Source organism: Flavobacterium ammonificans (assembly GCF_020885975.1).
Classification (GTDB): domain Bacteria; phylum Bacteroidota; class Bacteroidia; order Flavobacteriales; family Flavobacteriaceae; genus Flavobacterium; species Flavobacterium ammonificans.
This window is the reverse complement of sequence record NZ_AP025183.1, coordinates 1,095,757-1,326,442: the sequence shown is the minus strand read 5'-3', so window position 1 is coordinate 1,326,442 and position 230,686 is coordinate 1,095,757. Positions and strand designations below refer to the sequence as shown.

General features: G+C 34.2%; 239 protein-coding genes and 3 tRNA genes (2 of these 242 running past the window's edge). 96 read left to right on the top strand and 146 right to left on the bottom strand.

What is annotated here, in order from left to right:
* On the top strand, window positions 1-396 hold the 3' end of the coding sequence (locus LPC23_RS05985; protein ID WP_229328847.1) for a DNA recombination protein RmuC. It extends 942 nt beyond the left edge of the window; 396 of the gene's 1,338 nt are visible here — the last part of the coding sequence; its start codon lies beyond the left edge, outside the window; it ends in the stop codon at window positions 394-396.
* 111 nt (window positions 397-507) lie between these two features.
* Window positions 508-1,047, top strand: coding sequence for a YceI family protein (locus LPC23_RS05980; RefSeq protein WP_229328845.1), 540 nt, complete (start codon window positions 508-510; stop codon window positions 1,045-1,047).
* A 1-nt stretch (window position 1,048) separates the two neighbouring features.
* On the opposite strand, the gene LPC23_RS05975 is transcribed toward LPC23_RS05980, so the two are convergent.
* Complete coding sequence (locus LPC23_RS05975; RefSeq protein WP_229328843.1) at window positions 1,049-1,972, bottom strand: TIGR01777 family oxidoreductase; 924 nt, start codon at window positions 1,970-1,972, stop codon at window positions 1,049-1,051.
* A gap of 112 nt (window positions 1,973-2,084) precedes the next feature.
* Here LPC23_RS05975 and LPC23_RS05970 point away from each other — a divergent pair, with 112 nt between their 5' ends.
* The 5 genes from LPC23_RS05970 to folE are packed head-to-tail and all read left to right on the top strand — an operon-like array spanning window position 2,085 to window position 5,649.
* Entirely contained in the window at window positions 2,085-2,744 is a 660-nt protein-coding gene (locus LPC23_RS05970) for a TetR family transcriptional regulator C-terminal domain-containing protein (protein WP_229323572.1), read from the top strand.
* Window positions 2,745-4,052, top strand: coding sequence for an ABC1 kinase family protein (locus LPC23_RS05965; protein ID WP_229328841.1), 1,308 nt, complete (start codon window positions 2,745-2,747; stop codon window positions 4,050-4,052). It begins immediately after the preceding gene.
* Window positions 4,052-4,330, top strand: a complete 279-nt coding sequence (locus tag LPC23_RS05960; protein WP_229328839.1) for a TIGR03643 family protein — start codon at window positions 4,052-4,054, stop codon at window positions 4,328-4,330. The genes LPC23_RS05965 and LPC23_RS05960 overlap by 1 nt, the downstream gene beginning before the upstream one ends.
* An 11-nt stretch (window positions 4,331-4,341) precedes the next feature.
* Window positions 4,342-5,025: an SDR family NAD(P)-dependent oxidoreductase gene (locus tag LPC23_RS05955; RefSeq protein ID WP_229328838.1), complete on the top strand. Its 684-nt coding sequence runs from the start codon at window positions 4,342-4,344 to the stop codon at window positions 5,023-5,025.
* Between the two features lie 24 nt (window positions 5,026-5,049).
* Window positions 5,050-5,649, top strand: coding sequence for a GTP cyclohydrolase I FolE (folE, locus tag LPC23_RS05950; RefSeq protein WP_229323563.1), 600 nt, complete (start codon window positions 5,050-5,052; stop codon window positions 5,647-5,649).
* A gap of 82 nt (window positions 5,650-5,731) precedes the next feature.
* Here the strand turns inward: folE and LPC23_RS05945 are convergent, their stop codons facing one another.
* From LPC23_RS05945 to rpmH, 8 genes are all read right to left on the bottom strand, one after another.
* Window positions 5,732-7,027 (bottom strand): cryptochrome/photolyase family protein, encoded by a 1,296-nt coding sequence (locus LPC23_RS05945; RefSeq protein WP_229328837.1) that lies wholly within the window; start codon window positions 7,025-7,027, stop codon window positions 5,732-5,734.
* Window positions 7,027-7,488, bottom strand: a complete 462-nt coding sequence (locus tag LPC23_RS05940; protein ID WP_229328836.1) for an SRPBCC family protein — start codon at window positions 7,486-7,488, stop codon at window positions 7,027-7,029. Before LPC23_RS05940 ends, LPC23_RS05945 begins: the two co-directional genes overlap by 1 nt.
* Window positions 7,489-7,492: 4 nt before the next feature.
* Window positions 7,493-7,942: a sterol desaturase family protein gene (locus LPC23_RS05935; protein WP_229328835.1), complete on the bottom strand. Its 450-nt coding sequence runs from the start codon at window positions 7,940-7,942 to the stop codon at window positions 7,493-7,495.
* Between the two features lie 18 nt (window positions 7,943-7,960).
* Entirely contained in the window at window positions 7,961-8,800 is an 840-nt protein-coding gene (locus tag LPC23_RS05930) for a phytoene/squalene synthase family protein (protein ID WP_229323555.1), read from the bottom strand.
* Window position 8,801: 1 nt separating this feature from the next.
* Window positions 8,802-10,277, bottom strand: a complete 1,476-nt coding sequence (locus LPC23_RS05925; protein WP_229328834.1) for a phytoene desaturase family protein — start codon at window positions 10,275-10,277, stop codon at window positions 8,802-8,804.
* 22 nt (window positions 10,278-10,299) lie between these two features.
* Entirely contained in the window at window positions 10,300-11,196 is an 897-nt protein-coding gene (locus tag LPC23_RS05920; RefSeq protein WP_229328833.1) for a MerR family transcriptional regulator, read from the bottom strand.
* 146 nt (window positions 11,197-11,342) lie between these two features.
* Window positions 11,343-14,198, bottom strand: coding sequence for a carbamoyl-phosphate synthase large subunit (carB, locus tag LPC23_RS05915; protein ID WP_229328832.1), 2,856 nt, complete (start codon window positions 14,196-14,198; stop codon window positions 11,343-11,345).
* Window positions 14,199-14,358: 160 nt separating this feature from the next.
* A complete protein-coding gene (gene rpmH / locus LPC23_RS05910; RefSeq protein ID WP_008464848.1) occupies window positions 14,359-14,520 on the bottom strand; it encodes a 50S ribosomal protein L34 in 162 nt (53 codons plus the stop codon).
* Window positions 14,521-14,686: 166 nt separating this feature from the next.
* Here rpmH and LPC23_RS05905 point away from each other — a divergent pair, with 166 nt between their 5' ends.
* Complete coding sequence (locus LPC23_RS05905; protein ID WP_229323547.1) at window positions 14,687-15,202, top strand: DUF2892 domain-containing protein; 516 nt, start codon at window positions 14,687-14,689, stop codon at window positions 15,200-15,202.
* Window positions 15,203-15,263: 61 nt separating this feature from the next.
* Here LPC23_RS05905 and LPC23_RS05900 read toward each other — a convergent pair whose 3' ends face one another.
* From LPC23_RS05900 to LPC23_RS05885, 4 genes are all read right to left on the bottom strand, one after another.
* A complete protein-coding gene (locus LPC23_RS05900; RefSeq protein ID WP_229328831.1) occupies window positions 15,264-15,584 on the bottom strand; it encodes a GIY-YIG nuclease family protein in 321 nt (106 codons plus the stop codon).
* A gap of 129 nt (window positions 15,585-15,713) precedes the next feature.
* Window positions 15,714-16,619: a lytic transglycosylase domain-containing protein gene (locus LPC23_RS05895; RefSeq protein WP_229328829.1), complete on the bottom strand. Its 906-nt coding sequence runs from the start codon at window positions 16,617-16,619 to the stop codon at window positions 15,714-15,716.
* A 31-nt stretch (window positions 16,620-16,650) separates the two neighbouring features.
* Window positions 16,651-17,316 carry an alpha/beta hydrolase family protein gene (locus tag LPC23_RS05890; RefSeq protein ID WP_229328827.1) on the bottom strand — a complete coding sequence of 222 codons (666 nt, stop codon included), beginning with the start codon at window positions 17,314-17,316 and terminating at the stop codon, window positions 16,651-16,653.
* Window positions 17,317-17,406: 90 nt separating this feature from the next.
* The gene (locus LPC23_RS05885; protein WP_229328824.1) at window positions 17,407-19,041 is read right to left on the bottom strand and encodes an ABC-F family ATP-binding cassette domain-containing protein; all 1,635 of its coding nucleotides are present in this window, start codon (window positions 19,039-19,041) and stop codon (window positions 17,407-17,409) included.
* A 423-nt stretch (window positions 19,042-19,464) separates the two neighbouring features.
* Here LPC23_RS05885 and LPC23_RS05880 point away from each other — a divergent pair, with 423 nt between their 5' ends.
* Together LPC23_RS05880 and LPC23_RS05875 are read left to right on the top strand one after the other, a co-directional pair.
* Entirely contained in the window at window positions 19,465-19,875 is a 411-nt protein-coding gene (locus LPC23_RS05880) for a hypothetical protein (RefSeq protein ID WP_229328821.1), read from the top strand.
* Between the two features lie 48 nt (window positions 19,876-19,923).
* Window positions 19,924-21,306 (top strand): Kelch repeat-containing protein, encoded by a 1,383-nt coding sequence (locus LPC23_RS05875; protein ID WP_229328819.1) that lies wholly within the window; start codon window positions 19,924-19,926, stop codon window positions 21,304-21,306.
* Window positions 21,307-21,365: 59 nt separating this feature from the next.
* Here LPC23_RS05875 and LPC23_RS05870 read toward each other — a convergent pair whose 3' ends face one another.
* Both LPC23_RS05870 and LPC23_RS05865 read right to left on the bottom strand, forming a co-directional pair.
* On the bottom strand, window positions 21,366-22,541 hold the full coding sequence (locus LPC23_RS05870; RefSeq protein WP_229328817.1) for a GlmU family protein: 1,176 nt from the start codon (window positions 22,539-22,541) through the stop codon (window positions 21,366-21,368).
* A gap of 102 nt (window positions 22,542-22,643) precedes the next feature.
* Window positions 22,644-22,895: a type B 50S ribosomal protein L31 gene (locus LPC23_RS05865; RefSeq protein ID WP_229323531.1), complete on the bottom strand. Its 252-nt coding sequence runs from the start codon at window positions 22,893-22,895 to the stop codon at window positions 22,644-22,646.
* A 242-nt stretch (window positions 22,896-23,137) separates the two neighbouring features.
* Here LPC23_RS05865 and LPC23_RS05860 point away from each other — a divergent pair, with 242 nt between their 5' ends.
* The 6 genes from LPC23_RS05860 (at window position 23,138) to LPC23_RS05835 (ending at window position 29,444) form a co-directional block, all read left to right on the top strand.
* Entirely contained in the window at window positions 23,138-23,665 is a 528-nt protein-coding gene (locus LPC23_RS05860) for a DUF4199 domain-containing protein (RefSeq protein WP_229328815.1), read from the top strand.
* A gap of 6 nt (window positions 23,666-23,671) precedes the next feature.
* Window positions 23,672-24,625, top strand: a complete 954-nt coding sequence (locus LPC23_RS05855; protein WP_229328813.1) for a glycosyltransferase family 2 protein — start codon at window positions 23,672-23,674, stop codon at window positions 24,623-24,625.
* Between the two features lie 17 nt (window positions 24,626-24,642).
* On the top strand, window positions 24,643-25,104 hold the full coding sequence (locus LPC23_RS05850) for an ORF6N domain-containing protein (protein ID WP_229328811.1): 462 nt from the start codon (window positions 24,643-24,645) through the stop codon (window positions 25,102-25,104).
* A gap of 71 nt (window positions 25,105-25,175) precedes the next feature.
* Window positions 25,176-26,906 (top strand): phospho-sugar mutase, encoded by a 1,731-nt coding sequence (locus LPC23_RS05845; protein ID WP_229328809.1) that lies wholly within the window; start codon window positions 25,176-25,178, stop codon window positions 26,904-26,906.
* A gap of 4 nt (window positions 26,907-26,910) precedes the next feature.
* Window positions 26,911-28,740, top strand: a complete 1,830-nt coding sequence (locus LPC23_RS05840) for an ABC transporter ATP-binding protein (protein ID WP_229328807.1) — start codon at window positions 26,911-26,913, stop codon at window positions 28,738-28,740.
* Window positions 28,741-28,742: 2 nt separating this feature from the next.
* On the top strand, window positions 28,743-29,444 hold the full coding sequence (locus LPC23_RS05835) for a hypothetical protein (RefSeq protein ID WP_229328805.1): 702 nt from the start codon (window positions 28,743-28,745) through the stop codon (window positions 29,442-29,444).
* 1 nt (window position 29,445) lies between these two features.
* On the opposite strand, the gene LPC23_RS05830 is transcribed toward LPC23_RS05835, so the two are convergent.
* Both LPC23_RS05830 and LPC23_RS05825 read right to left on the bottom strand, forming a co-directional pair.
* Complete coding sequence (locus tag LPC23_RS05830; RefSeq protein WP_229328803.1) at window positions 29,446-31,914, bottom strand: TonB-dependent receptor; 2,469 nt, start codon at window positions 31,912-31,914, stop codon at window positions 29,446-29,448.
* A 4-nt stretch (window positions 31,915-31,918) separates the two neighbouring features.
* The gene (locus LPC23_RS05825; RefSeq protein WP_229328801.1) at window positions 31,919-33,613 is read right to left on the bottom strand and encodes a M23 family metallopeptidase; all 1,695 of its coding nucleotides are present in this window, start codon (window positions 33,611-33,613) and stop codon (window positions 31,919-31,921) included.
* A 180-nt stretch (window positions 33,614-33,793) separates the two neighbouring features.
* On the opposite strand from LPC23_RS05825, the gene LPC23_RS05820 reads away from it, so the two are divergent.
* From LPC23_RS05820 to rny, 3 genes are all read left to right on the top strand, one after another.
* Window positions 33,794-34,084 carry a hypothetical protein gene (locus LPC23_RS05820; RefSeq protein WP_229323513.1) on the top strand — a complete coding sequence of 97 codons (291 nt, stop codon included), beginning with the start codon at window positions 33,794-33,796 and terminating at the stop codon, window positions 34,082-34,084.
* Between the two features lie 4 nt (window positions 34,085-34,088).
* Window positions 34,089-34,382 carry a cell division protein ZapA gene (locus tag LPC23_RS05815; protein ID WP_229323511.1) on the top strand — a complete coding sequence of 98 codons (294 nt, stop codon included), beginning with the start codon at window positions 34,089-34,091 and terminating at the stop codon, window positions 34,380-34,382.
* A 208-nt stretch (window positions 34,383-34,590) separates the two neighbouring features.
* On the top strand, window positions 34,591-36,156 hold the full coding sequence (gene rny / locus LPC23_RS05810) for a ribonuclease Y (RefSeq protein ID WP_229328798.1): 1,566 nt from the start codon (window positions 34,591-34,593) through the stop codon (window positions 36,154-36,156).
* 61 nt (window positions 36,157-36,217) lie between these two features.
* On the opposite strand, the gene xerD is transcribed toward rny, so the two are convergent.
* The 3 genes from xerD to LPC23_RS05795 form a co-directional block, all read right to left on the bottom strand.
* Window positions 36,218-37,117: a site-specific tyrosine recombinase XerD gene (xerD, locus tag LPC23_RS05805; RefSeq protein WP_229328796.1), complete on the bottom strand. Its 900-nt coding sequence runs from the start codon at window positions 37,115-37,117 to the stop codon at window positions 36,218-36,220.
* A gap of 71 nt (window positions 37,118-37,188) precedes the next feature.
* Entirely contained in the window at window positions 37,189-37,602 is a 414-nt protein-coding gene (locus LPC23_RS05800) for a hypothetical protein (protein ID WP_229328795.1), read from the bottom strand.
* Window positions 37,603-37,618: 16 nt separating this feature from the next.
* On the bottom strand, window positions 37,619-38,143 hold the full coding sequence (locus LPC23_RS05795; protein ID WP_229328793.1) for a DUF3575 domain-containing protein: 525 nt from the start codon (window positions 38,141-38,143) through the stop codon (window positions 37,619-37,621).
* 391 nt (window positions 38,144-38,534) lie between these two features.
* On the opposite strand from LPC23_RS05795, the gene LPC23_RS05790 reads away from it, so the two are divergent.
* The 3 genes from LPC23_RS05790 to LPC23_RS05780 all read left to right on the top strand — a co-directional run bounded on the left by LPC23_RS05790 (window position 38,535) and on the right by LPC23_RS05780 (window position 42,139).
* Complete coding sequence (locus tag LPC23_RS05790) at window positions 38,535-39,104, top strand: porin family protein (protein ID WP_229328791.1); 570 nt, start codon at window positions 38,535-38,537, stop codon at window positions 39,102-39,104.
* A 75-nt stretch (window positions 39,105-39,179) separates the two neighbouring features.
* Window positions 39,180-39,593, top strand: a complete 414-nt coding sequence (gene aroQ / locus LPC23_RS05785; protein WP_229328789.1) for a type II 3-dehydroquinate dehydratase — start codon at window positions 39,180-39,182, stop codon at window positions 39,591-39,593.
* Between the two features lie 71 nt (window positions 39,594-39,664).
* On the top strand, window positions 39,665-42,139 hold the full coding sequence (locus tag LPC23_RS05780) for a DUF5686 and carboxypeptidase regulatory-like domain-containing protein (protein ID WP_229328787.1): 2,475 nt from the start codon (window positions 39,665-39,667) through the stop codon (window positions 42,137-42,139).
* A 32-nt stretch (window positions 42,140-42,171) separates the two neighbouring features.
* Here the strand turns inward: LPC23_RS05780 and LPC23_RS05775 are convergent, their stop codons facing one another.
* From LPC23_RS05775 to LPC23_RS05760, 4 genes are all read right to left on the bottom strand, one after another.
* The gene (locus LPC23_RS05775; protein ID WP_229328785.1) at window positions 42,172-43,047 is read right to left on the bottom strand and encodes a cation diffusion facilitator family transporter; all 876 of its coding nucleotides are present in this window, start codon (window positions 43,045-43,047) and stop codon (window positions 42,172-42,174) included.
* 85 nt (window positions 43,048-43,132) lie between these two features.
* Window positions 43,133-44,446: a UDP-N-acetylglucosamine 1-carboxyvinyltransferase gene (gene murA, locus LPC23_RS05770; RefSeq protein WP_229323497.1), complete on the bottom strand. Its 1,314-nt coding sequence runs from the start codon at window positions 44,444-44,446 to the stop codon at window positions 43,133-43,135.
* Window positions 44,447-45,163, bottom strand: coding sequence for a DUF4290 domain-containing protein (locus tag LPC23_RS05765; protein ID WP_229323495.1), 717 nt, complete (start codon window positions 45,161-45,163; stop codon window positions 44,447-44,449).
* 3 nt (window positions 45,164-45,166) lie between these two features.
* Window positions 45,167-45,463, bottom strand: coding sequence for a DUF493 family protein (locus LPC23_RS05760; RefSeq protein ID WP_229323493.1), 297 nt, complete (start codon window positions 45,461-45,463; stop codon window positions 45,167-45,169).
* A 149-nt stretch (window positions 45,464-45,612) separates the two neighbouring features.
* Here LPC23_RS05760 and LPC23_RS05755 point away from each other — a divergent pair, with 149 nt between their 5' ends.
* From LPC23_RS05755 to LPC23_RS05735, 5 genes are all read left to right on the top strand, one after another.
* Window positions 45,613-46,152 carry an AAA family ATPase gene (locus LPC23_RS05755; RefSeq protein ID WP_229323491.1) on the top strand — a complete coding sequence of 180 codons (540 nt, stop codon included), beginning with the start codon at window positions 45,613-45,615 and terminating at the stop codon, window positions 46,150-46,152.
* A 62-nt stretch (window positions 46,153-46,214) separates the two neighbouring features.
* Window positions 46,215-48,110, top strand: coding sequence for a RecQ family ATP-dependent DNA helicase (locus LPC23_RS05750; protein ID WP_229328783.1), 1,896 nt, complete (start codon window positions 46,215-46,217; stop codon window positions 48,108-48,110).
* A complete protein-coding gene (fmt, locus tag LPC23_RS05745) occupies window positions 48,110-49,057 on the top strand; it encodes a methionyl-tRNA formyltransferase (RefSeq protein ID WP_229328781.1) in 948 nt (315 codons plus the stop codon). The genes LPC23_RS05750 and fmt overlap by 1 nt, the downstream gene beginning before the upstream one ends.
* A gap of 178 nt (window positions 49,058-49,235) precedes the next feature.
* Window positions 49,236-49,508, top strand: a complete 273-nt coding sequence (locus LPC23_RS05740) for an HU family DNA-binding protein (protein ID WP_229323484.1) — start codon at window positions 49,236-49,238, stop codon at window positions 49,506-49,508.
* Between the two features lie 118 nt (window positions 49,509-49,626).
* Window positions 49,627-50,187 carry a YqgE/AlgH family protein gene (locus LPC23_RS05735; RefSeq protein WP_229323482.1) on the top strand — a complete coding sequence of 187 codons (561 nt, stop codon included), beginning with the start codon at window positions 49,627-49,629 and terminating at the stop codon, window positions 50,185-50,187.
* Here the strand turns inward: LPC23_RS05735 and LPC23_RS05730 are convergent.
* A complete protein-coding gene (locus LPC23_RS05730; protein ID WP_229328779.1) occupies window positions 50,184-51,017 on the bottom strand; it encodes an aminotransferase class IV in 834 nt (277 codons plus the stop codon). The genes LPC23_RS05735 and LPC23_RS05730 overlap by 4 nt on opposite strands.
* A gap of 51 nt (window positions 51,018-51,068) precedes the next feature.
* The gene (locus LPC23_RS05725; RefSeq protein ID WP_229323478.1) at window positions 51,069-51,461 is read right to left on the bottom strand and encodes an START-like domain-containing protein; all 393 of its coding nucleotides are present in this window, start codon (window positions 51,459-51,461) and stop codon (window positions 51,069-51,071) included.
* 148 nt (window positions 51,462-51,609) lie between these two features.
* On the opposite strand from LPC23_RS05725, the gene LPC23_RS05720 reads away from it, so the two are divergent.
* Window positions 51,610-51,683: transfer RNA gene (locus LPC23_RS05720), tRNA-Met, on the top strand.
* A 57-nt stretch (window positions 51,684-51,740) separates the two neighbouring features.
* On the opposite strand, the gene LPC23_RS05715 is transcribed toward LPC23_RS05720, so the two are convergent.
* Window positions 51,741-52,184, bottom strand: a complete 444-nt coding sequence (locus LPC23_RS05715) for a hypothetical protein (RefSeq protein WP_229328777.1) — start codon at window positions 52,182-52,184, stop codon at window positions 51,741-51,743.
* Between the two features lie 88 nt (window positions 52,185-52,272).
* Window positions 52,273-53,271, bottom strand: coding sequence for a class 1 fructose-bisphosphatase (fbp, locus tag LPC23_RS05710; RefSeq protein WP_229323474.1), 999 nt, complete (start codon window positions 53,269-53,271; stop codon window positions 52,273-52,275).
* Window positions 53,272-53,506: 235 nt separating this feature from the next.
* On the opposite strand from fbp, the gene LPC23_RS05705 reads away from it, so the two are divergent.
* The 5 genes from LPC23_RS05705 (at window position 53,507) to LPC23_RS05685 (ending at window position 56,356) form a co-directional block, all read left to right on the top strand.
* On the top strand, window positions 53,507-53,833 hold the full coding sequence (locus LPC23_RS05705; protein ID WP_229328775.1) for an ArsR/SmtB family transcription factor: 327 nt from the start codon (window positions 53,507-53,509) through the stop codon (window positions 53,831-53,833).
* A gap of 15 nt (window positions 53,834-53,848) precedes the next feature.
* Window positions 53,849-54,322, top strand: coding sequence for a DUF6428 family protein (locus tag LPC23_RS05700; protein WP_229328774.1), 474 nt, complete (start codon window positions 53,849-53,851; stop codon window positions 54,320-54,322).
* Window positions 54,323-54,338: 16 nt separating this feature from the next.
* A complete protein-coding gene (locus LPC23_RS05695) occupies window positions 54,339-54,962 on the top strand; it encodes an arsenate-mycothiol transferase ArsC (protein ID WP_229328773.1) in 624 nt (207 codons plus the stop codon).
* Between the two features lie 29 nt (window positions 54,963-54,991).
* Window positions 54,992-56,032 carry an ACR3 family arsenite efflux transporter gene (gene arsB / locus LPC23_RS05690; protein ID WP_229328772.1) on the top strand — a complete coding sequence of 347 codons (1,041 nt, stop codon included), beginning with the start codon at window positions 54,992-54,994 and terminating at the stop codon, window positions 56,030-56,032.
* A gap of 105 nt (window positions 56,033-56,137) precedes the next feature.
* Window positions 56,138-56,356: a hypothetical protein gene (locus LPC23_RS05685; protein ID WP_229328771.1), complete on the top strand. Its 219-nt coding sequence runs from the start codon at window positions 56,138-56,140 to the stop codon at window positions 56,354-56,356.
* A gap of 59 nt (window positions 56,357-56,415) precedes the next feature.
* On the opposite strand, the gene LPC23_RS05680 is transcribed toward LPC23_RS05685, so the two are convergent.
* Window positions 56,416-56,868: a DUF4442 domain-containing protein gene (locus LPC23_RS05680; protein ID WP_229328770.1), complete on the bottom strand. Its 453-nt coding sequence runs from the start codon at window positions 56,866-56,868 to the stop codon at window positions 56,416-56,418.
* Between the two features lie 201 nt (window positions 56,869-57,069).
* Here LPC23_RS05680 and LPC23_RS05675 point away from each other — a divergent pair, with 201 nt between their 5' ends.
* The 5 genes from LPC23_RS05675 to LPC23_RS05655 all read left to right on the top strand — a co-directional run bounded on the left by LPC23_RS05675 (window position 57,070) and on the right by LPC23_RS05655 (window position 61,363).
* A complete protein-coding gene (locus LPC23_RS05675; RefSeq protein ID WP_229323458.1) occupies window positions 57,070-57,528 on the top strand; it encodes a DUF4870 domain-containing protein in 459 nt (152 codons plus the stop codon).
* Between the two features lie 109 nt (window positions 57,529-57,637).
* Window positions 57,638-57,970: a PadR family transcriptional regulator gene (locus LPC23_RS05670; protein WP_229323456.1), complete on the top strand. Its 333-nt coding sequence runs from the start codon at window positions 57,638-57,640 to the stop codon at window positions 57,968-57,970.
* Between the two features lie 2 nt (window positions 57,971-57,972).
* Window positions 57,973-59,694 carry a PspC domain-containing protein gene (locus LPC23_RS05665; RefSeq protein WP_229328769.1) on the top strand — a complete coding sequence of 574 codons (1,722 nt, stop codon included), beginning with the start codon at window positions 57,973-57,975 and terminating at the stop codon, window positions 59,692-59,694.
* A gap of 4 nt (window positions 59,695-59,698) precedes the next feature.
* Window positions 59,699-60,433, top strand: coding sequence for a head GIN domain-containing protein (locus LPC23_RS05660; RefSeq protein WP_229328768.1), 735 nt, complete (start codon window positions 59,699-59,701; stop codon window positions 60,431-60,433).
* An 81-nt stretch (window positions 60,434-60,514) separates the two neighbouring features.
* The gene (locus LPC23_RS05655) at window positions 60,515-61,363 is read left to right on the top strand and encodes a GIN domain-containing protein (RefSeq protein WP_229328767.1); all 849 of its coding nucleotides are present in this window, start codon (window positions 60,515-60,517) and stop codon (window positions 61,361-61,363) included.
* A 59-nt stretch (window positions 61,364-61,422) separates the two neighbouring features.
* Here LPC23_RS05655 and trxB read toward each other — a convergent pair whose 3' ends face one another.
* Entirely contained in the window at window positions 61,423-62,373 is a 951-nt protein-coding gene (trxB, locus tag LPC23_RS05650; RefSeq protein WP_229328764.1) for a thioredoxin-disulfide reductase, read from the bottom strand.
* 162 nt (window positions 62,374-62,535) lie between these two features.
* Between trxB and LPC23_RS05645 the strand changes: the two genes are divergently transcribed.
* The 7 genes from LPC23_RS05645 to LPC23_RS05615 all read left to right on the top strand — a co-directional run bounded on the left by LPC23_RS05645 (window position 62,536) and on the right by LPC23_RS05615 (window position 68,189).
* Window positions 62,536-62,610 (top strand) — tRNA-Pro (locus LPC23_RS05645).
* A 217-nt stretch (window positions 62,611-62,827) separates the two neighbouring features.
* Window positions 62,828-63,595 (top strand): ParA family protein, encoded by a 768-nt coding sequence (locus LPC23_RS05640; protein WP_229323446.1) that lies wholly within the window; start codon window positions 62,828-62,830, stop codon window positions 63,593-63,595.
* Between the two features lie 4 nt (window positions 63,596-63,599).
* On the top strand, window positions 63,600-64,499 hold the full coding sequence (locus LPC23_RS05635) for a ParB/RepB/Spo0J family partition protein (protein WP_229328763.1): 900 nt from the start codon (window positions 63,600-63,602) through the stop codon (window positions 64,497-64,499).
* A gap of 38 nt (window positions 64,500-64,537) precedes the next feature.
* The gene (locus LPC23_RS05630; protein WP_420842289.1) at window positions 64,538-65,059 is read left to right on the top strand and encodes a DUF5683 domain-containing protein; all 522 of its coding nucleotides are present in this window, start codon (window positions 64,538-64,540) and stop codon (window positions 65,057-65,059) included.
* 38 nt (window positions 65,060-65,097) lie between these two features.
* Entirely contained in the window at window positions 65,098-65,802 is a 705-nt protein-coding gene (dapB, locus tag LPC23_RS05625; protein ID WP_229328758.1) for a 4-hydroxy-tetrahydrodipicolinate reductase, read from the top strand.
* Between the two features lie 130 nt (window positions 65,803-65,932).
* Window positions 65,933-67,480, top strand: coding sequence for a signal peptidase I (gene lepB, locus LPC23_RS05620; RefSeq protein ID WP_229328756.1), 1,548 nt, complete (start codon window positions 65,933-65,935; stop codon window positions 67,478-67,480).
* A gap of 82 nt (window positions 67,481-67,562) precedes the next feature.
* Window positions 67,563-68,189, top strand: a complete 627-nt coding sequence (locus LPC23_RS05615) for a WbqC family protein (protein WP_229328753.1) — start codon at window positions 67,563-67,565, stop codon at window positions 68,187-68,189.
* On the opposite strand, the gene LPC23_RS05610 is transcribed toward LPC23_RS05615, so the two are convergent.
* The 6 genes from LPC23_RS05610 to LPC23_RS05585 form a co-directional block, all read right to left on the bottom strand.
* The gene (locus LPC23_RS05610; protein ID WP_229328751.1) at window positions 68,190-69,236 is read right to left on the bottom strand and encodes an endonuclease/exonuclease/phosphatase family protein; all 1,047 of its coding nucleotides are present in this window, start codon (window positions 69,234-69,236) and stop codon (window positions 68,190-68,192) included. It abuts the gene before it with no gap.
* A 16-nt stretch (window positions 69,237-69,252) separates the two neighbouring features.
* Window positions 69,253-70,095, bottom strand: a complete 843-nt coding sequence (locus tag LPC23_RS05605; RefSeq protein WP_229328748.1) for a rhomboid family intramembrane serine protease — start codon at window positions 70,093-70,095, stop codon at window positions 69,253-69,255.
* A 51-nt stretch (window positions 70,096-70,146) separates the two neighbouring features.
* On the bottom strand, window positions 70,147-70,893 hold the full coding sequence (locus LPC23_RS05600; RefSeq protein ID WP_229323430.1) for a rhomboid family intramembrane serine protease: 747 nt from the start codon (window positions 70,891-70,893) through the stop codon (window positions 70,147-70,149).
* Complete coding sequence (mutL, locus tag LPC23_RS05595; RefSeq protein WP_229328746.1) at window positions 70,890-72,752, bottom strand: DNA mismatch repair endonuclease MutL; 1,863 nt, start codon at window positions 72,750-72,752, stop codon at window positions 70,890-70,892. The genes LPC23_RS05600 and mutL overlap by 4 nt, the downstream gene beginning before the upstream one ends.
* 158 nt (window positions 72,753-72,910) lie before the next feature.
* Window positions 72,911-73,483: a 6,7-dimethyl-8-ribityllumazine synthase gene (ribH, locus tag LPC23_RS05590; RefSeq protein ID WP_229328744.1), complete on the bottom strand. Its 573-nt coding sequence runs from the start codon at window positions 73,481-73,483 to the stop codon at window positions 72,911-72,913.
* A 117-nt stretch (window positions 73,484-73,600) separates the two neighbouring features.
* Window positions 73,601-74,374: a tetratricopeptide repeat protein gene (locus LPC23_RS05585; RefSeq protein WP_229328742.1), complete on the bottom strand. Its 774-nt coding sequence runs from the start codon at window positions 74,372-74,374 to the stop codon at window positions 73,601-73,603.
* Window positions 74,375-74,513: 139 nt separating this feature from the next.
* Here LPC23_RS05585 and recF point away from each other — a divergent pair, with 139 nt between their 5' ends.
* The 8 genes from recF to gap all read left to right on the top strand — a co-directional run bounded on the left by recF (window position 74,514) and on the right by gap (window position 81,846).
* Window positions 74,514-75,593, top strand: coding sequence for a DNA replication/repair protein RecF (gene recF / locus LPC23_RS05580; RefSeq protein ID WP_229328741.1), 1,080 nt, complete (start codon window positions 74,514-74,516; stop codon window positions 75,591-75,593).
* A 70-nt stretch (window positions 75,594-75,663) separates the two neighbouring features.
* A complete protein-coding gene (locus LPC23_RS05575; protein WP_229328740.1) occupies window positions 75,664-76,362 on the top strand; it encodes a thioredoxin domain-containing protein in 699 nt (232 codons plus the stop codon).
* An 8-nt stretch (window positions 76,363-76,370) separates the two neighbouring features.
* Window positions 76,371-77,048, top strand: a complete 678-nt coding sequence (locus tag LPC23_RS05570; protein ID WP_229323418.1) for a DUF2461 domain-containing protein — start codon at window positions 76,371-76,373, stop codon at window positions 77,046-77,048.
* A 35-nt stretch (window positions 77,049-77,083) separates the two neighbouring features.
* Window positions 77,084-78,097, top strand: a complete 1,014-nt coding sequence (murB, locus tag LPC23_RS05565) for a UDP-N-acetylmuramate dehydrogenase (RefSeq protein ID WP_229328739.1) — start codon at window positions 77,084-77,086, stop codon at window positions 78,095-78,097.
* A gap of 125 nt (window positions 78,098-78,222) precedes the next feature.
* A complete protein-coding gene (locus LPC23_RS05560) occupies window positions 78,223-79,326 on the top strand; it encodes a glycosyltransferase (protein ID WP_229328738.1) in 1,104 nt (367 codons plus the stop codon).
* Window positions 79,317-79,874 (top strand): RNA polymerase sigma factor, encoded by a 558-nt coding sequence (locus LPC23_RS05555; RefSeq protein WP_229328736.1) that lies wholly within the window; start codon window positions 79,317-79,319, stop codon window positions 79,872-79,874. Before LPC23_RS05560 ends, LPC23_RS05555 begins: the two co-directional genes overlap by 10 nt.
* Before the next feature lie 87 nt (window positions 79,875-79,961).
* Window positions 79,962-80,831 (top strand): lipoyl synthase, encoded by an 870-nt coding sequence (gene lipA / locus LPC23_RS05550; RefSeq protein WP_229327134.1) that lies wholly within the window; start codon window positions 79,962-79,964, stop codon window positions 80,829-80,831.
* A 10-nt stretch (window positions 80,832-80,841) separates the two neighbouring features.
* On the top strand, window positions 80,842-81,846 hold the full coding sequence (gene gap, locus LPC23_RS05545; protein WP_229328733.1) for a type I glyceraldehyde-3-phosphate dehydrogenase: 1,005 nt from the start codon (window positions 80,842-80,844) through the stop codon (window positions 81,844-81,846).
* A 1-nt stretch (window position 81,847) separates the two neighbouring features.
* Here the strand turns inward: gap and lpxK are convergent, their stop codons facing one another.
* The 4 genes from lpxK to LPC23_RS05525 form a co-directional block, all read right to left on the bottom strand.
* The gene (gene lpxK, locus LPC23_RS05540) at window positions 81,848-82,858 is read right to left on the bottom strand and encodes a tetraacyldisaccharide 4'-kinase (RefSeq protein WP_229328730.1); all 1,011 of its coding nucleotides are present in this window, start codon (window positions 82,856-82,858) and stop codon (window positions 81,848-81,850) included.
* Window positions 82,859-82,863: 5 nt separating this feature from the next.
* Complete coding sequence (locus tag LPC23_RS05535; RefSeq protein WP_229323406.1) at window positions 82,864-83,145, bottom strand: Txe/YoeB family addiction module toxin; 282 nt, start codon at window positions 83,143-83,145, stop codon at window positions 82,864-82,866.
* Window positions 83,121-83,360 carry a DUF2683 family protein gene (locus tag LPC23_RS05530; protein WP_229323404.1) on the bottom strand — a complete coding sequence of 80 codons (240 nt, stop codon included), beginning with the start codon at window positions 83,358-83,360 and terminating at the stop codon, window positions 83,121-83,123. The genes LPC23_RS05535 and LPC23_RS05530 overlap by 25 nt, the downstream gene beginning before the upstream one ends.
* Window positions 83,361-83,450: 90 nt before the next feature.
* Window positions 83,451-84,179, bottom strand: coding sequence for a peptidase associated/transthyretin-like domain-containing protein (locus LPC23_RS05525; protein WP_229328728.1), 729 nt, complete (start codon window positions 84,177-84,179; stop codon window positions 83,451-83,453).
* 96 nt (window positions 84,180-84,275) lie between these two features.
* On the opposite strand from LPC23_RS05525, the gene LPC23_RS05520 reads away from it, so the two are divergent.
* The 7 genes from LPC23_RS05520 (at window position 84,276) to rluF (ending at window position 90,523) form a co-directional block, all read left to right on the top strand.
* Window positions 84,276-85,370 carry a Nif3-like dinuclear metal center hexameric protein gene (locus tag LPC23_RS05520; RefSeq protein WP_229328726.1) on the top strand — a complete coding sequence of 365 codons (1,095 nt, stop codon included), beginning with the start codon at window positions 84,276-84,278 and terminating at the stop codon, window positions 85,368-85,370.
* Window positions 85,371-85,373: 3 nt separating this feature from the next.
* Window positions 85,374-86,153, top strand: a complete 780-nt coding sequence (locus LPC23_RS05515; RefSeq protein ID WP_229323398.1) for a zinc ribbon domain-containing protein — start codon at window positions 85,374-85,376, stop codon at window positions 86,151-86,153.
* A gap of 38 nt (window positions 86,154-86,191) precedes the next feature.
* On the top strand, window positions 86,192-87,034 hold the full coding sequence (locus tag LPC23_RS05510; RefSeq protein ID WP_229328724.1) for an alpha/beta hydrolase: 843 nt from the start codon (window positions 86,192-86,194) through the stop codon (window positions 87,032-87,034).
* 133 nt (window positions 87,035-87,167) lie between these two features.
* Window positions 87,168-87,737 (top strand): RNA polymerase sigma factor, encoded by a 570-nt coding sequence (locus LPC23_RS05505; protein WP_229323394.1) that lies wholly within the window; start codon window positions 87,168-87,170, stop codon window positions 87,735-87,737.
* Window positions 87,724-88,413 carry a hypothetical protein gene (locus LPC23_RS05500; protein ID WP_229328722.1) on the top strand — a complete coding sequence of 230 codons (690 nt, stop codon included), beginning with the start codon at window positions 87,724-87,726 and terminating at the stop codon, window positions 88,411-88,413. The genes LPC23_RS05505 and LPC23_RS05500 overlap by 14 nt, the downstream gene beginning before the upstream one ends.
* 35 nt (window positions 88,414-88,448) lie before the next feature.
* The gene (locus LPC23_RS05495; RefSeq protein ID WP_229328720.1) at window positions 88,449-89,576 is read left to right on the top strand and encodes a hypothetical protein; all 1,128 of its coding nucleotides are present in this window, start codon (window positions 88,449-88,451) and stop codon (window positions 89,574-89,576) included.
* Window positions 89,577-89,710: 134 nt separating this feature from the next.
* Window positions 89,711-90,523, top strand: coding sequence for a 23S rRNA pseudouridine(2604) synthase RluF (rluF, locus tag LPC23_RS05490; protein ID WP_229328718.1), 813 nt, complete (start codon window positions 89,711-89,713; stop codon window positions 90,521-90,523).
* 160 nt (window positions 90,524-90,683) lie between these two features.
* Here rluF and LPC23_RS05485 read toward each other — a convergent pair whose 3' ends face one another.
* Both LPC23_RS05485 and ffh read right to left on the bottom strand, forming a co-directional pair.
* Window positions 90,684-91,565 (bottom strand): bifunctional 5,10-methylenetetrahydrofolate dehydrogenase/5,10-methenyltetrahydrofolate cyclohydrolase, encoded by an 882-nt coding sequence (locus LPC23_RS05485; RefSeq protein ID WP_229328717.1) that lies wholly within the window; start codon window positions 91,563-91,565, stop codon window positions 90,684-90,686.
* 150 nt (window positions 91,566-91,715) lie between these two features.
* A complete protein-coding gene (gene ffh / locus LPC23_RS05480; RefSeq protein WP_229323383.1) occupies window positions 91,716-93,074 on the bottom strand; it encodes a signal recognition particle protein in 1,359 nt (452 codons plus the stop codon).
* 252 nt (window positions 93,075-93,326) lie between these two features.
* On the opposite strand from ffh, the gene LPC23_RS05475 reads away from it, so the two are divergent.
* The 4 genes from LPC23_RS05475 to LPC23_RS05460 all read left to right on the top strand — a co-directional run bounded on the left by LPC23_RS05475 (window position 93,327) and on the right by LPC23_RS05460 (window position 99,480).
* Complete coding sequence (locus tag LPC23_RS05475; protein WP_229328714.1) at window positions 93,327-93,677, top strand: hypothetical protein; 351 nt, start codon at window positions 93,327-93,329, stop codon at window positions 93,675-93,677.
* Between the two features lie 92 nt (window positions 93,678-93,769).
* Window positions 93,770-94,885, top strand: a complete 1,116-nt coding sequence (locus tag LPC23_RS05470) for an efflux RND transporter periplasmic adaptor subunit (RefSeq protein WP_229328710.1) — start codon at window positions 93,770-93,772, stop codon at window positions 94,883-94,885.
* A gap of 20 nt (window positions 94,886-94,905) precedes the next feature.
* The gene (locus tag LPC23_RS05465; RefSeq protein ID WP_229328709.1) at window positions 94,906-98,034 is read left to right on the top strand and encodes an efflux RND transporter permease subunit; all 3,129 of its coding nucleotides are present in this window, start codon (window positions 94,906-94,908) and stop codon (window positions 98,032-98,034) included.
* 21 nt (window positions 98,035-98,055) lie between these two features.
* On the top strand, window positions 98,056-99,480 hold the full coding sequence (locus tag LPC23_RS05460) for an efflux transporter outer membrane subunit (protein ID WP_229328706.1): 1,425 nt from the start codon (window positions 98,056-98,058) through the stop codon (window positions 99,478-99,480).
* Between the two features lie 166 nt (window positions 99,481-99,646).
* Here the strand turns inward: LPC23_RS05460 and argS are convergent, their stop codons facing one another.
* From argS to LPC23_RS05445, 3 genes are all read right to left on the bottom strand, one after another.
* On the bottom strand, window positions 99,647-101,425 hold the full coding sequence (gene argS / locus LPC23_RS05455; RefSeq protein WP_229328704.1) for an arginine--tRNA ligase: 1,779 nt from the start codon (window positions 101,423-101,425) through the stop codon (window positions 99,647-99,649).
* A gap of 1,253 nt (window positions 101,426-102,678) precedes the next feature.
* Window positions 102,679-103,686, bottom strand: coding sequence for a 3-oxoacyl-ACP synthase III family protein (locus tag LPC23_RS05450; RefSeq protein WP_229328702.1), 1,008 nt, complete (start codon window positions 103,684-103,686; stop codon window positions 102,679-102,681).
* 87 nt (window positions 103,687-103,773) lie between these two features.
* Window positions 103,774-104,700: an ABC transporter ATP-binding protein gene (locus tag LPC23_RS05445; RefSeq protein WP_229328700.1), complete on the bottom strand. Its 927-nt coding sequence runs from the start codon at window positions 104,698-104,700 to the stop codon at window positions 103,774-103,776.
* Window positions 104,701-104,838: 138 nt separating this feature from the next.
* Here LPC23_RS05445 and htpG point away from each other — a divergent pair, with 138 nt between their 5' ends.
* The 3 genes from htpG (at window position 104,839) to LPC23_RS05430 (ending at window position 107,583) form a co-directional block, all read left to right on the top strand.
* On the top strand, window positions 104,839-106,722 hold the full coding sequence (gene htpG, locus LPC23_RS05440; RefSeq protein ID WP_229328699.1) for a molecular chaperone HtpG: 1,884 nt from the start codon (window positions 104,839-104,841) through the stop codon (window positions 106,720-106,722).
* A 267-nt stretch (window positions 106,723-106,989) separates the two neighbouring features.
* Window positions 106,990-107,271, top strand: a complete 282-nt coding sequence (locus LPC23_RS05435; protein ID WP_229328697.1) for a type II toxin-antitoxin system RelE/ParE family toxin — start codon at window positions 106,990-106,992, stop codon at window positions 107,269-107,271.
* 12 nt (window positions 107,272-107,283) lie between these two features.
* Window positions 107,284-107,583: a HigA family addiction module antitoxin gene (locus LPC23_RS05430; protein WP_229328694.1), complete on the top strand. Its 300-nt coding sequence runs from the start codon at window positions 107,284-107,286 to the stop codon at window positions 107,581-107,583.
* 235 nt (window positions 107,584-107,818) lie between these two features.
* On the opposite strand, the gene LPC23_RS05425 is transcribed toward LPC23_RS05430, so the two are convergent.
* Both LPC23_RS05425 and LPC23_RS05420 read right to left on the bottom strand, forming a co-directional pair.
* Window positions 107,819-109,930: an outer membrane beta-barrel protein gene (locus LPC23_RS05425; RefSeq protein WP_229328692.1), complete on the bottom strand. Its 2,112-nt coding sequence runs from the start codon at window positions 109,928-109,930 to the stop codon at window positions 107,819-107,821.
* 213 nt (window positions 109,931-110,143) lie between these two features.
* The gene (locus LPC23_RS05420; protein WP_229323358.1) at window positions 110,144-110,908 is read right to left on the bottom strand and encodes a prohibitin family protein; all 765 of its coding nucleotides are present in this window, start codon (window positions 110,906-110,908) and stop codon (window positions 110,144-110,146) included.
* A 166-nt stretch (window positions 110,909-111,074) separates the two neighbouring features.
* Between LPC23_RS05420 and LPC23_RS05415 the strand changes: the two genes are divergently transcribed.
* The 8 genes from LPC23_RS05415 to LPC23_RS05380 all read left to right on the top strand — a co-directional run bounded on the left by LPC23_RS05415 (window position 111,075) and on the right by LPC23_RS05380 (window position 117,950).
* Window positions 111,075-111,485, top strand: a complete 411-nt coding sequence (locus LPC23_RS05415; RefSeq protein WP_229323355.1) for a DUF2721 domain-containing protein — start codon at window positions 111,075-111,077, stop codon at window positions 111,483-111,485.
* 1 nt (window position 111,486) lies between these two features.
* Window positions 111,487-112,380 (top strand): EamA family transporter, encoded by an 894-nt coding sequence (locus LPC23_RS05410; protein WP_229328690.1) that lies wholly within the window; start codon window positions 111,487-111,489, stop codon window positions 112,378-112,380.
* Complete coding sequence (locus tag LPC23_RS05405; RefSeq protein ID WP_229328688.1) at window positions 112,358-112,993, top strand: alpha-ketoglutarate-dependent dioxygenase AlkB family protein; 636 nt, start codon at window positions 112,358-112,360, stop codon at window positions 112,991-112,993. Before LPC23_RS05410 ends, LPC23_RS05405 begins: the two co-directional genes overlap by 23 nt.
* A 31-nt stretch (window positions 112,994-113,024) precedes the next feature.
* Window positions 113,025-113,837 carry a sterol desaturase family protein gene (locus LPC23_RS05400; RefSeq protein WP_229328685.1) on the top strand — a complete coding sequence of 271 codons (813 nt, stop codon included), beginning with the start codon at window positions 113,025-113,027 and terminating at the stop codon, window positions 113,835-113,837.
* Window positions 113,838-113,943: 106 nt separating this feature from the next.
* Window positions 113,944-114,222: a DUF2805 domain-containing protein gene (locus tag LPC23_RS05395; protein ID WP_229323347.1), complete on the top strand. Its 279-nt coding sequence runs from the start codon at window positions 113,944-113,946 to the stop codon at window positions 114,220-114,222.
* A 51-nt stretch (window positions 114,223-114,273) separates the two neighbouring features.
* Window positions 114,274-115,212, top strand: coding sequence for an alpha/beta hydrolase (locus LPC23_RS05390; RefSeq protein ID WP_229328683.1), 939 nt, complete (start codon window positions 114,274-114,276; stop codon window positions 115,210-115,212).
* Window positions 115,213-115,266: 54 nt separating this feature from the next.
* On the top strand, window positions 115,267-117,126 hold the full coding sequence (locus LPC23_RS05385; RefSeq protein WP_229328680.1) for a M61 family metallopeptidase: 1,860 nt from the start codon (window positions 115,267-115,269) through the stop codon (window positions 117,124-117,126).
* Window positions 117,127-117,239: 113 nt separating this feature from the next.
* Window positions 117,240-117,950 (top strand): DUF4369 domain-containing protein, encoded by a 711-nt coding sequence (locus LPC23_RS05380; protein ID WP_229328678.1) that lies wholly within the window; start codon window positions 117,240-117,242, stop codon window positions 117,948-117,950.
* Window positions 117,951-118,047: 97 nt separating this feature from the next.
* Here LPC23_RS05380 and LPC23_RS05375 read toward each other — a convergent pair.
* From LPC23_RS05375 to idi, 5 genes are all read right to left on the bottom strand, one after another.
* A tRNA-Thr gene (locus LPC23_RS05375) sits at window positions 118,048-118,124 on the bottom strand.
* Window positions 118,125-118,202: 78 nt separating this feature from the next.
* Window positions 118,203-118,469: a hypothetical protein gene (locus LPC23_RS05370; protein ID WP_229323339.1), complete on the bottom strand. Its 267-nt coding sequence runs from the start codon at window positions 118,467-118,469 to the stop codon at window positions 118,203-118,205.
* Window positions 118,470-118,620: 151 nt separating this feature from the next.
* Complete coding sequence (locus LPC23_RS05365) at window positions 118,621-119,082, bottom strand: peroxiredoxin (RefSeq protein WP_229323337.1); 462 nt, start codon at window positions 119,080-119,082, stop codon at window positions 118,621-118,623.
* A gap of 2 nt (window positions 119,083-119,084) precedes the next feature.
* Window positions 119,085-119,492, bottom strand: a complete 408-nt coding sequence (locus LPC23_RS05360) for a 6-pyruvoyl trahydropterin synthase family protein (RefSeq protein ID WP_229323335.1) — start codon at window positions 119,490-119,492, stop codon at window positions 119,085-119,087.
* Window positions 119,493-119,503: 11 nt separating this feature from the next.
* Window positions 119,504-120,031, bottom strand: a complete 528-nt coding sequence (gene idi, locus LPC23_RS05355) for an isopentenyl-diphosphate Delta-isomerase (protein WP_229328676.1) — start codon at window positions 120,029-120,031, stop codon at window positions 119,504-119,506.
* 153 nt (window positions 120,032-120,184) lie between these two features.
* Between idi and LPC23_RS05350 the strand changes: the two genes are divergently transcribed.
* Together LPC23_RS05350 and LPC23_RS05345 are read left to right on the top strand one after the other, a co-directional pair.
* The gene (locus LPC23_RS05350) at window positions 120,185-121,276 is read left to right on the top strand and encodes a bifunctional methionine sulfoxide reductase B/A protein (protein ID WP_229328674.1); all 1,092 of its coding nucleotides are present in this window, start codon (window positions 120,185-120,187) and stop codon (window positions 121,274-121,276) included.
* 86 nt (window positions 121,277-121,362) lie between these two features.
* On the top strand, window positions 121,363-122,664 hold the full coding sequence (locus tag LPC23_RS05345) for an amidohydrolase (RefSeq protein ID WP_229328672.1): 1,302 nt from the start codon (window positions 121,363-121,365) through the stop codon (window positions 122,662-122,664).
* Between the two features lie 6 nt (window positions 122,665-122,670).
* Here LPC23_RS05345 and LPC23_RS05340 read toward each other — a convergent pair whose 3' ends face one another.
* Entirely contained in the window at window positions 122,671-124,233 is a 1,563-nt protein-coding gene (locus LPC23_RS05340; protein ID WP_229328670.1) for an NAD(P)/FAD-dependent oxidoreductase, read from the bottom strand.
* A gap of 135 nt (window positions 124,234-124,368) precedes the next feature.
* On the opposite strand from LPC23_RS05340, the gene LPC23_RS05335 reads away from it, so the two are divergent.
* Complete coding sequence (locus tag LPC23_RS05335) at window positions 124,369-124,611, top strand: hypothetical protein (RefSeq protein ID WP_229328668.1); 243 nt, start codon at window positions 124,369-124,371, stop codon at window positions 124,609-124,611.
* Between the two features lies 1 nt (window position 124,612).
* Here LPC23_RS05335 and LPC23_RS05330 read toward each other — a convergent pair whose 3' ends face one another.
* Window positions 124,613-126,808, bottom strand: coding sequence for a RecQ family ATP-dependent DNA helicase (locus tag LPC23_RS05330; RefSeq protein WP_229328667.1), 2,196 nt, complete (start codon window positions 126,806-126,808; stop codon window positions 124,613-124,615).
* 84 nt (window positions 126,809-126,892) lie between these two features.
* On the opposite strand from LPC23_RS05330, the gene LPC23_RS05325 reads away from it, so the two are divergent.
* From LPC23_RS05325 to LPC23_RS05305, 5 genes are all read left to right on the top strand, one after another.
* On the top strand, window positions 126,893-127,858 hold the full coding sequence (locus tag LPC23_RS05325) for a KpsF/GutQ family sugar-phosphate isomerase (protein WP_229328665.1): 966 nt from the start codon (window positions 126,893-126,895) through the stop codon (window positions 127,856-127,858).
* Window positions 127,858-128,673: a twin-arginine translocase subunit TatC gene (tatC, locus tag LPC23_RS05320; protein WP_229328663.1), complete on the top strand. Its 816-nt coding sequence runs from the start codon at window positions 127,858-127,860 to the stop codon at window positions 128,671-128,673. Before LPC23_RS05325 ends, tatC begins: the two co-directional genes overlap by 1 nt.
* Window positions 128,666-129,013 carry a carboxymuconolactone decarboxylase family protein gene (locus tag LPC23_RS05315; RefSeq protein WP_229328661.1) on the top strand — a complete coding sequence of 116 codons (348 nt, stop codon included), beginning with the start codon at window positions 128,666-128,668 and terminating at the stop codon, window positions 129,011-129,013. Before tatC ends, LPC23_RS05315 begins: the two co-directional genes overlap by 8 nt.
* A gap of 70 nt (window positions 129,014-129,083) precedes the next feature.
* Window positions 129,084-129,824, top strand: a complete 741-nt coding sequence (gene lptB / locus LPC23_RS05310) for an LPS export ABC transporter ATP-binding protein (protein WP_229328659.1) — start codon at window positions 129,084-129,086, stop codon at window positions 129,822-129,824.
* Window positions 129,825-129,841: 17 nt separating this feature from the next.
* Complete coding sequence (locus LPC23_RS05305; protein WP_229328657.1) at window positions 129,842-130,078, top strand: DUF5808 domain-containing protein; 237 nt, start codon at window positions 129,842-129,844, stop codon at window positions 130,076-130,078.
* An 8-nt stretch (window positions 130,079-130,086) separates the two neighbouring features.
* Here LPC23_RS05305 and LPC23_RS05300 read toward each other — a convergent pair whose 3' ends face one another.
* Complete coding sequence (locus LPC23_RS05300; protein ID WP_229331578.1) at window positions 130,087-130,806, bottom strand: CDP-alcohol phosphatidyltransferase family protein; 720 nt, start codon at window positions 130,804-130,806, stop codon at window positions 130,087-130,089.
* A gap of 173 nt (window positions 130,807-130,979) precedes the next feature.
* Here LPC23_RS05300 and LPC23_RS05295 point away from each other — a divergent pair, with 173 nt between their 5' ends.
* Window positions 130,980-132,101 (top strand): lipoprotein N-acyltransferase Lnb domain-containing protein, encoded by a 1,122-nt coding sequence (locus LPC23_RS05295; RefSeq protein ID WP_229328655.1) that lies wholly within the window; start codon window positions 130,980-130,982, stop codon window positions 132,099-132,101.
* Window positions 132,102-132,773: 672 nt separating this feature from the next.
* Here LPC23_RS05295 and LPC23_RS05290 read toward each other — a convergent pair.
* The 37 genes from LPC23_RS05290 to LPC23_RS05110 form a co-directional block, all read right to left on the bottom strand.
* Entirely contained in the window at window positions 132,774-133,652 is an 879-nt protein-coding gene (locus LPC23_RS05290; RefSeq protein WP_229328653.1) for a hypothetical protein, read from the bottom strand.
* On the bottom strand, window positions 133,652-135,085 hold the full coding sequence (locus LPC23_RS05285; RefSeq protein ID WP_229328650.1) for an MBOAT family O-acyltransferase: 1,434 nt from the start codon (window positions 135,083-135,085) through the stop codon (window positions 133,652-133,654). Before LPC23_RS05285 ends, LPC23_RS05290 begins: the two co-directional genes overlap by 1 nt.
* Before the next feature lie 953 nt (window positions 135,086-136,038).
* Complete coding sequence (locus tag LPC23_RS05280) at window positions 136,039-137,991, bottom strand: polysaccharide biosynthesis protein (RefSeq protein WP_229328648.1); 1,953 nt, start codon at window positions 137,989-137,991, stop codon at window positions 136,039-136,041.
* Between the two features lie 126 nt (window positions 137,992-138,117).
* On the bottom strand, window positions 138,118-138,987 hold the full coding sequence (rfbA, locus tag LPC23_RS05275; protein ID WP_229328645.1) for a glucose-1-phosphate thymidylyltransferase RfbA: 870 nt from the start codon (window positions 138,985-138,987) through the stop codon (window positions 138,118-138,120).
* 60 nt (window positions 138,988-139,047) lie between these two features.
* Complete coding sequence (locus LPC23_RS05270; protein WP_229328643.1) at window positions 139,048-139,440, bottom strand: GxxExxY protein; 393 nt, start codon at window positions 139,438-139,440, stop codon at window positions 139,048-139,050.
* A gap of 61 nt (window positions 139,441-139,501) precedes the next feature.
* Complete coding sequence (gene rfbB / locus LPC23_RS05265) at window positions 139,502-140,551, bottom strand: dTDP-glucose 4,6-dehydratase (protein ID WP_229328641.1); 1,050 nt, start codon at window positions 140,549-140,551, stop codon at window positions 139,502-139,504.
* Window positions 140,552-140,681: 130 nt separating this feature from the next.
* Window positions 140,682-141,548, bottom strand: coding sequence for a dTDP-4-dehydrorhamnose reductase (gene rfbD / locus LPC23_RS05260; protein WP_229328639.1), 867 nt, complete (start codon window positions 141,546-141,548; stop codon window positions 140,682-140,684).
* Between the two features lie 200 nt (window positions 141,549-141,748).
* Complete coding sequence (locus tag LPC23_RS05255; RefSeq protein WP_229328637.1) at window positions 141,749-142,918, bottom strand: ATP-binding protein; 1,170 nt, start codon at window positions 142,916-142,918, stop codon at window positions 141,749-141,751.
* Window positions 142,919-143,663: 745 nt separating this feature from the next.
* Window positions 143,664-144,212, bottom strand: a complete 549-nt coding sequence (gene rfbC / locus LPC23_RS05250) for a dTDP-4-dehydrorhamnose 3,5-epimerase (RefSeq protein ID WP_229328635.1) — start codon at window positions 144,210-144,212, stop codon at window positions 143,664-143,666.
* Between the two features lie 544 nt (window positions 144,213-144,756).
* Window positions 144,757-145,311 carry a sugar transferase gene (locus tag LPC23_RS05245; protein ID WP_229328633.1) on the bottom strand — a complete coding sequence of 185 codons (555 nt, stop codon included), beginning with the start codon at window positions 145,309-145,311 and terminating at the stop codon, window positions 144,757-144,759.
* A gap of 961 nt (window positions 145,312-146,272) precedes the next feature.
* On the bottom strand, window positions 146,273-146,749 hold the full coding sequence (locus LPC23_RS05240; RefSeq protein ID WP_229328631.1) for a cupin domain-containing protein: 477 nt from the start codon (window positions 146,747-146,749) through the stop codon (window positions 146,273-146,275).
* Complete coding sequence (locus tag LPC23_RS05235) at window positions 146,749-147,660, bottom strand: NAD-dependent epimerase/dehydratase family protein (RefSeq protein WP_229328629.1); 912 nt, start codon at window positions 147,658-147,660, stop codon at window positions 146,749-146,751. Before LPC23_RS05235 ends, LPC23_RS05240 begins: the two co-directional genes overlap by 1 nt.
* Complete coding sequence (locus LPC23_RS05230) at window positions 147,660-148,895, bottom strand: glycosyltransferase family 4 protein (protein ID WP_229331576.1); 1,236 nt, start codon at window positions 148,893-148,895, stop codon at window positions 147,660-147,662. The genes LPC23_RS05235 and LPC23_RS05230 overlap by 1 nt, the downstream gene beginning before the upstream one ends.
* On the bottom strand, window positions 148,892-150,028 hold the full coding sequence (wecB, locus tag LPC23_RS05225; RefSeq protein ID WP_229328627.1) for a non-hydrolyzing UDP-N-acetylglucosamine 2-epimerase: 1,137 nt from the start codon (window positions 150,026-150,028) through the stop codon (window positions 148,892-148,894). The genes LPC23_RS05230 and wecB overlap by 4 nt, the downstream gene beginning before the upstream one ends.
* Before the next feature lie 54 nt (window positions 150,029-150,082).
* On the bottom strand, window positions 150,083-150,427 hold the full coding sequence (locus LPC23_RS05220) for a four helix bundle protein (protein WP_229328625.1): 345 nt from the start codon (window positions 150,425-150,427) through the stop codon (window positions 150,083-150,085).
* 61 nt (window positions 150,428-150,488) lie between these two features.
* Window positions 150,489-151,607: a polysaccharide biosynthesis C-terminal domain-containing protein gene (locus LPC23_RS05215; RefSeq protein WP_229328623.1), complete on the bottom strand. Its 1,119-nt coding sequence runs from the start codon at window positions 151,605-151,607 to the stop codon at window positions 150,489-150,491.
* Window positions 151,608-152,027, bottom strand: coding sequence for a WxcM-like domain-containing protein (locus LPC23_RS05210; protein ID WP_229328620.1), 420 nt, complete (start codon window positions 152,025-152,027; stop codon window positions 151,608-151,610).
* 6 nt (window positions 152,028-152,033) lie between these two features.
* Window positions 152,034-153,068, bottom strand: a complete 1,035-nt coding sequence (locus tag LPC23_RS05205) for a polysaccharide biosynthesis protein (RefSeq protein WP_229328607.1) — start codon at window positions 153,066-153,068, stop codon at window positions 152,034-152,036.
* On the bottom strand, window positions 153,065-153,838 hold the full coding sequence (locus LPC23_RS05200) for an AglZ/HisF2 family acetamidino modification protein (protein WP_229328605.1): 774 nt from the start codon (window positions 153,836-153,838) through the stop codon (window positions 153,065-153,067). Before LPC23_RS05200 ends, LPC23_RS05205 begins: the two co-directional genes overlap by 4 nt.
* A 2-nt stretch (window positions 153,839-153,840) precedes the next feature.
* Window positions 153,841-154,455, bottom strand: a complete 615-nt coding sequence (gene hisH / locus LPC23_RS05195) for an imidazole glycerol phosphate synthase subunit HisH (RefSeq protein WP_229328603.1) — start codon at window positions 154,453-154,455, stop codon at window positions 153,841-153,843.
* A complete protein-coding gene (locus tag LPC23_RS05190; protein ID WP_229328601.1) occupies window positions 154,452-155,597 on the bottom strand; it encodes an N-acetyl sugar amidotransferase in 1,146 nt (381 codons plus the stop codon). The genes hisH and LPC23_RS05190 overlap by 4 nt, the downstream gene beginning before the upstream one ends.
* Window positions 155,598-155,605: 8 nt before the next feature.
* A complete protein-coding gene (locus tag LPC23_RS05185) occupies window positions 155,606-156,826 on the bottom strand; it encodes a glycosyltransferase (RefSeq protein ID WP_229328600.1) in 1,221 nt (406 codons plus the stop codon).
* A gap of 1 nt (window position 156,827) precedes the next feature.
* Window positions 156,828-157,955: a glycosyltransferase gene (locus LPC23_RS05180; protein WP_229328599.1), complete on the bottom strand. Its 1,128-nt coding sequence runs from the start codon at window positions 157,953-157,955 to the stop codon at window positions 156,828-156,830.
* A 79-nt stretch (window positions 157,956-158,034) separates the two neighbouring features.
* Window positions 158,035-159,018, bottom strand: a complete 984-nt coding sequence (locus tag LPC23_RS05175) for a glycosyltransferase (protein ID WP_229328598.1) — start codon at window positions 159,016-159,018, stop codon at window positions 158,035-158,037.
* Window positions 159,015-159,803: a hypothetical protein gene (locus LPC23_RS05170; RefSeq protein WP_229328597.1), complete on the bottom strand. Its 789-nt coding sequence runs from the start codon at window positions 159,801-159,803 to the stop codon at window positions 159,015-159,017. Before LPC23_RS05170 ends, LPC23_RS05175 begins: the two co-directional genes overlap by 4 nt.
* A gap of 7 nt (window positions 159,804-159,810) precedes the next feature.
* Window positions 159,811-160,938 (bottom strand): EpsG family protein, encoded by a 1,128-nt coding sequence (locus LPC23_RS05165; RefSeq protein ID WP_255645270.1) that lies wholly within the window; start codon window positions 160,936-160,938, stop codon window positions 159,811-159,813.
* Window positions 160,939-160,940: 2 nt separating this feature from the next.
* The gene (locus LPC23_RS05160) at window positions 160,941-161,579 is read right to left on the bottom strand and encodes a CatB-related O-acetyltransferase (RefSeq protein ID WP_229328595.1); all 639 of its coding nucleotides are present in this window, start codon (window positions 161,577-161,579) and stop codon (window positions 160,941-160,943) included.
* Window positions 161,572-162,834 carry an oligosaccharide flippase family protein gene (locus LPC23_RS05155; protein WP_229328593.1) on the bottom strand — a complete coding sequence of 421 codons (1,263 nt, stop codon included), beginning with the start codon at window positions 162,832-162,834 and terminating at the stop codon, window positions 161,572-161,574. The genes LPC23_RS05160 and LPC23_RS05155 overlap by 8 nt, the downstream gene beginning before the upstream one ends.
* Before the next feature lie 17 nt (window positions 162,835-162,851).
* Window positions 162,852-164,147 (bottom strand): nucleotide sugar dehydrogenase, encoded by a 1,296-nt coding sequence (locus LPC23_RS05150; RefSeq protein ID WP_229328590.1) that lies wholly within the window; start codon window positions 164,145-164,147, stop codon window positions 162,852-162,854.
* 16 nt (window positions 164,148-164,163) lie between these two features.
* Window positions 164,164-165,228 (bottom strand): GumC domain-containing protein, encoded by a 1,065-nt coding sequence (locus tag LPC23_RS05145; RefSeq protein ID WP_229328588.1) that lies wholly within the window; start codon window positions 165,226-165,228, stop codon window positions 164,164-164,166.
* 814 nt (window positions 165,229-166,042) lie between these two features.
* Window positions 166,043-166,354: a helix-turn-helix domain-containing protein gene (locus LPC23_RS05140; RefSeq protein ID WP_229328586.1), complete on the bottom strand. Its 312-nt coding sequence runs from the start codon at window positions 166,352-166,354 to the stop codon at window positions 166,043-166,045.
* Complete coding sequence (locus LPC23_RS05135) at window positions 166,351-166,659, bottom strand: type II toxin-antitoxin system RelE/ParE family toxin (RefSeq protein WP_229328584.1); 309 nt, start codon at window positions 166,657-166,659, stop codon at window positions 166,351-166,353. The genes LPC23_RS05140 and LPC23_RS05135 overlap by 4 nt, the downstream gene beginning before the upstream one ends.
* 386 nt (window positions 166,660-167,045) lie before the next feature.
* A complete protein-coding gene (locus LPC23_RS05130) occupies window positions 167,046-167,900 on the bottom strand; it encodes a RhuM family protein (protein ID WP_229328582.1) in 855 nt (284 codons plus the stop codon).
* 472 nt (window positions 167,901-168,372) lie between these two features.
* On the bottom strand, window positions 168,373-169,668 hold the full coding sequence (locus tag LPC23_RS05125) for a nucleotide sugar dehydrogenase (RefSeq protein ID WP_229328580.1): 1,296 nt from the start codon (window positions 169,666-169,668) through the stop codon (window positions 168,373-168,375).
* A gap of 187 nt (window positions 169,669-169,855) precedes the next feature.
* Window positions 169,856-172,294 carry an SLBB domain-containing protein gene (locus LPC23_RS05120; protein WP_229328578.1) on the bottom strand — a complete coding sequence of 813 codons (2,439 nt, stop codon included), beginning with the start codon at window positions 172,292-172,294 and terminating at the stop codon, window positions 169,856-169,858.
* 52 nt (window positions 172,295-172,346) lie between these two features.
* The gene (locus tag LPC23_RS05115) at window positions 172,347-173,348 is read right to left on the bottom strand and encodes a mannose-1-phosphate guanylyltransferase (RefSeq protein ID WP_229328576.1); all 1,002 of its coding nucleotides are present in this window, start codon (window positions 173,346-173,348) and stop codon (window positions 172,347-172,349) included.
* A 92-nt stretch (window positions 173,349-173,440) separates the two neighbouring features.
* The gene (locus LPC23_RS05110; protein ID WP_229328574.1) at window positions 173,441-173,872 is read right to left on the bottom strand and encodes an adenylyltransferase/cytidyltransferase family protein; all 432 of its coding nucleotides are present in this window, start codon (window positions 173,870-173,872) and stop codon (window positions 173,441-173,443) included.
* Window positions 173,873-174,706: 834 nt separating this feature from the next.
* Here LPC23_RS05110 and LPC23_RS05105 point away from each other — a divergent pair.
* Entirely contained in the window at window positions 174,707-175,105 is a 399-nt protein-coding gene (locus tag LPC23_RS05105) for an endonuclease domain-containing protein (RefSeq protein WP_229328572.1), read from the top strand.
* A 548-nt stretch (window positions 175,106-175,653) separates the two neighbouring features.
* Here LPC23_RS05105 and LPC23_RS05100 read toward each other — a convergent pair.
* The 41 genes from LPC23_RS05100 to rpsL all read right to left on the bottom strand — a co-directional run bounded on the left by LPC23_RS05100 (window position 175,654) and on the right by rpsL (window position 202,095).
* Window positions 175,654-176,118, bottom strand: coding sequence for a UpxY family transcription antiterminator (locus tag LPC23_RS05100; RefSeq protein WP_229328569.1), 465 nt, complete (start codon window positions 176,116-176,118; stop codon window positions 175,654-175,656).
* Between the two features lie 61 nt (window positions 176,119-176,179).
* Window positions 176,180-177,571 (bottom strand): UDP-glucose 6-dehydrogenase, encoded by a 1,392-nt coding sequence (locus LPC23_RS05095; RefSeq protein WP_229328567.1) that lies wholly within the window; start codon window positions 177,569-177,571, stop codon window positions 176,180-176,182.
* Window positions 177,572-177,601: 30 nt separating this feature from the next.
* Window positions 177,602-178,222, bottom strand: a complete 621-nt coding sequence (gene recR / locus LPC23_RS05090) for a recombination mediator RecR (protein ID WP_229328565.1) — start codon at window positions 178,220-178,222, stop codon at window positions 177,602-177,604.
* Window positions 178,223-178,258: 36 nt separating this feature from the next.
* Window positions 178,259-178,624 carry a CoA-binding protein gene (locus tag LPC23_RS05085; protein ID WP_229328563.1) on the bottom strand — a complete coding sequence of 122 codons (366 nt, stop codon included), beginning with the start codon at window positions 178,622-178,624 and terminating at the stop codon, window positions 178,259-178,261.
* A 62-nt stretch (window positions 178,625-178,686) separates the two neighbouring features.
* Window positions 178,687-179,628 carry a citrulline utilization hydrolase CtlX gene (ctlX, locus tag LPC23_RS05080; RefSeq protein WP_229328554.1) on the bottom strand — a complete coding sequence of 314 codons (942 nt, stop codon included), beginning with the start codon at window positions 179,626-179,628 and terminating at the stop codon, window positions 178,687-178,689.
* A 75-nt stretch (window positions 179,629-179,703) separates the two neighbouring features.
* Window positions 179,704-180,618, bottom strand: a complete 915-nt coding sequence (locus tag LPC23_RS05075) for a dimethylarginine dimethylaminohydrolase family protein (RefSeq protein ID WP_229328553.1) — start codon at window positions 180,616-180,618, stop codon at window positions 179,704-179,706.
* 79 nt (window positions 180,619-180,697) lie between these two features.
* Complete coding sequence (locus tag LPC23_RS05070; protein ID WP_229323210.1) at window positions 180,698-181,969, bottom strand: citrate synthase; 1,272 nt, start codon at window positions 181,967-181,969, stop codon at window positions 180,698-180,700.
* Window positions 181,970-182,125: 156 nt separating this feature from the next.
* Window positions 182,126-183,418, bottom strand: coding sequence for a phosphopyruvate hydratase (eno, locus tag LPC23_RS05065; protein ID WP_229328552.1), 1,293 nt, complete (start codon window positions 183,416-183,418; stop codon window positions 182,126-182,128).
* Between the two features lie 201 nt (window positions 183,419-183,619).
* Complete coding sequence (carA, locus tag LPC23_RS05060; protein ID WP_229328550.1) at window positions 183,620-184,720, bottom strand: glutamine-hydrolyzing carbamoyl-phosphate synthase small subunit; 1,101 nt, start codon at window positions 184,718-184,720, stop codon at window positions 183,620-183,622.
* Window positions 184,721-184,877: 157 nt separating this feature from the next.
* Window positions 184,878-185,381 carry a 50S ribosomal protein L17 gene (gene rplQ / locus LPC23_RS05055; RefSeq protein WP_229328548.1) on the bottom strand — a complete coding sequence of 168 codons (504 nt, stop codon included), beginning with the start codon at window positions 185,379-185,381 and terminating at the stop codon, window positions 184,878-184,880.
* Window positions 185,382-185,421: 40 nt separating this feature from the next.
* Entirely contained in the window at window positions 185,422-186,414 is a 993-nt protein-coding gene (locus tag LPC23_RS05050) for a DNA-directed RNA polymerase subunit alpha (protein WP_229323202.1), read from the bottom strand.
* 21 nt (window positions 186,415-186,435) lie between these two features.
* Window positions 186,436-187,041 carry a 30S ribosomal protein S4 gene (gene rpsD, locus LPC23_RS05045; protein ID WP_229323200.1) on the bottom strand — a complete coding sequence of 202 codons (606 nt, stop codon included), beginning with the start codon at window positions 187,039-187,041 and terminating at the stop codon, window positions 186,436-186,438.
* 92 nt (window positions 187,042-187,133) lie between these two features.
* A complete protein-coding gene (gene rpsK / locus LPC23_RS05040; RefSeq protein ID WP_229316093.1) occupies window positions 187,134-187,517 on the bottom strand; it encodes a 30S ribosomal protein S11 in 384 nt (127 codons plus the stop codon).
* Between the two features lie 8 nt (window positions 187,518-187,525).
* Window positions 187,526-187,900 carry a 30S ribosomal protein S13 gene (gene rpsM / locus LPC23_RS05035; protein ID WP_064716171.1) on the bottom strand — a complete coding sequence of 125 codons (375 nt, stop codon included), beginning with the start codon at window positions 187,898-187,900 and terminating at the stop codon, window positions 187,526-187,528.
* Between the two features lie 2 nt (window positions 187,901-187,902).
* Window positions 187,903-188,019, bottom strand: a complete 117-nt coding sequence (gene ykgO, locus LPC23_RS05030; protein WP_002987490.1) for a type B 50S ribosomal protein L36 — start codon at window positions 188,017-188,019, stop codon at window positions 187,903-187,905.
* 14 nt (window positions 188,020-188,033) lie between these two features.
* Complete coding sequence (gene infA / locus LPC23_RS05025) at window positions 188,034-188,249, bottom strand: translation initiation factor IF-1 (protein WP_011963449.1); 216 nt, start codon at window positions 188,247-188,249, stop codon at window positions 188,034-188,036.
* Between the two features lie 3 nt (window positions 188,250-188,252).
* On the bottom strand, window positions 188,253-189,599 hold the full coding sequence (gene secY / locus LPC23_RS05020) for a preprotein translocase subunit SecY (RefSeq protein WP_229323198.1): 1,347 nt from the start codon (window positions 189,597-189,599) through the stop codon (window positions 188,253-188,255).
* Window positions 189,600-189,611: 12 nt separating this feature from the next.
* Window positions 189,612-190,064: a 50S ribosomal protein L15 gene (gene rplO, locus LPC23_RS05015; protein WP_229318514.1), complete on the bottom strand. Its 453-nt coding sequence runs from the start codon at window positions 190,062-190,064 to the stop codon at window positions 189,612-189,614.
* Between the two features lie 11 nt (window positions 190,065-190,075).
* Window positions 190,076-190,258: a 50S ribosomal protein L30 gene (rpmD, locus tag LPC23_RS05010; protein WP_229323194.1), complete on the bottom strand. Its 183-nt coding sequence runs from the start codon at window positions 190,256-190,258 to the stop codon at window positions 190,076-190,078.
* Between the two features lie 14 nt (window positions 190,259-190,272).
* Window positions 190,273-190,797 (bottom strand): 30S ribosomal protein S5, encoded by a 525-nt coding sequence (rpsE, locus tag LPC23_RS05005; protein ID WP_229318511.1) that lies wholly within the window; start codon window positions 190,795-190,797, stop codon window positions 190,273-190,275.
* A gap of 6 nt (window positions 190,798-190,803) precedes the next feature.
* On the bottom strand, window positions 190,804-191,154 hold the full coding sequence (rplR, locus tag LPC23_RS05000; RefSeq protein WP_229323192.1) for a 50S ribosomal protein L18: 351 nt from the start codon (window positions 191,152-191,154) through the stop codon (window positions 190,804-190,806).
* Window positions 191,155-191,165: 11 nt separating this feature from the next.
* Window positions 191,166-191,708, bottom strand: coding sequence for a 50S ribosomal protein L6 (gene rplF / locus LPC23_RS04995; protein ID WP_229323190.1), 543 nt, complete (start codon window positions 191,706-191,708; stop codon window positions 191,166-191,168).
* A gap of 18 nt (window positions 191,709-191,726) precedes the next feature.
* Window positions 191,727-192,125, bottom strand: a complete 399-nt coding sequence (rpsH, locus tag LPC23_RS04990) for a 30S ribosomal protein S8 (RefSeq protein WP_229318508.1) — start codon at window positions 192,123-192,125, stop codon at window positions 191,727-191,729.
* A gap of 75 nt (window positions 192,126-192,200) precedes the next feature.
* Window positions 192,201-192,470, bottom strand: coding sequence for a 30S ribosomal protein S14 (gene rpsN / locus LPC23_RS04985; RefSeq protein WP_121337687.1), 270 nt, complete (start codon window positions 192,468-192,470; stop codon window positions 192,201-192,203).
* A 3-nt stretch (window positions 192,471-192,473) separates the two neighbouring features.
* Window positions 192,474-193,025 (bottom strand): 50S ribosomal protein L5, encoded by a 552-nt coding sequence (rplE, locus tag LPC23_RS04980; RefSeq protein WP_047774308.1) that lies wholly within the window; start codon window positions 193,023-193,025, stop codon window positions 192,474-192,476.
* Between the two features lie 2 nt (window positions 193,026-193,027).
* The gene (gene rplX / locus LPC23_RS04975) at window positions 193,028-193,342 is read right to left on the bottom strand and encodes a 50S ribosomal protein L24 (RefSeq protein WP_229318507.1); all 315 of its coding nucleotides are present in this window, start codon (window positions 193,340-193,342) and stop codon (window positions 193,028-193,030) included.
* An 11-nt stretch (window positions 193,343-193,353) separates the two neighbouring features.
* Entirely contained in the window at window positions 193,354-193,722 is a 369-nt protein-coding gene (gene rplN / locus LPC23_RS04970; protein ID WP_007803649.1) for a 50S ribosomal protein L14, read from the bottom strand.
* Window positions 193,723-193,724: 2 nt separating this feature from the next.
* Window positions 193,725-193,982, bottom strand: a complete 258-nt coding sequence (gene rpsQ / locus LPC23_RS04965; RefSeq protein ID WP_229318505.1) for a 30S ribosomal protein S17 — start codon at window positions 193,980-193,982, stop codon at window positions 193,725-193,727.
* 17 nt (window positions 193,983-193,999) lie between these two features.
* Window positions 194,000-194,191, bottom strand: coding sequence for a 50S ribosomal protein L29 (rpmC, locus tag LPC23_RS04960; protein ID WP_229318503.1), 192 nt, complete (start codon window positions 194,189-194,191; stop codon window positions 194,000-194,002).
* A gap of 12 nt (window positions 194,192-194,203) precedes the next feature.
* Entirely contained in the window at window positions 194,204-194,629 is a 426-nt protein-coding gene (rplP, locus tag LPC23_RS04955) for a 50S ribosomal protein L16 (protein ID WP_229331554.1), read from the bottom strand.
* Between the two features lie 19 nt (window positions 194,630-194,648).
* Entirely contained in the window at window positions 194,649-195,404 is a 756-nt protein-coding gene (rpsC, locus tag LPC23_RS04950) for a 30S ribosomal protein S3 (protein WP_229318501.1), read from the bottom strand.
* Between the two features lie 5 nt (window positions 195,405-195,409).
* Window positions 195,410-195,820, bottom strand: a complete 411-nt coding sequence (gene rplV / locus LPC23_RS04945; RefSeq protein ID WP_229323186.1) for a 50S ribosomal protein L22 — start codon at window positions 195,818-195,820, stop codon at window positions 195,410-195,412.
* A 6-nt stretch (window positions 195,821-195,826) separates the two neighbouring features.
* Window positions 195,827-196,105: a 30S ribosomal protein S19 gene (gene rpsS / locus LPC23_RS04940; protein WP_229318495.1), complete on the bottom strand. Its 279-nt coding sequence runs from the start codon at window positions 196,103-196,105 to the stop codon at window positions 195,827-195,829.
* Window positions 196,106-196,111: 6 nt separating this feature from the next.
* Window positions 196,112-196,936, bottom strand: coding sequence for a 50S ribosomal protein L2 (gene rplB, locus LPC23_RS04935; RefSeq protein WP_059114053.1), 825 nt, complete (start codon window positions 196,934-196,936; stop codon window positions 196,112-196,114).
* Between the two features lie 9 nt (window positions 196,937-196,945).
* The gene (rplW, locus tag LPC23_RS04930) at window positions 196,946-197,236 is read right to left on the bottom strand and encodes a 50S ribosomal protein L23 (RefSeq protein WP_229331552.1); all 291 of its coding nucleotides are present in this window, start codon (window positions 197,234-197,236) and stop codon (window positions 196,946-196,948) included.
* A gap of 8 nt (window positions 197,237-197,244) precedes the next feature.
* Window positions 197,245-197,874: a 50S ribosomal protein L4 gene (gene rplD / locus LPC23_RS04925; protein WP_229318484.1), complete on the bottom strand. Its 630-nt coding sequence runs from the start codon at window positions 197,872-197,874 to the stop codon at window positions 197,245-197,247.
* Window positions 197,874-198,491: a 50S ribosomal protein L3 gene (rplC, locus tag LPC23_RS04920; protein ID WP_229323185.1), complete on the bottom strand. Its 618-nt coding sequence runs from the start codon at window positions 198,489-198,491 to the stop codon at window positions 197,874-197,876. Before rplC ends, rplD begins: the two co-directional genes overlap by 1 nt.
* A gap of 159 nt (window positions 198,492-198,650) precedes the next feature.
* Window positions 198,651-198,956 (bottom strand): 30S ribosomal protein S10, encoded by a 306-nt coding sequence (rpsJ, locus tag LPC23_RS04915; RefSeq protein WP_007803605.1) that lies wholly within the window; start codon window positions 198,954-198,956, stop codon window positions 198,651-198,653.
* A gap of 11 nt (window positions 198,957-198,967) precedes the next feature.
* Window positions 198,968-201,124 (bottom strand): elongation factor G, encoded by a 2,157-nt coding sequence (gene fusA / locus LPC23_RS04910; RefSeq protein ID WP_229323183.1) that lies wholly within the window; start codon window positions 201,122-201,124, stop codon window positions 198,968-198,970.
* A gap of 10 nt (window positions 201,125-201,134) precedes the next feature.
* On the bottom strand, window positions 201,135-201,611 hold the full coding sequence (gene rpsG / locus LPC23_RS04905; RefSeq protein ID WP_121337677.1) for a 30S ribosomal protein S7: 477 nt from the start codon (window positions 201,609-201,611) through the stop codon (window positions 201,135-201,137).
* Window positions 201,612-201,711: 100 nt separating this feature from the next.
* A complete protein-coding gene (gene rpsL / locus LPC23_RS04900) occupies window positions 201,712-202,095 on the bottom strand; it encodes a 30S ribosomal protein S12 (protein ID WP_007136570.1) in 384 nt (127 codons plus the stop codon).
* A 402-nt stretch (window positions 202,096-202,497) separates the two neighbouring features.
* Between rpsL and LPC23_RS04895 the strand changes: the two genes are divergently transcribed.
* From LPC23_RS04895 to LPC23_RS04880, 4 genes are all read left to right on the top strand, one after another.
* Window positions 202,498-205,707 carry a SusC/RagA family TonB-linked outer membrane protein gene (locus LPC23_RS04895; protein WP_229331550.1) on the top strand — a complete coding sequence of 1,070 codons (3,210 nt, stop codon included), beginning with the start codon at window positions 202,498-202,500 and terminating at the stop codon, window positions 205,705-205,707.
* Between the two features lie 3 nt (window positions 205,708-205,710).
* Window positions 205,711-207,174: a SusD/RagB family nutrient-binding outer membrane lipoprotein gene (locus LPC23_RS04890; protein WP_229331548.1), complete on the top strand. Its 1,464-nt coding sequence runs from the start codon at window positions 205,711-205,713 to the stop codon at window positions 207,172-207,174.
* A gap of 69 nt (window positions 207,175-207,243) precedes the next feature.
* Window positions 207,244-207,978: a 23S rRNA (guanosine(2251)-2'-O)-methyltransferase RlmB gene (gene rlmB / locus LPC23_RS04885; protein WP_229331546.1), complete on the top strand. Its 735-nt coding sequence runs from the start codon at window positions 207,244-207,246 to the stop codon at window positions 207,976-207,978.
* 107 nt (window positions 207,979-208,085) lie between these two features.
* Window positions 208,086-209,363 carry a replication-associated recombination protein A gene (locus LPC23_RS04880; protein ID WP_229331544.1) on the top strand — a complete coding sequence of 426 codons (1,278 nt, stop codon included), beginning with the start codon at window positions 208,086-208,088 and terminating at the stop codon, window positions 209,361-209,363.
* On the opposite strand, the gene LPC23_RS04875 is transcribed toward LPC23_RS04880, so the two are convergent.
* The 9 genes from LPC23_RS04875 to hpt all read right to left on the bottom strand — a co-directional run bounded on the left by LPC23_RS04875 (window position 209,360) and on the right by hpt (window position 217,296).
* On the bottom strand, window positions 209,360-210,103 hold the full coding sequence (locus tag LPC23_RS04875) for a hypothetical protein (protein WP_229331542.1): 744 nt from the start codon (window positions 210,101-210,103) through the stop codon (window positions 209,360-209,362). The two genes, LPC23_RS04880 and LPC23_RS04875, sit on opposite strands and share 4 nt — an antisense overlap.
* Before the next feature lie 2 nt (window positions 210,104-210,105).
* Complete coding sequence (locus tag LPC23_RS04870) at window positions 210,106-210,795, bottom strand: YjjG family noncanonical pyrimidine nucleotidase (protein WP_229331540.1); 690 nt, start codon at window positions 210,793-210,795, stop codon at window positions 210,106-210,108.
* 8 nt (window positions 210,796-210,803) lie between these two features.
* Window positions 210,804-211,496, bottom strand: a complete 693-nt coding sequence (radC, locus tag LPC23_RS04865) for a RadC family protein (protein WP_229331538.1) — start codon at window positions 211,494-211,496, stop codon at window positions 210,804-210,806.
* Between the two features lie 21 nt (window positions 211,497-211,517).
* Entirely contained in the window at window positions 211,518-212,873 is a 1,356-nt protein-coding gene (locus tag LPC23_RS04860; RefSeq protein WP_229331535.1) for a UDP-N-acetylmuramate--L-alanine ligase, read from the bottom strand.
* Window positions 212,874-212,950: 77 nt separating this feature from the next.
* Window positions 212,951-213,598 carry a tetratricopeptide repeat protein gene (locus LPC23_RS04855; protein WP_229331533.1) on the bottom strand — a complete coding sequence of 216 codons (648 nt, stop codon included), beginning with the start codon at window positions 213,596-213,598 and terminating at the stop codon, window positions 212,951-212,953.
* 147 nt (window positions 213,599-213,745) lie between these two features.
* Entirely contained in the window at window positions 213,746-214,747 is a 1,002-nt protein-coding gene (gene obgE / locus LPC23_RS04850; RefSeq protein ID WP_229331531.1) for a GTPase ObgE, read from the bottom strand.
* 59 nt (window positions 214,748-214,806) lie between these two features.
* Window positions 214,807-216,030, bottom strand: a complete 1,224-nt coding sequence (locus LPC23_RS04845) for a hemolysin family protein (protein ID WP_229327128.1) — start codon at window positions 216,028-216,030, stop codon at window positions 214,807-214,809.
* A 121-nt stretch (window positions 216,031-216,151) separates the two neighbouring features.
* Window positions 216,152-216,724, bottom strand: coding sequence for an adenylate kinase (locus LPC23_RS04840; RefSeq protein ID WP_229331529.1), 573 nt, complete (start codon window positions 216,722-216,724; stop codon window positions 216,152-216,154).
* 41 nt (window positions 216,725-216,765) lie between these two features.
* Window positions 216,766-217,296: a hypoxanthine phosphoribosyltransferase gene (gene hpt / locus LPC23_RS04835; protein WP_229331527.1), complete on the bottom strand. Its 531-nt coding sequence runs from the start codon at window positions 217,294-217,296 to the stop codon at window positions 216,766-216,768.
* Between the two features lie 184 nt (window positions 217,297-217,480).
* Between hpt and LPC23_RS04830 the strand changes: the two genes are divergently transcribed.
* From LPC23_RS04830 to LPC23_RS04820, 3 genes are all read left to right on the top strand, one after another.
* The gene (locus tag LPC23_RS04830; RefSeq protein ID WP_229331525.1) at window positions 217,481-218,638 is read left to right on the top strand and encodes a 5-(carboxyamino)imidazole ribonucleotide synthase; all 1,158 of its coding nucleotides are present in this window, start codon (window positions 217,481-217,483) and stop codon (window positions 218,636-218,638) included.
* Window positions 218,639-218,709: 71 nt separating this feature from the next.
* Window positions 218,710-219,195 carry a 5-(carboxyamino)imidazole ribonucleotide mutase gene (purE, locus tag LPC23_RS04825; protein ID WP_229331523.1) on the top strand — a complete coding sequence of 162 codons (486 nt, stop codon included), beginning with the start codon at window positions 218,710-218,712 and terminating at the stop codon, window positions 219,193-219,195.
* A gap of 92 nt (window positions 219,196-219,287) precedes the next feature.
* Complete coding sequence (locus tag LPC23_RS04820; RefSeq protein ID WP_229331520.1) at window positions 219,288-221,315, top strand: M3 family metallopeptidase; 2,028 nt, start codon at window positions 219,288-219,290, stop codon at window positions 221,313-221,315.
* Window positions 221,316-221,455: 140 nt separating this feature from the next.
* Here the strand turns inward: LPC23_RS04820 and LPC23_RS04815 are convergent, their stop codons facing one another.
* From LPC23_RS04815 to LPC23_RS04800, 4 genes are read right to left on the bottom strand one after another with little or no spacing between them, the layout of a single operon-like run.
* Entirely contained in the window at window positions 221,456-222,499 is a 1,044-nt protein-coding gene (locus LPC23_RS04815) for a phosphotransferase enzyme family protein (protein ID WP_229331518.1), read from the bottom strand.
* Window positions 222,490-223,413 (bottom strand): nucleotidyltransferase family protein, encoded by a 924-nt coding sequence (locus LPC23_RS04810; RefSeq protein WP_229331515.1) that lies wholly within the window; start codon window positions 223,411-223,413, stop codon window positions 222,490-222,492. Before LPC23_RS04810 ends, LPC23_RS04815 begins: the two co-directional genes overlap by 10 nt.
* Entirely contained in the window at window positions 223,400-224,797 is a 1,398-nt protein-coding gene (locus LPC23_RS04805; protein WP_229331513.1) for a Gfo/Idh/MocA family protein, read from the bottom strand. Before LPC23_RS04805 ends, LPC23_RS04810 begins: the two co-directional genes overlap by 14 nt.
* A gap of 52 nt (window positions 224,798-224,849) precedes the next feature.
* Entirely contained in the window at window positions 224,850-225,593 is a 744-nt protein-coding gene (locus LPC23_RS04800; protein WP_229331511.1) for a hypothetical protein, read from the bottom strand.
* A 166-nt stretch (window positions 225,594-225,759) separates the two neighbouring features.
* On the opposite strand from LPC23_RS04800, the gene gcvP reads away from it, so the two are divergent.
* The 4 genes from gcvP to LPC23_RS04780 form a co-directional block, all read left to right on the top strand.
* Window positions 225,760-228,603 (top strand): aminomethyl-transferring glycine dehydrogenase, encoded by a 2,844-nt coding sequence (gcvP, locus tag LPC23_RS04795; RefSeq protein ID WP_229331509.1) that lies wholly within the window; start codon window positions 225,760-225,762, stop codon window positions 228,601-228,603.
* 165 nt (window positions 228,604-228,768) lie between these two features.
* Window positions 228,769-229,146, top strand: coding sequence for a group III truncated hemoglobin (locus LPC23_RS04790; RefSeq protein ID WP_229331507.1), 378 nt, complete (start codon window positions 228,769-228,771; stop codon window positions 229,144-229,146).
* Between the two features lie 122 nt (window positions 229,147-229,268).
* Window positions 229,269-230,327 (top strand): 3-oxoacyl-ACP synthase III family protein, encoded by a 1,059-nt coding sequence (locus tag LPC23_RS04785; RefSeq protein WP_229331505.1) that lies wholly within the window; start codon window positions 229,269-229,271, stop codon window positions 230,325-230,327.
* Between the two features lie 158 nt (window positions 230,328-230,485).
* Window positions 230,486-230,686 carry the 5' portion of a methyltransferase gene (locus LPC23_RS04780; protein WP_229331503.1) on the top strand. Its footprint extends 324 nt past the window's final position, so 201 of the gene's 525 nt are visible here — the first part of the coding sequence; it begins with the start codon at window positions 230,486-230,488; its stop codon lies beyond the right edge, outside the window.

The following is a 230,686-nucleotide window of genomic DNA, read 5'->3' as shown; positions in this document are numbered from 1 at the left end:
GCTATGGCATTAAACGAAGACACTTCATTGTACAACAAGGCTTTTGAAAAAAATATTGTCATCGTAACTCCAGCTACTTTATTAGCTACCTTACGAACTATTGATAGTATGTGGACCAATCAAAAACAACAAGAAAATGCGTTAGAAATTGCGCGCCAAGCAGGAGCTTTGTATGATAAATTTGAAGGTTTCGTAGCCGATTTAATTAAAATTGGAAAGAAAATTGACGAAAGTAAAGTCGAATATGCTGGCGCAATGAATAAACTAGTAGAAGGTAAAGGAAACTTAATAAGCAGTGTGGAACGTTTGAAAAAAATGGGAGCCAAAGCTAAAAAAGCATTACCAGACAATATCATCAATCGTGCTGAGACAGATGAAAATCAATTGGAATCGTAAAAAAATAGTTGTATAATTCTGAAAGAGTAACTACCATGCTTTAATACAAACCAAAACCCTACTTTTTTTATTCAACTATTTATTGTAAATTGTATTTTAAATTTTTGAATTATGAGAAAAATAATTCTAATAGTAATACTATTCAATTGCATCTATGTATTGGCACAAAAGAAGTTAGAAACAACTTCAGGAAAAGTATTTTTTGAAGCTTCAGTGCCTTTATTTGAGGAAATCAGTGCTGTAAACAATGCTGTAAACTGTACACTGAATCTAAAAGATAACTCTATTGTATTTTTCTTAAAAATAAAAGATTTTAAATTCAAAAGAGATTTGATGCATACTCACTTCAATGAAATTTATTTGGAAAGTGATAAATATCCTAGGGCTAGTTTTAAAGGGGTAGTACCCAATTTTGATCTCGACAAAATTTCGCCGGAGGGGACTTTTTTAAAGATAAATGGCACCATTAAAATTCACGGAGTTTCAAAACCAATCACTGTTTCTGGAATCTTCAAAAAAACAAAAAATCAACTACAGGTTACAGCTGATTTTATACTTAATACTGATGATTTTGAAATCAAAATTCCTAGTATGATTTTACCTAAAATATCCAAAAAAGTCCAAACACATCTTGAATGTTCCTTGCAATAAATTATTTATCCAAACAATTTTTTAAAGCGAGATTCAATTGTGTAAATTCAAACTTAAAACCAATAGCCTCAATTTTGTTTGATGTTACTCTACGTCCTGTAAGCACTAATTGTGCCATTTCTCCTAAAACAATTTGCAGTAAAAATGCAGGAACATTTGGCAACCAAATACTATAACCCAAAATTGAAGCTAAAGTCTTTGAGAAAATCGAATTCGTAGTACTATCATTAATGGCTGCATTGTAGGGTCCTTGAACTTCAGGATTGATTACAGCCTCCAAATAAATTCGGCATAAATCATCAATATGTATCCATGGCATAAATTGTTTTCCTGAACCAATAGCACTACCCAATCTCAATTTGAAAAGTGGAACTAATTGCTGTAAAACACCATCGCCTTTTCCTAAAACCAAACCCGTACGAATGTATACTGTACGAATACCTAAATCACGTATAGGTTGAGCAGCCGATTCCCATTTCTGGCATACCGTTCCCAAAAAGTCATTGGCAGCAGGAGTAGTTTCTGAACACAAAACATCATCAGTAATAGCTCCATAAATTCCAACACCCGAAGCTGAAATAAAAGCATCCAGTTGTTTGTTGTATTTTTGTAAAGTAGCCAACAGTAATTGAGTAGATTGTTCTCTACTGTCTAGAATTGCTTTCTTCCGATTCCTTGTCCAACGTTTAGCGCCTATATTTTCTCCAGCTAAGTGTATAATATAATTGGCGCCTAAAATAGCTTGTTCGTCAATTGTTCCATCTTCAACATTCCATTGAGCATAGGAAACTCCAGCTGAATATTCTTTAGCAGTACGACTTAGAATCGTTACTGAATATCCGTTATCTAACAGTAATTGGGTTAATTTTTTACCAACAAAACCTGTACCACCCGTAACTACAACATTTTTTCTCTCTTCTAACATAATGTGGTTTGAATTATTTTAACACAAATATATGAAAATATTTTTGTTTAACTTTATTACAATATTGTTAAACATTTTGTATCTTTATGCTCTAATTTGAAAAGCAATCAAAATGGCTACTAAAAAATCTACTCTAACTAAAGAAAAAGTAATTTCATTCTATATGCAAAGTACTTTAGAGCACAATTCAAAACCTAAATCAGTATTTCATTTTGCAAAAGAAAATGGATTTACAGAAGCTGAATTTTATACATTCTTTGGCGGTATGGAAGGAATTGAGAAGGAAGTGTTCAATCAATTTCTATCTAAGACAATTGAATTATTAGAAAAAGATAAAGATTACGAATACTACGATATGAAAAGTAAAATGCTTAGTTTTTACTTCACCTTCTTTGAATTACTGACGGCAAACAGAAGTTATGTAGTCCTTAGCTTAAAAGAAAATAGCACTATGCTAAAAGGATTAATGCAACTAAGCGGTTTGAGAAATGGTTTCAAAGACTTTGTTAGTTCTATTATTTCGGATGAATACCGATTGAAACAAGAACGTTTTCAAGACATCCAGGAAAAGGCGTTGCAAGAATCAGCTTGGATTCAGTTGTTAATGACATTAAAGTTTTGGCTGGACGACACTTCAGCTGCATTTGAAAAAACAGACATCTATATTGAAAAATCCGTGAAGGCGTCGTTTGAATTAATGAATACTGCTCCGTTAGAAAGTCTAATTGATTTCGGGAAATTTCTTTTTAAAGAAAAAATACAACACAACTAAATGAAAACTATTGATTATATTCCTACTTCTAAAATCCAACGTGCTAGTAAATTAGTACAAACAGGTGCCAAAGTAGGTGTTAATTATTTAAAATATTATGGCGAAAAAGTAGTGAATCCTTCACTCAATCGTGATAAATTAAATGAAGATAACGCTGAGGATATTTATGATGGACTGAAAAGTTTGAAAGGAAGCGCCTTGAAAGTAGCACAGATGTTGAGTATGGATAAAAGTTTCCTTCCTCAAGCCTATGTGGAAAAATTTTCATTGTCTCAATTTTCAGTTCCGCCACTTTCAGCACCTTTAGTGTTAAAAACATTCAAATCGAATTTAGGCAAAACACCTTATGAAATCTTTGACGAGTTCAATCCAAACTCAGTCAATGCAGCGAGTATTGGTCAAGTCCATTTGGCAATTAAAGATGGTAAAAAATTGGCCGTGAAAATTCAATATCCAGGAGTGGCAAATAGTATTTCTTCTGATTTGGCTTTGGTGAAACCAATTGCTATTCGAATGTTTAATTTACAAGGCAAAGATTCAGATAAATATTTCAAAGAAGTTGAAGACAAGTTAATTGAAGAAACCAACTATTTATTAGAACTAAAACAAAGTCAAGAAGTCGTAGCGGCTTGTTCTAAAATAAATCACTTGGTTTTTCCAAACTATTACAGTGACTATTCTTCTGAGAAAATAATTACTATGGATTGGATGACAGGATCACACTTGTCTGAGTTTACGAAGGAAAATACCAATGGTGAAATTGGAAATCAGTTAGGACAAGCATTATGGGATTTTTATATGTATCAAATACATGTCTTGCGCAAAGTGCATGCCGACCCTCATCCAGGAAATTTCTTAGTTAACGAAAATAATGAGCTAGTTGCTCTAGATTTTGGATGTATGAAAGCAATTCCAAAAGAGTTTTACACGCCTTATTTTGAGTTAATTAAAAAAGAGGTCATTGATAATCAAGTACTTTTTAACGAAAAATTATTCGAATTAGAAATTTTACGTATTGATGATACTCCTGAAGAAGTAGCTTATTTTACTTCCATGTTCTATGACTTGCTAACATTATTTACTCAGCCTTTTCAATCAGAAACTTTTGATTTTTCAGACGAAATGTTTTTTGAAAAAATAGCACAATTAGGAGAGCGTTTTGCCAATGATACCAATCTAAGAAAAATGAATGGAAATCGTGGTTCCAAACATTTTATCTACATGAACAGAACCTTCTTTGGTTTGTACAACTTACTATTTGATTTAAAAGCTGAGATTGTAGTACATAACTATCAGAAATATAGCTAATGAAAAGAGAATTAACTGATATCGATAAAGACCGCATCATTGAAATGGCTTGGGAAGACAGAACCACTTTTGATGCCATTTTACTGCAGTTTGGTTTAAAAGAACAAGATGTTATTGACTTGATGCGTGCCGAGATGAAACCTTCAAGTTTTAGAATGTGGCGAGCAAGAGTTCAGGGTAGAAAAACCAAACATGAAAAATTACGCGATTTTAGAGAAGGCCGTTTTAAATGTTCGCGCCAAAGACAAATAAACAACAACAAAATAGCAAAACGATAAATAATTAATTAATGAAAAATATACTCATAGTTGGAGGAAGTAAAGGAATTGGTAATGCCATTTTGTTACAACAATTGGAAAAAAATAAGGTGTATACAATCAGTCGTACTGCTCCTGAAATGAGCCATCCAAATCTAGAACATTACAGTTTAGATGTATTGCAAGATGCATTACCAGAAATCGAAAGTTTGGACACTTTAATTTACTGTCCAGGATCAATTACTTTAAAACCAATTGGTAGCTTAAGTATTGATGATTTTAGAAATGACTTTGAAATCAATGTAATTGGAGCAGTAAAAGTGATTCAAAAATACTTAGCTGCTTTGAAAAAGGGAAACCAACCTTCTGTCCTATTGTTTAGTACCGTGGCAGCTAAATTAGGAATGCCTTTTCATGCCAGTATTGCAACAGCAAAAGCGGGTGTAGAAGGATTAGTTAAATCTCTTGGTGCAGAATTAGCATCTAGTATTCGTATCAATGCTATCGCACCAACGATTACCGAAACTACCTTGGCGGCAGGGATTTTAAGAAACGACCGAATGAAAGAAAATATGGTAGAACGCCATCCTATGAAAGGCTATTTACAGCCACAAGAAGTAGCTGAAATGGCAGATTTCTTGATTTCAGAAAAAGCAAAATCAATTTCCGGACAAATTTTTGAAATGGATTACGGTATTGTCAGTTTTAAAATATAATTAAATATCCCCACATCAATTTACATGAAAAATTACGAAAAAATAGAACAATACAATACTGAGGTTACTGAATTACTTTCTAATAATTATAAAACGATTATTGAAAATTTAGGAGAAGATGTTACGCGCGAAGGATTAGAGAAAACTCCTGAACGAGTAGCAAAAGCGATGCAATATTTAACTCATGGTTACGAATTAGATCCATTAGAAATATTAAAATCAGCTTTGTTTACTGAAGACCATCAACAAATGATTGTGGTGAAAGACATTGAAGTGTATTCTATGTGTGAGCACCATATGTTGCCTTTCTTTGGGAAAGCACATGTAGCCTATATTCCCAACGGGAAAATTGTTGGCTTAAGTAAAATCCCTAGAATCGTTGATGCATTTGCAAGAAGAATGCAAGTTCAAGAACGTTTGACAGATCAAATTAAATGTTGTATTCAAGAGGCATTAGAACCCCTTGGTGTAGCGGTAGTTATAGAAGCACAACACATGTGTATGCAAATGCGTGGCATTCAAAAACAGAATTCAGTTACAACCACTTCATCGTTTACTGGAGCTTTTGAAAAAGACAAAACGCGTAAAGAGTTTATTAGCTTAATTACAAGTAAATTGAGTTAATATATTAGTTGTTTTTTAGGTTAGAGTTAGGTTGGAACTCCCGAATTACTATAAACAGTTTTCGGGAGTTTTTTTTATAAAGCTATTTTAGAATCCCTGCTTTATAAGTCGCAATAGCGCGATCTCTAGCCATAGCATGATCTACCATAGGTTGGTCATAACCCAAATCAAATTCTTTAACCCACTGTCGAATATAAATTCCCTTTTCGTCAAATTTTTTCTGCTGAATTTCAGGATTAAAAACTCTAAAATAAGGAGCTGCATCACAACCAGTTCCAGCTGCCCACTGCCAATTTCCAACATTAGATGCCATTTCGTAATCTAATAACTTTTCAGCAAAATAGGCTTCGCCCCACTGCCATTCGATTAATAAATGCTTGCATAGAAAACTTGCGACTACCATACGAACTCGATTGTGCATATAACCCGTTTCGTTGAGCTGACGCATTCCAGCATCTACCATTGGATATCCTGTTCTACCCTCGCACCAACGCTTGAAATCAGATTCGTCATTGCGCCATTGAATACCATCGTAAGCCGACTTAAAATTCTTATTTTGAACTTTAGGAAAATGATATAAAATTTGCATGAAAAATTCTCTCCATATCAATTCACTCAAAAAAACATCATTTTTACGTACCGCCCAATTGACTAATTTACGAACACTAACGGTTCCAAAACGCAAATGAGGTGACAAATAAGATGTACTATCTAAAGCTGGAAAATCTCTTGTTTCGTGATAGGTAGCAACCAATTTTAAATTGTGAGGTTTTACTTTAATCGAACTTGGAACAAAACCAATTTCTTCCAAAGAAAGAAGATCAAATTTACTTTTGAAAAAATTAGAAAAATACGGACTAGCATCGTATTCAATAACTGGTGCTATAGTTTTGTATTTTTCCAACCATTTATTTTTAAAGGGAGTGTATACAGTATAGGGTAACCCATCTGATTTGACAATTTCTTCTTTTTCAAAAATGACTTGATCTTTATAGGTCGCTACTCCTACTCCATTTGATTGAAGAATATCAGTTACCGCTGCATCACGTTGCATGGCATTGGGTTCGTAATCTTTATTCCAAACTACTTCTTGAATGGCATACTCTTGAAGTAATGCTTCCCAAACTAATTCAGGCTTTCCTTTAAGAACCAAAAGAGAACTAGCTGTTTCTTGTAATTTAAGATGAATTTTAGAAAGTGATTCATGAATAAAACCAACTCTTGGATCATTTTTTGGTAAACGTTCCAAAATAGTTTCGTCAAAAATAAATAATGGAATTACTGGATATTTTGATTGTAAAGCATGGAACAAACCTACATTATCTTCCAAACGTAAATCACGTCGAAACCAAAAAAAAACAACTTCTTGTTTAGTCATTATTTTGTATTAAATAATTCGTCTACTTTGATTGTTCGGTAGTTAAAAATGGATTTTAGTTTGTTTTTCACTATCAAAGCATTCATGATTCTACCCAAAAAACCTAATGGTAAGGCATAATGAATCAAGTCTGTCATAAGGACTCCATTGTCTTTTTCTTCAAAAAAATGCTTGTGATGCCAAAGTGTATAAGGCCCGAAACGCTGTTCGTCTACAAAATAACTTTCCTCCTTTACCACAGTTATAACAGTCATCCAACTTAATTTAATTCCAAAAAGTGGAGAAACTTTATATTGTATAATTTGTCCTGCATACATACTTTTTTCATCAAAATCAGTGATTTCAAATCCCATATCAGTTGGTGTGATTTTTTGTAAATTTCTTGGATTTGAAAAAAAAGCCCAACATTCTTGAATACTGGCATTAACAAACTGTTCCGCTTTTAATGAATATACTTTCATATGATTATATTTTATAATATTTGAAAGGCACAAACAACATTCCAAAACATTCACCGTGCTCCTTACCTAAATGCTTGTGATGCACTTTATGCGCTTTTCTCAATCCAATCAAATATTTGTTATTGGTATTTTTAAACCATTTAAATCGTTGATGAATTAATACATCATGAATCATGAAATAGCACAATCCGTAAAACATAATCCCTAAGCCAATAAAGAATTTATAATTCAATCCACCCTCTACACCATAGTAAAAAAGAGCAATACTTGGAATAGCAAAAATGACAAAAAACACATCGTTACGTTCAAAAACATTGGCATATTTTGGTTGATGATGGTCTTCATGAAAATACCACATAAATCCATGCATTACAAATTTATGTGTACACCAAGTTACACACTCCATAATCAAAAAAGTCCCAAGGAAAATCAGAAAAAACTGGATTTCGTTCATTGTAATAATAATTTAATTTTAAACTAATTTTAATTTATAGGTAACAAAAGATTGGGCTAGTAAGCCCGCTTTTGTATAATTAGAAACTCGAATTCTTGCAGTGCCAATTTTGTCACTAGGAGTTTTCTCTAACTTTTTTAATAATTTTTTATAATACACATAGGCTGTATAAACTCCAAATTTAGCTTCAATTGGCAACTTGGTAATTCCTTGAAAAGCAACTTTAAAATCCTCTTCAATTTCATTAATAATTGCTTTTTTAGACTGCTCATCAAAAGAGTTTAAATCCACACCTGGAAAATAAGTTCTGTTAAGAACCAAGTTATCGTCTTTTAAATCGCGAAGGAAATTGACTTTTTGGAATGCCGACCCTAATCGCATCGCTTCATCTTTAAGTAGATTGTATTGATTAGTATCGCCGTCAACAAAAACTTTCAAACACATTAAGCCTACCACATCAGCAGAACCGTATATGTATTCTTCATATTCTTCTTTAGTTTGGTAGTCTGATTTAACCAAATCCAACTTCATGCTTTTCAAGAATGCTTGAATCAAATCATCTGAAATATTATAGCGTTTTACAGTCAATTGAAATGAATTTAAAATTGGATTTAAACTAATTCCAGAATGATACGCTTTATAATACTCTTTTTCAAAATCGTGAATAAGAGTTTCTTTTTCAAAGCCATGAAATGAATCTACAATCTCGTCGGCAAAACGAACAAATCCGTAGACACTATAAATGGCTTCTCTTATGCTTGGAGAAAGCATGTAGACTGCTAATGAAAATGAAGTGCTGTAATTTTTAGTTACTAGCTTACTACATTTAAAAGATACGTCATCAAATAACTGCTTCATGTTATGCTTTTGAAAATTGTTTATCAATTAATTCGGACACCAGTTTTCCAGAAATTAATGCTGGAGGTACACCTGGCCCTGGTACGGTTAGTTGACCTGAAAAATACAGGTTTCCAACTTTATTACTTTTCAATTTGGGTCTTAAAAAAGCGGTTTGCAATAAAGTGTTAGCCATCCCGTATGCATTGCCTTTGTACGAATTGTATTCGCTTACAAAATCATTTTTGCAAAAAGATTGTTTAACTATAATGCTAGATCGAACTTCTTGTTGTGTTAACGACTCAAAACGATCCATAATTTTGTCAAAATATTCATTACGCAACGCTTCAGTATCTTCAATTCCTGGGGCTAAGGGAACTAAAAAGAAAGCAGATTCCATTCCTTCGGGTGCTGCTGAAGCATCTGTCAAAGATGGGAAATTAGCATAAAACAATGGTTCATCAGGCCATCTCGGTTCGTCATAAATATCTTTAGCATGTTGGTAAAAATCAGTATCAAAAAACAAAGCGTGATGCGAAATGTTTTGAATTTTTTTATTGAAACCTACATAAAATAATAATGAAGAAGGAGCAAATACACGGCTATCCCAATATTTTTCAGAATAAGCACGGTGTTGTTCTTCTAGTAATGTTTCTGTATGATGGTAATCCGCACCACTCAAAACTACATCGGAATAGATTTCGGTTCCATTAACTACGATTCCTTTGGCTGTTTTATTTTCAACAATAATTTTTTCAATAGCAGCATTAGTTACAAATTTCACCCCTAATTCGACAGCTAAACTTTCCATACCACGAACCACATCAAACATTCCTGTTTTTGGATGCCAAGTACCTAAACCAAAGTCGGCAAAATTCATAAAACTATAAAACGAAGGGGTATCCGATGGTTTAGCACCAAGAAAAAGAACTGGAAACTCTAAAATTTGAATCAATTTTTCGTTTTTAAATTTATTACGAACATCTCGACTGATGTTACTAAAAAATTGGCCTACTTTTTTAGCCGTTTCCACTGTGATTAATTCCAATGGAGAAACTCCAGGGCGATATACTAAATCTTTAATTGCTATATCATAATTCGATTGCGCTTCCAACATGAACTTTTCTAAAACCGCACCACTCCCTTTTTCAATAGATTCAAAAGTAGCAACAATTTCAGGTAAATTATCTGCAATTGCGATGAATTCATCAACTCCAAAATATACTCGATATGCAGGTGAAAGTTTAATTAATTCATAATAATCAGTCGTTTTTTTGCCAAAATCAGCAAAGAAACGTTCAAATACATCAGGCATCCAGTACCAACTTGGCCCCATATCAAAGGTAAATCCATCGATTTTGAGTTGGCGAGCTCTACCGCCAATACTGTCATTTTTTTCATAAACAGTTACTTTATGACCACTTTGCGCCAAATAACTTGCTGCCGCTAAAGAAGAAAAACCAGAACCTATTATTGTGATTGTTTTTTGTTGTATCATTAAACGTAAAGACTATTTTTTATTAAATACTACTTACTAACGCCTCAATAGATTGAAATACTTGCATCTTTTCATCAACGATTGCTGGATCGATATGAGCCACCATTCGTCCTATAAACCAAAGCGAAGTAGTGTCAGATTCTAACACCTGTTTCATTTCAGTTATATACTCATTTACATTGTCTTTATCTGGCTGCACTGTCAAGTACGAAACAAAAACAATAGACTCAAAATGATTTTTTAAATATTTCAAACTATCAATTGGAACACTTTCACCTAGATAAATGGTTTTATATCCTTTGGTAAGAATTTCATAATTAAGATACATCAATCCTAATTCATGAATTTCGTTCATTGGTAAAGATAATACAAAAACTTTATCTGTTTTGGTAGGTTTGCGTATTTGTAATTGTTCTGTTTGAATGAGTAATTTTTGCTTGATCAAAAAAGTAATAAAATGCTCGTGTGATGGGGTTATAGTATCTGTTTGCCACAACATACCGATCTCATTCATCAGTGGCAAGAAAACATCATAAAATATTTCTTGAAATGATTTCTCTTTGGTTAACCAATCGTAAGTGTTGAAAAATAACTCTTGATCAAAATTCATCATGGCTATCTTAAACTCACTTATCGCATGACTTTTGGCTGTTTTATTAGTAACAATTTCACGAACTAAAGCAGGAATTGTTTCCGGTGGATATTTGGAAATTTTAGATATTTTATATCCAAAGTCATGAAGTAAAGTAATGTTAAGCAACTTTTGCAAACTAGCTAAATCGTACAATCTAATATTAGTATCAGTACGCATAGGCTCCAAAACGTTGTATCGTTTTTCCCAAATACGAATAGTATGCGCTTTAATTCCAGATAAATTCTCTAGATCTTTGATACTGAATACGTTTTTAACGTTGTTCATCCTTTCTTTGTTTTAATTAAACAAATGTAAAATAAAAAATGGTATTACGCTAATTAATATTACTATTGAAAATTCATTTTTTTCTTTCAGAAGTAATCATAAAAAAAGCCTCCGCATAGAGGCTTTTTAATTCTAAATCTGTTTTTTTATTTACTCAAATACATTTTTCTTCGAGAATACAATTCATAGAATTGGTCGTCTTTCAAGTCGTCAATAAACAAAATACTTTCTCCTGTTGATTTCATCTCTGGTCCCAATGCTTTGTTGACATTTTGGAATTTACTGAAAGAAAAAACAGGTTGCTTAATAGCATATCCTTTCAACTGTGGATTGTATGTAAAATCAGTGACTTTGTTAGCTCCTAACATAACTTTGGTAGCATAATTCACATAAGGTTCCCCATACGCTTTAGCAATAAAAGGAACGGTTCTAGACGCTCTTGGATTGGCTTCAATAATATAAACAACATCATTTTTGATAGCAAACTGAATGTTGATTAAACCAACGGTTTTAAGCGCAATTGCTATTTTATGGGTATGATCTTTAATTTGTTGCATCACAAATTCACCCAAGTTAAATGGAGGTAAAGTCGCATTACTATCGCCTGAGTGTACGCCACAAGGCTCAATGTGTTCCATAATTCCGATGATGTAAACATTGCCATCCGCATCACAAATCGCATCAGCTTCAGCTTCAATAGCGCCATCTAAATAATGATCTAATAACAATTTATTTCCTGGAATCGATTTCAATAAATTGATTACGTGTTCTTCTAATTCTTGTTTGTTGATGACAATTTTCATTCCTTGTCCACCTAACACATACGAAGGACGAATCAATAATGGAAAATCTAATGTATCTGCTAGTGCGGCTGCTTCATCAGCTGTTTCAGCAATTCCGAATTTAGGGAACGGAATATTTAATTCGGTCAATAAATCAGAGAAACGTCCTCTATCTTCGGCTAAATCCAAAGCATCAAAACTAGTTCCTAAAATTTTCACTCCGTATTTAGATAATTTCTCTGCTAATTTCAAGGCAGTTTGACCTCCTAATTGCACGATAACACCTTCTGGTTTTTCGTGTTGAATAATGTCATAAATATGCTCCCAAAAAACTGGCTCAAAATACAATTTATCCGCCGTATCAAAATCAGTCGAAACCGTTTCAGGATTACAGTTAATCATAATCGTTTCGTATCCACATTCTTTAGCTGCAAGTACCCCGTGCACACAAGAATAATCAAACTCAATTCCTTGCCCAATTCTATTTGGTCCTGAACCTAGAACAATGATTTTCTTTTTATCAGTAACAATACTTTCATTATGAACATAACGTTCTCCATTTGGCTTTTCAATTTCAGCCTCGAAAGTGGAATAATAATACGGAGTTTGTGCCTTAAACTCGGCAGCACAAGTATCCACTAATTTGTAAACACGCTTGATTTTAGACTCCATACGTAAACTATGCACCTGACTTTCTAAACAACCCATCATATGGGCAATTTGTCTATCTGAAAATCCTTTTTGCTTAGCTTCCAACAATAATTCTCTCGGTAAAGAATCTACTTTATATGTAGTAATTTCTTTCTCTAAAGTGAATAATTCCTCATATTGTTTCAAGAACCACATATCAATTTTTGTGATTTCGTGAATACGACTCAACGGAATTCCCATTGCGATAGCATCATAAATCACAAAAACACGATCCCAACTCGCATAAGTTAGTTTTTCGATAATTTGTTCGTAATTGGTATATCCTTTTCCGTCAGCTCCTAAACCATTTCTTTTGATTTCCAATGATTGTGTGGCTTTGTGTAAAGCTTCTTGGAACGAACGTCCAATTCCCATCACCTCACCTACTGATTTCATTTGAAGTCCTAAAGTTTTATCAGCACCTTCAAATTTGTCGAAGTTCCAACGTGGTATTTTTACAATTACATAATCCAATGTTGGCTCAAATAAAGCCGAAGTTGATTTTGTAATTTGATTTTGTAATTCGTCTAAGTTGTATCCTAAAGCTAATTTTGAAGCAATTTTAGCAATTGGATAACCCGTTGCTTTGGATGCCAATGCCGAAGAACGAGAAACACGAGGATTGATCTCAATCGCCACAATATCTTCTTTTTCATCTGGCGAAACCGCAAATTGTACATTACAACCTCCAGCAAAATTTCCGATGCTTCGCATCATCAAAATTGCCATATCACGCATTTTTTGGAATGTCGTATCCGACAATGTCATCGCTGGTGCAACTGTAATAGAATCTCCCGTGTGGATTCCCATTGGATCCATATTTTCAATAGAACAGATAATAACAACATTGTCATTTTTATCTCTCAATAACTCTAATTCGTATTCTTTCCAACCTAACAAAGCCTTGTCAATCAAAACTTCGTGAATTGGCGACATTTCTAAACCGTAAGTTAGTTTTTCGTCAAATTCTTCTTTGCTATGTACAAAAGCAGCTCCAGTTCCACCCAAGGTAAACGATGGACGAATTACTAATGGAAAACCAAATTCTTGTGCGATTTCTTTTCCTTGTAAGAACGAAGTAGCTGTTTTTGCTGGTGCCGCAGGGATACCAATTTTTTCTAATAATTGTTTGAACTGCTCTCTATCTTCGGTAATATTAATGGCGTTCACATCAACCCCAATCAAACGAACCCCAAAATCTTCCCAAATTCCTTTTTCTTCTGCTTCTAAACACAAGTTCAACGCCGTTTGCCCACCCATTGTTGGCAAAACCGCATCAATTTGCGGATGTGCTTTTAAGATTTCAATAATCGACTTAGTTGTCAATGGTTTCAAGTAAACGTGATCGGCCATCGAAGGATCTGTCATAATTGTAGCCGGATTCGAGTTGATTAATATCACTTCGATTCCTTCCTCACGAATAGAACGTGCTGATTGAGAACCTGCATAATCAAATTCGCAAGCTTGACCAATTACGATAGGACCTGAACCTATTATTAAAACGGATTTTATGGATGTGTCTTTTGGCATTTTGGTAGTATTAGTGTGTTGTTGTAAACTTTATTTTATGATTGTATCGTATGTAGTGGAAACTCTTTTATGGTCAACCAACCCAAAGTTAGTTTAAATATTCAAAAAAAAGCCGTTACTAAAAAATAGTAACGGCTTTATATTGATTATAGAATAACCATTATTTTTTGTGTCTAGGTTCGCTAGAAACAGTCAATTTATGTCTTCCTTTAGCTCTTCTTCTTGCAAGAACTTTTCTTCCATTAGCAGAAGCCATTCTGTCCATAAATCCGTGTTTATTTCTTCTTTTTCTTTTCGATGGTTGAAACGTTCTTTTGCTCATTGGTTTGTATCTTTAAAATCTTTATTTATATGTCTTGTAGTTTTTGAATAACCGTTACCCGAAAACCGAGTGCAAATATACAAAGACTTTTTTTTCTAGCAAGTAGTTTTATAAAAATATTTTTAATTCCTTTTACTATCTTTGCAATCATAAATTCAAACCTATTATGTTTCACAAAAATATCAAACTTATTCTTGCCGGACTTATTGTAGCTGCTGGCATTTGGCAATTTACTGAAAGTAACATCGGAAATGGAATATTCCTTTTATTACTATCAATCATACCAGTTTTTTTATATTTCAAAAACGAATTCATTTTATTGGCCTTTCTAAAGTTAAGAAAGCAAGATTTTGAAGGCGCTAGAAAATGGTTGGATAAAATAAAAAATCCAGAAGGCGCTTTAATTCAAAAACAGCAAGGGTACTTTAATTACTTGCATGGAATTATGCTTTCGCAAACCAACATTAACCAATCAGAGAAATTTTTCAAAAAAGCTATCGAATTAGGATTGTCTATGGATATGGATTTGGCTGTTGCCAAATTAAACCTAGCTGGTATTGCTATGTCTAGAAGACGTAAACTAGAAGCAACTTCATTATTGAATGAAGCTAAAAAGCTGGACAAACAAAACATGCTGAAAGAACAAATCAGTATGATGAAAGAGCAAATGAAGAAAATATAGATTTTCTAGAACCTAAAACAAGTTCAGGTTGACAGATAATATAGTATATATAATACGTCTGTCATTCTGAACTTGTTTCAGAATCTAATTGTTCCCATAAATTAATCCAGTTAGGATTAGATTCCTCAATTAAATTTATCTTCCACTTTCTGTGCCAATTTTTTAATTGTTTTTCTCTAGAAATTGCATCATTAACATATTGAAATTCTTCAAAATAGACTAAAGTTTTCAACTTGTACTTTGAGGTAAATTTTGATCCTTCTCCGCTAACATGCCTCTCCATTCTATCATCTAAACCTCCTGTGACTCCAATATAAAGAAGTCCATTAGGTTTATTCGTTATAATATACACCCAATAATTATGGTATACCCTATTAGCCATTTTAAATTCAATTAATTTAGAACCTGAAACAAGTTCAGGTTGACAGTTGTCCTGCTTATGTTCTCGTCTTTAATTCTTAACTCGTTTACCTCACCTATTCATTACTTCCCAAGACATATTTTCAATTAGTTAATACCCTTCCAAAGGAATTTCTAGTTGGTATTTTTTATTGGTCGGATTGACCAACTTAGTGGCTCGCAACCAAGGATTGTGAATTTTTAGAATTTTATAATTTATCCCTTGTTGTATTGCCAAACTAGCTAAATCGTTAACTGTGGTATCAATAGTAATTTTCTTTGTTGGCACTATTCGATATTTTTCTTCTTCGCCAATAGGAAAACCATACTGTTCTGGATTTTGCATAATTTGTTTTAAAGCTAAGGTTCTAAAAACATAACGAGAAGTTTCGTCATTCAACAATAAATCGTAATAATTAGTTACTTTTTGAATATCCATTTGTTTTTTGATGCCACTTCCACCGGCATTGTAGGATGCTGCTACTAAAGTCCAATTGCCAAATCTCTCTTTAGCTTTCAAGAAATAAGCACAAGCTGCTTCTGTTGCTTTTTCTAAATGATAACGCTCATCTACATTTTCGTTCACTTCTAAACCAATTTCTTTAGCCGTTTCAGGCATAAATTGCCAAACTCCTTTGGCTCCAGCCGGAGAAACAGCATTAACCAAACCACTCTCAATCACAGCAACGTATTTAAAATCATCCGGAATTCCGTTTTTCTTTAAAATAGGTTCAATTACCGAAAATGCTCGGCGCGCTCTTTTTAAAATTAATAAAGTCGAAGCGTTCAAATGTTTATTCACTAATAACTCTCTATCCAAACGCTCTTGTACATCAGCAATTTGCAAAGGCACTGCTTCTCCAGCAAAATCAATTTTAGCAGGAAAATAATTAGGATTGAATTGGGCAATCCATATAGAAGGTAATTCTAATTTGGATGCAAAAATAAAAAGACCACTAATTAGCATTACGCCAATAACAAGAACTGATTTACGAAAAATATTTGTTGATTTAATCATTGGATATTGAATTGAATTGAATTTAGTACTTCTAATTCCCTTGAATTAACAAAGGAAGATTTTCGTTGAGCCATTTGTATTTACTTAAAATCATGACATGTGTACCGCCTTTAACTACAATACACTTTTTTATATTTTCAATGGGAAACACTTCATCGGCATCACCATGAATATGAATTACATTTTGGTTTAGTTGTTTTGGCTCCCATAAAATTACATTCTCGATTGCCCAATCCAAATAATGTACCTCGCGAACCAACAAATAGCGTTCATATAATTTTAATCGCTGAGTGATGGACTTTCCAAAAGAAAATGTACTTAATTTTTCAATATTTGCAAATATAGAAGTGGGAATTAATTTGTATGCTTTAGTAGTCTTTGCTATCTTCATTCGAAGAGGAAACTCAGCATTAGATTTGACACTTGAGATAATGATTACTTTTAAAGGATTCAAAAATGCAGCCATTTCCTGAACCAGAATACCCCCAAAAGAGACACCTATCAATACCGGATTAGGAGCTGTAACCTTCTCTGACATTCGTTTAGCATAATCCGTTAAAGGTTCGTTACCTAAAGGCAATTCCCAATCTAAAAGATGCACTTCAAAAACAGATTCAGGCAATGCAATACGCTCAAATATTAACGAACTAGCCGCTAAACCAGGCATGCAATACACCGAAATCTTATTAGTATCCATAGTTAAAGCCATTACTTACAGGTAAAAATAAGGATATTTTTCAGAAGAATAGATTTGAATAGAAATAAAGAAAGTCGGTTCCGATAAAAACTACTTCTCGATTTCTCGAAGGTTTTCCATTTTTTTATGTGCCAAGAAACCCGCAATATCTTCAAAGTGTTCCACCACTCTTTTGTTTCCGAATTCAAAAACTTTAGTAGCTAATCCATCTAAGAAATCTCGATCGTGAGATACTAAAATCAAAGTACCATCAAAATCTTTTAAGGCGTCTTTAATTATATCTTTGGTTTTCATATCCAGATGATTGGAAGGCTCATCCAAAATCAATAAGTTAACAGGTTCTAACAACAATTTAATCATCGCTAAACGTGTTTTCTCTCCTCCTGAAAGGACTTTTACTTTCTTGGTCACATCGTCACCATGAAACATAAACGCTCCTAAAATATCTTTGATTTTGGTACGAACATCACCCACAGCAATATCATCGATAGTTTCAAAAATAGAGGCATTTCCATCCAATAAAGCCGCTTGATTTTGAGCAAAATAGCCAATTTGAGCATTGTGACCAATTTCGACACTTCCGCTATCAATGCCAATTTCTTTCATAATGGCTTTAATCATAGTCGATTTACCTTCTCCATTTTTTCCAACAAAAGCGACTTTCTGTCCACGCTCAATAACCAAATTAGCGTCTTTAAAAACGACATGGTCACCATACGATTTCGATAATTCTTTTACAATTACAGGATATTGTCCTGAACGTGCAGCCGGAGGAAATTTCAGTTTCAATGCAGATGTATCCACCTCATCAACTTGAACTATTTCTAGTTTTTCCAACATCTTAACTCGCGATTGTACAGCATCTGTTTTTGAAAAAGTACCTTTGAATCGGTCAATAAACGCTCTATTATCAGCAATCATTTTTTGTTGCTCATCATACGCTTTTTGCTGGTGCATACGTCGGTCTTTTCTCAATTCCAAATAATGAGAATATTTGGCTTTATAATCATAAATACGTCCCATAGTAACTTCTATAGTACGATTAGTAATATTATCAACAAAAGCCCTATCGTGCGAAATCACCACTACAGCTTTAGCTTGGTTTACCAAAAAATCCTCTAGCCATTGAATACTTTCGATATCCATATGGTTTGTTGGCTCATCCAACAAAATCAGGTCGGGTTTTTGCAATAAAATTTTAGCCAATTCAATTCGCATTCGCCAACCGCCAGAAAATTCAGATGTTTGTCGCGTAAAATCAGTACGCTCAAATCCTAAACCGATTAATATTTTTTCTACCTCAGCTTCGTAATTTACTTCTTCTATAGCATAGTATTTCTCACTCAAATCAGAAACACGCTCAATCAACTTCATGTAGTCATCACTTTCATAATCCGTACGAACGGTCAATTGCTCATTTATTTCGTCAATTTCAGCTTTCATTTTAAATATTTCGCCAAAAGCCTTAGACGCTTCTTCAATTACAGTTGCGCCATCCGTTGTCAATAAATGTTGAGGCAAATAAGCCACTACTGCTTCTTTTGGGGCCGAAATCGAACCCGTAGTAGGTTTACTTTGTCCTGCAATAATTTTTAAAAGCGTCGATTTTCCGGCGCCATTTTTACCCATAAGGGCAATTTTATCATTTTCATTTATTGCAAAAGAAACTTCACTAAAAAGTGTTGTTCCGCTAAACTGGACAGAAATATCATTAACTGTAATCATTACCTATTGGTTTTAGTGGATTGAGAAATCGATAATCCGACCTCTATTTTTAGAAGGCGCAAATATAATTCAATTCTCCTCTTTATTAATCATAGACAAAAAAATTAATTTCAAACCCATTTGGAATTTCAGATACTGCTTAAAAAAAGTACTCTAGTTGAATCAAAATAAGACATCAAATAGCTAGAAGAAGCCATTAAAAACAGACTTTCTATAGTCCAAAAAGTAAAAAAAATGGACAAAACCTATTATTGGAGTTAAATTAAATAAATAATCCTATTTGATTAACAACTGTTTAGTCACGGAAAATAGCAGAAAATATTGTTTCGTGCATTTTTTTGAAGAGTACAGAATCTTTTGCTGAATTTTACATCTAAGAAAGTATCCCTACTATTTTCTTCATTAACCAAAACCCCACATGTTATGATTTCAAAAGAAACCACAGCCATAATAAGCATATCAAACAATGGCATTATTTTGAATCCTAGATCTAATAATAAAGAACAAATTCCATATTCTGATGTATCAAAAATTCACATTAGTGTACATCAGCGTCAATTCGTTTTGAAAATATTTCTTATCAGTTATTTTATTTTCACTCTTTTTTGTTTGAATTACTTGAACTTAGAATTATCTGTTTTTTCAATTGTAATTTTTACAATCAACTTTTTGGTAATGAATTCTCTTGATTTCAAAAGTTACCGCCTTCAAATTGTGTTGAAAAATAATATGATTATTGAAAAGCGAATTCCTAAAAAATTGAAATACGAATTCATCAGTATAGTGAACGAAGTTAGGGGAAATCTTAATTTAGAACCAACGGTGGTTTTGTAGTGTACTATTTTTTTGTATTTTAGAAAAAAATTAAACAATTCGGGATTTATGAATAGGCTTTTAATTATTTTCTATCTAGTACTTTTACATACCTCTCCAAAAGGATTTTCTCAAACTGACAAATACAAAGGGGAAAGTTTTCTTTTTAAAGATGCAAAAACCAATGACGCAATTGTCATTGAACATGATTCCATTTTTTACAGAAACAACCCTGAGCAAATTCAGCGATTAAAGCATTCTAATTATCCTGAAATAATTTCTAGATACAACGCTTTTCAAATTAAAGGCAAGAATTATTTTGCACACAATGGTTGCGGACCAGTGTTAGAATGGCGTAATGATTCTATTGTGCGCATTGATAAATCGTTTTTACATCAAAATCAATTTGGATCTTCTAATTTCGTATACAAGAACGAGATATACTACTTTGGAGGTTATGGGTTATTTACTTACAAAAACATTCTAACTAAATATATTTTTAAATCAAGAGAATGGATGTCTATTCAAACTTTTGGCAATGAATTTCCGTCTCCAAGACGCGATGCTAATATTGTTTTGATGGGAGATGCTTTATACGTTTTTGGTGGCTGGTCAGAAGACCCTGATAGTTTCTATTTTGGACAAAAATTTGCCGACGATTTAGTTTGGAAACTCAATCTTAAATCCATGAAATGGAGCAAAGAAGGCGTATATGATACCAAGTACAACTCAATAGAAAACCACATCAACTTTCAAGTTGGTTCAAAAATGTACATGCTGAGCCGTGGTTCTGATAATAAACTTTTAGAGATTGATATTGAGAATAACACCATTAAAAAGTATTTACTTCCTTCACTTATTCTACCTAAATTCATTTATTTTGATGAAAAATCTCAAGAATTAGTAGCATTACATTTCTTAAGCACGAATGCTTCTAGTAAAATTATTCGATTAAAATTAAAAACAATTTTAGTAAATCCAATATACACAGAAACGTTTATAACTACACCATATTCAACCTGGATGTATTCGTTTCTATTAATTGGTCTCGTATTGTTTCTTTTCTATCTGTTTTATAAATTAAAAATAAAAGGCACCATTAATTCTAATAATAGCTTGCTATTTGACAGTGCTTCACAACAATTACTCTTTAAGGGTAAAATTATCGACGCCTTTGATGCCAATGAATTAAAAATCATTTTACATTTAATTAAAAACCAAGCTGACTATATTCCGCTTAACTCATTAAACAATTTATTTGAACAAGAAGAAATTACAGAAAATTATTCAAGTACAACTAAACGCAGAGAAACCACTTTAAACAACATCATCACTAAATTAAGTTTAATTTCGGGAAATAAAGAAAGTGAGATTGTATTGTATCGAAAAAATCCTGACGATAAGAGAATGAAGGAAGTAAAGTTAAAAGATCAATTTATAAGACTTAAATAAATAAAAAAACTCGCATACTATTATGCGAGTTTTTTTTATTACAATTTATGTATACTTATTTACTCTTTTCTCCACTTTTTTGTTTGTTCGAAAACCTGTTCTAAAATGGCTTGCTCTTTCTCATCGAATTCAAGATTTCTTCTACTCATAACTAACTTAGCTGTAGCAAAAGCTTTGTTAGTTGTATAGGTAGTAAATCCTGCAGCACCTCCCCATGAAAAACTCGGTACGAAATTACGCGGAAAACCACTACCAAAAATATTGGCACTTACACCCACAACAGTTCCTGTATTGAACATAGTGTTTATTGCGCATTTACTATGATCTCCCATAATCAAACCACAAAATTGCAAACCTGTTTTTGCAAAACCTTCGGTTTCATAACTCCATAATTTTACTTCCTCGTAATTGTTTTTAAGATTGGAATTATTACTATCAGCGCCAATATTACACCATTCTCCTAAAACCGAATTGCCTAAAAATCCATCATGCCCTTTATTAGAATAGCCAAATAAAACCGAGTTGTTCACTTCGCCTCCAATTTTAGAAAAAGGTCCTACAGTAGTTGCTCCGTAAATTTTGGCAGCCATTTTAACCCCTGCTCCTTCGCATAAAGCAAACGGACCACGAATTACAGCGCCTTCCATAATTTCGGCATTTTTACCAATGTAAATTGGACCTGTGGAAGCATTTAATGTAACAAACTCCAATTTGGCTCCTTCTTCGATAAAAATATTTTCAGGAGCAATTGTATTCACTGTTTTTGGAATGGGTTGCGATTTTCTATCCTGAGTTACCAACTCAAAATCGGCACGAAGAGCCGCATCATTTTTAGAAAAAATATCCCAGGTATTTTGAACCGTCAAACAGTCACCTGAAAATTCGACTATTTCATACGTATCAAAATCAACCTCTTCTTGCTCTTCATTCGTAAAGAAAGCAATAACCTCATCTCCTTTAAAAATAGCTTGATTCGATTTTAAATTTTGAATCAATTCAACTAAAGAAGCGTTAGGCAAAAAAGAAGCATTAATCATTACGTTCTGCTCCATTTCCACCATTGGAAATTTATCTAAAAGATATTCTTCGGTCAAAGTGGTGGTAGTAGATCCTAAGTAAGCTTCCCATTTTTGACGAATTGTCAAAATTCCAATTAAAATATCGGCAACGGGACGTGTGAAAGTAAAAGGCAAAAGGGCATTTCTAGAGGGACCGTCGAAAAGAATATAATTCATTTTAAATTTTTACAAAGTTATAAAGGCTCAAAGTTACAAAGATTTACATAAAAAAAGCCTCACAAATTGTGAGGCTTAGTATAGTAAAAAAACAAATTAAAATTATTTAACGTGTTTCGCGTATTTCGTTTTGAATTTATCGATACGTCCTGCAGTATCAATTAATTTAGATTTACCTGTGTAAAAAGGGTGAGAAGTTCTAGAAATCTCCATTTTAACAACTGGATATTCTACACCATCAACAGTGATTGTTTCTTTAGCATCAGCAGTAGATTTAGTAATAAAAACGTCATCATTTGACATGTCTTTAAAAGCAACTAATCTGTAATTTTCTGGGTGTACACCTTTTTTCATCGTAATTCTTTTTTATTAAATTCAATTATAATCTTGCTTTGAAGCTTTTCTTCTAACAGAAAAGGTATAAACCGATTATAACTTTTTGTTTTACATTATTATTTTGAGACTGCAAATTTACACTTATTTTTCAATAAACAAATCTTTAACTTACTTTTTTTAACTATGGCTTAATACTGATTTTTAGCAGCAAATAAACTCGGAATTACTATATTTGTAGATTAATTTAAAACTACAAAGTCATGATAAACGAAATTATAAAAAGAAATGGTATCACATTTGGTGTTTTAGTAGGTATACTTTCTTCATTAATCACTGCTTCTATTTATGCAATAGATTTGAACTTTTTTGTTTCTTGGTGGGTTGGTGTTCTAAGTATTATGATTTATTTAGTTTTAGGAATTGTATTGCTTTCTAAAACTAAAAAAGAATTAAAAGGTGTTTTTCCATTTAAAGAAGCCTTTACCACCTACTTTATATGTGCTGTAATTGCTATATTAATAGGAACTGCTTTTAATATTTTACTATTTAATGTTATCGATCCGTCTGCTCAAGACACACTTAAAGAAATTACTTTAAAAAACACAATCGCCATGATGGAAAAATTCAATTCTCCTCCTGCGGCTATTAATGATGTAATTTCAAAAATGAAAGATAGTAATCCTTTTTCAACTATTGAATTACTAAAAGGATCTGTTTCAAGCATCGTTTTTAGTTCAATTTTTGGTTTAATTATGGCCGCATTTTTTAAAAGTAAGTCACAAGAATAATACTACATGAATCTATCCATACTTATCCCGCTTCTTAACGAAGAGGAATCATTGAACGAATTGTACACTTGGATTGTCAAAGTGATGCAAACCAATAATTACACTTACGAAATCATCTTCCTTGATGATGGTAGTACAGATAATTCTTGGCAGTGTATCGAACAATTTGCTCAGGAAAATTCGAATGTAAAAGGAATTCGTTTCATGAAGAATTTTGGCAAGTCGCAAGCCTTACATGCAGGTTTTGCCAAAGCCAAAGGAGATGTTATCATTACTATGGATGCTGATTTGCAAGATAGCCCGGAAGAAATTCCTGGATTATATGACATGATTACCAATGGAAACTTTGACTTGGTTTCGGGATGGAAAAAGAAACGCTACGATTCTGTTGTTGCTAAAAATTTGCCTTCCAAATTATTCAACTGGGCTGCTCGAAAAACTTCGGGTGTGTATTTGAATGATTTCAATTGCGGTCTAAAAGCATACAAAAATGCGGTAGTGAAAAACGTAGAAGTTTCAGGAGAAATGCACCGTTATATACCTGTATTAGCAAAAAATGCAGGTTTTAATAAAATTGGCGAAAAAGTAGTACAACATCAAGCCAGAAAATACGGTGAATCCAAATTTGGCATGAACCGATTTATCAATGGGTTTTTAGATTTAATTACCATTTGGTTTTTATCACGTTATGGGAAACGACCTATGCACTTTTTTGGAGCTGTGGGCGTGTTAATGTTTATCATTGGTTTTGTATCTACAGGTTTGATTATTGGTGTCAAATTATTCCGTTTGTACTCGGGTTACGATACCATATTGGTAACAAATAATCCACTGTTTTATATCGCGTTAACCGCTATGATCATTGGTTCGCAATTATTCCTAGCTGGATTTTTAGGCGAAATAATCCTTCGCACAAAAAATAATGAAGAACGTTATAAAATTGCTAATGAACTGAATTGAAAACTAATTTGAATTAAATGCCCAACTCCCAAATCATTACCCAAAAAATTATCGAAATTAGAGGTCACAAAGTGCTACTCGATTTTGATTTAGCTGAATTGTACGAAACAAGCACTAAAGTTTTAAAACAAGCGGTACGAAGAAATATCAATAGGTTTCCTGAAGACTTTATGTTTGAATTAACCGAAGAAGAATTTCAATGTTTGAGGTCACAAATTGTGACCTCAAACAGAGGAGGAATAAGATACATGCCCTTTGCGTTTACAGAACAGGGCGTAGCAATGCTTTCAAGTGTATTGAACAATGAAAGAGCCATTGAAATTAATATTGCCATCATGCGGAGTTTTGTTTCGCTTCGAAAATTCGCACTGACGTATGAAGAATTAACAAAACGAGTAACGGAAATTGAGCAACAATTTGCTGCGCCTGTTCGCCTTAAGGCTCGGGTCCAGAGATTTATAAAGCACTTAATCATTTGATGGATTCCAAACAACAACATCAAATGCAACAAGAACGAAAAAAGATTGGTTATACCAAATAATAGACATAAATGGAAATCAAACAAACTATTTTAGACAAAGTAAACGAATGGCTCTCGCCTAATTTTGACTCAGCAACTCAAAATACAATTAAAGAAATGATGACTTCAGCTCCACAAGAGCTAGAAGAAAGTTTTTATAAGAATTTAGAATTTGGAACGGGCGGAATGCGCGGTATTATGGGAGTTGGAACTAACCGTATTAACCAATACACCTTAGGAAAAAATACCCAAGGTTTGTCTAACTATTTGAAAAAAGTATTTCCTGGAGAAAATTTACGCGTAGCGATTGCTTACGATTGCCGACACAATAGCGATACTTTAGCTAAAGTAGTTGCTGATGTATTTTCTGCCAATGGAATTCAAGTTTTCTTATTTTCAGAATTACGTACAACTCCCGAATTGTCATTCACCGTAAAACATTTGAATTGTCACGCAGGAATTGTGTTGACTGCTTCTCATAATCCACCAGAATACAATGGATACAAAGTATATTGGCAAGATGGAGGTCAATTAGTTCCGCCACAAGATGGCGAAATTATTGAGTTAATCGAAGCCTTGAATTATGACGAAATCAAGTTTGAAGCCAACGCTGATCTAATTCAATATATTGGAGCAGAAGTCGATGCTGCTTTTCATCAATCTACAATTGAGAACGCCAGTTTCAAAACAACACCGGCAGCAGCCAAAGAAAACTTAAAAATCGTATACACTTCGCTACACGGAACTTCGATTAAATCGATTCCAACCGTTTTGGCGCAAGCGGGATACTCACAAGTTCATATTGTTAAAGAACAAGCAGAACCAAACGGAGATTTTCCGACTGTTAAATCCCCTAATCCAGAAGAACCAGAAGCTTTAAGTATGGCAATGCAATTAGCGGAAGAAACAGATGCTGATATTGTAATTGGTACTGATCCCGATTCAGATCGTTTAGGCGTAGCTGTAAGAAATACTGAAGGTAAAATGATATTATTGAATGGTAATCAGACAATGATTATCATGACGGCATTTTTATTAGAACAATGGAAACGTGCCGATAAAATTACTGGAACTGAATTCGTAGGTTCGACAATTGTATCGACTCCGATGATGCTCGAATTAGCCTCTGCTTATGGAGTGGAATGCAAAGTTGGTTTGACTGGTTTCAAATGGATTGCCAAAATGATTAAAGATTTCCCTAACCAAAAATTCATTGGCGGTGGAGAAGAAAGTTTTGGGTTTATGGTAGGCGATGCGGTTCGTGACAAAGATGCGGTGGGCGCTTCGCTTTTGGTTTGCGAAATTGCCGCTTTGGCGAAAGCCTCAGGAAGTTCGTTATACCAAGAATTATTGAATTTGTATGTTGATTTTGGTTGTTACAAAGAGCATTTGATTTCGTTAACCAAAAAAGGTATTGACGGGCTAGCCGAAATCAATCAAATGATGATTGACTTGCGTGAAAATCCCGTTGATGAAATCAATGGTCAACGTGTGGTATGTATTGATGATTACCAAAATTCAACTTCATTGAATAGAATAACAAACGAAATTGAGCCAATTGCTATTCCAAAATCGAATGTGTTAATCTACTATTTGGAAGACGGTTCTAAAATTTGTGCGCGTCCTAGTGGAACGGAACCAAAAATAAAATTCTATTTTAGTGTAAACACTACTTTGGATAAAGTCGAAAATTTCAGAGCAGTTGAAACTGAATTGGATCAAAAAATTAAAAACATAATCGCAGCAATGCAATTGAATTAAATTAATGGAAAAAAACTTAATTAAACTATTACCATATACGAAACCGTATAAGACAAACATTGTTCTCAACATTGTATATAATGTTTTGTACGCTTTATTTAGCACTCTTTCCATGATTACATTATTTCCATTACTGGAAGTTTTATTCAAAAAAAGTAATGAAGTAATCAAAGAACCAGTGTTTAACGGAATTGAAAATATTGGGAAATTTGGAAAAGAATGGCTTTTCTATAATATCTCTCATTTAAATAAAACACAGGGGCCTGAGTCTGCTTTATTGTTAGTGGTTGTATTAGTAATTATTACCTTTTTATTGAAAAATGTATTTAATTTTTTAGCTTCTTATCACATTACCCATCTAAAAAACGGTGTTTTGCGTGATTTAAGAAAAACGATGTATGATAAGATTGTAGAATTACCTATCCCTTATTATTCAGAAAAAAGAAAAGGAGATATGATGGCGAGAATGCTAGGCGATGTGAATGAAGTTCAAAATTCATTTTTCTCTATTCTTGAACTCATCGTTAAAGAACCTTTAACAATACTTTTTACCATAATTGCGATGTTAAACATTAGTGTTAATTTAACATTATTTGTATTTATTTTTATACCAATCTCAGGATTTGTAATTTCAAAAGTAGGTAAAAGTTTAAAAGCAAAATCCACTCGAGCACAAGAGGAAAGTGGTTATTTTATTTCTTTAGTTGAAGAAAGTTTATCTGGACTTAAAGTAATCAAAAGTTACAATGCTGAAGGAATATTCAAAACTATGTTTGGAGATTCCATCAACAGACTTTTTGTTTTTTCAAATTTAATTGGAAACAAAAATAATTTAGCTTCTCCCTTAAGCGAATTTATGGGAATTGTGACCATAGCAACCTTACTTTGGTATGGGGGCAATCTAGTATTAGTCGACAAAACATTGGATGGCTCGCTATTTCTTGTATATATGTTACTTGCTTACAACATATTGACACCTGCCAAAAACATCTCTAAAGCTTCTTATGCTGTTAAAAATGGATTAGCTGCCGCCGAACGTGTTTTTGAAGTTTTAGAAATTGAAAACACCATTCCAAATGATAAAAATGCCATAATTAAAAAATCATTTGATTCAAATATTACCATCTCAAATATCAACTTTAAATACAAAGATGATAATGTACTGAAAGAGTTTTCATTAGAGGTAAACAAAGGGCAAACAGTTGCGTTAGTAGGTCAATCTGGTAGTGGAAAAAGTACAATTGCCAATTTATTGACTCGCTTTTATGATGTGAACGAAGGTACCATTCAAATTGATGGTATTGATATTAAAAAATTAGATATTCATTGCTTGCGAGGTTTAATAGGCCTAGTTACTCAAGACAGTATATTATTTAATGACACAATAAAAGCTAATATTGCTTTAGGAAAAGAGGATGCTACTGATGAAGAAATTATCGAAGCCCTAAAAATTGCCAATGCTTTTGAATTTGTGAACGAATTGCCTCATGGAATTCACACTAATATAGGTGATAGCGGTAATAAATTATCAGGAGGTCAAAAACAACGTCTATCGATTGCACGTGCAGTTTTAAAAAATCCACCAATTATGATTTTAGACGAGGCGACTTCAGCATTGGATACTGAAAGTGAAAAATTTGTGCAAGTTGCCCTCGAAAATATGATGCAAAACCGAACTTCTATTGTTATTGCACACCGCCTTTCTACTATTCAAAAAGCAAACAAAATTGTGGTAATGCAAAAAGGCCGAATTGTAGAACAAGGCACTCATGAAGAATTAATTGCATTGAACGGAACCTACAACAAATTGGTAAGTATGCAATCACTCGAATAAAAATGTATTTATCAAGTCCAAATATTAAACTCCCTAAAGATCCAGACACCATTGTTTGGAAATATTTGGATTTGTCTAAATTTTTGGATTTGTTACTTTCTCAAAAGTTATTCATGTCGCGTTCTGACAAATTTGAAGACCAATACGAAGGTACTTTTAGCGAGCCCACTTTTGAAGAGATTAAAAAGTTAGCTGTTAACAATCCTGAATTTTTAAATTATTACAAAACCCACCGCGAAAAAGTAGCTATTAGTAGTTGGCACATCAATGAATACGAATCTTTCGCTATGTGGCAAATTTTTACTCAAAACAGTGAAGGATTGGCTATCCAATCTACTATTGGGCGATTGCAAAAAGCATTGGAACCTGAAAAAAACTTAAAGCAATACATCGGACAAGTAAATTATATTGATTACAAAAAGGAATATATCCCTTTCGACGATTTGTTTTTTCCATTCTTATTTAAGCGAAAAAGTTTTCAATACGAACGTGAGGTCCGCATTATATCTGATACTTCTGATACTAAAATCAACATTAATGACGGAATTAAAATCAATGTGGACATCAGCCAATTGATTGATAAAATTTACATCCATCCAAAATCAGAAAACTGGTATAAAAATCTAGTTATCGAATTAGTATCTAAATTAGGTTTTGATATAGAAATTGAAAAATCAGATTTAGAAAGTGATATCTTAATTTAGACTATAATTTAGCCGACAATTTGATATTAAAAACTCGTGTAGTCATGTAATTCGGAATAGCGTATTGATTTTTAGAATACACATCCCGAACCCAAGTATTGGTAATCGCATTTTGATTATTAAATAGATTAAATATCTCTGCTCCTATAGCTAATTCTTTAAAATTACCTAGCCAATTCTTCTTCTTTGAATTACTATAATTATCAATCAATACTTTAGAAAAACCAACATCCGCTCGACGGTAATCCCGCAGTCTATTTTGATATTGATACGGATCTGCATACGAAGGAGAGCCGCCTGGTAATCCCGTATTATAGACTAAATTTAAATACACTTTCATACTCGGAATAGTGGGCATATAATCTTGAAATAAAATACCAAACTTTAATAACTGGTCCGTTGGTCGCGCAATATATCCTCTGTTTTCACTATTTTCCTCTGTTTTCAAATACCCAAAACTAAACCAAGACTCCGTTCCGGGAACAAATTCCCCATTCAATCGGAAGTCAAGACCTTGTGCATAGGCCTTCGCCAAATTGTTGGCTGCATAACGAATACGAACATTATCAATTGTATAGGTATTAACATCCGACATGGATTTATAATAGAGTTCAGAAACCAATTTAAACGGACGATTCCACATCTTAAAATTGTAGTCATTCGCAACCACTAAATGAACAGATTGCTGGGCTTTGACATTAGTTTGTACTATGCCATCGGCGTCACGTAATTCTCTATAAAAAGGAGGTTGGTAATACAGTCCGCCGGATAGTCTGAATAGCATATCCTTTTCCCAATTGGGTTGAATGGCTATTTGTGCGCGCGGACTCCAAACAAATTGTGAATTTCCTAAAGCATTAGTTCCAGCTACCTCCCAATGCTGAAAACGCAAACCTGCATTGTACCAAAGCTTAGCAGACCCTAAATTAGACTTTGAATTCCATTGGGCAAAACCTGAGAATCTATTGATGGTGTTAAAATTTGTAGCACGCACATTTTGATAGGGAACAAGTGGTCCAGAATAGATGGTATTTGGCTCATCACGTTGAGGTAAAATAGTAGGAGGTGGAATCGAAAAACTAAGCGAATCAATGACTTCCCACTCCACTACTCGATCACGAATAGACTCTCGAGTATATTTTACTCCCCAGTCCAATTGGCTTTTCTTCCAATCATGAAATCCTTTCAATTCGATAGTAGCAATTAAAGCGTCTAGATTATTTCGGGCGTGATTTAACTGTGATCCAATACCACGCGAATAGGAAACTTTTCCGTAATTTTCAGAAGCAACATTATTATCTACTTCCCCTAAACGATATTGAGCCAAAATATCAAAGTGCTCTTGTTCAACAGTATGATAGAGTGAACTTATCAACTTTAAACTAAATGTCTCAATCGGCTTAAAAGTAGTTTTAATTGCTCCAAAATAAGTACCGTAGCTATTTTTTTCCCGTCCTTCATAAAAGACTAAAAGTGCCATAGGCTGGTCTAGAGTTCCAAAATTAGTTTGGCGCGTCAAAGGTTGGTATTCGTAGTTATTTCTAGAAATAGTACCCAAAAAACTCCACTGCCATTTGGCGGAAGCCTGATAATTTATATTGGTTTGGACATCAACAAAGGAAGGCGTAAAATTAGTTTGTGTTTCTTGACTATTCACCAAAAGACTATTGTTGCGGTACCGAACTCCTGTAACAGCAGACCACTTTTTATTTCTAGAAACAGCGTCAACAGACAGACTCCCTCCTAAGAAACTAGCTTCAAAATTAGCTCCGAATGCGGTTGGTTTTCGATACGTAATGTCTAAAACAGAAGACAATTTATCTCCGTATTTAGCCTGAAACCCACCAGCAGAAAAGTCAATATTCTGGACTAAATCTGAATTAATAAAACTCAATCCTTCTTGCTGACCTGATCGAATTAAGAAAGGACGATACACTTCAACTTCGTTAACATAGACTAAATTTTCATCATAATTTCCACCACGAACAGCATACTGACTACTTAATTCATTATTAGAATTGACCCCTGCCAAAGTCTTTAACACATTCTCAACACCTGCATTCGCTCCAGGAGTTTTTCGCAAAATCTCTGGAGTAATTGATGTAATACCTTGAATTCGATTCTTATTTTTTGAAGACACAATTACTTCTCCCATTTGTTCTATCCTAGTATTCAAAATAGGATTGAATTCGAAAATTGCATTGGGTTGCAAAGAAATTATTGCACTTACTGATTTAAATGCCAGATGAGAAAAAACAATAGTCGTTTTCTTTTGGGCGGGAATAGGCAGCTCATAAAAGCCATTACTATTGGATCGGGTGGAATTAGTTTCGCTAGAAATAGCAACATTCGCTATAGGAACCTTATTCTCATCTAAAACGACACCTTTAACTCTAGCATTTTGTGCCAAAGAGATAAAAGATACCCCTAAAAAGAAAAAATAAATGCTAAATGTTAGACTGTTTTTCAAACGATTATTTTTTTACACTCCGATTAAATCGAGTTTCAAAGGTAGCAGAATTTCCCATAGCATCTGACACAATTAGTTTCAACTCATTAGACCCATTCAAAAGAAATTCGTCATTAAAAACATGAGTAATTGTATTGGTCTTATTGTCGTACTCAAACAAAACCCAACGTCCGTTCAGAAACCCATCATACTTTTTAATGCCAGAACCCGTATCTGAAATTTGCAATTGGATTGCGTCTTGACTTATCCATTTTCCTTCAATTGGCTTTGCTATTGTTATCTTAGGGGCTAACGTATCTGTAACTAATTTGTATTTCCCTAAAATCTTAACCTTAGCTGAAAAAGTAGTGTCTCTTCTGAAAGTTGGATTGTAAATTAATCTATCTCCTTCAATTCGTGCAATATAGGTTTTATCCTGTTTTTCTTTTGGAATTAAACCATCTGAAATGGTAATAGTGAAATTTGTATGCGCAGGTACACTGTCATCATGAAGATATAAAATACTGTTTCGTACATCAAAATTCATTGTAAAATCGTCATAAAAAGTACCAGCGGGAAAAAATACCGAAGCATTGTCTTTTTCAAAAATATTATCTTTTATAGCTTTTACAAAATACTTAGAAATTGTGGGCTCAGCAGGAACTAGTACAGGAGTAGTATCATATTGAATGGGTACAGAAATAATTGTTTTGTTTCCAAAAAAATCACCCACTTCAATTCGGTATATCCCATCTAAATTGGGTACCGGGGAAATTTGACCTTTCGCTTCATCCGTCTTGATAAAAGACAAATTATATTTAGAATTCATAAATAATTTTTGCACCCGCTGTTTCGTCTTTTTGTATTTGGAATAATCGATTAAGGCATTAATATAACGCATATCATCAAATGAATACGTATCGAATTGATAACCAAAAGTTACTTGTCCATTCAGAATTGAATGCACACTATACACTCCATTTTTATTGAATGAAATGTCATCGTAATCATCTGCAACAATTCCAAAACCAATAGGTCCACTGGCCAACACTTTATCGGCAATAAATCCTCCTTCCTTTTGCATAGAAAAATTGATTAAAATAGGACGTCTAGATTTATTTACTGTTGTCGAGGGACTTAACGGGTAAACATACAAAGCAGAAACTATTGGTTTTTTAGTGTCTTTAATTAAATTATCATAACCAAAAAGCATTGGGTTAATGATAAACTCTGTTTTTGAATCGCGAATTTCAAAATGCAAATGAGGCCCTTCTGAAGCTCCTGAATTACCCGATAAAGCAATCCACTCCCCTTTTTGTATCGGAATTTCTCCCGGTTTGAGATACATTTCAATTTCAAAAGCTTGTTCTTTATAATGCGTTTTTGTTATAAAATCCTGAATGGAACCAACTGCCTTTTGCAGATGAGCATAAACTGATGTATACCCATTTGGATGCGTAATATAGATTGTTTTTCCATTACCAAAAGTCGAAATTTTAATTCGAGAGACATAGCCTTCAGCCACAGCAAAAACCTTCAATCCTTCTTTTTGTTGGGTTTTAAAATCAAATCCAGCATGAAAATGATTCGGACGTAATTCTCCAAAATTCCCCGATAACTGCATAGGAATATCCAAAGGAGAACCAAAATAATCTTTAGGAAAATTATTTTGTGCAACTAATGAAATAGAAAAAAGAAAATAAAAAATAATGAGGCGCATATCAATTTATTTTGGCTAAGATAAAAAAACAAAATCACAAATAAAATCCGATTGAAGTCAAATCCGTAACCCTTTGTATCCTAATAATTTAGTTGTTTTTCAATAAAAAAGCAAATAAACTATTGTATTAATAAAAAGGAATACTAACTTTGTAAGATTAAGTAATGAATTGGAATACTAATGAGTGTGATTGCTGAAATAATTGATACTCTTGAAAATAAGATTGAAAAACTCTTCGCTAGGAATACTAGTTTAGAGCAACTCAATCTAGAATTAAAGACCGAATTATCCAACACAAATGCTATCATACAAAACCAATCTCGTGAGATTGATTCTTTGAAAAAAGAGTATGAAGCACTCAAAATAGCCAACTCATTGCTCGGCAGTGAAGAAAACAAAAGAGATACTAAGCTTAAAATAAATTCGTTAATTCGCGAAATTGATTACTGCATAGCACAGCTATCAGATTAAAATTATGGACGAAAAGCTTAAAATAAAAATATCAATTGCAGATCGAGTTTACCCGTTAACGGTAGACCCATCTCAAGAAGAAGGACTTCGAAGTGCTTCTAAAAAGATTGATACCATGATTAAGCAATTTGAAGAAAATTATGCTGTTCGAGACAAGCAAGATGTATTGGCCATGTGTGCCCTACAATTTGCTTCTCAAGTAGAACAAAAGCAAATCGATAACGCAATTGACGGAGAAGAAACTATCGAAAGATTGAATAAAATCAATACGATATTAGACAACTATCTCAATAAATAATACGTTCTTACATAGACTAAGATACTGCCTACATTAGTTCAATTTGGTAAACTCAACACTAACAATTTAGAATGAGCAAATCATCACTACTATAGCATGCCCTACTTTGGTAAGGAAGCTTGAACAGTGAGTTAGCTCAAAACTTGTCTTTTCGAGTTTATACAAGCACCTAATGTAGGCTTTTTTTATACATCAATTTTTAATTAACATGGACAACATAGTAACAATCATTATTACCGGAATAGTAGGAGTAGTAGCTGGTTTTGCAATTGCAAAAATCTTAGAAAAAAGCAACATTTCGAACCTAATAAAGACAGCGAAAAAAGAAGCAGCATCTATTATCAAAGACGCTAATTTTGAAGCAGAAAACATCAAAAAAGATAAAATTCTTCAAGCTAAAGAAAAGTTTATCGAATTGAAATCTGAACACGAACAAGTAATTTTGGCTCGTGATAAAAAAGTAGCTGAAGTAGAAAAAAGAGTTCGCGATAAAGAATCTCTAATTTCAAATGAATTGGCTAAAGCCAAAAGAGTAAACGACGATTACGAAGCTAAAACACTTGAGTATACTTCTAAATTGGAAATCTTAGAAAAGAAGCAAGCCGAAGTAGAAAGAATGCATAAAAGTCAACTGCAACAGTTGGAAGTGATTTCAGGATTATCAGCAGAAGACGCAAAAGAGCAATTAATTGAAGGTTTAAAAGCTGAAGCTAAAACACAAGCGATGTCTCAAATTCAAGATACTATTGAAGAGGCGAAATTAACTGCACAGCAAGAAGCAAAAAAAATTATTATCAACACAATTCAACGTGTAGGTACAGAAGAAGCAGTTGAAAATTGCGTTTCTGTTTTCAACATTGAATCAGATGATGTAAAAGGTAGAATCATTGGACGAGAAGGACGAAACATTAGAGCGTTAGAAGCTGCTACAGGAGTGGAAATTATAGTAGATGATACTCCTGAAGCAATTATCCTTTCTTGTTTTGATCCAGTACGTAGAGAAATTGCCCGTTTGTCATTACATAAATTAGTAACCGACGGACGAATTCACCCTGCGCGTATCGAAGAAGTAGTTGCTAAAACTGCTAAACAAATCGATGACGAAATCATTGAAGTAGGTAAACGTACTGTAATTGATTTGGGTATTCACGGATTACACCCTGAATTAATTAAAGTGGTAGGTAGAATGAAATACCGTTCATCTTACGGACAAAACTTATTGCAACACTCACGAGAAGTATCTAAGCTTTGTGGTATTATGGCTGCCGAATTAGGATTGAATGTAAAATTGGCGAAGAGAGCTGGTTTATTACACGATATTGGTAAAGTGCCAGATACAGAAAGTGATTTACCACACGCTTTATTAGGGATGCAATGGGCTGAGAAATACGGTGAGAAAGAAGAAGTATGTAATGCTATTGGAGCGCACCACGACGAGATTGAGATGAAATCATTATTGTCTCCAATCATTCAAGTGTGTGATGCTATTTCAGGAGCAAGACCAGGAGCAAGAAGACAAGTATTGGATTCATACATTCAACGTTTGAAAGATCTTGAAGAAGTAGCTTACGGATTTGGCGGAGTAAAAAGTGCTTACGCGATTCAAGCAGGTAGAGAATTACGTGTAATTGTAGAAAGCGAAAAAGTTTCTGATGATAAAGCATCTAACTTATCATTCGAAATTTCACAAAAAATTCAAACTGAAATGACCTATCCAGGTCAAGTTAAAGTAACAGTAATTAGAGAGACTAGAGCGGTAAATATCGCTAAATAAAGTACTCTATCCCCATAAATAAAAAAGGTCAAATTTCAACTTTGAAATTTGGCCTTTTTATTTAATCCTTTCTGGGATGATAAGTATTCATTACTACGGTTAAGAACCTTCTATCTAAATGCACATATATTTCAGTAGTCGTAATGGACTCATGTCCCAACATTAATTGAATAGATCGCAAATCGGCTCCATTTTCTAATAAATGGGTTGCAAAGGAATGGCGTAATGTATGCGGACTGATCGTTTTGTTTAAATTGATTTTGGTTGCCAAATCTTTAATTATAGTAAAAATCATAGCACGGGTAAGCTGACTCCCTCTTCTATTAAGAAAGAGCGTATCTTCAAATCCTTTTTTTACAGCAATATGCGTTCTTATGGTCTCTTTGTATAACTGAATGTATTTTTGAGTCAAATGACCAATGGGCACAAATCGTTGTTTATTTCCCTTACCTGTTACTTTCAAGAATCCTTCATCAAAGAATAAATCGGATATTTTTAAATTGACCAATTCCGAAACACGAAGACCGCAACCGTATAAAGTTTCTAACATTGCTCGATTTCGCTCTCCTTCATTAGAAGACAAATCAATGGCGTTGATTAAAGTATCGATTTCTGCTACAGATAGTGTATCGGGTAGTTTTCTTCCCGTCTTTGGAGTTTCTATTAGCTCTAAAGGATTATCTGAACGATAATCTTCAAAAACCAAATAATTAAAAAAACTTTTTAATCCTGAAATAATTCGAGCTTGCGAACGGGCGTTCACTTGTTTTGAAACACTGTAAATAAATTGCTGAATCGTTTCCTCTGTAATTTTTAATGGCGAAACTTGAATTTGATTTTGCTCTAAAAAAAGACACAAACGATCTACATCAAAAGAATAATTGTCAATAGTATTCTTTGACAATCCCCTTTCGATTCTCAAATACGATTGGTAGTTTTTTATAAAAGTAGTCCAGTTCACTTAACAAAGAAACGCATTTTTTGGACATAAAAAAACCACGTCATACAACGTGGTTTTGATTTAAATAAATTCTAATTTAATTTTTCTAATTCAATATTTGAACCCGAATTTACCCAAATAATTTTCGTGGTAGATACCTTTTTAAATTTTAAAGTTACCGATTGAATACCGTCAACTGCAATTAATTTTATCTCATAAGAATCACTAGAAGAGTTTTCAGAACCGGAATAGATTTTGGGAGATACTTCAGTCATTTCTTTCCAACAAGTCGTGATAATATCACCAAATGTTAATTGACATAAATTATTAGAAGTAAACTTAAAATAAGATTCATCTTGACCTGTACCTGTTGTAGTTGCTTTAAAACCCCAGGTACCTTGTATCCATGCTGGTGGGTTATAAACTGAAGAATTGACTGACTCATCTGAAGAAGAACATCCAAAAAATATGAACGATATAATAAACAATAAAATATTTTTTTTCATTATGAAAAATTATTGATTAAAAAGCATAACCTAAAGCAAAACCAAAGTTTGGTAAAACTCCACTAGCTTTTAATGTGGAAAAAGAAGAACTAGAATCTTTATAACTAAAATTATTATAAGCAAGACCTAAATTTAGATCTAATGAGAATCCACTTCCCCAAACCCATTGATAACCACCTTTAGCACCTATTTTTAAGGCTCCAAAATTAGTTTCACTGCTAATAATTGAGCCGAATTCTGTTTTTACTTTTCCTGCGGAATAACCCGCTTGACCACCTGCATAGAACCCTTTTAAAGCTTCGTCAAAATAATATCTATATTGAATCTCTCCCCCTAAATTAGAATATTTAGATTCTCCTATTTTAAAACCTCCAACTCCCACTCCAAATAAAAGAGATGTATTATCTCCAATTTTGTGTTCAAAACTAACTAAGTCTGTTCCTCCAAGCAGGGACAAAGGATTAGCTTTGATAATGTTCTCTTGTGCATTAGTAAAACCAAACACCAATACAGCAAATGCTGACAAAATAATTTTTTTCATTTTTTTTTAATTTTAAGATTTGAGATGGTAAAATTAGAGGTAATTAAAATTAAAATCAAAAGGTCAAAAATGAAAAAAATGATTTTTACAATTCAAGGAAACTTTTAAAAATAGAATAATTAATGACAAGGCATTGTTTTTCAAAAAACTAACAATACAAGCTCACTAAAAATAGTGATATTTAAAAAAATAAATTTTTAACTTTAATTTAATAAATAAAATCTTATAAAAACATTTTTTTTATTAAATATTAAGTAAATAATTTTAAATTATCAGTAATTAATAAAATAAATTAACATAAATAAAACCATAAATTAGAAAATACATTCGCTATTATTTTACAAATAATTCTTACATTTGGAGTCTCAACCCAAACTTTAAAATTTTAATCATGAAAAAAAATCTTATTACAATTTGTATCATCCTAATTACAACACTATCTGCTCATGCACAAATAGTTAAATTAGGTATTAAAACTGGTGTCAATTACGCTAATCAAAATGGTTCTGATATTACAGTAAACAATGTAAATTATAAATCAGAAGCGATTACCAATTATCACTTTGGTCTTGTTGCAGAACTTCCTCTTGGAGAATCATTTGCCTTTCAACCTGAGGTTTTATATTCCTCTGTAGGAGCCAACTACAAAGCAGCTGGAGTACTAGCTGATATAAACAATGAATTAGGCTATATCACAATTCCAGTTTTGGCAAAAATTAATTTAAGCAAGACATTTAGTTTAGACCTTGGTCCCCAAGCTTCTTTTTTAGTAAGCAATAAGGAAAATGTTTTACTAGATGATCCTAAGTCATTTGATTTTGGTGCAGCAGCTGGATTAGGAATCAAAGTTACTAAAAGCATTTTTTTACAAGGTAGATATGTAGTTGGATTGAGTGAGGCATCTACGAATGCTGAAATTAAAAATTCAGTAGTACAAGTATCCGCTGGATTTTACTTTTAAAACTAAATCAAACTAATTTACATAACCGTTCTATTTATTGGAACGGTTTTTTTATTTTTACAGAAATATCATTGTATGAAAATTTGTATCATTAACGGACCCAACTTAAATCTACTTGGAAAACGCGAACCTGAAGTATATGGAAACCAAACTTTTGAAGCGTATTTTGATACTTTAAAATCAAAATTTCCTTCGATTGAATTCCACTATTTCCAAAGCAATATTGAAGGTGAGTTAATCAGTAAAATTCAAGAAGTTGGTTTTACGTATGATGGAATCATCCTAAATGCTGGAGCATACACTCACACTTCTATTGGTATTGGCGATGCTGTAAAAGCAATTACTTCACCCGTTATTGAAGTCCACATTTCGAATACTTTTGGAAGAGAAGAATTCCGTCATCAATCCTACATTTCAGGAAATGCCAAAGGTGTGATTTTAGGATTTGGTCTTAAAAGTTATGAATTAGCGATTGAATCGTTTTTATAGTTTTTAAAATTAGTTTAACATAATTTTAGTAGCCTCTTTTTAACATAGGTTTAATTTTGTTAAAAAAAACTATGATTAAATGCTTCGCCCCCCTGCTATTTTTTATTTCTTTTCTCAATTTCTCTCAAGTTAAAGGAACTATTACTGATGAAAAAGGAAATCCTATCCCTTTTGCAATTGTATTTGAAGAAAATACTTATAATAGTACAACTGCAAATGAAAAAGGGGAATACGAACTTCAGCTTAAAAAGTCTCAAAACCCTACTTTAGTATTTAAGTATTTAGGTTTCAAAACCAAAAGAGAAACTCTAACAATTAAAGAGACGCCATTTATTCTTAATATAGTTCTAGTAGAAGAAAATTATACTTTGAACGAAGTAATCATTAATACGAAAGTAAATCCTGCGATAGCTATAATTAAGAAAGCCATTGCATCTAGAAAAGAAAATACAGAAAAAGTCAATCGATATACAGCTGATTTTTATTCAAGAGGAATTTTTAAACTTAAAAACTTACCCAAAAAAATTATGGGAATGAAAGTTGACCTTGGAGATAAAATGTCCTCTTATCTAGATTCTACTGGAAGTGGAATAATTTACCTTTCTGAAACTGTTTCGAAAATATCCTTTGAAAAACCGAAACAATTTAAAGAAAAAATAATAGCTTCTAAAATAGCCGGAGATAACAAAGGGTATAGCTACAACACTGCACTTTCTACAGATTATAATTTTTATGAGAATACTGTTAATATCCAAACAAATCTAATTTCGCCAATTGCTAATAATGCTTTTAACTACTACAAATACAAATTAGAAGGTACTTTTTTTGATCAAAATAACCAACAGATTAACAAAATTAAGGTCATCCCAAAACGAGACAAAGAACCTGTTTTTGAGGGTTATATTTACATTGTGGAAGACAGTTGGGCAATCTATGCAATTGATCTAACTGTGAAGGGATACAGAATGAACGATGAGTTCACAGAATCTCTTCAATTGAAACAAAATTTTGACTACAATGCAACAAACAAATTATGGGCAAAAAGTAATCAATCTATAGCTTTTGTTGCAGGTGCTTTTGGTATCCAATTTTTTGGAAACTTCAATCATGTTTTTTCAAATTATAATTTTGTTGAATCCTTTGACAAAAAAACATTTACCAAGGAAATCATCAAAATAGAAAATGATGCCAATAAAAAAGATGATTTATATTGGAATACAGTTCGTCCAATTCCATTGACTCAAGAGGAAGTTCAAGATTACTCTAAAAAAGATTCTATTGAAACTGTTAGAGAATCCAAAAAATACTTGGATTCCATTGATGCTAAAAACAATAAGTTTAAAATAGTAGATTTACTTTCAGGATATAGTTTTAAAAATACTTTTAAAAAATACCTATTGCAATACTATGGTTTAAACTCACTAACATTTAATACGGTTCAAGGCTACAGTTTATCAACTGGAATTTCTTATTCTAAATGGAATGATGAAACTGGAAAAAGAACTAAATTTAAAACTACATTTAATTATGGTTTTGCAGAAGATAGGTTAAGAGTCAGTGGTGAATACAGCCACCGTTTTAACAATATTAATTATGCTAATATAATAATATCAGGAGGGACAAAAGTCAATCAATTTAATGACAATGAACCAATTAGTAATTTCATTAACTCGATCAGCTCTATCTTTTTTAAAAATAACTTTATGAAGTTATACAACAAAGAGTTTTTAAGAGTGCAATACAATCAAGATATCGCGAATGGTGTTAATTTGAGAGGAAAATTAGAATTTTCCCAAAGAAAACCCCTGTTCAATAATTCTGATTACTCATTATTTAATAAGGATCAATTATACACTTCAAACAATCCAATTGCACCAAATGATTTTATAAACCCGGGATTTGAAACACATCGTTTAACTAGCTTTAATTTAGGTGCCAAAATTAATTTTGGAAATAAAATTATTTCCCGTCCAGATGGAAAATACAACATTAAAAATGACAGATATCCTACGCTCTTTTTAAATTATGAAAAAGCTTTTGCAGCTAGTGATAAAAAATATGAATTCTCAAAAATAGATGCTAAAATTTCACATAGTATAACTTTAGGAAATAAAGGAGAATTAGCTGCTACTATTAATGCTGGACAATTCTTTAATGCAGAAAATATTTCCTTTATTGATTTTAAACATTTCAATGGAAATCAAACCCATATTGGATTAGAAGCCAAATATTTGAATAACTTTTTACTACTTCCTTATTATTCTAACAGCACTAATAAAAGTTACTTTCAATTGCATTCTGAATACAACGACAATGGGTTTATTATGAATAAAATGCCATTGATTAGAGCTTTAAAATCAAAATTAGTTATGGGTTATCATGCGTTGAGAACAACCAATGCAAAGCCTTATAATGAATTCAATATTGGTTTAGATAATTTAGGTTTTGGAAAATTTAAGATGTTCCGAATCGACTATGTTCAATCCTATAATGGTGGAATTAGGAATGATGGCATTCTATTTGGATTGAAATTTTTGAATGATTAAGAAAAAAGGCGTTGCAATTGCAACGCCTTTTTTTATTCCGAATCATCTGGTTCGACATGAATTAGAACATGACCCAACTCAGGTATTTCGTCACGTAATGTGTCTTTCAATTGATGCGCCAAATCATGTCCTTCTTTTACTGTAATAGTTGCCTTCACTGTAGCGTGTAAATCGACATGGAATTTCATACCCGACTTACGAATAAAACACTTTTCAGTATCAATAATACCATCTACACTGCTTGCCACTTTTCTTATATTTTCAATTACATCATCGTAGACATGCTCATCCATAATTTCGCTTAATGCAGGTCTAAAAATGAGATAACTATTGTACACAATGAAACCTGAAGCAAATAAAGCTGCCCAATCATCTGCTGATTCATACCCTTTACCTAAAAACAATGCAACAGAAATACCAATAAATGCCGCAACAGAAGTAATTGCATCACTTCTATGATGCCAAGCATCTGCCCTCAAAGAAGAACTATTTGTTTCTTTACTTCTTTTCATCACTAATTGAAAAGAGTATTCTTTCCAAATGATGATTAGACCTAAAACATACAATGTCCATGACTTTGGTAAATCATGCGGTGTTCCAATATTCAAGATACTTTCATACGCTATAATCGTAGCCGAAGTAATCAAAAATCCAACTACCAAGAAGGTAATCAATGGTTCCGCCTTTCCATGTCCATACGGATGATTTTCATCTGCAGGTTTGTTAGAATACTTAATTCCAAATAAAACCAAAAAAGAGGCAAATATATCTGTAGTAGATTCTATTGCATCTGCGATAAGCGCATATGAATTACCAAAAAAACCAGCTAATCCTTTTATGATAGCAAGAGCTGTATTTCCGATAATACTAAAATAAGTAGCTTGTATGGCCGTTTCTACTTTTGGCATTGTATGAGGTGTATAAATTAAAATATCGTTTAGAGATTATAAAAAATGACTCTAAACGATATTTACTATTTGATGTCTATTGTAATTAAGCGCGTACAATTTTAGCACCGATAGCTCTTAAACGCTCATCGATACGCTCATAGCCTCTATCAATCTGATCGATATTTTGAATGGTACTGGTTCCTTTTGCCGAAAGCGCTGCAATCAACAAAGAGATTCCCGCACGAATATCTGGTGATGACATTGTAGTAGCCTTTAATTGTGATTTAAAATCATGACCTATAACCACAGCTCTATGTGGATCACACAACATAATTTTGGCTCCCATATCTATCAATTTATCTACGAAGAACAAACGGCTTTCAAACATTTTTTGATGAATCAAAACATCACCTTTAGCCTGAGTAGCTACAACTAATACAATACTCAATAAATCAGGAGTAAATCCTGGCCATGGCGCATCAGCAATAGTTAATATAGAACCATCAATATCTGTTTTTACTTCATAACCATCCACGTGAGATGGGATATAAATATCATCACCACGTCTTTCCAAAGTGATTCCCAACTTTCTAAATACATTTGGAATAACACCTAAATTATCCCAACTTACATCTTTAATTGTAATTTCTGATTTAGTCATTGCTGCTAATCCAATCCAACTTCCAATTTCGATCATATCGGGAAGAATTCTATGCTCACAACCACCCAAACTTGCAACACCTTCGATAGTCAATAAGTTGGATCCTATTCCTGTAATTTTAGCTCCCATAGAATTTAACATTTTACACAACTGTTGCAAATACGGTTCGCAAGCTGCATTGTAAATAGTAGTAATTCCATTTGCTAAAACAGCCGCCATAACAATATTAGCTGTTCCGGTTACAGATGCTTCATCTAAAAGCATATGTGCTCCCTGCAAACCTTCTGCTGGAGTTTCTACACCATAAAAATGGTCTTCTTTATTGTATCTGAATTTGGCACCCAAATTAATAAATCCTTCAAAGTGAGTGTCTAAACGTCGTCTTCCAATTTTATCTCCACCTGGTTTTGGAATGTATCCTTTTCCAAAACGAGCCAAAAGCGGTCCAACAATCATAATAGAACCACGAAGTGCTCCACCTTCTTTTTTGAAAGCTTCAGTCTCAAGGTAATTTACATTCACCTCATCAGCTTGAAATGTATACGAATTAGGTCCGTTTTTTTTGATTTTAACTCCTAAATTACCTAATAAAGTAATTAATTTATTAATATCAATAATGTCTGGAACATTAGTAATTGTAACTTTTTCTGGAGTTAATAATATAGCACAAAGTATTTGTAAAGCTTCATTTTTTGCTCCTTGTGGTGTGATTTCTCCTTTTAGACGAACGCCACCTTCAATTTTGAAAATTCCCATTTAATTCGATTTATTTTTTTGAAATGTTTTTGATTTTCCTTGCTTATTATTTTTGTTTCCTTGGATCTTTGGCTGACCTGAAGGAGAGATTTTATTAGATACGCGTTTATTAGTTCGTAATAAATCAGTAGTATTAATTAACTCTTCCGTGCTTTGAAGTAAGTTTAATTTGCCATCTGATAATTCATATAAGTGTTCAAAAATCACATCATCTTTCACTGTATCTTTATTCCAACTCAGGTATGATTTTTTCATGTGATTGGCAATTACTTTAACCAACGCATTTTTCATTTCTCCGTCTTCCCATTTATTGGCCACATCAATCATGTATTTGATATTGTTTCCATAATAACGGTATTTTGGAAAATTCTGTGGGTATTGAAGTACATCTGGACGAAGTTGCAATACTTCTCGAGATGGAATTGGGTACGGAGATACTACATCTAATTTAAAATCAGACATAATAAATAATTGATCCCACAGTTTGTGCTGAAAATCAGGTACATCACGCAAGTGAGGATTCAATGTACCCATGACTTGGATAATGTATTTTGCTGCTTTATTTCGCTCCTCAGCATCTTCAATAAGCGTAGCTTGATCAATTAATTTCTGCAAATGACGCCCATACTCTGGAATAATTAAATGCGATCTTTCTGCATTATATTCCAAGTGGTGCACTACTTCATTTGCTATTTCTTTGGTGTATTTTAAACTCATATTTTATAAGGAAACGATTCCTTCTATTACAGATACTTCAATGTATTTATCAATTATTTCTTGCGCGTCTTTCATTTGGACATCCACCGAAACACTAGTGAACTTACCTGTTTTAGATTTTGTAGTTTTAATCACAGCACCCATACAATCAAAAGCATTTTCTACGCGCTGCACATTATCATCAACAGAGGGAACAATAAATTTGAATAAGTATTCAGCTGGCCAAGAGTTACTCCTGTCCAACTCTGCCTTTAATCTCTCGTAAAATTCCGCCGTCGTTTTTTCTTTTTCTTGATCCATTACTGTACTAAAAATTAACGCAAATATAAGGTATTGATTTTAGAATTTAGAATTTCAACTCGTTTTTTGAGCCTAATAAGTCTGTTGCATCAGAATATTTTTTTAATTACCATTTTGATTCGGTAAATTTGCGACTTATTTATTTTAAAGTGCAAAAAGAAATCATTGTAATTATTGGCGGACCTGGAACAGGAAAAACAACTATCATAGATGAGTTAGTTCGATTAGGGCATTGTTGCTATCCAGAAATTTCCAGACAAGTAACTGCCGAAGCACAAAAACAAGGAATTGAACAATTGTTTTTAGAAAAGCCATTACTTTTTAGCGAACTTTTGTTAGAAGGAAGAAAAAAACAGTTTCTAGACGCACACAAAGAACCACACAATATTGTATTTTTAGATCGAGGCATTCCAGACGTTTTAGCTTATATGCATTACATTGGCGACAGCTATCCTGCTTTTTTTGATGCAGCTTGCAAAGAACATATTTACTCAAAAATATTTATTTTACCTCCTTGGGAAGACATTTATGTGAGCGACCAAGAACGCTATGAGAATTTTGAACAAGCACAATTAATCCATAATCATTTGGTAGAAACCTACCAAAAATATGGGTACGAATTAATTGAGGTTCCGAAAGATAGCGTAGATAAAAGAATTCTTTTTATCTTAGATAAAATTTCAAACTAAATAACACAATGTAGCAGTGATTCACTATTGCATTGAAAACCTAAAGTAGCGCCCTGAAATCGATGCAAACAGCACTAGCTATTCTTCAGAAATATTGGAAACACGATCAGTTCCGATCGCTACAAAATGAAATTATAGATTCTGTGGTTGGCGGTAAGGACACTTTGGCTATACTGCCAACAGGTGGTGGTAAATCCATTTGCTTTCAAGTTCCTGCTCTAATGCAAGAAGGAATTTGTTTGGTAATTTCTCCATTAGTGGCTTTAATGAAAGACCAAGTCGCTAATTTGCAAGCACGCAACATCAAAGCCATTGCTTTAACTGGCGGAATCCGTTCCGAAGAAATGATTGATTTGTTAGACAATTGTCAGTTTGGAAACTACAAATTTCTGTATTTGTCTCCTGAACGTTTACAGTCGGATTGGATTTTGGACCGCATCAAAAACCTACCCATCAACCTTATTGCTATTGACGAAGCGCATTGTGTTTCGCAATGGGGACATGATTTTAGACCTGCTTATTTAAAAATATCCGATTTAAAGAAACACTTTCAAAAAATTCCTTTTTTGGCTTTAACTGCCACAGCAACGCCTAGAGTTAAAGAGGATATAATTACGGAAACCGGATTACAAAATCCGTCTGTCTTTCAAAAATCATTTGCAAGAGACAACATTGCCTATATGGTAATTGAAGCTGAGGACAAATTGTACAAAATAGAGCAAATTCTCAAAAAGAATCCGGAACCTTCTATTATATATGTGCGCAATCGGAGGTCATGTATTGACATTGCAAATCAACTTAAAGCTATAGGCTTTCGGGCAACTTATTATCACGGTGGGCTTTCGCCAAAGGAAAAAGAGACCAATATGTCCATTTGGATGCAGGAAGAAGCTCAAGTTATGGTGGCGACCAATGCCTTTGGAATGGGAATTGATAAAGCGAATGTTAAAACAGTAATGCATATTCAACTACCCGACAATATTGAGAATTATTACCAAGAATCAGGACGAGCAGGACGCGATGGCGAAAAAGCCTTTGCTATTTTATTGACTAATCCGTCGGATAATTTACAAGCTGAAAACCAATTCTTATTGAATTTACCCGACAAGACATTTTTAAACTCCGTCTTTATCAAACTTTGCAATTACTTTCAGATTGCGTATGGAGAGGGTTTCAATGAGCAATTTGCTTTCAACCTGAATCATTTTTGTTTGAAATACAATTTCCCTACTCTTAAAACCTATAATGCAATTCAGTTTCTAGATAGACAGGGGATTATCAATTTGTCTCAAGAATTTTCTGAAAAGATAAGTTTACAATTTTTGATTCCTTCAAAAGAAGTAATTCGCTACAATAGTTTACATCCCAATGATGAAGAAATCATACTCACTATTTTGCGAACATATCCTGGAATTTATGAAATGCAAACCGCTTTCAATTTGGATTTTATTGCTAAAAAATCCAATCATAAACCAAATGAAGTTCAGGCTGTATTGCACAAGCTAAAAGAAAAAGGCATTGTAAGTTATAATGCAAAAAATAATGACGCTTCCATTTTATTTAATGAAATTCGCGAAGACGAACGAACCATTAATCGAGTAGCTAAATATTTAGAACGCCAAAACCAACTCAAGAAGGATCAATTGCATTCGGTTCTTAATTATGTAAATGAAAAGAAACGATGTAAGAACCAAATTATCCTGAGCTATTTTGGAGAAGAAACAAAAAGCGAATGCGGAATTTGCTCTTATTGTATTGGAAAGAAGAAAACGGTTCCTAAATTACAATCCGTAACGACTCAACTATTAGAGTTGTTACAAAAAGAGTCCCTCAATTCAAGAGAAATTCAAGAGCGAACACAATTAGATTCTGAAACCGTAATCAAAGGACTTCAGAAGCTATTAGAAGAAGAAAAAATCGTCCTTAAGGCGAATAACAACTATACTATACATATATAATGGAAAAACTACGAATAGTTTTTATGGGTACACCCGAGTTTGCCGTTGGCATTTTAGATACTATTTTACAGAATAAGTACGAAGTAGTTGGCGTAATTACCGCAGCAGACAAACCCGCTGGGCGCGGACAAAAAATAAAATATTCTGCAGTGAAAGAATATGCTTTGGACAACAACTTAAGTTTACTGCAACCTACTAATTTAAAAGACGAAAGTTTTTTAACTGAATTGAAAGCGTTAAATGCTAACCTACAAATTGTGGTGGCCTTTAGAATGCTACCCAAAGTGGTTTGGGAAATGCCTTCGTTAGGTACTTTCAATTTACACGCTTCCCTCTTGCCTAATTATAGAGGTGCAGCGCCTATTAACTGGGCGATTATCAATGGAGAAAATAAAACGGGTGTAACTACCTTCTTTATTGATGATAAGATAGATACTGGCGCTATGATTTTGAAAGCTGAAACTCCTATTGCTCAAAATGAATCAGCGGGAGAATTACACGACCGATTGATGTTACTAGGTAGTGAAACTGTTATCAATACTTTAGCCTTGATAGAAAAAGGGAATGTAGTCACCACTGTTCAACAAGACGATAGCGAAATTAAAACCGCTTATAAACTCAATAAGGAAAACTGCAAAATAGATTGGACTAAACCAGCCGCTGAAATACATAATCTCATAAGAGGTTTAAGTCCATATCCAGCCGCTTGGTGTTATATAAGTGACAAAGGAGAAGAATGGAATGTTAAAATATATGAAGCTATTCCGATTCTTGAATTACACGCATTACCCATTGGACAACTACTATGCAGCAAGAAAGAAATGAAAATTGCTGTTGCAAATGGGTTTATTCAGATAGAAAGCATTCAATTTCCAGGTAAAAAGAAGATGAAAACTGCCGAATTACTCAATGGAATTCAATTTTCTGGGGAGGCAAAAGCGCATTAAAACCTAAAAAAGTGAGCATTTATAACGTTTTCGCGGCAAAAAACCGATGCTTTATGAACAAATAACTCAAGTTATTAACAAATTAGCCATAAAATGGGCTTAGCCTTTGCACAGAAAGGATTTCCTGCTAAATTTGTTTAACAATTTTTTTTTAACCAACAATTAATAACTAATTATTATGAACAAATCAGAATTAATCGACGCTATCGCTGCTGACGCAGGAATTACTAAAGCAGCTGCTAAATTGGCTTTAGAATCATTTTTAGGAAATGTAAGTGGTACTTTGAAAAAAGGTGGAAGAGTATCATTAGTAGGTTTCGGATCTTGGTCAGTTTCTAAAAGAGCTGCAAGAGATGGTAGAAACCCACAAACTGGAAAAACTATCAAAATCGCTGCTAAGAATGTTGTAAAATTCAAAGCTGGAGCTGATTTAGAAGGAGCTGTAAACTAATTAAAGCTTTTCTGATATACTAAAACCTTCCCTTCGGAAGGTTTTTTTATGTTATTATATTTCAAATTGTCCTATTGATTTTAAAATAATTGTTAATTTTAATCCAAAATAAGGAAGTATGTTATCAGTAAAATTAGAAAAAGGGCAACTTCTTGTTGCTGATCCAGACTTGATTGGTGATGTTTCTTTCAATAAAGCAGTAATTCTATTGACAGATCATCATGAACAAGGGTCGGTAGGGTTTATAATAAATAAACCTTTGAAATTTACTATCCAAGATATAGTACCTGATATTATTGGAAATTTCAAAATATACAATGGTGGTCCGGTAGAGCAAGATAATTTATACTTTTTACACAATGTGCCCGACGTAATCCCAAATAGTATCGAAATCTCAAATGGAATTTATTGGGGAGGCTGCTTTGACACCGTCAAAGAATTACTAAATAAACAAGAGATTAATAAAGACAATATACGATTTTTCTTAGGATATACTGGTTGGGGTGAAACACAACTTGAAACAGAGATGGAACAAAAATCATGGATAGTTACTCCTAATAATTATAAAAATAAAATTATCGGAAAAACTACATCTCAAATTTGGAAAGAAAAAATTATTGAAATAGGTGGCGACTATCTTATCTGGTCCAATGCACCTGAAAATCCTTACCTGAATTAATTCAAAATTAGTTCGTTTAATTTTTCAACCAAACTACTGGCTAAATCCGTTTTAAATTCTTTTTTTCTATATTTTGTAATGGATTGAATTCCTTTTATAACATTAGTGTAGAACAATTCATCTGCTTTTTGCAAATCAAAAGGTGAAATTATTTCTTCAACAACTTCTAATCCCTCCATTTTTTTAGCCAAAGCAATAAGCTGTTTTCTCAAAATACCATTACAACAACCTTCAGAAATTGGAGGTGTGATCAATTTAGTTCCCTGAAGCATAAAAATATTCCCTTGGAGTACTTCAACTACGTTTTTGCTTTCATTAAGTAAAATACAGTTGTCCAAATCATTTTCATTGGCATAAATACTAGCGGTAACATGAAGTACTTTATTTGTAGTTTTCAAAGTAGATAGTAACTGCTTACTGATGTAAAAATCTTTATACAAATCCACTTCACAGGATTTAGATTCCAAAACGTAAACTTGGCTTTGTAAAGGAGTCGCATGAATTAAATACGAAATTGTGTTGGTTAGAGGTAAATAATACCCTCCATCATTGCGATACACTGTAATCCTAACCCTAGCAGAATCCAGACAACCCTCATTTTTTACAGTTGAAAGTAGTTGCTCTTCAAAAAATTCCATAGTAAAATCCATCGGGATTTCCATTCGCAAAATCCGCATCGAAGCCATCAGTCTAAAATAATGGTCTTCAAGAAAAAGAATTTTACCTTGTACAATTTTTAAAGTTTCGAATACCGCGTCACCATATAAAAAACTACGATTGTGCGTTAACTTATTCTCAAGTGCAGTAGTATCTCCGTTACAATTATCCATAAAAAAAGCCCTGAATTTATTCAGGGCAAATATAAGTCAAAAATAAATTTACTACACTGATCCGATAAGATGTTTTAAATCGGACACTTGATTTTCCCATAGCTGTTTAGCCTCATCCAACTCGTCTTTGGGTGCAAAATCAATAATAAGTAAGGATACATCTTTGGTTAACTCATCTTCTAAAATATGAATTTCAAAAAAATACTCGGTATCTTTAGCGTTATCATCTACCCATTTGAACTTTACCTTTTCACCCGATTTTTTAGACGCTAATCTTGCTTTCTCTTCAGAGTCATTCCAAATGAAAGTAAAAAATTCGCCACGAGAATTTACATTATCTGCAAACCATTCTGATAAGCCAGAAGGAGTAGCAATATATTGATACAATAATTGAGGGGAAGAATTAATGGGAAACTCTATCTCATAGCGTACTTTTGGTTCCATGTATACTGTTTAATTTTTTTGAAATATAAGAATATAAAGTCAAAAAAAAAGTGTTTTTAAAAATATTTTTTTGTTAAATATTACTTGGAAACGATATTATTATTTCTATATTTGCACCCGCATTGCAAGATGCTTAACCCATAGAATTGGCGAGATAGCTCAGTTGGTTAGAGCGCAGGATTCATAACCCTGAGGTCCCGAGTTCAAATCTCGGTCTCGCTACAAAAGTAAAACCCCTAATACCAAAGTGTTAGGGGTTTTAAATTTTCAACTTACTAGTTATTTCATTCTGAAATAAAACCGAGTGATAAAAATTCCATCACCATCACCTTTTCCAGCATCACTTTCTACACCGCTCACAATATTAAATAATTCCCATCCATCCTTACTATATTTGTTCAACATAGAAGTAATCATAGCGTCATTGGAAGCAATATTCTGAAAATTAATTCCAACCAAACTATAAAAATTGACCAAAGTGGATTCCTTCAAATTGTCAATTTTGACATCGCTACGGTCTTTATCAGTTTTCTCTTTTCCTTCTTTAGTTCTGGTTGTTGTGAATTGTGTGTAGTCAACTTCAGTTCCGTTTTCAATAATTCGGGAGCGACCTATACCACCTGGAACAACAGATTCGATAGTAGTTACAATTTTGTATTGAAAACCTTGTGCGTTTACAAACAAACCTGCCATGAGTAAAGCAGTAATAATAATTTTTTTCATTTCAATAGATTTTGGGATTTATAATGACAAATATGCTAAAAAAAAAATGAAAACAATAAATTAATTAATTCTAATAAATTTGAAAACATTAGAGCATAAATTTTTCTAGTGTATCAACCATATTTTTACTGCCGCAGAAAAAAGGAATTCGCTGGTGCAACTCTGTTGGCTGTAATTCCATAATTCTATTCTTACCATCAGACGCTTTACCTCCAGCTTGCTCCACTACAAAAGCTAAAGGATTACACTCATACAACAAACGAAGTTTCCCTTTAGGAGATTTTGAACTAGTCGGATATAAATAAATCCCACCTTTAATCATGTTGCGATGGATATCTGAAACTAAACTACCGATGTATCTTGAAGTATATGGTCTATCCTCTTCCTCCATTTGACAATACTTAATATAATCTTTAACCCCTTGTGGAAACTGACGATAATTACCCTCATTGACAGAATAAATAGAACCGTTCTCTGGAAATCTCATATTAGGGTGAGACAAATAAAAAGTTCCTATTGCTGGATTTAAAGTAAAACCATTAACACCATGTCCGGTTGTATAAACTAACATGGTAGAAGTGCCATAAATTACATAACCCGCAGCTACTTGATTTACTCCTGGCTGTAAAAAATCGGCTAAAGTAACTGGAGTTCCCAAGGGAGTAATTCGTCTGTAAACCGAAAAAATAGTCCCCACAGAAACATTGACATCAATATTAGAAGAGCCATCTAGGGGATCCATCAACACAACATACTTATTAGAATTACTCTTATCTGAACCTTCAATCGTGATAAAATCATCATTCTCTTCAGAAGCAATTCCGCATACAATTTCTCTATTGATTAGTGTTTGAATAAAAACCTCATTGGCATAAACATCTAATTTTTGTTGGTCTTCACCTTGAATATTTTGTTCTCCAACCGCACCTACAATATCCACTAAACCCGCTTTATTCACTTTGTAGTTAACCACTTTTGCAGCCAAACGAATCGAATTAATTATACGTGATAATTCTCCAGATGAATATTGAAAATCATTTTGGTTTTCGATTATAAACTCGCCTAAGGTTTTGTTTTTATTACTCATGATAATCTATTAAATGGGTTAGAATTCCAATAAATTTAGGATTACGAAAATTAAATATATCTCCTGTAAAATTAGTAAAAATTTACATTATTTAAGAAATAGATGCGTTTTGTTTATCAAAACATTTAAATCAAATGAAAAAGATGTCATATTCTCAATTCAATTCGTAGAAGTAAATAAAATAATGTTTGGTAATTATATTTATCGTAATATTGCAATATAAAAATATAGCAAAATGGGAATTACAAAAACAGAACATTTTACAACTACACAAAATGAATTAGCCATCTTAGCTAAAGCAATGGGACATCCTGCTCGAATTGCTATTATTGAATACTTATTAAAAACGGAATCCTGTATTTGTGGTGACATCGTTAATGAATTACCTCTCGCCCAACCTACCGTTTCACAACACCTGAAAGAATTAAAAAATGCAGGTCTAATTAAAGGGAATATAGAAGGAAACGCTATTTGTTATTGTTTGAACGAAGAAGGATTTAACAAATTAAAAGGCTTTTTTGAGACTATTACTTCCTACCTTACTACTAAAGAATGTTGTTAACTAAAATCAAAATTCATGACACTATCAGCAATTAAATCCGAATTACAAAGAGCAACTACGATCGCTTTTCAACTGCCTAATGGCGAACTCGTAGCACCTCACTTTCATGTAACAGAAGTAGGTAAAATAACCAAACACTTTATTGATTGTGGGGGAACCATTCGAAGCGAAGAAGTAGCCAATTTTCAATTGTGGGAAGCGCAAGATTACGACCATCGTTTGCATCCAGAAAAGCTTTTGAACATCATCGAATTATCAGAACAAAAGTTAGGTTTAACAGATTTAGAAATCGAAGTAGAGTATCAAATGAAAGATAGTATTGGAAAATTTGGGTTGGAATTCGATGGAACCCACTTTCAACTGACTTCAAAAATAACCAACTGTCTAGCACCTGACCACTGCGGTATTCCAGAAAGTAAAATGCCTAATGTAGGCCAATGGAAAGCTAAAGCAACTTCTTGTTGTACCCCTGATTCAGGTTGTTGTTAAACAAAATAATTTAAATATGCACCCACAATTAAGTACCACATTAGAAAATAGTTCAAAACTCATAATTTCAGAGGAAAGAATCGCAGTTTTACAACCTTTAGTTGAATACATTCAAACCAAAATTAACAACCTTGAAACCATTCAGTTGAATTTTATTTGTACTCACAATTCGCGCCGAAGTCATTTGTCTCAAATTTGGGCGCAAACTATGGCGTATCATTTCGGAATCAAAAATGTATTTTGCTATTCGGGCGGAACCGAAGCAACGGCTATGTTTTCAAAAGTAGGCGAAACACTGACTAATCAAGGGTTTCAAATACAACAATTAAGCAGCGATAACAATCCGGTGTATGCCGTGAAATTTGATAAAAAAGAAGCAGCAATTATCTGTTTTTCTAAAACCTTTGATAATGCCTTCAATCCAACTAGTGGTTTCGCAGCCATTATGACTTGTTCCTCTGCTGATGAAGAATGTCCTTTCATTGCAGGTGCCGAAAAACGCTTTCCCATTCGCTACGACGATCCTAAAGCATTTGACGGAACCGATTTAATGGATGCGAAATATGCTGAGCGAAGCTTGGAGATTGCTTCAGAACTGTATTTTGTTTTTTCACAAATAAAATCTCCTGCAAGGTTTTAAAAATCTTGCAGGTATTATAATTAACAAATATGAAAAAAAGACTTAATTTTTTAGACCGATTTTTAACCCTTTGGATATTCTTAGCTATGGCAATTGGGGTGTCAATTGGATACTTTATACCCAACACGGTTAGTTTCATCAACTCCTTTTCTTCAGGAACAACCAATATTCCTTTAGCTATTGGACTGATTTTAATGATGTACCCGCCTTTGACCAAAATTGATTTTTCAAAAGTCCCACAGATGTTTGAAAAACCAAAATTGCTTACTGCTTCCTTTTTTATCACTTGGATCGTTGGCCCTTTTTTGATGTTTACTTTGGCAGTTTTATTCTTACGAGACTATCCTGAATATATGACTGGATTGATTGTAATTGGTTTGGCGCCATGTATTGCGATGGTTATTGTTTGGAACGAACTCGCCGAAGGCAATCGCGAACTCACCGCAGGACTAATAGGTATCAATAGTTTGCTACAAGTGTTCTTTTTTAGTTTGTATGCGTATTTCTATCTCGAAATTATGTTGCCGCTTTTTGGCATTAAAGGATTAGCGTTGAACATTACTGTTGCTGAAATTGCGCAAACCGTTGGAATCTATTTGGGCATTCCTTTTGCATTAGCCGTAACTAGTCGGTATGCTATTAAGAAATACATCGGTGAGAAATGGTTCAATCAGCGATTTATTCCTTTTGTTTCTCCCATTACTTTGATAGCCTTATTGTTTACTATTGTAGTTATGTTTAGTTTGAAAGGTGAAATGATAGTTGATTTACCACTTGATGTACTTCGAATTGCCTTACCTCTTGTTATTTTCTTCGCTATCATGTTTACATTGATGTTTTTTGTCAGTAAAAAAATTGGCGCCAATTACCGTGATGCCGTTGCACTTTCTTTCACTGCTTCTGGAAATAATTTTGAACTAGCAATCGCTGTTTCTATTGGAGTTTTCGGAATCAATAGCGGACAAGCCTTCGCGGGTGTAATTGGTCCGCTAGTAGAAGTCCCAGCGTTGATCGCATTAGTAAATGTGGCATTTTGGTGGAGGAAAAAGTATTATAAGATAAAGCAATAATAACCAGTCAATTAAGGTATACTTTTAAGCAAAATTTAACTTATCCTAAAAATCTACTTAAAAAAAATTTCTATATTTGTTAAAGTAAAAACCAAATCCAATAAAATGAAAGATATGAAAAAAGTAATTGCAATAGTGGCCGTAGCTTTGTTTACAGTAAGCATGAATGCTCAAGAGCCAAAACAAGAAAAAAAAGAAATGGCATGTTGTTCAAAAAATGCTAAAAAGTCAAGTGACGAAGTAGCGAAATGCCAAGCTAAATGTAAAGCTGAAGGAAAAAAATGTGATGCTAAAGCACATAAAGCATCAGGAAAAAAATGCTAATCTAAAGTATAATCATTTTTTATTTACAACAAAAAAGCCTCTTGATAGAGGCTTTTTTGTTATTTAACACGAACACTCCATTCAAAATCCATTTCAGAAACTTGAACGCCTTGTTCATTTATTCCAATGGATTTCATCCAAAAGGTTTGTCCCTCGCCTGTTGCAATTGTTTTTTGAATTGCTTCTTCAATCAGATGTCCGTCATTACATGTAAATGTAATTCGGCCAGTAGCCTTTTTAGTAAAGTTCCCTTTATTATTGGCTACTAACATGGATATTTTTCTTCCACTTTTTTGAATGTGATACATGACTAAAGCGCCTGTACTCAACTCAGCTCCCATCGCTTGGACTGCAAAATACATCGACTGAAAAGGATTTTGATTGATCCAACGGTGTTTTACTGAAACTATACATTCAGTTGCATCAATAGTTTTTACACGGACCCCACAAATAAAAGCAGACGGTAATTTGAAAAATAAAAATTGATTCAGTTTTGAAGCTGTAATTGTCATAATTGCTAATTTTTGTAAAAATAGTAAATTGAGTTAAATAAGTAACAATTAATACTATTCGAAAAAAACTCAACAAACACTAAGGTTAAACCATATACAATCATTTTGAAATGTTAATATTATGTTAATATTTACTACTATGTAAAGCAAGATACTGTTTTTAAGATATATATTTGCATAAGAAATTACTATATACAAATTATGATGCTAACAAATACAGAAAAAAATTGGGCTACAGTGACCCATATTGGAGCTTTTGGTCAATATCTTTTCCCATTTGGGAATTTTGTCATTCCTATAATTATTTGGAGTTCCAAAAAAAACGAGTCGGAATTTATTGATAACAATGGAAAACAATGTATTAATTTTCAATTGAGTGTGATTTTGTACTCGTTGATTTTAGGTGCTATTTTTGTTCCTGCCTTTTTTATCACTTTTCTAAGTCATGTAACTTTTAATGAATTGATTCACGACAGAAATTTTATTGTTCAGGATTTGAACTTTTCAGATAATATTGGATTAATTACCACTGGAGCAATTGCTATATTCTTTTTAGTTTGTCTTAAAATAGCTGAATTTTTCTTAATCATTCAAGCGGCAGTTAAAACAGCTAACGGAGAAAACTATAGCTATCCTTTAACTATAAAATTCATGAAATAACAGACACCCCTAGCCCTGATTGTAATGAAAATCCTTTTTATGTAGCGCAGCAAAATAAAAAGATTGCAATGGAAAGCGAGAAATAGCTCTTAAAAAAAAAATAAAAAAAATGAATATAGAAAATACAAAAGCCCAAATGCGCAAAGGGGTTCTCGAGTTTTGCATACTCTCGGTTTTAAAAGAGAAATATGCCTACACCTCAGAGATTTTAGACACCTTAAAAAACGCAAAATTATTAGTGGTAGAGGGTACGATTTATCCGTTGTTGACTCGATTGAAAAACGATGGATTATTAGATTATCGTTGGGAAGAATCGACGTCCGGACCACCTAGAAAATATTATGGTTTGACTGAAGACGGACAAACTTTTTTAACTGAATTACACGGCACTTGGATGGAATTATCGAATGCCGTAAACTTAATTACCAATCAAAACGAATAGTCATGAATAAAACTGTAACCATAAATTTAGGCGGAATTGTATTCCATATAGACGAAGATGCATACCAAAAATTATCCCGCTATTTTGATGCAATCAAACGCTCTTTAACCAATTCGTCTGGACAAGATGAAATAATTAAAGACATTGAAATGCGTATCTCGGAACTACTTTCTGAGAAACTAATTTCTGAAAAACATGTAATTGGTTTAAAAGAAATTGACGAGGTGATTGCGGTAATGGGACAGCCTGAAGATTACATAATTGAAGATGACTCAAAAAATGAATCGACTTATCAAGCATACAAAAAGTCTAAAAAATTATACCGTGACAAGGACAAAGGAATGATTGGAGGAGTTGCTGCTGGTTTAAGTCATTATTTGGGTATCGATGTAGTTTGGATACGAGTAATTTTATTACTGTTTTTCTTTGGTTTTGGAACAGGAATTTTAGCCTACATCATTTTGTGGATTGCTACTCCTGAAGCAGTTACCACTTCAGAAAAATTGGAGATGACTGGAGAACCAGTAACTATCTCAAGCATTGAGAAAAAAGTACGTGAGGAATTTGATTCGGTTTCTGAAAAATTTAAAAATGTGGATTATGACAAATATGGCAATCAAATCAAAACGGGTGCAGAGAAATTTGGCAATTCATTAAGTGAAATTATCACGACTATTTTTAAAGTGTTTGCTAAATTTTTAGGGGTAATTCTTATTATTACTGGACTTACCGTATTGTTCTTTTTATTCATCGGTATCTTTACCGTAAGCAGTGGAACTTTTATCGAATTACCTTGGCAAGAATTTGTAAATGCTGGTAATTTTACAGATTATCCTATTTGGATTTTCGGACTAATTATGTTTCTATCTGTTGGAATTCCGTTCTTTTTCTTGACATTACTTGGATTTAGATTGTTATCACCTACAATAAAATCGATTGGTAGTATTGCTAAATATACCCTTTTAGCAATATGGATACTTTCAATTGCAATTTTAATTTCTATTGGTATTCAACAAGCATCTGAGGTTGCCTATGAAGGTAAGACCATTCAAAAAGATTATTTAAACATCAAACCTACCGATACGCTGCAAATAAAGTTCAGATATAACGAAAATTTCACCAATGATATTGATGACAATGAAAATTTCAGATTGGTTCAAGATGCCAATAATAATCAACTGATTTATTCCAATAACATTAGTCTTGAGCTTTTAAAAACCGACGAAAAAGTCCCATACATACAAATTGAACGAATTGCACGAGGTAAATCATTTCAAGAAGCGAAAAAACGTGCTGAAAGAATTCAATTTGGGTACAAATTAGAAGGAAATCAATTAATTTTAGACAATTATTTATTATCTACGTTAAACGATAAATTCAGAGATCAAGAAGTTACAATTACTATTTACCTTCCTAAAGGTACTTTATTTAAAATATATGAGTCAGCCCAACATTATGAAATATCTGATAATGATTTTTTCGACCCTGAATATAGTAATGATGATTATATTTACAAAGTAAATAGCAATCAAGTTAAATGTTTGAATTGTCCTGAATACGAAAATGAATACAATGACGTTGATATGAATGTCACCGAAGATATTTCCGATAATGATACGGTAGTTACAACAACCGTAAAGGTAAATGGTGAGGTAGTTACAGTGAAACAAAGCTCAAAAAAAGGATTGAAAGTAAACGAAAACGGTATAATTATAAAAGAATAACGCCATGATAAAAATCATCACTTGGATTACCAAAATTATTATTACAGTTATTACAGCGCTTTTTTTTAGCTCTTGTCATTTAGATTACAATACCATAAAAGGCAGCGGTACGATAACGACTGAAAATAGAACTATTTCAGAAAAGTTTACTGGAGTTGATGTCAGCAGTGCTATTGAAGTAACTATTGAACAAGGAGATACAACCGAAGTAGTTGTGGAGGCAGATGATAATTTACTTAACACCATCAAAACGGAAGTAAAAAATGGGAAGTTAGTTATTTCAAATGAGTCGTATGTTAGCATTAGAAACGGTGTTCGAAAAGTAAGTGTTACAATGCCAATTATTGACAATTTGGAAGCTTCTAGTGCTTCTTCCATAACAAGTAAGAATACCTTGAAAGGTAACCAAATTTTCATCAAAACTTCTAGCGCAGGTTCGGCAAAACTAGACATAGAAATGGAAGCCGTGACTAGCAAATCTAGTAGCGGAAGCACGATTGAATTGAAAGGTTTGGCCATGCAGTTAGACAGTCAGGCGTCAAGTGGTAGTACAACAAAATGCTTTAATTTATTAACTAATTCAGTAGTTGCTGATGCCTCTAGTGGTGCCTCAATAAATGTACATCCCATTGTGAGTTTAAAAGCAGAGGCGTCTAGCGGTGCATCCATCAAATACAATAAAATGCCAAAAACATTTCAAAAAAATTCCAGTTCAGGCGGAAGTGTAGAACAAGATTAGTTTTTGAAAATGAATAAATAAATAAGAAAAATCATTCATATCTGAATGATTTTTCTTATTTTTGTTATAAACTGATTCATTATGAAGCTTAAGATCTTTGGTACTTTAGTACTACTACTTTTTTCAACGACCTTTCTTTTTGCACAAAAAACTGAAAAGATAAAAGGTTCAGGTGTTATTAAAATTGCGTCAAAAGAAATTGAATCGTTCAATTCTGTAGAAGTTGAAGATAATATTGTAATTGATTTAGAAAAAGGAGAAACTTCCGGACTTAAAATTGAAGCAGATGATAACTTACACGATGTAATTACTACTGTTGTTAAAAATAATGTTTTAGTTATTGCTACATCAAAAGAAGCACATGGGTTTAAAAAACTTTCCGTGAGGATTACTTACACTAATGATTTAAATTTAGTTACTTCAAAAGATGAGGCAATTGTTAACGCAATTCAAGAAATTAGTGTTGAAAATATCACCTTCAAATCAATGAATAAATCAAAATTATTTTTGAATGCAAATGTGACTAATTTTAACTTGCAAGCAGATGATAAATCTAAAGTTGAACTCAATCTTAAAAGCGAAAACGCTTTTATTGAATTAAGTAAGTATTCCAACTTAAAAGCATTAATTAATAGTGCTGAATTGAAATGCGATTTGTATCAAAAAGCAACAGCTAGTATTGAAGGAGATTCAGATAACACTATTGCTCGATTGGATAATTCATCGGAATTAAATGCACGTAACTTTAATTCGAAAAACATAGATGCCACAGTTGAAGACACCGCAAACTGTAGTATTTTTGCAGAAACTAGCTGTACTTTAGAAGCTACTGACAAAGCAGAAATTAATTTATATGGAAATCCTACAATTACTATCCGCAAATTGTCTGGAGAAGCGAAATTATTTAAAAAACTCCCTCCGAAAAAATAAATTATGGCATAAAAAAAGTCCCAAAAGGGACTTTTTTTATATTAAACCATAGCCTATAATTAATGTCCTTTTGCAGCCAAATAACGCTCTGCATCTAAAGCGGCCATACATCCCGTTCCAGCAGCTGTAATGGCTTGACGGTATACATGATCGGCTGCATCACCTGCAACAAAAACACCTTCAACATTGGTTTTAGATGTACCTGGAGTATTCACTATATAACCCGTTTCGTCTAAACTGATGTAGTCTTTAAAAATTCCAGTATTCGGTTGGTGACCAATCGCAACAAAGAAACCAGTAGCCGGAATATCAAAAATTTCGTCTGTAGTTTTGTTCTTTACTTTTACTCCTGTTACTACTTGCTCATCTCCCAAAACCTCTACTGTATCGTGGTTCATTAAGATTGTGATATTTTCTGTTGCGCGAACACGTGCTTCCATAATTTTAGAAGCTCTAAACTTTTCACTACGAACCAACATGGTTACTTTTTTACACAATTTAGATAAATAATGTGCTTCTTCACATGCTGAATCTCCTGCTCCTACAATTACCACTTCTTGATTTCTGTAGAAAAATCCATCACAAACCGCACAGGCAGAAACCCCTCCACCCATTTTTAAATAATGTTGTTCTGAAGGCAATCCTAAATATTTAGCAGTAGCTCCAGTAGAAATAATTACGGTTTCGCAATGCAACTCGATAGAATCATTAATCCAAACCTTGTGAATTGGACCAGAAAAATCAACCTTAGTAGCCCATCCATCACGAATATTCGCACCAAAGCGTTGCGCTTGTGCTTGTAATTGAATCATCATTTCTGGACCAGTAACACCATCTACATAACCAGGAAAATTCTCCACTTCATTAGTAGTTGTTAACTGACCTCCAGGTTGCATTCCTTGATATAAAACAGGATTCATATTCGCTCTAGCTGCATAAATTGCAGCCGTATAACCCGCTGGACCTGAACCTATAATTAGGCATTTTATTTTTTCGATAGTATCTGACATGATAAAAGTATTTTGTAATTTATAGTATTACTGCAAAGGTAGTTTTTAAATAAAAAAACCAAGCTAAAAAACATCATTTTTAGTTATACAAAAATAATCTTCCCCTATTTATGCATTTGACTTGCTCGAATAAAAAATAATTCTATCTTTGCACTCGCGTTACGGGGTGTAGCGTAGCCCGGTTATCGCGCCTGCTTTGGGAGCAGGAGGCCGCAGGTTCGAATCCTGCCACCCCGACAAAATCCTTTTAGCTCAGCTGAAAGGATTTTTTTTGTGAAAATCCCAAAATTTAAATTGAAGACCGAATTGATTATTAATTAGTTTTTAATTTCTAAAAATTAAAATGCTACAGTTTTCCAACAATAATAATTCTAGATCTAACAAATGTTAACAAAATAGATTTTCAGAAACCATAAATAATTGTATTTTTACCGTTCTAAATCTGAAAAAATAAATGGGTAAAATCATTGCAATTGCTAATCAAAAAGGAGGTGTTGGAAAAACAACTACATCAGTAAATCTTGCTGCATCTCTTGGTGTTCTTGAAAAAAAAGTATTATTAATTGATGCTGACCCCCAAGCCAACGCAACATCGGGATTGGGAATTGATGTAGAATCAGTAGAAATTGGTACCTACCAAATTTTAGAACACAGTCACTTACCCAAAGAAGCTATCATTAGCTGTACTGCTCCCAATGTTGATGTAATTCCAGCTCATATTGACCTTGTTGCCATCGAAATCGAATTGGTAGACAAAGAGAACAGAGAATACATGCTGAAACAAGCATTGCAGGAAATCAAAGACGATTATGACTTTATCATTATTGACTGCGCGCCATCTTTAGGGTTACTAACCTTGAATGCGCTCACTGCAGCAGATTCTGTAATTATCCCTATACAATGTGAATATTTTGCATTGGAAGGTTTGGGTAAATTACTTAATACAATAAAAAGTATTCAGAAAATTCACAATACCGAACTGGACATTGAAGGATTGCTTTTAACGATGTACGATTCCCGTTTGCGATTATCGAATCAAGTAGTCGAAGAAGTTCAAAAACACTTTAATGAAATGGTTTTTGAAACCATTATCCAAAGAAATATTAAACTAAGTGAAGCGCCAAGTTTTGGCGAAAGCATCATCAATTATGACGCTACAAGTAAAGGGGCAACCAACTACTTGCATTTAGCTCAAGAAGTAATACAAAAAAACAGCAACTAACTGTATGGCAAAAGCAATTAAAAAACAAGCTCTTGGAAGAGGATTGTCAGCCTTATTAAAGGATCCTGAAAACGATATTAAATCTGTACATGATAAGAATGCAGATAAGGTTGTTGGAAATATTATTGAATTGGAAATTGATGCTATAGAAATCAATCCTTTTCAACCAAGAAGTAATTTTAACGAAGAATCCTTAAAAGAACTAGCTACTTCTATCAAGGAATTAGGCGTTATTCAACCTATAACTGTTCGTAAATTAGACTTTAATAAATACCAATTAATTTCTGGAGAGCGTCGTTTACGTGCTTCTACTCTAGTAGGTTTAAAAACAGTTCCTGCTTACATTCGTATTGCTAATGACAATGAATCGTTAGTTATGGCTTTGGTAGAAAACATCCAACGTCATGATTTAGATCCTATTGAAATCGCATTATCGTACCAGCGTTTGATGGACGAAATTGAATTAACTCAAGAGCAAATGAGTGAACGTGTAGGCAAAAAACGTTCTACAATTGCTAATTACTTGCGTTTATTAAAATTAGACCCAATTATTCAAACTGGGATTCGCGATGGGTTCATTAGTATGGGACACGGCCGTGCAATTATAAATATTGAAGATTTAGACGTTCAAACGACTATTTACCAAAAAATAGTAAGTCAAAACTTATCCGTTCGTGAAACGGAAGCATTGGTTAAAAACCATCAAGATAGCTTGAAACCGAAAGCCGCCACTAAAGCAAAATCTACCTCTTTTGATGTAGCTCCTAGTGAGCAAAAGAAATTTGTAGACTATTTTGGCACTAAGGTAGATATTAAAGTTGCGGGAAATGGTAAAGGTAAAATCACCATTCCATTCCACTCTGAAGAAGACTTCAATAGAATTGTCAAACTAATCAAAGGATAGTGCAAAGATTTCTATTCATAGTTATTCTTTTTTTGCTTTTGGGAAACAATCTAGTTTTGGCACAAGACAAAACGGTTACTCAAAAAGCACAAAAAGACAGCTTGAAACCGAATGATATTGATCCATTAACACCTGCAAAAGCCGCCTTTTATTCGGCAGTTTTACCTGGATTAGGTCAGGCTTACAATAAAAAATATTGGAAAATTCCTATTGTTTACGGAGCTATTGGGACGAGCTTGTACTTTTATTTGGACAGCAATACCAAATACAACGAAGTGAGAGACGCTTATAAAAGAAGACTAGAGGGTTATAACGACGATAAATTCAATTATCTGGATACCAACCGATTAATTACTGCACAGAAATTTTACCAACGTAATAGAGATCTATCTACATTGTTTGTGCTTGGTTTTTATGCGCTCAACATTATAGATGCTAATGTGGACGCAGCATTAAAACAATTTAATATCGATGAAAATTTATCATTACGCCCTTCATTATCTGCTGATTATGTAACATTAAGAGCTAATGTTGGACTAACACTTAATTATAATTTTTAGAATTGAATTATTTCTAAATACATCATAAATAGAATTAAATGAAAATTGCACTCTTAGGATACGGAAAAATGGGTAAGGTAATCGAACGAATTGCCATAAAAAGAGGTCATGAAATCGTTTTAAAGAAAGACGAAAACAATACCTACGACGGACTATCCAATGCAGATGTTGCTATTGATTTTAGCGTACCAACAGCTGCAGTTGAAAACATTTCCAATTGTTTTCATACTCATGTCCCTGTGGTTTCTGGAACAACTGGTTGGTTGGAACGCTATGACGAAATTATAGCGCTTTGCAACGAAAAAAAGGGAGGTTTTATTTCTAGTTCTAATTTCAGTTTAGGGGTGAATTTATTCTTTGAAGTAAACGATTACCTAGCTAAAATAATGGCACCATACACTTCTTATTCTGTTGCCATGGAAGAAATTCATCACACTCAAAAATTAGACGCTCCAAGCGGAACTGCAATATCTCTAGCAAATGGAGTTATTGAAAATAGTAATTATACTAAATGGACTATAGACAAGCCCGCTGCTAATGAAATTCAAATTGAAGCATTACGAGTTGAAGATGTTCCCGGAACTCATACCGTGACGTATAATTCTAATGTAGATAGCATCGAAATCAAACATACTGCACATAACCGTGAGGGCTTTGCACTAGGTGCTGTTATTGCAGCAGAATGGTTAGCTGGAAAACAAGGAGTATTTACAATGAAAGATGTATTGAATCTAGAACGTTAGATTTTTTTGACTTCTTAGATCATTAGAAAAATTAATAATAAGCATATTTATAAAAAATAAAAAAATAGATTTTTAAAACTTCCAAAACATCTAAGGAATCTAAAAATCTAATAATCTAACAATCTTAATTATGACACTATCACAATGGTTTATATTTTTCTTATCAATACAAGTAATTCACTTTATTGGAACATGGAAATTGTATGTAGCAGCAGGAAGAAAAAGTTGGGAAGCAGCTATTCCCGTATACAATGCTATTGTCTTGATGAAAATTATAAACAAACCAAGTTGGTGGACTCTTTTACTTTTTATTCCGGTAATCAACCTTATTGTATTTCCAGCAGTTTGGGTGGAAACATTAAGTAGTTTTGGTAAAAACGCAACCAAAGATAAAGTGATTGGTATTGCTACTTTCGGTTTGTATATCGCTTACATCAATTATTCACAGCAATTGAATTATATCGCTGACAAAAGTTCCCAACCAATCAATAAAACGACAGATACAATTAGCTCTTTACTTTTTGCAATAGTAGTTGCTACTTTTGTTCACACCTATTTCATCCAACCTTTTACCATACCGACTTCGTCTCTAGAGAAGTCATTACTAGTAGGCGACTTTTTGTTTGTAAGTAAGGTAAACTATGGAGCACGAACTCCGATGACTACAGTAGCCCTACCTATGGTTCACGATACCATTCCGTTGACAAAAAAGAAGTCTTACCTTAGTTGGCCTCAATTACCTTATTTCAGAATTCCTGGTTTTCAAACTGTCGAACGAAATGATATTGTGGTATTCAACTGGCCTGTAGACACTGTGTATAAGTTTAGAGATAACTCAGGATTGAGAGCAGACAAGCCTATCGATAAGAAATCAAACTATGTTAAACGTTGTGTGGGTATTCCTGGTGACCAATTGGAAATCAAAGAAGGAATCGTTTTTGTAAACGGAAAAGAATTGATTTTACCAGAAAGAGCTAGACCTCAATTTTCCTATAAAGTAGCTTTGGATGGAAAGACACCTATCGATTTTGAATATCTCCTAAAAGACATGGATATTACAGATGGTGCAGGATTTATGGATGCGGAGAAAAGAGATACCTTGTTTATCGCAGCATTAACTGATTCAAATGCAGAAAGACTAAAACAAATTCCCGGAATTACTGGAGTTGAAAAAATCATTTCAAAAGAAATTGAACCAGGCATTTTCCCTCACATCAACAAATGGAATCGAGATAATTTTGGACCCATTTATATCCCACAACAAGGAAAAACAGTTCCTCTAAATTTAGAGACCTTACCATTTTATAAAACGATCATTACTGATTACGAAAAAAATGAATTGAAAGTAACTGGTTCAGAAATCAGAATTAACGGAAAAATTGCAACTTCATATACCTTTCAACAAGATTACTATTGGATGATGGGAGACAATCGTCATAATTCGGAAGACAGTCGTTATTGGGGGTATGTACCCGAAAATCATATCGTTGGAAAACCAACATTTATCTGGATGAGTTATGATTCCAATGCAAAAGGAATGAAAAAAATTCGTTGGGAACGATTATTCACTACAGTTAGTGGTGAAGGTGAACCCCAATCCTATTTTAAATTTTTCCTGCTGGCATTAGTGGCCTATTTTATTGGAGAATATTTTTGGAAGAAAAAGAAATCAGTATAACCAATTGATCAGTGTGAAAATGTAACGATGAATCCATTATTACATTTTCACATTGTTACATTAAAAAATTGCTACATTTTTCATGAACATTCTTATTCTCCCCACTTACTTCCCTTCTATTAGTCATTTAGCAGCTATTGTTCAGGCCGAAAAAGTAACTTTTGAAATGGAAGATAATTTCCAAAAACAAACGAATCGCAACCGAACCTATATCTATAGCCCTAACGGAATTCAACTACTGAATATACCTATAAAACATTCTAAAACTGCTCATCAGAAAACAAAAGACATTCAGATTGAAAATGAGTTTGATTGGCAAAAACAACATTTCAAATCCTTAGAAGCAGCCTATAGAAGTTCGCCTTTCTTTGAATATTTTGAAGACGATTTACTTCCAATTTTTGAAAAGAAACATCAGTATTTAATGGACTTGAATTTGGAAGTTTTTGATTTGATTACTAGATGCCTTCGAATGAAAATAGAATATACAAAGACAACTGAATATTTTCACGAAATCAATTCAGATGAAATTACTGATTTCCGCTTTTTGGCAAACGGAAAAAAAGACAGTTCGCAATTTGAAAGCTATACACAAGTATTTGATGATAAATTTGGTTTTATCAACAATCTTAGCGTATTAGACTTAGTTTTTAATGAAGGAAAATTTGCGTTGGATTATTTGAAATCACAACCCCTTGTATTGAAATAATTAATCAAAAGAGAGTTTTGCCATTATAGGATAGTGATCTGAATTTTCGAAATCAGAAAAGCTCTCAAACTGTTTTACTTTCATTCTTTCGTCAGCAAAAATATAATCAATGCGCGCTGGATAATAACGGAACTTATAGGTCGCGCCAAAACCTTTACCTGCTTCTTCAAAAGTATCTCTTAGTTTGCCTTTAATATTGCGATATACGTATGAAAAAGCGCTATTATTCATATCGCCGCAGATAATTAAAGGATAATCACAATCCGTTTTGTGTTTTTTGAACAACTCGGCTTGTTGCTGTTGCTGTTTGAACGCTTTACTAATACGTCTCAATAACTTTTGCGATTTACTTTGATTCATCACATTAATATCATCATTAATTTCAGTTACATCGGGAGATATTTTAATGGATTGCAAGTGCATATTGTACACTCTAATAATTTCTTTTCCTTTCTTGATATCCGCAAAAATTACATTATTGTTTGAATTTGGAAAAACTATATTTCCTTCATTAATAATTGGGAATTTAGAAAAAATGGCTTGACCTGTTTTAATTTGGTCACCCGCCATAACGATATATTTGTGTGGATACACTTTTAAATCTATATCCGCTGAATACGAAAACTCTTGGATACAAAGTATATCTGGATTCTTTTCATTAATAAAAGTAAGGATTTGCGCAGGAACATCATCTCGATCAATCCACTTAAAAAGATTTAACAAACGAACATTGTAACTCATTACGCTAAAATTCTTTTCGCTTTCAGGAAATTCTTTGGTAGAGAACTTGTAAAATTTATTGATAAAGGTAATTCCCATCAATAAAACTAAACCCGATAATATCATTCGTTTCTTAAACTGGAAACCCCAATAAAAAAAGAACAAAGCGTTAAATATAAAAAACAGGGGCATAAATAAGGTCAAAACCGATAGTAAAGGAAAAGCTTTTGGCGCAAGAAAAGGCAACAAATACGCACTGAAAGTAACTACAGTCAGAACTATATTTAAAAGAAACATCCCTTTATTGAACCACGAAAGATTTTTCATCTCTTTGCTAACTAATTTATTTACCTGCTTTAAACAAGAATTCTTTTTCTTCTTGTGTTAAGGAATCATATCCAGATTGACTGATTTTATCTAAAATTTCATCTATTTGTTGTTGGGTTTTGTCCTTAACCACAATTCTAGAACTTGGTTTTGGTGCCGATTTGGGATAATTTTTATGTACTTTTTTAAAAGGCGCGCGCTTTGATTTTTTAAATGGGTTATTTAAAATGCGACTTAAATCAATTCCATTTTGGAGCAATTTAATAAAAATAAATCCAAAAAAAGCACCTGCAAGATGCGCAATATGTCCACCTGTGTTTGCAATTCGGAATTGCATAAAATCCAACACTAAAATTACCGCGGTAATATGCCATAATTTAACATTGCCAATAAGTAGTAATCGGACATTCATCAACGGACGATAAGTAGTTGTAGCCACTAAGATTGCCATAATAGCACCCGAAGCTCCTACCATAGCCGAACTCAAATTCAAAAAGTAATACGCAATTACAAAGGCTAATCCAGAAAAGAACGCACTCAACAAATACAATCCTAAAAACTGTTTAGTATTGAAAAAAGTTAAAAATAATGTACTGAAAAAATGCAACACCATCATGTTGAAAAACAAATGTCCAAACCCATAATGAAAAAAAGCATAGCTAATCAAGGTCCATGGTTTGGTCACCAAAACCGAAGGCTCTGAAGATAAGGCAACCCAATTAGGATAATTAAAAATACCTAATTGAAATTGGTAGAAAAAGACTAACGAAATAAGAAAGCACAACAAATTCCAAAAAATTACTTGAACAGCAATTCCTCCCATTTTGTATTGCATCTTTAAATCGTCTATAATACCCATTTGTAAAAATTTCTTCTAAAATAAACTCTATTTTTAATTAATTATTGCGGCTTAATTCCAGCGGTTAGAATTGAATTGATTTTTTTTCCAATACCAAACAATTAAAAAACCAAATAAAGCACCTCCTACGTGAGCAAAATGAGCCACTCCACCACCACCAAAAATTGATTTCCCCGAGATTCCTAAATACAAATCAACCAGAACTAAGCCTGGTACAAAATACTTTGCTTTGATTGGTATAGGGATGAACATCAAACCCAGTTCAGCATTAGGAAACATAAAAGCAAAAGCTACAATAATTCCGTAAATCGCTCCTGATGCCCCAACAGCGGTTCCTACATAGGCACTGGTGAAATTTTGAAACTGTGTTACAGTAATCACTTCTTGCCAACGAGTATCAATTCTTCCTTCGTTTAAAAGTGTTAGAATTTCAGATTTTGAAAATCCGTTGGAAATTAATGCGTCTAAGCCTTCTTGAAAATGATAATAATTCACGCCTGTATGAACTAGAGCCGAACCCAAGCCGCAGGAAATATAGAAAAACAAAAACTTCTTACTTCCCCAAAATTGTTCTAAAGCAGATCCAAAGGAAAATAAAGCAAACATATTAAATAAGATATGCATAAATCCACCATGCATAAACATATAGGTAATGGGCTGCCAAGCTTTAAAATCTGGGTTTTCCGGAAAAAACAAAGCTAAATATTGATAGGCTGGGCCCGAAACTAAAAGTGTCCCAACAAAAAATAAAATATTAATAATAATTAACTGTTTGACAGTTTCCGTTACATTTCTCATAGGGCAAATTTTTTATCTATATCTTCTACACGCATCGTGATGAAAGTAGGTTTTTGAAAAGGGGAAACATTGGGTTCCTTACAAGCAAACAATCCGTTGACCAAGTTTTCTTGTTCTTTTTCGGTCAAATAACTTCCTGTTTTAACCGCCAAACTTTTTGCCATTGATTTGGCAATCGTATCGTTTTGACTGAAACTACTTTCTGGAATTCCGTCCTGCAAATCACTTAGCAATTGTTCTAAAACCAAGGAAACTTCGCTTTCGGTAATATTCACTGGAATACCCGAAATAACTACATGATCTTCTTTAGTTGCCTCAAATACAAATCCGGTATTCATTAAAGACAACTGCAATTCGGCAATCAATTCCATCTCATTCTTTGAAAAATACAAATTCAACGGAAACAACAATTGCTGACTAGAAGCTTGCTTTACGGTCATATTAACCAAAAATTGTTCGTACAACACTCGTTGATGTGCGCGTTGCTGATCTACAATCACCATCCCTGATTTAATTGGAGAAACGATGTATTTTTTATGAATTTGATAGGTTCTGTGAATGGTGGTCTCCGCATCTTCTAAATCAAATAATGAAGCTGTTACTTCTTCTTGTTCAAAATTAAAATTACTAGAGGCTGAAAACGTTTCGGTTTCTTGCTTCAATCCCACATACAAGCCTTCCCAACTCGAAGCAATTTCTGTTTTTTTATAACTCCCTCCAGAACCTGAATAGGATTTTGTAGGTTGCACTTCTGAAAAAGGATTAAAATTAGCATCAACTTGAACCGTTGGCATAGCTCCTTCCAAATCTTTATAATGGTAGGGTGTATCTAAGTTAGCATCGCGATCAAAATCCAACACAGGAGCAACATTAAATTGTCCTAAACTGTGTTTGATAGCGGCTCTTAAAATAGCATATAAGGCTTGTTCATCATCAAACTTGATCTCAGTCTTCGTTGGATGAATGTTGATATCTATGGAATGCGGTGGAACGGTTAAATATAAAAAATAACTCGGCTGCGCACCGTCTTTTAAAATTCCGTCATAAGCCGCCATTACAGCATGGTGCAAATACCCGCTTTTAATATATCTGTCGTTCACAAAGAAGAATTGCTCTCCCCTATTTTTTTTGGCAAATTCAGGTTTGCTCACAAATCCTTGAATTTGGACAATCTCTGTTTCTTCTTGAACCGGAACTAATTTCTCATTGGTTTTACCCGAAAAAATACCAACAATTCGCTGTCTAAAATTTAACTGAGGCAAATTGAACATTTCACTTCCATTGTGGTAAAACGTAAAATGAATGTTGGGATGTGCCAATGCCACTCGTTGAAATTCGTCAATAACATGACGGTATTCCACAATATCCGATTTTAAGAAATTGCGTCGAGCTGGAATATTATAAAATAAATTTTTAACTGCAAACGAAGTTCCTTTAGGCAAAACCGCTACTTCTTGAGAAACAAATTTACTCCCCTCAATAATGAGATGTGTTCCTAATTCTTCCTGGTCTTGCTTGGTCTTCATCTCCACATGAGCAATCGCCGCAATGGAAGCCAAGGCTTCTCCACGAAATCCTTTGGTATGCAATGAAAATAAATCTTCCGCCTGGCGAATTTTAGAAGTAGCATGTCGTTCAAAACACAAACGCGCATCAGTTACACTCATACCCACACCATTATCAATCACTTGTATCAATGATTTTCCAGCATCTTTAATGATTAACTTAATGTCTGTTGCTTTCGCATCAACTGCATTTTCAAGCAATTCCTTTACTACAGATGCAGGCCGTTGCACCACTTCACCAGCGGCAATTTGATTGGCAACATGATCAGGAAGCAATTGAATAATACTCGACATCAAAAAGGTTTTAATTGTTGGGGGTTGTTTGTGGTTGCACCATAAAGTACAAATTTAGGGAATTTATACTTGGTTTTAAAACATCCGTAATTACAAAAAATAGACAAACCTATACTATTTACTTGTAGTATAGGTTTGTTAGAGTATTTTACTTTTAACTATTCTTCTATTTGCAAGGGTTTGTTCTCGATTTGCAATGCGCTAGCACCTAATAAGTGTTGATTATCTATTTGATGAGACAAAGAAGCTTGTTGACGGATAAAAGCCATTTTGATAGCTGCTATAGCCGCTTCAGTTCCTTTATTGCCATGGATTCCACCACTTCTATCAATAGATTGTTGCATAGTATTATCTGTTAGCACACAAAAAATAACCGGAATATCGGTTTGTACATTCAAATCCTTAATTCCTTGTGTTACCCCTTCGCAAACAAAATCAAAATGTTTTGTTTGTCCTTGAATGACACAACCAATTGCAATCACCGCATCTACATTTTGTGTTTGCAGCATTTTCTTGGCACCATATACTAATTCAAAACTTCCAGGTACGTTCCAACGAATAATCTGTTGGGGAGGAACTTGGTTTTCTAATAACGCTGTAAAAGCACCATTATATAGTCCTTCGGTAATCGTTTCATTCCATTCTGCCACTACAATTCCAAAACGAAAATTGCGAGCATCAGGAACACTATTTTTATCGTAATCTGATAAATTTTTATTTTCGGTAGCCATAATCAGTTCGTATTAGTTTACTGTTAAAGATAAAAATAAAGGTTAGAAATTACAACTAATTAGATACAATCTAATTGCATTATAATTGCTAACCTACTACTTTATTGGAGTGTTTAACTATTGTGCCAATCCAATCAATACATCAACTGAAGCTGCTTCAGGAGTTGCATCATAAAAATCTTTGATTTCAGTGAAATATTTCAACGCTTCTTCTTTGTTTCCAAGAGCTAAAGCTGTCTTTCCTGCTTTCAATAAAAAACGTGGTGTAGTAAAATCATTTTTACTAGACTCAGCAGCTTTAATGTAATTTTCTAAAGCTTCTTTTTGTTGGTTTTTTTGAGCGTATGCATCTCCAATAGCTCCTTTTGCTAAAGCACCTAAAATCATATCTTTAGATTCGAATTTGCTTAAAAAATCAATTGCTTCAGCATATTTACCTGTATTCAAGTATGCAATACCTGCATAATAGTTAGCCAAGTTACCTGCATCAGTTCCTGAGTATTCTTCAGCAATTTTAATAAAACCAAATTTACCTTCAGAACCATTCAATGATAATTTGTACAAAGAGTCGCTTGCAACTCCATCAGTAGCTTTTTGAAAATTTTGTTGTGCAACAAACATTTCATTAGCTGCTTCTTCTTCCTTAGGTGTTGCAATAAATTTTTCAAATGCTAAATACCCAACAGTTACTAATGCTATTGCAGCAACAAAACCAATAATTACTTTTTGATTTTTAGCAACGAAATCTTCTGTTTTAGAAGCAGTTTCGTCTAATTTAGAGAAAACACCAGCAGTTGTACTGTCTTTTTCGTCTACTTGAATATCTTCAACAACTTCTTTAACTTCTTTTTCTTTAGGTGTTTTATATCCTCTCTTATTATAAGTGGCCATTTGTATTTAATTTAGTGAGTGGCAAAAATAAAATTTTTATTCAAATCTAAAAGGCATTTTATGGATATTTTTCAATAATTTGCGCACAGTTAGTAAAAGGATGCTAATAAAACGCTATTCTTCATTCCAGCGAGACAAAATGTATTTAAAAAAGATTTCATTATTCAATTATAAAAACTTTGCTGAAGCTAATTTCGAGTTTGACTCCAAAATCAATTGTTTTGTGGGAAAAAACGGAATTGGTAAAACCAATGTACTCGATGCAATTTACCATTTATCCTATGGAAAGAGTTATTTTAACCCTCTTGCAGTGCAGAATATCAAACACGGAGAAGAGTTTTTTGTAATCGATGCTGAGCTAGAAAAAGAAAATAGAGCCGAACAAATTGTTTGCAGTCTAAAAAAAGGACAAAAAAAAATCCTAAAACGCAACGGCAAAGTTTACGATAAATTTTCAGACCATATTGGCTTTGTTCCGTTAGTAATTATTTCGCCAGCCGACAGAGATTTAATTATTGAAGGAAGCGAAACGCGTCGCAAATTTATGGATAGCGTCATTTCGCAACTGGATTCTCATTATTTACAGCAACTCATTCAGTATCAAAAAGTACTCAGTCAGCGAAATGCATTATTGAAGTATTTTGCTTTAAATCAAGTTTTCGAAAAGGATACCTTGTCAATTTACAACGAACAATTGAATGGATTTGCTCAGTCGCTTTTTGAAAAAAGAAAATCGTTTATTCAGGAATTTATCCCGATTTTTAATAAGCACCACCAAGCGATAACTGATTCTCAAGAAACCGTTCAATTGGTGTATGAAAGTCATTTATTCGAAAATGATTTGGAAACACTTTTACAAGAGAACATTAACAAAGATAGAGCTTTACAATACACTAGTGTCGGAATTCACAAAGACGATTTATCGTTTGAAATCGACTCGTATCCTATAAAGAAATTTGGTTCACAAGGCCAACAAAAATCATTTCTTATTGCTTTAAAATTAGCCCAGTTTGAATTCTTAAAAAAACAAAGTGGCGTAAAACCATTACTACTTTTCGATGATATCTTTGACAAATTGGACGAAAGTCGCGTAGCCAAAATAGTTGAAATGGTCAATAGCGATACTTTTGGACAGCTTTTTATTTCTGATACGCATTCAGAACGAACAGAAACCATTGTAAAATCAACACATCAATCTTATAAAATTTTTAGTTTGTAAATGGTGTTGAATTAAAGATACAATTTAAAAAAACAGTACTTTTGTAATCTAATTTATACCCTATTAAACAATGAAATCATTCACCTCTTATTTATTGATTGTATTATCTTTTGTTATTGTTTCTTGTAACGGACAATCTTCAAAAAATATTAAAAATGTAGATGCGATGGCTTTTTCTAAATTGATCCAGACTACTACAAATCCTCAAATACTTGATGTAAGAACTCCAGAAGAATTTGCCGCTGATCATATTGATAATGCTCAAAACATCAACTGGCTAGGTTCTGATTTTACTTCAAAAACTACCAGCTTAGACAAATCAAAACCCGTTTATGTATACTGTAAAATTGGTGGAAGAAGTCAGCAAGCTGTAGAAAAATTATCCGAACTTGGTTTTACGGAAATTGTTCAACTAGAAGGTGGATTCTTAAAATGGGAAGCAGCTGGATTATCAAAACCTGCTTCAAAGAAAATTGGAATTTCTCAAAAAGAATATGCTGATTTACTAAACTCTGACAAAAAAGTATTAATAGATTTTTATGCCGAATGGTGTGCGCCTTGCAAAAAAATGACCCCTTATTTGTTGAAAATGGAAAAAGAAATGGCAGATCAAGTGGTTATTATTCGTTTGGATGCTGATAAAAACAAAAGTTTACTTTCAGAAATGAAAATTAGTGAATTACCTACACTTTTATTGTACGAAAATAAACAAATCAAATGGCAGCATTCTGGATACATTAGTGAAGCTGATTTGAAAAAACAATTATAAACGACAGTATGATTACTAAAGACAGTTTGCAATTTCTAGCTGATTTAAAAGCGAATAATAATCGGGATTGGTTCTTGAATAACAAAAAGCGTTACGAGCTTTTTAAGAAAGATTACCACCAACTCGTTGGGTCATTTTTGGACGCGATGAAACCACTTGATCCGTCGTTAGAATTACTTGAAATTAAAAATTGCACTTTTAGAATCAATCGTGATATTCGTTTTTCAAAAGACAAAACGCCATACAAAACCCACTTAAGTGTTTGGATGTCATCCGGAGCTAAGGGAAACAACCGTTCCGGTTATTACATTCATATTGAAAAAGATAAAAGCTTTATCGCTGGCGGATTGTATTGTCCTGAAGCCGAAGATTTGAAGAAAATCCGAAAAGAAATTGCTTTTTTCTATGATGATTTGGAAGCCATCCTACAAGAGAAAAACTTCAAAAAAGAGTTTAAAGATTTCGATCGAAACGAAACGAATGTTTTGAAAAATCCGCCTCGAGGTTATGAAAAAGACCATCCCGCTATTGATTTTTTAAAATTGAAAAGTTTTGAAAGCACTCAACATTTTGATTTCTCCGAAGTCTTGAAAAAAGATTTCGTACAAAATATGTCTCAAAAATTAATTGCCTTACGACCTTTAAACGAATTTATCAATCGAGCGCTAACTACCGACGAATTTTAATTCTTACTTTTGAGCTTTAAAAAGCATTTTATTCTATGACGCTACACTCTAATTTTTCTCTAAAAAACTACAATACTTTTGGCATTGAAGCCAAAGCAAAGCAATTCATCGCGGTACATTCGTTAGATGAATTGAAAACTGTTTTAGTTGAAAATCCAACGGAGAAAAAATTTATTTTAGGTGGTGGAAGCAATATGCTTCTCACTCAAGATATAAATGCTTTGGTGATTCATATTGATTTAAAGGGCAAAAAAATCATTGATGAAAATGACGATTTTGTATGGGTAGAAAGTCAGGCAGGTGAAAACTGGCACGAATTTGTACTTTGGACCATTGATCAAAATTTTGGTGGCTTAGAAAATATGTCCCTAATTCCGGGTAATGTAGGAACTACACCAGTGCAAAATATTGGCGCTTATGGTGCCGAAATCAAAGATCACTTTATTTCTTGTCAAGCCATTTCAATAGCCAATCAAGAACTAAGAACGTTTCAAAATGAGGAATGTCGTTTTGGTTACCGAGAAAGCATTTTCAAAAACGAAGTCAAAGACCAATACATCATCACTTCAGTAGTTTTTAAATTAACCAAACGCAATCATAAAATAAACACTTCCTATGGTGATATTTTAGGCGAATTAGAGAAAAACAACATACAAAATCCAAGTCTGAAAGACGTAAGTAATGCTGTTATTGCAATTCGTCAAAGTAAATTACCCGATCCTAAAGAATTAGGAAATAGTGGCAGTTTCTTTAAAAATCCTATTGTACCCAAATCAGATTTTGAGAAAATTCACCAACGATTTCCTGAAATGAAATACTTTGAAGTTTCTACTACCGAAGTGAAAGTTCCTGCAGGTTGGTTAATTGAACAAGCAGGTTTCAAAGGCAAACGTTTTGGCGATGCCGGAGTACACAAAAATCAAGCTTTGGTCTTGGTGAATTATGGAAATGCTACTGGTCAAGAAATATTGGCCGTTTCAAAAGATATTCAAGAAACTGTTTTTAAAACTTTCGGAATTCGCATTGAGGCTGAAGTAAATGTGATTTAATACAATTACTCCCTCTTATCTTGTAATTTAAAATGAATGAAAGGCATAAAAAATTGCCTCCTATTCATTTCAAATTCGTTTTTGTATTCCTACATTTGCACACGATTTAAAAAGACAATTTCCCCATGCTTATACTTTTATACATTTTTATTGGACTAGCCGTAATTCAATTGGCATACTATCTAGGTGTTTTTGGGCAATTTGCTTTTGCAAAAGCACAACAAATTACACCCAAAAGAATTCCTATTTCGGTAATTGTATGTGCTAAAAATGAAGAAGAAAATGTAGTGAAGTACATTCCGCTTTTAGCCGAACAAAATTATCCTGATTTTGAAATCGTTTTGATAGACGATGCATCAGGCGATAATACATTGGAGATTTTCGAACAATTTGAAAAACAATATCCTAATGTTCGATTAGTAAAAGTAGAGAACAACGAAGCCTTTTGGGGGAATAAAAAATACGCCTTGACATTAGGAATCAAAGCAGCTAAAAAGGAATACCTTCTTTTTACTGATGCCGATTGTTACCCAACATCAAAAGATTGGATTACGGCTATGAGTTCGCAATTCACCATGCAAAAAACGATTGTTTTAGGTTATGGTAAATATGAAAAAATTGCTAACTCATTCTTAAATAAAATTATTCGTTTTGAAAATGTATTGAACACCATTCAATATTTTTCTTGGGCAAAATTAGGATTCCCTTATATGGGACTAGGTCGAAATATGGCGTACAAAAGAGAAGAATTTTTCAATGTAAATGGTTTTATCGACCATATGCAAATTCGCACAGGAGACGATGAATTATTCATTAATCAAGCTGCTAACGGTAAAAACACAACCATTGCTTTTACTCCTGAAAGTTTTTCTGTTTCTAAACCAAAAACTACCTTTTCGGCTTTTTTCAACCAAAAGAGAAGACAAATTGCTACCGCAGACTACTTTAAGTCAGCTGATCAATTTAAACTAGGATTATTTTATGGCTCACAATTATTATTTATAATAACGGCGGCTATTTTATTTGCATTTCAGTTTGAATGGATTATTGTTTTAAGTATTTTCTTGGGACGCTATTTGATTGCTTGGATCGTTGTCGGATTTTCAGCTGGAAAACTAAAAGAGAATGATATTAAATGGTGGTTCCCTATTGTTGAAATTGTACTTATCTTTACACAAGTGAATGCGTATTTTACCAATTTATTCTCAAAACCAATCCAGTGGAAATAAACCAACAAATAGAAAAAGCAAAACTAGGCGATCAAACTGCCTTCACTTTTCTATTGGATTATTATTGGAATGAAGTCTATGGTTTTATGTTGGTGCGTACCGAAAACGAAACGGATGCCGAGGACATCACCATCGAAACCTTCTCTAAGGCATTTAACAAAATTAGCTCCTACAATAACGAATTTAAGTTCAATACCTGGCTGATAGCCATTGCTAAAAACGGTCATGTCGATTTATTGCGTAAACGAAAATCAAGTCTGTTTATCGAAATTACGGATGACGAAGACCAGAAAGCTCACAATGTAGCCGACATGACGCCTTCTGTAGAGGACAAAATAATCACAGAACAAAACCTTTCACAATTATTGAAATTCATTAAAGAATTGAAACCACACTATCAGGAAGTCATTCAAATGCGGTATTTTCAAGAAATGAGTTATCAAGAAATAGCCCTCAAAATTGACGAACCGTTGAGCAATGTGAAAATCAAAATTTTGAGAGCTAAAAAATTATTAGCCGAAATCATTCAAAAAGGATCCAAAGGTTAGTTTGATTTTATTTAACTATTGTTAATCCAAAATTTTCGTCTATCTACTTCAATACATTACTTATATTTGCAAAAGAAATTTGATGTTATGGAAACTGTTTTAGAAAATAAATTACCAACAGCTAAGCCAAAATGGTTGCGTGTAAAATTGCCTATTGGTAAAAAATACACGGAGTTAAGAGGATTAGTTGACAAATACAGCTTGAACACAATTTGTACTTCTGGAAGTTGCCCTAATATGGGCGAATGCTGGGGAGAAGGTACTGCAACCTTTATGATTTTAGGGAATATTTGTACCCGTTCTTGTGGTTTTTGTGGAGTAAAAACAGGCCGTCCAGAAACAGTTGATTGGGACGAACCCGAAAAAGTTGCGCGTTCTATCAAAATCATGAACATCAAACATGCCGTGATTACCAGTGTAGACCGTGATGATTTAAAAGATGGCGGATCTATCATTTGGATAGAAACTGTAAAAGCAATTCGCAGAATGAATCCGAACACAACCTTAGAAACCTTAATTCCAGATTTTCAAGGTATCGAAAGAAATATAGATCGTATCGTAGAAGCCAATCCTGAAGTAGTTTCGCATAATATTGAAACCGTACGTCGACTAACTCGTGAAGTGCGCATACAAGCCAAATACGATCGTAGTATGGAAGTATTGCGTTATTTAAAAGAAAAAGGAATCAACAGAACCAAATCGGGTATAATGCTAGGTTTAGGCGAAGAAGAGGAAGAAGTGATGCAAACACTTCGTGATTTACGCGCTGCCAATGTAGATGTAGTAACTATCGGTCAATATTTACAGCCTAGTAAAAAACACTTACCTGTTAAAGAATACATCACACCAGAGCAATTCGAGAAATACGAAAAATACGGATTGGAATTGGGTTTCCGTCACGTAGAAAGCGGGGCTCTAGTGCGTTCGTCTTACAAGGCACAAAAACACATTCTTTAATTTTCCTATTTTGAAAATACGAATTGCCATCAATGGTTTTGGAAGAATTGGTCGAAATCTTTTTCGATTGCTCCTCAACCATCCCCAAATAGAAGTGGTTGCTATTAATGACATTGCCGATACAAAGACCATGGCGCATCTGGTAAAATACGATAGTATTCATGGCGTATTACCCTTTGAAGTCAGCTCTGATACAAACGGGATTATAGTAGATGGGAAGCACATTCCTTTCTTCCACGAAAAAAGCATTACTAATTTGGATTGGAAAAGTCTTCACATTGACTATGTCATTGAATCGACTGGAAAATATAAAACTTTCGAAGAACTGAATTCGCATATTTTGGCTGGAGCCAAAAAAGTAATTCTATCGGCACCTTCTGAAGTGGATAGTATCAAAACAGTAGTATTAGGAGTAAATGAATCAATACTAGACGGAAGCGAAACTATCATTTCTAACGCGAGCTGTACGACTAACAATGCGGCACCAATGATTCAAATCATTGACCAATTGTGTGGCATTGAACAAGCCTACATCACCACCATTCACTCGTTTACTACCGACCAAAGCTTACACGACCAACCTCATAAAGATTTAAGACGTGCAAGAGGTGCAAGTCAATCTATAGTTCCTACAACAACTGGAGCAGCCAAAGCACTGACAAAAATCTTTACGCATTTAGAAAATAAAATGGGAGGTTGTGGCATTCGAGTTCCCGTTCCTGACGGATCTTTAACGGATATTACTTTCAATGTCAAACGAGCAGTTACGATTGAAGAAATCAATACCGCTTTTAAAACAGCTGCCGAAACCAATCTAAATGGAATTTTAGCGTACACCGAAGACTCAATCGTTTCAGTGGATGTAATTGGCAATACACATTCCTGTATTTTTGACGCTCAATTGACCTCTGTAATTGACAAAATGGTAAAAGTAGTGGGTTGGTATGACAATGAAATTGGCTACTCGTCTCGATTGATTGATTTGATTTTATACTCCAACAATCTGAAAGCTTAATCTATTGCTTCAAATAGTCCAATACCGAGGCATCAAATTCGTTTGAACCAACTAGTAACGAAGTTCGAATAGGCAAATAATACAATTGCTCTTTTAGGATAGAGTCTTTCAAACGAATATAATCTTTTTCGGTAGTTACAATCATCTTCTCTCCTGCTTGTTGTTTAATTTGTTGGATATCAGTTTCCGTAAAATGATGATGATCTGGATAGGTCAAACAAATAGATGCTGAGTTTGTCAAATAATTAAAAAACGAAGCTGGTTTTGCAATTCCTGCCAGAAGTACACAAGCCGATTGCTGAATAGTTGCCACTGGAACAGATGCAATACTAGATTGTACATTTTCATCAAAAGCAATCGTGCTAAAATAAACCGGAGCATCCGAATATGATTTTATTCTTTGCTTAATTTGACTTTGTTCTGTCTCAGAAAGTGTTGTAGGACATTTGGTTACTACAATCATATCTGCTCTTTGAGCGCCACTTCTTGATTCTCTTAAATTACCGGTTGGCAATAGAAAGTCATCCACAAATACATCATCATAAGCCGTCAACAAAATATAAAAACCCGCCTTGACTTTGCGGTGTTGAAAAGCATCATCCAATAAAATAACTTGAGGCTTCTTCTCTTGAGTCAATAATTGTTCAATCCCATTCTTTCTATCGGCGTCTACCGCTACTTGGATCGATGGGAATTTTTGGTAAAATTGATAGGGTTCGTCTCCTAAATTTTCAGCGGTAGCATTGGCATTCGCCAAAACAAAACCTTTCGACTTTCTTTTATACCCTCGGCTTAAAGTCGCTACAGCGTAACGTTCAGAAAGTAAACGAATCAGATACTCTATCTGCGGTGTTTTGCCTGTTCCACCCACGCTCAAATTCCCTACAACGATAACAGGAAGGTCAAACGAATAGGAAGCAAAGATGCCTTTGTCAAACAAAAAATTGCGAATACTTGTAATGAAACCATACAGAATAGCGAAAGGGAATAGTATTTTTCGGAGAAGATTCATAGCATTTATTTATCAGAATAATGACCCATTGCAGAAATAACATCTACAACAACCAAATCATCATTAACAGTATAAATTAATCGGTCTTTTGGGTTGATTTGTCTTGACCAAAAGCCAGATAAATTGGATTTTAAAGCTTCGGGTTTACCAACTCCCGAATAAGGAGTTTCAGATAATTCATTTAAAATTATTGCTATTTTTTTGATACTAGACTGATTGCCAGACTTTAAATGTTTAGCAATTTGCTTCTTTGCTAAATCTGTTATTTCAACCCTAAACTTCCCCATATATCATTCGGATCTACTATTGTTCTATTTTTACTTTTTTGAGCTTTTTTTACCATTGCAACAAATTCAGGATCATAGGGACTTTCCTCAATTTTATTAGAATCCGTTTCAATAATTTCAATTCCTTTTACCCCTTTAAAAAAAGATTCAGACATCGCCATAAAGGCTTTACCTGCCTTAGTGCGTTCGTTGATTTTAATGGTTAATGTAGTCATAAGTATTGATTTTTTGAATTACAAATATACAAAAATAGCCGTACCTTTTAATTTCATAAAAAACAGAAAAATAAGCACACTACAGCCAACTTATATTTTTTTAAACTCATCTCTCTTTTGATGCAAAAAGTCCAAAAGCATTAATTGATTATTACTTTTCTCTAGCAATCTAGCTTTGGGATCGACATCGCAAAATTCAAGAAAAAGAGCGACTTCATCCTCTTTCAAATGCAAGGTTTTAGTATAAAAATCAGGTTTAAAATTATTTTTTATTAGGTCTTTAAATACTATTGGAGGTGATTCTACTTTAACAATTTCTTTCTCCTTGGAAAACAGTTTACCAATCATATTGGCAATTTTAAAAAAATCTATCCCTGCAGTTTGTCCGTCATAAACCCCAGGATTTTTAAGCGTTTTTTGTAGCTTATCCATAGCTATATCATCCAGTTTATCCTGCTCAAATTTTTTATCTTTACTCAAGTGAATGGAGGGCGTTTTGACAATCAGAACTTCTTGCAACTCTTCCGGCTTCTTTACTAAAACTACTAAATTATCTTGCTTTAGCATCATATCCGCATCAATTACAACACGTTTTAAATCGTATCCCTTAGCAATAAAAATTAGAATTTCCCCAAGTTTACCAGTTAGAACAAACTTGCCTTCAGTATCAGTAAGGGTACTTTTTTTGGAATTAAAATTTACGACATCTACTTTTGCCATTGGGAAATTATCCGATAAAACTGTACCTTTAATCGTTTTTTCGGATTGCGAAAAACCAATTTGAAAAAACAAGAACAAAAAAGCTATTTTTAATTTCATTTTTTTGGTTTATAGGTAGTCAAAAATACCATTCGACGAAAATAAAACTCACAATAAAAAGATAAGCTATTGTTAAATTACGTTAAGATGAATTAAATGAAAATAAAAGAAATATTCCCTGTACTCGAAGCAATGGCCCCTTTAGCCTATGCCGAAGACTTTGATAATGTGGGGCTCTTAGTAGGCAATCCAGAAAATGACGCTACTGGAATTTTAGTATGTCACGATGCTTTAGAAAGTGTAATTGACGAAGCCATTACCAAAAATTGCAATTTGGTGGTTTGCTTTCACCCGATTCTATTTTCAGGTTTGAAGAAAATTACCGGAACAACTTATGTAGAGCGCGCAATTCTTAAAGCCATCAAAAACGACATTGCCATTTATGCTGTTCATACCGCTTTGGACAATCATCCTGAAGGAGTCAACAAAATATTTTGTGATGCTTTAGGGCTAAAAAACACCAAAATCCTCATCCCAAAAGAGAATTTCATCCGCAAATTAGTCACCTACACTGTTCCTGAAAATGCAGAAGCAGTTCGCAATGCCTTATTCCATGCAGGAGCTGGAAGTATTGGTAATTATGACAACTGCAGCTTTAACTCGAAAGGGACTGGAACCTATAAAGGCAACGAACATAGCAATCCTGAAATTGGAGAACGCTTTGAATTCGTTCAAGCTGACGAAATCAAAATCGAAGTTACGTTTGAAAAGCACCTAGAAAGTAGAATTTTGAAAACCTTGTTTCAAACGCATATCTACGAAGAAGTAGCTTACGAGATTTACGATCTCAAAAACCAACATCAAAATATTGGCTTAGGAATGATTGGCGAATTGCAAACACCAATGTGCGAAAAAGAATTCTTGGGAATGGTAAAAGAAAAAATGCAAGCAGGCGGCATCCGCCATTCGCAGTTTCTTGATAAACCCATACAAAAAGTAGCTGTTTTAGGAGGCGCTGGAAGTTTTGCCATCAAAAATGCAATCCGAGCTGGAGCCGATGCTTTTTTAACCGCTGATTTGAAATACCATCAGTTCTATGAGGCAGAAAACCAATTACTTTTGGCAGATATTGGACATTTTGAAAGCGAACGGTATACAAAAAATTATATTGTTGACTTTCTTAGAAAAAAAATCCTTAATTTTGCCATCATTTTTTCAGAAGAAAATACAAATCCAGTTAAGTACTTATAAAATATGGCGACTAAAAAAGAATTAAGTGTCGAAGACAAGTTAAGAGCAATATACGATTTACAACTTATTGACTCAAGAATTGACGAAATCAGAAACGTAAGAGGGGAACTTCCTTTAGAGGTAGAAGATTTAGAAGATGAAGTAGCTGGTTTAAGCACTCGTTCAGAAAAATTAAAAAGCGAACTTGAAGTTATCGAAGAGCAAATCAAAGTAAAGAAAAATGCTATTGACGAGCACAAAGAGGCTATCAAAAAATATACAAAACAACAAGAGAGTGTTCGTAACAACAGAGAATACAACTCTTTGACTAAAGAAGTTGAATTTCAAGAATTAGAAATTCAATTGGCTGAAAAGCAAATCAAAGAAATGAAAGCTTCTATTGAACACAAAAAAGAGGTGATTGCAAATTCTAAAGAAAAATTAGAATCAAAATCAACTCACTTGAAACATAAAAAATCAGAATTGGATGCTATTATGGCTGAAACTCAGAAAGAAGAAGAATTTCTTTCTCAAAAATCAGCAGAGTATGAAGCACAAATCGAAGAGCGTTTGTTAACTGCTTACAAAAGAATCAGAAGCAGCGTTCGTAATGGATTAGCTGTAGTTTCTATCGAAAGAGGAGCATCTGCAGGATCTTTCTTTACAATTCCACCACAAACACAAGTGGAAATTGCTGCTAGAAAGAAAATCATCACTGATGAGCACTCTGGAAGAATTTTGGTTGACAGTACGTTAGCCGAGGAGGAAAGAGAAAAAATGGAAAAATTATTTTCTAAATTTTAACTACTTGAAGTCCCGATGCAAATCGGGACTTTTTTATTATGAAGCAATTTCTTTTCTTCATTACTACCAAATCCTACGGAGCTTATATTAACCTATTGTGTTTTATTGCTCCCAAAAAAGCAACACTGCTGGCTTTCTCTCTTTTTAGTCATCCTCGAAAAGGAAAACTAAATAGCAACCAACTTCCACCCTTTTTGGCCGAAGCCAAAAAAGAAACTTTTGACAATCACGGTTTGCAGTTCCAAACCTACCGTTGGGACGGAGATGAAAAAATCATTTTTCTTTTACACGGTTGGGAAAGCAATACTATGCGTTGGAAAAAATTACTACCGCATCTCATTGAAACGGGACACACCATTATTGCAATAGACGCACCCGCTCACGGATTATCAGAAGGAAAAGAATTTAATGTGATACGCTATGCAGCCAGTATTGATTGTGTAGCCAAAAAATACAGCCCTAATTATATCATTGGACACTCTATTGGCGGAAAAGCAAGTTTGTATTACCAAGCGACCTACAATAATCCAACTGTAGAAAAAATGGTGCTTTTAGGTGCTCCATCCGATTATGCCATTATTTTTAAAAATTATGTACGCTTATTGCGATTGAATAGCCGAATGGAAAAATTGATTCACCAACATTATTGGGAGCGTTTCCAAGTTAAAGTCGCAGATTTTTCAGCACAGCATTACGCCCATTCCGTGACAGCTAAAGGACTTTTATTTCATGACTTAGACGATACCGTAGTATTGTATGAAGAAAGTAAAAAAACGAATCAGTATTGGAAAACGTCTGTTCTAGAAACCACAAAAGGATTGGGACATAGTTTACAAAACAAAGAAGTCTACAAAAAAATATCCGCCTACCTCTTACAATAAACCCGTACTTTTTTTCAATATTTTTACTTTTTAAAATAAAAATAGTGGATCGCATACAACCTTTTCTCATCCACACTCGTCTATTACTATAACAACTAATTTATAAATCGAATTATAATTTAGAAAATTGTAAATGAAAGTAATTCCAATACATCAAGAAGAAAAACAAATCATTGATTTAGCCATTGCTAACAATCGGCAGGCTCAAAAACAGATCTATGATCAATTTTCTCCAAAGATGTTAGGCGTTTGCAGAAATTACATCAGTGACATTCACCATGCAGAAGACATTCTATTAACTGGCTTCATGAAAGTGTTTTCCAATTTGAAAAAATTTGAACACAAAGGAAGTTTTGAAGGTTGGATTCGACGCATTATGATTTATGAATGCATTGATTTTATAAGAGCAAAAAAAAACCATATCGTTCATCAAAATAATGAAGACTTTATAGTAAGCGAAAAGGAATCTTCATATGAAATGGAAGATTTTGCAATAGATGATATTCAATATTTAATTGACAATTTACCTGATGGTTATAAAATGGTATTCAATTTATACGCTATTGAAGGATTTAAACATCATGAAATAGCAACAATGCTCAAAATAAGCGAAGGAACATCAAAGTCACAATTATCGCACGCACGAAAGTTGTTACAACACCAACTATTTGAATTAAAAAAGAGACTCAATGGAACAAAATAAAATCGAGAATCAAATCAAAAAGAAATTGAATGACAGAACCATTCAGCCGTCTGCAGCTAGCTGGGATCGATTAGACGCGATGCTAAACAGTACAGAGAATGAAAAGGCAAAACCAAATTATAACTGGCTGGCTATAGCCGCTGCAGTAGTAGTATTTTTTGGATTAGGAATTCTCTACACTACAACCTCAACATCCACCACTCAAATTGATGATTCAATTGCTGTTGCAACCGTAGCGGAATCAAAAAATGATTCGGTGACAGCAACACCTATTGCAACAATTGCAGTCGAAAAAACATTCCCGATTTTGACTCAAAATGAGTCAAACAAAATCAATACTAAAACTATCATTTCTGAGGAAAAGAGTAACCAAGAATTGGAACCCATTCAAAAAATAGTTACTCAAGAAATAGTCACTAATTCAAAAGCCACTTCGCCAACAACATACAAATACATGAGTCCTGAGGCACTTTTAAATGAAATAGAGACCGGTCAAAAAACAACCAATCCTACCAGAAATACTGTTTCAAAAAATAAAATAAAAATAAATGCCGCAACACTGCTTACCGGCGTTGAAAAAGAATTAGACAGTGTGTATCGCGAAACTACACTAGACAAATTAAACAAAAACTATAACCGAATTAAGTCAGTCATTGCCAACAGAAATTTCGAATAAATCAAAATCGTACACTAATTAAAAATTAAATCACCATGCAAAAAATTATAATTTACACTGTTATACTTATTGTGAGCTTATTAAGTAAAGTAGTAGCGCAAGAAAAAACATTTGAAAAACAAGTAAAAGAAATTGCTTCAAATATTGAATTAATTACCAATAAGGAAAAAAATAACTTAAAAGTTGAAGTCGAAGCCATTGACCTACAAGTTAAAGAAGGAAAAATCACAGCAGAAAAAGGAAAAGAACTTAAACAGAAAATTGCAGAAGAATTCGCTAAAAATATTGAAAATAAAGTAGCAATGGAAGAGGCTAAATTAGCACAATTGGTACAAGATAAAGTAGATGGTAAATTTACAGTTTCGGAAGAAAAACTAAAAAAAGGAGGGACTACAATTATTCTAGGTAGTAGTCGAAATGATTCAATAGGAAAAAATAGAACAGAAATTAATCTCACTACAATGAAGGTTTACAAAGGTGAGCAAGATAAAATCGAACGCAAATCCAAAAGGACTACCTCACAATTTGTTTTTGCTATGGGATTAAACAATGCTATTCCGGAACTAAAAGATATAGAAAATTCAGATTTTAGAGTTTGGGGATCTCATTTTTATGAATGGGGAGTTACCTATAACAGTAGACTAATCAAAAATCATAATTTAGTTCATGCAAAATATGGTTTCTCTGTCATGTATAATAATTTGCGTCCTACAGACAATCGTTATTTTGTAAAGAGTGGAAATCAAACCTATTTAGCAACTTCAAATTTTGATTTAGAAGAGTCGCGATTAAGAAATGTGTATTTGGTTGCACCATTTCATTTAGAATTCGATTTTACACCAAAAAAATATTCGAAAGACGGCACTACATCCTATTTTAGAACACACGAATCAATTCGTTTGGGAATTGGTGGATATGCTGGGGTTCGAATTAAATCCAAACAATTACTTCACATTGAGGTGGATGGAGATACAGAAAAAACCAAACAAAAAGGAGATTTCAATGTGTCTGATTTCAATTATGGATTGAGTACTTACATTGGTTATCGCGCGACAAGTTTGTATTTCAAATACGATCTGAATCCAGTGTTTAAAAAGAATTCCGATATCAATCATGTACCATTAAATAATGTCTCATTTGGTATTCGTTGGGATTTTAATTAAACCAAACTTTAAAGGTGCTTGAATAAAGCACCTTTTTTATTTTGACCTACAATCCTAGTTTAAAAACATTTCTAGTTTGTATCTTTGACCACGCTTAAAATTAGTATACGTAATTTATAGATTCAACTGATCCTTTGGAAAATACAAACGAAAATCTAAAACGCCTTAATAAATTCATTGGAGAAACCGGCTATTGCTCGCGCAGAGAAGCCGATAAGCTCATTGAAGAAGGAAGAGTGACCATTAACGGAATTGTTCCTGAAATGGGTACCAAAGTGTCTCCTGATGACGAAGTGCGTATAGACGGCAAACTGATTGTAGAGAAAAATGAGAAATCCATTTATTTGGCTTTCAATAAACCGGTTGGTATTGAATGTACGACTAATTTGGACGTTCGCGATAATATTGTCGATTACATCAACTATCCCAAACGTATTTTTCCTATTGGTCGTTTAGACAAAGCCAGTGAAGGATTGATTTTTATGACCAATGACGGTGATATTGTCAACAAAATATTGCGTGCCAGAAACAATCACGAAAAAGAATATACAGTAACTGTAAATAGACCCATAACCGATCGTTTTATAGAGCGTATGGGTAATGGTGTTCCTATTTTGGAAACCGTAACCCGAAAATGTAAGGTGGAACAAATTAGCAAATACACCTTCAAAATTATTTTAACTCAAGGTTTAAATCGCCAAATTCGTAGAATGTGTGAATATTTAGGCTACGAAGTAACCGCTTTGAAACGCATCCGAATTATCAATATCTCGCTAGATGTTCCTGTGGGGCGCTACCGCGAATTGACCGATGCTGAGATCAAAGAATTAAACCAACTGATTGCACCTTCCAGTAAAACCGAAGAAGCCAGTTTGCCCAAAGCAGAACCTAGCCGACGAAAAATAGAATTTCCAAGAAGGGATGATTCTAAATTCAGAAGAAACTAATACTAAAAAAGAGGTTGTCATAAAAGTTTTATACTTGTCAAACTGAACTTGTTTCAGTTTCTATAAATATTTGATTTCAATATTTAAAGATTCCGAAATAAATTCGGAATGACAAAAATGTAGCTTTTAAGACAACCTCTTTTGCTTATTCTATATTCTTTTATTTTCTAGCTCTAATTTGTCTTGCCAAAAGCGTGTTTTTCAACAACATCGCAATAGTCATAGGTCCTACTCCACCAGGAACTGGCGTAATAAAAGAAGATTTTTTACTTACCTCATCAAAATCAACGTCACCAGTAATTACATAGCCTTTTGGGTGCGAAGCATCTTCTACTCTAGTAATACCCACGTCAATAACTACAACACCGTCTTTCACCATATTCGCTTTTAAATAATTAGGCACGCCTAAAGCAGTGATAATAATATCGGCATTCTTAGTATATTCTTCAATGTTTTTGGTTCTACTGTGAGTTAAGGTTACCGTTGAATCTCCAGGATAGCCTTTGCGACTCATCAAAATACTCATTGGACGTCCTACAATATGACTTCTTCCAATAACGACAGTATGTTTTCCTGCGGTTTCCACTTTGTAACGTTCTAACAACTGCATGATTCCAAACGGAGTAGCTGGCAAAAAGGTTTCCATTTCCAAAGCCATTTTACCAAAATTCGTTGGGTGAAAACCATCCACATCTTTATCCGGGTGAATCGCCATCAATATCTTTTCTTCGTTGATGTGTTTTGGCAAAGGCAACTGAACAATAAAGCCGTCCAAATTGTCGTCTTCGTTCAAATCAGCAATCTTAGCTAACAATTCGCTTTCGGTAATCGTTTCTGGCAAAGACACCAAAGTCGATTCGAAACCAATTTGTTCACAAGAACGCACTTTGCTGCCCACATAAGTCAAGCTAGCGCCGTTATTCCCAACCAAAACTGCGGCTAAGTGAGGTACTTTCTCGCCTTTGGCTTTCATTATTTGAACCTCAGCTGCAATTTCTTGCTTGATTTCTTCCGAAGTCTTTTTTCCGTCTAGTAGTTGCATTATATATAGTTTAGTTGTTTAGGAGTTTATATGTTTAAACTTAAAAAAATAAACCCTGAATAGTGTGTTGTAATTTTAACCTTTTAATCTCTTAACCTTATAACCTTATAACCTTTTAACCTTATAACCTTATAACCTTTTAACCTTTAATTATCTCATCCCCGGCATACCACCTGGCATTCCTTTCATTCCGCCCATCATTTTCATTAGGTTTTTACCTCCAGGGCCTTGCATCATTTTCATCATTTTACTCATTTGCTCAAACTGTTTCATCAATTGATTCACCTGTTCGATTTTGGTACCAGAACCTTTAGCAATTCTCGTTTTACGTTTCATATCAATCAAAGCGGGTTTGCTTCTTTCAATAGGCGTCATCGAATGGATAATCGCTTCAATATGTTTGAAAGCATCGTCTTCAATCTCTACATCTTTCATGGCTTTAGAAGCACCTGGTATCATTCCCACCAAGTCTTTCATATTACCCATTTTCTTTACTTGTTGAATTTGTGACAAGAAATCGTCAAAACCAAATTCGTTCTTCGCAATTTTCTTCTGTAATTTTCGAGCTTCTTCTTCGTTGTATTGCTCTTGCGCTCTTTCTACCAAAGACACAACGTCTCCCATTCCAAGGATACGTTCTGCCATACGATCTGGATAGAACACATCAATCGCTTCCATTTTTTCGCCAGTACCCACAAACTTAATCGGCTTGTTCACTACTGATTTAATAGAAAGCGCGGCTCCACCACGAGTATCTCCATCTAATTTGGTTAAGATAACTCCGTCAAAATTCAATCTGTCGTTGAAAGTTTTAGCTGTATTTACCGCATCTTGTCCAGTCATCGAATCGACAACAAACAAAGTTTCTTGCGGTTGAATCGCTTTATGAACGCGTTCAATTTCGTTCATCATTTCCTCATCTACTGCTAGACGACCAGCGGTATCGACAATCACTACGTTAAAACCATTGGCTTTAGCGTGTTTGATAGCGTTTTGTGCAATCTCAACAGGATTTTTATTTTCTGGTTCTGAGTACACCTCAACACCAATCGAATCTCCTACCACATACAATTGCTGAATCGCAGCTGGACGGTAAATATCACAAGCCACCAAAAGTGGTTTCTTTCCTTTTTTAGTTTGTAAATAATTAGCTAATTTTCCAGAGAAAGTCGTTTTTCCCGAACCTTGTAAACCCGACATCAAGATCACCGTTGGCGCTCCCGAAAGATTAATTCCAGCCACATCGCCACCCATCAATTCAGTCAATTCGTCTTTGACCAACTTCACTAACAATTGCCCTGGTTGCAATGTCGTCAATACATCTTGACCCATCGCTTTGTCTTTTACTTTGGCAGTAAAATCTTTGGCAATTTTAAAGTTCACATCGGCATCCAATAACGCACGACGCACTTCTTTCAAAGTTTCCGCAACATTAATCTCAGTGATTTTTCCGTGTCCTTTTAATACGTGAAAGGCTTTATCTAATTTTTCGCTTAAATTACTAAACATACTCTATACTTTTTTTGAAACGCAAAGATAAACTAATTCAATAATTAGGCAATTCAATACTAAAGATAAATACGTTAACTATTTGTTAGTATAAAAGCAAAAAAATAATTTTAATTATAGATTTAACTATTTTAAAATCATTCATTTAACTCCTTAAAAGCTTCATTTAGCAAAAATAAATAGTTAAAAAAAAATTAAATTTTTTTGAAAAATTATTTCAGGAATTGTATTGAGATATATTTGCACTCAAATATGAAAAACAAAGTTTCAAATACAGGCAAAATACTCTCCTTGATTGCATTTTCAATTTATGCAATTATGGTGGGTCTTACTACCTTTGAAATTTCTTTAGAGAAAGAGTCTGCGTTCAATTTAATTGCAATGCATGATGCTGACAACAACTCGGGCAACGACAATTCTACAGACAATAATCAGTTAACTAATATTGATATAGAAGACACCACTGATTACTGGATTTCAAAAATTTTCTTCGAATTTAAAGTTCCAAAACAACTTATATCTAATTCTTTATCTTTCAATTACAAAGAATCAGACCAATTGCAATTTCAAATTGACATTGTATCTCCACCGCCTCAGGTGTAGCATTTACTAAATAGTTATTTCGGTTGTACTTTGAACGTGTAACCCATTCTTCTTGTTATTTACATTAACAATACCTTTTAATTATTCTATAAATGAAAAAAATTACTATGTGTGTTAGTCTGACTTTATTGTTAGGCCTAACAGTTGCTTGCAATTCTAATAAAAACGAAAAAATTGGTTTTGAAAAATATCCCACAACAAAACCAATACTTGTAGATACTACCATAACGAATGAATATGTAGCTGATATTCAATCCATTCAAAATGTGGAAATTAGAACAAAAATTAATGGCTTTATCGAAAAAATTCATGTTGATGAAGGAAAACCGGTAAAAGCAGGTCAGCTCTTGTTTACAATCAATAGCCAAACTTTTCAAAAAGATCTTTTGAAAGCAAAGGCTATGGTAAAAAATGCTATTGCGGAGGCAAAAAACGCAGAGTTGGATTTACAGAATGTGAAATTATTAGCTGGTAAAAATGTAGTCTCAAAAACAGAATTGGAAAAAGCTCAGGCCAACTATTCTGCTGCTCTAGCACGTGTAGAAGAACACAAAGCCAATCAAGAGTCGGTCGAAATTCATTTGGCAATGACTAAAATACGCGCTCCGTTCAATGGGATAATCAATAGAATTCCGTTCAAAATTGGAAGTTTAATTAATGAAGGCACATTGCTAACCACCATTTCAAACAACAATCAGGTTTATGCCTATTTCAATGTATCGGAAAAAGAATATTTGCAGATTAAAGAACAGCGAAGCGAGAAATCTCATGATGATATTACGCTCCTTTTGGCAAACAACAAACCTCACGATTACAAAGGAACCATTGAAACCATAGAAGGTGAATTTGATCAAAACACGGGGAATATAGCCTTTAGAGCCAAATTCCCAAATCCGAATTTATTATTAAAACACGGATCGAGTGGGAAAATACAATTGACCAACTCCATTCAAAATGCGTTGATAATTCCTCAAAAAGCAACCTTCGAAATTCAAGACAAACAATATGTTTTTGTAATTGACAAAAAAAATGTTGTTCGTTCAAGAGCAATTGAAGTTCAGCAACGATTACAACATCTGTACATTATCAAAAACGGACTTTCAGTAGAAGATCAAGTACTCTATGAAGGAATCCAAAACCTTAAAGAAGGGGATACAATTAGCCCACAAGTTATTGCTATGAAAGCGCTAATGTCTAAACTGAAATAAGAAATAAATAAAACCAACTTATGTTTTCAAAATTCATACATAGACCCGTACTTTCAATTGTAATTTCGCTAATGATTGTACTTTTAGGAGTCGTGTCGCTGACACAATTGCCTATGACCCAATTTCCGGATATTGCTCCTCCTGAAGTAACTGTAACAACTAAATATACCGGTGCCAATGCCGAAGCCTGTGTAAAAGCCGTTGTAGTGACCCTAGAAAGAGCTGTAAATGGTGTGCCTGGAATGGCATATATGTCCTCTGTATCTGGTAACGACGGAACCAGTGTCATAAATATCATTTTCAAAGCAGGAACCGATCCTGAAATTGCTGCTGTAAATGTTCAAAACCGTGTTTCTTCCGTTTTGGATGAGCTCCCTGAAGAAGTAATCAAGTCAGGAGTAATTGTAGAAAAAGTACAAAACAGTATGTTGCTCTATTTGAACGTACTGAGTTCTGACCCCAACTTGGACGAAAAGTTTTTGTACAACTTTGCAGATATTAACATTCTACCCGAACTAAAACGAATTGAAGGAGTAGGATTTGCAGACATAATGGGACAACGTGAATACGCCATGCGTGTTTGGTTAAATCCTGTAAAAATGGCGGCTTACAAAATTTCGACTGAAGATGTAGTTCAAAGTTTGAAACAACAAAATATAGAAGCCGCACCGGGAAAAGTGGGTGAAAGTTCGGGCAAAAAAGAACAATCTTTACAATATGTTGTGAAGTATGCCGGGAAATACAACACCAAAGAGCAATATGAAAACGTGGTAATTAAGCGCAATTTTGAAGGGGAATTGCTGCGCTTAAAAGATGTAGCTGAGATTGAATTTGGTTCATTGGATTACGATGTGCTTTCTAAAGAAAACGGAAAACCTTCTGCAGCCATTGTATTGAAGCAACGACCTGGAAGTAATGCCAGCGATGTGATCCAAAACATCAAAAGCAAGATGGATGAGTTGCAAAAAACCTTTCCTTCTGGAATTTCTTATACGTATAGCTATGATGTTTCCAACTTTCTAAACGCATCCATCGAAGGCGTTTTGTATACCTTAATCGAAGCCTTTTTATTGGTTGCATTAGTGGTATTTGTTTTCTTAGGAGATTTTAGATCCACTTTAATTCCTGCTATTGCGGTACCCATTTCCTTGATTGGAACCTTCTTTTTTATGCAATTATTTGGTTTCTCCATTAACTTAATTACGCTATTCGCCTTGGTATTGGCAATTGGAATTGTAGTTGATAATGCCATCGTAGTTGTAGAAGCGGTACACGCCAAAATGGAAGAACTACATCTGGATCCAAAAGCGGCTACCGAAGAAGCGATGAAGGAAATTGGAGGTGCTATCATCGCCATTACACTTGTAATGTCGGCAGTATTTATCCCAGTTGCTTTTTTACCTGGACCAACAGGGGTATTTTACAGACAGTTTTCTTTGACTATGGCTATTGCAATTGTGCTATCCGGAATTAGTGCATTGACACTAACACCTGCCTTGTGTGCTTTGCTTTTAAAAAACACCCACGGACAAGAAAGAAAACCTACTTTAATCAACCGATTTATTGATGCGTTCAACTCCAAATACAATCGAGTTGCAGAACGCTACCGAAGACTATTGGAAATAATCGTTAATCGAAGAGTGGTGACTGTTGTTGCCTTGTTAGCCTTTTGTGTGGCTACCTTTGGATTGGGTAAAATTGTCCCTTCAGGGTTTATCCCAAATGAAGATCAAGGAACAATTTATGCTAGTATTACCACTCCATCTGGAGCAACATTAGAACGATCTGAAGATGTAGTAGATGCGATTCAAAAAGCCGCTTTGGAAAACCAAAATGTAGCCTCAGTTTCTACATTAGCGGGTTACAATTTTCTTACGGATGGAACAGGAGCTTCGTATGGAATGAACTTGATTAGTTTAAAAAGCTGGAAAGAACGCAATGGAATAACAGATCAAAACATTATTAGTGAATTAAAGGAGAAAACCCGTCACATTAAAGATGCTAAAATCGAATTTTTCACTCCGCCACCAGTGCCTGGTTATGGTAACTCTAGTGGATTTGAACTTAGAATTTTGGATAAAACCGGAAAAAGTGACTTGAAAAAATTAGAAACTGTAGCTACCGATTTTGCCAATGAACTGAATAAAAATGAAGCCATCAAAAACACGTTTTCTTCTTTTGATGCCAGTTTCCCTCAGTTTATGGTGAATATTGATAATGCTAAAGCCGCTCAGAAAGGAGTAAACATCAATGAAGTATTGGGTACTTTACAAACCTATCTAGGTAGTGATTATGCCACTAATTTCATTCGGTTCAACCAAATGTACAAAGTGATGGTGCAATCTTCGCCGGAGTTCAGATCGAAACCTGAAGATATTTTAAAATTGTACACCAAAAATTCAGAAGGAGAAATGGTAGCGATGTCTTCTTTCTTGACTATCGAAAAAGTATATGGTCCAGAACAAATTACCCGCTACAATATGTATCCTGCAGCTATGCTTAATGGAGAGCCAAAAGAAGGCTACAGTAGTGGTCAAGCCATTGATGCTATCAAAAAAGTAGCCGAAGAAAAACTCCCAAAAGGATATGGATTCGATTGGGGAGGTTCATCGAGAGAACAGGCCAATGCCGGAAACGAAGCGGTGTACATCTTCTTGATTTGTTTGTTGTTCATTTACTTATTGCTTTCGGCGCAATACGAAAGTTTTGTCCTTCCGCTTGCTGTGATTTTATCACTTCCAACGGGTGTTTTTGGGGCATTCTTTCTCTTGGCAACATTAGGTTTAGAAAACAATATTTATGCGCAAGTTGCTATGATTATGCTTATTGGTCTTTTGGGTAAAAATGCCGTTTTGATTATCGAATTTGCGGTTTTGAAAAACAAAGAAGGTCTTTCACCACTAAAAGCAGCTATAGAAGGAGCCGTTGCGCGTTTGCGACCAATCTTGATGACATCTTTTGCATTCATCGCTGGATTAATTCCGTTAGTAATCGCATCAGGAGCCGGAGCTATTGGAAACAGAACTATTGGAACTGCTGCTGCAGGAGGAATGCTTTTTGGAACCGTTTTTGGAATTCTTATTATTCCGGGATTGTATTTGATTTTTGCACTCATCGCTGAAAAACTATCCAAAAAAACTACGAATTAAATCAACTGATATTCATACACTATGTCACAATTCAAAAAAATAATAGGTTTGATGATTGTCTTGCTGGCTTTTATGGCGTGCAAAACAAAAGCAATACCAACTGATAAGGACCAAAAACCGTTGCCCGAAAGGTATACAAATCAATCAGACACTGTCAACTCGGGCAGCTTACAATGGCAGCTTTTTTACAAAGATGATAATCTGAAAAAACTGATTGAAACGGCGCTCAGCAATAATTTTGATCTTTTGGCTGCAGTTCAAAAAATAGAAATCGCTCAAAATCAATTCCGATTGAAGAAAAGCGAACTCTTGCCGCTGGTGAATGCAGGAGCAGGAATTGCGCAGCGAAAATTTGGTTTATTCACTATGGATGGAGCCGGAAACGCCTCTACCAATATTCGTCCGAATCAAATCGTACCAGAACACTTACCGGATTATCAGGTTGGATTGAATACTAGCTGGGAAGCCGATGTTTGGGGAAAATTGAAAAACAAAAAGAAAGCCGCTTTAGCGCGATACAGCGGAAGTATTGAAGCGAAGAATGCCATTCAGTCTATTTTAATTGCAGAAATCGCTGCTACTTATTATGAATTAATCGCTTTGGATAACGAATTGGATATTATCAAGGAAACTACTGCCCTGCAACAAGCTGCTTTGGATATTATTAAATTGAAAAAAGAAGCGGGCGTGTACAATGAATTAGCGGTAAAACAATTTGAAGGCCAAGTGTTTAACTCTAAATCTTTTGAGTTGAATATCCTTCAGTTGATTCAAATAACCGAGAACCATTTGAACTTTCTGTGTGGCCGATTTCCACAAGCAATTGCAAGAGATAAAACAACATTTAGCTCTTTTGATTTCAAAATCAGCACCGGAATTCCCTCACAGCTTTTGGCCTTGCGACCTGATATTCGCGAAGTTGAATTGGAATTGGCAGCAGCCAAATGCGATGTGAAAGCCGCCAAAGCTGCCTTTTACCCTTCCTTCACGATGACTGGGACGGTTGGTTTTCAGGCCTTTCAATCGGCTTTGCTGTTTCAAACGCCAGCCTCTTTTGCCTATACCATTTTAGGAGGCATCAGTGCGCCATTGCTCAACAGAAGAGCAATCAAAGTACAGTTCAATACTGCCAAAGCACTTCAAACGGAGAGTCTTCTCAAATACCAAAAAACAGTTTTGAATGGCTATATTGAAGTCGCTAATGAAATGGCAACTATTGAAACACTAGAAAAAACCCTTGACCTTAAAAATAAAGAAGTGTATTCCTATGAGAAATCTGTAGAAATTGCCAATGATTTATTCAAGTCAGGTAGAGCCAATTACTTAGAAGTCTTAACAGCACAGCGAACTGCTTTAGAATCAAAAATAGATTTGATCAACACCAAAAAATCGCAATACAAAGCATCCATCAATTTGTATAAAGCATTGGGTGGAGGTTGGCAATAATCCAATACTAGGGCAGCTCACCGCTGCCCTATTCTATTCCATTAAATGGGTAAAAAAGGGGAACCAAAAAATTCGCGTCAGCTGCTAAATAATTAAATAACAATAATTTTAAAACAAAAAAAACGACCTTTACAGGTCGTTTTTCAATTACAATAAGGTTTTGATTTTACATTCTCTCCGGAACATTGATTCCTAACAAGCTGAACGAAGAAGCTATCGTATCGGCTACTTTTTTAGAAAGTTGCACTCTGAATATTTTCTTTTCTTGGTTTTCTTCGCCTAAAATAGGAACGGCTTGGTAAAACGAATTGTATTCGCGCACCAATTCGTAGGTATAATTGGCAATCAAAGCAGGACTGTGATTTTGAGCCGCATTCTGTATCACTTCAGGATACAGTTCAATTTGTTTCAACAGTTCTTTTTCTTTTTCGTGCAAGTCGGTAGTTTTGGCTGTAGCCGAAAAATCAAAAGTCGCTTTACGAATAATCGACTGAATACGCGCATAAGTATATTGAATAAACGGCCCTGTATTTCCAGCAAAATCAACTGATTCTTCTGGATTGAACAAGATGCGTTTTTTAGGATCTACTTTTAAAATGTAGTATTTCAAAGCACCCAAACCAATCGTGTTGTATAATTTGGTTTTCTCTTCTTCTGAATAGCCTTCTAATTTCCCTAATTCTTCTGAAATGTTTTGAGCCGTACTCGTCATTTCTTGCATTAAATCATCGGCATCGACTACGGTTCCTTCACGGCTTTTCATCTTACCCGAAGGCAAGTCCACCATTCCATACGATAAGTGATACAAGCTTGAAGCCCAATCAAAACCTAGTTTTTGCAAAATCAAAAACAAGACTTTGAAATGGTAATCTTGTTCGTTACCCACCGTGTATACCATACCTCCCACATCGGGATGGTCTTTCACACGTTGGATCGCAGTACCAATATCTTGCGTCATATACACCGCTGTTCCATCAGAACGCAACACGATTTTTCGGTCCAAACCTTCGTCAGTCAAATCAATCCAAACCGAACCGTCTGGATCTTTTTCAAAAACGCCTTTTTCTAAACCAATTTGAACGACATCTTTTCCTAACAAATAGGTATTGCTTTCGTAGTAAAAGCTATCAAAATTCACCCCTAAATTGCTGTAAGTAGTCGCAAAACCATCGTACACCCATTGGTTCATCATTGCCCAAAGGGATTTCACTTCCTCATCTCCTGCTTCCCATTTCAGCAACATTTCTTGCGCTTCTACAATAATTGGCGCTTGTTTTTTGGCTTCTTCTTCGGTTCTACCCGCAGCCATTAATTGGTTGATTTCTTCTTTGTAGGCTTTATCAAAAGCTACATAGTAATTCCCAACTAATTTATCTCCTTTTAATCCTGTGGAAGCGGGCGTTTCGCCATTTCCAAATTTTTTCCAAGCCAACATCGACTTGCAAATATGAATACCACGGTCGTTGATAATTTGGGTTTTATAGACTTTTTTACCCGATGCTTTGATAATCTCAGCCACCGAATAGCCTAACAAATTGTTACGCACGTGACCTAAGTGTAACGGCTTGTTGGTATTGGGCGAAGAATACTCCACCATTACCGCCTTGTCAGAAGGATTTGGCGTTACAAAACCGTATTTTGCATCGTCTTTGATTCCGTTAAAGAAATTTAAATAATACGAATCCGAGATTACAATATTCAAAAATCCAGACACCACATTAAAACGGGCTACTTCTGGAACATTCTCCACCAAATAATTCCCAATTTTGTTTCCTAACTCCACCGGGTTGCTTTTTACCAATTTCAACAAAGGAAAAATAACCATGGTAATATCGCCTTCAAACTCCTTTCGGGTAGCCTGAAACTCTACTTTATCAACGGATACTTCAAATAAATCCTGAATCGCTTTTGCTATAGATGGGGTAAGAATGTGTTGTAATGACATTGAATCGGTTTTTTTAAGAGTGCAAATATAAGGATTTCAGAAGGAAATAGAATAGCCTTTTTTCTATCGGTTTTGGTAAACTAAAAAGTGCTTTTGTTTGTTTTTTTCGCCACGGATTATAATGATTCTAATGATTTCATTTGAATGAATCCATTTAATCTGTGAAATCTGTGGCTAATTTTCAAAATTTTTACCACATAGAAACATAGAAAAAAGTATTGAACAAAGAACTAGATAGACGTTACACTATTCACATAGCCATGTTCAACGAATTATTTCTCTGCCTTTTTTTGCCACGGATTCAAAGGATTTAATTTGTGGAATAAGTAGCTAATTTTTAAAGTTTTTAACCACATAGAGACATAGAAAAACAATATCAAGCAAAGAACTAGATAGACGTTACACTATTCTCATAGCTATGTTCAACCAATTATTTCTCTATCTTTTTTTGCCACGGATTAAATGGATTCAAAAGGATTCAATTATAATTAATCCCTATAATCTGTGAAATCTGTGGCTAATTTTCAAAGTTTTTTACCACATAGAGACATAGAAAAAAGTATTGAAAAAAGAACTAGATAGACGTTACACTATTCACATAGCTATGTGAAAAATAATAATATTTCTATATTTTCTTTATATCTATCAAACCTATGTTTCTATGTGGTTAAATTTAAAAAAAAGAAACCATTAAGATATTAAGTTTCATTAAGCGCTTAATGAAACTTAATATCTTAATGGTTTACAATTTAAAACCCTTGCTTATTATTGCTGTTTTAAGATTAAACAAAGAACTATTCTATTTTTTTTTCGCCACGGATTATAATGATTCTAATGATTTCATTTAATCTGTGTAATCTGTGGCTAACTTTCAAAATTTTTTACCAAATAGAGACATAGAAAAAAGTATTGAACAAAGAACTAGATAGACGTTACACTATTCACATAGCCATGTTCAACCAATTATTTCTCTATCTTTTTTTGCCACGGATTCAAAGGATTTAATTTGTGGAATAAGTAGCTAATTTTTAAAGTTTTTAACCACATAGAGACATAGAAAAACAATATCAAACAAAGAACTAGATAGACGTTACACTATTCTCATAGCTGTGAAAAATAATAATATTTCTATATTTTCTTTATATCTATCAAACCTATGTTTCTATGTGGTTAAATTTAAAAAAAGAAACCATTAAGAAATTATAACTTCTTAATGGTTTACAATTTGAATAGTAATCGTTACTCTACAACAACTACCATTTTATAATCGCACTTGCCCAAGTAAAGCCGCTACCAAAAGCCGCCAAAACTACAGTATCTCCCGACTTGATTTTACCCAATTCCCAAGCTTCAGTTAAAGCAATTGGAACAGAAGCAGCAGTAGTGTTACCGTATTTCATAATATTGTTATAGACTTGATCGTCATTCAATCCGAATTTCTTCTGAATGAATTGTGATATTCTCAAATTCGCTTGGTGCGGAATCAACATATCAATATCAGAAACCTGAAGATTGTTGGCTTCCAAACCTTCGTTAATTACCTCAGCAAAACGAACTACTGCATTTTTAAATACAAATTGACCGTTCATGTATGGGAAATAAGTTTCGTCGTCTGGATCATTGTCTTTCAAAATATCCGTTACCCAACGACCGCACATTCCTGGTGCTTTTACAATTAATTCTTCGGCATGAACTCCTTCTGAATGCAAATGCGTAGATAGAATTCCTTTGGTCAAATCTTCTTCACGGCTTACTATAGCAGCTCCAGCTCCATCGCCAAAAATAACCGAAACACCTCTACCACGCGTAGTCATGTCTAATCCCGCTGAATGCACTTCAGATCCAATTACTAATACGTTCTTGTACATTCCAGATTTAATATATTGATCAGCTACTGATAAGGCATAGATAAATCCAGAACATTGGTTTCTAACATCCAAAGCGCCCACAGTTCCTATACCCAAATCACGTTGTACTAAAACACCTGGACCTGGAAAATAGTAATCCGGACTTAATGTAGCAAATACAATAAAATCAATATCGTTTTTGTCTATTCCGGCGCGCTCAATTGCAATTTTTGCAGCTTTAACCCCCATAGAAGTAGTCGTGTCTTGACCCGGAATAATATGACGACGTTCTTGAATTCCTGTTCTCTCCTGAATCCATTCGTCATTAGTATCTATAACTTTCGATAAATCATCATTAGTTACAACATTGTCAGGAACATAAAATCCTAATCCTGTAATTTTTGAGTGGTACATATATTTATTTTTAGTCTTTAAATTGTATTATTTGATCTCAAAATGGAGCACTAAAGTAGTAAAATATTTGAAGTGCAATAGTAAATTTTAGAAAATGCTCTTTTTCAAGGCAATCGGCTGCCCTTTTTCTAAAGGAGATGACGATTCAAAAAAAACGCTTTGCTTGTCAATTGTAACTTCCACTAAATAATGACTGCCTCTAAAATAGCACTGTTGCACTATCCCTTTCAATGGACCTTTCGGGTCCAACTTGAGTTGGTGTGGATAGATTAAATGCACTTTACCATCCAATTCCAACTCATTGACTTCGCCAAAAAGTGAGGCCACATATTTATTTGTTGGATGAAGATAGAGTTGTTGAGGAGACTCTTCGGCAATGATTTTCCCGTGTTGCATCACTATCGATTTGTCGGAAAAAGACAACACATCCGTACTATCGTGTGTAGCAATGATACAAGTGATTTTCTTTTCTTTTAAATACTGAAATACATTTCTGCGCAAGGCATTTTTCCTGAAAGAATCGATTTGGCTAAAAGGTTCGTCCAGCAATAGAATTTGAGGTTCTAAGGCCAAAACACGAGCCAAAGCGACACGTTGTTGTTGACCGCCACTCAAGTATTTGGCTTTGACTTTGGCAAATTTGGTCATTTCGACCATTTCGAGTAATTCATGTACTCTGGCTTTCTTTATATCGCGATAGATATTGGAAAGGAACTTGCCTACATTTTCTTCGACAGTGATAAACGGCATCAAATCAAAATCTTGTGCCAAATATTTAATGTACTCTTCTCCCGGAATCAAATTGTATTTCGGACCTAAAATAGGATTTCCGTTATAACTGATACTACCCGAATCCAAATCATACAAACCATAAATTAACTTGAGCAAGGTACTTTTACCGCAACCGCTTTCGCCAATGACAGCAATATTTTGTCCTTGTTGCGCCACAAAACTAAGCTTGTTAATAACGGCTTGGTCAATGTAAGTAAACGAAATGTCCTGGAGTTCGAGCATAGTTGAGTTTAAAGAAGCCAAATTTACAATGTTTAATTTGAATCCTGGAAGGGTTGCGACAATTTGTCACATTTTAATAAAATGGTATTCTATTTGAAAACTAGCATTTCATCAATTTAAACTTAAAATTTATACACTATGACAACTGGAAAAATTAATGTTTCGGTAGAGAACATCTTCCCATTAATCAAGAAATTTTTATACAGCGATCACGAAATTTTCTTGCGCGAATTGATTTCAAATGGAACAGACGCTACCTTAAAATTAAAACACTTAACAAGTATTGGCGAAGCCAAAGTTGAGTACGGAAACCCAATTATTGAAGTAAAAATTGACAAAGAAGGCAAGAAACTGCACATCATTGATCAAGGTTTGGGGATGACTGCTGACGAAGTAGAAAAATACATCAACCAAGTGGCTTTTTCAGGAGCTGAAGAATTCTTGGACAAATACAAAGATTCGGCTAAAGATTCTGGAATTATTGGACACTTTGGTCTTGGATTCTACTCCGCTTTTATGGTGGCTGAAAAAGTAGAAATCATTACTAAATCATTCAAAGACGAACCAGCAGCGCATTGGACTTGCGATGGTAGTCCTGAATTTACTTTAGAACCAGCTGATAAAACCGACAGAGGTACCGAAATTATTTTGCATATCGCCGAAGATTCTGTAGAGTTTTTAGAAGAAGCTAAAATCAGAGAATTACTGAACCGTTACAATAAATTCATGCCGATTCCAATTAAATTTGGAACCAAAACGGAAACACTTCCATTACCAGAAGGTGCTGCCGAAGACGCAAAACCAGAAACTATCGAAGTGGATAATATCATCAACAATCCAAATCCTGCTTGGACTAAACAGCCTTCAGAATTAACCGAAGAAGACTACAAAAAGTTCTACCACGAGTTGTACCCAATGCAGTTTGAAGAGCCGTTATTCAACATTCACTTGAATGTAGATTATCCGTTCAACTTAACAGGGATTTTGTACTTCCCTAAATTAGGAGCTGATTTACAAATCCAAAAAGACAAAATTCAGTTGTACCAAAACCAAGTGTTTGTTACGGATAATGTAGAAGGAATTGTACCTGAATTCTTGACAATGTTAAAAGGAGTAATTGACTCACCGGATATTCCGTTGAACGTATCGCGTTCAGGTTTACAAGCAGATGCTGCGGTGAAAAAAATCTCGAATTACATCACTCGTAAAGTAGCCGATAAACTGAAAGCCTTATTCAATGACAATCGTGCCGATTTTGAACAAAAATGGAACGACATTAAAATTGTTTTGGAATACGGAATGTTGTCTGAAGATAAATTCTATGAAAAAGCAGGCGCTTTTGTTTTATACCCAACGGTAGATGACAAGTACTTCACTTTGGAGGAGTTGAAAGAACAACTGAAAGAAAAGCAAACCGATAAAGACAACAAATTAGTAGTGTTGTACGCAAGTAACAAAGAAGCACAACACTCTTACATTGAAATCGCCAAAGAAAAAGGATACGAAGTATTGTTGTTGGATTCGCCAATTATCTCTCACTTAATCCAAAAGATTGAAGGTGACAATAGCGAGATTCGTTTTGTACGTGTCGATTCAGACCATATTGATAATTTAATCAAGAAAGAAGACAATGCTATTTCTAAATTATCTGAAGACGAGCAAACGAGTTTGAAAACCGTAGTAGAAACGATTGTTCCAAAACAAAATTATACCGTTCAATTGGAAGCTTTAGACAGTCAGTCGGCGCCATTCATCATTACGCAACCAGAGTTCATGCGTAGAATGAAAGAAATGAGTCAAACTGGCGGTGGTATGTTTGGAATGGGCAATATGCCAGAAATGTACAATTTGGTAGTGAACACCAACTCCGATTTGGCGACTACTATTTTGAATACCGAAGACAAAACCACTCAAGAAAGCTTAGTTAAACAAGCCTTAGACTTGGCTAAATTGTCTCAAAACTTATTGAAAGGAGAAGCCTTAACCGCTTTTGTAAAACGTAGTTTTGAGTTGATTAAATAATTACGAACTTAGAATAAAATAAAAAACCCTGCTAGTCACTAGCAGGGTTTTTTGTTTTTAATATTTTTTAACCACATAGAAACATAGCAAAATCTATAATAAAAGATTAATCTAGACGTTTCACTATTCACATTAGTACTATGTTAAAAACAGTGTTTTTTTCTAAAACCTCTTTTTCTGTTTATCCCACTTCAAAAATTCAACAACTTTTAGTGATTATAAAAAACAATTACTTATCTTTGGCGTTAGTATTGTAACGCGTGAGTAGTGATAAAAAGTTTTAGCAATAAAGAGACAGAGAAAATTTGGAATGGCATACAGTCAAAAAAATTGCCTTCCGAAATCCAAAATGTAGCTAGACGAAAATTAAGAATGATAAATAATGCTCAAAACATAACTGATTTGAGAATTCTACCCGCTAATCATTTAGAAAAATTGAGTGGCAACTTCTCTGGCCTTTATAGCATTAGAATTAATAATCAGTGGCGAATTATTTTTAATTGGGAAAACGACAATGCATACGAAGTACAAATTATTGATTATCATTAATAAATAAGTGTTATGGAAAATTTGAAAAACATACATCCTGGAGAAGTCTTAAAAGAAGAATTTCTTGAACCGCTTGGAATATCTGCCTATCGTTTGTCCAAAGAAACATTTATTCCTCAAACAAGAGTTAGTGAAATAGTAAAAGGTAAACGTAGAATCACTGCTGATACAGCGCTAAGACTTTCTCTGTATTTTGGAACTAGTGCTAAATTTTGGCTTGGCCTTCAAGATGATTATGACCTAGAAGAGGAAAATAACTTAAAGAAAAATGATTTCAAAAACATAAAACCAATTGAAAATAACGTTGTGTAATTTACAGTCTTTCAGTTGTAAAAACCCTCTATAATAAGTCTATCATCTTTAAATAACTAGTCATAAATATTTTTTTACCACATAAAAACATAGCAAAATCTATAATTAAAGATTAATCTAGACGTTTCACTCTTCACATTAGCACTATGTGATAAAGAGAGCTTTTTCTAAAACCTCTTTATCTATTTAAACAATTCTATGTTTCTATGTGGTTGAGAATAAATCAATCAAATAATTAATTTCCGATTATTCCGGAATCTTCTTTTTTATCCTTGTTCAATAAAATTGGAGTTTCTCTCGCTAATTTATTCTTCGTTGGAATCTTGTAATTTATACTAAATCCAAAACGACGGGTATCTTGTTTATTATTCAAAAATAAAGGAGTATTTACCGAGTTGAAAACAATGCGATTCGTATTCAATAAATCATCCACATTGATTGAAACAGACAATCGATCGTTGAAAAACTTCTTTGAGAAGGAAAGATCCAGCGAGTTATTAAAAGGTTTTTCTGCAAGGAAATAATAGTAATTCCCATTAGCTGTGATATAACTAAAATTGGTAACAAACTTAATTTTACTTGGTAAAACCAATTGTGACATTAGATTATAAATCCAAAAACCACGAGTATCCAAGCTAGGAATTTGATGCAACTGATAGGCTGCATATACAAATAGAAAGTTCATCTCATCTGGATTGACATTCATTTTCATTGTTTCTGCAATTCCTTTGGTAAACAACATATAGGGAATTGGCATTCCTATATTAAAATTATGCACTTTAAGTTCCGGTACATTCTCAAAAGTGTTGATTACCACATTCGAGCGAGGATTCAAATTTACTCTTTGTACTACTTGATTTCTGGCATTACTAACAGAATACCCGATAAATGCATAATCGTAAGCACTTAACTTGACTTCATAATTATCAAAAATAGTAGGCTGTAAATTAGGGTTACCTGTATTATCAATATTTTGATTTTGATAACTGGTGTTGTTTGGATTCAAAGCAGAGGTACTTGGCAATGTAATTTTCTTATTGTAGTTCACATTAAAGAAAACATTCTTGTTCAAATTGTACTGCGCACTTGCGTTGGGGAAGAAACGAAATTGTTGGAACGGAACTAATTCAGTAGTCAATGTCTTTCCAGTAATAGCATAATCTTCAGCACGTCCACCTACAATAAAACTCAAGCTTTTAAACTTGGTCTGTAATTCAAAATATCCTGCGGTAGTGCTTCTTTGATAATCTAAATTCGTAATTCCTTTGCTTTGAGTTTGAAAAATCAAATCATCACGAAGTGCTCCAAAGCTAAGTTTACCTTCATCAGAAAAAGAAATAGGCTGTGAATAATCAAATTTAAGATTCAAGTATTTTTGAAACGAAGAATTGTCAAGTATTGGCGCAACAATTCCGGCAGTATTTAACAAAAATTCATTGGTATTCTGGTTGAAATTCAGGACAAAATCCAACTTTTTTGACTTGTCATCAAATCGTTTTTGATAAGTAGCTACAGCATCTTGTCGAACCGTTTTTGAATTCGTCGCATCTATTGACGAAAAACCTAAACCGGTTGCTTCCGTATTACTATTGTTGTTATTTAAATTCAAATCGTAATTCAATAATAACCGGTCTTTTTTCAAATCAAATGTCAAAGACGATTTCATAAAGTTAGACCTCCCAAGTCGATCTGAATTAACCTTAGAAAGTAAAGTACTAAGCTGGTTTTCATTTTTAGTAAATGAACCCCAAGTAGCACTCTCTCTATAATTTTGACCCATATTTAATTGCCACCCAAAATACTTGTTCTTAGCATTAAGCAAAATACTATTGTTGACTCTCCATCTTAGGCGATCATAATTAGTGGTATTAACACTATTAGAGTAGGTAGCACTTAAGAATTTTTTGGCGTTTTTATTGGTAATGATATTTAAAATAGCGCCACCAGATGTAGCTGGAAATTCGGCACCTGGTTGGGTAATAATTTCAATTTTTTCAATTGCATTGGCTGGCATTCCTTCTAAAAATCCGTTCAGTTCATTGGAAGAAATATTTAACGGACGTCCGTCCATAAACACCTCTAATTGTTTTCCTTGATACATCATTCCGGCAATATCTGAAGCAATTAATCCCGGCAATTTTTTCAATCCTTCTAAAACCGAACCTGAGTTCAAACTCGGCTGGCTAGCAAAATCAAAAATGGTACGATCGGCTTTTTGCTCAATGGCTTTTTTACTTTTTGTAATAGTAACTTCCTTGAGTTCTTCTGCTTTTTTTGTAGTTTCTTGAGCAGTAAGTTGGAAAACTGTACCAAATAATAAGGCTTGTAAAATAATTATCTTTTTCATTTTAAAATTATTGTTCGATGATTTAGTAGCAATTTCCCTTTTTTGTTACACAATTAAGCTGGAAAATTGAAAAAAAAGTAACAACAACTAAAAAAATTAAGACGAACTTGAATACAATCAATCATAAAAAAAGTCGCCTTTTCAAGAGAACTCGAAAAGGCGACTACTACTTAGCTTACTAATTCACTAAATAATCAAAAACAAACCATTCATTTATTGGTTAATTAAAAAAGGTGTTTTACCATCGGTAACAATTATTTTTGCATTCGGTGAGTTGGATAGTTCCTTGAACGCATCAATACTCCTTAATTTAATTATTTCGTTAGTTAATCCTTCTGAAAGAATTTTTTGAGCGTCTCTGGTTCCTTTTGCTTCAATAATTTTTCTTTCAGCTTCAAATTTTTCTTGTTGCAACACAAACTCCATTCGCATAGCATCTTGCTCTGCTTGTAATTTATTTTCAATTGACTGAGAAAGCCCCTGAGGCAATTGAATACTTTTCATTAAAACAGATTCGATAACAATTCCTTTGGCTAAAAGATTGCCAGCCATTTTCTTAAGAATATCTGTTTCAATTTCAGATCTTTTCCCAGAGTGCATGTCTTTGGCAAAATACTGTGAACAAACATCTGCTGAAGCTGATCTAAAAACGTTAGCAATGATACTCTCACTGTTTAAACCTAAATCATTGACGATTTTTACCACTTCATTTTTTTCCAATCGATACAAAATAGAAATTTGAGACATAATACTTAAACCTTCCTTACTTGGTAGGTTGAGCGTCAGTTCTAAATTTCTTGTTTGGATTGATGTTCTAACAATCTTAGAAGTAAATGGATTAAAAAAAACAGGCCCCTGAGGATAGATCTCATTAGAAAGTTTACCTAATCTTTGCTTTAACCCAACTTCTCCTGGCTTAATAGTTACACAACTACTAACAGCTAAACTAATTACTAAAATCAAACTAATTTTTTTCATGGTATTTTTTTTTATTTTCAAATTTCGTAAAAATTATTCATAAGTTTTTATTCATATTTACAATGTTATGTATAAATAATTTTTATTTATAAAATTAAGTTTGGAGTTCAATTCATTTAATAAAAAAGATTAGCGAACTTTGTCGTTCAATACAATTCAAAACGAAATGACACTAGAAATTGGAACTCCAGCATTACTTTTTTCTGCTACCTCATTAATTTTGCTAGCCTACACCAATCGTTTTTTAACAATAGCAAGCATCATTCGTGGTTTAAAGAAAGTCTATAAAGAAAAAGAAAACAGCATGATTTTATTGGAAATCAAGAACCTTAACTTGCGATTAACTCTAATTCGTTACATGCAAATGGCTGGTGTGCTGTGCTTGTTTTTATCCGTTTTTGCTATGCTTTTATTGTTTTTTGACGAACAAAATATTAGCATATACTTCTTCGGTATGAGTTTGTTAAGCTTATTAATTTCTTTAGGATTGTCGTTTTGGGAAATCAGTATTTCTGTGAATGCTTTGCGTTTGCATCTAAGCGATTTATCTGAAATGGAAAAAAAACAAATTCATTAAAATGACGCGTAAATCAAAACTAAAAGGCGTTTTACTTATTGCACTTGGAGCTTCAAGCTATGGCATGTTAGCTACTTTTGTGAAAATAGCCTATTCAGAAGGTTTTACCACTCCCGAAGTGACTATAGCGCAATTTACCTATGGAATTTTAGGAATCGTACTTATCAATACGATTCAAAAATCACAAAATAAAAATCAAGCGACTACAGCTTCAACCAAAACGATCATCCAACTCATGATAGCGGGAACTTCGCTTGGTATGACTAGTGTTTTTTACTATTTGGCTGTGAAATATATTCCCGTTTCTATTGCAATTGTACTGCTAATGCAAACGGTTTGGATGGGCGTACTATTTGAAATGCTGCTGGAAAAGAAAATGCCTTCTGCTCAAAAAATCATTTCGGTTTTTGTGGTACTTGTAGGAACTGCTTTGGCAACGAATATTATCGAAAATAAATTGGTAACAGATTGGCGTGGTATTGTACTTGGATTGCTATCTGCAGCTTCGTTCACTACTACCATGTTTACCGCAAACCGAGTAGGTATTGGTGTATCATCGGCACAACGCAGTTTGTTTATGTTGTTAGGTGGTGCCGTCATTGTATTCGGATTTGCCATCGCCAACCAAACGGGAGATTTCCAATTCGAAATCTTTGCCAAATGGGGAATTATTCTAGCGCTTTTTGGTACTATTATTCCGCCTTTATTATTCAATGCAGGCTTTCCGCTAACAGGAATTGGATTAGGCAGTATTGTTTCGGCTTTAGAACTACCTGTTTCCGTATTAATGGCTTATTTCCTTTTGAATGAAAACATCAACACTTGGCAATGGATCGGAATTGTGTTAATTATCTTGGCTATTGTCATTATGAATGTCAATTATAAAAAAGACTAGTATTTTGGAATCGCTATTTAATTTCAAATCAGAACCTCTTTTACTCGACTTGCCAGACGCTGAGATTATATATTATCCTCAGTTTTTTGACAAAGAACAAGCAGACAAAATATATACCGAATTACTCCAAGAAATAGCTTGGCAACAAGATACTATCACAATTTACGGAAAAACACATCCGCAACCGCGATTGACTGCTTTGTATGGGAATGAAGGAAAACCCTACTCCTATTCCAATATCACGATGCATCCGCAGCCTTGGAATTCACTTTTGCAAAAAATAAAATACTACATTGAGGCTACCACAGAATGCCAATTCACGAACGTTTTACTCAATCAATATAGAGATGGTAAAGACAGTAACGGTTGGCACGCCGATAACGAAAAAGAATTGGGTCACAACCCTATTATTGCCTCACTTAGTTTTGGTGCTGAACGGGTTTTTCAACTCAAACACAACACGATAGTTGATGCAAAAAAGAGCATTACATTAGAACACGGAAGCCTTTTATTGATGAAAGGAAGTACACAACATTTTTGGAAACACCAAATTCCAAAAACAGCTAAACCTGTTGGCACAAGAATTAATCTAACCTTTCGCTCAATTGAATAATTGTTTATATTTGAATTCAAATTATACAATTATGGACACTATTATATCTTACTTTTCGACCATTCCCTCTTCGCATCGAAGCTTAATTTTAGTGAGCGGAATTACTATTTTCTGGTTGATTGAAAACGCATTTCCGTTATTCAATTTTAAATACCGTAGATGGCATCATGCGGGAATTAATATATTCTTTACTTTAACCACCATCATCGTTAACTTTTGTTTGGCTTTCATTTTATTGCAAGTAGCCGATTGGTCGGTGAACAATAATTTTGGAATTTTACAATGGTTACCTGAAATGCCGATTGGAGTTTATGCCTTAGTTGGGCTGTTATTACTTGATTTAATTGGGGCTTATTTGGTGCATTTGGTTGAACACAAAGTAAAAATACTGTGGCGTTTTCATTTGATTCACCATACCGATACTTGGATAGATACGACTACAGCTAACCGTCACCATCCAGGCGAAAGTGTGATTCGATTTGTATTTACCACCTTAGGAGTACTTTTGGTTGGAACACCAATGTGGTTAGTTTTTTTATACCAAACACTTTCTGTAGTAGCCACTCAATTCAATCATGCCAATATTGCTTTACCTAAAAAAGTGGATTTGTATTTGAGTTACTTCATAGTATCTCCAGATATGCACAAAGTACACCACCATTATGTGATGCCGTATACAGATAGTAATTATGGTAATATTTTCTCTATTTGGGATCGCTTATTTGGCACTTTTAAGGTTTTACCAAGGGAAGAAATTGTCTTTGGTGTGGATACTCATATGCAACCTCATGAGCACAATGATTTGAAGAATTTATTAAAAATACCTTTTCAGAAAAAAAAGTAAACGGACAAGTTGAAGTAATTATTTTTTTTATTAATATTGATTTCTATTTAAAAACTAAACAACTAAATAAATTATAAATTAAATTGATCTGAATTATTTTCACCTCATGAAAAAGAGTAGCCGTAAAGAATTAAATTGGGAAGAGACGGAAAAACTGATGACTTTAGCCCTAGAAGAAAGAAACCCTTTTGAAATTATCAAAAAAGAATTTGGACTGGTAGAAAAAGAGGTTTTAGAAATTATGAAAAAGAAAATGCCCGCAGAAAAATTCGAAATGTGGAAAAAGAAAGCGGCTGCCAACAAACCAAAACCAAAACCTGTAAAAATTGATGATTTTGACGATGAATTGGATGGTAAATATTATATCAAAAATAAATTAGACTAAAATACAGAACTCCTGAATAACAGGAGTTTTTTTTATACGTCCAGCAAACCCATGAGAAAAATCGCTATTTCATTATTCCTTATAGTATCTACATCTTCTTTTTCACAAGTCACAGCAGCCTTTACTAAAGAGAATATAACAGTAAATTCCTTGTTGAACGGTAGTTTGTATACTCCAAACCAACAGAACAAAAAACTAAATTTAGTCATTCTCATAGCTGGTTCAGGTCCAACAGATCGCGATGGCAATCAAATGGGGCTATCCAATAATTCCTTGAAACTTTTAGCCGAAGCCCTAGCCAATAATGGTATTGCAGTGTACAGTTATGACAAACGAATATTTGCTCAAATGGCTAGTGGTAAACTAGACGAATCGAGTTTATCTTTCGATAACTTTATTGACGATGCTAAAGCTGTAATTCAACACTTCAAAAATCAAAAAAAATACAACAGCATTACCGTTGCAGGACATAGCGAAGGCGCTTTAATTGGTATGGTGGCTGCCAATGGCAATGCTGATGCCTATATCTCAATTGCTGGAGCAGGTCGCCCAATTGATGAAGTTCTCTTGGAACAAATTGAAAAGCAAGCCCCTTTCTTAAAAGAGGAAGTCCAGAAAAATTTAGAAACACTAAAAAACGGCACTACCTTCGAATTAAAAAATCAAATGCTAGCTTCTTTATTTAGAGCAAGTGTGCAACCCTATATGATTTCGTGGATCAAATACAATCCGCAAACTGAAATCAAAAAACTACAGATTCCAACCCTGCTAATCAACGGTGACAAAGACATTCAAGTAAGTGTGCAAGACGCTCAATTATTACAACAAGCCAAACTGAATGCTCAACTCCATATTATTCAGAATATGAATCATGTATTTAAAGAAATAAAAGGGGACGATGCAGAAAATAAAGCGGCTTACACGAATCCTGATTTACCTATTAGCATTGAATTATCTTCAATAATTACTACTTTTATTCGCTCGTTGTAAACTGTAACAATTACAGCAGACCTGATACTAATAACCCAATCTAAATTATTCAAAATGAAAAAATCAATTATTGCATTAGCTCTAGTGGCTTTTCTTTGGAACAACCAAGTGGCAAACGCCCAAAAAAAGGCTACTCCAAAACAAGATATTAAAGTAGGCATTGACCTTATCGATGTGAAAGACGATAAAGTAAAAGTGACTGTAAAATCTCCGAAATTTACTGCGGATAAAATTACCTATAGTATTCCTAAAATTGTTCCAGGAACGTATTCTGAGGATAATTACGGAAAATACATAGAAGATTTTAAAGCCTTTGATGCAAAAGGAACTGCACTAGCGGTAACAAAAACGGACGACAATACCTGGTCTATTTCCAATGCTAAAAATTTAGCGACTATTACCTATTTGGTAAATGACACTTTCGACACTGAAAAAGGCGGTGGATTTGGAACTGATATTTTTTCTCCTGCTGGAACCAATATCGATGCCGGAACTAATTTTGTAATCAACACACATGGATTTGTAGGGTACTTCCAAGACAAAAAAGACTTGCCTTATCAAGTTACTATCACGCATCCGGAGACACTTTGGGGAGCAACTTCTATGATTGATACTGACGCCAGTGCAACCAAAGATGTTTTCAATACGCCTCGTTATGCTGAATTAGTAGAAAATCCAATTATGTATGCCAAACCGGATTACACCTCATTTAATGTAAACGGAATGGAAATTCAAATTGCAGTTTATTCGCCTTCAGGAAAAGTAACAGCAGAAAGCATTACTCCTGAAATGAAAAAAATGATGACGGCTCAGAAAACATTTTTAGGCGATATCAATGCTACTAAAAAATACTCTGTTTTATTGTACTTATCGTCTATGAAACCAGAAGATGCAAAAGGATTTGGAGCATTAGAACATCCTACAGCTACTACTGTTGTACTACCTGAAATGATGCCTCTTGATGAGTTACAAAAATCGATGATTGATGTGGTATCTCATGAATTTTTCCATATTCTAACCCCATTAACAATCCATTCTAACGAAATTCAATACTTTGATTACAATGCACCTAAAATGTCACAACACTTGTGGATGTATGAAGGTGTAACGGAATATTTTGCTAATTTGTTCCAAATCAATCAAGGATTAATTGACGAAACTGACTTTCTAAATCGTATGGCAGAAAAAATCGAACAAGCAAAAAACTTAGACGATAAAATGCCATTCACCACTATGAGTGCCAATGTATTGAAGAGTCCATATAAGGACCAATACTTAAATGTCTACCAAAAAGGTGCTTTAATAGGAATGTGTATTGATATCATTATCCGTGAAAAAAGTAATGGAGAAAGAGGTATTTTGAGCTTAATGCAACAACTATCAAAAGAATATGGTGTAGAAAAAGCTTTCAATGACGACGAATTATTTGCAAAAATCACTGCACTAACCTATCCAGAAGTAGGAAACTTTTTAAGTACTTATGTATCGGGACCAACACCAATTCCCTATGAGATTTTCTTAGCCAAAGTGGGAGTAACTAAAACTAATGATAAAAAAGCGGGTAACGTATTCTTAAAAGGACAATCGCCTTACATTACCGTTAATCAAGCCACTAAAGAAATTTTAGTGCGACCTGATACAGAACTAATCGATTTCTATAAAAAATTGGATTTAAGAGTTAATGATATTATTTTAGCTATTAATGACAAAGCATACACATTAGATAACATTTATGAAATGATTGGGGAAAGCGAAAACTGGAAAGAAAACGATGCTATTACTGTAAAAATCAAAAGAGACGGTAAAGAACAAATCCTAACTGGAAAAGTAAGCTTGCCTTATGAAGAAGTAGAAGGTTTAAAAGCAACTGACAGTGCTAAAACCAATATGAAAAATGCTTGGTTAAAAGGATAAAAAAATAGTTTTTCCTACAATAATCCCAATTTAGAAATAGATTGGGATTTTTTTTATAATTCAAACTCGCTTTCCAACAATTTTCGTTATTTTGCGCCAAAATACAAATACCCATGAAAAAAATAAGTATCGCTTTAGTAGCCGCTTCACTATTATTTGCTTGTTCTGAAAAGAAATCAGAAAACAACCTCCACCTTACAGGAACTATTAAAGGATTAAAAAAAGGAACTTTATATGTTCAAAGAGAAAAAGACAACAAACTTGTTGCAATAGATACGATTAAAATTGAGGGAAACTCCAGTTTTGAAACTGATATAGAATTAAAATCTCCAGAGATGTTGTATCTTTTCTTAGATCGAGGAGTAACCAATTCAATGGATAATAACCTTTACTTTTTTGCTGAACCTGGCAATGTAAACATTGAAACTAATTTAGAGAACTATTTAGCCGATGCAAAAGTAACAGGTTCTAAAAACCAGGATTTATATTATGATTTCAAAAAGATAGATCGCCGCTTTCAAGAAGAAAATTTAACTCTAATTGAAAAAAAATTCAATGCTCAGAAGAATAATAATGCTAAAGAAGTGGACCGAATCATCAACTTACAGGAATCCAACATAAAAAGAAAGTACCTGCACGCAGCTAATTTTGCTATCAATAACAAAGAGAATGAAGTAGCTCCTTATATCGCACTTTCTGAAATTTATGACATCAATTTGAAATACTTAGATACGATTCAAAAATCAATGTCACCAAAAGTAGCCAAATCGCTATACGGGAAAAAATTGACGGATTATATTGCTACTATCAAAAAGCAACAATAAAAATCGAATCCATACAAAAACAAAAACCGACAATTAATTGTCGGTTTTTTTGTGGAATAGTATGAAATAAAAAAACCATAACTTTCGTTATGGTTTTTGGAGCCGGCGGAGGGACTCGAACCCACGACCTGCTGATTACAAATCAGCTGCTCTAGCCAACTGAGCTACGCTGGCAGCGTATTACGGGTGCAAATATAATTCTGAATTTCTATTTTCCAAAATAAATAAGCACTTTTTTACGGTTTTTTTCGACTATAATTCGTTGATTTTAGCAATCAATTGATTAGCAGTTTGTTCCAATTCTACATTGATTTGTTTGAAATGCGCTTTTTTGTTTTCAACGTTTTTAGCGTTAACTTTTGTGATCAATAAATCGAAAGCCGCAATAGCTTCATCGATTAAAGCATTAGTCTCAGGTGTAGGAACTCCTGAAGTAGAAATTTCAAATAAATATACTGCTTCAATAATATCTCCTAAAACGTAGTTGATGTCTTTCTTTAAATTCTTAACGTTTGCCATTTTACTTTTAATTTTAATTTGCGTGTGCAAAAGTACACATAATCTTTCTATTCCTTACTACGAAATGTAAATTTCTAAAATTGAAGCTTTTCCATTGAACCTACACTTAGTTAGCGCAGCTGGAATAGGTCTCAATCAAAATGTTATTGGTTTACTGAGCCACTATTTTTTTTACTGCGGCAAGTGCTTTGGGTAAATGCTGACCTGCTAACATACTATTAAAAACATATTGAACAACACCTTCCGTATCGATTACATAAGTAACTCTTCCAGGCAACATTCCGAAAAGAGAGGTGGGAACACCAAACAATCTTCGGAGTTTTCTATCTGAATCAGACAGCAGTAAAAAAGGCAACTTATATTGTTTAGTAAACTTTTGATGAGAAGCTAAACTGTCGCCACTTACACCAATTACCTCAGCACCAAGATCTAAAAAATCTTCGTATTGATCCCTAAAACTACAAGCTTGTGCAGTACATCCTGGCGTATTGTCTTTTGGATAAAAATAAAGTACCAAAGGCTTTTTACCAATGATAGTAGTGCTATCAAAGTTAGCTCCATTAGTATCTGTTGCAGTAAATTGAGGCACTTTATCGCCTATTGCTAATGCCATACTTATCCTTTAAAGGTTACAAAATTACGTGGTGTTTCATACAAAACCACTTCTAAGTCGTGAGCTGCAGGAATGCGTTTTCTAATTTTATTCCAAATTACGACAACAATATTTTCAGCCGTAGGATTTAAATCTTGAAACTCAGGAACATCTAAATTCAAATTTTTATGATCCATTTGGTTTTCGACTTCTTCCTTAATAATGTCTGAAAGAATCTTAACATCCATTACATAACCCGTTTCTGGATCAATCTCGCCAGTTACACTCACTATCAATTCGTAATTGTGACCGTGAAAATTCGGATTGTTACATTTCCCAAAAACGGCATTATTTTGTTCAAATGACCAATCTTTTCTGTACAATCGGTGTGCCGCATTAAAGTGGGCTTTTCTTGAAATCGTAACTCTCATTGGTAAGTGTTTTATAGGGTGTGTTCTTCTAAAAAATGATAAAATTCGTCAAAAATGATTTTGAACCAAATGGTATACAAATCAGGATTATTCTGAATATCGGATTTAACCGCCTCTATAGGCATCCATTTCCAATCCTCTACTTCCTCAGTATTTATATTGGGTGCGTCATTGTAATACCCAATCATCACATGGTCCAACTCATGTTCTGTTAAACCATTATCAAAAGGCGCTTTGTAAATAAAATGAAATAATTCTTTGAGCTCCGTTTTAAAACCCATTTCCTCAAAAAGGCGTCGACTACCCGCCTGAATATTTGTTTCGCCTTCACGTTGATGACTACAACAAGTATTCGTCCATAAAAGCGGAGAATGGTATTTGTGATGCGCACGTTGTTGCAACATAATTTCGTTTTTGCTATTCAATACAAAAACAGAAAAAGCACGATGCAAAACCGCTTTTTCATGGGCTTCCATTTTTGGCATTAAGCCAATGGGCTCATCTCTTTCGTTAACTAAAATTACATTCTCTTCAATCATACAAAACTATTGGTTCCCAAAAATACAAAAAAGAAGGGGTACAACCGCTGATTTTTTATTTTAAACAAAGTTTAACGAATGTCTAATCTACAAAAGTGTTAAATTTACATACCTATAAATCACCAACCAGTAAAAAAACAAACAATCAATACTATGAAATATTACTTTCTATTGCTCGTTCCCTTGCTATTTTTTTCTGCATGTGGTCAAACAACAAAACAAAAAAAATCCAAAACTACTGTTATGTCAAATACTATTTCTAAACCTGAAAATCCATACTATTCCAATACTGATACTGCAAAACTAACTGTTTCTAATGCCGAGTGGAAAAAAATCCTCTCTCCTGATTTGTACGCAGTTGCACGTGAGGCCGATACCGAAAGAGCTTTTACCGGAACGATGTGGAATGACGAAACCAAAGGAACTTATTATTGTGCTACTTGTGGGTACAAACTATTTCAGTCCAATCAAAAATTTACTAGCAGTTGTGGCTGGCCTAGTTTTTTTGAACAAGAAAATAAAGAAAGTATTGTCTTTAAATTAGACAAATCCTACGGAATGATTCGCACCGAAGCGCTATGTGGCAGATGCGACAGCCATTTAGGACATTTGTTTAATGACGGTCCAGAACCAACAGGAAAAAGATATTGTATGAATGCTATTTCACTTGATTTTGTTCCAGATTCGGCGCCCGTAGCAAAAAAAGGAGCCTTTAAAACGATTACTATTGGAGGAGGTTGTTATTGGTGTGTTGAAGCAGTATACGACAATCTAAAAGGGGTTCAATCGGTTGTTTCAGGATATGCTGGTGGTCGCACTGAAAATCCAACCTATGAGGAAGTTTGCTCAGGAACAACAGGACATGCAGAAGTTGTTCAAATTACCTATGATCCAACTCAAACCAATACGGATGAAATTTTCAAAGTATTTTTTACCGTTCACGATCCAACCACACTGAACCGTCAAGGTGCTGATGTAGGAACGCAATACCGTTCGGTTATTTTTTATACGAACGAAAAAGAAAAACAAGAGGCACACAACATCATTAACGCCTTAGAGACATCTAAAGTATACGACAGTCCTGTTGTAACTACGATTGAACCACTTACTCAATTCTATAAAGCCGAAGACTATCACCAAGACTATTACAATAACAACAAAAGTCAACCCTACTGCAAAATGGTAATTCAACCCAAAATTGAAAAATTTGAAAAATTATTTAAGAGTCGCTTGAAAAAACAATAAAAAGTAGTTGCAGTCTTTTTGCTTAAAGTACAACTAAAGATTAGTTTTTGTACATTTGGTTATTACACATTCTTATAATAACCCAAATGAAAAAACTAATCTTCTTTTTTTTCCTAGCAATAACCTCTATTGCTCAATCTCAAAATACGCTTCTTAAATCAAAAATAGCTCAAAAAGCAGCAGCTCTTGAGCAACAAGTTATTCAATGGAGACGAGACTTTCATCAACATCCTGAATTAGGCAATAGAGAATTTCAAACTGCCGAAAAAATTGCGACCTATTTAAAAAGTATTGGCATACAAGTGCAAACTGGTGTTGCAAAAACCGGTGTTGTCGGACTATTAAAAGGAGGCAAACCAGGTCCCGTTGTAGCACTTCGCGCAGATATGGATGCATTACCAGTAAAAGAAAGAGTAAACCTTCCTTTTGCATCTAAAGCAGAAGGCGAATATAACGATCAAAAGGTAGCAGTAATGCACGCTTGTGGACATGATACGCATGTTGCTATGTTGATGGGAACAGCGACTATTCTTGCTGAATTACGAAAAGAAATTAAAGGAACTGTCAAATTTATTTTTCAACCCGCTGAAGAAGGTGCTCCAGAAGGTGAAGAAGGTGGTGCCGAACTAATGGTGAAAGAAGGAGTCTTGGAAAATCCAAAAGTAGATGTGATTTTTGGACTTCATATCAACGCTCAAACTGAAGTAGGTAAGATAAAATACCGTCCAAAAGGCACCATGGCGTCTTCGGATTGGTTCAAAATAAAAGTGAGTGGTAAACAATCGCATGGCGCAACACCTTGGCAAGGGATTGACCCAATTGTAACTTCATCTCAAATTATTCTTGGTTTGCAAACCATAGTAAGCAGAAACATGGCGCTTACTGAAAATGCTGCTGTGGTAAGTGTGGGTCAAGTGAATGCAGGTATCCGAAGTAATATTATTCCTGAAGAACTAAACATGAGTGGTACCATTCGAACTCTTGACAGCAAAGCGCAAGACTATATACACTCCAGAGTGAAACAAATCGCCACTAACATTGCCGAAAGCGCTGGAGCAACCGCAGTAGTAGACATTACAAAGAAAACATTGATAACTTATAATGACCCTAGCTTAACTGAAAAAATGGTTCCAACATTAGAAAGTTCAGCAGGAAAAGAAAATGTAATTCTAACGGAAGCCGTAACTGGTGCTGAAGATTTTTCATTCTATCAGGATAAAATTCCAGGCTTGTTCTTTTTCCTTGGGGGAATGCCAAAAGGGAAAAAAGCCGAAGAAATGCCTTCGCATCATACCCCTGATTTTTATATCGATGAAAGTGGATTCGTTCTGGGCATGAAGTCTATGGCCAACCTTACCATAGATTATATGGATAAGGCCTCAAAATAATTGTTTTTATAAATTTAAACTTTCGGCAATTTTCAAAGCACATTTTTCGCCATCAATAGCAGCCGAAATAATGCCGCCTGCATAACCAGCTCCTTCACCGCAAGGATACAATCCTTTGATTTGTAAATGCTCTAAACTAATTCCATCTCTCGGAATTCGTACAGGCGAAGAGGTACGCGATTCAGGCGCATGCAAAATGGCATCATTAGTCAAATATCCTTTCATCGATTTTCCAAATTCGGTAAATCCTTCACGCAGTATTTGACTTAAAAATCCAGGAAACACCTGTCCCATTTCTACTGAAGTAGTTCCGGGTACATAAGACGTAGGAGGAATACTTGCAGACACTTTATTCTGAGTAAAATCAATCATTCGTTGGGCAGGAACACGCTGTGTTTGACCAGCTAAATGCCATGCTTTTTGTTCGATGCTTTTTTGAAATTCCATTCCGGCCAAAGCACCAAATTTTTCAAAAGGTTTAAAATCTTCTAACTTCAATTCGATGACAATTCCCGAATTAGCGGTAGCCTGATCTCTTTTAGAAGGCGACCATCCATTGGTTACCACCTCACCCGGACTTGTAGCACATGGTGCAATAACGCCACCCGGACACATACAAAAAGAATACATGCCTCGACCGCCCACTTGTTTAACAATCGAATAGGGCGCTGGTGGTAAATGTTCGCCACGGTAATCACAACTGTATTGAATGCTATCTATTAGCGATTGTGGATGTTCTGCTCGCACTCCTAAAGCAAATGGTTTGGCTTCAATCAGTACTTTTTTGCGATCCAACATTTCAAAAATGTCACGAGCCGAATGCCCTGTTGCTAAAATCATTTTATTGGCGGATATAGTATCGCCATTTTGAGTTACCACACCTTGGACTTCGTTATTTTTAATCAAAATATCCGTTACACGGGTTTCAAACATAACTTGTCCGCCACATTCGATTATCTTTTCACGGATATCCTGAATAATTTGAGGCAATTTGTTGGTTCCAATATGCGGATGTGCCTCCACTAAAATATCGGGTGTGGCACCAAAAGCGACTAACAATTCCAATATTCGGGTAACATCTCCACGCTTTTTAGAACGAGTATACAGCTTCCCATCTGAATAGGTTCCTGCTCCCCCTTCGCCAAAACAATAATTGGAATCTTCATTGACAATATGGTCCCGATTAATGGCTTTCAAATCACGACGACGACCGCGAACATCTTTTCCGCGTTCTACCACAATGGGTTTTAATCCCAATTCTATCAATTGCAAGGCTGCAAAAAGGCCAGCTGGTCCTGCGCCAATAACAATTACTTCTTGTTTATTTGTAACATTAGGATAATCCGGAAGCGCTATCGATGATTCTTGAAAAGTTTCGCCTTGCAAATAAATTACAACTTTTAAATTGACTTTGATGGCTTTTTGACGCGCATCTATAGAACGTTTTACTATAGCAATATGTTGAATATCATCTACTCCAACCTTTATTTGTTTGGACAAATGCTCTTGCAACAAGGCAGTATTTGCAGCTATTTCGGGACTAACTTGAAGTAAAAGTTCTTTAGGCATTGGGTATGGATTAATTATTGTAAAGCCTATTTAGCAAAACAATTGGCAAAAATAACATTTTGAAGTGAATTCGGTCAATCAAAATACCAACCATTTTACTTTAGAGTTTGTACCTTTGCAACTCAATTGCAAAAAATGGAAAGAAAAATTAAATTAATTTGGGATTTTAGAGGACCAGCTGCGGCTAAAACTGCAGAACATCATGAAATTCATTTAAAAGAATATAGTACTATTGAAAAGTTACCAATCAATATCACTGGGTATCAAATACTCAATGATATGTATGCAATTGCCTTTATGGTAGTAACAGACGACTATATGATCTCGGTTCGTGATGCCTTAAAACCTCATAGAGGCGAACTATATGAAGAAAAATAAATTAATTAGCCACTTCGCTAATGAATTTAATACGCATCAAACGCAGTTCATCAATATCGTATTCTCCATCAAATTCTTTCAGTGCATCTTCTATTTTATCCGAATCTGATTCCATAAAATAATCATGAATTTCTTCTTGCTGATCGTCATCTAACATGTCGTCAATCCAATATTTGATGTTCAATTTGGTTCCAGAATAAACAATCTGTTCCATCTCTTTTATCAAATCATCCATCGACATTCCTTTTGCGGAAGCAATATCATCAAGTGAAAGTTTACGATCAATATTTTGAATGATGTACAATTTATTGGCTGAATTCACACCCGTAGATTTAACGACTAAATCGTCAGGGCGAATGATATCATTATCCTCTACATAACGGCTAATTAAGGCTAAAAATGGTGCTCCATATTTTTTGGCTTTTCCTTCTCCAACACCGTGAATGTTTGTTAATTCATCAAGTGAGATTGGATATTTCAAAGCCATATCTTCTAGAGATGGATCTTGGAAAACTACAAAAGGAGGTACCCCTAGGTTTTTCGCTTCTTTTTTACGCAACTCCCGTAACATTGCCATCAAAGCCTCATCAGCAGTTCCAGAGGCACTAGCAGCACTTACAATAGCATCGTCCTCAGTTTCATTGTATTCGTGATCCTCAGACATCAGGAATGAAATCGGGTTGTTGATGAAATCCAAGCCTTTATCCGTAATTTTTACGATACCATAGGTTTCGATATCTTTGGCCAAATAGCCATCAACCAAAACTTGTCGTAGCAGAGCCATCCAGTATTTTTCATCATGATCTACACCACAACCAAAAAAGGATTGCGAATCGGTTTTGTGCGCTTTAATCACTGCATTTACTCGGCCAATCAAAGTAAACACTACTTCTTTAGACTTGTACAAATGCTTCGTATCTCTTACCACTTCAAGTAATTTAACTACTTGATTTTTGGCTTCTACTTTATTTTTCGGATTACGAACATTATCATCCATGTCGGCTCCTTCTCCTGTTTCGCTATCAAATTCTTCTCCGAAATAATGTAATAAAAATTTACGTCTGGACATCGAAGTTTCAGCATAAGCGACTACTTCTTGCAATAAAGCAAATCCAATTTCTTGTTCTGCAACGGGTTTACCCGACATAAACTTTTCTAATTTCTCTACATCTTTGTATGAATAGTAGGCTAAACAATGACCTTCGCCCCCATCGCGACCAGCACGACCTGTTTCTTGGTAATAACTTTCTAATGATTTTGGAATATCGTGGTGAATTACAAAACGTACATCCGGTTTATCAATTCCCATACCAAACGCAATAGTTGCCACTACTACTTCTACATCTTCCATCAAAAACATGTCTTGATGTTTGGCACGTGTTTTGGCATCCAATCCAGCATGGTACGGAACAGCACTAATGCCATTCACCTGCAACACCTCGGCAATCGCTTCTACTTTTTTACGGCTTAAGCAATAAATTATTCCTGATTTACCTTTATTTTGTTTGATAAAACGGATAATATCCGATTCAATATTTTTGGTTTTTGTTCGTACTTCATAGTACAAATTAGGTCTGTTAAAAGACGCTTTATAAGTAGTAGCATCAGACATATCTAAATTTTTCAATATGTCTTCCTGCACTTTTGGAGTTGCCGTAGCGGTCAACCCAATAATAGGCACATCACCTAACTGTTTTATTATATAACGTAAATTTCGGTATTCCGGTCTAAAATCATGTCCCCATTCCGAGATACAATGCGCTTCGTCAATGGCTACAAAAGAGACTTTAACCGATTGAAGAAATTGAACGTATTCGTCTTTAGTAAGAGATTCTGGAGCAACATACAATAATTTTGTAATACCCGCCGTAATATCGTTTTTAACTTGAGTAATTTCTGTTTTCGTTAATGAAGAATTTAATACGTGAGCAATGCCATTTTCAGAAGATAAACTCCGAATAGCATCTACCTGATTCTTCATTAAAGCAATTAATGGAGACACCACAATGGCTGTCCCTTCTTGAATCAAAGCAGGTAATTGGTAACAAAGTGATTTACCGCCTCCCGTGGGCATAATAACAAAAGTATTTTCTTTATTCAAAATACTTTTAATTACTGGTTCTTGCAGTCCCTTGAATTGTCCGAAGCCAAAATACTTCTTTAATTCTTTATGGATATCAATTTCGTTTGAATTCATTATTTACTGTGTGGTATTTTGTATAAATTTGCACCACATAAAGATACTATTTTCTTTTACAAACACAAATTTAACTATTCTGTTTTGACAACAACATCAAATATTTTGGCAAGTGCCAAAAAAACGATACTCTCTGAGAGCCTATCCATCTCAAAATTAGCCGATTTACTCGATGCTAATTTTGTTGCTGCGGTAGAAAAAATATACCAATCCAAAGGTCGATTAGTGGTTACGGGTATTGGCAAAAGCGCTATCATTGCTCAAAAAATGGTGGCTAGTTTCAATTCGACTGGTACACCATCACTTTTTTTACATGCTGCCGAAGCCATTCATGGCGATTTAGGTATGCTTCAAGAAGAAGACGTTGTTATTTGCATTTCTAAAAGCGGCAACAGTCCTGAAATTAAAGTTTTAGTTCCGTTATTAAAACGCTTTGACAATCTTTTGATTGCTATCACTGGAAATATGAGTTCGTTTTTAGCGCAAGGATCTGATATAGTTTTAAACACAACTGTAGACAGCGAGTCTTGTCCAAATAATTTAGCGCCTACCAATAGCACTACTGCTCAATTGGTTATGGGTGATGCTTTAGTAGTATGTTTGATGGAAATGCGCAACTTCAAAGCAGAAGATTTTGCCGTGTACCATCCAGGAGGCGCATTGGGTAAAAAATTATTACTTCGCGTAAAGGACATGCTCGAAAACTCCTTGAAACCTATGGTGGCTCCTGATGCTCCAATCAAAAAAGTAATTTTCGAAATTTCAGAAAAACGATTAGGAGTAACCGCCGTTGTAGAAAACAATAAAGTAATCGGAATCATAACTGATGGCGATATCCGACGTATGTTAAACGAAAGAGATAGCTTTTCCGATCTAACAGCAAAGGACATCATGACCCAAAATCCAAAAACTACTTCTTCTGAAGCGATGGTTATTGATGCTTTTCATTTGATGGAAAATTTTAAAATTACCCAATTGATTGTAGTAGACGATTCAGAATTCAAAGGCGTATTGCATTTACACGATATTTTAAAAGAAGGAATTATATAATGGCAAAGAAAGATTTGAACGAAATGTCGTTTTTAGATCATCTAGAAGAACTACGATGGTTGTTGGTTAAGAGTACTATTGGCATTTTGGTAATGGCTACAGTGACTTTCTTCGTGAGCGACTTTATCTTTAATGATGTCATTTTTGGGCCAACCAAAGCGGATTTTATTACTTACCGATTTTTTTGTGATTTATCACACCAATTGGGTTTTGCCGATAGTATTTGCGTAACTGAAATGGCTTTCATCATTCAAAATACGAATATGGAAGGTCAAATCAATATTTTAATTTGGACTTGTATCACCGCGGGTTTCATTTTAGCTTTTCCTTTTATTTTGTGGCAAATCTGGCAATTTATTAGCCCCGCTTTGTATGAAAAAGAAAAAAAGCATGCTAAATTGTTTGTGTTCACCTCATCCATTCTTTTCTTTTTAGGAGTATTATTTGGTTATTTTGTTATTGTACCCATGTCGGTCAACTTTTTTGCCACCTTTACTGTCAGTGATGTCATTAAAAATCAGTTTAGCGTCGACTCTTACATTGGAATGCTCAAAACAAGTGTAATTGCCTGTGGTTTGTTTTTTGAATTGCCTATCATTATTTACTTTTTAACCAAATTAGGTTTGGTCACCCCTACTTTTTTAAGAAAATACTGGAAGTACGCTGTAATTATCATTTTAATTGTAGCCGCGATTGTTACTCCGCCCGATGTGGTGAGTCAAATTATCGTTACCATCCCTATGTTAATTATATATGAAGCAAGTATTTTAATTTCTAAAATTGTAATCCGAAATAAAAACAAAGAAAATGGCTGATATTGTAGAAGAATTTAATGAGTACCGTTCTAAAATGAACGAGAAATTATTGGCAGACAATAACAAAATTGTCAAAAGAATCTTTAACTTGGACACAAATGCCTATGCCGAAGGCGCTTTGGATGTAAAAACAAAAGAACTTTTAGGCCTTGTTGCTTCAGCAGTATTGCGTTGTGACGACTGTGTTAAGTATCATTTGGAAACTAGTCACAAAGAAGGCGTAACCAAAGAAGAAATGATGGAAGCCATGGGAATTGCTACCCTTGTTGGCGGAACTATTGTGGTCCCTCATTTGCGTAGAGCATACGAATTTTGGGAAGCTTTAGAGAATAATCAATAATATACCAATGCATCGATGTAACAATAAACCAATTATTACATTTACTAATTGAATAATTTACACATTTAAAATGATATTAAGAGCAGACAATTTGGTAAAAACCTATAAAGGCCGTAGCGTTGTTAAGGGTATTTCGGTGGAAGTAAACCAAGGAGAAATCGTAGGTCTCTTAGGCCCTAATGGTGCAGGAAAAACGACTTCATTTTACATGATTGTAGGTTTAGTGAAACCCAATTCAGGCAGTATTCATTTAGACAATTTGGATATCACTGATTATCCCATGTACAAAAGAGCTCAGGCTGGAATTGGTTATTTAGCACAAGAAGCTTCTGTTTTTAGAAAACTAAGTATTGAAGATAATATTTTAAGCGTATTACAATTAACCAACCTTTCAAAAGCTGAACAAGAAGCCAAAATGGAAAGTTTAATTGCCGAATTCAGTCTGGAACACATACGCACCAATCGAGGTGATTTACTTTCTGGAGGAGAAAGACGACGTACTGAAATTGCCCGTTGTTTGGCCACCGACCCGAAGTTCATCTTACTAGACGAACCTTTTGCAGGTGTAGATCCAGTAGCTGTAGAAGATATTCAACGCATTGTAGCACAATTGAAAAATAAAAACATTGGTATCTTAATTACCGATCATAATGTTCAAGAAACCTTAGCTATTACTGACAAAACTTACTTAATGTTTGAAGGAGGTATTCTTAAAGCAGGAATTCCGGAAGAATTAGTAGAAGACGAAATGGTACGCCGAGTGTATTTGGGACAGAACTTCGAATTGAGAAAGAAAAAATTAGAATTCTAATTCGGCATTAAGAACAAATGGAGCAACCGGACAAAGAGACTTTAGAAAAATGGCAAAAAGATCCGAATAATTGGAAATGGGGTTGCTTGTATTACAACAAAGAAGACCAACGTTTATTACCTCCTAAACGTCAAGAATGGATGGGATTAACAATTAATTTTGCTAATCCAAAGTCGGTTTTGGTTTTGGTATTTATGCTTCTTTTCTTCCTACTCATTGTGCTGTTAGCAACAAAAAAAGGACATTCTAACTAAAAGATTTGTCATTTTGATGCTAGTACATTGGTAATTACCGATAGTAGAACATACAATACTATTACCAAAGGAATTCCGGCATATTGAAAACTAGCAATTAAAACTACCGAACTTAGCAAAAATCCAATCTGAAGGGCATTTTTCTTTATACTCATTTGCTTGATTTTCAATGAGAATAACGGAATTTCAGCATTCAGCATATACACGCTAAGCAAAGTGATTCCGATCAAAACGAAAGGATTCGTTAACAATTCCAATACAAAAAAAGAATCCAAATTACGTAACACCAAAGGTAAACTCAAAATAAATAGGGCATTGGCAGGGGTTGGCAAGCCAATAAATGAGTCGGTTTGACGGGTGTCAATATTGAAATTGGCCAAACGATAACAAGACCCTAAAGTAATAAAAAAACCTACAAATGGAAATGGCTCAACGATCCAACCTAATTTCGGATACCCACTCGAGCTTCCCATCAACTGATACATAACAATTCCTGGAACAACACCACTGGTCACCATATCGGCTAATGAATCCAATTGCAATCCTAAGGGACTAGATACATGAAACAAGCGCGCAAAAAAACCATCAAAAAAGTCCAAGAAAATACCTAAGCTTACAAAATAAAAAGCCATTTCGAACTCTTTGTTCAGCGCAAATACCATGGCAATACAACCACAGAAAAGATTGAGTAAGGTAATCGTATTAGGTACCTGTTTTTTTATCGTCATCATACTGTTTAATTAACTGTCTTGGGAGGCAAATTTAATACAATTAGTGAATGCTAAAACCTTTGACCTCTGTTTTTTCTCTTGAACTACTGGTTTATCAATATTTGTAGGCTATAAATAGTAACTCTTTGTAAAAAAGTTTAATTTTGAAAGCAATAGCAATATACCCAACTATGAAATTTCTTAACCTGCAAAAAATAATTCTATTCACACTCTTTTGGATGAGTATTCCGTTGAGTTTTTCACAAACAATTTCCCTTTCGAAAGAAGCCGAAATAAGTGTATTGACCTGCGGAACTAGTACTGAAGTGTATGCCTTGTTTGGTCATACTGCCATTCGGGTAAAGGACAAAGCAAATGGGATAGATGTAGTATATAATTATGGTGCCTTTGATTTTGGTACCCCAAATTTCGCCCTAAAATTTGCCAAAGGCAATCTCCAATATTTTGCAGTAGCCAATTCATATACTGACTTTATTACTAATTATAGCTACGAAAAACGTTCCGTATACGAACAAGTACTTCGCCTTTCGGCCACACAAAAACAACGATTATTTGACTTATTAAATAAATCATTATTACTGGAAAATCGCGAATACACCTATAAATTCATTGACCAAAACTGTACGTCAATGACAGTAGACGTAATTAACAAAGCGCTTACTAAAAATATAATTGTAAAAAAAGGAGATACAACTACAACTTATAGAAGCATCTTATTCCCTTATTTCAACAATCATTTTTATGAGCAATTAGGAACTAGTATTCTTTTCGGTACCAAAACAGATCAAGCTGGAACTGCTATTTTTCTGCCATTTGAATTAAAAGAAAGTTTGGATCAGATCCAATTAGGCCAAAGTCCTATTGCAAAAGAAAACAGAACCCTTTTGGAATTTGAACCAAAAACCAATTCCTCTTGGTGGAACAATCCGTATACTTACCTAATCGTATTAGCATTTGTACTTCTCATAAACAAAAGAACAACTGACACTATTTATTTGGCTAGTATAGGAGTGTTGGGAATTGCATTTATCATTTTAGGCCTCTACTCTACCCACTTAGAACTAGGCAACAATTACAACATCTTGTTATTCAATCCTTTTTTACTTGTTCTACTAGCATTTGCAAAAGCTAAAAATGTAAACGGAATACGATATACACTTTGGCTCAACTTGTTTGCACTAGTAATCTATTCGCTACTACTTATCAACAAAGCACATCTTTGGATAGTAACTCCTTTGATTATTACTAGTTGTGTTGTATTAGTAAGAGGTTTTTGGAAAAAAGAAATATAATTTACAAGGTACGATATACGATGTACGATCTGTGATCCCGAAGCTTTGGGACGATTTGGGAATGTAGCAATTTAAAAATGAAACAATTCCTAATGTTTAATTTGAGAGAGTGTTCAGGATTCAGCTCAAAGTGTTCAGGTTGTACTACTTAAATGAACTGTAACAGAGCAAAGCGACTTTCTTATATTGACTTATATTTCCTTATATGACTTATATGGTTCCAAATTAAACACAAAGAGCACAAAGAAGACTCAAAGACTCACTAAAATTAGAATAATTGAATAATTTAAAAATGTTACAATTCGTCTATCTAGCGCTAGACGTTCCCCTCTTCAAATCGAAGATTCAACGATTCCAAACAAAATCAATAAAAAAGAGAGTTATAGGGGCTAGGGGTGTGTTAGTGATTTCGGATATACGAGTTACGATTTGCGATATATGGAGTGTTCAGGATTCAGCTCTAAGTGTTCAGGTTGCACTAATTAAATGAACTGTAACAGAGCGAAGCGACTTTCTTATACTATCTTATATGACTTATATGGTTTAAAAATATTCCATTTACGAGGTACAATTCAGAATACCAAATATTGACTTCGAGTCCGGAAGAGTCGGGACAGTCAACAACAAGCAACAGAAAACTAACAACCGACAACCGAAAACAGATAACCGATCCTACTTCCCAAAGAAATCCTTCAATATAATCTCCGTAAACATTCGAGCGCCCTCATCATTCAAATGTCCGCAAGAAGAAAAATACTGGTCTCCTTCAACTGCATTCTCATAATTATGAATTTCAGGATATTTGGATTTCACTCTATCAAAATAATCCATGCCTTTAACATTGGAACACATGGGCGTCATTAAGGCAATCAATTGGATATTATTGGCTTTACAAATCGCTTTTATCTCTTTGTAATAGCGATTATCCAAAGGTTGCATCTTACGAATATCATTTTTCATATTCCCCTTTTTCTTACCGCCCAATGGATGATATCCCAAATTATCTAAATAATTCGTTGGCACTTGACGCCAACTACGGTTCATTTCGCGAAAACCAATTTTAGCATCAAAAGCCAAATAACGGTAAAACGGAATATAATACAACTTCCAGAAATCTTGCTCCACCGAAAAATGATCTTTTATAATTTCAGAATCGTGCAAATAAGGTAAAAATTGAGCGGATATTCCAGCATCGCGGGTTTCGTTAGCCAAATTCATATCGGTTTCCAAAATCAATTTTTTAATTACAAATTTTCGTTCTACCATCAACTTCAATAACAACGAAGCTTCAAACAAATGCGAAGCACTCATGCCATAATTAAAAGTCTTGATTCCTTTTTCTTCAAAGAGTGGCGCCACAAAATGATTATTGGCTCGAGACGAACCTAAAAAAACTACATCGTACTGTTGCGGACTAGCATGATAGACATATTCGATTTTTCCTCTAGTAGACGATTGCTGAAAAATGGTGGTATATCCCCAATCCAATACTACTGCCAAAAATAAGACAGCAATTAGTATAAAGGCGATTAAACGGATGAATTTTTGCATTAAAATTGAAAGTATATAAATTCTTTATAATCAGAAAAAGTACCCAAAGCCAAAATAGCTGCCAAACACAAGACTAATTTTATACCACTGTACTTTCCTGAAATAGGTTCTACTTGAATTCTAGAATTCCACTCTACCACAACAAAAGCAGCAATCAAAAAGAGCAACTCATAATTGTATCGCTGATTTTTAAGAAATTGGGAGGTGAAATGTTGGTCAGTAAAAATCTGCTGAATATACTGCAACGCTTGGCTAATAGAACTCGCTCTAAAAAAAATCCAAGCCAAACAACTCATTAAAAAAGTAGTAAGGATACTTCCAAAAACCCGAACGGAATCCCAATTGCGTTGCAAAACCACCGTCTCCATATTAGAACGGTTTTTATTCAAAAGCAATAAGGGTAAGAAATAAATGGCATTAATCAATCCCCAAGCGATGAAAGTCCAATTGGCACCATGCCAAAAACCACTGACTAAGAAAATTATAAAGGTATTGCGAATTTTCATCCCCATGCCTCCACTACTCCCTCCTAAGGGAATGTATAAATAGTCACGGAACCAAGACGAAAGCGAAATGTGCCAACGGCGCCAAAACTCAGCTATATCTCTTGAAAAATAGGGATAATTGAAATTACGCAAAAGGTCAATCCCGAACAACTTTGACATTCCTAAAGCCATATCCGAATAGCCTGAAAAATCACCATAAATCTGAAAAGCAAAATAGACCGCTCCCAATATCAGCGACAGCGAATTCATCGCCGAATAATTATCAAAAATAGCATTGGCGTAGGTAGCACAAGTATCGGCAATGACCACTTTTTTGACTAATCCCCACAAAAATTGATATACGCCTTCTTTGGCTTTTTCAAAATCAAAATGACGTTTGACTTTTACTTGAGGTAATAAATGAGTGGCTCGTTCAATAGGTCCAGCTACTAACAACGGAAAATAACTTACAAATAGTGAATAATCCACAAAATTCGTTTCGGCCTTGATGCGTTTCAAATAAATATCAATCACATAGGACAAACCGTGAAAGGTGTAAAACGAAATCCCAACAGGCAATACTATATTCAGTAACAATGGACTAGTAGACAACCCAATCCCATTCAACGCTTCGGATAGCGAACTAGCAAAGAAATTATAGTATTTAAATACGCCTAGAAAACCAAGATTAACTCCAATACTCAACCAAAACCAAAACTTTCGTCCCAATTCTGTTTTCCCCTTTTCGATTCGGAGCCCCGTATAATAATCCAGGAAGGTTGAAAATACCAACAAGAACAAAAAACGCCAGTCCCAACAGGAATAAAAATAATAACTCGCTACAATTAATACTGTATTCTGGCTGGCTTTGCTTTTGTTAAAAACAAACCAATACAGCACAAATACGATGGGTAAAAAAACCGCAAAGGACAACGAATTAAAAAACATAAATGTGGGGTGTCGAAATTAAAACCGCGAAATTAAGATATATTCTTTTTACAAACTAATAATATACGATTTACGATATATGAGGGACGATTTAGGAATGTAGCAATTTATAATGTTTGATTTAAGAGAGTGTTCAGGATTCAGCTGTAAGTGTTCAGGTTGTAGTACTTAAATGAACTGTAACAGAGCGAAGCAACTTCTTATACTATCTTATATGACTTATATGGTTTAAAAATATTCGAGGTACGAAGTACGAAGTACGATCCCGACGCTTCGGGACGATTTTCAAACTACAATGCGTTCCCCTCTCGAGAGGGGCTAGGGGTGTGTTATACGATTTATGATATACGAAGTACGATTAAGGGAAGGATCAATTTAAAAAAAAGTGTTCAGGTTGTAGTACTTAAATGTGCTGTAACAGAGCGAAGCGACTTCTTATACTATCTTATATGACTTATATGGTTTAAAATTAATCACAAAGAGCACAAAGTCCTTCGGCAAGCTCAGGATGACAGCTCAAAGACTCACTAAAATATAATAATTGAATAATTTGAAAATGTAACAATTCGTGTAAGTAGCAGTATAAATTCCCCTCTCGAAATCGAAGATTCAACGATTCAAATAAATCAATAAAATTTAGAGTTATAGGGGCTAGGGGTGTGTTTTTTGATTTACGATATATAAGTTACGATTTACGAAGTTGAATCTACACACTTTGGGACAACATTAGATTAATGAAAATGAAACAACGAATGTTGACTTCGACAGCCTCAGCCAACAAGAATAGGCGTTGACTGTCCCGAGTCTTTGGGACTCGAAGTCAACCAACAACAATCAACCAACAACTGACAACCGACTACAACCCTTTGCGTCTTAGCGCATTAGTGGCTATAAACAAAAAATCCCCAAAGAAATATTCTCTAGGGATTCGTATGTTAATAGTAAAATAAGTATTACTTATCTAACACTTCAAAAGTTGAATTCATACTCTTAAACTCAGGAACAATTTTCTTCATTTGAGCTACAATAGCCTCATTGTCATACACCACTGAACCAGAAATCAATTCGATTATATCTTGATGCAGCTCTTCAAACTCTTCTTGTTTTTCTTGAGCAATCATAATCTTATCGTGATGCGTTCGAATGGTTCTTGCTGAATCATTCAATAATTCTTCATATAATTTTTCGCCTGGACGCAATCCTACAATATCAATTTTTATATCTACATCAGGGGTAAATCCAGCAAGCTTAATCATTTTACGAGCTAAATCATAGATCTTAACAGGTTTACCCATATCAAAAATATAAATTTCACCACCATTACCCATAGCTCCAGCTTCTAAAACCAATTGACAAGCTTCTGGAATCGTCATGAAATAACGAATAATATCTTTATGTGTAATCGTAACTGGACCGCCTTCGGCAATTTGTTTGGTAAACAAAGGCACTACTGATCCGTTGGAACCCAATACATTTCCAAAACGTGTCGTTATAAATTTCGTCACAATACCAGTAGCATCTTTAGAGTGCTTCCATTGTAAAGACTGTACATATTTCTCAGCAATACGCTTGCTAGCACCCATTACATTGGATGGATTGACCGCTTTGTCAGTTGAAACCATTACAAATTTCACTACGCCATATTTACAAGATAAATCAGCTAAATTCTTAGTTCCTTTCACATTGGTAATGATAGCCTGAGCTGGATTTTCTTCCATCAAAGGAACATGCTTGTAGGCAGCAGCATGGTAGACAACCTGGGGTTGGTGAGCTGCAAAAACAGCTTCCATGGCTTTTTTACTTCTCACATCGGCAATGACACTGTGCAAAGTACATTTTGTATCTAAGGATTGGGTTTCTAATGTTAATTCATGCAAAGGAGTTTCTGCTTGATCTAACATGATTATGGCTTTAGGTTCAAAACTGAGTACTTGACGTACTATTTCGCTTCCAATGGAACCTGCAGCCCCAGTAATTAAAATTGTTTTATCTTTTAATTGCTTTGAAATGGATTTATCATCAAGAACGATCGGTTTACGCTCCAATAAATCTTCAATTTGGATATTTTTAATCTTTTGAGAAATTTCTTTTTGATTCTCCCAATTGGTAATCAATGGAACAGTAAATACTTTAAAATTATATTCCAAACATTGATCTACAATTACAATTTGTTCTTCTTTTGTTAATGCCTTATCAGCTATAATTATCCCTTCAGCACCAACAGATCGCATCAATGCAGGTAATTTTTTCTTTTGAGCCAAAATAGGCAAATCCAACATTCTTTTAGAAACGTTTTGATTCCGATGATCCACAAAACCAATTACTTTAAAGCGGGCTGGAGTTTCAAAATTTAAAGCATTGGCAACAGAAATGGCATTGGCATCAGTTCCGTAAATAATGGTGCGAACCAATTGATTTTTTGAGTTTTCAGAAAAGTACAATTCAAAAGTACGCTTGACAATAACTCGATATAAAAACAAGCCACAAAATGTAAAAACAGTATTTACAAATAAAGCAGTATTCAAGTAGGCTTTTTCATTAAAATTTAATTCGTAAACCAAATTGAATACTAAAAAGAATACTAAAATTGAAATCTGTGAAAACAATAATTTCACAGCATCTATATAAGAGGAATGACGAATAATTCCAGAATAGGTTCTAAACAACCAAAAAGAAAAGACATTCATTATGAGAAAGAAACTGACTAGTTCTCTCCAATAAGGGGTGAAAATAAATTTCAAACCAGTACCCCTAAAAAGCAAAAAATTAAAAACACAAGCAGCAACTAAAACGGTAAAATCAATTGCCAGGATAATCCATCTTGGTAAATAATTCAAACTGCTGATGCTAAATTTCAAATTTTCTTTAGAAAAATAAGAAACCGAATTATCTTTTTTATTTAACATATATTGGTAATCAAATGACTAGCTTATTCTAAATGTTTTTTTAACAAATACATTTTCATTTCACTCAAAATTAAACAAATAAATGGAATCTAAGACTACTAATTTCTAAATTATTTCAACCTAATCTTACAATTTATTTTTTATCACACCCATAAGGTAGTCACCATATCCAGATTTACGCAATGGCTCTGCTAAAGCCTTTAACTGTTCCGTAGAAATAAATCCTTGTCTCCAAGCGATTTCTTCTATACAACCTACTTTTAATCCCTGACGCTCTTCTAACACTTGTACAAACTGTCCAGCTTGCATCAAACTGGCAAAAGTTCCGGTATCCAACCAAGCAGTTCCACGACTTAATATACCTACTTTCAATTTGCCTTGTCTCAAATATTCCTTGTTAACATCGGTAATCTCATATTCTCCTCGGGCAGAAGGTTGAATATTCTTCGCAATCTCCACCACTGAATTGTCATAAAAATACAAGCCCGGCACGGCATAATTTGATTTGGGCTCCAATGGTTTTTCTTCTATTGAAAGTGCCTTTAAATCGGCATCAAATTCCACTACACCATAACGTTCTGGATCTGAAACATGATAGGCAAATACCACACCACCATCAGGCTTCGTATTGGATTGCAATAATTCTTGCATATGTGCACCAAAAAAGATATTATCTCCTAAAACTAATGCTACCGAATCATTCCCAATAAAATCAGCACCAATTACAAAAGCTTGTGCTAACCCGTTAGGAACAGCTTGTTCGGCATAACTAAATTGGCAACCAATTTGCGATCCATCACCTAATAATTTTTGAAAATTAGGCAAATCATGAGGCGTTGAAATAATCAAAATTTCATGGATTCCCGCCATCATCAAAGTAGATAAGGGGTAATAAATCATCGGCTTGTCATAGACAGGCATCATTTGCTTGCTCATTGCCAAGGTCAAGGGATGCAAACGTGTACCGGATCCTCCGGCGAGTATAATTCCTTTCATAGGTTCTAATTTTACGAATTTTCGCGAATTACGATAATATATCGAATTGCGCGAATTAGTCTAAATTTTTGAGTTAACTATTCTTTTATAGGTTAAGGACGGGGTGCCAAAATTAATCAACATTCCCAACTCCATATTCGTACATTTTAAATAATTTTGCAGTTGAGCATAAAATACCGAAGGTATCTGAGCTACTGCTTTCAATTCCACAATGATGCTATCATAACATACAAAATCAGCTCTATAGTGCTTTTTTAATTGTACCCCTTCATAATACAATTTCAATTGTACTTGTCTTTTGTAGGGAATGTTTTGAATGATAAACTCTTTTTCTAAAACTTCTTCATACACTGCTTCTAGGAATCCAGGACCTAATACCCGATGTACTTTCATACAAGCGCCTATGATAGCATAGCTTTCGTCTTTATAGAGTATTTTGGAGGGGGCATCCATTATAATTCGTGTTAATTCTTTTAATTTGCGTTAATTCGCATCAATTCGTGATCATTCGTTTTTAATTCGCGTATTGCTTTTCATAGTAACTCGCATACGCCCCCGAAGTCACGTTATCCAACCATGTCTGATTGTCCAAATACCAGTTCACAGTACGTTCTAAACCTTCCTCAAAAGTAACCGACGGTTTCCAACCCAACTCTTTATTGATTTTGGTCGCATCAATAGCATAACGTAAATCATGACCTGGACGGTCTTTCACATAAGTAATTAATTGTGCAGAAGTACCTGCTGGGCGTCCTAGTTTGTCGTCCATGATTTGGCATAGTAATTTCACTAAATCAATATTTTGCCATTCGTTAAAACCGCCAATATTATAGGTATCGTGATTCACTCCTTGGTGGAAAACCAAATCAATCGCTACCGCATGGTCTTCTACGAATAACCAATCGCGGGTGTATTTTCCATCACCATAGACTGGCAAAGGCTTGTTGTGAATAATATTATTAATAAACAGCGGAATCAATTTCTCTGGAAAATGAAACGGACCGTAGTTGTTCGAACAATTCGTCAACACATAAGGTAATCCATAGGTCTCACCATAAGCACGAACAAAATGATCCGAACTCGCTTTTGAAGCCGAATAAGGCGAATTGGGGTCATAGGCTGTGGTTTCAGTAAATAACCCTTCGGCACCCAAACTTCCATAAACCTCATCAGTACTAATATGGTAAAAGCGTTTGCCTTCCATCTTGTCTTTCCAAATGGTTTTAGCAGCATTCAATAAATTCATGGTTCCGATGACATTGGTTTTCACAAAGGCCAAAGGATCCGTAATAGAGCGATCTACGTGCGATTCGGCTGCTAGGTGCAAAACTCCTTCAAATTGGTGTTCAGCAAATAAAGCATCAATAAACGGAGCATCAACAATATCTCCTTTTACAAAAGTATAATTAGGCGCCTTTTCAATATCAGCTATGTTCTCTAAATTTCCTGCATAGGTCAAAGCATCCAAATTATAAATATCATAATTCGGATACTGATTCACAAATCGTCTCACTACATGAGATCCAATAAATCCGGCACCACCGGTGATAAGTATTTTTTTCATTCTATTTGTTTTATTGCCACTAAGTCGCTAGGGCACTAAGTTTATAAATACGATTAAGAAATTAGTAAAATTAAATTCTTCTAATTTGTATGAATTCGCATCAATTCGTGTCAATTCGAATCAATTCGTGTCAATTCGTGTTAATTCGTAACAATCCCATACATCTTTCCAAACTCTCTCGATACCCTGGCACCACCACCCCAAAGGTAGTTGCAATTTTGGATTTATCCAATAAGGAATAATGAGGTCGTTGTGCTGGAGTAGGATAATCCGAACTTGGTATACCCGAAATAGCGCAATTAAATCCTCCTAGTTCTTGAATGGCTAAAGCAAATTCATACCAACTAATTTCCCCTTCATTTGAATAATGGTAGATCCCCGCTTGCCAATGCGAATGCGTAATTATGGTTAGAATGGCTTGCGCCAAATCAGCCGCATAGGTGGGGCTTCCAATTTGATCATTCACGACATTCAAGCTATCGCGCTCTTGCATCAACCTACTCATAGTTTTAACAAAATTATTCCCGAAACGAGAATACACCCAGGACGTTCGGATGACTATCGCATTCGAGTTTTCTCGCATACAAGCTTGTTCTCCAGCTAATTTGGTTTGTCCATAGACGTTGATTGGTCCGGTTGGAGCATTTTCGGTCAACGCTGTACTCGAGTTACCATCAAAAACATAATCGGTAGAAACATGAACCAATCGACAATCATGAATTGAACTCCAGTTTGCTAAAACACCCACTGCTTGGTGATTCAATACTTCCGCCAATTCAGTTTCCGTTTCCGCTTGATCCACAGCTGTGTAAGCCGCGCAATTGATAATAATTTGCGGTTGAATTCGATCTAACACATTGGATATCGATGCCAAATCACTCAAGTCCAAAACCGAACGATCGGCAAACACCCATTCAAATTGCGAATAGTGAACTGACAATTCCCTCAATTCAGAACCCAATTGCCCGTTGGAACCTGTTACTAGTATTTTTTTCATTTTTTTTACAAATTGCTCTAATTACACGAATTAAAACGAATTAACCCCATACATTGCTACTTTTTGCTTCGCCTCGGGTCGTGAATAGTAATACGTAATTCACTTTGCTTAAGTCATATCAACTGAACACTTATAGCTGAACACTGAACACTTAGTCCTAAGCATCGAAATCCTAACTCCTAAATTGTATGCCTAAGCAATCAATACAATAACCCAAAATGCCATAAAGGAATTGTATTAAGAAAACCACTTTCTATATCATCTTTTACAACAAAGCCGTTAACTGCTGTTTTGATCTGCTTGTTACTTTTGTTTTTATCTCCAATTTCAAACTCGAATGTGTCAATCGTAAAATCAGCAATTTTAGAAGAGACAATAGGATAACCAACCCGTAGTTGATTCATAAAAAATGTTTCTCTGATATTCCCTTTATTTAGACTTTCTTGGGCTAAGCCAAAGACTAAATTTGTATTATCGAGATACACTTTATCTACTTTTCCTAAACATCTAATTCCGCTAGTTTCAAATCGCAATTGGGTTATCATTCCCGCTTCCTCCATATACAAAAGATAATCGGCAATATTATTTCTACTTATTGCCAACATTTCTGATATTTTACTCATATTTGGCTTAAATGGAACACTATCTGCTACTATTGCCATTAACTGTTTTAACTTTCTTCCTGTTGAAACATTCATAGACGCATAAACAGGAATATCGCTTTCTAGTGTTTGATTAACTACTTGCAATAGTTTCATATCAAAGTCGTGCTCTAATGCAAAAGGATAATAGCCTCTTTTGAGATAATCTAAAAATAAAGGTAATGGATGCGCTAATTGAGGAGTGGCTACCTTGTGAGTTAGAATTTCATCCAATGTAAACTTTGGAATGGCTATCTCATGAAACAATTGTAAATATTCACGAAATGACAACCCTTGCATAGAATAAAGCACCGCTCTTCTACTCAAATCCGAACTTCCTTTTTTAATATCTAATACTGATGATCCCGTAAATACAACCTGTAAATTTTGATGATAATCGTAAATTAGTTTCAATTCGGTAGACCAATCAGGGTATTTATGAATCTCATCAATAATTAAATGTGTACCACCTAATTTAACAAAATCGGAAGCAACATCCAAAAGTCGGTTTTTCGCAAAATAAAAATCTTCTGCAGTAACGTATAACGTATGTTTAAGACTTAGATTATTTTTAATGTGTTGTAAAACTAATGTAGTTTTCCCTATTCCACGTGGCCCGAACAAGCCAATGAGTCTGCTATCCCAATTGATTTGATCGTACATATAACGTGTAAATCCACTATTGATATTGGCAATTAGTCGATTTGAATATTCAAATAATGCTTCCATTTTTTATTTTATTTGAACAAAAATACTAAAATTTGCACTACGATAAATCAAAAAATATAAATATTTGCACTTATGTAGTGCATTTTTAAGAAATATATGAAAGTTTATTTGTTGTATTAATGAATATATACCTAATTTAACAATTAAGATCTACTGTTTTGCAATTGGTACATTGCTTCATTTTTAAATTAAAAAATTTCTTTGCGAACCTCCGTGCTGTCCTCCTGAGCTTAGCGAAGGACTTTTTGCTCTTTGTGGTTGAAACTTAATACTTAAATATCGTAGATCTAACATCGTACATCGTAAATTTCTAAACCATATAAGTCATATAAGAAAATCAAAGAAATCGCTTCGCTTATTTAAGAACAGATAAGTATCAGCTATTAAACTATGTGAATAATAGTGCTACTACTATCTCTTCTTCTTTTTTTTTAAATCTATGTTCCTATGTGGTTAAAAAAAATCAAAATTCATTGTTCCTTGTTGAAAATTCATTATTCTTAAACTGAATATTGAACTACGTTTATGGTAAATAATATAATAATGAATTGTTTCATTTTCAAATTGCTACATTTTCAAATCGTACTTAATATATCTTACTTCGTATATAACAAATCGTACATTTAAAAAACATATAAGTCATATAAGAAAATATAAGAAAAACACTTCGGTTAAGTTAAATCAACTGAACACTTTTAGCCGAACACTGAACACTTTCTATATCGTACCTCGTATATCGTAAATATTAAAACTCGCTATTACATTCCTCAATCCCCGGCAACACCAAATCCTTATCCGACACAATAGCGTCTTTTAAGTCCATGCCCCAGACGACGTTCAAACTGGGATCATCAAAACGAATACCGCCTTCACTGGCTTTATTATAAAACTGATCGCATTTATACATAACGACTGCAGTTTCACTAATCACCGAAAACCCATGGGCAAATCCATGCGGAATCAATAATTGTTTTTTATTCTCTGCCGATAATTTGATAGCAAAATGCTGCCCATAAGTAGGCGATTGCTTTCTAATGTCTACAGCAACATCAATAATTTCCCCTTGTAGTACTCTAACTAATTTGGTCTGAGCAAAAGGCGGATTTTGATAATGCAAACCTCTCAAAGTACCGCGTTTGGAAAACGATTGGTTGTCTTGCACAAAGTCGATGTTAATTCCTTGTGCTGCTAAAGTATTTTGATTGTAGGCCTCAAAAAAATACCCACGAGCATCTTCAAATACGGTGGGATTGATGATTACTAAATCTTGGATGGGTGTAGTTTCTATTGTCATTGTTTTCTGTTATCGGTTGTCTGTCATTGCGAACGTAGTGAAGCAATCTTTAATTTGTCACGAACCTGTCTGCCGCAGGCAGGGACGCTAGGGCGCTATGGCTAGTAATTGCGAACGTAGTGAAGCAATCTGTTCCTATCGCAAATTGTTACATTTTCAAATTTTCAAATTGCTACATTTTCAAATCGTACTTCGCATATCTAATATCGTATATTCCTAAACCATATAAGTCATATAAGTAAATATAAGAAATTCCTTTCGAATAAAATTCAACATTCCCTGTTCCTTGTTCAAAATTCGTTATTGATTTTTAGAGAATTATTGATCTTGAATTTGTAAATTTAAACTTTGTACTTCTAACTAAATAAGTCGTAGTTCGTAAATCGTCCCGAAGCGTCGGGATCGTATATCGAAAAACACACCCCTAGCCCCTCTCGAGAGGGGAACGTCTCGCACTAGATAGACGAATTGTTCCATTTTCAAATTTTCAAATTGCTACATTTTCAAATCCCAAATCGCACTTCTTATATCGTATATCGTAAATCTAACTTTGAACCATTCTATCCCCAGAACCTTTACCCAATACCGTAGCAATAATGTAATAAAAATACTTCACGACTGTCAATTGATTCGTCATTCTCGCATCGGTTTCGGCTAGTAGTTGTGGTGTAGACATGTCTATTTTATTGATTTGTGATAAACCCGTAATTCCAGGAACTACTTGATACACTCCCCTGTTATCACGCTCTTGAATCAATTCTTTTTGGTTGAATAAATTCGGTCTTGGTCCTACTAAACTCATATCGCCTAGTAATACATTCCACAATTGGGGTAACTCATCTAGTTTGGATTTGCGCAAAAAAGAACCGTATTTAGTTACCGCACTATAATTCGCTAAATGAGTCGCTACTGATTTCGTATTCACATGCATGGAACGAAATTTATAGAGGTTAAATGGCTGCTTATTTTTCCCCACACGTTCCTGACAAAAAATGGGAGAACCTGTATCAAAAAAACCAATAATTATCAATACTAAAATTATTGGACTTAACAGTACTAGCCCAATTAAAGAAAAAATAAAATCAAAAAATCGAATCATTTGTTTATGATGTTATGTGGTTATAAGGTTATGAGTTAATAAGATGTTCGATAACCTGTACTTTAGTCCAATCCGAATACTTACCGCTGAACACTGAAGACTTTCTATATCGTAAATCTTCCCGAAGCGTAGGGATCTAATATCTTAAATTTTTAAACCATATAAGTCATATAAGAAAATTGAAGAAGACGCTTCGCTCTATTATAGAAAAATTAAGTCAAATTAACTGATCACTTTCAGCTGAACACTGAACACTTCCTATATCGTATATCGTACTTCGTACTTTAAATAACACACCCCTAGCCCCTCTCCAGAGGGGAACGTCTCGCACCAGATAGACGAATTGTTACATTTTCAAATTGCTACATTATCAAATTGTACTTCGCATATCTAATATCGTATATCGTAAATTAAAAACACACCCCTAGCCCCTCTCGAGAGGGGAACGTGTAGTGTAACTTACACGAATTGTTACATTTTCAAATTCCTACATTTTTAGTGAATCTTAGTGCTCTCTTCCTGAGCTAGGCGAAGGACTTTGTGATCTTTGTGGTTAAAAATTTTAAACCATATAAGTCATATAAGAAAATCGAAGAAGTCGCTTCGCTTTATTAAAGAAAATTAAGTCCAATTATCTGATCACTTTCAGCTGAACACTGAACACTTCCTATATCGTAAATCGTTCCTCGTACTTTAAATAACACACCCCTAGCCCCTCTCGAGAGGGGAACGTCTAGCTCTAGTTAGACGAATTGTTATATTTTCAAATTGCTACATTTTTAGTGAAACTTTGAGCTATCATCCTGAGCTTAGCGAAGGACTTTGTGCTCTTTGTGGTTAAATAAATTTGAACCATATAAGTCATATAAGGAAATATAAGGAATCTGATCACTTTCAGATGATTCCCGAACACTCCCTATATCGCAACTCGTATATCCAATATCGTACCTCGTATATCAACTCATCTTCCAAAATCATCCTGCATCCGCACAATATCATCTTCATCAGAAGGATGATTAGCATCTGTATGTTGCCAAATCTCCGCAATTATAGCATAATCGTCCAACCCAATTAAACGGTGACGCTCTCCTTGTTGCAAAGTAATGGTGTCTCCAATGTTTAAAATTTCCAACTCCCCTTCTGTATCGGTAGCACTTCGTTTAACACCAGCTTGACCTTCAATGACACGCCATATCTCGGCTCTACGATGATGGTATTGCCATGACAATCTTTTATTAGGTGCTACCACTAGAATCTTTGGACTCAATGCCCCTCCTATTTTTAGGGTAGATACATCCAAGCCATCAAAATACTGATTCGCAAATTGTTGGGCTTGCTCTTCAGCAATAACAAAAAAACCACCCCAAGGACGATTATCTTTTGAAATGACCTTTAAGGAACACGAGTCTAACTCTTTTTGTATTTTTTCAAAAATCATTAATTAAAAGATTTAATCGTTTTGGTTAACCCTTCTTTTGCTGAAACGGGTAATTTTTCAATTCCCAAAGCGGCTTTTATTTTAGTGTTAGATACCACAAAATTTTCAGTCAATTTATCTAAGCGCTCAGTGTTTAAGGGCAAATGGAATACATCCCCAATTGTAGCAATTGTATTAATTATTTTTTTAGAAATAGATAGAATTCTTACCTTTTTATTTGTTGTAGCACCAATTATTTCAATCAATTCATTAGTTGATACAGTTTCATCATCTGCTAAATTGTAAACTCCAGAAGGAATATCTTCTCGTCCTAATATTTGATGAATTACATAGCAAACATTATCAATACTACAAAAAGAACGTTGATTTTGAAAAGCACCCAAAGGCCATGGAATACCTTTACGAACTAATTGATACAACAAATTTAGATTGCCTTTGTTACCTGGACCATGAATCATTGAAGGACGAATAATAAATACACGCTTTCCCTTTGGCAACGTTTTATTCAATATATATTGCTCTGCTAATTGTTTTGATTGACCATAAGCTGTTTTTGGAGTAGGAACTATTTCCTCTGAAACAACAGCTTCTGATTTATCTGTTACTGCTTTTACGCTACTGAAAAAAATAAAATCTCGACAGTTGCTTGCTAGAAAAAAATCAAACAATTCTTGAGTTAATTTTGTGTTTATCTTAAAATACTCCTCAGGATTAGAACTATTTTTAAGATCATGAGCTTTACCAGCAAGATGTATTATAGCGCTGGCTTCTGTATTTATTTCTGATTTCCAATTGAGATTTCTGAGATTAGATGCTGTAATTTCTATATTTGCATCTAAAAAATATTCAAATAGATTAGATCCTACAAAACCTGTAACTCCTGTGATGATTATATTTGATTTTTTTTTCATCAAATCTTTTCAAATAAATCTACATACTTTTCAATTACTTTCTCTTTAGTATAAAAATTTTGAATTTCATTATATCCATTCTGTCCTAATTCAAATTGTTTATTCTTGTCACTAGCTAATGAAATAATAGATTCAACAAAACTGTCATTACTATTATCGGAAATAAGGACTGAACAATTTTTACCTGAAAGAAAGTTAAAGAGAGGGGTGTTTTCACCAGTTAAAATAATCATTGGTTTTGCACAAGCCATAATTGTATACACTTTTGATGGAAATCCTTCTTGTTCCATTTCTTTACTAATGGAAATAAAATGAATATCCGCAAAAGAATTAATAGCAGGCATTAAATTTCTATTTTGGTATGGAAGTATTTTAATATTACTTAATTTTTCTTCTTTAACCCTATTCATTAAATACTCTTTTCTAACTCCTTCTCCTATTATCCAAAATTCAATATTAGCATTTAACAACTTTTTAGCAGCATAAAAAATAGGTTCCCAATCTTGAAAGAAACCAATATTTCCAGCATATAGTAACTTTAGCTTGGATAAATCATTTGTAAATACCAAAGGTAGAGTTTCTTTAGTTTCTGGTTTATATAATTCAGTGTCTACAAAATTTGGAATAATATTTAATTTTTGTATATTTTTAAATCGATTTTTTATTTGATTATAGAACAGCTGGTCTATTGTAATTACAGCATTCGAATTATTATAAACAAATTTCTCAAGCCATTTTAAAATGTTAATAATTAGTTTTGATTTTAGTCCACCTTGATTAATTAATAAGTCTGGATAAATTTCTTGTACATTGTATACAATTTTAGCTTTCTTAATTTTTGCAATTAAAATAGACACAAACCCAATACTTAATGGTGGAGAGGGACTTAAAATAAAGTCGATTTTATTTATTGACAATCCAATAAAGAATGAAAACAAATGCCAATATATAAACGATAGTATTCTAAGTGTTGTACTCTTATATTTTTTTAAGGGAACGTGAATAACTCTAATCTCATTAAAACTACTCTCATAAAAAAGCCCCATTAATTTGGGACGTAAAGGTTGCTTTGCAGAGTCTTCTATTACTATATTATAATGCGGCGTAGTGGTTAATACGACTACTTCATATCCATTTTTCTTAAATCCAAGCGCTATATCATTATATAGATAAGCCGTTGAGACACCATCGGGACTAAAAACAATAGAGTGTATTAGTATTTTTCTATTTATCATTCGCTCCAAACTGTCCTTTTGATATAATCGGTATAACTTAAAATGATACGTACCATTTTATCTGAAACATTGGGCATAGAATAATCGGCTACTGGTCTAAAATTGCGTTCAACACCTCTTTTTTGAGATTGTAATTGCACTAAACCTTGCATGATTCGTTCTGGGTTTAAACCTACCATCATTACCGAAGCTTCTTCCATTGCCTCTGGCCTTTCATGAGCTTCACGTATATTTAGTGCCGGAAAGTTTAGTGTAGAAGATTCTTCTGAAATAGTCCCGCTATCAGACAAGACCGCATAAGATTTCATTTGCAATGCATTATAGTCATTAAAGCCCATTGGTTTTAAAAACTGTACTTTTGGATGCATTTTAATCTGTTTTGAATCTATCATGTTACGCGTTCTTGGATGCGTACTGACAATAATTGGATAATCGTATTTTTCAGCGATTAGATTCAAACTGTCCATTAAACCTTTGAAATTTTTTTCGCTGTTGATATTTTCCTCTCTATGCGCCGAAACCACCAAGAATTTATTCTCTTCTAAATTTAATTTCGAAAGTATTTCTGACTTATTGATTTCAGGTAGATAATGATGTAATACTTCATACATTGGAGATCCCGTTTTAATGATTCGATCAGCTGGCAATCCCTCTCGCAACAAATATTCTCTGGCAATTGAACTATAGGTTAGGTTAATATCCGAAACATGATCTACAATTTTTCGATTAGTTTCTTCAGGTACTCGCTGATCAAAACAGCGGTTTCCTGCTTCCATATGAAAAATTGGAATATGACGTTTTTTAGCAGGTATCGCACACAAACAACTATTAGTATCACCTAAAACTAAAAAAGCATCTGGTTTTTCATTAGCTAACAATGGATCTATTTTTATCAAGATTTGACCAACAGTCTCAGTTGCTGTTGCACCTGCTGCATTTAAAAAGAAATCAGGTTTACGTATCCCTAAATCGTCAAAAAAAATTTGATTCAATTCGTAATCGTAGTTTTGACCGGTATGCACAATAATATGTTCAATAGCCTCAGACTCATCTAAAGCTGCCATTACTCTTGACAGGCGAATTATCTCGGGACGAGTCCCCACCACAGTCATTACTTTAAGTTTTTCTTTCATTATTTATATTTTTAGGAGCCAAGGTAAAAGTAAAAAGAACCAAGGCTTTAAAACTTATTTAGTATTATTTATTATTGCTGCAAGTATATTTTTAATTTCTTTACTTTCTTGTAACAAATTATCCAATTTACTATTCTCTATTTCACCGAGTGCTTTAATAACTCGTAACCAATAATTCAACTCACGTGCTTCTTTTAATGCAATTCTAACTTTGTTTTTAAAATCTGCTTTAGAAGACCCCGCTTGTGATTCTTCATAATTTGCACCAACAGATGTTGCTGATTTACCAAGTTGATATCTAATTATTGAATATTCAGAATCTTTGGGTAAATTTCGGATCAATTTTAATGTTTCAACCCCAAAATTAAAAGTTCTTTCTAATAAATTATTAGGCTTCATGTTTTTTACTTTTAACTTTCAACTTGGCTCTTAATTCTTTTGCCTTGGTGCTTGATTAAAACTAAACATTCTCAAAATAAGTATCTGGATCATTAGGATCGTAAAACTCATTGATCCAAAAATTGGTATACAATACCTCATCCCCTATATTTTTAATATTATGGGTGTACCAAATAGGCATATCCACATAGGAAGGATTTTCCCCATCTAAATAAAAATCTAAAACTTCATTAGTACCAATACGTCTTAACTGAATCAAGGCTTTTCCTTTGATTACCGCAAAGCGTTCAATTTTACGGGTATGATAATGATTCCCTCTGGTAATTCCTGGAACAGTTGTGGAAAAAGAAACCTGTCCTCCCACTCCTAAACGGATAATTTCTACAAATGAGCCTCTTTCATCTGTATGTTCTAAAAAAGATACGGGAAAATGGTTTTTGATGTCCATATAACAACGAAAGGTATTGAACAAATTTAATTCAAAAGTAGTATCAATAGAAGGAATAATTCCCTTTTCTTGATATTCTGATTTGTATTTTTCTAATAAACCCAATAATTGAGACACCTTCGCAGTAGCTGTATGCGGAACTACCTTTTCAGCTTGACTTTTAGCAGTCTTAATTTCAGACATTATTGCATCAACGAGTTCCCCTACGTAAATTAACTTCAATTCCCCATCAACTGCTATAGTTGGTGTTTCATTATGAGTTAATTGATGGCAAAAAGTAGCAATAACAGAATTGTAATTAGGATGTCCAAATGGCCCGAATACATTGGGAATAATTAAACCAGTAAATTTTCCGCCTGAATCTTGTGCCCAATTGAATAACAATTTTCTACCCTCTTTTTTTGATCTACCATATTCATTTTCCCTTTCCTCTTGAGTAGAGGAAGAAAAAATTACGTGTGCATTACTTTGAGTAGATACCAATGCATCTGCTAATTTTTGAGCTAATTCAATATTAGTATCAAAAATGACTTGTGGGTCATTATGCCTGTTCATGGCAGCCAAATGTACAATTACATCACATTGAGATACAAAATGTTCCATTTGTTTCGGATTTGAAAAAAAATCTCTATTAAATGGAACTCTTTCAAACTTCTCAGGATGCAATCCAAGGGTATTATACAAATGTGTCCCAACAAATCCCGCCTGTCCTGTTATTCCTATTTTTAACATTTATTCTATTGTAAAGTAGTCCGTTGGGTATCGAAATTCATCATTAAGTTTTCCTAAGTGATAATCCGACATAACTACTAATTTTGATTTTTCTTCTAATGCTTGTATACTGCTAATGTACCCTGCCGGAATATATAATATGTCTAGTTTTTCTGAATGTAAATGATATTCTATTCGTGGTAAGTTTTCGCTTGGTGTGTCCCAATTATCTATAGCAATCAATTGTATTTTGAAACGACCCTGAACAGCACTAAACCAGCGTTGTTCCGCTTTATGTCCTTGCCAAGCTCTTACAAAATCAACCGAATGATTTTCTATAACATACATTCTTTTTATACAAGTAGTATCGAAATCATTATTGTAAAACAATTGACCTCTTTCGTCTTGATGGCAATTACCAGAAATTAAAGTGGGCTTCATCCTGTTTTATCCTGGCATTTGGGCTACCTCTTCACCAAAAACTTCCTTACGGATTAAAGGTAATTTCGATAACAATTGTTTCATTCCTTCCACATCTTGTTGCACTGTATTGTGCGAATGATAATCCTCAATGACCGAAACATCTTTCTCTCCTTCTGAAAAATACTGTGCATAATTCAAATCGCGGTTATCTGCTGGAATTCGATAAAAATCACCCATATCTTCTGCCTTGACCATTTCTTCTCTTGTACACAAAGTTTCGTATAATTTTTCACCGTGTCGCGTTCCAATAATTTTGATCTCGGTATCGGCTTTACACAACTCTTTCAACGCTTGCGCCAAATCGCCAATAGTTCCTGCTGGTGCTTTATTAACGAATAAATCACCTGGATTACCATTTTCAAAAGCAAATAACACCAACTGAACTGCTTCGTCTAAAGACATCAAAAAACGTGTCATTTTTGGGTCGGTGATAGTAATTAGATTTCCTTCTTGAATTTGTTTTAAAAATAGAGGAATTACAGATCCCCTAGAGGCCATCACATTGCCATAACGAGTGAGACAAACTGTAGTATTGGTTAAATTTCTTGAGGCAGCTACCGCCACTTTTTCCATTAAGGCTTTGGAAATTCCCATAGCATTAATAGGATAAGCAGCTTTGTCTGTACTCAAACAAATTACTTTCTTAACCTTATTAACTCCAGCAGCATCAATCACATTTTGTGTACCAAAAACATTTGTTTTAGTAGCTTCTAATGGAAAAAACTCGCAGGATGGTACTTGTTTTAATGCCGCAGCATGAAATACATAATCTACCCCTCGCATGGCACGTTCTACACTATTATAGTCACGAACATCTCCAATATAAAATTTAAGTTTATCACTTTTCAATTGGTTGCGCATGTCGTCTTGTTTTTTTTCATCACGAGAAAAAATACGAATTTCGCTAAAGTGGTTGGTCTGTAAAAACCGATTTAAGACTGCATGGCCAAATGAACCGGTCCCTCCTGTAATAAGTAATGTCTTGTTTTCTATCTTCATTTTAAATGAATTTTAAATACTCTATTCTTTTCCGTTAGGGTTGGATAGTTAATTAATACTGCCTTATAGGGTCCTTTAAAAACAAATAAGCTACCTGCTGCAACTCCAATTACACCATGTCTCTCAATAACTTTTTCAACATCACGCATTGACCCGGCTCCGCCTAAAACGGTTAAAGGGATTGAAATGACTTCAGCAATTTTATCAATTAAATTGAGATCATACCCTTTCATTACCCCATCTTGGTCAATCGAATTAATTATAATTTCTCCAGCACCTAACTGCTCTAGTTCTTGGGCAAATTTAATCGGATTAATCCCAGTAGCTTTTTTACCATTATGAGTATACACTTCATAACCACCGAAGAGTTTCTTTTTAATATCTAGCACCACTATTACACTTTGAGACCCTACTCGATCTGCAATTTGAGTAACTAATTCTGGATTTTGAATTACTGCACTACTTAAAGCGATTTTTTCAATTCCTAAGCCAAATATCTTTTGGGCTTGCTCCACCGTCTTCACTCCACCACCATAACACAATGGCATACGGGACTGATTGGCTAATTTTTCAATTAGAACATAATCTGGCTCCCTATTTAATGTAGTGGCATCAATATCAAAAAAAGCCAATTCATCTACTTGTTTTTCATTAAATATGCGCACTGCATTTATTGGATCTCCTACATATTTAGGAGCTTTAAAGTTCACTGTCTTTACTAAGCCCTTGTCGTGAAGTAATAAACTGGGAATGATTCTAGGACGCAGCATACTTATAAATTTGCAAAGTTGTGTAATAATTTTTCTCCGTATTGATGGCTTTTCTCTGGATGAAATTGAATCCCAAACACATTATCCGCATTTACTGCTGAAGTAAATGAAATTCCATAATCAGAAATAGCAATACTATCCACGATATTATTACATTTAAAATAATAGGAATGTAAGAAATAGAAAATAGCTTCTTGTTCAAGCCCTTCAAATAAAGGATGCCCATCTATAGGGCTTACATCGTTCCATCCCATATGAGGTAACTTAGTTCGTTGTTGAATTAGGCTCTCATCAAATTTTAGAATATCAGCATCAATCCATTTTAACCCTTCAGAAGTTCCTTCATCACTTCTATTCCCCATCATCTGCATCCCCACACAAATCCCAATTATTGGGATTTTCTTTTCTAATACCAACTCATCTAATTTGTGACGCATCCCAGAATTATTTAATTGCAACATGGCATAATCAAAAGCGCCAACCCCTGGTAAAATTAACTTTTGAGCATCTTCTAAATCAGCAGCCGTTTTAGCAATTTTGGTTGGTATATCTAATCGCTTATACACATTTTGAAAAGCAAAAATATTACCTACACCATAATCAATTAATGTAATCATCTGAACAATCTTTTTTCTAATCCCATTTTTTGCATTACATCAGCTCCAAAATTGAGTAATTTAATTTTAGTCTTGTAATCGTAAAATGTTTTGTTTTCTCCATCAAAAATAGCTTGCAGTTCTGGTCGAGTTAAATCTAATTTATCCGCTACATAATCAAACTCTTTTTGCAAAAATTCTTCTGAAAGTTCTGGTTTTGCAATACGCTCTAACGCTTCTTCTCGTGTCATCTGCCCAGTCAAAATCAAACTGGAAAAATGCGCGCGTCTTTTTTCAAAGCCAAATTTTCTTGGCAACCAAAAATCTTCGTAAAAACGAGTAAAACGCGATTCATGATGTTTGTGTTGAAATGGTTCCCAGCCAAATTTACTTTGTAATAATTGTTCTGCGTCTTTTTTAATATAAGGGATTAAATTCAACGGTTTAAAAACCTGCATTCCTAAAATATATCTGTAAAATAATTTATAAGATAAAATATCTACCAATGGAAACGTTTTGAGCGGACGCTTTCCAAACTTTGAGTGAATATCTTTTACTAATAAAGTATCAATTCCAGGAAATCCACCCCATTCTTCAGGCTCACGACAACATTCGGTAGAATAATTACCTCCTGTAAGTACATATTTTATCTTATTTTTTCTAGCAAATTTGTATAAGCCTGAAAAAAAAGCATAATCTTGAGGTAAATCTTGATCAGCAATTTGAGATTTCAAAAAAGCGACTTGTAAATCTTTCATCTCTTCCCAATTGATTACTTCAGTATACAAATCCAATCCTAATCCATTGCACAGTTTTTCAATATTACCTACCGCTCTATCCGTATTCCAACCAGCATCTACATGGAATAACAACGGACGCAGCCCCATAATCTCTTTGGCTACATAAGCCACATAAGAGCTATCCAATCCTCCACTCAGACCAATGATACAATCAAAATTTCTGTTTTCACCATCGGCTTTGATTTTTTCTGCAGTACGCATTAATTCTTCATAACCTTTTTCATCCGTATGCCAATTGGGTACAATAGCCTCAATGTAATTAGCATAATAATCACTCTCTCCCTTTTCATTAAATACTATATTAGGATCAGAGGTATCCATTATGGTTTTTGCGCAGATTTGATAATTTCGGTTGGTATTCATTAAATAATTTATTTTTTTAGTATTTCTGTGTAAAGTTTAAAATAGTCATTAAACTTTATCCTCTTATCAAAATTTTCTATTGCACTTTTTCTACAATTGTCACCATAAAATTCTTTTCCATTTACCCTGATAGTATTTATTGCCTTCATTAATCCAGCAACATCACCCTGTTCAACGACTAAGCCCGTGTCTGTACTAACGGACTCAACGCTCCCTCCGGCCCTATAAGTTATAATAGGGGTGCCACAGGCAAGCGATTCTAAATTGGTTGTTGGAAAAGTGTCCTCAAACGTAGGATTTAAAAACACATCTGCAGCAGAATATAAATCTGCCAACTGCGCCACATTCTCAGTACGTTCTATTCCTATTATATTTTCCGGCAGTTTTTTCACCTGACTTTTAGACAGCCCAACCAGAACAATAGCGCATTGGTCATTATCTATAAACCCTGCTAATTTTAGAAACTCTTCCAGTCCCTTTCTTTTCTCCCAGGTACTGGCAACACCTAAAATAATAAATTTATCTTTTACTCCATATGTCTCTTCAATTGAAGCTTTGGAATCTTTCGGATAAAACACATCCAGGTCTATACCATTTTGAATCACCTTGCAAGGATAATCCTTCAAAAAAGACTCCTTTACTTTACCCTCTAGCCAATTAGAAACCGGGACAATTATCAGATTATCGACAGAATTGAAAATCCTCTTTTTATCTATGTAATTCTGACGGGAACGATCGAAAAAAAAACTTTTGGGATATTCATTTTTCTGTTCACAATCATAACATTGTGTTTTCCATTTATCGCACCCTACATATTCAAAATAAGCACAATGCCCTGTAAAAGTCCAGCAATCATGGAAAGTCCAAACAATAGGAATTTCGATCTCTTTTAGATATTGAAATAATATTTCTACATTGATAAAATAACCATGTAAATGGTGGAGATGAACAATGTCAGGTTTAATTTCTTTAATAATATTTATTAAATCTTTAGTTGCTGATTTAGAGCTGAAACAGTGATTATCAAAAATACGAGTCTCTAATCCATGCCAATATAAATCTAATTTGTTGCCGATCCTTATAACCTCTGACTTACTAGGATTATTGTTTCTGGCATAAGTGATATAACTTTGCCAACCGTTTTCAATTACTATTTCACCAATTTGCTCGGCAATTCTTCCAACTGATCCACTATTGACTTCTATACTAATTTGTAAAAGTGTTGGCATCTTAATTAACTAATTTTATCATATTAAAAAATTGATCAGCCATTACACTTGTATTATTTTTAAAATTTGCAATTTCAAAAATATTCTGTCTAATCTTTTTGACTTCCGTTTCATTATTAATCAAGAAAATTATTTTTGAAACTAAATCATTACAATTTCTATATTCAAACAAATATCCAGTTTTATTATCTTCAAACAAAGAAAATTCAGGACCATGATTATTGGTAGAATTATGTGTTATTACAGGTAATGAATAACCATATGCATTTAATAAACTCAGGCCTATAGGACCGGGATGTACAAATCCTTTAGAAATCAAAAACCAAGGGCATTTTTCTTCTTCTTCATAAACTTCACCTAAAAAACATATATTATTTTTTAAATTATATACTTTAGATTTTTTTTTCAATCTTTCTAACTCTGATCCATTACCAATAACTATCCATAAAATATCAGGAATAAAAATTTTTATAGATTTAACGGCTTCAATTGTCAAATCATGTTGATTTATAATATTAATTCTACCAGAAGATATAATAATATTATTACTATTTATTTTATGTTGTTGTTTAAATAAACTCAATTTTTCTTCATTCCAAAATTTAATTTGATTATTTATAAAATTTTGATTTAACCCATTGTTGATACTAATTATGTTTTTGTTTTTAAATCCCAACTTATCAAGTTCACACACATCTTTATCAGTATACATCAAAAAATTATCAAAAATTTTCCACCAAGTTAACCTTAATTTTTGCAATATTCTGTTCCCACCAAATGTTTGAACATTACTCCAAATTATTATTTTCTTTCCCAGTAATTTAAATATCATGCTTAAAAAAGCTTGAGATACATGTCTTAAATTTCCATCAACAACGAAAATATCGTAATTCTTGAATAAATCAAATATTGGTAAAAATTGCAAAACCAAACTGTTATCATTGAAAGGAGAATAACTTTTTAATAAATACACCCTATCTCCATATTTTTTGTGAATAGATTTTATATTTTCTCCAACTTGTTTATCTTGACAAAAAACTTTAATATCAAATCTAGAATCATTTAAAATGACATCGTAAAAGTGCTCTCTATATGTAGGTATAATATTCGTAATTATTGCTATTCTCATGTGGTTATTTTTAAAATATTAAGCAACTCATTTAACAACTTATAATTTACTTTTTATTTTAATTTTGAAATAATTTAATTCACACAATTTTTTTGTAAAAAACAAAATATAACCTAGAATAGATCTTAAAAAATAAACTTGAAGAAATCATAAATAAAAAACCTTCAATTTTATATTTCATTACACTAGATTTTTTTAAACAATAAAATAAGTTTTGATTTTTTTTTAAGTATTTAAAAAAAAATGTTTTTTCAGATTTATTCATAAAGAAAATCTCTGCTAATGATGAATTTAATACTAAGCCAATTAAATTATAAAATTTAATTTTTATTTCATTAGCTAGAATATTTTCTTCAATAAAATCAATATATGAATTAGCAATTAATATTAAATCAAATGCTTTTTTTTTATTAACACTTCTTGTAATTGATTGAGGATTTTTATAAACATAATAAAAAGATTTATTTATGCACATAACCCTTTTAGCATAAAAAAACATTCTAGGTGTAAATTCATTATCTTCATGAAAAATATTTTCATAAAAAAAAATTGAATTAGAAATTAAAAAATTACGTTTGAAAATTTTGAAACAAACTGGAAACACAATCTTACCGTAATCTAAATAATTTAATCCTATTTGAATTTCTCTGCTATTTGTTTGAATTGTATTTCGCTTTTTATAGTTGTTGTTATTACAATCATAAGCATCAAACAATAAAACATCTAAATTATTATCCTTACTAGTAATATATAATTCTAAAATACAATTATTTTCAATCCAATCATCCGAATCTACAAACCAAATATATTCACCCTTAGCAATTTTTAAGCCTTCATTTCTAGCTATACTTAATCCTTGATTAGGTTGTGTAATAATTTTTATGTTTTTGTGTGTTTTAGCAAAATTTAAAGCAAACTCTAAACTTCTGTCTAGTGAACCATCATTTACAATAATTATTTCAAAATCTGAAACATCTAAATTTTGATTTACACAGCTTTCCAAACACCTGTGTATATACTTTTCAACATTGTAGACTGGAATTATTATTGAAATTTTAATCATTTAGCAATTATTTTTTTTAATATGCGTCTAATTGGTAAAATTAACGGAATTAGTTTCTTATTACAAAATTTTTCTAATTGAACTATTAACTCTTCTTTTAATGAATATTTAACTTCCTTATTTACACAAGATTTGTACAAATTCTTAATTCTTTCAGTATGAAATTGATCAATTCCATAAACTCTTGAATACCATGAATGATAAATTATCTTTTGGTTTAAATGATTATAAACAATTGTTGTGAAACCGTCATCATGCTGATCAACATTAAGATATAAGACTTTAAAATTTGAATTTAACCAAAGAAAAAATGGATAAAAAGGTTCATAATCATTAGTTAAATTATATTTAAAATGTAAAAAATTAGGCAATAATTGTTCGTAATCAATTTCATGATTGAGGAACATCGAAATATTACTTAAAGAAAACTGTTTTCTTATAGATTTAACGTCAAAAATATTAAAAAAAGGATTTGTAACTAAAGGATTACCGTTACGAATTGGGAGTATTCCTCCGTCTCTTACTCCACAATTAACAACTTTATTATTTATACAATATACTAATAATTCAAGGAGGGCATCATTATCAATTACAAATGCATCCTCATCAATATTTATAGCGTAATCAATATTATATTTTAATATATCATATAAATAACCTTGAGCTGTAGTATATGTTAGACGATAATGTTTAAAAGGTAGTGTAATTGTATTATCTGATAATTTATACAAATAATAGTTCATTGACCTTGTAAAAATTGCTATTCTATATTTACTTAAATCCATAAAAAAATTAATTGGTAATCCGAAGAATGAAAAACAACTGTATAAATATTATAGGGAATAAAAACAACCAAAACTTATATGTTCTTAGAGTAATTAAATAAAAATAAAAAATCACAAAAGAAAAAAATAAAAAGAAATCAGTTACTCTCTCAATTAGTATTACAGAACGAAACAAAGCAAATAATAATAAACCTACTAAATAAACATTTAAAAGTTTATAATATATTTTAGATTGTAAACTGTGTAAAATTAGTACAAAAGCCATTATCCAGAAAAAGATGAATTTTGCTGCTATGCCATTACCCTCATTTACAACATTCCCTTCATAAGATGATATTTTAGATACAGTATTAGTTAAATTATTTATTGTGTTAATAAGAGAAAACGTAGTATCCCCAAGGTTAGATGCTAGGTTAGTAAAATAAACAACCCCAATAAAAAACCATGTATAAAGATACGTTTTCTTAGTAAATTTTTTATTGGATGACATAATTAAAATAACTAGAATGCCTATGAGTATCGTAACATGAAAAAAATAGCCTATTACAAACAATAGACAAATTGCAATATAATCTATAAAAGATTTAAAAGATTTCAACGCAAATGTTGATGTAAAAATAATTATCGAAACAGCAAAGCCAGCTCGCAAAACAATGGCATTTGTATAAATACCAAAAAAAGCTATGTATAAAGTTAAAGGTAGTACTGAAAAATTTGAATTTTTTAAAAATCTATTTTCTCCTACGAAAATAAAATTACTATTATTTTCAATATCTGCTTTAAATAATTTACCTATCCGATTAATTGAGAAATTAACAATTATAAGATTAATTAAAACGATAATCATAAAATATAAAATGAAATTATCATCTATAATAAATTTTATAATCTTTGTAAAAGCTTGAAACCCTATTTCAAAACTAAATTTATCAAAATCATCAAAAGTGCTAGGATCAGTAGCATTAAAAAATTCTAAATAAGCTTCAGTATCAGGCACTTTGGTGCTTCTGTTAGCAACTATTAAACTAAATGGTATAATGATTAGCCATTTAATATGAGGAATATATGTTTTTCTCTCAATCAGACATAAAAAAAAACAAAATATTATAAAAAAAAATAAAAAATATAAATTCACAGTTATATCTTTTTTATTATTGAGATTAACTTATTTATATCATTTATCTCTGTTTGAAAAATATCAAAATTTTCTATTTTATTTATTACAAAACGGTCATAAATATCTTGATTTTTATTTAGTTCATCAATCATTTCATCTGTAAATCGTTTTCGTATTAATTTTGCAGGAGAACCTCCTATTATTGAATAGGGTGGAAATGCTTTTGTCACCACAGAACCGGCTGCTACCACAGAACCGTTACCTATATCTACACCAGATAAAATTATTGAACCATTACCAATCCAACAATCATGACCAATAATTATTTTGCCTTTTGAATAAGAGCCTACATTTCCACTTTTATATAACATTGGTTCTATTGGATAAGTCAATAATCGATTTGTAAAATGATTACCTCCTAAAATAAACTTAACATCTAATGCTATTGAACAAAAATTCCCAATTTGTAACCCTGAATTTTCTTTTTCATAGTTATAAATATTTAAGGGACCGTAAGAATACTTCCCTATTGTCACTAAATTTATAGGAAAAACACTGTTTACGGTAGTGAAATTATGTCTATTAATTTTCCTCCATTTAATCTTAAAAAAAAATAATTTTATCTTATAGGATAGAATAAAGAGAATTTTATTAATCATTCTTAAATTTATTTAGCAAATAATAACTATACAAAAATTCAATTATAGCTGCAAAAGCAAAAGCCAGTGGTAATACAAGCCTATTAAAGAAAAAGATCAACCCTATAAATGAAAATAAAACAAACCCAACTAATGCAATAAATTGATTAATAGCTATATATCTATACAATCCTCTTGGGATAAAAATAAAATTAAAAATTGCTCCTACAGTCAAAATAGTAAAAACGCTAAAACTTAAGATTATTAAAATCGGGTAAGATTCCAGCATATCAGTTCCTCCCATAAATAGAATTATATATTTTCCAAAAACAACAAAAAAAGCAACAATAAATAATCCAATGATATTTTCTAATTTTATGACCATACTTATTTTCTTCCAACTAGACGAAATCATTTTTGGAAATAAAGCACTATTTATACTAGATATTAAAGTTGTAGGGACCAAATAAATTTTCATTGCTAAATCATACAATGCTACGTCCTTCATAGAAAAAAAAGAACCTAATAATACTGTAGCTGATTGTTGTTTTATTGTATTCATACTAGATGATAAGAAGAATGGAATGGCATCCTTAAATGTAATTATAAGATTCTTATAAGAAATCAATACTAATCTGATTGAATAATTATTCATTATAATAACCATTGCAATAACCCCACTCAAAAAACCTGTTAATACAGAAATAAAAGCAAAATAAATTATATCATCTGGTGTTGCTACAAATAAAAATATCAATGGCAATGAAATTATTTTTAATGTCAACTGAATAAATGTAACAACTCTCATTTTTTGAATAGCCTGAAAATACCAAGTTGGGAATAAAATATTTGAAAACACTTGAAAATAACAAATTATAAACAACCAATTATTCGATTTGAAAATTGGAACCACTTTCAATAAGACTACAAAAATAATTGAAGAAATTATTGATAAAATAATCTTACTAAAAAAAACTGATGAAAAAACTTCTGAGTGTATTTTTTTATCATTAGGATTTTGTGAAATTATTTTCAAAGCAGGTGTGTCAAATCCAAACTGAACAAAACTTACAAAAAAAACTGAAATTGAAAAAGCATAAACATAACTTCCGTAACTATTAGCTCCTAATGTTCCTATTAAAAAAGGATAAATAAGTAGGTAAAATATAGAATTAAGGATTTGTAGTAAAGTCATAAAAAAATAATTTTCAATTACTTTTTTATTATTTATTATTATTATTTTTAAATTATTATATATTTCTATCGTTTTTAACATTAATTATTTAGTAAATATTACAATCTCCAATAATTTTTATAATCCGCAGCATTTAATACTCCCTTGATATCAAACATGTATAACTCATCTTTTGATAATTTTTCGAAATCGGCGACAGACATTTGAATGTATTCTTTATGACCTACAGCCAATAAAATTACATCATAATCTCCTATGGGTTGATCAATTAGACTTATTCCATATTCATGTGCCAATTCATTTGGATTTCCATGTGGATCTACTACATGTACTTGTATAGAATAATCCATTAATTCACGAACTAAATCCACTACTTTTGAATTTCGGATATCTGAAACGTCTTCTTTGAAAGTTACTCCCATAACTAAAGCTCTCGATTTTCCAGGATTTTTATCTTGTTCAATCAAGGATTGCACAATGCGTTTAGCAATAAAAGTCGGAATAAAATCATTCACACGACGACCGGCGGCAATTACCTGAGGATCAATGCCTATTTTTTTAGCTTTATGAATCAAATAAAACGGATCTACACTAATGCAATGCCCTCCTACCAATCCAGGTTGATATTTATGGAAATTCCATTTGGTTCCTGCCGCTTCAATAACCGCCTTGGTATCAATATCCATCTTATCAAAAATAATAGCTAATTCATTAATAAGAGAAATGTTTATATCACGTTGGGTATTTTCAATAACTTTAGCTGCTTCCGCTACTTTTATTGATTCTGCTTTATGCAAACCAGCTTTAATTATTGTACCATAGACCGCTGCAATTAGTTCTAATGCCTCATTATCACTGCCTGATACAATTTTTAATATATTGGTTAAAGTACGAACCTTATCACCAGGCACAATACGTTCCGGACTATACCCATATTTAAAATCAATCCCACCTTGTAAACCAGAAATTGTTTCCAAAATAGGCAAACAATCCTCCTCAGTACAACCGGGATACACAGTCGATTCGTAAACTACCACATCTCCTTTTTTCAAGGCCGAAGCTACACTTTTAGTCGCTCCTAATAGCGGATTCAGATTCGGCACTTTGTTGGAATCAATATCAGTTGGAACACCTATAATATGAAAATGTGCTAGTTGTAAATCAGCTACATCAGCTGTAAAAGTGATATCACAACCCTCAAAAGCAGAACTCTCTAATTCTTTAGAAGGATCTATACCTTTTTGCATCAAAGCAATTCGTTCTTGATTGATATCAAAACCAATTACTTTGAAATGCTTAGCAAATTCTAGTGCTAAAGGTAAACCAACGTATCCTAAGCCAGTTACAGAAATGCATTTCTCTTTTTTTATTAATGAATCTAATAAATTTGACATTGAATCTATATTGAAATTAATCTAATTGTATTTTTTTAAAAACTGCCCTAAAAACTAATACGAATATGGTAAAAAATCCACCTAAAATTCCACCCAACAAGATTCCTTTCGCTTTACCAAATTTATCTTTAGGCAAAGGTAAAATAGGTCGGTCAATCACTTGAATTAATGGTGTTTCTTTTCTTAGAGTAACCTTGGCTAATTCTGATTGTTTGACTAATTCAGTTAAAATAGCGGTATTGGCTTGTACATCTATTTGGCGCCTCGCTGTTGGAGTTTTGTTTACATTCATAGCAGGATTCAACATGAAGGTATTGTCATTGGCAACCGCCACACCTGTAATCGCACCATTCAATTCGGCACGAATAGAATCCCGTTGCTTAATCAAAATAGCCATATTCATACGGGCTTTTTTACTTTTGGTATCCACATAAAAATCAGACACTTCCTGAACTAAAGCTTCTGTAAATGCCTTGGCAAAAGTTTCATCTTCTGATAGTACTTCAATTGTAGTGACAGCTACTTTTTTATCTTTCTGGGCAATTTTAAACCTATTCTTTAGTAAATCATCATGAATTTCACCCATAATACTGTCGTGTACCCGCGAAAAATACTTGCGCTTAGTCAAAGGCGGAAATTGTATGGATTTCATTTTTGGATTGTCGCTCCAACTCTCGCGTGAACCATTAATGCGCAAGTACATTTCAGCTAAGGAAATCGTATCATTTCCTGATACAACGGGCTGCATTAAAGTTTTCTCCACAATAGTTCTCGATTTGAATAATTCATTTAAATTGGATCCTGAAAAAGCACCTCCACCACTACCACCACCTAAATCCAAACCCAGAGAACTGGCTAATCCCAAGGCACTGCCTAATCCTCCACCTGCTGATTTATCATCTTCTAAGGCAAAAGACAAGCTTGCGGTATATACAGACTTAGTCGTTAAGGAATAGGCTAATCCAATACTAGCTCCTACTAGTCCTGCTAGTACAATTACTTTCCATTGCGATAGGAGATACTGGTACCATTCTTTGGCTTTGTCCAGTAGTTCTCTTAATGATATTTCGTCGTTTTCCATTGTAGTTGATGGTTTTTGGTTGTAGGTTGTAGGTTGACTGAGGCACTCGAAGTCAACATTTATTGTTTTTTGCTTGTCATTGCGAACGTAGTGAAGTAATCTTCTCACTATTTATTCGTAAATTATTTTTATTAGTTGTTGTCAGTTGTCGGTTGTAGGTTGACTGAGGCACTCGAAGTCAACATTTATTGTTTTTTGCTTGTCATTGCGAACGCAGTGAAGTAATCTTCTCACTATTTATTCGTAAATTATTTTTATTTGTTGTTGTCAGTTGTCGGTTGTAGGTTGACTGAGGCACTCGAAGTCAACATTTATTGTTTTTTGCTTGTCATTGCGAACGCAGTGAAGCTATCTTCTCACCGCACCCGAGCGTAGCGAACGGACGGAGTAGATTTGCAGATTATTATTATTTGTTGTTGTCTGTTGTCGGTTGTAGGTTGACTGAGGCACTCGAAGTCAACATTTATTGTTTTTTGCTTGTCATTGCGAACGAAGTGAAGCAATCTTTTCACCGCACCCGAGCGAAGCGAACGGACGGAGTAGATTCGCAGATTATTATTATTTGTTGTTGTCAGTTGTCGGTTGACTTCGGGAGCCTCAGTCAACGCTTATTTTTGTTGATTGTTTTCTGTCATTGCGAACGTAGTGAAGCAATCTCAAGTCAACATTCTTTATTCATTGTTCAACATTCGTTGTTCTAATGTTGTCCCGAAGCGTCGGGATTCAATATTGAATTTTGAATAATGAATGACTTAATTCGTAAATCGTACCTCGTAAATCGTATATCTAATATCGTACCTCGTAAATAGGTATCCTAGCCTACGCTAATATTCAAATTAGGCAATTCAATCTGCAATTTAACCGTTGCCTTTAATGCGGTAAAAACACGCAATAAGGTATCCATGGTAACATTACTAGCATTATTTTCAATCCTAGATATCTGAGCTTTCTGTACTCCAATTAACTTTCCAAGTTCTTCTTGAGTTAAATTTCTTTCTTTTCGAGTCTGTTTGATTGCTTTACCAATTAAGTCCATTTGAAGTTCATACTCAAAAATGTCACGCGAAACAGTACCTATCTGCCCGATAAGTTCGTCTTGTACTTGATCTAAAGTGTATGTTTTCATTTTTTCTTATTTACTAATTTTAGTTCTTCAAAATAATGAAGCTTCAATTGAATGGCCTTCTGGATTTCTTTGTCTGGGACTTTACTTTGTTTTTTTACGAACCCATGTGTCGCAATTACTACTGTTTCTGTTGTTGCTGTTTTATCCCAAAAAGCAAGTAGTCGATACTGTAATCCTTGATACAAAGTTCTAAACTCCCAAATATCATTTGATAATTTCTTAAATAAATCAGAATTGGTTTCATTTTGTGCGCGACGGATATTGTACAACACTTTTTCGTAATGCTTTCGATCCAATTGCTTCAAAAAATTAAATGCATCTTATAAAAAAAGGATTTCAAATTGGGGCTTCATCTTTTTTTATTATTGTGAGCAAATATAATTTAAGTTTCATTAAATAGAAACTTTTAATTGTAAAAGTTATTACAAATTGTGATAAGCTCTTTACACAAATTGATACATTTTCAAATTGTTAGATTATTAAATCGTATATCTAATATCGTAAATCGTAAATTTAAAACCATATAAGTCATATAAGAAAATATAAGAAAGTCGCTTTGCTCTATTAAAGTGCATGTAATTAGTACATCTTGAACACTTACAGCTGAATACTTTCTTTAAATTAACATCAGGAATTGTTACATTTTCAAATTTTCAAATTGGTACATTTCCAAGCTCGTATACCGAACTATCTAACTATCTAATTTCCCTAAAATAAAAACTGGATCGATATTTAACTTAGAAAAAGCAAACCATTTCTTTCCGAGATCTTTGAGTGAAGCTCCTAAATGATATATTGCTGTTTGATCTATAATTAGAAACCGATCGTGTGATTTATCAAATTCAATAACCTGAAGCGAACCATACTGTTTATTGAATTTTTCTACATCTAGTTGTAGCTGTCTGCTGATGTTTTTTATAAATATTTTTACTGTTACTCCTTTATTTTTCTTAGACAATTGTGTCAGTACTGTTTCGTCGATGTAATTATCAAAAAGAAAAATAGATTGATTCGCTGATTTGATAATTTTTGAAATTAATACATGAGCATCAAATAGTTCTCCCTCAAAAAAAACACCCTGTTGCGGTGGTAAATTAGAACTTAGTAATAATTGAAATTCAGTATTTTTTATTTCAATCGAACTGACTTTTTTCTCTAAAACTTCAATTCTATTATTAATAGCATATCCTTTAAGTAAAAAGTCTTTTAAAATTTTGTTTGCCCAAATTCTGAATTGTGTTCCTGTTGTAGACTTAACTCGATATCCTACTGAAATAATTACGTCAAGGTTGTAAAATTTAATTTTCCGCCTAACTTTTCGTTCTCCTTCATTTTGAACTGTCAAGTATTCCTTGACAGTTGAATTTTCTTCTAATTCTCTCTCTTTAAAAATAGTAGCAATATGCAAACTAATATTTTGTTTGGTGGATTGAAACAATTGTACCATTTGTAATTGTGTGAGCCAAACTGTGTCGTCTTCAATTAACACATCTATGGGTTGTGATTCAATTCCTGATGTATACGAAATTAGTATATTATTTTCCATAGGGGGCATTTTATGGTAATTATATTTTATATGTTTATTAATAAAAGACTAGCATTTCGAATAACTAAATTAATACATTTCAAACATCGTAAATCAAATATCGTAAATCGTAAATTATTACACACCCCTAGCCCCTCTCAAGAGGGGAACGTGTAGTGCAATTTAGACGAATTGCTACATTTTCAAATTATTCAATTGCTCTATTTTTAGTGAGACTTTGAGCTGTCATTCTGAGCTTGCCGAAGGACTTTGTGAGCTTCGTGGTTAAATTTAAACCATATAAGTCATATAAGGTCCTATAAGAAAGTCGCTTCGCTCTATTAAAGTGCATGTAATTAGAACATCCTGAACACTTACAGCTGAATACTGAAAACTTTATTTAATTTGTAACACGAATTGGTACATTCCTATATCGTACTTCGACCCGAGGCGAAGCCGAACGGAGCGAAGCTAATATCTAATATCGTACATCCTACAATCTCCAATAATTATCATAATCCGCTTTCTTCAACACACCTTTGATGTCAAAAAGATAAATCGGTCCGTTAGAGAGCTCTTCAAAATCAGACGGTTGCATAGTACGATAGACTTGATGTCCCACCGCCAAGACGATACTGTCGTATTTACCTTCAGGAACTGCTTTCAACTCAATATTGTATTCATGAGCTAATTCTAATGGGCTTCCAAAAGGGTCAATGACATCTACGGCAATCGAATAGTCTTCTAATTCTTTGATTAAATCGACTACTTTTGAATTGCGGATGTCCGACACTTCTTCTTTGAAAGTAATGCCCATTACTAATACTCTGGATTTTCCAGGATTTTTATCTTGTTCAATTAAGGATTGTACAATACGTTTGGCTATAAATGACGGAATGAAATCATTCACTCGCCGGCCAGCTGCAATGACTTGAGGCTCAATTCCAATCATTTTCGCTTTGTGCATCAAATAAAAGGGATCCACACTGATGCAGTGCCCTCCTACTAAACCCGGTTGATAGGGATGGAAATTCCATTTCGTTCCCGCTGCAGCTAGCACCGCTTGGGTATCAATACCCATTTTGTCAAAAATAATGGCCAATTCGTTCATTAACGAAATATTAATATCACGTTGGGTATTTTCAATCACCTTAGCTGCTTCGGCTACTTTAATCGATTCAGCACGATGCAAACCTGCTTTAATAATGCTACCATAAATGCCGGCAATCAGTTCCAAAGCTTCGGCATCATTACCCGAAACTATCTTGAGTATGTTGGTTAACGTTCGCACCTTATCGCCAGGAACAATGCGCTCCGGACTGTAACCGTATTTAAAATCTTTTCCGCCTTGTAATCCTGAAACGGATTCCAAAATAGGCAAACAATCGTCTTCTGTACATCCTGGATACACTGTCGATTCATAGACCACCACATCCCCTTTTTTCAAAGCGGAAGCCACGCTTTTGGTAGCTCCCAATAATGGTTTTAAATTGGGCACCTTATTGGAATCAATATCTGTGGGTACGCCGATGATGTGAAAATGCGCTTGTTGTAAATCAGCAACATTCGATGTAAATGTAATATCGCAACCTTCAAAAGCAGTAGGATCCAATTCCTTAGAAGGATCAATCCCTTTCTGCATTAAGGCAATGCGTTCTTGATTAATATCAAATCCAATGACCTTAAACTGCTTCGCCAACTCTAATGCCAAAGGCAGTCCTACATAACCTAATCCGGTTACAGAAATGCATTTTTCTTTGTCAATAAAAGGTTGAAGCTTGTAGGACATTTTGGTTGTCGGTTGTTGGTTGACTTCGAGTGCCTCAGTCAACGCTCATTGATGTTGACTGAGGCACTTGAAGTCAACACTTTTTGTTTTTTGTTCGTCATTGCTAACGCAGTGAAGCAATCTCAAGTCAACATTTGCAATTCGTCCCGAAGTGTCGGGATCTACTATCGTAACTCGTACTTCTTTCTTACTTAAACGCCGTTAAAAACAACAAGGTTAAACTAGACAATACACTGGCAACTGTAGCAAATTCTCCAATCGTAAACGGTTTTTTCAATGGTCGTTCTGGCACAACAATTTGAGAACCAGGAATCACTTTCGGATAGGATCTAATGAACATAAAAGAATGAGATACCGCTGCTTTACCATTAGGATAAATAATATACGCTTTGCGTTTCCATCCTTTGGCATCAGTGCCTCCTACTGCATTCAAATAGTATTTAAATCCACGTCCACCGTTGTACGGAATTTCGGAGTTCAACAAGACATTACCCGTTACTTTTACACCTTCATTGAAAGTCGCTACTTCAATTTCATCTCCAGGCAATAAACTAATGTTGGCGCTACGTTTTGGATTGCGCACCACCGCTTTCCAATCTACTGGAATTATGGTGTACTGTATTTCTTCTGTTAATTTTTTGGTCAATTTATCGCTGGTAGTTCCCTCTGCAGTATTGGCTACGCTAAAATCTGCCGCTGCTATTTCTTCTATTTGTTTGGACTGAATTGGTCGTTTCACTCGTACACCATAAACATTGGCTAGACTCGTTAATCCACCTGCTCTTTGGATCACCGAGAAAACACGCTCTCTTTTGGTAGCCAAAACATATTTTCCAGTATAATTCACCGCTCCTGTTACCGATACCATTTCTGGTTTTTCGTACAGAGCCATTCTTCTAATATTGATAACATCAAAAGGAGCCAAAATGAAGTTTTCAGCTTGTTCATTGTTCTCTGGTGTGATTTCTAAGGTAAACAACTCTACCTTATTCGGATTAGAATCATCAATGGTTTCAGCGGTAATCATTCTGGCAATTTCAACGCGTTTGGAAGCCGAACCAGTCAAACCACCAGCTTGTAATAATAAATCATTCAAACTCAAATTGTCCTGAAATTCATAGGTGCCTGGTTTTTTAACTTCCCCATCAATATTCACACTAAATTGTTCTTTGAACTCCAAAATAGAAAAAACAGTCAGTTGATCCTCTTTTTTCAATTCAATATTGTGCGCTAAGTCTCCCGCCAATGCTTTGCCTAGATTGACTGACACCGTTTCTTTAGTCAAATCCTCTTTAACACGAATGATAGTGGCTCTTGCGGTGTAAGCATCTTCTTTCAAGCCATCTGCTTTGGCTACTAAATCAGCCAATCGCATGCCTGGAGTATAGGAATATTGATTCGGTCTGAATACCGCTCCTTTGATTTGAATTCGATTTTCAAAACGATCTAAAATTTTAGTGATGGTAAACAAATCTCCCGAGCGCGGTTGGTAGGTCTTAAATTCTGATGCTTTGATGTCCTTGATTTTCATCTCTTTACCGTTTTTTTGAAGCACATTAACCGAACTGGTATAAGCGAATTCATTGAATCCAGAAGCAAAAGTCAACAAGTCATGAAAAGTTTCTCCAGCCTTCATTTCAAAAATACCCGGGCGTTTCACCTGACCTTCTACTGTTACTCGTTGGCTATAAGACGGAATACGAATTATATCCCCTTCTTTCAAACCTACATTATCCGATTGGTTTCCTTTAATTAAAAAATTATAAATATCAATTGTTCTGATTACTTTATCGTTTCGAACCAATTCAATATTACGGTAACTTCCGTTCTTAGCAGGTCCACCTCCCAAAAACAAAGCATTATAAACCGTTCCTAAAGAGGAAATAGAAAAATTACCTGGTAATTTACTGCCAATTAAAGTGATTTTAATCGTCCTAACACGACTCAAACTCACACTCACTTGCGACTGACCGGAACGCACCGTACTGTACACTCCTGCAATAGCATTTTTGATTTTTCTAGTAGCGGCTTCTACTGTCATCCCAATAACCGATAATTGCCCCACATACTTGATGATTACCTTACCTTCTACTGTTACTGGTAAATTGGCACTAAACTCCTGTACACCATACACACTGACTTGTAATTCATCGCCTGGCCCTAAAATATAATTCATAGGCGTAGCCATTTTTAAATTAGGCTCAAAGTTCAAGGTAGGTTTTTCAAACAAATCCGATCCAAATACCAAATTATTGATGGAGTCCTTTACTTTTTTAACATTGTCTATTTTTTCTTGTTCTCGTAAAGATTTACCACTTGACATTTCTTCTTTCGCATCCGATTCTACTCCAGCTGTAGTTGTTAATTTGGTAGCCGCTCCTAATCGCGCTTTTAATTTTTCAAACTCTGATGCAGGCATTCCCTTGGCTAAAGCAATGGGTTCGGCTTCTTCAATGGTTATTTTATTGGATGCCAATTGCGTTCTAATTTTTTGAATTTCAATATCCGATAGAAAATCAACATTAATAGCACTTAAATTAGCGCTATTCAACAAATCTTGAGCCGCAACTCCTGAACTTTGCACTAAGGCAAAAAATAAAAAAGTGATAGAGAGTAATTTTTTCATGTTGTAAAATGTATCAATGTGTAAATGAAACAATGTAGCAATTGTTCAATTGTTATTGTAGTAGTTGGGAATTTTCTTTTTCTAATTGGTTATAAACATATTTCACATCCTGTGATTGTTCTTTTTGCAAAATCAAATTGGCATCAGGCGTACTCACAAAAATAGTATTTTTCAACCCAATAAAAGTAGAAAAAACATTCGTACCAATAGCCATATTCCCTTGAGCATCAACTGGTTGACCATGCGCTAATAAATACTCATAGACGGACTCAAACGATCCCAAATCAGACCAAGCAAATTTTGAAGCCACTACTTTGATTCTTTTGGAACGTTCCATCACCGCATAGTCAATACTAATAGAAGGAATAGTCAAGGATAAATCCAAATCCAATTGTCCGTTTTGATTTGCTTCCCAAGCTACTTGAGCAGCCGCATACACTTCGGGTTCAAATTTTTGTAATTCGTCTAACAATACACTTGCTTTAAAGCAAAACATACCGCTATTCCACAAAAAATTACCTCTTGAGATAAAATCAATAGCGGTGGCTTTATTGGGTTTTTCTCGAAATGAAAGTACAGAATCATCTTTGTATTCAATATAACCAAAGCCCGTTTCGGGTTGAGTAGGTACAATACCAAAAGTAACGATTGAATTTTCTTTTGCTTTGGCAATAGCAGCTGTAATGGCGCTCTCGTAAGCTTCGGTATCGTCAATAATATGATCAGAGGGGGTTACAATTAAAACGTCTTCAGCTTGAGCAGCAAAGGCAGCAAAAGCAATCGCAGCAGCTGTATTTCTTGGCGTCGCTTCTACAATGTCAATATAGGGCGTCTGGGTTTTGTCCAAAACCTTGCGACTCAAATGACAATTGTCTACATTACCCACTACCATGACTTGATCTACCAAATGGGCATTGCGAGCCACAGTCATTTCAAACAAGGACTTGCCTTCAAACAATTCTAAATATTGTTTGGGTTGGCTTTTACGAGAGAGGGGCCACAAACGACTTCCCACTCCTCCAGTAAGAACAACATGTATAATGGATTGACTCATTTTTTTAATTTATATTATCTGTATTAATTCGAGATTGCTTCACTGTGTTCGCAATGACTGACAACTGACAACCGAAAACAGACAACTGATAACTACTTCTTAGCCTGTTTATCTGCTACTTCTTGACGCAAACTGCTACTTGAAAAGCGATGTTCCCGTATGTTAAAATACAGTTCTATTCCTTTTTCTTCACAATAGGATCTTCCTGTGAAATTTTTGTTTTGGTATTCTTCTCCTATGATTCTTACATCAACTTTAAACGAACGTAAAATATCTTCCAAGTCTTGCTCTGTAGCATAAGGAACAATTTCATCCACAAACTTACAACCCTTCAATTGGATGTATCTTTCTACCACAGATTGCACCGGACGATTTTTGTCAGGACGATCTATAGTTGGATCGGTTTGTAAACCACAAATCAAATAATCACATTGTCTTTTAGCTTCTTCTAACATGGTGATATGACCCGCATGCAACAAGTCAAATGCGCTAAAAGTAATTCCTATTTTGGGTTTGGCACTCATAAAAATTTAGTTTAAATGTAAGTACGGCTTCGCCATTTCCAGTCACAAGTGGCGCTGGAAAATAAGCGGGATGTAGAACCTGGCAAAAGTAATAAAAATAAGCGAATGATAGGATGCGTTTGTAAAATTCAACCCCTATTTAATCATCAACAATACCTTACAAAGTCCTAAAATACTAATAATCAAATGAAAATTGTATTGAAACTTCAGAAATTAATCTACAATATCACTAAATATAGTGAGAAGAAATGTTGGATTTACGATTCGCGATATACGATATAGTGATCAGTGTTCAAGGGGTAAGTATTCAGGGGTTACTACTTGAATGATCTTCAATAGAGCGAAGCGACTTTCTTATATTTTCTTATATGACTTATATGGTTCAAATTTATTTAACCACAAAGAGCACTAAGTCCTTCGGCAAGCTCAGGATAATAGCACAAAGTCTCACTAAAAATGTAGCAATTGAATAATTTGAAAATGTAACAATTCGCATAAATACCACTAAACGTTCCCCTCTTGAAATCGAAGATTCAACGATTCCAAAAAATCAATAAAAACGAGAGTTATAGGGGCTAGGGGTGTGTAATTTATATAAACCATAATAATATTGGATATATCACCAATAAATACAAAATATATTATTACACTAAACCATTCCCCTCTTGAGAGGGGCTAGGGGTGTGTGACTTTTATAATCTATAATAATAGTGGATATATCATCAATAAATACAAAATATATTTTCACACTAAACTATTCCCCTCTTGAGAGGGGCTAGGGGTGTGTACATTTAAAATAATAAACTAACTTTATAATCCCAAACCTAAACCCAAATGTCAAAACGAAAAATCATCCCCTACAACCCAAAGCTAACTCAATTAGCTAAAAAACTCCGAAACGAATCTACTCAAACAGAAATCTACCTTTGGTTAAAACTAAAAGGAAAGCAAATGTACGGTTACGATTTTCATAGACAAAAACCTATTGACAATTACATTTTAGATTTTTTCTGTTACGATTTAATGTTAGGTATTGAAGTAGATGGCTACTCCCACGAAATTCTAGAAGTGCATAACAAAGACATAGTCAAAGAAAAAAGAATGAACGAATTAGGAATAACTATTTTACGTTTCAGTGACTTTGAAGTTTTGAGGGAGATGGAAAATGTAATTCGTGCTATTGAATTCTATATTTTAGAATTTGAGAAGACGAATACATCTTTAGAAGAGTGAAAGTAAGTAGTAGAACAAAAAACACACCCCTAACCCCTCTCAAGAGGGGAATAGTTCTGAATAAACAAACATACCTAAAATAATAAAGTATCTATCAAATCTGTTCGTTACCCTATAATACTATTTGAAAAAACTGGTCACAAATTGTGACTAGTTCAAGAAACAAAATCGGAAAAAATACTTTAAATGGAAAAACACACCCCTAACCCCTCTGAAGAGGGGAATGTTCAGCTTACGTTCAGCGGATTACTTTTAAAATCTAAAATCGTTAATCAGCAATCTTAATTCGTACTTCGCACATCGTAAATCGTAAATTTTCAAAACAGATAAGTCATATAAGAGAATATACGGAAGTCGCTTCGCTCAATTAAAGAGCATTAATATAAATCATTCCTTGTTTTGAATTTTGAATAACGAATGTTCAATGTTGAAATAAAAACACACCCCTAACCCCTCTCCAGAGGGGAATAAAAAAGTAGTAAATTAGAAATAGTCAGTATATTACAATTACTGACAACCGATAACCGATAACAGACAACTGACAAGCCTTATTTATGTTTTATTTTCAAAACGTATCCCATAGATTCCAAAACGAGAATGTAATGGGAGTTGGTTACTTTTTGTACTACGGCTTTGTGATTCACAAAAGGACCTGAATCGACTTCAATAGTATCGCCCACTTGATACGAACTTACTTCAATTTCGGCAACATCTGGAGCATTGAGCCATTTTTTGATGGTTGCAATTTCATCTTCTCGCACAATAGCAGGTTTTTGTAACCAAAACAAATAGCGCACAGCACCAGGTGATTGAAATACCAAAGAACGGTCTTTCTCATCAAGGTGCACAAAAACATAGGAATTGAACAAAGGCATTTCGACCTTTTTCTTACGATCAGACCATTGACGTTCTTTGATCACTAAAGGACAGTAGCAATCAATTCCAATCGCTTGCAATTGCTCGGCCACTTTCTTTTCCCATTTGGGTTTAGTATAGAGTACGTACCAGTTCATGTTATTTTGCTGCAAAGACACTTAGGTGCTAAGGTTAGTAATAATTAAAAGTCAAAAAAAATTAAGCCCCAATACCTTGGTATACAAAGCCAATGGTTTCCAACTTGTTACGATCTAACAAATTACGACCATCGAATACAAAAGCTGGTTTTTGCATCCCATCGTATATTTTTAGCCAATCGTAAGTAGTAAATTCATCCCATTCGGTCAAGACTGCGATAGCGTGAGAACCTTGACAAGCTTCGTAGGGATTAGAGAAGGATTGTACTTGAGCCACATTCGCGTCATGCGAACGTGTTTCCAAATAATCCAAATCAGCCAACACTTTAACAGAAGAGACCTTAGGGTCATAAACTGCTATATGCGCTTGTTCGTTGATCAAATCATTTGCGACATAAATCGCAGCTGATTCGCGAGTATCATTGGTATCTTTTTTAAACGCCCAACCCAAAAAAGCAATCTTTTTGGATGCCACCGTATTATACAAAGTTTGTACAATTTTAGTAGAAAAACGTCTTTTTTGATGGTCATTCATGATAATCACTTGCTCCCAATAATCCGCCACTTCGTTTAATCCATAGGACTTAGCGATGTAGACCAAATTCAATATGTCTTTTTGAAAACAAGAACCTCCAAAACCAACGGACGATTTCAAAAATTTAGAGCCAATTCGACTATCCATTCCAATAGCACGAGCCACTTCATTGACATCAGCTCCCGTTTTTTCACACAATTCGGATAGCGCATTAATCGACGAAATACGTTGTGCCAAAAAAGCATTAGCTGTCAATTTTGACAATTCGGAAGACCAGACATTAGTCGTCAAGATTGTATCTGTTGGCACCCAATTAGCATAGACATCTACTAAGGCCTGAATCGCATTTTGCCCTTCGGGAGTAGTATCTCCACCAATTAAAATACGATCTGGATGTAATAAGTCTTGAACCGCTGTCCCTTCTGCTAAAAACTCTGGATTGGACAAAATTTGAAATTGCACTCCGTTTCCGGTATGGTCTAATATATTTTTAATCGCCTCGGCAGTACGCACCGGCAAAGTAGATTTCTCCACCACAATTTTGTTGTCTTTGGCCACTTGAGCAATTTGACGCGCACACAATTCGATGTACTTTAAATCGGCCGCCATTCCTTTTCCTTTTCCGTAAGTTTTGGTTGGCGTATTCACCGAAATAAAAATCAATTGCGCTTCATCAATCGCTTTTTCCACATCGGTAGAAAAAAAGAGGTTTCTACCTCTGGCTTCTGCTACAACAGCGCTCAAACCCGGTTCATAAATCGGAATATTGTCCACATTGTCATCATTCCAAGCGGCAATACGCTCTGCATTTAAATCGACAACCGTCACTTGAATGTGTGGGCATTTTTGAGCAATTACTGCCATAGTAGGTCCGCCTACATATCCCGCTCCAATGCAACAAATTTTTGTAATCTTCATTGATTCTATCTTTAGTCGTTCGACTTTAATTTAATTGTTCTTGATGGATTTTTCAAAAGGAACGCGTTGTAAAATACTACGTCCTAAGGTCACTTCATCCGCATACTCCAATTCATCTCCCACCGAAATTCCTCTGGCTATCGTGGATAATTCCACGGGATAATCCATGATTTGTTTGTAAATATAAAAATTAGTTGTATCACCTTCCATAGTGGAGCTCAACGCAAAAATGATTTCGCTTACGCCACCTTGCTTTACTTTATCAATCAAAGGACTAATATACAATTGACTAGGTCCTACCCCATCAATTGGTGAGATTTTACCTCCTAAAACGTGGTAAATACCTCTAAATTGTCCTGTGTTTTCTATCGCCATCACATCGCGAATGTCTTCTACCACACAAATCATTTGATGGTTCCGACTCGCATTGGCACAAATTTCACACAAATTAGTATCCGAAATATTATTACAGCTCGTGCAGTGTTTAATTTCTTCGCGCATGTTTGTCAAAGCTTGAGACAAATACTGCGTTTGTTCCTGTGGTTGTTTCAACAAATGCAAAACCAATCGCAAAGCAGTACGCTTACCAATTCCTGGTAATTGCGACATTTCGTTGACTGCTTTTTCTAATAGTTTTGAAGAAAATTCCATGGATACAAAAGTAGTGAATTGGAAAAACGGATTGGCTTAATATTGATTGGTAGCCAATAAAACCAAGGTACAAGCAACTTCTACCTGAATATCATTCAGCGCTAACAGTTGGTGAAATTCTGGATTCTCCGTTCCTGGATTAAAGATCACCCGTTTAGGATGAGCTTCAATTATATAATTGTAATATTCCCTTTGACGCGCTGGATTGAGATACAAACTTACTGTGTCTATGCTTTTTATAGGTAGTGCTTTGGTTTGGATTTTAACTCCAGCCACCTCACCTGCATTTTGCCCAATCGCCAATACAGAATGCCCTTTGCCCACCAAAGCGGTGATCGCTTTAAAAGCATAACGTTCCGGTTTAGTAGTAGCGCCAAGCACCAAAGTTTTTTTATTTTTCATCGATTTGAATTGTATGCTGCAAAAGTAATCAAAAAAGAAACGTTTGTGTCAAATAATTCCGACTAAACCGTTGCTTTAGGTAAGAAAATTTCAGCCATCATACAACGGGCACTTCCGCCTCCACAAGCTTCAATGGTATCTAAATTTGACTTCAAAATAGTTAAATGCTCCTCTAATTGCGCAATCTGTTTTTTGGTTAAAGATTGGTAAGCCGAAGCACTCATCACTAAATAGCGTCTCTCATTCGCACCAATCACCTCCAACATATTGCCTGCAAAATTGTTCAACTGCGCTTCTGTGATTAAGATGATTTCTTTTTCGTCTCCGCGAAGACTGTCCAAAACCATTTTGCGTTCTTTTTTATCATCAATACAATCGGCACAAATCACTGCAAAGGTGTCGCCAATACACATCATCACATTGGTATGATAAATTAGCTTTCGCTCATCTGCAACTGTTTGAAAGGCTTCAAAAATAACCGGTGTGTATTCAAAATCTTCGCAGAACTCAATGAATAATTCTTCATCAGCACGAGGAGATAAAGCACAATAGGCTTTGCCGTTTTCTCTATCCAAAACAATACTACCTGTTCCTTCTAGGTAATACCCTTCCGTTTCAGCTGAAGTATAATCCATTATTTCGTTGACCACAAAACCCTCGTCTTCCAATACATCTAAAATATCTTCACGACGCTCCAAACGACGGTTTTCAGCAAACATAGGATACAAAACCACATCGCCATTTTCGTGAAACGAAATCCAATTATTCGGAAAAATACTATCGGGCGTATCAGTATAAGTAGTATCCTCTACCACAATAACTTGAATCCCCACAGCACGCAATTGAGCAACGAAAGCATCAAATTCTTGTTGTGCCTTAGCATTAACCGTTGCAGGTAATAATCCGTCCAACACTTTTTGGTAGTAATTATTAACAGCAGTTTGTTCGTTCATTCGAAACGCCACTGGGCGAATCATTAGGATAGCGTTAGTAGTTTGGTTCATTTTTTTTATTGTTTAAAGTTTAAAGTTAGAAGTTTAAAGTTAGCAACAACCTTAAACTTTAAACTTTAAACACATTTATTCTCTAATCAAAGGCAATGTCGAACATCGCAATAATCCTTCTTGTTTGGCTATTTCAGCATAGGGTATTTCTTCTACTGTAAATCCGTTTTCTCTAAGCCAGTTATTCAAACGTGTAAATTTTCGTTCAGAAACGACCACATCAGGCGCAATCGAAAACACATTCGAATACATATGATACATTTCTTCTCTCTCGATATGAAATAGATTTTCTTTACCAAATAATTGTACTAAGAACATATAATCTGCTTCCTCTCGAAAGCCACGTTTGTAGATAATTCCCTTTGTTTCACCCACAGGTTGAAAACAACAATCCAAATGCAAGGCATTATCACGCGCTTCAATTTTGGATTTAACCAAATCAAATTCTTTTACTATTTTGTTTGGGAACAATTTTCTAAGGTATTCCACACCTTGCCAATTAGTGCGTGCCGTAATATACTCTTTGTAATCACTTCCTTTGTATGTGCCAACAAAAATATAATTCCCCCAAAGCATCACATCGCCTCCTTCAATATGTACTTCTTCGGGTGGGCGAACTACCTTAGCAGGATTCATTTGATCAATCACATATTGAATCGCATCCAATTCGCGCTCTCTATCAGGTAGAATATTAGACTTTACAAATACATCCTCAATAACAAAACCGATATCACGAGTAAAAATCTGATTGTAATTTTCAATTATTTCAGGACGGTACACGGTTACACCATACTTTTTGAAAACTGCTTCGAAAGCATCCATTTCAAGAACCATATCCGCTTCAATTGGGTAGGTCCCTGCTATAATATGTTCCAATGATTTTGGATCGTATGCCTCCTCAATTTTTGGAGTTGGCCCATTACTTTTTGCAGTCCCCAGCACTACAGCTCGAAGTCTTGACGACTCATCTTTCACATTTAATTGCAACATAAATTCGGGATTTAAGTGAGCTAAGATAACAAAAAAAGCTTCACTAGAAAGTGAAGCTTTAGAAATATTCGTATTCGAATTATCGTTTAAATTCTCTTAAAGGATGTCCAACATAAACTTGTCTTGGTCTACCAATAGGCTCTTTGTTTTCACGCATTTCTTTCCACTGTGCAATCCAACCTGGTAATCTTCCAATAGCAAACATTACGGTAAACATATCCGTAGGAATTCCTAAGGCTCTGTAAATAATTCCAGAATAGAAATCAACGTTTGGATATAAATTTCTTGATTTGAAGTATTCGTCTTCTAATGCAGACTCTTCTAATTTTTTAGCAATGGCTAAAATTGGATCTTCAACGCCAAGAGTTCCCAATACTTCATCAGCCGCTTTTTTAATAATTTTAGCTCTTGGATCGAAGTTTTTGTATACACGGTGACCAAATCCCATCAAACGGAATGGATCATTTTTATCTTTGGCTTTAGCCAAATATTTATCCGCATCACCACCTGTTTTGTAAATTTCTTCAAGCATTTCTAATACCGCTTGATTTGCTCCACCGTGAAGTGGTCCCCAAAGTGCAGAAACCCCTGCAGAAATAGAAGCAAACAAACCAGCATGTGAAGAACCTACCATACGTACAGTAGAAGTAGAACAGTTTTGCTCGTGATCAGCATGAAGAATGAATAATTTATCCAAAGCATTAATAACTACTGGATCAGCAGCATAAGGCCCTGTAGGTAATTCAAACATCAAATGCATGAAATTTTCTACATATCCTTTAGTATTATCATAATAATTTAACGGGAAGCCCATGCTCTTTCTGTAAGTCCAAGTCGCAATAACTAAGAATTTACCCATAGTCTTACAAACCGCTTCGTACATTTCTTTACTATTCTCAACATTGACTGACTTTGGATTAAACGCAGTCAAGGCACTTGTCAAAGCTGACAAAACACCCATTGGATGAGCTGTTTTTGGGAAACCGTCAATGATATTTTTCATTTCCTCGTTCACCAAAGTATATTTTCTAATGTCTTCCTCAAACTGATGCAATTGCTCTGCTGTAGGTAGTTCACCAAAAATAACTAAATAAGAAACCTCTAGAAAATTCGATTTTTCAGCCAAATCTTCAATAGAATAACCGCGGTAACGTAATATACCTAGTTCTCCATCAAGGAAAGTGATTTCACTTTTACATGATCCTGAATTTTTGTAGCCTGGATCTAATGTAATTAAACCCGAAGCGTCACGTAATTTACTTATATCAACAGCACCTTCATTTTCGCTTCCAACAATAAGTGGGAGTTCAAATTGATTGCCATCGATTTCTAATGTTGCTATTTTTGACATATTATTAATAGAAATAAAAATTTATAAAATATTTTTCTCAAATTTAGGGAATTCAATATTAATTTGAAAATTAATCCCGTATTGAAAGTGTTAATTTTTTTACAAAAAAAAACCATTCACTATAAGCGAATGGTTAATTACTATCAAATGAGTTGATTATTTAATTTTGAAAGCCTTTTTCCCAGGAAAATAAGCTGTATTTCCTAGTTCTTCTTCAATACGAATCAACTGATTGTATTTGGCCATACGATCAGAACGTGAAGCAGAACCTGTTTTAATTTGACCACAGTTCAATGCTACTGCTAAATCAGCAATAGTATTGTCCTCTGTTTCTCCTGAACGGTGCGACATTACTGATGTGTAACCCGCATTTTTTGCCATGTTTACTGCTGCGATCGTTTCAGTCAAGGTGCCAATTTGGTTTACTTTTACTAAAATCGAATTGGCAATTCCTTTTTCAATACCAGTAGACAAACGCTCTACATTAGTCACAAACAAATCGTCACCAACTAATTGTACTTTGTCGCCAATTTTCTCAGTTAATAATTTCCATCCATCCCAGTCGTTTTCATACATACCGTCTTCGATAGAAATAATTGGGTATTTAGCAGCTAATTCAGCTAGATAAGTAGCTTGTTCTTCTGAAGTTCTTACTTTTCCAGTAGGTCCTTCAAATTTAGAATAATCGTATTTTCCGTTTACATAAAATTCTGAAGCAGCACAGTCTAAAGCAATCATTATTTCGTCACCAAAAGTATATCCTGCATTCTCAACCGCTTTTTTAATTGTGTCCAAAGCATCTTCCGTTCCGCCAGCTAGATTTGGTGCAAAACCACCTTCATCACCTACTGCAGTCGAAAGACCTCTGTCGTGTAACACTTTTTTCAAACTATGGAAAATCTCAGTACCCATTTGCATAGAGTGTGAGAAAGAAGTTGCTTTTACAGGGAAAATCATAAACTCTTGAAAAGCAATAGGCGCATCAGAGTGAGATCCACCGTTGATGATATTCATCATTGGTACTGGCAAAGTGTTGGCTGATACACCACCTACGTAACGGTATAATGGCAATCCTAATTCATTAGCAGCCGCTTTTGCAGCCGCCAAAGACACTCCTAAAATAGCATTAGCTCCTAATTTAGATTTATTTGGCGTACCATCTAAATCAATCATCATTTGGTCCAATACGTTTTGTTCAAAAACTGAAGTACCAACTAACTCATCAGCGATAAGAGTATTAACATTTTTCACAGCATTTAAAACTCCTTTTCCTAAGAACGCTTTTCCACCATCACGTAACTCAACAGCTTCGTGTTCTCCTGTAGAAGCTCCAGATGGAACTGCTGCTCTACCTAAAACACCATTTTCTGTGATAACATCAACTTCAATAGTAGGATTTCCTCTAGAATCAAAAATTTGTCTTGCATGAATTTTGACAATAATACTCATAATTGGTTTATTTTAAATTGTTGAACTTTATTATTTTATGGCAAATATATTACATCTTTAGTTAATGAAAATATAAAAAAAATCAATCTTATTAACGAAAACGTTGTAATTCTTGCAAGAAAAATTAAGATCAATCAATAAGCTTGTATTTTGAAAATAAGCCAACAAAAAAAGCGAAGAGGTATCACTTCGCCTTTTATTTTATTTATTCATGTTCTCGATAAATTGATCAAATAGATAGGACGAATCATGTGGACCAGGACTTGCTTCAGGATGGTATTGTACTGAAAAACAGTTTTTATTTTTCATACGCATACCAGCAACAGTTGCATCATTCAAATGCAAATGGGTAATTTCTAAATCAGGATGTTGTTGTAATTGTTCTTTATTGACAGCAAAACCGTGGTTTTGAGAAGTAATCTCTCCTTTACCCGTAATAACGTTCTTTACAGGATGGTTGATCCCTCGATGCCCATTAAACATTTTATAAGTAGACACCCCATTTGCCAACGCGATTACTTGGTGTCCTAAACAAATTCCAAATAGAGGATGGTTGTTAGCAATAATTTCTTTCGCTACTCCAATAGCACTAGTCAAAGGATCGGGATCACCAGGACCGTTTGATAAGAAGTAACCATCAGGATTAAACGAAGCTAAGTCGGCATAGGTGGCATCATAAGGAAATACCTTGATGTAACAATCTCTTTTAGCAAAGTTGCGAAGTATGTTGGTTTTAATCCCTAAATCTAACGCAGCAATTTTATAACTAGCATTTTCATCTCCAAAGAAATAGGGCTCCTTAGTAGATACTTTAGAGGCCAACTCCAATCCTTTCATATCTGGAACTTGAGCTAAAGCGGCTTTTAATTCCTCAATTGGAGTGCCATCAGTACAGATAACAGAATTCATAGCGCCATTATCACGAATATAACTTACTAAAGCGCGAGTGTCTACATCCGAAATACAGATTAGATTTTGCTTGATAAAATACTCTTCTAAACTTTCAGTAGCATCTGGGCGAGAATAATTAAAACTGAAATTTTTACATACTAAGCCAGCAATCTTTATTCCTTGCGATTCTATTTCTTTGTCATTCACACCGTAGTTACCAATGTGAGCATTAGTAGCGACCATGATTTGGCCAAAATAAGAAGGATCTGTAAAAATTTCTTGGTATCCAGTCATTCCGGTATTGAAACAAACTTCACCAAAAGTAGTTCCGCTAATTCCAATAGATTTTCCGTGAAAAATAGTTCCATCACTTAATAATAGAATGGCACTTTGTCTAGTTGTGTATTTCATGTGTAGTTAAATATGCTGCAAATTTAAATTATAAAAGCAGCGATTGCAATTATTTTATAGAAGATTTTGAAAAGTTATGATTTTGAAAAAAATCAAAAAAAAAGGATAAACTAAAATTAGTTTATCCTTTTCTATTATTGAATGATTAACATCATAACTATTCAGCAGCTTCAGTAGTTGGTTCAGCATCAGCAACTGGAGTTTCTGCAACAGGAGCTGCTTCAACTTCATCCGCTTTTTTAGCTTTTCCACCACGACGGCTTTTTGCTTTTTTAACTTCTTTTTTACCTCCGTTGTAAAGTTCGTTGAAATCTACTAATTCGATCATCGCCATATCAGCATTATCTCCTAAACGATTTCCAACTTTAATGATACGAGTGTATCCACCTGGACGGTCACCTACTTTAGCAGCTACATCTCTGAACAAGTCAGTTACTGCATATTTACTACGTAAGTAAGAAAAAACAATACGACGATTATGAGTCGTATCTGCTTTTGATTTTGTTATTAATGGCTCAACAAATTGTTTAAGCGCTTTTGCTTTAGCAACAGTAGTGTTAATACGTTTGTGCTCAATAAGAGAACAAGCCATATTAGCCAACATAGATTTTCTATGTGCAGTCTGTCTACTTAAGTGATTGAATTTTTTTCCGTGTCTCATTGCTTTATGAAATGTAACCTACCCTAAGGGGGAGATTAGATTATTCTTTATCTAGTTTGTATTTTGCCAAGTCCATTCCGAAGGTCAAGTTTTTAACCGCTACTAACTCATCAAGTTCAGTTAACGATTTCTTACCGAAATTACGGAATTTCATTAGGTCATTTTTATTGAACGATACTAAATCACCAAGTGTATCAACTTCAGCCGCTTTCAAGCAGTTTAATGCTCTAACAGAAAGATCCATATCAACAAGCTTAGTTTTAAGCAATTGTCTCATGTGTAATGATTCCTCATCGTATGATTCTGTTTGTGCTATTTCGTCAGCCTCAAGAGTGATTCTTTCGTCTGAGAACAACATGAAATGGTGAATTAAAACTTTAGCGGCTTCAGTAAGTGCATCTTTAGGATTAATAGAACCATCAGTTTTAATTTCAAAAACTAATTTTTCATAATCTGTTTTTTGCTCTACACGGAAGTTTTCAATAGCATATTTTACATTTTTTACCGGAGTAAAAATAGAATCTGTAAAAATGGTTCCAATTGCAGCATTTTGTTTTTTGTTCTCTTCAGCAGGAACATATCCTCTACCTTTTTCAATTGTTAAATCGAAATTCAGTTTGACTTTACTATCAATGTTACAAATTACAAGTTCTGGATTCAAAACTTGAAAACCTGAAATAAATTTTTGAAAATCACCAGCTGTTAATTGCTCTTTACCAGAAACTGAAATAGTAACAGATTCATTATCGATATCTTCAATTTGACGTTTGAAACGTACTTGTTTAAGATTAAGGATAATTTCGGTAACGTCTTCAACAACTCCTGAAATAGTAGAAAACTCATGATCTACACCTTCGATGCGAACCGATGTGATTGCATAACCTTCCAATGCTGAAAGCAAAACTCTTCTAAGTGCATTACCAACAGTCAATCCGTAACCAGGTTCTAAAGGTCTAAATTCAAATTTACCTTCAAAATCGGTTGAATCGATCATGATAACTTTATCGGGCTTCTGAAAATTAAATATTGCCATAAATTTCGACTAAGTCAATTATTATTTGTTGTACAACTCTACGATTAATTGTTCTTTAATGTTTTCTGGAATTTGCAATCTTGCAGGAACAGAAACAAAAGTTCCTTGCTTAAGATCGTTATTCCATGTAATCCACTCATAAACATGACTTGAATTAGATAAAGAACGTTCGATAGCCTCTAATGATTTAGATTTTTCACGAACTGCAACTATATCACCAGGCTTAAGGTGGTAAGAAGGAATATTAACCACTTCACCATTTACAGTGATGTGTCTGTGAGAAACGATTTGACGAGCACCTCTTCTAGAAGGAGCAATACCCATTCTAAAAACAACATTGTCTAATCTTGCTTCACACAATTGTAATAAAACTTCACCAGTAACACCTTTAGTAGCTGATGCTTTTTCGAATAAATTTCTGAATTGTTTTTCTAAAATTCCATAAGAATATTTAGCTTTTTGCTTTTCCATCAACTGGACAGCATATTCAGATTTTTTTCCTCTTTTTTTAGCCATCCCGTGTTGACCAGGTGGGTAATTTCTTCTTTCGAAAGCTTTATCGTCTCCGAAAATTGCCTCGCCGAATTTACGTGCGATTCTTGTACTTGGACCAGTATATCTTGCCATTTTAAATTGTTTAAGATAGAGATTATGAATTCAGGTCGTATCCTTCGATAATCTATAACCTATCTAGTTATACTATAATTAATTTTTGAGTATTAAACTCTACGTCTTTTAGGAGGACGACATCCATTATGAGGCATTGGAGTTACATCAATGATTTCAGTAACCTCAATTCCACCGTTATGTAAAGAACGGATAGCAGACTCACGTCCGTTTCCTGGTCCTTTAACATACACTTTTACTTTTTTAAGTCCAGCTTCTAGAGCTACTTTAGTACAATCTTCTGCTGCCATTTGAGCTGCGTACGGAGTATTCTTTTTAGAACCTCTGAAACCCATCTTACCAGCTGAAGACCAAGAAATAACTTCACCTTTTTTGTTAGTCAAAGAAATGATGATGTTGTTAAAAGTAGCAGAAATATGAGCTTCTCCCGTTGATTCAACGATAACTTTACGTTTTTTTGCAGTTGCTTTAGCCATATTACTTATTATTTAGTTGCTTTTTTCTTGTTAGCAACAGTTTTTCTTTTACCTTTTCTTGTTCTAGAGTTGTTTTTAGTTCTTTGTCCTCTTAATGGAAGACCAGATCTATGACGGATACCTCTATAACAACCAATATCCATTAAACGTTTGATGTTCAAAGAAACTTCAGAACGTAATTCTCCTTCAATTTTGAAAGCTGAAACGGCTTCACGAATTGCTCCGATCTCGTCGTCATTCCAATCTTGAACTTTTTTATCTTGGCTAACTTGAGCTTTTTCTAAAATCTCAATTGCTCTACTTTTTCCTAATCCAAAGATATAGGTTAGTGCTATAACACCTCTCTTGTTTTTTGGGATATCTACCCCTGCTATTCTTGCCATAATTATCCTTGTCTTTGTTTAAATCTAGGATTCTTTTTGTTGATTACGTATAATCTTCCTTTTCTACGAACGATAATGCACTCGGCACTTCTCTTTTTCACTGATGCTCTTACTTTCATTGTTGAAATATCTTTTAATATCTATAAGTAATTCTTGCTTTTGACAAATCGTAAGGACTCATTTCTAGTTTCACTTTATCACCAGGTAATAATTTGATGTAATGCATACGCATTTTTCCAGAAATATGAGCAATTACAATGTGTCCATTTTCTAACTCCACACGGAACATTGCATTTGACAATGCTTCAATAATGGCTCCGTCTTGTTCTATTGCTGATTGCTTTGCCATAGGTTACGCTACTGCTTTTCTATTTTTACCTGTTTTCATTAAACCATCATAATGTTGGTTCAATAGGTAAGAATTAATTTGTTGCATCGTATCAATAGCAACACCAACCATAATAATTAAAGAGGTACCTCCAAAAAACATAGCCCAAGACTGTTGAACATCCATCACACTAACTACAATAGCTGGGAACACAGCAATCAAAGCTAGGAATAGAGATCCTGGGAAAGTAATTAAAGACATCACTTTATCAAGAAAATCAGAAGTTTCAACTCCTGGCTTAACACCTGGAATAAATCCACCACTTCTTTTCAAATCATCAGACATTTTGTTAGTAGGAACCGTAATTGCAGTGTAAAAGAATGTAAACACAACTATTAATGTTGCAAAAACAATATTATACCACAATCCGAACATATTACTAAAAGCACCAACAATAGATTGAGATGCATCTGATTTAGACAGACCTGCGACAGCAGCCGGAATAAACATAATCGCCTGAGCAAAGATAATTGGCATCACTCCAGCAGCATTAAGCTTCAAAGGTATCCATTGTCTGTTACCACCCATAACGTCTTGTTCATAGTCACCAGTTGATGTACGACGAGCATATTGAACAGGTATCTTTCTAACCGCCATAACAAGTAATACACAAGAAATAATTACCAACAACCAAACAATAATTTCGATTACCAATAACATTGGCCCACCATTATTATTAGTTACTCTAGTTGTAAATTCTTGAATAAAAGCTTGTGGTAAACGAGCTAAAATACCTACCATTATTAACAAAGAAATACCATTACCAATACCTTTATCAGTAATTTTTTCTCCTAACCACATAGCAAATATGGTTCCTGTAGTTAATATAACCACTGAAGAAAATAAGAATTCAAAAGAATTAAAACCTAATAAAAAAGCATTACCAGGTAAGGTTCTGTATAAATTGTAAATGTAAGTAGGCCCCTGAAGTAAAGTAATTCCAATTGTTAACCAACGAGTAATTTGATTGATCTTCTTTCTACCACTTTCACCATCGCTTTGTAGCTTCTGCAAATAAGGTATAGCCATGCCCATCAATTGTACTACAATAGATGCAGAAATGTAAGGCATAATACCTAAAGCAAAAACAGACGCCTGAGAAAAAGCTCCACCTGTAAACATATCCAAAATAGAACCTATTCCGTCTTTTGTTTGACCAGCTAAATTAGCCAATTGTGTAGCATCAATCCCTGGAAGCGTAACTTGAGCTCCAAATCGATAGATTAATAGCAAACCAAGAGTCATAAGAATACGATTCTTTAACTCTTCGATTTTCCAAACATTACTTATTGATTCAATAAATTTCTTCATCTTAATTGAAAATTATAATGTTACAGCTTCTCCACCTGCAGCTTCAATAGCCGCTTTTGCAGTAGCAGTAAATTTATGAGCAGTTACTTTTAATTTTGCTTTCAATTCACCTCTACCTAAAATCTTAACGATTTCATTTTTAGTAGCCAAACGATTAGCAACATATACTGTCATATCAACAGTATCAGTAATTACTCCATTATCAACTAATAATTGAAGAGTATCTAAATTAACACCTTCGTATTCTTTACGGTTGATGTTTGTGAAACCAAACTTAGGTACACGTCTTTGAAGTGGCATTTGACCACCTTCAAAACCAATCTTTTTAGAATAACCAGAACGAGACTTAGCTCCTTTGTGACCACGTGCAGCAGTACCACCTTTACCAGAACCTTCTCCTCTACCTAATCTTTTATTTTGATTGTGTGTAGCACCTTCAGCAGGTTGTAAGTTACTTAAATTCATAACTATAATTGTTATTTAACTTCCTCAACGGAAACTAAGTGTTTAACTTTATTTATCATACCAAGGATTGCAGGATTTGAATCATGCTCTACAACTTGTCCCATTTTACGTAGACCTAAAGCTTCTAAACCTCTCTTTTGAGAAAGAGGACAGTTAATTTTGCTTCGAACTTGTTTTACTACTAATTTAGCCATAATTTCCTTGAATATTAACCTTTAAAAACTTTTTCTAAAGATACTCCTCTTTGTTTTGCAACAGTGTGAGCACTTCTCATTTGTAACAAAGCATCAAAAGTTGCTTTAACTACGTTGTGAGGATTTGAAGATCCTTGAGATTTAGACAATACATCGTGAATACCTACTGATTCAAGAACTGAACGAACAGCTCCACCAGCAATAACTCCTGTACCATGAGAGGCTGGAATTAAGAACACACGTGCACCACCAAATTTACCTTTTTGTTCGTGAGGAACTGATTGCCCATTCAAAGGAATACGTACTAAATTTTTCTTAGCATCTTCCACTGCTTTCGCAATTGCTTCAGAAACATCTTTAGATTTTCCTAATCCGTGACCTACCACTCCATTTTCATCACCTACCACTACAATAGCAGAAAAACCAAATGCTCTACCACCTTTTGTAACTTTAGTAACACGATTTACACTCACCAAACGGTCTTTCAATTCAAGACCAGCTGATTTTACTAACTCTATATTTTTGTATTTATTAGACATACTATATTAGAATTTAAGTCCAGCAGCTCTCGCGCCTTCTGCTAATGATTTAATACGACCGTGATATAAATAACCTCCTCTATCGAAAGTTACTGCATCAATACCGGCTTTTAACGCTTTTTCGCCAACTAGTTTTCCAACTGCTGCAGCAACTTCTACGTTTGTACCTTTACCTATTTCTTTTTCTCTTGAAGAGGCAGCTATTAAAGTAACTCCATTTACATCATCAATTAATTGTGCGTAAATTTCTTTGTTACTTCTAAAAACAGAAAGTCTAGGTTTAGCAGCAGTACCGCTAACAATCTTTCTAATTCTGAATTTAATTCTCTGTCTTCTATCAGATTTTGTTAATGACATAATCTTATTTTTTAAGCTGATTTACCTGCTTTTCTTCTTAATACTTCACCTACGAATTTAACACCTTTTCCTTTGTATGGCTCAGGCTTACGGAAACCTCTGATTTTCGCAGCTACCTGACCTAAAAGTTGTTTGTCAAATGATGTTAATTTCACAATTGGGTTTTTCCCTTTTTCAGAAATCGTCTCCACATTTACTTCTGGAGCTACTTCTAAAATGATATTATGTGAATATCCAAGAGCTAAATCTAATTTTTGACCTTGGTTTGAAGCTCTATAACCAACTCCTACCAATTCCAATTCTTTAGTAAAACCTGTTGATACACCTTGAATCATGTTGTTGATTAAAGATCTGTATAAACCGTGTTTTGCTCTTTGGTCTTTCTGATCAGACGATCTTTCTACTAGAACTTGACCGTCTTCAACTTTTACAGTTACGTCCGAAAACTCCTGTGTTAGTTGACCATTCTTTCCTTTTACTGTAACGATACCTTCAGCAACTTCTACAGTTACACCAGCAGGGATTACAATTGGATTTTTACCTATTCTTGACATCTTATATAGTCTTTAATATTAGTATACGTAACAAATTACTTCACCACCTACATTCAATTGCTTAGCTTGTTTCCCAGTCATAAGACCTTTTGAAGTAGAAACAATCGCAATACCTAATCCGTTAAGGATTCTTGGAATTTTAGAAGCACCTGCATATTTACGTAAACCTGGTTTACTAATTCTTTGGATATCTTTGATAACAGGCTCTTTAGTATCTTTATCATACTTCAAAGCAATTTTAATAGAACCCTGAACGGTATTCTGCTCAAACTTGTAACTTAAGATATACCCTTGATCAAATAAGATCTTTGTAATCTCTTTTTTTAGATTAGATGCCGGAATTTCAACAACTTTGTGGTTTGCAGCCACAGCGTTACGAACTCGCGTCAAGTAATCTGCAATTGGATCTGTATACATATGTATCAATTTGCGGTTTTGGTTTTCGATGGCACTCTGCCACCGAACCTTAAACCAATTTATAATTCTTTATTCTTACCAGCTAGCTTTCTTAACTCCAGGAATTAACCCGTTGTTAGCCATTTCGCGGAATGTTACACGTGAAATACCAAATTGACGAATATATCCTCTTGGTCTTCCAGTTAATTTACAACGATTGTGTAAACGAACAGGTGAAGCATTTTTTGGTAATTTTTGCAAACCTACGAAATCTCCAGCTTCTAACAAAGCTTTTCTTTTCTCAGCATACTTTGCTACCGTTTTTTCTCTTTTCACCTCGCGGGCTTTCATTGATTCTTTAGCCATGTCTTAATTCTTTTTAAAAGGTAATCCTAGTTCAGCCAATAACGATTTTGCTTCCTTATCTGTTTGAGCAGTAGTAACAAATGTGATATCCATTCCAGATATTTTGTTTACTTTATCAATATCAATTTCTGGGAAAATGATTTGCTCTAACACTCCAAGGTTATAGTTACCTCTTCCGTCGAAACCAGTAGCTTTAATACCACTAAAATCTCTAACACGTGGTAAAGCAGAAGTAATAAGTCTGTCTAAAAACTCATACATTCTTTCTCCACGAAGAGTTACTTTTGCTCCAATTGGCATTCCTTTTCTCAATTTGAAAGACGCAACGTCTTTCTTAGAAATTGTAGAAACTGCTTTTTGTCCAGTGATCTTTGTCAATTCATCAACTGCATAGTCGATTAATTTTTTATCAGATACAGCTGCACCAACTCCACGGCTCAAAACGATTTTTTCCAATTTTGGAACTTGCATTACGTTTGTATATCCGAATTCCTCTTTAAGAGCAGCAATAACTCTGCTCTTGTATTCTTCTTTTAGTCTAGGTGTATATGCCATCACTATAGTACTTGATTAGATTTTTTTGAAAATCTCACTTTCTTATCTCCTTCTACTCTAATACCAACTCTAGTTGTTCCTTTAGTTTTAGGATCAATTAAAGCAATATTTGAAATTTGAATAGAAGCTTCTTTCTTAACGATACCACCTTGAGGGTTTTTAGCACTTGGTTTAGTATGTTTCGAAACCATGTTTACACCTTCAACGATCGCTTTGTTTTTCTCACGGTACACGCGTAAAACTTTACCTTCAGCACCTTTATGGTCACCTGCAATAACTCTTACTACGTCTCCTGATTTTATTTTTAGCTTTATCATCTTAAAACGAATTAAAGCACTTCTGGTGCTAATGATACAATTTTCATGAATTGTTTTTCACGAAGTTCTCTTGCTACCGGACCAAAAACACGAGTTCCTCTCATTTCACCAGCAGCATTCAATAACACACATGCGTTGTCATCAAATCTGATGTATGAACCATCGGCTCTTCTCACTTCTTTTTTGGTACGTACAACAACTGCAGTTGAAACAGCTCCTTTTTTAACGTTTCCGTTAGGAGTTGCATCTTTGATAGAAACTACAATCTTGTCACCAACAGAGGCATACCTTCTTTTGGTACCTCCTAAAACACGGATAGTTAAAACTTCTTTAGCTCCTGTGTTATCTGCTACTTTTAGTCTTGATTCTTGTTGTACCATAATTATTTAGCTCTTTCAATGATTTCAACTAACCTCCAACATTTTGTTTTACTCAAAGGACGAGTTTCACTTATCCTTACAGTATCTCCAATGTTACAGTCGTTCTTTTCGTCGTGTGCGTGATACTTTTTAGTTTTCAACACGAACTTACCGTATAAAGGGTGTTTTACTTTACGTACTTCAGCAACAACAATAGATTTCTCCATTTTGTTAGAAGTAACAACACCAATTCTCTCTTTTCTTAAATTTCTTTTTTCCATCTTTCAGCAGATTACAATTATTGTAACTCTCTTTTTGTAAGCTCAGTCGCCAATCTTGCAATTGTTCTTCTTACAGTTCTAATCTGTAATGGATTTTCAATTGGTGAGATAGCGTGAGCCAATTTTAGGTTAGCATAAGCTTTCTTAGTCTGGCTAAGTTTTTCTTGCAACTCCGCTGCAGAAAGATTTTTTATTTCTGATTGTTTCATAATATAATTAGATTATGCTTCGAAATCTCTCGCAACAACGAATTTAGTTTTTACTGGAAGTTTTTGTGCTGCAAGACGTAACGCCTCTTTTGCAACTGACAAAGGTACTCCTCCAACTTCAAACATGATTCTTCCGGGTTTAACAACGGCAGCCCAATATTCAACGGCTCCTTTACCTTTACCCATACGTACTTCAAGAGGTTTCTTAGTGATTGGTTTGTCTGGAAATATTTTGATCCATAATTGTCCTTCTCTCTTCATGTAACGAGTTGCAGCAATACGTGCAGCTTCGATTTGACGAGAGGTTAAGAACATTCCATCTTCATGTACAGATTTAATACCAAACATTCCATTAGAAAGTTCATGCCCTCTATGAGAGTTTCCTTTCATTTTACCTTTCTGTACCTTACGGTATTTTGTTCTTTTAGGCTGTAACATTTTTCTTTAGTTTAAAAATTTACTTTCTTTTACGAGCGTCTGGTTTTCCACCTTTATTAAAGTTAGATTTGCCTCTAGGAGCATCTCCACCTTTACCACCTGCACCAGATTGTTTTTTGTCCATTCCAGCAAGCGGAGAAAGATCTCTCTTTCCATAAACTTCACCTTTCATGATCCATACTTTAATACCCATTCTACCATAAGTAGTATGCGCTTCTGCTAAAGCATAATCAATATCGGCTCTGAAAGTTGATAGAGGAATTCTACCTTCTTTGAAACCTTCTGAACGCGCCATCTCTGCCCCATTCAAACGACCAGAAATCAAAACTTTGATACCTTCAGCGTTCATACGCATAGAAGCAGCAATAGCCATTTTGATTGCACGTCTGTAAGAAATACGACTCTCGATTTGACGACAGATACTTGTTGCAACTAAATAAGCGTCAAGTTCAGGTCTTTTGATTTCAAAGATGTTAATTTGAACCTCTTTGTCAGTAATTTTCTTAAGTTCTTCTTTCAACTTGTCTACCTCTTGTCCACCTTTTCCGATAATGATACCAGGTCTAGCAGTAGTGATAGTAACGGTTACAAGTTTCAAAGTTCTCTCGATGATTACTTTTGATACACTAGCTTTTGATAAACGAGCATGGATGTACTTTCTGATTTTGTGATCTTCGGCTAATTTATCGCCATAATCATTTCCACCATACCAGTTAGAGTCCCATCCTCTGATGATACCAAGTCTATTTCCAATTGGATTTGTCTTTTGTCCCATCTTTATTAATTGCTTTGTGTGTTATTAATAGCTCCTAACACGATTGTTACGTGGTTAGAACGTTTTCTAATTCTGTGTGCACGACCTTGTGGAGCTGGACGAAGTCTTTTCAACATCATTCCACCATCTACTCTGATCTCTTTTATAAATAAGCCTGCTTCAGTAACATTACCTTCACTATTTTTTTGCTCCCAGTTATTGATTGCAGATAATAATAGTTTCTCTAATTTTCTTGAAGCTTCTTTTGAGCTAAATCTTAATATATTAAGTGCTCTTTCCACTTTCTGACCTCTTACCAAGTCCGCAACTAAGCGCATTTTTCTAGGTGAAGTAGGGCAGTTATTCAATTTTGCAAAAGCTAGTGACTTATTAGCCTCTTTTCTTGCGTCTGCTGTTTCTCTTTTACGAACTCCCATTGCTTCTTATTTTTTACCTTTATTTTTTGCTCCAGCGTGACCTCTAAAAGATCGTGTTGGTGAAAATTCTCCTAATTTGTGACCTACCATGTTTTCTGTAACGTAAACTGGTACAAACTGACGACCGTTATGAACTGCGATTGTTTGTCCAACAAAGTCTGGAGTGATCATTGAAGCTCTAGACCATGTCTTAACAACTCCACTACCACCTTTTTCAATGTTTTCTTGAACTTTCTTGTCTAACTTATAATGAACGAAAGGTCCTTTTTTTAATGAACGTGCCATATCTTATTATTTCTTTCTACGTTCTACGATATACTTGTTACTCGGGTTTTTCTTAGAACGAGTTCTATAACCTTTAGCTGGTATTCCATTTCTTGAACGTGGATGTCCACCAGAAGAACGTCCTTCACCACCACCCATTGGGTGATCGACAGGGTTCATTGCAACAGGTCTTGTTCTAGGTCTTCTTCCTAACCATCTTGTTCTACCTGCTTTACCAGATACAACTAATTGATGATCAGAATTAGAAACTGCTCCAATTGTAGCTGAACAGGTTAACAAGATTAATCTTGTTTCTCCTGACGGCATTTTAATTGTAGCATATTTTCCGTCTCTTGCCATTAATTGAGCAAATGTTCCAGCTGAACGAGCAATAACTGCTCCTTGACCTGGACGTAACTCAATACATGAAATAACAGTTCCTAATGGAATTCTGCTTAATGGCAATGTATTACCAATTTCAGGTTGAGATTCTGGTCCAGAAACTAATTTCTGACCCACTTTCAATCCGTTTTGTGCAATAACATAAGTTTTCTCTCCATCAGCATAAGCTAATAAAGCGATAAACGCAGTACGATTTGGATCGTATTCGATTGATTTAACCGTAGCGGGAATTCCTTCTTTAGTACGTTTAAAATCAATAATACGATATCTCTGCTTGTGACCACCACCCGTATAACGCATGGTCATCTTTCCTTGACTATTTCTACCTCCAGAGTTTTTTATCGGCGCTATCAAAGAGCGTTCCGGCTTATCAGTTGTAATGGCGTCATAACCATTCACAACTCTAAATCGCTGACCTGGGGTAATAGGTTTTAATTTTCTAACTGACATTGTTCTCTATTAGATATTGTTGTAAAAATCAATTGATTCTCCTTCTTTTACTTGTACAAATGCTTTCTTTTCAGCATTTGTTTTTCCACTGATCAAACCACTTTTAGTGTATTTTGTAGTTCTATCCGGTCTTACGTTAATTGTGTTAACACTAACAACAGTTACTCCATAAGTAGCTTCAATAGCTTTCTTAATCTCAACTTTGTTTGCTTTTTTGTTAACAAAAAATCCGAAGCGGTTTAAAACTTCACTTTCTTTGGTTACTTTTTCAGTTACTATAGGTCTGATTATAATACTCATTTTCCTATTTATTTGCTTAAATTATCTTCAATTCCTTCCAAAGAACCTTCTAAAAGCACTACATTATTAGCGTTTAAGATGGCGTAAGTACTTAATTCTGAGCTACTTACTACGTTAGAAGCCTTTAAATTGCGTGACGACAAATATACATTTTTATTTGAATCACCCAACACGAACAAGGATTTTTTGTTTTCTAAGCCTAACGATTTCAAAACGTTAATGAAATTTTTAGTGCTTGGAGTTTCAAAATTGAAGTCTTCTAAAACGATGATATTGGACTCTTTTGCTTTGATTGAGAAAGCTGATTTTCTAGCTAAACGTTTCAAGTTTTTATTCAATTTGAATGAATAACTTCTTGGTCTAGGTCCGAAAACTGTTCCTCCACCTTTAAACAATGGATTCTTTGCACTACCCGCACGAGCAGTACCAGTTCCTTTTTGTTTCTTAATCTTACGTGTACTTCCCGCAACTTCAGCTCTTTCTTTTGCTTTGTGCGTTCCTTGTCTTTGATTAGCAAGATATTGCTTTACATCAAGGTATACTGCGTGATTATTTGGTTCAATTGCGAATACTGAATCAGAAAGTTGAACTTTTCTTCCAGTATCTTTTCCGTTGAAATCTAATACTTTTACTTCCATTACTTCTGAATGATTACATAAGAGTTGTTATGACCAGGAACACATCCTTTAATAACAAGTAGGTTCTTTTCAGCCACTACTTTTAAAACTCTAAGGTTTTGAACTTTTACATTATCTCCTCCCATTCTTCCAGCCATACGCATTCCTTTGAATACTCTAGATGGATAAGAAGAAGCTCCTACAGAACCTGGCGCTCTTAAACGGTTGTGCTGACCATGAGTAGCTTGTCCAACACCACCAAAACCGTGACGTTTAACAACCCCTTGGAAACCTTTACCTTTAGATACACCTTGTACATCTACAAATTCTCCTTCTTCAAAAATAGAAACATCAATAAGATCTCCTAATTTTTGTTCAGTTGCAAAATTTTGGAATTCAACGACTTTTTTCTTAGCAACAGTTCCCGCTTTTTTAAAGTGGCCTAAAGCCGCTTTTGTGGAATGTTTCTCGTTTTTGTCATCGAAACCAAGTTGCAACGCTTCGTACCCGTCAACACCTTTGGTTCTGACTTGGGTAACAACACATGGTCCAGCTTCGATTACTGTACAAGGAATATTCTTCCCGTTTTCGTCGAAAATGCTAGTCATGCCGATTTTTCTACCAATTAACCCAGACATAAATATTAATTATTAATTATTAAATATAAATATAGAACACCCATTTAAGCGGATTCTATTTTTTTAAAATGAGGTGCAAAAGTAGAACTTATTTGCAGATATTCCAAAAAATAGTTTTCGCTTAAACGGAATGCTCTTGTATTTCGAAAATACAGCTACCTAAACTTTGATTTCTACTTCAACTCCACTAGGCAATTCTAATTTCATTAAAGCATCAATAGTTTTAGATGAAGATGAATAAATGTCAATTAATCTCTTGTATGACATCACTTCAAATTGTTCTCTCGCTTTTTTGTTAACGTGTGGAGAACGTAATACCGTGAATAATTTTTTGTGAGTTGGCAATGGAATTGGTCCTGTTACAACTGCACCGGTAGTTTTCACCGTTTTTACAATCTTTTCAGCAGACTTGTCTACCAACATATGATCGTAAGATTTTAGTTTTATTCTGATTTTTTGACTCATTTTCTTAAAAATTAAGCGTTACCTTTTGCTTTTTTGATCACTTCTTCTGAAATATTAGAAGGAGTTTGTTCATAGTGTGAAAATTCCATAGTAGAAGTAGCTCTACCTGATGATAATGTTCTTAATGTTGTAACATATCCAAACATTTCAGATAAAGGAACATTTGCTTTAATAGTTTTAGCACCTGCTCTGTCTCCCATGTCATTTACTTGACCTCTTCTTCTATTCAAATCCCCAACGATATCCCCCATATTTTCTTCTGGAGTAATCACTTCGATTTTCATAATAGGCTCAAGGATAACTGCACCAGCTGCTTTTGCCACTTCTTTATAACCCATTCTTGCAGCTAATTCAAATGACAATGCATCAGAATCCACTGGGTGATAAGAACCGTCTAATAAAGTTACTTTTAAACTATCTACAGTATAACCAGCTAATGGTCCTGTCTTCATAGCTTCTCTGAAACCTTTCTCAACAGCAGGAATATATTCTTTAGGAACGTTTCCTCCTTTAACTTCATTCACAAATTGTAATCCAACTGGAGCTTTTCCATCAACAACATCTGCAGGCTCTAAACGGAAAACAATATCTCCAAATTTACCACGACCTCCAGATTGTTTTTTGTACACTTCTCTATGTTGAGCTTCTTTTGTAAACGCTTCTTTGTATTCTACTTGAGGCTCACCTTGGTTTACTTCAACTTTGAATTCACGTTTCATACGATCTACAAGAATGTCTAAGTGTAACTCACCCATACCTGAAATAATCGTTTGACCTGAAGCTTCATCAGTTCTTACAGTAAATGTTGGATCTTCCTCTGCCAATTTAGCCAAAGCCATACCCATTTTATCAACGTCAGCTTTAGTTTTAGGCTCAATAGCGATACCAATTACAGGATCTGGGAATTTCATAGACTCAAGGATAATTGGGTGTTTTTCATCACACATAGTATCCCCAGTTTTGATATCTTTAAATCCAACAGCCGCTCCAATATCTCCAGCCTCAATATATTCGATTGGATTTTGTTTGTTAGCGTGCATTTGGTAGATACGAGAAATTCTTTCTTTGTTTCCTGAACGCGTGTTCAAGATGTAAGAACCTGCATCCAAACGACCAGAATACGCACGGAAGAAAGCCAAACGACCAACATAAGGGTCAGTAGCAATCTTAAATGCCAAAGCAGCGAAAGGCTCTTTTACATCTGGACGACGTAATATTTTAGTTTGATCTTCTTCTAATAAATCAGCATCATCAGGATGAATTCCTTCAATACCTTCTTTGTCCAATGGAGATGGTAAATACTTACAAACTGCATCTAACATGAACTGAACTCCTTTATTTTTGAAAGAAGAACCTGCAATCATAGGAATAATCGCCATATCAATTGTAGCAGCTCTCAAAGCAGTGTTGATTTCATCCTCTGTAATAGAGTTTTCATCTTCCATGTACTTATCCAATAGATTTTCATCATAGTCAGCTACTGCTTCAATAAGAATAGATCTATATGCTTTTACATCATCTACCATATCAGCAGGAATATCAACAATATCAAAAGTCGCTCCTTGTGTAGCATCATGCCAAATAATAGCTTGATTTTTTACCAAGTCAACTACTCCTTTGAAATCATTCTCTTCACCAATAGGCAAAGTGATTGCAACAGCGTTAGATTTCAACATATCTCTAACTTGTTGACATACGTTTAAGAAGTTAGAACCTTGACGGTCCATTTTATTTACGAATCCCATACGTGGAACTCTATATTGATCGGCTAATCTCCAGTTAGTTTCTGATTGTGGCTCAACACCATCAACCGCACTAAATAAGAAAACTAAACCATCAAGCACACGTAATGAACGGTTTACCTCTACGGTAAAGTCAACGTGACCTGGGGTATCAATAATATTAAAATGGTAACCTGTAGTTTCAGGTAAAATTTTACCTTGTTCAGTTGGGAAATTCCATTCACAAGTTGTAGCAGCAGAAGTAATAGTAATACCTCTTTCTTGCTCTTGTGCCATCCAGTCCATTGTTGCAGCACCATCGTGCACCTCACCAATTTTGTGTGATTTCCCTGTATAGAATAAAATACGCTCTGTTGTTGTTGTTTTACCAGCATCAATATGAGCAGCAATACCTATGTTTCTTGTATATTTTAAATCTCTAGCCATTTCTTATGAATTAAAATCTAAAGTGAGAGAAAGCTTTGTTAGCTTCTGCCATTTTGTGAGTATCCATTCTTTTCTTAACAGCCGCTCCTTCTTCTTTAGCCGCAGCTAAACATTCAGAAGCTAGTCTTTGAGCCATCGATTTTTCATTTCTTCTTCTAGAATAAAGTATTAACCACTTCATTGCCATAGAAATTTTTCTGTCTGGTCTAATTTGCATTGGAATTTGGAATGTAGCTCCACCAACTCTACGACTACGTACTTCTACGTGAGGCATAACATTAGTTAACGCATCTTTCCAAATTTCTAATGATGATTTTTCTGCATCTTGCTTTTTTGTTTCAATGATATCAATTGCATCATAAAAAACTTTAAAAGCTGTTGATTTCTTACCGTCCCACATTAAGTTGTTCACAAAACGAGTTACCAATTGGTCATTAAACCTTGGATCTGGTAAAAGTGGTCTTTTCTTTGCCGCTCTTTTTCTCATGTCTTTTTTGTTTTTAGAATAAAAATTTATTCAGTTGTATTTATAGGTATAGTAATTACTAAACTTCTAAACATTGAAACTTATAAACTTTTAGTTCAAATTACTTTTTTGCTTCTTTTGGGCGTTTAGCACCGTACTTAGATCTTCTTTGCGTTCTTCCTGCTACACCTGATGTATCAAGTGCACCACGAACGATGTGGTATCTAACTCCTGGTAAATCTTTTACCCTTCCACCCCTAACTAATACTATCGAGTGCTCTTGTAAATTGTGTCCTTCTCCAGGGATGTAGGCATTTACCTCATTACCATTTGTCAAACGTACACGCGCAACTTTACGCATTGCAGAGTTTGGTTTTTTTGGTGTAGTAGTGTAAACACGCGTACAAACCCCTCTTCTTTGAGGACAAGAATCTAAAGCAACCGATTTACTCTTCTTAGTTATCTGAGTTCTTCCTGTTCTTACTAATTGTTGAATTGTTGGCATAATTAATACTAAAAATTTCTTATTATATTAAATTCCCGCTTTTTACGGGGTTGCAAATGTATAAATAATTTTGAACTCTGCAAACCATAATTAATTAATTTTCAAGTAGGTTCCACTTTTTTATGAAATTCATAAATTAACAACTACAACAATCCTATCGAAACAATCTCTATTTCAACTAGGATAATTTGAAAAAAAAGCAACAAAAACCTTAATTTGAAATAAAAACAACAAAATAAAGCAGAAATTAAATTGATAATCTGACAATAATTTAAAAAATATTGCTTTAAATAAATCAAATAATTGAAGAAAAATTAGCCAGATCAATTAAATATTAAGGAATAATTAGGATTATTAACAAATTATTAAGATTTTTGCGGTACTAATTCAAAATAATTAAAAATGAAACTAAAATTAAATGGATTCTTAGTGCTATTAGTAGCACTTGTGACGCAAATTACTTTTGCGCAAGAGAGAACCGTTTCAGGTACTGTTTCTGACAATGCAGGAATGCCTTTACCAGGCGTGAGTGTATTAGTTAAAGGCAGTAAAACTGGAACTCAAACAGATTTTGATGGTAAATTCTCTATCAAAGCGAGTACAAATCAAACCCTTGTATTAAGTTACATTGGAATGAAAACTCAAGAAGTAAAAGCTACTTCAACCACAATTAACGTTAAACTTGCTGATGATTCAATTGAATTAGAAGGAGTGGTTATTAACACATTGGGTATTGAAGTTAAAAAGAATGAAAAAGCGTCTTCTTTTTCAAAAGTTAAAGGTGATGTAATTACTAATTCTGGAGAAACTTCATTACTTAAAGGACTTTCTGCAAAAGCATCTGGAGTTGCAATTGTTTCAAATTCAGCAGATCCAGGTTCAGGAGCTTACATTCAAATTAGAGGGCAAAACTCAATTACTGGTTCTACGCAACCTTTATTCGTTATAGATGGTACACCAGTATCTAATGACGAAATTGGTAGTGGTACTGATGGTGTTGGACAACAAAGCCGTTTAAACGACATCAATCCTAATGATATTGCAAGTGTTCAAATTTTGAAAGGCGCATCTGCAGCAGCATTATGGGGATACAGAGCAGCTAACGGAGTGGTGCTTATTACTACCAAAAAAGGTAAAAAAGGGAAAATTTCAGTTGATGTAAATTCAAGTGTTTCTTTCGACCAAGTAAATGTGGAAATGCAATTACAAGATAAGTTTGGACAAGGTTCTAATGGACGTTTTGCTCGAAACAATGCTAATTCTTATGGAGATAAAATTTCTTCAAGATCAGGAGCTCCAGATGTTTTTAATACAACTGGTCAATATTTCCAAACTAATGACGGTAGAAAAATTTATCCGATTACTACTAAAAACAGTACAGAAAACTTCCAAAAATCAAATATGGATTCTGTAATTGGTGATGGGCTTTATATTGACAATCACATAGGAGTAAGTGGTGGTAGCGAAACTACAAACTTTTATCTAGGTCTTGGAAACACTGATCATGATGGTATAATTAGAAATTCTACTTACAAAAGAACTAGTGTGGATTTTACATCTGAATCAAAAATCGGAGAAAAAACATCTTTTAAAACTAAATTCGGTTATTCTTCTGTGAGTTCAAATAGAATTCAAACAGGATCTAACTTAAGCGGCCTTTACTTAGGATTGTATAGAACACCAGCTGATTTTGATCAACGCGATTTTATAGGGACAAATTTTCTAGCTAATGGAACAGCGCATTTAAATAGCCACAGAGCCTACAGACAAGACGTTGGAACTAATGCAGGTGATTTAAACCCAAGTTACAACAACCCATTATGGACAACAGATGTACAGAGAAATCCAAATAATGTTAATCGTTATATTGGAGGATTTGAATTAAAACATACTGTTGCGCCTTGGCTAGCAGTTTTAGCTAGATTAGGTCTTGATGGATACAGTGACAAAAGAATGTCTATATTCCCAATTAATTCATCAGAAAATGGAGGTAATGGAAGTGCTACTGAAAGTGTTACTGATTTTCAATCTTTCAATGCAGATTTAATTGCTTTAGGAGATACAAAGATTAATGACAATATTAGTTTATCATACCTAACAGGGATTAACTTCTCTGATACTAATTATGATCAAAGAGGTGGTTCTTACCGTAATTTTATACTTGACGTTAATAATTTTTCATACGACAATGCTTTAGTAGCTGACAAAACTACATTCTTAGACAGAACCTACTCAAAATTAAGTGGTGCTTATTTTTCTACCGCATTCGATTACAAAAATTATTTGTTTTTAACTATTGGAGGTCGTTTAGAAACAGCATCAAGTTACGATCCGAATTTAAAAACGTATTTCTACCCATCTGTAGAACTTGGTTATAAATTCACTAATAAATTAGAAAGCAAAATTTTAACTGACGGAAAGTTAAGAGCAACATTTGGTCAAATCGCATCTATTCCAGCTCCATACAGAGGAACAACTTATTTTGTTGCTGCTAGTGGTGCTGAAGGTTGGGGTGGTGCATACGATTCTGGTGCCTATGCTGGATCATTACAACAATCAGCATCTGGAGGAAATCTTAACTTAAAACCTGAAATCAAAACTGAATTTGAAATTGGTACTGATTTGCAGTTTTTCAAAAGAATTACACTTAATGCTACTTATTATTCTAATGAAACTAGCGACTTGTTAGTAAGCGTACCTTTGAATGGTAGTTCTACATTTAGTTCTTTATACGGGAATTATGCAACTATTCAAAATCGTGGATTTGAATTGGAATTTGACGGAAGCATACTATCAATGGATTCAAAATTGAAATGGAATGTATTTGGTAACTGGAGTACCAACCGTAACGAAGTTACAGCATTAGAAGGAACAGAATCTTTATTTTTAAATGGATTTACAGGATCTTCTTCTCGTGCAGTTCTAAATCAACCTCTAGGGGTACTATGGGGAGGTAAATTTGACAGAGATGCCTCAGGTGCGCTAATTCTTGATGCGAATGGATTCCCTACTGCAGCAGCATCTGAAGGTGTTATTGGAGATCCTAACCCTAAATGGAGAGGAGCTTTAGGTACCTCATTTTCTTATAAAAATTTCAAAATCAGCACTTTATTTGATGCTTCAATTGGAGGTCAATTATGGGATGGTACAAGTGGTGCTTTGAATAATTTTGGTAAAACTATTGAATCCGCAAATGAGGTGACTTTAACTAGTCCTACCTTAAACTATGCTGGAGCAACAATAGCACCAGGAACTGTTCGTGGTAATTTAAGAGATTTTGGAGCAGGTCCACGATTATTAGACCAATCATGGTATCAATCTTTAGGAGGTGGATTTGGACCAGTTGCTGAGCAATTTGTAAAATCAGCTTCATGGATAAAATGGAGAGAGTTATCATTATCTTATAATCTAGATTTAAGAAGTAAAAATATTGGAATTGAAAGTATCACATTCTCAGGTACAGGGAGAAACCTATGGTTATGGACTGAAGCTAAAGACCTAGGACAAGATCCAGAAACGAATTTAACTGGAGGATCTAACGGTCGTGGTTTACAATACTTTAATGCTCCAAACAGCAAATCGTTAATCTTCAGCGTTAACTTAAAATTTTAAAACATGAAAAATATATTTTTAAAAACAACAAGCTACTTCTTTTTAGCGATTACGCTATTTAGTTGTACTGATTATGTTTCGGAAACCAATGTGGATCCAGATTTAATTACAGAATCAGATGCGAAAAATTTATTTCAAGGGGTCCTTCTTGCAAATCAGTTTTTTCAAACAAGTTCAAACACTAGAGATGTAATGATTTGGCTGAACCAAGCAAATGGTGAAAACAGACAGTACGTTTCCCTAAATGACTGGAATTTATCAACTGCATCATCATTTGATGATAGTTGGAATCAAGCTTATGTAAACTGTATTACAAATGCTAAAATTACTGCCGCAAAAGCAACCAAAGAGTTAAATCCAAGACTTGTTGGAGCAGCTCAAGTAATTGAGGCACACTGTATGGGTACTATTACCTCTCTTTGGGGTGATGCTCCTTACAGCGAATTAGATATTACAGGAAAAAATTTAACTCCTAAATACGATTCTCAAACCGCTATTTACGCTAGTTTACAAGCATTGTTAGATAAAGCAATTGTAAATTTGAGTGCTACTACAGGTAAAGGAATTCCAGCAGATAAAGATTTATATTATTCTGGAAGTGCAGCTAAGTGGTTAAAATTGGCCTACTCATTGAAAGCGAGATATTATCTTCACGTTAAAGACTATACTAAAGCTAAGCAAAATGCTTTACTAGGAATTAACAATGCTAACGATGACTTCAAAGCGCAGTTCGGTTCAGGTTATCTTCAAAGTTTTAATCCTTTCTATTCATTCTTAATATATGATAGAGATGATTATATGTCTGGAGATAGTTACGCTGCTAGATTGTTAGACCCGTCAACTTCTATTTATAGAGGTAATGCTAAAACAGATGAGTCTGCAAGATTTGAATTCACTTATCATACAGGCTTATATTATTTTTCAAATTATGAACTTAATTTTCAATGTGATTTTGATTGGGGAGAAGGCCTAAATGGAAAATTTGGAGGAGACAGTGCTATGCCTATGGTAACTTATGGTGAAATGTTATTAATCATTGCTGAAGCAGATGCTAGAACTTCATTTAGTAATGGTCTTACATCATATAATGCCTATAGAGCATTGTTAAATACTGGTTATTCAATCGGTGTAGACAATTCAGGCTATGGTGTTGGAACATTTGCCTATTCAGCTTATGATGCAGCTGATTTTGCTGCAGGAGGTATGGAAAATAATTCTGGAACAGCTTTAAGCCAACAAAATGCATTGATTAGAGAAATTTTTGAAGAAAAATACATCTATTTAATGGGAAGTTATGAAAGCTTTACAGATTACAGAAGATCAAATAATGCAGCTCAAATTCAACTTAAAACAGGAAAAGCTGGGACACCACAACGTTTCCTTTACCCACAAGTAGAAATTAATGCTAACCCTAATACACCAAGTCCAGTTCCTTCAATAGTAACTAAGACAACAGTTCATAATTAGGAATTTGATAATTCATTTACTTAAAACCATCAGCCTTTGGCTGGTGGTTTTTTTTTGTATCTTTGCGCCATGGAAAAAGAAAACATAATATTCGGAATACGCGCCATTATTGAGGCCATACAAGCAGGAACTGCAGTAGACAAAGTCTTTATTCAAAAAGAAATTGCAGGCGAACTGATGAAGGATTTAATGAAGGTAATGAAACGTGCTAATGTTAATTTTTCTTATGTTCCAGTTGAAAAGCTAAACCGTTTAACACCTAACAATCATCAAGGAGCAGTGGCAAGTATTTCGCCTATTGGTTTCATTGAATTAGAACACTTAGTGGAATCCACTGTAGAATCGGGTAAAAAACCATTATTCTTGATATTGGATCAAATCTCTGATGCACGTAATTTCGGTGCGATTATTAGAACTGCTGAATGTACTGGAGTTAATGGTATAATTGTTCAAAAAGCAGGTTCCGCTCCTGTAAATGGAGACACAGTAAAAACTTCTGCCGGAGCTGTTTTCAATGTGCCTATTTGTAAAGTAGAACACATTAAAGATGCCATCTTTTACCTTCAAGGTTCAGGAATCAAAACAGTAGCCGCTACGGAAAAAACGGAGCAAAACATTTACGATATCACATTGAACGAACCGGTAGCCATCATCATGGGATCTGAAGATAGAGGAATCAATCCATCAGTGTTAAAAATTGTAGATGAGAAAGCCAAACTACCTATGTTTGGAACAATTGGTTCTCTAAATGTGTCTGTTGCTTGTGGTGCCTTTCTTTACGAAGCAGTAAGACAAAGAAGTTAGATATATAAACCCCTTATTACAAAAAAATAAATTTGTAATCCGGTTAAACAAATAACCGAATCAACAAATAAACTCATAACCAAATAAACAAATAACCCATTAATCCAATGGTAGCTCCTTTAGCAGAACGCATTCGTCCACAACAACTAGAAGACTATATTAGTCAACTACACCTTGTTGGACCAAATGGTTCGTTAACGCAACAAATTGCCAAAGGAATTATTCCTTCTTTGATTCTATGGGGACCTCCTGGTACTGGTAAAACTACTTTGGCTCAAATTATTTCGCAAGAATCAAAACGCCCTTTTTACACCCTTAGCGCCATTAATTCTGGAGTGAAAGATATTCGGGACGTTATCGAAAAAGCCAAACAAAGTGGCGGACTTTTTACCTCTAAAAATCCTATTTTGTTTATTGATGAGATTCATCGTTTTAGCAAATCGCAACAAGATTCCTTATTAGCAGCTGTAGAAAAAGGTTGGATCACCTTAATTGGTGCGACAACTGAAAATCCGAGTTTTGAAGTTATTCCGGCATTATTATCGCGCTGTCAAGTATATACTTTGAATGCTTTTAATAAAGAAGACTTAGAGACCTTGCTTCACAGAGCAATGCAAACGGATGTTATTTTACAAAGGAAAAAAATAAATTTAGCTGAAACAGAAGCATTGTTGCGACTTTCTGGCGGAGACGGACGCAAACTATTAAATCTTTTTGAACTAGTCGTAAACGCCTCTGATGAAGATGAAATTCTCTTTACTAACGACCGTGTACTCGAATTAGTACAACAAAACACGGTTTTGTACGATAAAACTGGAGAGCAACATTATGATATCGTTTCGGCCTTTATCAAATCCATACGCGGGAGTGACCCTAACGGAGCTGTGTATTGGCTTGCTAGAATGATTGAAGGCGGAGAAGATGTAAAGTTCATTGCAAGACGTATGCTCATTCTTTCTAGCGAAGACATTGGCAATGCCAATCCAACTGCCTTTATAATGGCAAACAATACCTTTCAAGCAGTCGCTACTATTGGCTATCCTGAAAGCCGAATTATTCTAAGCCAATGTGCTGTATATTTAGCGACATCTCCTAAAAGCAATGCCTCTTATCAAGCTATTGGCAAGGCGCAACAAATCGTAAAACAAACAGGTGATCTTTCCGTTCCAATTCATTTACGCAATGCCCCTACTCCATTGATGAAAGAATTAGGATATGGCGAAGAGTATAAATATTCGCATGATTATGCTAATAATTTTGCCGAACAAGAGTTTTTACCCGAAGCTATTGCAGGTTCAGCTATTTACGAGCCTGGAAATAATACACGAGAAAACTCGACTAGAGAATTCCTGAAAAACAGATGGAAGGACAAGTACGGTTACTAAAACTTAACTCGTACTAATTCCGAAAATAATTTTTCGTTTTCGTAATATTCAAAAAACCACTCATTATCTTTTTGAATAAAAACTCCTTGAATACTTCCTTTTGAAGCTGTGAAAAACGTTGGACTCGAGGTTTTATTCAATTTAAAAATTACTTTCGGACTCGCATCAACCAATTGATAACCTGTTGGAGTTGCTTGCGCATACAGTAATTCAGCGTTTGTATTAGGAGAATCTTGTACAACAGTTGCCGAACTTGAAATTGGAGAATTAACCACTGCTACAGGAATAACCTGAGTTACTTGTTGAATAGGCAATTGGCTCAATTCGTATTTATAATTCAAAGCATTTATTGATCTAAACGCATCATTTAAAGCCTCTGAATAAGCCGATTCATACTCTTTTAGTTTACTTTTACCCATCTCCGATTGGAATACCAATTTGCCAAAACAATCGTTAAAGACTACAGCTAATTTAGTCATCAAAAAACCACTTTCTTTTTTTACATCTACCGTCAATAAACTGCATCGATCTTTATACTCAGATGGAATATCTTCGTTGCTATAAAAAGCAACAAAACCTGCTTTCTGAAGATTAAGTTTAGTTAGGGTAGCCAAACGATATTGATTCTCTGATTTCAAAAAATCGTATTTCAGTGGAATAATAACAGCTTTATAGTTATTGATATTTTGCGAAAAGGCAACTGTTGAAAACAAGATGAATACAAATACTAATTTTTTCATAATTATAAATAGTTTTTTAGTTCTAATAAATGGTTAATTTCAATTATCCCTTCTGGGCTAGTTTCTTTATTTGGGTTAAAAAATAGCGCTTTGATTCCAAAATCTATTGCGCCTTGAACATCCGCTTCTAAACTATCCCCAATCATAATGCTGTTTTCTTTTTTGGCTTGAGCCAAATCTAAAGCATATTGAAAAATAATAGGATTGGGCTTCTTTACTCCTGCCATTTCAGAATTGGTAATCGTTTTAAAATACGTATCAATCTTTGAATTAGTAATTTTCTTATACTGAACATTAGCAAAGCCATTGGTAATTATATGCAAATGATATTTTGGATTCAAATAATTTAATAATTCAATTGTCCCATCAAACAAATGATTATTGTCTGGTAAAATCGAGATATAATCTTCCGCAATTTGATGAATTAAACTATCTGGAATAGCATAATTTAAAGCATCGAAAGAATCTTTCAAGCGTTTATAACGTAATTCCTCGTGAGAAATTAAATCGTACTGATACAATTTCCAACAGGCTTGATTAATAGGCGCATATACTTCAATAAAATCGTTTATTGCAATTTCAGGATGGTTTTTCTCAAATAGAGTAGCAAACGCCATTTCAGAATTTTTATCAAAATCCCAAAGTGTGTGATCCAAATCAAAAAAAACGTGCTGTATAGTATTATTTTTCATTCCCCTTTTTACAAAATTCCTTGATCAACAAAACTGAAATAACTGGTCTCAGTTACTATTACATGGTCTAAAATAGCTATTTCTAAACTCTCCCCTGCGCGTTTTAACTTTTGAGTAATTTGCTTGTCAGCCTCACTGGGTTTCAAACTCCCAGAAGGATGATTGTGACACAAAACTAAGGAAGTAGCTCCCATTTCCAATGCTACTTTAAAAACCAAACGCACATCCACTACCGTTCCAGTAATTCCACCTTTACTCAATTGTGTTTTGGAAATCACCTTATTGGAATTATTCAGATATACTATCCAAAATTCCTCGTGAGGTAATTCGCCAATAATCGGTTGCATTAACTCAAAAATAATTTTACTTGATGTAATTTTAAGCAATTCAACAGACTCTTCTGCTCTTCGTCTCCTACCTAACTCTAATGCAGCAATTATTGTAATAGCTTTGGCCTCACCTATTCCTTTGAACTGCATCAATTGCGATAAACTTTGTTTTCCTAAGGCATTCAAATTATTAGAAACGGCTGCTAAAATTCGTTTGCTTAAATCAACTGCAGTTTCGTTTCGGCTACCAGAACCGATTAAAATAGCAATTAATTCAGCATCGCTCAAAGCGCTTTTGCCTTTAAGCATGAGTTTCTCTCGAGGTTTATCATCTTCGGACCAACTACTAATGGGAAAGGGGGCGTTTTCCATATGCAATAATTTGGGTGTTTCTTATTCTATTAATTGTTTTACTTCATCAAAATTCAAACCTCCATAATTTCCAGAACTCATCAGTAACAGAGCAGAGTTTTCTAGATTTCGGTTAAATAAATAATTTTTAAACTCGGCTGGATTGGTATAGATAATTAAATCTTCTCTATTGAACGCTTTAGCAATTTGCTCATAGGTCACTTCTTCCAATTGTTTTATTTTTACCGCATCTGGCGAATAAAAAACAACCGCTTCATCAGCATATTCTAGGGCGCCTTCATATTCTTTCAAAAACTCAGCATTCAAACTGCTATAGGTGTGCAATTCTAAACAAGCTACCAAAGTACGATTAGGATATTGTTCTTTTACAGCTTTGGTTGTAGCGGCTACCTTACTTGGTGAATGTGCGAAATCTTTATATGCAACTCTCCCCTTTCCTTCGGCAATTTTTTCTAAACGTTTGGAAGCGCCTTTGAAACTTGCAATAGCTTCATAAAAATCAGCTTCGTCTACACCCATATTTTGACAAATCCATTTGGCTCCAGCTAAATTGTTTAAATTATGTGCGCCAAAAACTTCAATAGGCATTGGTCCTTCAGGAGTTTCCAAAAGTGTTACTCCATCACTTACCGAATACGCTGGCGTACTATAAGGTAGTTTCCGAATTGGATTCGTAGCGGCTTCTGAAACGCGTTTCACCTCAGCATCGTCTTCATTGTAGACTAAAATACCACCATTTGTAATTTTATCAATGAAAATTTCAAATTGCTCTACATAGTTATCATAGGTTGGAAACACATTAATATGATCCCAAGCAATACCGGAAATCAAGGCAATATTAGGTTGATACAAATGAAATTTAGGGCGTCTATCTATTGGCGATGACAAATATTCATCACCTTCTAAAACCATAAAATCATTTTCTTCGGTAAGATGTACCATAGTGTCAAATCCTTCCAATTGAGCACCTACCATATAATCGACCGCAATATTGTGATAATGCATGACATGCAAAATCATCGAAGTAATAGTAGTCTTTCCGTGAGAACCACCAATAACCACTCGGGTTTTATTTTTGGACTGTTCGTATAAGAACTCCGGATACGAATAAATTTTCAATCCTAATTTCTGCGCTTTCAACAACTCAGGATTGTCTGCCTTAGCATGCATCCCTAGAATTACCGCTTCAATATTAGTTGTTATTTTTTCCGGAAACCAACCCATTTCAGTAGGTAGAATTCCTTTCTTTTCTAATCGTGATTTTGAAGGTTCAAAAATAGCATCGTCACTACCTGTAACTTGATATCCTTTGTTATGTAGCGCTAAAGCTAAATTATGCATCGCGCTTCCGCCAATGGCGATAAAATGTGTTCTCATCTTTTTAGTTTATGAGTTTAGATGGTTATTCATTAATAAGTTCGAAAAATAAACTCATACACTATTAACCATCTAAACTATTTTTCAAATTGTGCTTTTAACTGTTGTGCTTTATCAGAATTTTTCATTCTATTTAAATACAAATTGTATAATTTCTGAAAAGCTACTTTAGAATTGGTCAACTCCAATGCCTTACTATAATTCAACTCCGCTTTTTTATTTCGACCAAAATACTCATCAATATATCCTTTAGACAGATATCCTTCTAAGGGCGACAATCGCATTAGTTCATTTGAATAAGCCATTGCTTTTGTTTCGCTACCGCCAATAATACCAGGCAATTCCAAATACAACATCACTAATGCCCAACGCGATTCAGTATGCTTAGGATCCAAAGCCGCAGCCTTTTCAAAGGAGGATTTAATTTCATCAATCATTCCTAAGGCTTTGAATTTATTCACGGCCTTAGCTTTCATCCCTAAAGCACCACCATACTTGTAATGGTAATCGGCATTATTGGGTTGAATTATCTTTATCTTTTTGTAATATAAAATTGCTTTGTCCCAATTTTTGTTTTGCCCTGCAATATCTCCCAAATACTCTAATGATTTACTATGCGATGGGTTTTCTTTGATCACACTCTCAAACGCTATTCGCGCTAACTCAGTTTTTCCAGAAGCCAATAACTGAACTCCTTTTTCAAAATTAGTTTGAGATAAAAGCATACTTGGAACAAACAATAAAAAAAACACCACTCGATTCATATTCCAAAAATAAGGAAATTTACACTTGCTTTTCACTCAAACTGAAAAGGTTTTTATAAAAAAATCCGTTTCAATTGAAACGGATTTGTATTATAAATAAGATAAAACTTAGTCATTCAACATAGTCCACAATTTATCTTTTAATTCTGTCAAACCTTGTTGTGCCACAGAAGAGATGAACATATACGGAACATCTTTAAATGCAACATCCAACTCTATCTTTAGTTCTGCCTTCAATTCTTCATCCAGCATATCAATCTTTGAAATAACTAACAAACGCTCTTTGTCTAACATTTCTGGATTGTATTTGGTCAATTCGTTAACCAAAATATCATATTCTGCTTTAATGTCTGGTGTGTCCACGGGTACCAAAAACAATAAGGTAGAGTTACGCTCAATATGCCTTAAGAAATAATGGCCTAAACCTTTTCCCTCAGCTGCACCTTCAATAATACCAGGAATATCAGCAATTACAAACGATTGAAAATCACGATAGGCTACAATTCCAAGATTAGGTTTTAAAGTCGTAAACGGATAATCAGCAATTTTTGGCTTAGCCGAAGTCAAAACGGATAATAAAGTAGATTTTCCAGCATTGGGAAACCCAACCAAACCTACATCAGCCAAGACTTTTAATTCTAGAATCACGTCCATTTCTATACCTAGTAATCCAGGTTGTGCATAACGTGGTGTTTGGTTCGTAGAACTTCTAAAGTGCCAGTTTCCTAAACCTCCTTTACCTCCTTGAGCTAAGATGCGTTTCTCTCCGTCTTCTGTAATTTCAAATAATACTTCTCCGGTTTCTTTGTCTTTAACCACTGTTCCTAATGGTACTTCAATGTATTTATCATCCCCATCAGCTCCTGTACTTCGGTCTCCACCTCCATCTCCTCCATGTCCAGCTTTGACGTGACGTGCAAACTTTAAGTGAAACAAAGTCCAGAGACTTTTATTTCCAACTAAGTATACGTGACCACCGCGACCACCATCTCCTCCATCAGGGCCACCTTTTTCAATAAATTTTTCTCTATGCAAATGCGTTGAACCTTTTCCTCCTTTTCCTGAAGAAACAAATATTTTAACGTAATCTACGAAGTTTCCTTCTGTCATTTTTTCTTTTTTATTAGTAACAATATCGCTATTGTTATCAAGTACAATCTAAAAAGTAATTACTCTTTAAGTGTTGTGATTAATACTTTATCGATGATAACACCATCCATTTTTTGAGCTTCAAACTCTAATTTATTCCAAATCAATTTATCTCCTTCTTTAGGAATCGCACCAAGTTCGGTTATAATAAATCCACTAACCGTGGTAACTTCATAATCTGTAGTTAACTCATCCATATCAAAATAGGTCAAGAAGTCATGTAATGAATATTGCCCATCTACCAACCACGATCCATCTTCATTAGCCACTAATTTATACTCGTCGTCATCAAAATCTGAAGCGTCTCCTACCAGCGCTTCTAAGATATCATTCAACGTAATTATTCCTTGAAAAACACCATACTCATCGGTTACGAAAGCATAATGAATTTTAGACTTTTTAAAATTCTCAAGAGCTTTATATGCCGAAGTATGCTCAATAAAATAAGCGGGCTCTTTAGCAATTGATTTCAGTTGAAAATTACCTTTTTCAAAATTGGCAAACAAATCTTTTAAATACACAACTCCAACCACTTCATCTAGATTTTCTTCGCACACTGGATAAACTGAATGCAATTCATCTAAGACTTTGGATTTAATTTCTTCTACCGTATCTTCAAGTGATAAATACACCATTGAACTACGATGCGTCATTAACGAATTTACTTTTCTGTCTCCAATGTGAAATACTCGTTCCACTATATCTTGCTCAATTTCTTGAACCTCACCTACCTCTGTACCTTCTTTAATAATTGCCTTGATTTCTTCTTCAGTAACTTTACCGTCAGCAGTTGGCTTAATTTGTAAAATGTCCAGTAAAAAATCGGTAGAACTAGTTAACAACCAAATAAATGGAGCCATTACGACTGAAACGAATTTCATTGGCATTGCTATCGCTTTGGCTATAGACTCTGGATGATTTAAACCAATACGTTTTGGAAGCAATTCACCTAAAACCAATGAGAAAAATGTCAAAATCACAACTACAATTCCTACTGCAATGGAATTTGCATAGGGTTGCAAGGCAGAAAATCCACTTACAAAAAATTCCACATCTTCGGTAATTTTATCTCCACTATAGATACCCGTCAATATTCCAATAAGAGTGATTCCTATTTGTACCGCCGAGAGAAATTTATTAGGAGAATTAGCTAAATCAAGTGCAGTTTTGGCCGTTTTACTTCCTTTTTTAGCAGCAGTTTCTAACCTACTTTTTCGTGAAGAAATCAACGCAATTTCCGACATAGAAAAGACGCCATTTAGTAGAATTAATAAAAATATAATAAGTAGTTCCAATTTTATTTTATTATGGTTGAAAAAATCAAGCTAAAAAAATTATTTAACTGATGTTCTGAACTGTTTTTGATTACAAATTATCGATTACAGTACTCAAACGTTCTGTTATTTCTGCAATAGAACCAATTCCGTCAACAGCATAAAACTTCTCTTGTTCTTTGTAATAATCCATTAATGGAGCAGTTTTTTCATTGTACTCGTCATAACGATTTCGGATTTTTTCTTCATCTTGATCATCCGGTCTTCCTGACGTTTTTCCTCTTTCTAACAAACGTTGCACCAAAATATCATCGTCTGCTTCTAAAGCTACTGTAGCCGTAATTTGTTGTCCTTTTGATTCTAAAAAACGATCCAATGCTCCTGCCTGTGCCAATGTTCTTGGAAAACCGTCAAATAAAAAACCAGCAGACTCAGGATTATTATCTACTTCTGATTGCAACATTTGAATCGTTACTTCATCCGGTACTAAATCGCCTTTGTCCATATAGGTTTTGGCTAACTTTCCTAATTCAGTTTCGTTTTTGATATTGAATCTAAAAATATCTCCTGTTGAAAGGTGTGTTAAATTGTATTTTCCTTTTAAAAATTCGGCTTGAGTTCCTTTTCCTGCACCTGGTTTCCCAAATAAAACAATGTTAATCATTTTCTAAATCTATTTTTGTGTGTTGTAAATATGGTTATTAATTAGTCTTTCAATTGATATACTTCGGGTAAATTACGACCCAATCCGTCATAATCCAACCCGTAGCCAACAATAAATTTATTCGGAATTCGAATACCAACATAATCTACAGGCAAGTCTTGTTTATAGGCTTCTGGTTTGAAAAATAAAGTAGCAATCTTAAACTCTTTCACATTCTCTTTTTCGAATAAAGCTTTCAAAGCCACCAAAGTGTTGCCAGTATCCACAATATCTTCAATTACAATTACGGATCTTCCTGACAAATCTTGATTCAAACCAAGTAATTGCTTCACCTCTTCGGTAGAAGAAGTACCTTCATAAGAAGCCATTTTGATAAAACTTACTTCACAAGGCGAAGGATAACGTTTCAATAAATCAGAAACCACCATAAAAGCCCCATTCAGCACTCCAATAAAAACAGGGGTTTCATTAGAAAAGTCGGCCGTTATCTGAGTCACCATTTTAGTGATAGCAAACTCAATCTCTTTCGCAGAAATAAACGGCACAAATTGCTTATCGTGTAATTGAATCATTATATTTAGTATAAAACAAAGAGCAAATATACTGAATTCGGATTGGACAATCTATATAATAAATGTGAATTTGTATTTTAAAAATGACGAATTATGCATTATCAATTGTTAATTATCAATGGACTAAGTATCTTTGCCTACCTAGGCAATAAAAGCCCAACAATTGAAGTAAAAGAGAAAACAAATGAATTATTTTTCTTCTGATTTTAAATTAGGAATTCTGGGAGGTGGTCAACTAGGTAAAATGCTGTTGTTTGACACCCGAAAATTTGACATTCAAACCTACGTATTAGACCCAAGTGATGAGGCGCCTTGCAAAATCGCTTGCAATCATTTCTTCCAAGGCGATTTGATGGATTTTGACACGGTGTACAACTTCGGAAAAAAAGTGGATGTATTGACTTTCGAAATCGAATTGGTGAACTTAGATGCTCTTTTGAAATTAGAAGATGAAGGATTGCCTGTTTATCCTTCACCAAAAACATTGAAATTAATTCAAAACAAAGGAATTCAAAAAGATTTTTACACCCAACATAACATTCCAACTGCGCCCTACACGCGATTTGAAAATCTTCAAGATCTAAAATCAGCAATCAACAATCAGCAATCAGTAATCCAAATGCCATTTGTATGGAAGTGTACCGAATATGGTTACGATGGAAATGGCGTAAAAGTAGTCAGAAAAGCTACTGATTTAGACGAATTACCTAACGTAGAATGTATCGCTGAGGCAATGATTCCGTTTAAAAATGAATTGGCGGTAATTGTATGCCGTAATCCTTCGGGCGAAATTAAAACCTACCCTGTGGTGGAAATGGAATTCCATCCCGAAGCCAATCAGGTAGAATATGTAATTTGTCCTGCTCGAATTGATGAGGAAGTAGCCAAAAAAGCCAGGGCTATTGCACTAAATGTTTCACAACAATTCAATCACGTAGGTCTATTGGCTGTAGAAATGTTCCAAACTGAAAATGACGAAATTTTAGTTAATGAAGTCGCTCCGAGACCACACAATTCAGGGCACTATTCAATTGAAGCGAGTTACACCTCACAATTTGAAAATCATTTACGTGCTATATTGAATTTACCTCTTGGGAATACCGATAGTAAAGCTGCCGGAATTATGGTTAATTTGGTTGGCTCAGAAGGGTATTCTGGTCAAGTAATTTACGAGAATATTGAAAAAATTCTAGAATGGGATGGAGTTACACCGCACATTTACGGTAAAAAGCAAACACGTCCATTTAGAAAAATGGGACACGTCACCATAGTGAATAAAGACGTAAACGAGGCACGGAAAATTGCCGAACAAGTAAAAAACACGATTAAAGTAATTTGTTAATTTGAAAATTTACTAATTTGAAAATGAAATCAATATCTTTAAACAACTAAACCATAAACACCTCTACCAAAATGAAAGTAGCCATCATCATGGGAAGCATTTCGGATATGCCAGTAATGCAAGAAGCCATCGATATTTTAAAAGAATTTGGAATAGAAACCGAAGTAGATATCGTATCAGCTCACAGAACTCCCGAAAAGTTATTTGATTTTAGCACAAAGGCACACGAAATAGGTATTTCAGTAATTATAGCAGGCGCCGGTGGCGCCGCACATTTACCTGGAATGGTAGCTTCTATGAGTCCGCTTCCTGTAATTGGCGTTCCAGTGAAATCAAGCAATTCAATTGATGGTTGGGATTCGGTTTTATCTATTTTACAAATGCCAGGCGGAGTTCCGGTAGCAACCGTAGCATTGAACGGAGCTAAAAACGCAGGCATCTTAGCCGCTCAAATCATCGGGAGTGCTGATGCCACTACTTTAAACCGAATTATCACTTACAAACAATCCTTAAAAGAAGCTGTAATCAAAGCGTCAGAAGGATTGAAAAATAAATAATTGCACAAAGTCACACGAAGTTTAACACCGAGTTGCACAAAATCCTCTGTGAAACTTTGTGAAAAAACTTTGATAAACTCTGTGAAACCAAAATGAAAATACTTACCTCAACTTACAATACCAAATACAACACGGCACCTTTCTCTCAAATTAAAATGAGCGATTACCAAGCTGCTTTTGAATCTACAATTGCAGCAGCGCGTGGCGAAATTGATGCTATTACCAACAATTCCGAAAAACCAACCTTTGAGAACACCATCGAAGCGTTGGATTTTTCAGGACAACCTTTAGATCGTTTATCATCTATTTTTTTCAATTTAAATTCGGCTGAGACTTCTGACGAAATGCAGAAAATTGCTCAAGAAGTATCGCCTATACTAACTGCTTTTAGTAATGATATTTCGTTGAATGAAATTTTGTTCAAAAGAGTTAAAACAGTATACGATCAAAAAGACGAATTGACTTTAACACCTGAGCAAGCCACTTTATTAGATAAAAAATACAAAAGTTTTGCCCGAAACGGCGCCTTACTTAGCGAAGATAAAAAGTCCCGCTTACGCGAAATTGATACTGAATTAGCCAAACTAAAATTAACTTTTGGTGAAAATGTTTTGGCTGAAACCAACAACTATGAATTACACATTACTAACGAAGACGATTTAAAAGGGTTGCCTGAAGGCGCTATTGAAATGGCTCGTTCTTTGGCTGAAACCAAAGAAAAAGAAGGGTGGATTTTTACTTTGGATTTTCCAAGTTACCTACCTTTTGTGACCTATGCTGAGAATCGTGAATTGCGAAAAGAGATCACCATTGCCGCAGGAAAAAAAGCCTTTCAAAATAACGAATTCGACAATCAAGCAATTACATTACAAATAGCTAAACTACGTTACAAACGCGCTAATTTATTAGGATATGAAACTCACGCACACTTCGTTTTAGAAGAGCGTATGGCACAAAACCCCAATCAAGTTATAACGTTTTTAAGTGATTTATTAGCCAAAGCGAAACCTGCAGCTGAAAAAGAGTTTGCGGAATTATCCGCTTTCGCCAAAGAATTGGACGGCATTGACCAATTAGAAAAATGGGACGGGCCTTATTTTTCAGAAAAATTGAAACAAAAATTATTCAATTTGGATGACGAATTATTAAAACCCTATTTCAAATTAGAAAATGTGTTGAATGGTGCTTTTACGATTGCTAACAAACTATTTGGATTGACGTTCAGAGAAATTTTTGACATCGACAAATACCATTCAGATGTACAAACTTTTGAAGTAGTCGACGAGAGAAATAAATTGGTTGCGATATTCTACGCCGATTTTTTTCCAAGAAAAGGAAAACGCAACGGCGCTTGGATGACATCGTTCAAACCGCAATACATTCAGAATGGCGTAAACGAAAGACCACATATTTCAAATATATGTAATTTTACACCGCCTACTCCAACTAAGCCTTCACTTTTAACATTTAACGAAGTAACTACGCTGTTTCATGAATTTGGACACGGTTTACACGGCATGTTGGCCAACACAACCTATCCAAGTTTATCAGGAACTTCTGTATTTTGGGATTTTGTGGAATTACCTTCACAAGTGATGGAAAATTGGTGTTACGAACCTGAAGCTTTGGCTTTGTTTGCCAAACATTATGAAACAGGCGAAATTATTCCGCAGGAATTTGTAGAAAAAATTAAAGAAAGCGCGAGCTTTTTAGAAGGGATGGCTACTTTACGCCAATTGAGTTTTGGCTTATTAGACATGGCTTTCCACAGTAATAATCCAACTGAAATTATGGATATCAAAGCGTTTGAAAAAGCTGCTTTTGAAGGCACCAGTCTGTATCCTGATGTAGCCGAAAACTGCATGAGTGTTTCCTTCTCGCATATTTTTCAAGGAGGCTATTCTTCAGGATATTACAGTTACAAATGGGCCGAAGTCCTGGACGCAGATGCCTTTGCTTATTTCCAAGAAAAAGGGATTTTCAACAAGGAGGTCGCTACAAAATTCAAAGATAACATCCTTTCAAAAGGCGGTACGGAACATCCAATGATTTTATACAAACGATTCAGAGGGCAAGAACCAAAACCAGAAGCATTATTGAAACGCGCTGGGTTGATTTAAACCGTTTTTTTTGCGTTAGGGATAAAGGCGGCATCCTTTTCATGGTGGACTGAGGCACTCGAAGTCCACCATGAAAAGATACAGCTGAAAGCCCGACACTGTCATTGCGAGGCACGAAGCAAACAGGAAACGCCCAAAAGCTAAATTTTCAAAATCTGTTGTAATAAATTGATTTGATTTTTAGCTCGATTTAGATTTTGTTCAGGATAATTACATTGGTAATAAATATCTCCATTCAAATAATCGGTTAAGAAACGTAAGGCTTGGATATATACAATAACCTGTGGCGCATAGGATAAATATTGCAATTCGATATCGGTTAAAAAAGAACCTGCTTCTGACAAAAAACCATTCGTTAATTCGTGATAAACATCTGCATTAAATACACCTTCCGGATCGGGGTCATCTTCTGATTTTGTATTAGTATAAGAACGAATCATATCACCGTAATCATATAAAATTGTCCCAAGCATTAAGGTGTCCCAATCAATAATCGCTTTGGGTTGGTTTGTGGCGGAATCAAAAAGAACATTACTAATTTTAGGGTCGGCATGAATGAGTCGGATTGGTAACTCTTTTTGTTGTTGTAATTGCATCCACTTTTGAGGCAAGTCTTGGTGTTTTACCATCCACTCTATTTGCTCTTGGGCTTTGATTAATCGGTCGGAATTTGCTGATTGCAAAGCAAGTTGAAAAGCATCAATTCTATTCTTTGTATCTAGAAAATGAGGCAAAACCTCTTGAATTGGGTTTAGTTCAATTCCGTTTAAAAAGGTATAGAATTGACCAAAAAAAGCGCCTACTGCAAACGCCTGTTCCGGATTTTGAATTACATTGATGGTATAACTATTTTCAATTTGTGCCATCATCCGCCAACTGTCTCCTTCAAAATTGATTTCATTTTCACCTTCAGAAGTCTCACACAATTCCAATACTGGGTGTGGGTAATTATTGCTTTTTAAAAATCGGCTAACCAATACAATATTAGACTGAATAGCTTTTGAATTTTGAAAAACCAGGGTGTTTATTTTTTGCAAAATGTACTTCTTTCTCTGTGTTTCTATGACTACCTCAACACTATAGGTCGAATTAATTAAACCGTCTGTAATAGGAAAAATAACAACTGCTTCTGCACGAGGCAAAAAATGAGAAATAATTTTATTTAGTGTTGGATTTATTTCCACAATTCGCTCGGATATAATTTATTAGTAACACATTCTGAAATAAAATCAACTAATTGTACTTTATCCTCGGGATAGGTAATTCCGTGCCAACAATCCGTCGTATCTAATACACTTACTTTAGCACTTTTAGAATCGATCATTTGTTGTACTTCAGTGGGAATATATAATTCTGAAGTTGGATCTGGAACCGATTCCAAAAAAGCATAAAATGCCTTTTCTAAATTTTCAAAAATGGCGGGGTGGAAACCCCAAAAATTCATTGAAACTAAAGTATCTGATTCAATAATTTCCTTTTTACCATTTTCTATAAACACAATATCTTTTTCTTCACGAGTAATTTTGGTTCTTTCGATTACCTTTTGCAAACTGCCATCTTCATTAAGTGTGCAAATTCCTCTAGAAACAGCTCCATTTTCGCTTAAAGTAGCCGAAACTGGAAAAGCAACCATTGCAAATTGTTGGTGCTGAATTTGGCCATTGTCAATACATGCAGCCATATTAACAAACGCTTGTTTTCCGTAATAATCATCTGCATTGATTACCACAAAAGGTTCGTGGATACACTCTTTGGCACACAAAATTGCATGTGCAGTTCCCCAAGGCTTTTGTCTGTCTTGCAACAAATGAGCAAACTCCTTTGGAATAAATTTTTCAATAGATTGTTCTACTAAATGAAGTTCAAATTGTTTTTTTACAGCAATTTTTTCTAACCTAATAAGATATGATTTTGGAAGATGTGAATTTATCACAACCACTATTTTGGTAAAGCCTGCCATTAACGCATCGTAGATGGAGAATTCCAAAACAGTCTCTCCGTTTGGAGTGATGCCATCCACTTGCTTTAATCCTTTGTAACGAGTCCCTAATCCACCTGCCATAATGAGCAGTGTTTTTGCCAGTCTAAAATGCCCCATCGAATCCAAATACTGGTTTTCTTGTTTGCCAAGCGCCTTTAGTAAAATCTGGGATATCCACTACTTGTCCGTTCTTTTTGATTGATTTTTCGCTTAAAGGAGTAATGGCGTACCAAGTCGCTAAATCATATACATCTAACGGAAATTCTATATTGCGTTTGATACACTCAATAAAAGTATTGTCCACAAAGAAATCCATACCGCCATGTCCTGAATTTTCGGCATCTTTAGAATAGCGCTGCCAAAGTGGATGGTCGTATTCTTGCAACCATTTTTCGGTATTGTCCCAACGATGAGAATGTTTCATCAATTTTTCAAAATAGATAAATCCTTGATTATTTTCGCCCCAACCAAAATCTTGCCATATTCCATCGGTACCTTGCACTCTAAATCCTAAATTATAAGGGCGCTGCAAAGAAGTGTCGTGTGTCAATAAAATGGTTTCTCCATTAGCGCACTGAATTTGAGTAGTTACAATATCGCCTTGTTGGAATTTTACTTTTGCATTGGGATGGTTCTTGCCTCCTTTTGGGTGTTCTTCAATATATTTAGTTAATCCTCTTGATTTAGAAGAAAAAGAAGAAAGTCGTAACAACCTATTTCCCCTATTGACGTCAAACATCACCGCTACTGGACCTAATCCATGTGTTGGATACAGTTCGCCATTTCTATTAACATAATGATTGGTTCGCCATTTGGCTTCGCTAAAACCTTTATCACCAAACTCTACTCCCGAATTATAAGCCGTTTGGCCGTCGTTAAATAACACCCCTCTTAAATCGTGTTCGTATCCTCCTTGACCATGAATCAATTCGCCAAACATTCCTTTTCGAACCATGTTTAATACTGCCATTACATCACGACGGTAACATACATTTTCCATCATCATAATAGGAACCTTCGTCTCTTCATAAGCCTTCACATACTCCCAACAATCTTCAACTGTCATGGCGCCACAAACTTCCATTCCGACAATTTTTTTTGCGTACATCGATTCAACACCCTGAATTTTATGCCACTCCCAAGGAGATGAAATAATCACAGCGTCAATTGTTGGATCTTTCAATAGATTTCTATAATCATAATCTCCGTTGCCAAACTCTTTTGCAGGTTGTTGTTTGTACTTCGCCATTAACTTTTGCCCCATAGCCATCATTCTTGGTTCTGGATCGGCAAAAGCTACTACTTCAACATCAGTTCGTTTAAGCATTTCTTCTAAATGCGCTTGTCCTCTATACCCCATGGCTATAAATCCTAAACGGACTTTTTTATCGCTTTGAAAATTAGCATTATAGGAAAATAAAGAATTAGGCAAAATAAGTGTTCCAAAACCGGCAGCAGCTGTTGTTGAAAGGAAGTTTCTTCGGGTAAAATTCGGATTCATAAATTAGGTATTTTTAGCTAATTTAATAAAATTCTGTTTTGAAAGTTGATAATTAGTCAAAAAGGGAAATAAGTAACCAAAAAACAGGCAAACTTTCGACCCATAATAACGTATAATACCAACTCCTGTTTACGGAAGAAAAATAAATAGCAACTACTGAAGATAAAGCATAGATAAAGCATGGATAAAGGCAGTCTAGTGCATGAAATGATACTACACAAAATAGAACTACTAATACATATCCCATTTGTTTTGTTCTTTGTATGCCAAACCAATGAGGGAGTGTTTTTAAAGCAACCGAATCAGTTGTGCTATCCGAAATTTCAAAAGGAATCATAACACTAGACAACAATAAAAACCGCTGTAAAGAAATTACAATTACTTCTTCATGATTCATTAACGGAATATATACCGTGATGAAGGTCACTACAAAAGCAACGAAAAATGGTTTTACCCACCCTATTTTCCTAAAACTTGGGTACAATACAACCAAAAGCAAAGCAATAAGTAGGTGAATCTGAATATAATATTCTTGTCTAAAGAATAACAAGAGACATACAATACTAGCTATTAAAGAAACACTTAGAATAACATTTACTTTTTTATCAAATACATTCTTAAATCCAAACCATTTCGAATACTTCAGAAAATTATATCCTACTATAGTTCCAAAAAAAACTAAAAAGGCATACGAGTTGAGTTGGGTAAAACTTAGTTGAACCAAAGAAAAAACTGCTAATCCAACATGTATAGAGGATTTAATATAAAAATCTAAATATATTTTAATTTTAGACATATTGCAATATTAATCAATCTGTTAATAAGAGTTGTTTTTGGTTAACAAATTCTTAAAATATTACCATTTGTTGAACCTCAAAATACAAGTTTAATAATTACTTTTGCTCATATTTTTTTAAAAAACAAACTAAACACAACTATTTATTCTTAAATATAGCGCTAAAATGAGAACAGACGCATTCGCTTTACGCCACATCGGACCAAGAGAAACCGATTTGAATTTGATGTTAAAAACCATTGGTGTAGATTCTTTGGACCAACTAATTCATGAAACAATTCCTTCAGATATTAGACTTAAATCGGAGCTACAACTTGACGAACCTATGACTGAATTTGAATACTTAAATCATATTCAAGAATTGGGAAGCAAAAATAAAGTTTTTAAATCGTATATCGGTTTAGGATATCACCCTGCAGCAATTCCTGCCGTAATTCAAAGAAATATTTTTGAAAATCCAGGTTGGTATACTGCTTATACCCCCTACCAAGCAGAAATTGCACAAGGTCGTTTAGAAGCTATTTTAAATTATCAAACTACTATCATTGAATTAACAGGAATGGAGATTGCCAATGCTTCATTACTTGATGAAGGTACCGCAGCGGCTGAAGCCATGGCTTTATTGTTTGATGTTCGTACTCGAGACCAAAAGAAAAATAATGTGAATAAATTATTCGTTTCTGAAGAAATTTTACCGCAAACCCTATCCGTATTACAAACGCGTGCTACTCCAAAAGGAATAGAAATAGTAGTTGGAAATCACGAAACATTTGATTTTTCGACTGACTTTTTTGCAGCTGTTTTACAATATCCAGGCAAATTTGGTCAAGTAACCGATTATACTGGATTTATAACCAAAGCACATGCTACCGAAATAAAAGTAGCCGTAGCAGCAGATCTTTTATCATTAGCCAAATTAACGCCTCCAGGAGAAATGGGAGCTGATGTAGTGGTCGGAACTTCACAACGTTTTGGTATTCCAATGGGCTACGGTGGCCCTCACGCTGCATTTTTTGCAACCAAAGAAGAACACAAACGTTCAATGCCAGGAAGAATCATTGGCGTAACAATTGACGCCAATGGAAATCGCGCTTTGAGAATGGCTTTAGGAACTCGTGAGCAACACATCAAACGTGAAAAAGCAACTTCAAATATCTGTACTGCACAAGTTTTACTGGCGGTTATGGCTGGAATGTATGCTGTTTATCACGGACCAAAAGGACTTAAATATATTGCCAATAAAGTACATGCTTCGGCAGTAACTTTGGCGGAAGCTCTAAATAAACTTGGTGTATACCAAACCAATTCTGCTTTCTTCGATACACTTTTAGTAAAAGCGGATGCTGCGAAGGTTAAAGCTATTGCAGAGAAAAACGAAGTAAACTTCTTCTACGTTGACAACGAAACGATTTCGATTTCATTAAACGAAACCACTTCACTAACAGACCTAAACCAAATTTTAAGCATTTTTGCGGAAGCGTTAGGGAAGTCAAATGTGCAAATTAATGAATTTGCAAATGAAACGATGGTTCCTAAAAACTTAGAAAGAACTTCATCTTTCTTACAACACGACGTATTCAATAACCATCATTCAGAAAGTCAGTTGATGCGTTATATCAAAAAATTAGAGCGTAAAGATTTATCATTGAATCACTCGATGATTTCTTTGGGTTCTTGTACCATGAAATTGAATGCTGCAGCCGAAATGTTGCCATTATCTATGGCTAATTGGAACAGTATTCACCCGTTTGCTCCAATTGAACAAGCCGAAGGATACCAAATCATGCTGAAAAAATTAGAACAGCAACTGAATGTGGTAACAGGTTTTGCAGGAACTACTTTGCAACCAAATTCGGGTGCACAAGGTGAATATGCTGGTTTAATGACCATTAGAGCCTATCATTTATCAAGAGGAGATCATCACAGAAATGTGTGTTTAATTCCTTCTTCGGCACACGGAACCAATCCAGCATCGGCAGCGATGGCAGGAATGGAAATTATTGTAACTAAAACAACTCCAGAAGGAAATATTGACGTTGAAGATTTACGTGCTAGAGCTATTGAATACAAAGACCGTTTGTCTGCTTTAATGGTAACCTATCCTTCAACTCACGGTGTTTTTGAAAGTTCGATTATCGAAATCACCAATCTAATTCACGAAAATGGAGGATTAGTATATATGGATGGTGCCAATATGAATGCGCAAGTTGGTTTAACTAATCCAGCTACGATTGGCGCTGACGTTTGTCACTTGAACTTACACAAAACCTTCGCTATTCCTCACGGTGGTGGTGGACCTGGTGTTGGACCAATTTGTGTGAACGAGAAATTAGTGCCGTTTTTACCAACCAATCCAATTATACCAACAGGAGGAAATCAAGCTATCTCAGCTATTTCAGCAGCACCTTACGGATCAGCCTTAGTATGTTTAATTTCGTATGGTTATATTTCAATGTTAGGATCAGAAGGCGTTACTAATGCAACTAAATATGCTATTTTGAATGCTAATTATATGAAAGCGCGTTTAGAAGCTCATTATCCAATATTGTATTCAGGAGAAATGGGAAGAGCGGCTCACGAAATGATATTAGATTGTCGTGCATTTAAACAACAAGGCATTGAAGTAACCGATATTGCAAAACGTTTAATGGATTATGGATTCCACGCGCCAACGGTTTCTTTCCCAGTTGCAGGAACTTTAATGATTGAACCGACTGAATCAGAAGATGTAGCAGAATTAGACCGTTTTTGCGATGCGATGATTGCTATTAGAAAAGAGATTGAAGTAGCTAATGCAGACGATCACAATACCGTTTTACACAATGCGCCACATACACTAGCAATGCTTACCACTGATGTTTGGAATTTTCCATACACTAGAGAACAAGCAGCTTTCCCACTAGAATACATTGCAGAAAATAAATTTTGGCCAAGTGTGCGTCGTGTAGATGATGCTTACGGAGATCGAAATTTAGTTTGCTCTTGTGCGCCAATTGAAGCGTATATGTAAATCAATATAAGAAGTACGAGCTTAGAAGTACGAAGAATAAGGTTTCAAGTGTCATTCTGAATTAAGTTCAGAATCCTTGAAACCTTTTTCATACATATAAATTCTGGGTTTAATCTTTATATTACAATTGAAATCACCTAACTTTAAAATTAAAATGTAACCAAAATGAAAGACATTCAAACTCCAGAAGAAATATATATTATAGTAGATGAATTCTACAAAAAATTATTGGCTGATGATACAATTAGTTACATCTTCACAGATGTTGTAAAGATAAAGCTAGAAGAACATTTACCCATTCTGGTTACTTTTTGGTCACAAGCCATTTTAGGAACGGGCGGTTATGTCAACAATTTAACTCAAATTCATTTAGATGTGAACGCAAAATCCTATTTGTCCAAAGAACTATTTGACATTTGGCTCAATCACTTTGAAGCAGCCATCAACGAAAACTTTGAAGGCTTCAATTGTGAACGAATGAAAAACCAAGCCCATAATTTATCCACCATTATGCAAATAAAAATTGCGCAACAAGATAAATAACTACTAAATTGTCATTTTTCAAATGTTTTTATTAAAATAATGATAATAAATTAACTTAGTTTCTGTTTTGCTATAGTTATTTCAGATAAAAAAGATAAATTCGTACTATAATATAGAATTTTATGAATATCAAAATAAGCGGAATAGGAAGTTATATTCCTGAAAAAAGCGTTAGTAACACTGATTTTTCCGATCATGTTTTTTTAAACGAAGATGGAAGTCCTTTTGGTTATCCAAATGAAGTAGTAGTCAACAAGTTCAAAAATATCACTGGAATTGAAAACAGACGTTATGCTAACGACCAATATACCTCATCTGATTTAGGTTTTTTTGCAGCCAAGAAAGCCATTGAAAACGCTAAAATAGATCCCGAAACAATAGATTATATCATTTTTGCACACAACTTTGGCGATGTAAAACACGGCACTGTACAATCGGATATGTTGCCAAGTTTAGCCACGAGAGTAAAACATAAATTGCAAATTCAGAATCCAAAATGCGTGGCATACGACCTTCTTTTTGGATGTCCAGGTTGGATAGAAGGCGTTTTGCAAGCTAATGCATTTATTAAGTCAGGAATGGCAAAACGTTGTTTGGTAATTGGAGGAGAAACCTTATCAAGAGTAGTAGATGATCACGACCGTGATTCAATGATATATTCTGACGGTGCAGGTGCTTCTATAATTGAGACTTCAGACGATGAAAGCGGACTTTTATCTTACGAAAGCGCTACTTTTGCCAATGACGAAGCAGGTTATTTATTCTTCGGTAAATCATACAATCCAGACTTAGATCCAGAAACCAAATACATTAAAATGTATGGTAGAAAGATCTATGAATTTGCGTTGAGTAATGTCCCATCAGCAATGAAAAGTTGTCTAGACAAAAGCGGTTTAGGTATTGATGATGTCAAAAAAATATTGATTCACCAAGCCAATGAAAAAATGGATGAAGCCATTGTTCATCGTTTCTACAAACTATATGAAAAAACGCCTCCTAAAGACGTTATGCCAATGAGCATTCACGATCTAGGAAATAGTAGTGTTGCAACTGTTCCTACGCTCTTTGATCAAGTACTTCAAGGTAAAATAGAAAATCAAGAAATCAAAAAAGGAGATGTTTTAATCTTTGCTTCGGTTGGAGCTGGAATGAATATCAATGCGTTTGTATACCGATATTAATTGCAATTAATAAGTATATAAAAATTCGCGGTTTACATTCAAAGCCGCGAATTTCTTATTGATATCCTGCTCCATAAAAGTTCAAAATTCAAAACTTTATTTATCTTTGTTACTTTAACAAAATTGGACGAAATTTCAAATTGTCCCACATCAATACTATGTACGAAAAAACATTTCCCAATAAAAGATTCAAACACACTTTAGAATTTTTACAAAAACACATTACTACTTCAGAAACCATTTTTGACTTAGGGGTTCCTAATCCATTCTCAAAAATTATGATTGAAAATGGATATACTGTAAAAAATACCAGTGGAGAGGATTTAGATAACAATCAAACTGCGCTACAAAACGAAGAT

Bases quoted from the DNA above. Each gene is read 5' to 3' on its own strand.
- LPC23_RS05980 (WP_229328845.1), top strand. From the start codon at position 508: ATGAGAAAAATAATTCTAATAGTAATACTATTCAATTGCATCTATGTA.
- LPC23_RS05975 (WP_229328843.1), bottom strand. From the start codon at position 1,972: ATGTTAGAAGAGAGAAAAAATGTTGTAGTTACGGGTGGTACAGGTTTT.
- LPC23_RS05970 (WP_229323572.1), top strand. From the start codon at position 2,085: ATGGCTACTAAAAAATCTACTCTAACTAAAGAAAAAGTAATTTCATTC.
- LPC23_RS05965 (WP_229328841.1), top strand. From the start codon at position 2,745: ATGAAAACTATTGATTATATTCCTACTTCTAAAATCCAACGTGCTAGT.
- LPC23_RS05960 (WP_229328839.1), top strand. From the start codon at position 4,052: ATGAAAAGAGAATTAACTGATATCGATAAAGACCGCATCATTGAAATG.
- LPC23_RS05955 (WP_229328838.1), top strand. From the start codon at position 4,342: ATGAAAAATATACTCATAGTTGGAGGAAGTAAAGGAATTGGTAATGCC.
- folE (WP_229323563.1), top strand. From the start codon at position 5,050: ATGAAAAATTACGAAAAAATAGAACAATACAATACTGAGGTTACTGAA.
- LPC23_RS05945 (WP_229328837.1), bottom strand. From the start codon at position 7,027: ATGACTAAACAAGAAGTTGTTTTTTTTTGGTTTCGACGTGATTTACGT.
- LPC23_RS05940 (WP_229328836.1), bottom strand. From the start codon at position 7,488: ATGAAAGTATATTCATTAAAAGCGGAACAGTTTGTTAATGCCAGTATT.
- LPC23_RS05935 (WP_229328835.1), bottom strand. From the start codon at position 7,942: ATGAACGAAATCCAGTTTTTTCTGATTTTCCTTGGGACTTTTTTGATT.
- LPC23_RS05930 (WP_229323555.1), bottom strand. From the start codon at position 8,800: ATGAAGCAGTTATTTGATGACGTATCTTTTAAATGTAGTAAGCTAGTA.
- LPC23_RS05925 (WP_229328834.1), bottom strand. From the start codon at position 10,277: ATGATACAACAAAAAACAATCACAATAATAGGTTCTGGTTTTTCTTCT.
- LPC23_RS05920 (WP_229328833.1), bottom strand. From the start codon at position 11,196: ATGAACAACGTTAAAAACGTATTCAGTATCAAAGATCTAGAGAATTTA.
- carB (WP_229328832.1), bottom strand. From the start codon at position 14,198: ATGCCAAAAGACACATCCATAAAATCCGTTTTAATAATAGGTTCAGGT.
- rpmH (WP_008464848.1), bottom strand. From the start codon at position 14,520: ATGAGCAAAAGAACGTTTCAACCATCGAAAAGAAAAAGAAGAAATAAA.
- LPC23_RS05905 (WP_229323547.1), top strand. From the start codon at position 14,687: ATGTTTCACAAAAATATCAAACTTATTCTTGCCGGACTTATTGTAGCT.
- LPC23_RS05900 (WP_229328831.1), bottom strand. From the start codon at position 15,584: ATGGCTAATAGGGTATACCATAATTATTGGGTGTATATTATAACGAAT.
- LPC23_RS05895 (WP_229328829.1), bottom strand. From the start codon at position 16,619: ATGATTAAATCAACAAATATTTTTCGTAAATCAGTTCTTGTTATTGGC.
- LPC23_RS05890 (WP_229328827.1), bottom strand. From the start codon at position 17,316: ATGGATACTAATAAGATTTCGGTGTATTGCATGCCTGGTTTAGCGGCT.
- LPC23_RS05885 (WP_229328824.1), bottom strand. From the start codon at position 19,041: ATGATTACAGTTAATGATATTTCTGTCCAGTTTAGCGGAACAACACTT.
- LPC23_RS05880 (WP_229328821.1), top strand. From the start codon at position 19,465: ATGATTTCAAAAGAAACCACAGCCATAATAAGCATATCAAACAATGGC.
- LPC23_RS05875 (WP_229328819.1), top strand. From the start codon at position 19,924: ATGAATAGGCTTTTAATTATTTTCTATCTAGTACTTTTACATACCTCT.
- LPC23_RS05870 (WP_229328817.1), bottom strand. From the start codon at position 22,541: ATGAATTATATTCTTTTCGACGGTCCCTCTAGAAATGCCCTTTTGCCT.
- LPC23_RS05865 (WP_229323531.1), bottom strand. From the start codon at position 22,895: ATGAAAAAAGGTGTACACCCAGAAAATTACAGATTAGTTGCTTTTAAA.
- LPC23_RS05860 (WP_229328815.1), top strand. From the start codon at position 23,138: ATGATAAACGAAATTATAAAAAGAAATGGTATCACATTTGGTGTTTTA.
- LPC23_RS05855 (WP_229328813.1), top strand. From the start codon at position 23,672: ATGAATCTATCCATACTTATCCCGCTTCTTAACGAAGAGGAATCATTG.
- LPC23_RS05850 (WP_229328811.1), top strand. From the start codon at position 24,643: ATGCCCAACTCCCAAATCATTACCCAAAAAATTATCGAAATTAGAGGT.
- LPC23_RS05845 (WP_229328809.1), top strand. From the start codon at position 25,176: ATGGAAATCAAACAAACTATTTTAGACAAAGTAAACGAATGGCTCTCG.
- LPC23_RS05840 (WP_229328807.1), top strand. From the start codon at position 26,911: ATGGAAAAAAACTTAATTAAACTATTACCATATACGAAACCGTATAAG.
- LPC23_RS05835 (WP_229328805.1), top strand. From the start codon at position 28,743: ATGTATTTATCAAGTCCAAATATTAAACTCCCTAAAGATCCAGACACC.
- LPC23_RS05825 (WP_229328801.1), bottom strand. From the start codon at position 33,613: ATGCGCCTCATTATTTTTTATTTTCTTTTTTCTATTTCATTAGTTGCA.
- LPC23_RS05820 (WP_229323513.1), top strand. From the start codon at position 33,794: ATGAGTGTGATTGCTGAAATAATTGATACTCTTGAAAATAAGATTGAA.
- LPC23_RS05815 (WP_229323511.1), top strand. From the start codon at position 34,089: ATGGACGAAAAGCTTAAAATAAAAATATCAATTGCAGATCGAGTTTAC.
- rny (WP_229328798.1), top strand. From the start codon at position 34,591: ATGGACAACATAGTAACAATCATTATTACCGGAATAGTAGGAGTAGTA.
- LPC23_RS05800 (WP_229328795.1), bottom strand. From the start codon at position 37,602: ATGAAAAAAAATATTTTATTGTTTATTATATCGTTCATATTTTTTGGA.
- LPC23_RS05795 (WP_229328793.1), bottom strand. From the start codon at position 38,143: ATGAAAAAAATTATTTTGTCAGCATTTGCTGTATTGGTGTTTGGTTTT.
- LPC23_RS05790 (WP_229328791.1), top strand. From the start codon at position 38,535: ATGAAAAAAAATCTTATTACAATTTGTATCATCCTAATTACAACACTA.
- aroQ (WP_229328789.1), top strand. From the start codon at position 39,180: ATGAAAATTTGTATCATTAACGGACCCAACTTAAATCTACTTGGAAAA.
- LPC23_RS05780 (WP_229328787.1), top strand. From the start codon at position 39,665: ATGATTAAATGCTTCGCCCCCCTGCTATTTTTTATTTCTTTTCTCAAT.
- LPC23_RS05775 (WP_229328785.1), bottom strand. From the start codon at position 43,047: ATGCCAAAAGTAGAAACGGCCATACAAGCTACTTATTTTAGTATTATC.
- murA (WP_229323497.1), bottom strand. From the start codon at position 44,446: ATGGGAATTTTCAAAATTGAAGGTGGCGTTCGTCTAAAAGGAGAAATC.
- LPC23_RS05765 (WP_229323495.1), bottom strand. From the start codon at position 45,163: ATGAGTTTAAAATACACCAAAGAAATAGCAAATGAAGTAGTGCACCAC.
- LPC23_RS05760 (WP_229323493.1), bottom strand. From the start codon at position 45,463: ATGGATCAAGAAAAAGAAAAAACGACGGCGGAATTTTACGAGAGATTA.
- LPC23_RS05750 (WP_229328783.1), top strand. From the start codon at position 46,215: ATGCAAACAGCACTAGCTATTCTTCAGAAATATTGGAAACACGATCAG.
- fmt (WP_229328781.1), top strand. From the start codon at position 48,110: ATGGAAAAACTACGAATAGTTTTTATGGGTACACCCGAGTTTGCCGTT.
- LPC23_RS05740 (WP_229323484.1), top strand. From the start codon at position 49,236: ATGAACAAATCAGAATTAATCGACGCTATCGCTGCTGACGCAGGAATT.
- LPC23_RS05735 (WP_229323482.1), top strand. From the start codon at position 49,627: ATGTTATCAGTAAAATTAGAAAAAGGGCAACTTCTTGTTGCTGATCCA.
- LPC23_RS05730 (WP_229328779.1), bottom strand. From the start codon at position 51,017: ATGGATAATTGTAACGGAGATACTACTGCACTTGAGAATAAGTTAACG.
- LPC23_RS05725 (WP_229323478.1), bottom strand. From the start codon at position 51,461: ATGGAACCAAAAGTACGCTATGAGATAGAGTTTCCCATTAATTCTTCC.
- LPC23_RS05715 (WP_229328777.1), bottom strand. From the start codon at position 52,184: ATGAAAAAAATTATTATTACTGCTTTACTCATGGCAGGTTTGTTTGTA.
- fbp (WP_229323474.1), bottom strand. From the start codon at position 53,271: ATGAGTAATAAAAACAAAACCTTAGGCGAGTTTATAATCGAAAACCAA.
- LPC23_RS05705 (WP_229328775.1), top strand. From the start codon at position 53,507: ATGGGAATTACAAAAACAGAACATTTTACAACTACACAAAATGAATTA.
- LPC23_RS05700 (WP_229328774.1), top strand. From the start codon at position 53,849: ATGACACTATCAGCAATTAAATCCGAATTACAAAGAGCAACTACGATC.
- LPC23_RS05695 (WP_229328773.1), top strand. From the start codon at position 54,339: ATGCACCCACAATTAAGTACCACATTAGAAAATAGTTCAAAACTCATA.
- arsB (WP_229328772.1), top strand. From the start codon at position 54,992: ATGAAAAAAAGACTTAATTTTTTAGACCGATTTTTAACCCTTTGGATA.
- LPC23_RS05685 (WP_229328771.1), top strand. From the start codon at position 56,138: ATGAAAGATATGAAAAAAGTAATTGCAATAGTGGCCGTAGCTTTGTTT.
- LPC23_RS05680 (WP_229328770.1), bottom strand. From the start codon at position 56,868: ATGACAATTACAGCTTCAAAACTGAATCAATTTTTATTTTTCAAATTA.
- LPC23_RS05675 (WP_229323458.1), top strand. From the start codon at position 57,070: ATGATGCTAACAAATACAGAAAAAAATTGGGCTACAGTGACCCATATT.
- LPC23_RS05670 (WP_229323456.1), top strand. From the start codon at position 57,638: ATGAATATAGAAAATACAAAAGCCCAAATGCGCAAAGGGGTTCTCGAG.
- LPC23_RS05665 (WP_229328769.1), top strand. From the start codon at position 57,973: ATGAATAAAACTGTAACCATAAATTTAGGCGGAATTGTATTCCATATA.
- LPC23_RS05660 (WP_229328768.1), top strand. From the start codon at position 59,699: ATGATAAAAATCATCACTTGGATTACCAAAATTATTATTACAGTTATT.
- LPC23_RS05655 (WP_229328767.1), top strand. From the start codon at position 60,515: ATGAAGCTTAAGATCTTTGGTACTTTAGTACTACTACTTTTTTCAACG.
- trxB (WP_229328764.1), bottom strand. From the start codon at position 62,373: ATGTCAGATACTATCGAAAAAATAAAATGCCTAATTATAGGTTCAGGT.
- LPC23_RS05640 (WP_229323446.1), top strand. From the start codon at position 62,828: ATGGGTAAAATCATTGCAATTGCTAATCAAAAAGGAGGTGTTGGAAAA.
- LPC23_RS05635 (WP_229328763.1), top strand. From the start codon at position 63,600: ATGGCAAAAGCAATTAAAAAACAAGCTCTTGGAAGAGGATTGTCAGCC.
- dapB (WP_229328758.1), top strand. From the start codon at position 65,098: ATGAAAATTGCACTCTTAGGATACGGAAAAATGGGTAAGGTAATCGAA.
- lepB (WP_229328756.1), top strand. From the start codon at position 65,933: ATGACACTATCACAATGGTTTATATTTTTCTTATCAATACAAGTAATT.
- LPC23_RS05615 (WP_229328753.1), top strand. From the start codon at position 67,563: ATGAACATTCTTATTCTCCCCACTTACTTCCCTTCTATTAGTCATTTA.
- LPC23_RS05610 (WP_229328751.1), bottom strand. From the start codon at position 69,236: ATGAAAAATCTTTCGTGGTTCAATAAAGGGATGTTTCTTTTAAATATA.
- LPC23_RS05605 (WP_229328748.1), bottom strand. From the start codon at position 70,095: ATGGGTATTATAGACGATTTAAAGATGCAATACAAAATGGGAGGAATT.
- LPC23_RS05600 (WP_229323430.1), bottom strand. From the start codon at position 70,893: ATGAGAAATGTAACGGAAACTGTCAAACAGTTAATTATTATTAATATT.
- mutL (WP_229328746.1), bottom strand. From the start codon at position 72,752: ATGTCGAGTATTATTCAATTGCTTCCTGATCATGTTGCCAATCAAATT.
- ribH (WP_229328744.1), bottom strand. From the start codon at position 73,483: ATGGCTACCGAAAATAAAAATTTATCAGATTACGATAAAAATAGTGTT.
- LPC23_RS05585 (WP_229328742.1), bottom strand. From the start codon at position 74,374: ATGGCCACTTATAATAAGAGAGGATATAAAACACCTAAAGAAAAAGAA.
- recF (WP_229328741.1), top strand. From the start codon at position 74,514: ATGTATTTAAAAAAGATTTCATTATTCAATTATAAAAACTTTGCTGAA.
- LPC23_RS05575 (WP_229328740.1), top strand. From the start codon at position 75,664: ATGAAATCATTCACCTCTTATTTATTGATTGTATTATCTTTTGTTATT.
- LPC23_RS05570 (WP_229323418.1), top strand. From the start codon at position 76,371: ATGATTACTAAAGACAGTTTGCAATTTCTAGCTGATTTAAAAGCGAAT.
- murB (WP_229328739.1), top strand. From the start codon at position 77,084: ATGACGCTACACTCTAATTTTTCTCTAAAAAACTACAATACTTTTGGC.
- LPC23_RS05560 (WP_229328738.1), top strand. From the start codon at position 78,223: ATGCTTATACTTTTATACATTTTTATTGGACTAGCCGTAATTCAATTG.
- lipA (WP_229327134.1), top strand. From the start codon at position 79,962: ATGGAAACTGTTTTAGAAAATAAATTACCAACAGCTAAGCCAAAATGG.
- lpxK (WP_229328730.1), bottom strand. From the start codon at position 82,858: ATGAATCTTCTCCGAAAAATACTATTCCCTTTCGCTATTCTGTATGGT.
- LPC23_RS05535 (WP_229323406.1), bottom strand. From the start codon at position 83,145: ATGGGGAAGTTTAGGGTTGAAATAACAGATTTAGCAAAGAAGCAAATT.
- LPC23_RS05530 (WP_229323404.1), bottom strand. From the start codon at position 83,360: ATGACTACATTAACCATTAAAATCAACGAACGCACTAAGGCAGGTAAA.
- LPC23_RS05525 (WP_229328728.1), bottom strand. From the start codon at position 84,179: ATGAAATTAAAAATAGCTTTTTTGTTCTTGTTTTTTCAAATTGGTTTT.
- LPC23_RS05520 (WP_229328726.1), top strand. From the start codon at position 84,276: ATGAAAATAAAAGAAATATTCCCTGTACTCGAAGCAATGGCCCCTTTA.
- LPC23_RS05515 (WP_229323398.1), top strand. From the start codon at position 85,374: ATGGCGACTAAAAAAGAATTAAGTGTCGAAGACAAGTTAAGAGCAATA.
- LPC23_RS05510 (WP_229328724.1), top strand. From the start codon at position 86,192: ATGAAGCAATTTCTTTTCTTCATTACTACCAAATCCTACGGAGCTTAT.
- LPC23_RS05505 (WP_229323394.1), top strand. From the start codon at position 87,168: ATGAAAGTAATTCCAATACATCAAGAAGAAAAACAAATCATTGATTTA.
- LPC23_RS05500 (WP_229328722.1), top strand. From the start codon at position 87,724: ATGGAACAAAATAAAATCGAGAATCAAATCAAAAAGAAATTGAATGAC.
- LPC23_RS05495 (WP_229328720.1), top strand. From the start codon at position 88,449: ATGCAAAAAATTATAATTTACACTGTTATACTTATTGTGAGCTTATTA.
- LPC23_RS05485 (WP_229328717.1), bottom strand. From the start codon at position 91,565: ATGCAACTACTAGACGGAAAAAAGACTTCGGAAGAAATCAAGCAAGAA.
- ffh (WP_229323383.1), bottom strand. From the start codon at position 93,074: ATGTTTAGTAATTTAAGCGAAAAATTAGATAAAGCCTTTCACGTATTA.
- LPC23_RS05475 (WP_229328714.1), top strand. From the start codon at position 93,327: ATGAAAAACAAAGTTTCAAATACAGGCAAAATACTCTCCTTGATTGCA.
- LPC23_RS05470 (WP_229328710.1), top strand. From the start codon at position 93,770: ATGAAAAAAATTACTATGTGTGTTAGTCTGACTTTATTGTTAGGCCTA.
- LPC23_RS05465 (WP_229328709.1), top strand. From the start codon at position 94,906: ATGTTTTCAAAATTCATACATAGACCCGTACTTTCAATTGTAATTTCG.
- LPC23_RS05460 (WP_229328706.1), top strand. From the start codon at position 98,056: ATGTCACAATTCAAAAAAATAATAGGTTTGATGATTGTCTTGCTGGCT.
- argS (WP_229328704.1), bottom strand. From the start codon at position 101,425: ATGTCATTACAACACATTCTTACCCCATCTATAGCAAAAGCGATTCAG.
- LPC23_RS05450 (WP_229328702.1), bottom strand. From the start codon at position 103,686: ATGTACCACTCAAAAATTACAGGATTAGGATTTTATGTTCCTGACAAT.
- LPC23_RS05445 (WP_229328700.1), bottom strand. From the start codon at position 104,700: ATGCTCGAACTCCAGGACATTTCGTTTACTTACATTGACCAAGCCGTT.
- htpG (WP_229328699.1), top strand. From the start codon at position 104,839: ATGACAACTGGAAAAATTAATGTTTCGGTAGAGAACATCTTCCCATTA.
- LPC23_RS05430 (WP_229328694.1), top strand. From the start codon at position 107,284: ATGGAAAATTTGAAAAACATACATCCTGGAGAAGTCTTAAAAGAAGAA.
- LPC23_RS05425 (WP_229328692.1), bottom strand. From the start codon at position 109,930: ATGAAAAAGATAATTATTTTACAAGCCTTATTATTTGGTACAGTTTTC.
- LPC23_RS05420 (WP_229323358.1), bottom strand. From the start codon at position 110,908: ATGAAAAAAATTAGTTTGATTTTAGTAATTAGTTTAGCTGTTAGTAGT.
- LPC23_RS05415 (WP_229323355.1), top strand. From the start codon at position 111,075: ATGACACTAGAAATTGGAACTCCAGCATTACTTTTTTCTGCTACCTCA.
- LPC23_RS05410 (WP_229328690.1), top strand. From the start codon at position 111,487: ATGACGCGTAAATCAAAACTAAAAGGCGTTTTACTTATTGCACTTGGA.
- LPC23_RS05405 (WP_229328688.1), top strand. From the start codon at position 112,358: ATGTCAATTATAAAAAAGACTAGTATTTTGGAATCGCTATTTAATTTC.
- LPC23_RS05400 (WP_229328685.1), top strand. From the start codon at position 113,025: ATGGACACTATTATATCTTACTTTTCGACCATTCCCTCTTCGCATCGA.
- LPC23_RS05395 (WP_229323347.1), top strand. From the start codon at position 113,944: ATGAAAAAGAGTAGCCGTAAAGAATTAAATTGGGAAGAGACGGAAAAA.
- LPC23_RS05390 (WP_229328683.1), top strand. From the start codon at position 114,274: ATGAGAAAAATCGCTATTTCATTATTCCTTATAGTATCTACATCTTCT.
- LPC23_RS05385 (WP_229328680.1), top strand. From the start codon at position 115,267: ATGAAAAAATCAATTATTGCATTAGCTCTAGTGGCTTTTCTTTGGAAC.
- LPC23_RS05380 (WP_229328678.1), top strand. From the start codon at position 117,240: ATGAAAAAAATAAGTATCGCTTTAGTAGCCGCTTCACTATTATTTGCT.
- LPC23_RS05370 (WP_229323339.1), bottom strand. From the start codon at position 118,469: ATGGCAAACGTTAAGAATTTAAAGAAAGACATCAACTACGTTTTAGGA.
- LPC23_RS05365 (WP_229323337.1), bottom strand. From the start codon at position 119,082: ATGGCATTAGCAATAGGCGATAAAGTGCCTCAATTTACTGCAACAGAT.
- LPC23_RS05360 (WP_229323335.1), bottom strand. From the start codon at position 119,492: ATGAGAGTTACGATTTCAAGAAAAGCCCACTTTAATGCGGCACACCGA.
- idi (WP_229328676.1), bottom strand. From the start codon at position 120,031: ATGATTGAAGAGAATGTAATTTTAGTTAACGAAAGAGATGAGCCCATT.
- LPC23_RS05350 (WP_229328674.1), top strand. From the start codon at position 120,185: ATGAAATATTACTTTCTATTGCTCGTTCCCTTGCTATTTTTTTCTGCA.
- LPC23_RS05345 (WP_229328672.1), top strand. From the start codon at position 121,363: ATGAAAAAACTAATCTTCTTTTTTTTCCTAGCAATAACCTCTATTGCT.
- LPC23_RS05340 (WP_229328670.1), bottom strand. From the start codon at position 124,233: ATGCCTAAAGAACTTTTACTTCAAGTTAGTCCCGAAATAGCTGCAAAT.
- LPC23_RS05335 (WP_229328668.1), top strand. From the start codon at position 124,369: ATGGAAAGAAAAATTAAATTAATTTGGGATTTTAGAGGACCAGCTGCG.
- LPC23_RS05330 (WP_229328667.1), bottom strand. From the start codon at position 126,808: ATGAATTCAAACGAAATTGATATCCATAAAGAATTAAAGAAGTATTTT.
- tatC (WP_229328663.1), top strand. From the start codon at position 127,858: ATGGCAAAGAAAGATTTGAACGAAATGTCGTTTTTAGATCATCTAGAA.
- LPC23_RS05315 (WP_229328661.1), top strand. From the start codon at position 128,666: ATGGCTGATATTGTAGAAGAATTTAATGAGTACCGTTCTAAAATGAAC.
- lptB (WP_229328659.1), top strand. From the start codon at position 129,084: ATGATATTAAGAGCAGACAATTTGGTAAAAACCTATAAAGGCCGTAGC.
- LPC23_RS05305 (WP_229328657.1), top strand. From the start codon at position 129,842: ATGGAGCAACCGGACAAAGAGACTTTAGAAAAATGGCAAAAAGATCCG.
- LPC23_RS05300 (WP_229331578.1), bottom strand. From the start codon at position 130,806: ATGACGATAAAAAAACAGGTACCTAATACGATTACCTTACTCAATCTT.
- LPC23_RS05295 (WP_229328655.1), top strand. From the start codon at position 130,980: ATGAAATTTCTTAACCTGCAAAAAATAATTCTATTCACACTCTTTTGG.
- LPC23_RS05290 (WP_229328653.1), bottom strand. From the start codon at position 133,652: ATGCAAAAATTCATCCGTTTAATCGCCTTTATACTAATTGCTGTCTTA.
- LPC23_RS05285 (WP_229328650.1), bottom strand. From the start codon at position 135,085: ATGTTTTTTAATTCGTTGTCCTTTGCGGTTTTTTTACCCATCGTATTT.
- LPC23_RS05280 (WP_229328648.1), bottom strand. From the start codon at position 137,991: ATGTTAAATAAAAAAGATAATTCGGTTTCTTATTTTTCTAAAGAAAAT.
- rfbA (WP_229328645.1), bottom strand. From the start codon at position 138,987: ATGAAAGGAATTATACTCGCCGGAGGATCCGGTACACGTTTGCATCCC.
- LPC23_RS05270 (WP_229328643.1), bottom strand. From the start codon at position 139,440: ATGGATGCCCCCTCCAAAATACTCTATAAAGACGAAAGCTATGCTATC.
- rfbB (WP_229328641.1), bottom strand. From the start codon at position 140,551: ATGAAAAAAATACTTATCACCGGTGGTGCCGGATTTATTGGATCTCAT.
- rfbD (WP_229328639.1), bottom strand. From the start codon at position 141,548: ATGAAAAAAATACTAGTAACAGGTTCCAACGGGCAATTGGGTTCTGAA.
- LPC23_RS05255 (WP_229328637.1), bottom strand. From the start codon at position 142,918: ATGGAAGCATTATTTGAATATTCAAATCGACTAATTGCCAATATCAAT.
- rfbC (WP_229328635.1), bottom strand. From the start codon at position 144,212: ATGACAATAGAAACTACACCCATCCAAGATTTAGTAATCATCAATCCC.
- LPC23_RS05245 (WP_229328633.1), bottom strand. From the start codon at position 145,311: ATGATTCGATTTTTTGATTTTATTTTTTCTTTAATTGGGCTAGTACTG.
- LPC23_RS05240 (WP_229328631.1), bottom strand. From the start codon at position 146,749: ATGATTTTTGAAAAAATACAAAAAGAGTTAGACTCGTGTTCCTTAAAG.
- LPC23_RS05235 (WP_229328629.1), bottom strand. From the start codon at position 147,660: ATGAAAAAAAAATCAAATATAATCATCACAGGAGTTACAGGTTTTGTA.
- LPC23_RS05230 (WP_229331576.1), bottom strand. From the start codon at position 148,895: ATGATAAATAGAAAAATACTAATACACTCTATTGTTTTTAGTCCCGAT.
- wecB (WP_229328627.1), bottom strand. From the start codon at position 150,028: ATGAAAGAAAAACTTAAAGTAATGACTGTGGTGGGGACTCGTCCCGAG.
- LPC23_RS05220 (WP_229328625.1), bottom strand. From the start codon at position 150,427: ATGAAGCCTAATAATTTATTAGAAAGAACTTTTAATTTTGGGGTTGAA.
- LPC23_RS05215 (WP_229328623.1), bottom strand. From the start codon at position 151,607: ATGTTAAAAATAGGAATAACAGGACAGGCGGGATTTGTTGGGACACAT.
- LPC23_RS05210 (WP_229328620.1), bottom strand. From the start codon at position 152,027: ATGAAGCCCACTTTAATTTCTGGTAATTGCCATCAAGACGAAAGAGGT.
- LPC23_RS05205 (WP_229328607.1), bottom strand. From the start codon at position 153,068: ATGAAGATAGAAAACAAGACATTACTTATTACAGGAGGGACCGGTTCA.
- LPC23_RS05200 (WP_229328605.1), bottom strand. From the start codon at position 153,838: ATGCTGCGTCCTAGAATCATTCCCAGTTTATTACTTCACGACAAGGGC.
- hisH (WP_229328603.1), bottom strand. From the start codon at position 154,455: ATGATTACATTAATTGATTATGGTGTAGGTAATATTTTTGCTTTTCAA.
- LPC23_RS05190 (WP_229328601.1), bottom strand. From the start codon at position 155,597: ATGAATACCAACCGAAATTATCAAATCTGCGCAAAAACCATAATGGAT.
- LPC23_RS05185 (WP_229328600.1), bottom strand. From the start codon at position 156,826: ATGCCAACACTTTTACAAATTAGTATAGAAGTCAATAGTGGATCAGTT.
- LPC23_RS05180 (WP_229328599.1), bottom strand. From the start codon at position 157,955: ATGAGAATAGCAATAATTACGAATATTATACCTACATATAGAGAGCAC.
- LPC23_RS05175 (WP_229328598.1), bottom strand. From the start codon at position 159,018: ATGATTAAAATTTCAATAATAATTCCAGTCTACAATGTTGAAAAGTAT.
- LPC23_RS05170 (WP_229328597.1), bottom strand. From the start codon at position 159,803: ATGGATTTAAGTAAATATAGAATAGCAATTTTTACAAGGTCAATGAAC.
- LPC23_RS05160 (WP_229328595.1), bottom strand. From the start codon at position 161,579: ATGATTAATAAAATTCTCTTTATTCTATCCTATAAGATAAAATTATTT.
- LPC23_RS05155 (WP_229328593.1), bottom strand. From the start codon at position 162,834: ATGTTAAAAACGATAGAAATATATAATAATTTAAAAATAATAATAATA.
- LPC23_RS05150 (WP_229328590.1), bottom strand. From the start codon at position 164,147: ATGTCAAATTTATTAGATTCATTAATAAAAAAAGAGAAATGCATTTCT.
- LPC23_RS05145 (WP_229328588.1), bottom strand. From the start codon at position 165,228: ATGGAAAACGACGAAATATCATTAAGAGAACTACTGGACAAAGCCAAA.
- LPC23_RS05140 (WP_229328586.1), bottom strand. From the start codon at position 166,354: ATGAAAACATACACTTTAGATCAAGTACAAGACGAACTTATCGGGCAG.
- LPC23_RS05130 (WP_229328582.1), bottom strand. From the start codon at position 167,900: ATGGAAAATAATATACTAATTTCGTATACATCAGGAATTGAATCACAA.
- LPC23_RS05125 (WP_229328580.1), bottom strand. From the start codon at position 169,668: ATGTCCTACAAGCTTCAACCTTTTATTGACAAAGAAAAATGCATTTCT.
- LPC23_RS05120 (WP_229328578.1), bottom strand. From the start codon at position 172,294: ATGAAAAAATTACTCTCTATCACTTTTTTATTTTTTGCCTTAGTGCAA.
- LPC23_RS05115 (WP_229328576.1), bottom strand. From the start codon at position 173,348: ATGAGTCAATCCATTATACATGTTGTTCTTACTGGAGGAGTGGGAAGT.
- LPC23_RS05110 (WP_229328574.1), bottom strand. From the start codon at position 173,872: ATGAGTGCCAAACCCAAAATAGGAATTACTTTTAGCGCATTTGACTTG.
- LPC23_RS05105 (WP_229328572.1), top strand. From the start codon at position 174,707: ATGTCAAAACGAAAAATCATCCCCTACAACCCAAAGCTAACTCAATTA.
- LPC23_RS05100 (WP_229328569.1), bottom strand. From the start codon at position 176,118: ATGAACTGGTACGTACTCTATACTAAACCCAAATGGGAAAAGAAAGTG.
- LPC23_RS05095 (WP_229328567.1), bottom strand. From the start codon at position 177,571: ATGAAGATTACAAAAATTTGTTGCATTGGAGCGGGATATGTAGGCGGA.
- recR (WP_229328565.1), bottom strand. From the start codon at position 178,222: ATGGAATTTTCTTCAAAACTATTAGAAAAAGCAGTCAACGAAATGTCG.
- LPC23_RS05085 (WP_229328563.1), bottom strand. From the start codon at position 178,624: ATGAAAAATAAAAAAACTTTGGTGCTTGGCGCTACTACTAAACCGGAA.
- ctlX (WP_229328554.1), bottom strand. From the start codon at position 179,628: ATGAACCAAACTACTAACGCTATCCTAATGATTCGCCCAGTGGCGTTT.
- LPC23_RS05075 (WP_229328553.1), bottom strand. From the start codon at position 180,618: ATGTTGCAATTAAATGTGAAAGATGAGTCGTCAAGACTTCGAGCTGTA.
- LPC23_RS05070 (WP_229323210.1), bottom strand. From the start codon at position 181,969: ATGTCAAAAATAGCAACATTAGAAATCGATGGCAATCAATTTGAACTC.
- eno (WP_229328552.1), bottom strand. From the start codon at position 183,418: ATGAGTATTATTGTCAAAATTCATGCAAGACAAATTTTTGATTCTAGA.
- carA (WP_229328550.1), bottom strand. From the start codon at position 184,720: ATGAAATACACAACTAGACAAAGTGCCATTCTATTATTAAGTGATGGA.
- rplQ (WP_229328548.1), bottom strand. From the start codon at position 185,381: ATGAGACACGGAAAAAAATTCAATCACTTAAGTAGACAGACTGCACAT.
- LPC23_RS05050 (WP_229323202.1), bottom strand. From the start codon at position 186,414: ATGGCAATATTTAATTTTCAGAAGCCCGATAAAGTTATCATGATCGAT.
- rpsD (WP_229323200.1), bottom strand. From the start codon at position 187,041: ATGGCAAGATATACTGGTCCAAGTACAAGAATCGCACGTAAATTCGGC.
- rpsK (WP_229316093.1), bottom strand. From the start codon at position 187,517: ATGGCTAAAGCAACTGCAAAAAAACGTAAAGTTATCGTTGAATCAACG.
- rpsM (WP_064716171.1), bottom strand. From the start codon at position 187,900: ATGGCAAGAATAGCAGGGGTAGATATCCCAAAAAACAAGAGAGGTGTT.
- ykgO (WP_002987490.1), bottom strand. From the start codon at position 188,019: ATGAAAGTAAGAGCATCAGTGAAAAAGAGAAGTGCCGAGTGCATTATC.
- infA (WP_011963449.1), bottom strand. From the start codon at position 188,249: ATGGCAAAGCAATCAGCAATAGAACAAGACGGAGCCATTATTGAAGCA.
- secY (WP_229323198.1), bottom strand. From the start codon at position 189,599: ATGAAGAAATTTATTGAATCAATAAGTAATGTTTGGAAAATCGAAGAG.
- rplO (WP_229318514.1), bottom strand. From the start codon at position 190,064: ATGAATTTAAGTAACTTACAACCTGCTGAAGGTGCTACACACAATCAA.
- rpmD (WP_229323194.1), bottom strand. From the start codon at position 190,258: ATGGCTAAATTAGTAGTAAAACAAGTTCGAAGCAAAATTAACTGTCCT.
- rpsE (WP_229318511.1), bottom strand. From the start codon at position 190,797: ATGTCTAATAAATACAAAAATATAGAGTTAGTAAAATCAGCTGGTCTT.
- rplR (WP_229323192.1), bottom strand. From the start codon at position 191,154: ATGTCATTAACAAAATCTGATAGAAGACAGAGAATTAAATTCAGAATT.
- rplF (WP_229323190.1), bottom strand. From the start codon at position 191,708: ATGTCAAGAATAGGTAAAAATCCAATTGTAATCCCTGCTGGTGTAACT.
- rpsH (WP_229318508.1), bottom strand. From the start codon at position 192,125: ATGTATACAGATCCAATTGCAGATTACTTGACGCGAGTTCGTAACGCT.
- rpsN (WP_121337687.1), bottom strand. From the start codon at position 192,470: ATGGCTAAAGAATCAATGAAAGCCCGCGAGGTGAAAAGAGAAAAAACG.
- rplE (WP_047774308.1), bottom strand. From the start codon at position 193,025: ATGGCATATACACCTAGACTAAAAGAAGAATACAAGAGCAGAGTTATT.
- rplX (WP_229318507.1), bottom strand. From the start codon at position 193,342: ATGATAAAGCTAAAAATAAAATCAGGAGACGTAGTAAGAGTTATTGCA.
- rplN (WP_007803649.1), bottom strand. From the start codon at position 193,722: ATGGTACAACAAGAATCAAGACTAAAAGTAGCAGATAACACAGGAGCT.
- rpsQ (WP_229318505.1), bottom strand. From the start codon at position 193,982: ATGGAAAAAAGAAATTTAAGAAAAGAGAGAATTGGTGTTGTTACTTCT.
- rpmC (WP_229318503.1), bottom strand. From the start codon at position 194,191: ATGAAACAATCAGAAATAAAAAATCTTTCTGCAGCGGAGTTGCAAGAA.
- rplP (WP_229331554.1), bottom strand. From the start codon at position 194,629: ATGTTACAGCCTAAAAGAACAAAATACCGTAAGGTACAGAAAGGTAAA.
- rpsC (WP_229318501.1), bottom strand. From the start codon at position 195,404: ATGGGACAAAAGACAAATCCAATTGGAAATAGACTTGGTATCATCAGA.
- rplV (WP_229323186.1), bottom strand. From the start codon at position 195,820: ATGGGAGTTCGTAAAAGAGAAACAGCAGACGCAAGAAAAGAGGCTAAT.
- rpsS (WP_229318495.1), bottom strand. From the start codon at position 196,105: ATGGCACGTTCATTAAAAAAAGGACCTTTCGTTCATTATAAGTTAGAC.
- rplB (WP_059114053.1), bottom strand. From the start codon at position 196,936: ATGTCAGTTAGAAAATTAAAACCTATTACCCCAGGTCAGCGATTTAGA.
- rplW (WP_229331552.1), bottom strand. From the start codon at position 197,236: ATGAGTATTATAATCAGACCTATAGTAACTGAAAAAGTAACCAAAGAA.
- rplD (WP_229318484.1), bottom strand. From the start codon at position 197,874: ATGGAAGTAAAAGTATTAGATTTCAACGGAAAAGATACTGGAAGAAAA.
- rplC (WP_229323185.1), bottom strand. From the start codon at position 198,491: ATGTCTGGGTTAATTGGTAGAAAAATCGGCATGACTAGCATTTTCGAC.
- rpsJ (WP_007803605.1), bottom strand. From the start codon at position 198,956: ATGAGTCAAAAAATCAGAATAAAACTAAAATCTTACGATCATATGTTG.
- fusA (WP_229323183.1), bottom strand. From the start codon at position 201,124: ATGGCTAGAGATTTAAAATATACAAGAAACATAGGTATTGCTGCTCAT.
- rpsG (WP_121337677.1), bottom strand. From the start codon at position 201,611: ATGAGAAAAAGAGCGGCAAAGAAAAGACCACTTTTACCAGATCCAAGG.
- rpsL (WP_007136570.1), bottom strand. From the start codon at position 202,095: ATGCCAACAATTCAACAATTAGTAAGAACAGGAAGAACTCAGATAACT.
- LPC23_RS04895 (WP_229331550.1), top strand. From the start codon at position 202,498: ATGAAACTAAAATTAAATGGATTCTTAGTGCTATTAGTAGCACTTGTG.
- LPC23_RS04890 (WP_229331548.1), top strand. From the start codon at position 205,711: ATGAAAAATATATTTTTAAAAACAACAAGCTACTTCTTTTTAGCGATT.
- rlmB (WP_229331546.1), top strand. From the start codon at position 207,244: ATGGAAAAAGAAAACATAATATTCGGAATACGCGCCATTATTGAGGCC.
- LPC23_RS04880 (WP_229331544.1), top strand. From the start codon at position 208,086: ATGGTAGCTCCTTTAGCAGAACGCATTCGTCCACAACAACTAGAAGAC.
- LPC23_RS04875 (WP_229331542.1), bottom strand. From the start codon at position 210,103: ATGAAAAAATTAGTATTTGTATTCATCTTGTTTTCAACAGTTGCCTTT.
- LPC23_RS04870 (WP_229331540.1), bottom strand. From the start codon at position 210,795: ATGAAAAATAATACTATACAGCACGTTTTTTTTGATTTGGATCACACA.
- radC (WP_229331538.1), bottom strand. From the start codon at position 211,496: ATGGAAAACGCCCCCTTTCCCATTAGTAGTTGGTCCGAAGATGATAAA.
- LPC23_RS04860 (WP_229331535.1), bottom strand. From the start codon at position 212,873: ATGAGAACACATTTTATCGCCATTGGCGGAAGCGCGATGCATAATTTA.
- LPC23_RS04855 (WP_229331533.1), bottom strand. From the start codon at position 213,598: ATGCTTTTATCTCAAACTAATTTTGAAAAAGGAGTTCAGTTATTGGCT.
- obgE (WP_229331531.1), bottom strand. From the start codon at position 214,747: ATGACAGAAGGAAACTTCGTAGATTACGTTAAAATATTTGTTTCTTCA.
- LPC23_RS04845 (WP_229327128.1), bottom strand. From the start codon at position 216,030: ATGTCGGAAATTGCGTTGATTTCTTCACGAAAAAGTAGGTTAGAAACT.
- LPC23_RS04840 (WP_229331529.1), bottom strand. From the start codon at position 216,724: ATGATTAACATTGTTTTATTTGGGAAACCAGGTGCAGGAAAAGGAACT.
- hpt (WP_229331527.1), bottom strand. From the start codon at position 217,296: ATGATTCAATTACACGATAAGCAATTTGTGCCGTTTATTTCTGCGAAA.
- LPC23_RS04830 (WP_229331525.1), top strand. From the start codon at position 217,481: ATGAATTATTTTTCTTCTGATTTTAAATTAGGAATTCTGGGAGGTGGT.
- purE (WP_229331523.1), top strand. From the start codon at position 218,710: ATGAAAGTAGCCATCATCATGGGAAGCATTTCGGATATGCCAGTAATG.
- LPC23_RS04820 (WP_229331520.1), top strand. From the start codon at position 219,288: ATGAAAATACTTACCTCAACTTACAATACCAAATACAACACGGCACCT.
- LPC23_RS04810 (WP_229331515.1), bottom strand. From the start codon at position 223,413: ATGGGGCATTTTAGACTGGCAAAAACACTGCTCATTATGGCAGGTGGA.
- LPC23_RS04805 (WP_229331513.1), bottom strand. From the start codon at position 224,797: ATGAATCCGAATTTTACCCGAAGAAACTTCCTTTCAACAACAGCTGCT.
- LPC23_RS04800 (WP_229331511.1), bottom strand. From the start codon at position 225,593: ATGTCTAAAATTAAAATATATTTAGATTTTTATATTAAATCCTCTATA.
- gcvP (WP_229331509.1), top strand. From the start codon at position 225,760: ATGAGAACAGACGCATTCGCTTTACGCCACATCGGACCAAGAGAAACC.
- LPC23_RS04790 (WP_229331507.1), top strand. From the start codon at position 228,769: ATGAAAGACATTCAAACTCCAGAAGAAATATATATTATAGTAGATGAA.
- LPC23_RS04785 (WP_229331505.1), top strand. From the start codon at position 229,269: ATGAATATCAAAATAAGCGGAATAGGAAGTTATATTCCTGAAAAAAGC.